Source organism: Sutcliffiella tianshenii, assembly GCF_016908565.1.
Classification (GTDB): Bacteria; Bacillota; Bacilli; order Bacillales; family Bacillaceae_I; genus Sutcliffiella_A; species Sutcliffiella_A tianshenii.
In genome coordinates this window covers 1-230,686 of the sequence record NZ_JAFBED010000002.1, presented here as the reverse complement: position 1 = coordinate 230,686, position 230,686 = coordinate 1, and the positions used below count along the sequence as shown (strand labels likewise).

At 43.5% G+C, this 230,686-nt stretch carries 221 protein-coding genes and 1 other annotated feature (1 of these 222 cut by a window edge); of the genes, 8 read left to right on the top strand and 213 right to left on the bottom strand.

What is annotated here, in order from left to right; translation table 11 throughout:
* The 9 genes from JOC95_RS04645 to JOC95_RS04605 form a co-directional block, all read right to left on the bottom strand.
* Positions 1-1,105, bottom strand: partial view of a glutamate-5-semialdehyde dehydrogenase gene (locus tag JOC95_RS04645; protein ID WP_204413922.1) — the 5' portion only. Its footprint begins 155 nt before the window's first position; only the first 1,105 of its 1,260 coding nucleotides appear in the window; its start codon is at positions 1,103-1,105; its stop codon lies off the left edge, out of view.
* Positions 1,106-1,141: 36 nt separating this feature from the next.
* On the bottom strand, positions 1,142-2,251 hold the full coding sequence (gene proB / locus JOC95_RS04640; RefSeq protein WP_204413920.1) for a glutamate 5-kinase: 1,110 nt from the start codon (positions 2,249-2,251) through the stop codon (positions 1,142-1,144).
* 33 nt (positions 2,252-2,284) lie between these two features.
* Positions 2,285-3,127, bottom strand: a complete 843-nt coding sequence (gene proC, locus JOC95_RS04635; RefSeq protein ID WP_204413918.1) for a pyrroline-5-carboxylate reductase — start codon at positions 3,125-3,127, stop codon at positions 2,285-2,287.
* Between the two features lie 311 nt (positions 3,128-3,438).
* Complete coding sequence (locus tag JOC95_RS04630; protein ID WP_204413913.1) at positions 3,439-4,644, bottom strand: hypothetical protein; 1,206 nt, start codon at positions 4,642-4,644, stop codon at positions 3,439-3,441.
* Positions 4,637-5,809 (bottom strand): DUF58 domain-containing protein, encoded by a 1,173-nt coding sequence (locus JOC95_RS04625; protein ID WP_204413911.1) that lies wholly within the window; start codon positions 5,807-5,809, stop codon positions 4,637-4,639. Before JOC95_RS04625 ends, JOC95_RS04630 begins: the two co-directional genes overlap by 8 nt.
* Positions 5,810-5,811: 2 nt before the next feature.
* Positions 5,812-6,747, bottom strand: coding sequence for an AAA family ATPase (locus JOC95_RS04620; RefSeq protein ID WP_204413909.1), 936 nt, complete (start codon positions 6,745-6,747; stop codon positions 5,812-5,814).
* Positions 6,748-6,869: 122 nt separating this feature from the next.
* A complete protein-coding gene (locus JOC95_RS04615; protein WP_204413907.1) occupies positions 6,870-7,445 on the bottom strand; it encodes a hypothetical protein in 576 nt (191 codons plus the stop codon).
* Positions 7,426-8,040: an RNA polymerase sigma factor gene (locus JOC95_RS04610; protein ID WP_338083052.1), complete on the bottom strand. Its 615-nt coding sequence runs from the start codon at positions 8,038-8,040 to the stop codon at positions 7,426-7,428. Before JOC95_RS04610 ends, JOC95_RS04615 begins: the two co-directional genes overlap by 20 nt.
* A gap of 35 nt (positions 8,041-8,075) precedes the next feature.
* Positions 8,076-8,867, bottom strand: a complete 792-nt coding sequence (locus JOC95_RS04605) for an ATP-binding protein (RefSeq protein ID WP_204413903.1) — start codon at positions 8,865-8,867, stop codon at positions 8,076-8,078.
* Between the two features lie 136 nt (positions 8,868-9,003).
* Here JOC95_RS04605 and JOC95_RS04600 point away from each other — a divergent pair, with 136 nt between their 5' ends.
* Positions 9,004-9,429, top strand: coding sequence for a DUF2621 domain-containing protein (locus JOC95_RS04600; protein ID WP_204413896.1), 426 nt, complete (start codon positions 9,004-9,006; stop codon positions 9,427-9,429).
* 14 nt (positions 9,430-9,443) lie between these two features.
* Here the strand turns inward: JOC95_RS04600 and JOC95_RS04595 are convergent, their stop codons facing one another.
* The 3 genes from JOC95_RS04595 to JOC95_RS04585 all read right to left on the bottom strand — a co-directional run bounded on the left by JOC95_RS04595 (position 9,444) and on the right by JOC95_RS04585 (position 11,261).
* Positions 9,444-9,938, bottom strand: coding sequence for a CcdC family protein (locus JOC95_RS04595; RefSeq protein WP_204413894.1), 495 nt, complete (start codon positions 9,936-9,938; stop codon positions 9,444-9,446).
* Positions 9,939-10,077: 139 nt separating this feature from the next.
* Positions 10,078-10,437: a response regulator gene (locus JOC95_RS04590; protein WP_204413892.1), complete on the bottom strand. Its 360-nt coding sequence runs from the start codon at positions 10,435-10,437 to the stop codon at positions 10,078-10,080.
* A 110-nt stretch (positions 10,438-10,547) separates the two neighbouring features.
* A complete protein-coding gene (locus tag JOC95_RS04585; protein ID WP_204413890.1) occupies positions 10,548-11,261 on the bottom strand; it encodes a cytochrome c biogenesis CcdA family protein in 714 nt (237 codons plus the stop codon).
* A 230-nt stretch (positions 11,262-11,491) separates the two neighbouring features.
* Between JOC95_RS04585 and JOC95_RS04580 the strand changes: the two genes are divergently transcribed.
* The gene (locus tag JOC95_RS04580) at positions 11,492-11,653 is read left to right on the top strand and encodes an aspartyl-phosphate phosphatase Spo0E family protein (protein WP_239582706.1); all 162 of its coding nucleotides are present in this window, start codon (positions 11,492-11,494) and stop codon (positions 11,651-11,653) included.
* Positions 11,654-11,724: 71 nt separating this feature from the next.
* Here the strand turns inward: JOC95_RS04580 and JOC95_RS04575 are convergent, their stop codons facing one another.
* The 7 genes from JOC95_RS04575 to JOC95_RS04545 all read right to left on the bottom strand — a co-directional run bounded on the left by JOC95_RS04575 (position 11,725) and on the right by JOC95_RS04545 (position 19,823).
* Positions 11,725-13,518: an ABC transporter ATP-binding protein gene (locus tag JOC95_RS04575; RefSeq protein ID WP_204413888.1), complete on the bottom strand. Its 1,794-nt coding sequence runs from the start codon at positions 13,516-13,518 to the stop codon at positions 11,725-11,727.
* A 4-nt stretch (positions 13,519-13,522) separates the two neighbouring features.
* On the bottom strand, positions 13,523-15,271 hold the full coding sequence (locus JOC95_RS04570) for an ABC transporter transmembrane domain-containing protein (RefSeq protein WP_204413887.1): 1,749 nt from the start codon (positions 15,269-15,271) through the stop codon (positions 13,523-13,525).
* A gap of 570 nt (positions 15,272-15,841) precedes the next feature.
* On the bottom strand, positions 15,842-16,063 hold the full coding sequence (locus tag JOC95_RS04565) for a YneF family protein (protein ID WP_204413883.1): 222 nt from the start codon (positions 16,061-16,063) through the stop codon (positions 15,842-15,844).
* A 90-nt stretch (positions 16,064-16,153) separates the two neighbouring features.
* Entirely contained in the window at positions 16,154-16,585 is a 432-nt protein-coding gene (sirA, locus tag JOC95_RS04560) for a sporulation inhibitor of replication protein SirA (protein WP_204413882.1), read from the bottom strand.
* Positions 16,586-16,776: 191 nt separating this feature from the next.
* Positions 16,777-18,783, bottom strand: a complete 2,007-nt coding sequence (tkt, locus tag JOC95_RS04555; RefSeq protein WP_204414678.1) for a transketolase — start codon at positions 18,781-18,783, stop codon at positions 16,777-16,779.
* 90 nt (positions 18,784-18,873) lie between these two features.
* Complete coding sequence (locus tag JOC95_RS04550) at positions 18,874-19,104, bottom strand: DUF896 domain-containing protein (RefSeq protein WP_204413881.1); 231 nt, start codon at positions 19,102-19,104, stop codon at positions 18,874-18,876.
* Between the two features lie 44 nt (positions 19,105-19,148).
* The gene (locus JOC95_RS04545; RefSeq protein WP_204413879.1) at positions 19,149-19,823 is read right to left on the bottom strand and encodes a YneB family resolvase-like protein; all 675 of its coding nucleotides are present in this window, start codon (positions 19,821-19,823) and stop codon (positions 19,149-19,151) included.
* A gap of 137 nt (positions 19,824-19,960) precedes the next feature.
* On the opposite strand from JOC95_RS04545, the gene lexA reads away from it, so the two are divergent.
* On the top strand, positions 19,961-20,578 hold the full coding sequence (gene lexA, locus JOC95_RS04540; RefSeq protein WP_204413878.1) for a transcriptional repressor LexA: 618 nt from the start codon (positions 19,961-19,963) through the stop codon (positions 20,576-20,578).
* A 38-nt stretch (positions 20,579-20,616) separates the two neighbouring features.
* Here lexA and JOC95_RS04535 read toward each other — a convergent pair whose 3' ends face one another.
* The 7 genes from JOC95_RS04535 to hflX all read right to left on the bottom strand — a co-directional run bounded on the left by JOC95_RS04535 (position 20,617) and on the right by hflX (position 26,617).
* The gene (locus JOC95_RS04535; protein WP_204413877.1) at positions 20,617-20,847 is read right to left on the bottom strand and encodes a phage holin; all 231 of its coding nucleotides are present in this window, start codon (positions 20,845-20,847) and stop codon (positions 20,617-20,619) included.
* 38 nt (positions 20,848-20,885) lie between these two features.
* A complete protein-coding gene (locus JOC95_RS04530; protein WP_204413876.1) occupies positions 20,886-21,290 on the bottom strand; it encodes a hypothetical protein in 405 nt (134 codons plus the stop codon).
* 159 nt (positions 21,291-21,449) lie between these two features.
* Positions 21,450-21,953: a GNAT family N-acetyltransferase gene (locus JOC95_RS04525; RefSeq protein WP_204413875.1), complete on the bottom strand. Its 504-nt coding sequence runs from the start codon at positions 21,951-21,953 to the stop codon at positions 21,450-21,452.
* 155 nt (positions 21,954-22,108) lie between these two features.
* Entirely contained in the window at positions 22,109-23,443 is a 1,335-nt protein-coding gene (gene glnA / locus JOC95_RS04520; protein WP_204413869.1) for a type I glutamate--ammonia ligase, read from the bottom strand.
* Positions 23,444-23,511: 68 nt separating this feature from the next.
* Positions 23,512-23,913, bottom strand: coding sequence for a MerR family transcriptional regulator (locus JOC95_RS04515; protein WP_204413864.1), 402 nt, complete (start codon positions 23,911-23,913; stop codon positions 23,512-23,514).
* A 217-nt stretch (positions 23,914-24,130) separates the two neighbouring features.
* Entirely contained in the window at positions 24,131-25,399 is a 1,269-nt protein-coding gene (locus tag JOC95_RS04510) for a methionine gamma-lyase family protein (RefSeq protein ID WP_204413862.1), read from the bottom strand.
* A 12-nt stretch (positions 25,400-25,411) separates the two neighbouring features.
* Positions 25,412-26,617, bottom strand: coding sequence for a GTPase HflX (gene hflX, locus JOC95_RS04505; RefSeq protein WP_239582734.1), 1,206 nt, complete (start codon positions 26,615-26,617; stop codon positions 25,412-25,414).
* Between the two features lie 259 nt (positions 26,618-26,876).
* Here hflX and JOC95_RS04500 point away from each other — a divergent pair, with 259 nt between their 5' ends.
* Positions 26,877-27,485, top strand: coding sequence for a trimeric intracellular cation channel family protein (locus JOC95_RS04500; protein WP_204413857.1), 609 nt, complete (start codon positions 26,877-26,879; stop codon positions 27,483-27,485).
* Here JOC95_RS04500 and JOC95_RS04495 read toward each other — a convergent pair.
* Both JOC95_RS04495 and JOC95_RS04490 read right to left on the bottom strand, forming a co-directional pair.
* Positions 27,482-28,009 (bottom strand): glycosyl-4,4'-diaponeurosporenoate acyltransferase CrtO family protein, encoded by a 528-nt coding sequence (locus tag JOC95_RS04495; protein WP_204413856.1) that lies wholly within the window; start codon positions 28,007-28,009, stop codon positions 27,482-27,484. The two genes, JOC95_RS04500 and JOC95_RS04495, sit on opposite strands and share 4 nt — an antisense overlap.
* Positions 28,010-28,033: 24 nt before the next feature.
* The gene (locus JOC95_RS04490) at positions 28,034-29,107 is read right to left on the bottom strand and encodes a glycosyltransferase family 2 protein (RefSeq protein WP_204413854.1); all 1,074 of its coding nucleotides are present in this window, start codon (positions 29,105-29,107) and stop codon (positions 28,034-28,036) included.
* A gap of 145 nt (positions 29,108-29,252) precedes the next feature.
* Here JOC95_RS04490 and JOC95_RS04485 point away from each other — a divergent pair, with 145 nt between their 5' ends.
* Positions 29,253-30,758, top strand: coding sequence for a phytoene desaturase family protein (locus JOC95_RS04485; protein WP_204413852.1), 1,506 nt, complete (start codon positions 29,253-29,255; stop codon positions 30,756-30,758).
* 61 nt (positions 30,759-30,819) lie between these two features.
* On the opposite strand, the gene spoVK is transcribed toward JOC95_RS04485, so the two are convergent.
* The 125 genes from spoVK to JOC95_RS03860 all read right to left on the bottom strand — a co-directional run bounded on the left by spoVK (position 30,820) and on the right by JOC95_RS03860 (position 162,399).
* Positions 30,820-31,752, bottom strand: a complete 933-nt coding sequence (spoVK, locus tag JOC95_RS04480; protein ID WP_204413850.1) for a stage V sporulation protein K — start codon at positions 31,750-31,752, stop codon at positions 30,820-30,822.
* Between the two features lie 294 nt (positions 31,753-32,046).
* Positions 32,047-32,274: an RNA chaperone Hfq gene (gene hfq, locus JOC95_RS04475; RefSeq protein WP_204413848.1), complete on the bottom strand. Its 228-nt coding sequence runs from the start codon at positions 32,272-32,274 to the stop codon at positions 32,047-32,049.
* 30 nt (positions 32,275-32,304) lie between these two features.
* Entirely contained in the window at positions 32,305-33,255 is a 951-nt protein-coding gene (gene miaA / locus JOC95_RS04470) for a tRNA (adenosine(37)-N6)-dimethylallyltransferase MiaA (protein ID WP_204414677.1), read from the bottom strand.
* A 103-nt stretch (positions 33,256-33,358) separates the two neighbouring features.
* Positions 33,359-35,239: a DNA mismatch repair endonuclease MutL gene (gene mutL, locus JOC95_RS04465; protein WP_204413840.1), complete on the bottom strand. Its 1,881-nt coding sequence runs from the start codon at positions 35,237-35,239 to the stop codon at positions 33,359-33,361.
* A gap of 19 nt (positions 35,240-35,258) precedes the next feature.
* Positions 35,259-37,868 carry a DNA mismatch repair protein MutS gene (gene mutS, locus JOC95_RS04460; RefSeq protein ID WP_204413838.1) on the bottom strand — a complete coding sequence of 870 codons (2,610 nt, stop codon included), beginning with the start codon at positions 37,866-37,868 and terminating at the stop codon, positions 35,259-35,261.
* A gap of 159 nt (positions 37,869-38,027) precedes the next feature.
* A complete protein-coding gene (gene cotE, locus JOC95_RS04455; RefSeq protein WP_204413831.1) occupies positions 38,028-38,567 on the bottom strand; it encodes an outer spore coat protein CotE in 540 nt (179 codons plus the stop codon).
* 253 nt (positions 38,568-38,820) lie between these two features.
* Complete coding sequence (locus tag JOC95_RS04450; protein ID WP_204413830.1) at positions 38,821-39,252, bottom strand: YlbF/YmcA family competence regulator; 432 nt, start codon at positions 39,250-39,252, stop codon at positions 38,821-38,823.
* A 5-nt stretch (positions 39,253-39,257) separates the two neighbouring features.
* Complete coding sequence (gene miaB / locus JOC95_RS04445) at positions 39,258-40,793, bottom strand: tRNA (N6-isopentenyl adenosine(37)-C2)-methylthiotransferase MiaB (protein ID WP_204413829.1); 1,536 nt, start codon at positions 40,791-40,793, stop codon at positions 39,258-39,260.
* Positions 40,794-41,129: 336 nt separating this feature from the next.
* Positions 41,130-42,308: a glycine C-acetyltransferase gene (locus tag JOC95_RS04440; protein WP_204413828.1), complete on the bottom strand. Its 1,179-nt coding sequence runs from the start codon at positions 42,306-42,308 to the stop codon at positions 41,130-41,132.
* A gap of 41 nt (positions 42,309-42,349) precedes the next feature.
* Positions 42,350-43,390, bottom strand: a complete 1,041-nt coding sequence (gene tdh / locus JOC95_RS04435; protein WP_204413827.1) for an L-threonine 3-dehydrogenase — start codon at positions 43,388-43,390, stop codon at positions 42,350-42,352.
* 216 nt (positions 43,391-43,606) lie between these two features.
* A complete protein-coding gene (locus tag JOC95_RS04430; protein WP_204413825.1) occupies positions 43,607-44,473 on the bottom strand; it encodes a 2-oxoacid:ferredoxin oxidoreductase subunit beta in 867 nt (288 codons plus the stop codon).
* 1 nt (position 44,474) lies between these two features.
* Positions 44,475-46,211, bottom strand: a complete 1,737-nt coding sequence (locus JOC95_RS04425) for a 2-oxoacid:acceptor oxidoreductase subunit alpha (protein ID WP_204413824.1) — start codon at positions 46,209-46,211, stop codon at positions 44,475-44,477.
* A 257-nt stretch (positions 46,212-46,468) separates the two neighbouring features.
* The gene (locus JOC95_RS04420; protein WP_204413821.1) at positions 46,469-47,392 is read right to left on the bottom strand and encodes a dipeptidase; all 924 of its coding nucleotides are present in this window, start codon (positions 47,390-47,392) and stop codon (positions 46,469-46,471) included.
* A 123-nt stretch (positions 47,393-47,515) separates the two neighbouring features.
* Positions 47,516-47,776 carry a stage V sporulation protein SpoVS gene (gene spoVS, locus JOC95_RS04415; protein WP_010193268.1) on the bottom strand — a complete coding sequence of 87 codons (261 nt, stop codon included), beginning with the start codon at positions 47,774-47,776 and terminating at the stop codon, positions 47,516-47,518.
* A 151-nt stretch (positions 47,777-47,927) separates the two neighbouring features.
* Positions 47,928-48,722, bottom strand: a complete 795-nt coding sequence (locus JOC95_RS04410) for a TIGR00282 family metallophosphoesterase (RefSeq protein ID WP_204413820.1) — start codon at positions 48,720-48,722, stop codon at positions 47,928-47,930.
* A gap of 108 nt (positions 48,723-48,830) precedes the next feature.
* On the bottom strand, positions 48,831-50,390 hold the full coding sequence (gene rny, locus JOC95_RS04405) for a ribonuclease Y (RefSeq protein ID WP_239582705.1): 1,560 nt from the start codon (positions 50,388-50,390) through the stop codon (positions 48,831-48,833).
* 363 nt (positions 50,391-50,753) lie between these two features.
* Positions 50,754-51,794, bottom strand: coding sequence for a recombinase RecA (gene recA / locus JOC95_RS04400; protein WP_204413818.1), 1,041 nt, complete (start codon positions 51,792-51,794; stop codon positions 50,754-50,756).
* A 242-nt stretch (positions 51,795-52,036) separates the two neighbouring features.
* On the bottom strand, positions 52,037-53,287 hold the full coding sequence (locus tag JOC95_RS04395; protein WP_204413816.1) for a competence/damage-inducible protein A: 1,251 nt from the start codon (positions 53,285-53,287) through the stop codon (positions 52,037-52,039).
* A 33-nt stretch (positions 53,288-53,320) separates the two neighbouring features.
* Positions 53,321-53,905 carry a CDP-diacylglycerol--glycerol-3-phosphate 3-phosphatidyltransferase gene (gene pgsA, locus JOC95_RS04390; RefSeq protein WP_204413814.1) on the bottom strand — a complete coding sequence of 195 codons (585 nt, stop codon included), beginning with the start codon at positions 53,903-53,905 and terminating at the stop codon, positions 53,321-53,323.
* 103 nt (positions 53,906-54,008) lie between these two features.
* A complete protein-coding gene (locus JOC95_RS04385) occupies positions 54,009-54,899 on the bottom strand; it encodes a RodZ domain-containing protein (protein WP_204413812.1) in 891 nt (296 codons plus the stop codon).
* A 22-nt stretch (positions 54,900-54,921) separates the two neighbouring features.
* Positions 54,922-55,713, bottom strand: a complete 792-nt coding sequence (locus tag JOC95_RS04380) for a DUF3388 domain-containing protein (protein WP_204413810.1) — start codon at positions 55,711-55,713, stop codon at positions 54,922-54,924.
* A gap of 152 nt (positions 55,714-55,865) precedes the next feature.
* Positions 55,866-56,123 (bottom strand): DUF3243 domain-containing protein, encoded by a 258-nt coding sequence (locus JOC95_RS04375; RefSeq protein WP_204413808.1) that lies wholly within the window; start codon positions 56,121-56,123, stop codon positions 55,866-55,868.
* A gap of 68 nt (positions 56,124-56,191) precedes the next feature.
* Positions 56,192-56,908 (bottom strand): elongation factor P 5-aminopentanone reductase, encoded by a 717-nt coding sequence (ymfI, locus tag JOC95_RS04370; RefSeq protein WP_204413806.1) that lies wholly within the window; start codon positions 56,906-56,908, stop codon positions 56,192-56,194.
* An 81-nt stretch (positions 56,909-56,989) separates the two neighbouring features.
* Positions 56,990-58,273 (bottom strand): EF-P 5-aminopentanol modification-associated protein YfmH, encoded by a 1,284-nt coding sequence (gene yfmH, locus JOC95_RS04365; protein ID WP_204413804.1) that lies wholly within the window; start codon positions 58,271-58,273, stop codon positions 56,990-56,992.
* On the bottom strand, positions 58,274-59,551 hold the full coding sequence (yfmF, locus tag JOC95_RS04360; RefSeq protein WP_204414675.1) for an EF-P 5-aminopentanol modification-associated protein YfmF: 1,278 nt from the start codon (positions 59,549-59,551) through the stop codon (positions 58,274-58,276). It lies immediately after the preceding gene.
* Positions 59,552-59,829: 278 nt separating this feature from the next.
* Complete coding sequence (locus JOC95_RS04355; RefSeq protein WP_204413802.1) at positions 59,830-60,555, bottom strand: GntR family transcriptional regulator; 726 nt, start codon at positions 60,553-60,555, stop codon at positions 59,830-59,832.
* A 576-nt stretch (positions 60,556-61,131) separates the two neighbouring features.
* Positions 61,132-63,477: a DNA translocase FtsK gene (locus JOC95_RS04350; protein WP_204413801.1), complete on the bottom strand. Its 2,346-nt coding sequence runs from the start codon at positions 63,475-63,477 to the stop codon at positions 61,132-61,134.
* A gap of 148 nt (positions 63,478-63,625) precedes the next feature.
* A complete protein-coding gene (locus tag JOC95_RS04345; protein WP_204413800.1) occupies positions 63,626-63,841 on the bottom strand; it encodes a YlzJ-like family protein in 216 nt (71 codons plus the stop codon).
* Positions 63,838-64,590 (bottom strand): ClpP family protease, encoded by a 753-nt coding sequence (locus JOC95_RS04340; RefSeq protein WP_204413799.1) that lies wholly within the window; start codon positions 64,588-64,590, stop codon positions 63,838-63,840. Before JOC95_RS04340 ends, JOC95_RS04345 begins: the two co-directional genes overlap by 4 nt.
* A 133-nt stretch (positions 64,591-64,723) precedes the next feature.
* Positions 64,724-66,388, bottom strand: coding sequence for an RNase J family beta-CASP ribonuclease (locus tag JOC95_RS04335; RefSeq protein ID WP_204413798.1), 1,665 nt, complete (start codon positions 66,386-66,388; stop codon positions 64,724-64,726).
* A gap of 237 nt (positions 66,389-66,625) precedes the next feature.
* Entirely contained in the window at positions 66,626-67,498 is an 873-nt protein-coding gene (gene dapA, locus JOC95_RS04330) for a 4-hydroxy-tetrahydrodipicolinate synthase (protein ID WP_204413797.1), read from the bottom strand.
* Positions 67,491-68,762, bottom strand: a complete 1,272-nt coding sequence (gene dapG, locus JOC95_RS04325; protein ID WP_204413791.1) for an aspartate kinase — start codon at positions 68,760-68,762, stop codon at positions 67,491-67,493. The genes dapA and dapG overlap by 8 nt, the downstream gene beginning before the upstream one ends.
* A 159-nt stretch (positions 68,763-68,921) precedes the next feature.
* Positions 68,922-69,962 (bottom strand): aspartate-semialdehyde dehydrogenase, encoded by a 1,041-nt coding sequence (asd, locus tag JOC95_RS04320; RefSeq protein WP_204413789.1) that lies wholly within the window; start codon positions 69,960-69,962, stop codon positions 68,922-68,924.
* A gap of 131 nt (positions 69,963-70,093) precedes the next feature.
* Positions 70,094-70,693, bottom strand: coding sequence for a dipicolinate synthase subunit B (locus JOC95_RS04315; protein ID WP_204413787.1), 600 nt, complete (start codon positions 70,691-70,693; stop codon positions 70,094-70,096).
* A gap of 1 nt (position 70,694) precedes the next feature.
* Entirely contained in the window at positions 70,695-71,591 is an 897-nt protein-coding gene (gene dpaA / locus JOC95_RS04310) for a dipicolinic acid synthetase subunit A (protein WP_204413778.1), read from the bottom strand.
* Between the two features lie 463 nt (positions 71,592-72,054).
* A complete protein-coding gene (locus tag JOC95_RS04305) occupies positions 72,055-72,297 on the bottom strand; it encodes a YlmC/YmxH family sporulation protein (RefSeq protein WP_204413765.1) in 243 nt (80 codons plus the stop codon).
* A 78-nt stretch (positions 72,298-72,375) separates the two neighbouring features.
* Positions 72,376-73,617: a M16 family metallopeptidase gene (locus tag JOC95_RS04300; RefSeq protein WP_204413763.1), complete on the bottom strand. Its 1,242-nt coding sequence runs from the start codon at positions 73,615-73,617 to the stop codon at positions 72,376-72,378.
* A 29-nt stretch (positions 73,618-73,646) separates the two neighbouring features.
* Entirely contained in the window at positions 73,647-74,612 is a 966-nt protein-coding gene (locus JOC95_RS04295; protein ID WP_204413762.1) for a polysaccharide deacetylase family protein, read from the bottom strand.
* 114 nt (positions 74,613-74,726) lie between these two features.
* Entirely contained in the window at positions 74,727-76,844 is a 2,118-nt protein-coding gene (pnp, locus tag JOC95_RS04290; RefSeq protein ID WP_204413760.1) for a polyribonucleotide nucleotidyltransferase, read from the bottom strand.
* A 240-nt stretch (positions 76,845-77,084) separates the two neighbouring features.
* Positions 77,085-77,354 (bottom strand): 30S ribosomal protein S15, encoded by a 270-nt coding sequence (gene rpsO / locus JOC95_RS04285; RefSeq protein WP_078380855.1) that lies wholly within the window; start codon positions 77,352-77,354, stop codon positions 77,085-77,087.
* A gap of 84 nt (positions 77,355-77,438) precedes the next feature.
* Positions 77,439-78,428 (bottom strand): bifunctional riboflavin kinase/FAD synthetase, encoded by a 990-nt coding sequence (gene ribF / locus JOC95_RS04280; protein ID WP_204414674.1) that lies wholly within the window; start codon positions 78,426-78,428, stop codon positions 77,439-77,441.
* A gap of 57 nt (positions 78,429-78,485) precedes the next feature.
* Positions 78,486-79,424, bottom strand: a complete 939-nt coding sequence (gene truB, locus JOC95_RS04275) for a tRNA pseudouridine(55) synthase TruB (RefSeq protein WP_419096221.1) — start codon at positions 79,422-79,424, stop codon at positions 78,486-78,488.
* A gap of 77 nt (positions 79,425-79,501) precedes the next feature.
* Positions 79,502-79,861: a 30S ribosome-binding factor RbfA gene (gene rbfA, locus JOC95_RS04270; RefSeq protein ID WP_204413756.1), complete on the bottom strand. Its 360-nt coding sequence runs from the start codon at positions 79,859-79,861 to the stop codon at positions 79,502-79,504.
* Between the two features lie 13 nt (positions 79,862-79,874).
* Positions 79,875-80,153 carry a DUF503 domain-containing protein gene (locus JOC95_RS04265; RefSeq protein WP_204413754.1) on the bottom strand — a complete coding sequence of 93 codons (279 nt, stop codon included), beginning with the start codon at positions 80,151-80,153 and terminating at the stop codon, positions 79,875-79,877.
* The gene (gene infB, locus JOC95_RS04260; protein ID WP_204413753.1) at positions 80,150-82,315 is read right to left on the bottom strand and encodes a translation initiation factor IF-2; all 2,166 of its coding nucleotides are present in this window, start codon (positions 82,313-82,315) and stop codon (positions 80,150-80,152) included. The genes JOC95_RS04265 and infB overlap by 4 nt, the downstream gene beginning before the upstream one ends.
* 17 nt (positions 82,316-82,332) lie before the next feature.
* Positions 82,333-82,632, bottom strand: a complete 300-nt coding sequence (locus tag JOC95_RS04255; protein WP_204413752.1) for a YlxQ family RNA-binding protein — start codon at positions 82,630-82,632, stop codon at positions 82,333-82,335.
* Positions 82,629-82,913 carry an RNase P modulator RnpM gene (gene rnpM, locus JOC95_RS04250; protein ID WP_204413748.1) on the bottom strand — a complete coding sequence of 95 codons (285 nt, stop codon included), beginning with the start codon at positions 82,911-82,913 and terminating at the stop codon, positions 82,629-82,631. The genes JOC95_RS04255 and rnpM overlap by 4 nt, the downstream gene beginning before the upstream one ends.
* Positions 82,914-82,937: 24 nt before the next feature.
* Positions 82,938-84,053: a transcription termination factor NusA gene (nusA, locus tag JOC95_RS04245; RefSeq protein ID WP_204413746.1), complete on the bottom strand. Its 1,116-nt coding sequence runs from the start codon at positions 84,051-84,053 to the stop codon at positions 82,938-82,940.
* A gap of 78 nt (positions 84,054-84,131) precedes the next feature.
* Positions 84,132-84,602: a ribosome maturation factor RimP gene (gene rimP, locus JOC95_RS04240; protein WP_204413744.1), complete on the bottom strand. Its 471-nt coding sequence runs from the start codon at positions 84,600-84,602 to the stop codon at positions 84,132-84,134.
* A 306-nt stretch (positions 84,603-84,908) separates the two neighbouring features.
* Positions 84,909-89,219, bottom strand: a complete 4,311-nt coding sequence (locus tag JOC95_RS04235) for a PolC-type DNA polymerase III (protein WP_204414673.1) — start codon at positions 89,217-89,219, stop codon at positions 84,909-84,911.
* A gap of 94 nt (positions 89,220-89,313) precedes the next feature.
* Positions 89,314-91,017 carry a proline--tRNA ligase gene (locus JOC95_RS04230; protein ID WP_204413742.1) on the bottom strand — a complete coding sequence of 568 codons (1,704 nt, stop codon included), beginning with the start codon at positions 91,015-91,017 and terminating at the stop codon, positions 89,314-89,316.
* A gap of 96 nt (positions 91,018-91,113) precedes the next feature.
* Positions 91,114-92,376: an RIP metalloprotease RseP gene (gene rseP / locus JOC95_RS04225; RefSeq protein WP_204413740.1), complete on the bottom strand. Its 1,263-nt coding sequence runs from the start codon at positions 92,374-92,376 to the stop codon at positions 91,114-91,116.
* A gap of 13 nt (positions 92,377-92,389) precedes the next feature.
* Positions 92,390-93,541, bottom strand: a complete 1,152-nt coding sequence (locus tag JOC95_RS04220) for a 1-deoxy-D-xylulose-5-phosphate reductoisomerase (protein ID WP_204413731.1) — start codon at positions 93,539-93,541, stop codon at positions 92,390-92,392.
* A 36-nt stretch (positions 93,542-93,577) separates the two neighbouring features.
* On the bottom strand, positions 93,578-94,366 hold the full coding sequence (locus JOC95_RS04215) for a phosphatidate cytidylyltransferase (protein WP_204413729.1): 789 nt from the start codon (positions 94,364-94,366) through the stop codon (positions 93,578-93,580).
* A gap of 18 nt (positions 94,367-94,384) precedes the next feature.
* Positions 94,385-95,158: an isoprenyl transferase gene (locus JOC95_RS04210; protein ID WP_204413727.1), complete on the bottom strand. Its 774-nt coding sequence runs from the start codon at positions 95,156-95,158 to the stop codon at positions 94,385-94,387.
* 131 nt (positions 95,159-95,289) lie between these two features.
* Positions 95,290-95,847 carry a ribosome recycling factor gene (gene frr / locus JOC95_RS04205; RefSeq protein ID WP_204413725.1) on the bottom strand — a complete coding sequence of 186 codons (558 nt, stop codon included), beginning with the start codon at positions 95,845-95,847 and terminating at the stop codon, positions 95,290-95,292.
* A 2-nt stretch (positions 95,848-95,849) separates the two neighbouring features.
* The gene (pyrH, locus tag JOC95_RS04200) at positions 95,850-96,572 is read right to left on the bottom strand and encodes a UMP kinase (protein WP_204413723.1); all 723 of its coding nucleotides are present in this window, start codon (positions 96,570-96,572) and stop codon (positions 95,850-95,852) included.
* A 99-nt stretch (positions 96,573-96,671) separates the two neighbouring features.
* On the bottom strand, positions 96,672-97,553 hold the full coding sequence (gene tsf, locus JOC95_RS04195) for a translation elongation factor Ts (protein ID WP_204413721.1): 882 nt from the start codon (positions 97,551-97,553) through the stop codon (positions 96,672-96,674).
* Between the two features lie 136 nt (positions 97,554-97,689).
* On the bottom strand, positions 97,690-98,397 hold the full coding sequence (gene rpsB, locus JOC95_RS04190) for a 30S ribosomal protein S2 (protein ID WP_204413719.1): 708 nt from the start codon (positions 98,395-98,397) through the stop codon (positions 97,690-97,692).
* A gap of 159 nt (positions 98,398-98,556) precedes the next feature.
* On the bottom strand, positions 98,557-99,039 hold the full coding sequence (locus JOC95_RS04185) for a Swarming motility protein SwrB (protein WP_204413717.1): 483 nt from the start codon (positions 99,037-99,039) through the stop codon (positions 98,557-98,559).
* 907 nt (positions 99,040-99,946) lie between these two features.
* A complete protein-coding gene (locus JOC95_RS04180; protein WP_204413716.1) occupies positions 99,947-100,711 on the bottom strand; it encodes a FliA/WhiG family RNA polymerase sigma factor in 765 nt (254 codons plus the stop codon).
* 35 nt (positions 100,712-100,746) lie between these two features.
* The gene (locus tag JOC95_RS04175) at positions 100,747-101,247 is read right to left on the bottom strand and encodes a chemotaxis protein CheD (RefSeq protein ID WP_204413715.1); all 501 of its coding nucleotides are present in this window, start codon (positions 101,245-101,247) and stop codon (positions 100,747-100,749) included.
* Positions 101,248-101,874 (bottom strand): chemotaxis protein CheC, encoded by a 627-nt coding sequence (locus JOC95_RS04170; RefSeq protein ID WP_204414672.1) that lies wholly within the window; start codon positions 101,872-101,874, stop codon positions 101,248-101,250.
* A 1-nt stretch (position 101,875) separates the two neighbouring features.
* On the bottom strand, positions 101,876-102,325 hold the full coding sequence (locus tag JOC95_RS04165) for a chemotaxis protein CheW (protein ID WP_204413714.1): 450 nt from the start codon (positions 102,323-102,325) through the stop codon (positions 101,876-101,878).
* A gap of 50 nt (positions 102,326-102,375) precedes the next feature.
* Positions 102,376-104,415, bottom strand: a complete 2,040-nt coding sequence (locus JOC95_RS04160; protein ID WP_204413713.1) for a chemotaxis protein CheA — start codon at positions 104,413-104,415, stop codon at positions 102,376-102,378.
* 15 nt (positions 104,416-104,430) lie between these two features.
* On the bottom strand, positions 104,431-105,504 hold the full coding sequence (locus JOC95_RS04155) for a protein-glutamate methylesterase/protein-glutamine glutaminase (RefSeq protein WP_204413712.1): 1,074 nt from the start codon (positions 105,502-105,504) through the stop codon (positions 104,431-104,433).
* Between the two features lie 46 nt (positions 105,505-105,550).
* The gene (locus JOC95_RS04150) at positions 105,551-106,435 is read right to left on the bottom strand and encodes a MinD/ParA family protein (protein WP_204413711.1); all 885 of its coding nucleotides are present in this window, start codon (positions 106,433-106,435) and stop codon (positions 105,551-105,553) included.
* The gene (gene flhF / locus JOC95_RS04145; RefSeq protein WP_204413709.1) at positions 106,432-107,577 is read right to left on the bottom strand and encodes a flagellar biosynthesis GTPase FlhF; all 1,146 of its coding nucleotides are present in this window, start codon (positions 107,575-107,577) and stop codon (positions 106,432-106,434) included. The genes JOC95_RS04150 and flhF overlap by 4 nt, the downstream gene beginning before the upstream one ends.
* Positions 107,574-109,613, bottom strand: coding sequence for a flagellar biosynthesis protein FlhA (gene flhA / locus JOC95_RS04140; RefSeq protein ID WP_204413707.1), 2,040 nt, complete (start codon positions 109,611-109,613; stop codon positions 107,574-107,576). The genes flhF and flhA overlap by 4 nt, the downstream gene beginning before the upstream one ends.
* 26 nt (positions 109,614-109,639) lie before the next feature.
* The gene (gene flhB / locus JOC95_RS04135; RefSeq protein WP_204413705.1) at positions 109,640-110,728 is read right to left on the bottom strand and encodes a flagellar biosynthesis protein FlhB; all 1,089 of its coding nucleotides are present in this window, start codon (positions 110,726-110,728) and stop codon (positions 109,640-109,642) included.
* On the bottom strand, positions 110,729-111,505 hold the full coding sequence (gene fliR, locus JOC95_RS04130; RefSeq protein WP_204413703.1) for a flagellar biosynthetic protein FliR: 777 nt from the start codon (positions 111,503-111,505) through the stop codon (positions 110,729-110,731). It abuts the gene before it with no gap.
* Positions 111,506-111,509: 4 nt separating this feature from the next.
* Positions 111,510-111,779 carry a flagellar biosynthesis protein FliQ gene (gene fliQ / locus JOC95_RS04125; protein ID WP_204413701.1) on the bottom strand — a complete coding sequence of 90 codons (270 nt, stop codon included), beginning with the start codon at positions 111,777-111,779 and terminating at the stop codon, positions 111,510-111,512.
* A 16-nt stretch (positions 111,780-111,795) separates the two neighbouring features.
* Positions 111,796-112,461 carry a flagellar type III secretion system pore protein FliP gene (gene fliP, locus JOC95_RS04120; RefSeq protein ID WP_204413699.1) on the bottom strand — a complete coding sequence of 222 codons (666 nt, stop codon included), beginning with the start codon at positions 112,459-112,461 and terminating at the stop codon, positions 111,796-111,798.
* Positions 112,458-113,141, bottom strand: a complete 684-nt coding sequence (locus tag JOC95_RS04115) for a flagellar biosynthetic protein FliO (protein ID WP_204413697.1) — start codon at positions 113,139-113,141, stop codon at positions 112,458-112,460. Before JOC95_RS04115 ends, fliP begins: the two co-directional genes overlap by 4 nt.
* 11 nt (positions 113,142-113,152) lie before the next feature.
* Positions 113,153-113,515, bottom strand: a complete 363-nt coding sequence (locus JOC95_RS04110; RefSeq protein ID WP_204413695.1) for a response regulator — start codon at positions 113,513-113,515, stop codon at positions 113,153-113,155.
* Positions 113,516-113,534: 19 nt separating this feature from the next.
* Positions 113,535-114,737: a flagellar motor switch phosphatase FliY gene (gene fliY, locus JOC95_RS04105; protein WP_204413693.1), complete on the bottom strand. Its 1,203-nt coding sequence runs from the start codon at positions 114,735-114,737 to the stop codon at positions 113,535-113,537.
* Positions 114,727-115,725, bottom strand: a complete 999-nt coding sequence (gene fliM, locus JOC95_RS04100; RefSeq protein ID WP_204413692.1) for a flagellar motor switch protein FliM — start codon at positions 115,723-115,725, stop codon at positions 114,727-114,729. The genes fliY and fliM overlap by 11 nt, the downstream gene beginning before the upstream one ends.
* 36 nt (positions 115,726-115,761) lie before the next feature.
* Positions 115,762-116,193, bottom strand: coding sequence for a flagellar basal body-associated protein FliL (gene fliL / locus JOC95_RS04095; RefSeq protein WP_204413691.1), 432 nt, complete (start codon positions 116,191-116,193; stop codon positions 115,762-115,764).
* 15 nt (positions 116,194-116,208) lie between these two features.
* Complete coding sequence (locus JOC95_RS04090) at positions 116,209-116,397, bottom strand: flagellar FlbD family protein (RefSeq protein WP_204413690.1); 189 nt, start codon at positions 116,395-116,397, stop codon at positions 116,209-116,211.
* Positions 116,398-116,438: 41 nt separating this feature from the next.
* Positions 116,439-117,920 (bottom strand): flagellar hook-basal body complex protein, encoded by a 1,482-nt coding sequence (locus JOC95_RS04085; RefSeq protein WP_204413689.1) that lies wholly within the window; start codon positions 117,918-117,920, stop codon positions 116,439-116,441.
* 28 nt (positions 117,921-117,948) lie between these two features.
* On the bottom strand, positions 117,949-118,602 hold the full coding sequence (gene flgD / locus JOC95_RS04080; RefSeq protein ID WP_204413688.1) for a flagellar hook assembly protein FlgD: 654 nt from the start codon (positions 118,600-118,602) through the stop codon (positions 117,949-117,951).
* Positions 118,599-119,759, bottom strand: coding sequence for a flagellar hook-length control protein FliK (locus JOC95_RS04075; protein ID WP_239582727.1), 1,161 nt, complete (start codon positions 119,757-119,759; stop codon positions 118,599-118,601). The genes flgD and JOC95_RS04075 overlap by 4 nt, the downstream gene beginning before the upstream one ends.
* Before the next feature lie 28 nt (positions 119,760-119,787).
* The gene (locus JOC95_RS04070; RefSeq protein WP_204413686.1) at positions 119,788-120,372 is read right to left on the bottom strand and encodes a MotE family protein; all 585 of its coding nucleotides are present in this window, start codon (positions 120,370-120,372) and stop codon (positions 119,788-119,790) included.
* A 7-nt stretch (positions 120,373-120,379) separates the two neighbouring features.
* Positions 120,380-120,829 carry a flagellar export protein FliJ gene (gene fliJ / locus JOC95_RS04065; RefSeq protein WP_204413685.1) on the bottom strand — a complete coding sequence of 150 codons (450 nt, stop codon included), beginning with the start codon at positions 120,827-120,829 and terminating at the stop codon, positions 120,380-120,382.
* Positions 120,830-120,838: 9 nt separating this feature from the next.
* On the bottom strand, positions 120,839-122,149 hold the full coding sequence (gene fliI / locus JOC95_RS04060; protein WP_204414671.1) for a flagellar protein export ATPase FliI: 1,311 nt from the start codon (positions 122,147-122,149) through the stop codon (positions 120,839-120,841).
* On the bottom strand, positions 122,118-122,921 hold the full coding sequence (gene fliH / locus JOC95_RS04055; protein WP_204413683.1) for a flagellar assembly protein FliH: 804 nt from the start codon (positions 122,919-122,921) through the stop codon (positions 122,118-122,120). The genes fliI and fliH overlap by 32 nt, the downstream gene beginning before the upstream one ends.
* Entirely contained in the window at positions 122,914-123,933 is a 1,020-nt protein-coding gene (gene fliG, locus JOC95_RS04050; RefSeq protein WP_204413681.1) for a flagellar motor switch protein FliG, read from the bottom strand. The genes fliH and fliG overlap by 8 nt, the downstream gene beginning before the upstream one ends.
* A 19-nt stretch (positions 123,934-123,952) precedes the next feature.
* Positions 123,953-125,539, bottom strand: a complete 1,587-nt coding sequence (gene fliF / locus JOC95_RS04045) for a flagellar basal-body MS-ring/collar protein FliF (RefSeq protein WP_204413680.1) — start codon at positions 125,537-125,539, stop codon at positions 123,953-123,955.
* A 122-nt stretch (positions 125,540-125,661) separates the two neighbouring features.
* On the bottom strand, positions 125,662-125,958 hold the full coding sequence (gene fliE / locus JOC95_RS04040; RefSeq protein ID WP_204413679.1) for a flagellar hook-basal body complex protein FliE: 297 nt from the start codon (positions 125,956-125,958) through the stop codon (positions 125,662-125,664).
* Between the two features lie 16 nt (positions 125,959-125,974).
* On the bottom strand, positions 125,975-126,424 hold the full coding sequence (flgC, locus tag JOC95_RS04035) for a flagellar basal body rod protein FlgC (RefSeq protein ID WP_204413678.1): 450 nt from the start codon (positions 126,422-126,424) through the stop codon (positions 125,975-125,977).
* Positions 126,424-126,813, bottom strand: a complete 390-nt coding sequence (gene flgB / locus JOC95_RS04030; RefSeq protein WP_204413677.1) for a flagellar basal body rod protein FlgB — start codon at positions 126,811-126,813, stop codon at positions 126,424-126,426. The genes flgC and flgB overlap by 1 nt, the downstream gene beginning before the upstream one ends.
* Positions 126,814-127,047: 234 nt before the next feature.
* Entirely contained in the window at positions 127,048-127,827 is a 780-nt protein-coding gene (gene codY / locus JOC95_RS04025) for a GTP-sensing pleiotropic transcriptional regulator CodY (protein ID WP_204413676.1), read from the bottom strand.
* Between the two features lie 25 nt (positions 127,828-127,852).
* A complete protein-coding gene (gene hslU / locus JOC95_RS04020; protein WP_204413668.1) occupies positions 127,853-129,253 on the bottom strand; it encodes an HslU--HslV peptidase ATPase subunit in 1,401 nt (466 codons plus the stop codon).
* 17 nt (positions 129,254-129,270) lie between these two features.
* Positions 129,271-129,813 carry an ATP-dependent protease subunit HslV gene (gene hslV / locus JOC95_RS04015; protein WP_204413666.1) on the bottom strand — a complete coding sequence of 181 codons (543 nt, stop codon included), beginning with the start codon at positions 129,811-129,813 and terminating at the stop codon, positions 129,271-129,273.
* A 22-nt stretch (positions 129,814-129,835) separates the two neighbouring features.
* The gene (xerC, locus tag JOC95_RS04010; protein ID WP_204413665.1) at positions 129,836-130,741 is read right to left on the bottom strand and encodes a tyrosine recombinase XerC; all 906 of its coding nucleotides are present in this window, start codon (positions 130,739-130,741) and stop codon (positions 129,836-129,838) included.
* A gap of 68 nt (positions 130,742-130,809) precedes the next feature.
* Positions 130,810-132,114, bottom strand: a complete 1,305-nt coding sequence (gene trmFO / locus JOC95_RS04005; protein WP_204413663.1) for an FADH(2)-oxidizing methylenetetrahydrofolate--tRNA-(uracil(54)-C(5))-methyltransferase TrmFO — start codon at positions 132,112-132,114, stop codon at positions 130,810-130,812.
* Between the two features lie 120 nt (positions 132,115-132,234).
* Complete coding sequence (gene topA / locus JOC95_RS04000) at positions 132,235-134,313, bottom strand: type I DNA topoisomerase (protein WP_204413661.1); 2,079 nt, start codon at positions 134,311-134,313, stop codon at positions 132,235-132,237.
* Between the two features lie 584 nt (positions 134,314-134,897).
* On the bottom strand, positions 134,898-135,767 hold the full coding sequence (dprA, locus tag JOC95_RS03995; protein WP_204413659.1) for a DNA-processing protein DprA: 870 nt from the start codon (positions 135,765-135,767) through the stop codon (positions 134,898-134,900).
* An 83-nt stretch (positions 135,768-135,850) separates the two neighbouring features.
* The gene (sucD, locus tag JOC95_RS03990; RefSeq protein ID WP_204413656.1) at positions 135,851-136,753 is read right to left on the bottom strand and encodes a succinate--CoA ligase subunit alpha; all 903 of its coding nucleotides are present in this window, start codon (positions 136,751-136,753) and stop codon (positions 135,851-135,853) included.
* Between the two features lie 18 nt (positions 136,754-136,771).
* Positions 136,772-137,932: an ADP-forming succinate--CoA ligase subunit beta gene (sucC, locus tag JOC95_RS03985; RefSeq protein ID WP_204413655.1), complete on the bottom strand. Its 1,161-nt coding sequence runs from the start codon at positions 137,930-137,932 to the stop codon at positions 136,772-136,774.
* Between the two features lie 208 nt (positions 137,933-138,140).
* A complete protein-coding gene (locus tag JOC95_RS03980) occupies positions 138,141-138,440 on the bottom strand; it encodes an EscU/YscU/HrcU family type III secretion system export apparatus switch protein (protein ID WP_239582703.1) in 300 nt (99 codons plus the stop codon).
* 23 nt (positions 138,441-138,463) lie between these two features.
* Positions 138,464-139,777: a hypothetical protein gene (locus JOC95_RS03975; protein WP_204413645.1), complete on the bottom strand. Its 1,314-nt coding sequence runs from the start codon at positions 139,775-139,777 to the stop codon at positions 138,464-138,466.
* A gap of 19 nt (positions 139,778-139,796) precedes the next feature.
* On the bottom strand, positions 139,797-140,570 hold the full coding sequence (locus tag JOC95_RS03970) for a ribonuclease HII (protein ID WP_204413644.1): 774 nt from the start codon (positions 140,568-140,570) through the stop codon (positions 139,797-139,799).
* 66 nt (positions 140,571-140,636) lie between these two features.
* Entirely contained in the window at positions 140,637-141,494 is an 858-nt protein-coding gene (gene ylqF, locus JOC95_RS03965) for a ribosome biogenesis GTPase YlqF (protein ID WP_204413642.1), read from the bottom strand.
* Positions 141,495-141,533: 39 nt separating this feature from the next.
* Positions 141,534-142,088 (bottom strand): signal peptidase I, encoded by a 555-nt coding sequence (lepB, locus tag JOC95_RS03960; protein ID WP_204413640.1) that lies wholly within the window; start codon positions 142,086-142,088, stop codon positions 141,534-141,536.
* A gap of 159 nt (positions 142,089-142,247) precedes the next feature.
* Entirely contained in the window at positions 142,248-142,592 is a 345-nt protein-coding gene (rplS, locus tag JOC95_RS03955) for a 50S ribosomal protein L19 (RefSeq protein WP_204413638.1), read from the bottom strand.
* 118 nt (positions 142,593-142,710) lie between these two features.
* Entirely contained in the window at positions 142,711-143,457 is a 747-nt protein-coding gene (gene trmD, locus JOC95_RS03950; protein ID WP_204413636.1) for a tRNA (guanosine(37)-N1)-methyltransferase TrmD, read from the bottom strand.
* A gap of 2 nt (positions 143,458-143,459) precedes the next feature.
* On the bottom strand, positions 143,460-143,978 hold the full coding sequence (gene rimM, locus JOC95_RS03945; protein ID WP_204413634.1) for a ribosome maturation factor RimM: 519 nt from the start codon (positions 143,976-143,978) through the stop codon (positions 143,460-143,462).
* Positions 143,979-144,126: 148 nt separating this feature from the next.
* Positions 144,127-144,357: a KH domain-containing protein gene (locus tag JOC95_RS03940; RefSeq protein ID WP_204413632.1), complete on the bottom strand. Its 231-nt coding sequence runs from the start codon at positions 144,355-144,357 to the stop codon at positions 144,127-144,129.
* Positions 144,358-144,365: 8 nt separating this feature from the next.
* On the bottom strand, positions 144,366-144,638 hold the full coding sequence (gene rpsP, locus JOC95_RS03935) for a 30S ribosomal protein S16 (protein WP_204413630.1): 273 nt from the start codon (positions 144,636-144,638) through the stop codon (positions 144,366-144,368).
* A gap of 118 nt (positions 144,639-144,756) precedes the next feature.
* Positions 144,757-146,103 carry a signal recognition particle protein gene (ffh, locus tag JOC95_RS03930; RefSeq protein ID WP_204413627.1) on the bottom strand — a complete coding sequence of 449 codons (1,347 nt, stop codon included), beginning with the start codon at positions 146,101-146,103 and terminating at the stop codon, positions 144,757-144,759.
* Between the two features lie 12 nt (positions 146,104-146,115).
* Entirely contained in the window at positions 146,116-146,445 is a 330-nt protein-coding gene (locus tag JOC95_RS03925) for a putative DNA-binding protein (protein WP_204413626.1), read from the bottom strand.
* Positions 146,446-147,068: 623 nt separating this feature from the next.
* Positions 147,069-148,061 carry a signal recognition particle-docking protein FtsY gene (gene ftsY, locus JOC95_RS03920; protein ID WP_204413625.1) on the bottom strand — a complete coding sequence of 331 codons (993 nt, stop codon included), beginning with the start codon at positions 148,059-148,061 and terminating at the stop codon, positions 147,069-147,071.
* A gap of 30 nt (positions 148,062-148,091) precedes the next feature.
* A complete protein-coding gene (smc, locus tag JOC95_RS03915) occupies positions 148,092-151,658 on the bottom strand; it encodes a chromosome segregation protein SMC (RefSeq protein ID WP_204413624.1) in 3,567 nt (1,188 codons plus the stop codon).
* Between the two features lie 96 nt (positions 151,659-151,754).
* A complete protein-coding gene (gene rnc / locus JOC95_RS03910) occupies positions 151,755-152,495 on the bottom strand; it encodes a ribonuclease III (protein WP_204413621.1) in 741 nt (246 codons plus the stop codon).
* A gap of 235 nt (positions 152,496-152,730) precedes the next feature.
* Complete coding sequence (gene acpP / locus JOC95_RS03905; protein ID WP_204413619.1) at positions 152,731-152,964, bottom strand: acyl carrier protein; 234 nt, start codon at positions 152,962-152,964, stop codon at positions 152,731-152,733.
* A gap of 116 nt (positions 152,965-153,080) precedes the next feature.
* Positions 153,081-153,821 (bottom strand): 3-oxoacyl-[acyl-carrier-protein] reductase, encoded by a 741-nt coding sequence (gene fabG / locus JOC95_RS03900; RefSeq protein ID WP_204413617.1) that lies wholly within the window; start codon positions 153,819-153,821, stop codon positions 153,081-153,083.
* A complete protein-coding gene (fabD, locus tag JOC95_RS03895) occupies positions 153,814-154,770 on the bottom strand; it encodes an ACP S-malonyltransferase (RefSeq protein ID WP_204413616.1) in 957 nt (318 codons plus the stop codon). The genes fabG and fabD overlap by 8 nt, the downstream gene beginning before the upstream one ends.
* Positions 154,770-155,789 carry a phosphate acyltransferase PlsX gene (gene plsX / locus JOC95_RS03890; RefSeq protein WP_204413614.1) on the bottom strand — a complete coding sequence of 340 codons (1,020 nt, stop codon included), beginning with the start codon at positions 155,787-155,789 and terminating at the stop codon, positions 154,770-154,772. Before plsX ends, fabD begins: the two co-directional genes overlap by 1 nt.
* A 23-nt stretch (positions 155,790-155,812) precedes the next feature.
* A complete protein-coding gene (gene fapR, locus JOC95_RS03885; RefSeq protein ID WP_204413612.1) occupies positions 155,813-156,379 on the bottom strand; it encodes a transcription factor FapR in 567 nt (188 codons plus the stop codon).
* A 173-nt stretch (positions 156,380-156,552) separates the two neighbouring features.
* Positions 156,553-158,601 carry an ATP-dependent DNA helicase RecG gene (recG, locus tag JOC95_RS03880; protein WP_204413610.1) on the bottom strand — a complete coding sequence of 683 codons (2,049 nt, stop codon included), beginning with the start codon at positions 158,599-158,601 and terminating at the stop codon, positions 156,553-156,555.
* Positions 158,594-159,481, bottom strand: coding sequence for an L-serine ammonia-lyase, iron-sulfur-dependent, subunit alpha (gene sdaAA / locus JOC95_RS03875; RefSeq protein WP_204413609.1), 888 nt, complete (start codon positions 159,479-159,481; stop codon positions 158,594-158,596). The genes recG and sdaAA overlap by 8 nt, the downstream gene beginning before the upstream one ends.
* A gap of 51 nt (positions 159,482-159,532) precedes the next feature.
* The gene (gene sdaAB / locus JOC95_RS03870; protein ID WP_204413601.1) at positions 159,533-160,195 is read right to left on the bottom strand and encodes an L-serine ammonia-lyase, iron-sulfur-dependent subunit beta; all 663 of its coding nucleotides are present in this window, start codon (positions 160,193-160,195) and stop codon (positions 159,533-159,535) included.
* Between the two features lie 142 nt (positions 160,196-160,337).
* Positions 160,338-162,020, bottom strand: coding sequence for a DAK2 domain-containing protein (locus JOC95_RS03865; RefSeq protein ID WP_204413595.1), 1,683 nt, complete (start codon positions 162,018-162,020; stop codon positions 160,338-160,340).
* Positions 162,021-162,036: 16 nt separating this feature from the next.
* Positions 162,037-162,399, bottom strand: a complete 363-nt coding sequence (locus JOC95_RS03860) for an Asp23/Gls24 family envelope stress response protein (protein WP_204413593.1) — start codon at positions 162,397-162,399, stop codon at positions 162,037-162,039.
* 342 nt (positions 162,400-162,741) lie between these two features.
* On the opposite strand from JOC95_RS03860, the gene rpmB reads away from it, so the two are divergent.
* Entirely contained in the window at positions 162,742-162,930 is a 189-nt protein-coding gene (rpmB, locus tag JOC95_RS03855) for a 50S ribosomal protein L28 (RefSeq protein ID WP_204413591.1), read from the top strand.
* A gap of 123 nt (positions 162,931-163,053) precedes the next feature.
* Here rpmB and spoVM read toward each other — a convergent pair whose 3' ends face one another.
* The 18 genes from spoVM to JOC95_RS03765 all read right to left on the bottom strand — a co-directional run bounded on the left by spoVM (position 163,054) and on the right by JOC95_RS03765 (position 181,222).
* Positions 163,054-163,134, bottom strand: a complete 81-nt coding sequence (spoVM, locus tag JOC95_RS03850) for a stage V sporulation protein SpoVM (RefSeq protein ID WP_060665857.1) — start codon at positions 163,132-163,134, stop codon at positions 163,054-163,056.
* 68 nt (positions 163,135-163,202) lie between these two features.
* Positions 163,203-163,859: a thiamine diphosphokinase gene (locus tag JOC95_RS03845; protein ID WP_204413589.1), complete on the bottom strand. Its 657-nt coding sequence runs from the start codon at positions 163,857-163,859 to the stop codon at positions 163,203-163,205.
* A gap of 298 nt (positions 163,860-164,157) precedes the next feature.
* On the bottom strand, positions 164,158-164,334 hold the full coding sequence (locus JOC95_RS03840) for a hypothetical protein (RefSeq protein WP_204413581.1): 177 nt from the start codon (positions 164,332-164,334) through the stop codon (positions 164,158-164,160).
* 54 nt (positions 164,335-164,388) lie between these two features.
* Positions 164,389-165,036, bottom strand: coding sequence for a ribulose-phosphate 3-epimerase (gene rpe / locus JOC95_RS03835; protein ID WP_204413580.1), 648 nt, complete (start codon positions 165,034-165,036; stop codon positions 164,389-164,391).
* A 3-nt stretch (positions 165,037-165,039) separates the two neighbouring features.
* Positions 165,040-165,918, bottom strand: coding sequence for a ribosome small subunit-dependent GTPase A (rsgA, locus tag JOC95_RS03830; RefSeq protein ID WP_204413579.1), 879 nt, complete (start codon positions 165,916-165,918; stop codon positions 165,040-165,042).
* Positions 165,919-165,936: 18 nt separating this feature from the next.
* Positions 165,937-167,919, bottom strand: coding sequence for a Stk1 family PASTA domain-containing Ser/Thr kinase (gene pknB, locus JOC95_RS03825; RefSeq protein WP_338083050.1), 1,983 nt, complete (start codon positions 167,917-167,919; stop codon positions 165,937-165,939).
* Positions 167,916-168,665 carry a Stp1/IreP family PP2C-type Ser/Thr phosphatase gene (locus JOC95_RS03820; protein WP_204413575.1) on the bottom strand — a complete coding sequence of 250 codons (750 nt, stop codon included), beginning with the start codon at positions 168,663-168,665 and terminating at the stop codon, positions 167,916-167,918. The genes pknB and JOC95_RS03820 overlap by 4 nt, the downstream gene beginning before the upstream one ends.
* A 9-nt stretch (positions 168,666-168,674) precedes the next feature.
* A complete protein-coding gene (rlmN, locus tag JOC95_RS03815) occupies positions 168,675-169,766 on the bottom strand; it encodes a dual-specificity RNA methyltransferase RlmN (protein ID WP_204413568.1) in 1,092 nt (363 codons plus the stop codon).
* A 5-nt stretch (positions 169,767-169,771) separates the two neighbouring features.
* On the bottom strand, positions 169,772-171,109 hold the full coding sequence (rsmB, locus tag JOC95_RS03810; protein WP_204413566.1) for a 16S rRNA (cytosine(967)-C(5))-methyltransferase RsmB: 1,338 nt from the start codon (positions 171,107-171,109) through the stop codon (positions 169,772-169,774).
* 1 nt (position 171,110) lies between these two features.
* Complete coding sequence (fmt, locus tag JOC95_RS03805; protein WP_204413564.1) at positions 171,111-172,055, bottom strand: methionyl-tRNA formyltransferase; 945 nt, start codon at positions 172,053-172,055, stop codon at positions 171,111-171,113.
* A gap of 4 nt (positions 172,056-172,059) precedes the next feature.
* Positions 172,060-172,533, bottom strand: coding sequence for a peptide deformylase (gene def, locus JOC95_RS03800; protein ID WP_204413562.1), 474 nt, complete (start codon positions 172,531-172,533; stop codon positions 172,060-172,062).
* Positions 172,534-172,552: 19 nt separating this feature from the next.
* A complete protein-coding gene (gene priA / locus JOC95_RS03795) occupies positions 172,553-174,961 on the bottom strand; it encodes a primosomal protein N' (protein WP_204413560.1) in 2,409 nt (802 codons plus the stop codon).
* Positions 174,958-176,172 carry a bifunctional phosphopantothenoylcysteine decarboxylase/phosphopantothenate--cysteine ligase CoaBC gene (gene coaBC, locus JOC95_RS03790; RefSeq protein ID WP_204414668.1) on the bottom strand — a complete coding sequence of 405 codons (1,215 nt, stop codon included), beginning with the start codon at positions 176,170-176,172 and terminating at the stop codon, positions 174,958-174,960. The genes priA and coaBC overlap by 4 nt, the downstream gene beginning before the upstream one ends.
* A 95-nt stretch (positions 176,173-176,267) precedes the next feature.
* Positions 176,268-176,501, bottom strand: coding sequence for a DNA-directed RNA polymerase subunit omega (rpoZ, locus tag JOC95_RS03785; protein WP_060665844.1), 234 nt, complete (start codon positions 176,499-176,501; stop codon positions 176,268-176,270).
* 2 nt (positions 176,502-176,503) lie between these two features.
* A complete protein-coding gene (gene gmk / locus JOC95_RS03780) occupies positions 176,504-177,118 on the bottom strand; it encodes a guanylate kinase (RefSeq protein ID WP_204413558.1) in 615 nt (204 codons plus the stop codon).
* A 14-nt stretch (positions 177,119-177,132) separates the two neighbouring features.
* Positions 177,133-177,396: an extracellular matrix/biofilm regulator RemA gene (gene remA, locus JOC95_RS03775; protein WP_204413556.1), complete on the bottom strand. Its 264-nt coding sequence runs from the start codon at positions 177,394-177,396 to the stop codon at positions 177,133-177,135.
* Between the two features lie 60 nt (positions 177,397-177,456).
* Complete coding sequence (locus tag JOC95_RS03770) at positions 177,457-178,332, bottom strand: YicC/YloC family endoribonuclease (RefSeq protein WP_204414666.1); 876 nt, start codon at positions 178,330-178,332, stop codon at positions 177,457-177,459.
* A gap of 202 nt (positions 178,333-178,534) precedes the next feature.
* Entirely contained in the window at positions 178,535-181,222 is a 2,688-nt protein-coding gene (locus tag JOC95_RS03765; protein ID WP_204413553.1) for a cation-translocating P-type ATPase, read from the bottom strand.
* 158 nt (positions 181,223-181,380) lie between these two features.
* Between JOC95_RS03765 and JOC95_RS03760 the strand changes: the two genes are divergently transcribed.
* Together JOC95_RS03760 and JOC95_RS03755 are read left to right on the top strand one after the other, a co-directional pair.
* Positions 181,381-183,090 carry an Rqc2 family fibronectin-binding protein gene (locus JOC95_RS03760; RefSeq protein WP_204413552.1) on the top strand — a complete coding sequence of 570 codons (1,710 nt, stop codon included), beginning with the start codon at positions 181,381-181,383 and terminating at the stop codon, positions 183,088-183,090.
* 411 nt (positions 183,091-183,501) lie between these two features.
* The gene (locus tag JOC95_RS03755; protein WP_204413551.1) at positions 183,502-184,251 is read left to right on the top strand and encodes a SurA N-terminal domain-containing protein; all 750 of its coding nucleotides are present in this window, start codon (positions 183,502-183,504) and stop codon (positions 184,249-184,251) included.
* 82 nt (positions 184,252-184,333) lie between these two features.
* Here JOC95_RS03755 and pyrE read toward each other — a convergent pair whose 3' ends face one another.
* The 42 genes from pyrE to JOC95_RS03545 all read right to left on the bottom strand — a co-directional run bounded on the left by pyrE (position 184,334) and on the right by JOC95_RS03545 (position 230,362).
* Positions 184,334-184,966 (bottom strand): orotate phosphoribosyltransferase, encoded by a 633-nt coding sequence (pyrE, locus tag JOC95_RS03750; protein WP_204413549.1) that lies wholly within the window; start codon positions 184,964-184,966, stop codon positions 184,334-184,336.
* Positions 184,963-185,679, bottom strand: coding sequence for an orotidine-5'-phosphate decarboxylase (pyrF, locus tag JOC95_RS03745; RefSeq protein WP_204413547.1), 717 nt, complete (start codon positions 185,677-185,679; stop codon positions 184,963-184,965). The genes pyrE and pyrF overlap by 4 nt, the downstream gene beginning before the upstream one ends.
* Positions 185,651-186,592 (bottom strand): dihydroorotate dehydrogenase, encoded by a 942-nt coding sequence (locus tag JOC95_RS03740; RefSeq protein ID WP_204413546.1) that lies wholly within the window; start codon positions 186,590-186,592, stop codon positions 185,651-185,653. Before JOC95_RS03740 ends, pyrF begins: the two co-directional genes overlap by 29 nt.
* The gene (locus JOC95_RS03735) at positions 186,589-187,368 is read right to left on the bottom strand and encodes a dihydroorotate dehydrogenase electron transfer subunit (RefSeq protein ID WP_204414664.1); all 780 of its coding nucleotides are present in this window, start codon (positions 187,366-187,368) and stop codon (positions 186,589-186,591) included. The genes JOC95_RS03740 and JOC95_RS03735 overlap by 4 nt, the downstream gene beginning before the upstream one ends.
* Entirely contained in the window at positions 187,365-190,580 is a 3,216-nt protein-coding gene (carB, locus tag JOC95_RS03730; RefSeq protein WP_204413543.1) for a carbamoyl-phosphate synthase large subunit, read from the bottom strand. The genes JOC95_RS03735 and carB overlap by 4 nt, the downstream gene beginning before the upstream one ends.
* Positions 190,565-191,662, bottom strand: a complete 1,098-nt coding sequence (locus JOC95_RS03725) for a carbamoyl phosphate synthase small subunit (protein WP_204413534.1) — start codon at positions 191,660-191,662, stop codon at positions 190,565-190,567. The genes carB and JOC95_RS03725 overlap by 16 nt, the downstream gene beginning before the upstream one ends.
* Positions 191,659-192,948: a dihydroorotase gene (locus JOC95_RS03720; protein WP_204413527.1), complete on the bottom strand. Its 1,290-nt coding sequence runs from the start codon at positions 192,946-192,948 to the stop codon at positions 191,659-191,661. The genes JOC95_RS03725 and JOC95_RS03720 overlap by 4 nt, the downstream gene beginning before the upstream one ends.
* On the bottom strand, positions 192,914-193,840 hold the full coding sequence (locus JOC95_RS03715; protein WP_204413525.1) for an aspartate carbamoyltransferase catalytic subunit: 927 nt from the start codon (positions 193,838-193,840) through the stop codon (positions 192,914-192,916). Before JOC95_RS03715 ends, JOC95_RS03720 begins: the two co-directional genes overlap by 35 nt.
* A 161-nt stretch (positions 193,841-194,001) precedes the next feature.
* Entirely contained in the window at positions 194,002-195,309 is a 1,308-nt protein-coding gene (locus JOC95_RS03710) for a solute carrier family 23 protein (RefSeq protein WP_204413523.1), read from the bottom strand.
* 153 nt (positions 195,310-195,462) lie between these two features.
* The gene (pyrR, locus tag JOC95_RS03705; protein WP_204413521.1) at positions 195,463-196,005 is read right to left on the bottom strand and encodes a bifunctional pyr operon transcriptional regulator/uracil phosphoribosyltransferase PyrR; all 543 of its coding nucleotides are present in this window, start codon (positions 196,003-196,005) and stop codon (positions 195,463-195,465) included.
* A gap of 210 nt (positions 196,006-196,215) precedes the next feature.
* Positions 196,216-197,130, bottom strand: coding sequence for an RluA family pseudouridine synthase (locus tag JOC95_RS03700; protein WP_204413519.1), 915 nt, complete (start codon positions 197,128-197,130; stop codon positions 196,216-196,218).
* Complete coding sequence (lspA, locus tag JOC95_RS03695; protein ID WP_204413517.1) at positions 197,130-197,597, bottom strand: signal peptidase II; 468 nt, start codon at positions 197,595-197,597, stop codon at positions 197,130-197,132. The genes JOC95_RS03700 and lspA overlap by 1 nt, the downstream gene beginning before the upstream one ends.
* 125 nt (positions 197,598-197,722) lie before the next feature.
* Positions 197,723-200,491, bottom strand: coding sequence for an isoleucine--tRNA ligase (ileS, locus tag JOC95_RS03690; RefSeq protein WP_204413515.1), 2,769 nt, complete (start codon positions 200,489-200,491; stop codon positions 197,723-197,725).
* A gap of 56 nt (positions 200,492-200,547) precedes the next feature.
* Positions 200,548-200,775: a binding site (T-box leader), on the bottom strand.
* Between the two features lie 86 nt (positions 200,776-200,861).
* Positions 200,862-201,362 (bottom strand): DivIVA domain-containing protein, encoded by a 501-nt coding sequence (locus JOC95_RS03685; RefSeq protein ID WP_204413513.1) that lies wholly within the window; start codon positions 201,360-201,362, stop codon positions 200,862-200,864.
* Between the two features lie 79 nt (positions 201,363-201,441).
* Positions 201,442-202,215 carry a YlmH family RNA-binding protein gene (locus JOC95_RS03680; RefSeq protein WP_204413511.1) on the bottom strand — a complete coding sequence of 258 codons (774 nt, stop codon included), beginning with the start codon at positions 202,213-202,215 and terminating at the stop codon, positions 201,442-201,444.
* An 83-nt stretch (positions 202,216-202,298) separates the two neighbouring features.
* A complete protein-coding gene (locus JOC95_RS03675) occupies positions 202,299-202,568 on the bottom strand; it encodes a YggT family protein (protein WP_204413509.1) in 270 nt (89 codons plus the stop codon).
* A gap of 6 nt (positions 202,569-202,574) precedes the next feature.
* On the bottom strand, positions 202,575-203,033 hold the full coding sequence (locus JOC95_RS03670) for a cell division protein SepF (protein ID WP_204413507.1): 459 nt from the start codon (positions 203,031-203,033) through the stop codon (positions 202,575-202,577).
* A 16-nt stretch (positions 203,034-203,049) separates the two neighbouring features.
* Complete coding sequence (locus JOC95_RS03665; RefSeq protein ID WP_204414662.1) at positions 203,050-203,727, bottom strand: YggS family pyridoxal phosphate-dependent enzyme; 678 nt, start codon at positions 203,725-203,727, stop codon at positions 203,050-203,052.
* Positions 203,728-203,731: 4 nt separating this feature from the next.
* Positions 203,732-204,568 carry a peptidoglycan editing factor PgeF gene (gene pgeF / locus JOC95_RS03660; RefSeq protein WP_204413505.1) on the bottom strand — a complete coding sequence of 279 codons (837 nt, stop codon included), beginning with the start codon at positions 204,566-204,568 and terminating at the stop codon, positions 203,732-203,734.
* Between the two features lie 107 nt (positions 204,569-204,675).
* On the bottom strand, positions 204,676-204,936 hold the full coding sequence (locus JOC95_RS03655) for a YlmC/YmxH family sporulation protein (protein WP_204413498.1): 261 nt from the start codon (positions 204,934-204,936) through the stop codon (positions 204,676-204,678).
* A gap of 473 nt (positions 204,937-205,409) precedes the next feature.
* Positions 205,410-206,189: an RNA polymerase sporulation sigma factor SigG gene (sigG, locus tag JOC95_RS03650; RefSeq protein ID WP_204413496.1), complete on the bottom strand. Its 780-nt coding sequence runs from the start codon at positions 206,187-206,189 to the stop codon at positions 205,410-205,412.
* A 141-nt stretch (positions 206,190-206,330) separates the two neighbouring features.
* On the bottom strand, positions 206,331-207,050 hold the full coding sequence (gene sigE, locus JOC95_RS03645) for an RNA polymerase sporulation sigma factor SigE (protein WP_204413495.1): 720 nt from the start codon (positions 207,048-207,050) through the stop codon (positions 206,331-206,333).
* A 91-nt stretch (positions 207,051-207,141) separates the two neighbouring features.
* On the bottom strand, positions 207,142-208,074 hold the full coding sequence (gene spoIIGA / locus JOC95_RS03640; RefSeq protein ID WP_204413494.1) for a sigma-E processing peptidase SpoIIGA: 933 nt from the start codon (positions 208,072-208,074) through the stop codon (positions 207,142-207,144).
* Between the two features lie 202 nt (positions 208,075-208,276).
* Complete coding sequence (ftsZ, locus tag JOC95_RS03635) at positions 208,277-209,431, bottom strand: cell division protein FtsZ (protein ID WP_204413493.1); 1,155 nt, start codon at positions 209,429-209,431, stop codon at positions 208,277-208,279.
* A gap of 48 nt (positions 209,432-209,479) precedes the next feature.
* Complete coding sequence (gene ftsA, locus JOC95_RS03630; protein WP_204413492.1) at positions 209,480-210,769, bottom strand: cell division protein FtsA; 1,290 nt, start codon at positions 210,767-210,769, stop codon at positions 209,480-209,482.
* A 115-nt stretch (positions 210,770-210,884) separates the two neighbouring features.
* A complete protein-coding gene (locus JOC95_RS03625) occupies positions 210,885-211,247 on the bottom strand; it encodes a small basic family protein (RefSeq protein WP_010193065.1) in 363 nt (120 codons plus the stop codon).
* Position 211,248: 1 nt separating this feature from the next.
* Entirely contained in the window at positions 211,249-211,965 is a 717-nt protein-coding gene (locus JOC95_RS03620) for a DUF881 domain-containing protein (RefSeq protein ID WP_338083049.1), read from the bottom strand.
* Between the two features lie 40 nt (positions 211,966-212,005).
* A complete protein-coding gene (locus tag JOC95_RS03615; protein WP_204413491.1) occupies positions 212,006-212,692 on the bottom strand; it encodes a DUF881 domain-containing protein in 687 nt (228 codons plus the stop codon).
* Positions 212,676-213,458, bottom strand: a complete 783-nt coding sequence (locus JOC95_RS03610) for a cell division protein FtsQ/DivIB (protein WP_204413490.1) — start codon at positions 213,456-213,458, stop codon at positions 212,676-212,678. The genes JOC95_RS03615 and JOC95_RS03610 overlap by 17 nt, the downstream gene beginning before the upstream one ends.
* Before the next feature lie 106 nt (positions 213,459-213,564).
* Entirely contained in the window at positions 213,565-214,479 is a 915-nt protein-coding gene (gene murB, locus JOC95_RS03605; RefSeq protein ID WP_204413488.1) for a UDP-N-acetylmuramate dehydrogenase, read from the bottom strand.
* A gap of 449 nt (positions 214,480-214,928) precedes the next feature.
* Positions 214,929-216,029: a stage V sporulation protein E gene (spoVE, locus tag JOC95_RS03600; RefSeq protein WP_204413487.1), complete on the bottom strand. Its 1,101-nt coding sequence runs from the start codon at positions 216,027-216,029 to the stop codon at positions 214,929-214,931.
* A gap of 164 nt (positions 216,030-216,193) precedes the next feature.
* Positions 216,194-217,543, bottom strand: a complete 1,350-nt coding sequence (murD, locus tag JOC95_RS03595) for a UDP-N-acetylmuramoyl-L-alanine--D-glutamate ligase (protein WP_204413486.1) — start codon at positions 217,541-217,543, stop codon at positions 216,194-216,196.
* A 1-nt stretch (position 217,544) separates the two neighbouring features.
* Positions 217,545-218,519 (bottom strand): phospho-N-acetylmuramoyl-pentapeptide-transferase, encoded by a 975-nt coding sequence (gene mraY, locus JOC95_RS03590; protein ID WP_204413485.1) that lies wholly within the window; start codon positions 218,517-218,519, stop codon positions 217,545-217,547.
* Between the two features lie 398 nt (positions 218,520-218,917).
* Positions 218,918-220,387, bottom strand: a complete 1,470-nt coding sequence (locus JOC95_RS03585; protein WP_204413484.1) for a UDP-N-acetylmuramoyl-L-alanyl-D-glutamate--2,6-diaminopimelate ligase — start codon at positions 220,385-220,387, stop codon at positions 218,918-218,920.
* 149 nt (positions 220,388-220,536) lie between these two features.
* Positions 220,537-222,474 carry a stage V sporulation protein D gene (locus tag JOC95_RS03580; protein WP_204413483.1) on the bottom strand — a complete coding sequence of 646 codons (1,938 nt, stop codon included), beginning with the start codon at positions 222,472-222,474 and terminating at the stop codon, positions 220,537-220,539.
* A 159-nt stretch (positions 222,475-222,633) separates the two neighbouring features.
* Positions 222,634-224,850 carry a penicillin-binding protein gene (locus JOC95_RS03575; RefSeq protein WP_204413482.1) on the bottom strand — a complete coding sequence of 739 codons (2,217 nt, stop codon included), beginning with the start codon at positions 224,848-224,850 and terminating at the stop codon, positions 222,634-222,636.
* 5 nt (positions 224,851-224,855) lie between these two features.
* Positions 224,856-225,215 (bottom strand): cell division protein FtsL, encoded by a 360-nt coding sequence (gene ftsL, locus JOC95_RS03570; protein WP_204413481.1) that lies wholly within the window; start codon positions 225,213-225,215, stop codon positions 224,856-224,858.
* Between the two features lie 40 nt (positions 225,216-225,255).
* The gene (gene rsmH / locus JOC95_RS03565) at positions 225,256-226,194 is read right to left on the bottom strand and encodes a 16S rRNA (cytosine(1402)-N(4))-methyltransferase RsmH (protein ID WP_204413475.1); all 939 of its coding nucleotides are present in this window, start codon (positions 226,192-226,194) and stop codon (positions 225,256-225,258) included.
* 126 nt (positions 226,195-226,320) lie between these two features.
* Positions 226,321-226,752 (bottom strand): division/cell wall cluster transcriptional repressor MraZ, encoded by a 432-nt coding sequence (gene mraZ, locus JOC95_RS03560; RefSeq protein WP_204413469.1) that lies wholly within the window; start codon positions 226,750-226,752, stop codon positions 226,321-226,323.
* A 550-nt stretch (positions 226,753-227,302) separates the two neighbouring features.
* Positions 227,303-228,931: a bacillithiol biosynthesis cysteine-adding enzyme BshC gene (gene bshC / locus JOC95_RS03555; RefSeq protein WP_204413468.1), complete on the bottom strand. Its 1,629-nt coding sequence runs from the start codon at positions 228,929-228,931 to the stop codon at positions 227,303-227,305.
* 92 nt (positions 228,932-229,023) lie between these two features.
* Positions 229,024-229,413 carry a DUF3397 family protein gene (locus tag JOC95_RS03550; protein ID WP_204413467.1) on the bottom strand — a complete coding sequence of 130 codons (390 nt, stop codon included), beginning with the start codon at positions 229,411-229,413 and terminating at the stop codon, positions 229,024-229,026.
* 7 nt (positions 229,414-229,420) lie between these two features.
* Positions 229,421-230,362: a 2-dehydropantoate 2-reductase gene (locus tag JOC95_RS03545; RefSeq protein WP_204413466.1), complete on the bottom strand. Its 942-nt coding sequence runs from the start codon at positions 230,360-230,362 to the stop codon at positions 229,421-229,423.
* Between the last annotated feature and the right edge of the window lie 324 nt (positions 230,363-230,686).

The following is a 230,686-nucleotide window of genomic DNA, read 5'->3' as shown; positions in this document are numbered from 1 at the left end:
GGTAGACTGCCGCTGCATCCACCAGCTTCATAAACCTGTTTGCAGCTTCCTTATCCTCTGTGATGATCGCTTCAGAGTGCTTGGTTCCATAGTCATCGATATGGTCGATGGCCTCATCAATCGATTTTACGACCTTCACAGCGATATCTAGACTCAGGTACTCGTTTGTCCAGTCTTCTTCACCTGCTGGAATTGCTCCAGGAAACTCTCGTACAGCTTCTTCATCCCCATGAACCTGAATGTTATGGTCTTTAAATATTTCTATCAGTTCTTTTTTATTTTTATCGAACCATTTTTCATGGACGATTAACGTTTCAGCAGCGTTACATACGGCAGGTCTGTCGGTTTTGGCATTTACAATGATGGATAAAGCTTTTTCCAAGTCTGCTGCCTCATCTACATAAAGATGACAGTTACCCACACCCGTCTCCAAAACAGGTACCGTTGCATTTTCCACAACCGCTTTAATGAGGGATGCTCCACCTCGTGGAATCAATACATCAATATGCTCCTTCATGGTGAACAACTGCTCTGTTGCCTTCCTGTCGGTACTGGAGATGAATTGAACTGCCTCTTTCGGTATCAAGGTCTTCTCCAATGCCTTATGCATGATGTCTACAATGGCCTGATTGGAGTGGATGGCAGAAGAACCTCCTTTCAGGACGATGGCGTTCCCTGACTTTAATGCCAATCCCGTCGCATCGACTGTCACATTGGGACGCGCTTCATAGATCATGCCGATCACACCAAGCGGAACTCTCACTTTTTCCACCTGTAGTCCATTTTCAAGCGTCCAGTCAGAAAGAATATCCCCAACAGGATCCTCAAGGTCCGCAACTTCCCTTAATCCATTTGCAAAATCAGCGATTCTCTCAGGAGATAGTGCAAGGCGGTCCATATATGCTTCCGTATATCCTTTTTCACGGCCGTTGGCCAGGTCCTGTTCATTTGCTTTAAGAATATAGTCCACATTGCCTTCCAGTGTGTTCGCTATCGTTTTCAAAACAGCATTCTTTTGATCTGTAGTCAACAAGCTGACCACCTTTGCCGCTCTCTTTGCTTCCTTCGCTTGTGCTTCTACATTTATGTCCATTACTAAAGACATCCAATTCCTCCTATTTTTTTGACTATCTTTATATTCTTATATTCCTACAGGGATCGAAGCTTCAAGATGACAGACGAGATCATCATGCTTGACCACTTCTTCTGTATATTTATTCTCGCTCTGATCATATTCCCTCAATTGTTCAGATGAATAATTGACAACACCCAGACCTATACGGTTTCCTTCAAAATCAAGGATCCTCACGACAGATCCTTCCTGGAAATAGCCTTTAACCTTGCTGATGCTTGAAGGCAGGAGTCGTTTTTTACCAAGCATGGATATATCCGCATTTTCAGATAGGATCACTTCACCCTCAGGTCCTGAATTAAATGCAATCCACTGCTTTTTATGATTCAAGTTGCCGTTGGATTCAAAATACGTACCGAGCGCTTGTTTTTCAACTGCCTGAAGCAGGATGTCAGGCACACCTGCCTTTCCTAAAAATGCAGGAATGCCAGATGCCATGGCTATCTTGACTGCATCAATTTTTGATTTCATCCCGCCGGTCCCAACAGCACTTCCGGAATCACCTGCAGCGGCTTCGATGACAGGGGTGATTTCCTCCACTTTTCTGAGTAAAGTGGCATCCGGATCTTTACGTGGATCTGCATCATACAACCCATCAATATCAGACATGATAAGGAGCATATCCGCATCCACAAGGCCAGCCACTTTCGCAGAAAGGGTATCGTTATCCCCGAATTTCAACCTATTTACCGTTACGGTGTCATTTTCATTGACGATCGGTACAATACCACGCTCTAATAGGACATTTGCAGTGTTACGCGCGTTATTGTAGCGATTTTCATCCGAAAAATCTTCTCTTGTTATCAAAATTTGAGAAGCAACGTAACCGTGTGATAGAAGTAGTTCCGAGTATGCCTCCATCAGCAGCCCTTGTCCGATCGAAGCAGCCGCTTGCTTTTCCGGCAGGGAGGTTGGTCTATTCAAGCAACCAAGCTTGCGATAGCCTGCTGCCACCGCTCCGGAAGAAACCAGAAGAACTTCATACCCAAGATCTTTAAGCTGAGCGACTTCATCTACCAATCTTTCCAGTTTTTTTCTACTGATTTCACCATGGGAGCTTGTCAGCGAACTGCTCCCTATTTTTATAACCACCCGTTTTATATTTGTTGCGGGATTCATTGAATCACTCCTGTTACAGTCTTTGTTGATATTTTAGCTTAACACCAATTCTCTTTCGTTTTCTGTACTGATTTCCTTAGAGCGTTGTGCAGCTCCTTTGATTGCAGCGGAAATCGCCTTGCCCCCACCATTTTCCCTTAGTGCTTCAAGACCTGCTGCGGTTGTCCCATTAGGGGATGTCACTTTTTTACGCAGGCTTTCCGGTTCTTCATGGTTGGTCAATAGCATTTTGGCTGCTCCCAAAATGGTTTGTGCTACAACATCCCGTGTTACATTTTCATCCAGGCCAGCCTCGTTTGCTGTCTTCTCCATATGCTCCATCAGATAGTAGAAATAGGCAGGACCACTACCGGCAACCCCAGTAAAGACGTCCATCTGTTCCTCTCCAATGGTATATACTTTACCAATTGTGCTTAATATTGCCTTGGCGTCCATCACTTGGTCCATTCCTACATAGGTTCCTGTTGAAATGGCTGTAGCAGATTCCCCGATCATACTTGACGTATTTGGCATCACACGGATAACCGGCTGATTGCCGTGCAGCCCCTCTTCCATATAGTTAGTGGAGATGCCTGCCAATACGGAAAGTAACAGCTGATGAGGCTTTATTTTATCCTTTAAGAAGGAAAGTGCTTGATCAATGTCTTTCGGCTTCATCGCCAGGACGATTATATCCAATTCTTCAAAAGGCAGGCTGTCCTTTGCAACACCGCGTACACCATATTTATTTTGTAGTTCATTTAATCTGTTCACATTTGATCGATTACTTACAATCACATTTTCGGCAGGAACTATTTTACTTGCAACAATTCCTGAAACCATTGCTTCTGCCATTGATCCCGCTCCGATAAATCCAATCACTTTTTCACTAAGCATCTTATCTCTCCTGACTTGTCCGTCCGTTTTTTAACAACGCATTTATACTAACATGTAGAGGAGCAGTTTCAAGGGGGATCTCCTAATTAGTCGGCATAAGAGCCAGATAGTGAGTGTAAACGCTAACATTCAGAAGCATAATTCTATAAATCGCCATAATGGGGTAAAATCACGGAATATCACCGAATATGCCGTTTTTTAAGGGTGGAATCTTTCCAAAATTATCCTATAACCTCATGCAAAGGCTTTTTGAATCAAAAAAAGGCCGTCCACTAAAGTAAGCAAAGTACTTTTTGGACAGCCTTTAACCATTATCCAGCTTTTTTCAGTTCTCTTAACGTCTTTCGAAGCTCTTGGGCCATTTCACGACATTGTTCATGTTCTTCTTCAGTCAATTGAAGCTCTCCATATCTCACTTTGGCATAGAGCTGCATAAATTCCTGTTTCAGAAACGATTCGCGATTCAACCAATCCTCTAAAGTTTCAAATGGATATCTGCCCCTGTCTTTCTTTTTGGCCAGCTTTTCGAGATCATACATCAACCTTCTTACTTGATCTTCTGGAGGTTTTTGCACATTTCTTGAAAAGCGGAAACCGTCTTTTCTCTTAGTTAAGGAAGAAAGGAAGTTTGTTTGATTCATTCTTTCATCCTCATCCTTCTCGACTCTCTTCTTTCTAAGAATCAGAAAAAGGACGGTAATGACGACAATCGCAGCAATAGCCAGCACCCATGGATTATCAAAAAGGCTGCCTTGATCTAAAACCATTTCAGCTTCAGGCTCCTGATCCCCTTCAAATTCTATTCCGCTTTCCTCTACCGGCCCTTTTGGTTTCACAGTCCAGTCATGTAGACCAAGCAAATAGATGATTGGTCTTGCAATCAATCCTGCTATATATGAAACAGCACTCCCCAATATGCCGAATGCGCCACCAAGCACCCATTTGCCTAAGGTGGAAAACATCACTGTCACTACCAGGACCAATCCAATAACAGCAGCGGTGGATGCAATAACACTCTTTTGCATCACAGCGTTTCCTTTTAGGGAGAACAGTGTCTCCCCGGTATACAGGAGCAGTACCAATGCCAACTGACCCGCAAACAATGCAAGCAAGGTGGAACCATAAGGATAACCGGCAGCCACACCGCCGACATAGATGATAGGCATCCAAAAGAAAGAGTTCATCAACAAAGTAAAGGAAGATAACCGTCTTTCCTCGATAAAATTCATAAACCCGCGATAGCTCAAGAATAAACCCATCAAAATGGCAACAGCTATGTGGAAATTCAATAGGTATGCCAATAAACTAATGACGGGTGCAACAAACATGATGGATACATATGTGTCAGGAAGCCGCTTGGACAGTAATATATAGATTCCAACAGTAGCTGCATAGGCCGCTAAAACTCCAGGGATGGATGGCAATGCTTTTGCATCCATATAGAAAAGTAAAATGAAAAAGAAGAACAAATTCAGTTCCATCAGCATGGTAAGGCAATTTTTCCAAATGTTAACCATATTGCACCTCCTGCCTCTGATTGAAACGCCAAGGATTTAACCTGAAAAGCTGGTCTGTGCCGTCCAAGGTATACACTTTAGTCGAGGAAGGCATTTTCCAGCCGGCTATTCGCTCCTGATCCGCACAAATAATGACATAAGGAGAGGTTAATGCATGCTGAAAGGTGATTCTTTCAAAGGATTCCATATTGATTGCAACATTGTTGGATTGCAGCCGGGCCAGAAACGTCAAAGCCATCTGCAATTGTTTTTTCCCTTCACCTGAAGGCAATTCGAAGTAAGAAGGCTTGCCCGCTTTTTTAATATTGACAAGCAGGGAAAACGGAATATGATTTGCTGCTGCATGGTGAAGCAAAAACGTGACCGCCTTCAGCCTTTCTTCAAAATCAGAAGAGCGGATATCCACCACCAGCAACCAAGAGAACTGTGAGGTTCTTTCATGCAGTTTTGTCTGAAGCTTTGCCATTCTTGCACTAGCCTTCCAATGCACTTTATTGAAGGCATCCCCGTCCTGATAATCTCTCGTCCCCACAATTGTGGTCCTATCCTCGAAAAGGGAGGATTTCATCGCATAGCTTCCCTGATTACGCGGCACTATCCTTTCCATACCGGCCACAACTTTTCGTTCCGAATACACAATAGCCTCAAATTTAATAAGGTCCGTCTTATGGCGATAAACCTTTCCTGCATCCATGAAATGGCGGATATCAATATCAACTCGCCGGATTTTAGCTACCCCACGGGACCGGGCCGTAAATGGGACCTCAATCTGCAGGACACCCTTGCCCATGATCGAAAAAGGTATTTTTAAGATACTCATCTGTTTTCTCTCATCTCCAGCCTGAAATTTCAGGTTTTTATCGACTGCAAGATGGATATTGCCAAAAAAAATCGGCAATCTGGAGTGTTGTTCAAGTTTTATTGTAAATTTACCTTCATTATTCGGGAAAAGCTTGATCTGCTCTTCCACAATCGAAAATTCCAGCTTCCTGCCCACCCGGTCCAAATACAGATAGCAAGCCAGGAAATAAAACATGTAAAGGCTCCCGATAAAAAAGAAAATGGCATTCCCACTCAGCATACCTCCAAACATCAGGATAAACGCTCCCGCCCGAAGGTATTTATGATGGTTCAGATTATCAATTTGTTGACTCCATATTCCCATTTCTAATTTGTCGCCTCCACAGGAACCGTTACACGCGAAAGCACTTCATTCATGATCTGCTTGTTCGTTTTCTTCAAGGATCCTTCCATTGTAAGGACAATTCGATGGCTCAACACGTAAGCCGACATCTTTTTGACGTCCTCTGGCAGTACATATTCCCGACCATTGATAAATGCATTGCCCTGAGCGGCTCTCATCAGTGCCAATGTTCCGCGGGGACTGACACCAACTTCTATTTCCTCATGGCTTCTCGTAGCATGGACGATTTCCAATATGTAATCCTCAACCACAGATGATACTTTTACTCTTTTTACGTCCTGTTGAAAATCCAATATTTCTTCTTTAGAAAATAAAGCGGTCAAATGCTGGATCGGATCATCCTCCCTGTAACGGTTCATGATCTGCTTTTCTTCTTCAAATGTTGGATATCCCATATCCAGCTGAATGAAGAAACGGTCCATCTGTGCCTCGGGAAGGGGAAATGTTCCCTGTTGGGAATCAATCGGGTTCTGGGTCGCAACCACCATAAACGGGCCGGGAATCAGAAGTGTCTCTCCATCGATCGTTACCTGGCGTTCTTCCATCACCTCAAGTAGACTTGATTGTGTCCTTGGCGTTGCGCGGTTTATTTCATCAGCCAAAAGGATATTCGTCATGATTGGACCAGGACGAAGCTCGAAATTCTGCTCCTTTGGATTGAAGAATTGAATGCCGGTTACATCACTCGGCAACACATCAGGAGTGAACTGAATCCGTTTGAAATCCGCTTCCACCGTTTTCGCAAAGCTTTTTGCAAGCATGGTTTTACCTGTACCAGGCACACTTTCAAGCAGTACATGACCTTTATTGATCAATGCATTGAATAGTAATTCAACCACTTCATCTTTCCCGATTATGACTTCTGCCATCTTCCGTTTTAACTGATTTACTGATTCCATCTTCCTAGCACCCCTCTTAGTTTTCTATCTATTTAGAATTATTTTACCATTATTTATTGCAAAAATAGACAAATTAACAAAAAATAGCCGATATTATTTAACGGCTATTTTTACGATCATTATTAATTTGTGAAAGCTTGGAATATCAGTTCCGCTATTTCTGGTGCAAGTTCATATTTTTCAGGGTCGGATTCTATCATATAGATGCCTTCAAAATAAGCTGTTTCCCCCTCTAGCCAACTATTGATCCAAATGGTATATGTTTTCTGTTCTCCATTATCATAATGTACGGTCAGCACTTTTGGAGTGAAATCGGTAGAAAATTCATTCGTTGCCTCTTTTTCTGGATTTGCCAAAGCCTCGCCGATCAAATTGTTCCTTTCAAAGTCATCTTCCCTCTCATAGGAATAATTAAATGGCCCTGAGACTCCATAAATAGCTGTTACTTCTGTCGCTTCTCCTGCATTGGTGGAGGGGTCTTTCTTCAGCATGTTCATGAAGGACGGAGCAAGAAGCACACACATTATAACAGCTGCAGCCATCAAGGTAGCATAATATTTATATGGAATGACAGATTTTCTCGTAGTTTTCTGTAATTTTTCAAACGTACTGTTCCGCTTTGCTTCTGATCTGGTAAAGCTGCCCAGTTCTTTGAATTTTTCGTTTGATAGGTTTCCATCAAGCCATTGTTTGTTCATTTGCAGATCCGCCCTCTCTTCGTTTTACTAACTCGATTTTCAAGGCTGCCAGAGCCCTCAGCAAAGTGGATTTCACCTTGCTGACAGACCAGCCAAGCGCCAATGATGTTTCTTCTATAGATAATTCTTGGATTTTCCTTAGGATGATTACTTCCTGGTAGTTAGTTTTTAATTTTTTCATCGCTTCATATAACTCTCGTATTTCCTCGCCTTTTTGCAGGATTTCATCAGGGGTATGGTAATCTGCCACAGGCTTGCTTGCAGCCAGTGGGATGAAGCGGATAATCCTTTTCTTTCGCCAATGGTCATAAACAATGTGTCTTGCAATCGAGATGATCCATGTATAGTAACTTGCATCCCCCCTGTATTTTTCCAGAGAATTTTTGACTCTTAAAAAGGTGTCATGCGTCAAATCCTCTGCAATTTCTTCATCTCCCACCATCATCATTAAAAACTGATACACTCTGTCACTATATTCATAATAAAGTTCTTCCCAATTCACTCTGTCACCCTCTTTAATTTTTTCTAACAGAATAGTCGAATGAAGTTTCCAAAAGTTGCATAAAAAAATAATTATTCTCAAAAAAAACTCCACTAAGCAAGCTTAATGGAGTTTAATTAGTTTTATGATCAATCTTTAAACATCGTCAAATCCTTTGTTCGGTAACTTTCCGGTGTGACAATGGAGATCAGTTGATTTTGACTCATCTTATTTTTAATTCTGTCGGCTATTCTTTCCCCATAGCGCTTCGTCAGATCCCCAGGGTGGATATTGGACGTGAAGACGATGCTCTTCCCTTGTCTCTGATTCAGGATGGAATAGATCGTCTGATCGACCCATTCACTGATCCTCTCCACTCCTAGGTCATCGAGGATGAGCACATCAACATCCGCTATTGCCTTCATGAATCTGCTTTCCGAATAGCCGGAGTCGTTTTCCCAGGATGCCACAATGGTGTCCATCAGCTTCGGTACATCAAAGAACATGGCTGTAATGTTATTTTGTTTAAAATATTTATAAAGACCAACTGCCAGATGCGTTTTCCCTCGCCCGGTCCTTCCATAGAAATAGAGATTCTCTTTTCCTGTGAACTGATCAAAGAAGTCAATCGTACTCTCCAACGCTTCCCCTTGGCTGGCATATTCCACTTTGAAGTTTTCGAGAGTTGCACCTTCGAGTTCCCTTGGGACGATACAGAACTGTTCAAAGTATTTGTGCTTTCTGCGTTTTTCCGCTTCCATCGTTTCCTGCGCCAGGCGGCAGTCACATTCATTTTCAAATTCCTGCCACTTCCCTTTATTCTCGCCACCGATTATTTGCATGCGGACACGTTTGACTTCCCTGTTGCATTTCGGACATACTCTAGAAGAGATGATTTCCGTCTTGCCCATATTTCCTATCACAGCTCCGATTTTTTTCAAAGCGGCCACCTCCATCATACTGTGGTTATTTATATCATTCGTATTAATTTCAAAGGGTTCATTGTTTTACTAGTGCAATTATAATAGTTTCGGGTATAATAATACAAGAATGTTAACGAGTTCGGAGGGAAAGAACATGTTAACCGGATGGTTTTTATGGTTAATTTTATTTTGGGTAGTGGCGATGGTTGGTCTGTTGGCCATTGGCGGATTTTTCATGTTCCGTAAATTCTTGAAACGTCTGCCAAAAGAGGACGGCTGGTCCGAATTGGATTGGCAGGATTATTATATCAAAGAAACGCGACATATGTGGCCTGAGGATATGAAATCCCTTTTGGAGGATCTTGTCTCACCTGTGCCGGAACTCTTCCGTGATATAGCCAGACAGAAGATCGCCGGTAAGATCGGGGAGCTTGCATTCAAGGAGAAAGCACCCGCCATCACAAGGGAGCATGTAGTCAGAGGGTATATACTGGCGACTCCTAAACGCGATCATAAGTTCCTTTTGAAAAAGCTTAGAGAATTAAACATCGACCAAACCCCATATCAGCACCTATTCTAAAACGAAAACCTCGGTTAAACCGAGGTTTTTATCGTTGGTGGAAAGCCGGCGCTTTCAAGTTTCTTATATTTGACATACATCGCGATTCTCCAAGGCACGATCATTCCAAAAGCCAGCAGCCAGAACATGCCTGTCAACTCCCCTATATCTATGGTCGTGCTTAACACAAGCTTCATCACGATACGGATCACGAGAAGTCCCAAGAGGATGAAAACGAAGGCTTTAGAGCGTTTCAGATAGATATCTGAGTCCCTGATTTCAAATTTGGAGGTTTTAATCAAAAAGATGGAAAAAATCGCCCCAACAGAAAGCGCCTCGATGATCTGCAAGGAACTCACCCGAAATTCAGGAAACAAGAACATCAAGGCTCCAGTACTCATGAAGATCGGAGGCAAAATGATTTTTTTCACCGATGAAGGCTTTTTTGCAGCCTTCATTCTTATAAAGATGACTAGAAGAGCCATACATACCGCAAATATTGAAGATAGAATTGTTTGCACAAAGATCATCCCTTATTTTCACTTCTTTTTTCCCTTTACTATTATACCGAAAAAACAAAATAATAAAAGCAATTGTAAAAGCCTTTTTACTATAAGGAATAAAAAAAACTGCCATTGTGTAAACCTTTAATGGCAGTTTATCAGACTATTATCCTAGTACTCTCTTGACTGCTTCCAACACTCTGCTCTCATCGAACGGCTTAACGATAAAATCCTTGGCGCCGGCTTCTATCGCTTCCACGATTAATCGTTGCTGCCCCATTGCAGAACACATGATGATTTTTGCTTTCGGGAACTGACGCAGGATTTCATGAACAGCATCTATTCCATTCATTTCTGGCATGGTAATATCCATTGTCACGAGGTCAGGTTGAAAATCACGATAAAGTGACACAGCCTCTCTTCCATTTTCGGCCTCCCCGACAACAGTGTGGTTGGCTTTTGTTAAAATGTTCCTAATTGTTAGCCTCATAAATTTTGCATCATCCACCACTAAAACATTAGCCACCGCAGAAATCCTCCTTATGTCCTATAAAAAAGTTTTTATTTTCCTGTATATCCAATTTTACTTTACTCTTTTTACTAGGATGACGCAACTAAAAACTATGGAGTCTTCTATTAAAATCCTTGAAACCCGCCGGTAATTCTAGTGAACCAGGCAATAATTTTTGTCATCCAGTTGAAGAACAGGAGGATACCCATCAGAATCATTGCATACCCGCCGATCTTCATGATTAGTATGTGATTTCGTTTGATCCAGCCTAATTTACCAACAAAGAAAGAAAGAATAAAGAAAGGTATGCCAAAACCTAGCACATATGCTGTCATATATAATACGCCAGAAGAAGGATTATTTGCAGACAATGTGAGAACAGATGCAAGGATCGGACCCGTACATGGAGTCCAACCTGCTGCAAAAGCCATCCCGATCAATATTGTCCCTATGTAACCTGAAGGTCTATTTTTAAAAGAGATTTTCTTATCTTGCATAAGGAACTTTGGTTGAAAAACACCAACTATCATTAATCCAAAAACGATTATTAAAATTGCTCCAACCTGTCGGATAAAATCTTGATAAACAGTAAAAAAATTGCCAATAAAAAACGAGGTTCCAAAACCGAGTGTTATAAAGATACTTGAGAAACCCAATAAAAAGAAGATGGTATGTATTATGCTTCTTTTTTGCATCATTCCTTTATCGGATTTTAGTTCTTCTACCGACACTCCGGTAATATAAGATAGAAACGCCGGATATATCGGCAGCGTACAAGGCGAGATAAAAGATAAAACCCCTGCACCAAACGCCAATAATAAAGTCAAATCTGCTTCCATGCTATCACTACTCCTACACTTTAATATCTTTCTTAATAGTATCAGATTCAATCGAAATAAATTAGCTATACTCCTAACATTCTATGTCGAAAACATGACAATCTTTCACTTATCTTTTTCAATATTATGACAAACATTAAAGTACCATTAACTTGAAAATATTCTTTGAATTCCCTATCGGATTCTTGTATAATAATGATACGAATTGGAAGAAGAAAGGAAACTCAACATTGGCTACTAAACAAGAGATTCTACAACTGATAGAGAAAAAACGCTTAGAGTTAATAGATATTGTTGCAAAATACGGCATGTCCTCTTCTAAAACATTAAAAATCAGCCAAGAGCTAGACATTCTATTAAATAAGTATAACCATTTAATTGTACCTAAATAATGTTAAAGTTACATAATGAAAAGAACCATCGTGTATATGATGGTTCTTTTCTTATTAAAAGCGTTCAATTATCAACCCACTGCATCTTCGACTTTCTCGGGCTGACCGTTCTGGAGAAGGTACATCTTATGGTAAAGGCCCTCTTGATTCAAAAGCTCCTGGTGCGTTCCCCTTTCCACGATCTCTCCCTGATGGAGAACCAGGATCTGTTCTGCGTCCTGTATGGTAGATAACCGGTGGGCGATCGCGATGGTGGTTCTGCCTTTGCTCATCTTTTCGAGCGCAGACGAAATGGCCTCTTCAGTTTCGGTGTCGATATTGGCAGTAGCTTCATCCAATACGAGTATTTTCGGCTTTGTCGCAATGGTCCTTGCAAAGGCGACAAGCTGCCTCTGCCCGCTCGAGAATGTCGCTCCTCTTTCCACGACCAGCTGCCCATACTGATCCGGCAGCTTCCGGATGAAACTGTCAGCCTGGACAAACTCCGCAGCTTCCACAATTTCTTTATCTGTAATACTCGAATCATGTAATCGAATATTATGGTTGATGGTGCCATAAAACAGGAAGGGATCCTGCAGGACCAATCCCATCTTCTTCCTGAGCTCCTGATCCTCAAAGTTGTTCAGGGACACACCATCCAATAGGATTTCCCCTTTTTCAAGCTGATAGAAACGCATAAGCAGATTGATGATTGAGCTTTTTCCGCTACCAGTATGGCCGACAAGTGCAACTGTTTCCCCAGGCTTCGCTTTAAAGGAAATGTTTTTAAGCACATCCCTTTTGCCATCATAGGAAAAAGTGACATTCCTGAACTCGATCTCTCCTTGACGGATCACAGGCTTTTCGTCGGCTGGAAAGGCGGTTGGAGCCAATTCCTTTTCATCAAGCAATGAGAATACACGTGACGCTGAAACGATAGCCTGCTGATACATCGAAAGCCTCATCATCATCTGGTTGACTGGTTCGAAAAAACGCCCCAAGTAGTTGACGAAGGCATAAAGGACACCGATTTCAATGACGTTCCTGATAGACGAAATCCCAAAATAACTTAACACCAGTATCAAGGAAAGCACATATACAAAATCGATTGCCGGACGAAGTAATAGTCCATCAAGTTTGATGTTTTTGACGCCCGCCTGGTAGTGTGCCTCATTGATTTCTGCAAATTCACGTCTGAGCCTGCGCTCCTGTCTGAAAACCTGGATGATGGACATCCCTTGCAAAGACTCATTAAGCTTTGCATTAAGCTGGCTGAGCCTTTCTCTCATATCCGCATAAAACCTCGAACTGAAATGGCGATAGGTTGCCATGATCGCAAAAATGATAGGTATGATAAGGAGGCAGAACAATGCAAGCTTCACGTTAAGGAAGAACATGGCAATGAATATCCCGATTAGAAATACACCATTCTGTACAAAGGTGGAAATGACACTGACAAACATATCCTTGATTGCTTCCGTATCATTGGTCACTCTTGAAACGATGCTCCCCCCAGGAGTCTTATCAAAAAACTTCAAGCCAAGACTTTGCACCTTTGTGAAAATGTCTATTCTTAGTTCCTGTATGATTTTCAGTGAAATTTCCTGAAACTTGAGAAGTTGAAAATAAGTGATGAAAACCTTCAGCACCAGAATGCCTAAATAGAGCGCTGCCAAGAATAGTATTGGTCCCCTATCCATTACTTGCGGGGTAAGATGATCATCAATGAATACTTTGATGATCAAAGGGCCGACAATTTCTCCAATTGTAGCCAATACCAATAAAGAAAAAGCAAAAATAAACTGTCTTGTATGAGGCTTAGTGTAGGATAATAGCCTTTTCAATACGATTCTTTGCTGTTTAGCTGTTAAAGTTTGATTGTTCATATGTTCATCCCCCATGCTCCACTAGGGATTCCAATGCCTGGCGATGGTACATGTCACGATACCAGCCTTCTTCCTCCATCAATTCCGAATGTGTCCCGCTTTGAACAATTCTTCCATCATCCATGACCAGGATCAGGTGTGCATGCCCAATGGCAGATAATCGATGAGAAGTGATAATGGTTGTTTTCCCTTGGCGATTTTCTTTTAATGCGTGAAGAATCTTCTCTTCCGTTTTCGCATCCACCGCAGACAGGGAGTCATCCAATAACAGAATTTCAGGGTCCATCAATAGGGCCCTTGCTATGGATAATCGCTGTTTCTGCCCTCCAGACAACGATACTCCACGCTCACCAACCATCGTTTGATAACCGTCTGTAAATTGGATGATGTCCTCATGGATGTTTGCCAGTTTTGCAGCATGAATAATCTCTTCGAAGGATGCCTCTGGAACGGCAAAAGCGATATTATCCGAAATTGTAGCCGAAAATAGGAAATGATCCTGTGGTACATAACCGATTGCCTTTCTTAATGCTTCAAGCGAAAAGTCGTGGGTCGAGTATCCGCCGATGGTGATTTCCCCTTCCACTCCGTTGAATTCACGGATCAATACTTTTAACAAAGTAGTTTTTCCGCTTCCTGTTTTTCCTACTATCCCAAGCGTCTCCCCCTGTTTCAATGAAAAATGTATGCCTTTCAGAAGCGGCTCTTTTTCGTTGGGATAGGAGAACGCGTTGACATTATAGATGATATCCCCTGTAGGAATATCCTTTTTAGCATCAGCTCCATCCTTGATATCCACTTCTTCTTTTAGCAGGGAAGAAACTCTATCATACGAGGCACGGCCACGCTCTACAATATTGAATAGCCAACCAAAAGCAAGCATCGGCCAGATCAAAAGCCCCAGGTAGGTGGTGAACGCTATCAGCTCCCCGATAGTCAGTTCCCCTTGCAGGACATAATTTGATCCGAATGCCAAAGCAAGGAAAAAGGATATCCCGATTATCAAGCCGATCGTCGGATCAAATAGAGAGTCGATTTTAGCAACCGTCACATTTTTCTTCACCACATCTTCCGCCTGCTTTTCAAACTCCTGTATATCTTCCATTTCCTGCCCGAATGTTTTTATTACTTTTACGCCATTGACACTCTCCTGCACCTTGTCATTCAAGGAGGAAAAAGCGGCTTGCGCCTTATGGAAAGTACGATGCAAAAGCGTTCCGTAATAATTAGTGGATAGCGCCATGAAAGGCAGGGGTATCAGACAGATCAAAGTAAGCTTCCAGCTGATGGTGGTGGCCATGGCAATCAGAACGAATCCCCCTGTCATCAGGGAGTCTACCAAGGTCAATACTCCTGCTCCGGCAGTCTGCTGAATAGCCTGCAGATCATTTGTGGAGTGGGCCATCAAGTCCCCAACCCTGCGTCTTTGGTAGAAACTCGGTGACATTTTCGTAAAATGTTCATACAGATTGTTCCTCAATAATCTTGCCAGCCTGACGGAAGGGCCGAAAATCATGATTCTCCATAAATACCTTAAAATATAAACAATGACTGCAGTGCCTAACAGGATAAGCATCAACTGCCAAATCAAGCCCCTTGTCAACTCGCCTTCAGCTATATAGTCCACCGTCATCCCGACGATCCGGGGTGGAACGAGCTCCAACAGGGCAACAAGTGCCAGCATGAATACACCAGGAATATAGGACTTCTTTTCCAGTTTGAAAAACCACCATAGATCTTTAAATATACTCATCGTAATCCCCCGTTACCATTCTTACTTATCTATTTAATCAACTTAGATAGTTTAGCAAAAATTCTAATATTTAGGAAGATTATTTATCTTATTTTAGGCAAAAGATTACCCAAAGAAATAGGTGGTTTTCTGTTGGACTCCCTGTTGGTTTTCGTTCCATGTGTTCGCTTTCCGCGGGGCGGTGCTTGAGCCTCCTCGGCCTTGGCCTGCGGGGTCTCAAGCCTACCGCTATCTCCCGCAGGAGTCTCACACCTTGCACTTCAACCAACAGGGTCGGCAAGTTAAGCATTATGTCTGCACTATATTTTCATTTGACATCGTGAAAATCTTTTACATGATGTTCTCTGTAAAAGTTTATTGCTGCATTTTTATGATTCTAGCTGTTGATTGGAGCAATAGGCGAAGACTCCTGCGGGAGATAGCGTTTAGTGGAGACCCCACAGGCAAAGCCGAGGAGGCTCCACAAACGCCCCGCGGAAAGCGCAGCCTAGTGCGGAAATCAACAGCGGTGTTTGATAGATAGATTTTAGCCAAAAGAAAAAGCACTCATTTGACTGAGTGCCCTATCGTTTATTTCATTTGTTGGTTGCTCATTGCTTTCATCATTTGATTGATTTTCTTTTGGGATGGTTTCATTCCCATTTGCATCATCATCACGCGAAGCATTTGCTCGTTAATCGGCGGGTTTTTCTTCAGGTAAGTCATCATGTACTTACGAGCGATGAAAAATCCTAGTGCAACTCCAGCGATAAGTGCCAGAACTACAATCAGAATCCAAATCCATGTTTCCATCAAACATTTCCTCCTCAAACTATGTCTACCAATGTAGTGTACTAAACCAACTATCATTATACAACATTTTCCGCTAATTTTATCTATACCCTAGACATATTTTCTCTGTTTTATCGGCTGTAACCAGCCAAAACGCCCAGAACTGGTATCAATAGCGAGGAAGAATGGAGCCTGTTTCCGGATCACTTCAAAGAAGATCGCTTCTGCTTCGTAAGAACCGGAAGATGACAGCTTTAAATATTTTTCAAATATCGATAATTTCGCCATGGAATCTCTTTTTTCTATTTTGTGCTGATAGGATTGTGCCTGGTAACCTTCTATATGTTTCATGGAAGTTTCTAACGCTTGCTGGAGGGGGAAGGTCGGAATGGGAATGGTGATGTAATTCACCTGCTGCTTCACTACATCCTGAAGTTGATCTTCTTTTTCATACTGCAAAAAGAGCTGGAATAATTTCAATTCATTGCCTGCATAATGCTTTGCAACTTCTTCCTCTATGAGATAGATCATATAATGGCGCAAACAAAACCCTCCTAACGTCCTCTTTTCTATTATTATAAGGAATGCTAGAGGAAAGATTTGTCTGTTGATGGAGCGGCTATTGACTATTTTTGTTGAACAGTGTCGAAAAGATAGGATTTCTCCAACATAAACTACCTTTTCTCCGAAAATACAAAAGAGCCATGCACGTGTGCATGACTCTTTCCAATATGTTAGTTATCCAATAGTGCCTTTACTCTTGCAACTACATTTTCAGTGGTGAAGCCATATTCCTTCATGATTCTTTCACCAGGAGCGGATGCACCGAAAGTGTTGATTGCTAGAATGTCACCTTCATCACCAGTGTAGCGTTCCCACCCAAGTGGAGTTGCCATTTCGATTCCAAGACGTTTTTTCACATCTTTTGGCAATACGGAGTTTTTGTACTCCTTGGATTGCTGTTCGAAGCGGTCCCATGACGGCATGCTTACAACAGAAACATCGATGCCTTCCTGTTGAAGTGCTGATTGAGCCTCTACAGCCAAACCGACTTCAGATCCTGTAGCAAGCAATAATGCATCAGGTGTCTCCTTTTGAGCTTTGGAGATCACGTATGCACCTTTTTTCACGCCTTCTAAAGCAGTCTCGCTTGTTCCTTTGATGGTAGGAAGATTTTGACGAGTCAATACAAGTGCAGTAGGTGTTTTTTCCGATTCCAATGCCACTTTCCAAGCAGCCGCTGTTTCGTTGCCGTCTGCAGGGCGGATCACGGAAAGGTTAGGCATTGCACGCAGGGATGGCAATTGCTCGATCGGCTCATGCGTAGGCCCATCTTCCCCGACTGCTATACTGTCATGCGTGAACACATATGTTACAGGAAGTTGTTGTAGTGCTGCCAAACGAATAGCCGGACGCAGGTAATCGGAGAATACAAAGAAAGTACCTCCGTACACTTTCAGCCCACCATGCAGTGCCATACCGTTTAACGCAGCACCCATTCCGAATTCACGTACACCAAACCAGATATTGCGTCCGCTGTAGTCTTCAGCAGTAAAGTCTGCTTCGTTTTTGATATTCGTTTTGTTGGAGCCTGCAAGGTCCGCTGATCCCCCGAAGAAATAAGGAACTTTCTTAGCGATTGCATTCAGCACTTCACCTGAGGAAGCACGGGATGCCAGGCTTTTTCCATCTTCGTATACTGGAATCTCAGAATCCCATCCTTCAGGCAATTCACCTTTGATTGCGGCTTCAAGCTGTTGACCCAATTCCGGGTACTTCGCTTTGTAGGAATCAAATTGCTCATTCCAAGCTGCTTCTGCTTGTTGTCCTTTTTCCACTACCGTTTTACGGAAATGCGCATATACTTCTTCCGGAACATGGAAGTCCTGTTCAAACGTCCATTTGTATGCTTCTTTTGTAAGCTTCAGTTCATCCGCTCCAAGTGGCGCACCATGAACATCAGATTTACCGGAAAGATTCGGGGAACCGAAACCGATCGTCGTTTTCACCTCGATCAAGGTTGGACGGGAAAGATCGCTTTTCGCTTCTTCCACAGCCGCTGCAATCTCTTCCAGATTGTTGCCGTCCTCCACGCGGATGACCTGCCAGCCATATCCTTTGAAACGCAGTTCTACGCTTTCAGAGAAGGAACGGTCCAGATCGCCGTCAAGAGAGATATCATTGGAATCATAAAGAACGATAAAACGTCCAAGCTTCAAGTGGGAAGCAAGGGATGCAGCCTCACCGGAAACACCTTCCATCAAGTCTCCGTCTCCACAAATGCTATATGTAAAGTGATTCACCAATTCCATGTCTTCTTTATTATAAGTTGCAGCAAGATGGCGCTCTGCCATTGCCATTCCGACACCCATCGCAATCCCTTGACCAAGTGGTCCGGTCGTTGCATCTACACCTGCAGTGTGGCCAAATTCAGGATGTCCCGGAGTTTTGCTTCCCCATTGACGGAATTCCTTCAAGTCATCCATGGACAGGTCATACCCGCCTAAGTGCAATAGGCTGTATAGCAGCATAGACCCATGACCTGCGGATAATACAAAACGGTCCCTGTTGAACCAGTTAGGATTCTTTGGGTTATGATTCATGAATTTTGTCCAGAGGGAATAACCCATAGGAGCGGCACCCATCGGCATTCCAGGATGACCGGAGTTTGCTTTTTCGATTGCATCGATAGATAATGTACGGATTGTATTAATGGAAAGTTGATCTATATGTTGTGTCATCATTTCCATCCTTTCTTTTCATATGATTTTTTTTAGGAAAAATTCTATTTTATCACAAATAGTATGTTCCAATGTTCTGAAAAAAAGCGATTAATGCTTTAAATTCTTTTTTATTTGCTTCAGTTTCTCTGGTGTAACGTCATTGCCTTCAGGATCTACAATTGTAACGGTCTGTAGAGTATTATCCATAGAAGCACGAAAAGTCTTGATATATTCTTCGCGAAGCTGTTTTTGTTCAGCCGCTTCAACATCAGAAAGACCTTCTGCTTTGGATTTCTTCGATAAGGCATTTATTCTTGCGATTTTCTCTTTTGATAGCATGTAAAACCCTTCTTTCATCCTAGTAAAGATATGCTTTTATCTTACTAGAGGGAATCTTTTTTTACAAGCAAACCGCCGTCCTTCTCGCTCATATACTCTTTATAGCGCCTATGCACTGTCGCCTTGGAAACATCATAACCCAGTCCCCGTAATGTGGCAGCGATTTCATGGAATGTGAGCTTGTTGTTGCGGAGCCTTGCTATCTCCTCCACTGGTATGTCCAGCCTCTCCCGGCCAGGGCTCTCATGCAGGCTTGAAAGGTTCTTTGATGGGTCATATCCATTCCTGACAGCCCGCTGCATCCCCCTCTTTATTTTTAGATTATGTAATTTGCGTTGATATTCTTCTACAATCCCCACTATATCCAAGACCATGGAATCGGAATCGGACAAGGATACCTCCCCGTTATCAGTGATGGTGAATATCTTCACACTATGTTTTCTTAACCAATGCAGGAAAGCTATTTTGGCATTTCCTCTACCCAAACGGGTTTCATCTTGTATAAGGACGACATCGATCTCTTGATTGGAAATGATCTCAATGATCCGGAAAACTCCTTCCCTGTCAAGATCAAAGCCGCTTGCCTGCTCTTCAATCACGTCCACAATATCAATATTGTGTTGTCCGGCAAGCATGAGCAATTCTTCCCTCTGTCTTGCCAATGATGTTTCCTGTGTCTCTTTCTTAGTACTGACACGGCAATAGATGATGCCCTTCATCGTTACCACCCCTCTTCATATCTAGATTACTTATTATCATGCGAACAAATATTCCTGTCAATTATTCGAACTTATGTTTGTATTTTCGGTGCGAACATGCTATACTATTCATAATATTAATGATAGAGGTGCGGAATATGAAACTATCAAAAAGGCAACAAGATATCCTGAATTTCATTAAAAAAGAAGTACAGGACAAAGGCTATCCCCCATCCGTCCGAGAAATAGGCGAAGCGGTGGGACTTGCTTCAAGCTCCACAGTCCACGGACATCTGGCACGCTTAGAGAGCAAAGGACTTATTCGTCGTGACCCTACTAAGCCAAGAGCCATCGAGATCAGAGATATGGAAGACGAAATGACACCAAGGATTTCTGCAGTCAATGTACCGATCATCGGTAAAGTAACTGCCGGTCAACCAATCACAGCCATTGAGAACGTCGAGGACTATTTCCCGCTGCCTGACCGCTATGTTGCACCAGATGAGCAGGTTTTCATGCTCGAAGTCATGGGAGACAGCATGATCGAAGCCGGAATCCTTGATGGTGACTATGTCATAGTACGCCAACAGCAGTCTGCCAATAATGGTGATATTGTCGTGGCCATGACAGAGGACGATGAAGCAACTGTAAAACGCTTCTTCAAAGAAAAAGACTATATCCGGCTTCAACCGGAAAACTCCACACTTGAACCGATCATTGTTCGTAATGTGAGTATCCTTGGTAAGGTGATAGGCGTATATCGTAACATCCACTAAAAAAGAGCCAACAAATGCTGTTGGCTCTTTTTTGACATTTACTTTACCCTTCTTCTGGCTTTTTCTGTCCAATCATTATCCTTCCACCAGGCAATAAGCGATGCCACAACAGTCCATGTTAGCGTATATAGCTGTTCTAACTGCTCTGAACTGACAGGAATCGGTGATTTGTCCATCATTACCAGAACCTGATTGACTAATGCAAGAACCAAGAATACAACCCGGAACCAAGCCCCTTTGGATACCGGTCTGATTGGCGCTTCTGACATAATAATTCCTCCCTGTGGCTATTTTTGTTTTCAAGACTTTATCTCGGAGTAACTGGCTTGACGGAAATCGCCAAAGAGGTCGAAGTTGTCAAACACCCTTCCAAATCCTCTTCTTTCAACAATCCCAGTTGGATGGCCGATTTGATTTTTGCTTCATCAGGCTTTTTCACTACTTGAATCAAATCTTCCATCTTTAATTCTTCCAGACGTTTTATGGTGGTGTCTTCCCTGTACTTTTCTGTCTTTCTAACCTGCCTTTGAAGCTTAAAGCCTCCCAACAGCACCTCTCCCTTGTCATCTGAACCAAGCTGATGGTCAAAGTATTGATGGAATACTTCCTTTAAATGATTCATTTCTGCTTCTATTTCTTTTTTCTTCTTGTTGTACTCGTAATATTTCTCCAACATATCTGCCGTTAACTGCTGCTCCGTTCTTTTCGACATTCCTGCGCCTCCTAAAAAGTGTAGATAGTCCATCATATTTTTTCAGGAGGATAATTATTACTCGATGTATCATACAGGTCCGAATTTCTATCTGGGATGAAAAAGAAAAAAGAGTCTTTCTAAGGGAGGAAACTACTCTTTTGTATAAATTAGAAGTAATTATAATTTTAGCTCGTAATATGGTTCTTCCCGATTCGTATCATCAAACCATCTCGTCTCCAGAAAATGTAGACCGGCTTTCTCCAATATCTTTAATGAACCGGCATTACTAGGGTCAGCAGATGCATGTATCTTTTTCACTTTACTATTTTTTTTAGCAAATTCTACGCTGGCAATTGCAGCTTCTGATGCAAAGCCCTTTCCCCAGCTTGATTTTGAAAAATGATAGATCAGTTCAATGTCATCGAGTGTTCCCTTTATGTTGAATCCTGCTGCACCAATTGTTTTTCCAGTAGCTCTTTCTACAACTGCATAGACCGACAATCCAATTTCCTCATGGCACTTACGGTACCATTCCAATACTCTCGGTAAATTTTCATATGGAGTGGCTCCTCCACAGAAATTCATTACCTCTTGATCTCCCCAAAAGGATTTTGCAGCCTCAATATCATTACTATCAAATACTTTTAAAAAGACCCTTTCCGACGTCACGATAATTTCCATCTCAAATCCCCCATAATGCAGATAACTTATATTTTTCTTAATTTTAGCACATTTGAATATGAGAAAAATATAGCCATTAACCGATTTCCCGTAGTCAAGGGATTCCACAACAAAAAAACCCCTCAACGCCGATGACGTCAAGGGGTTCATTTTTATTAGTATTGAGACAGATATTGGTCGCGTTCCCAAGGGTGAACTTGTGTGCGGAACATATCCCACTCTATTTCTTTCGCTTCGATGAAGTGCTCAAGCAAGTGCTCACCAAGAGCGGCTTGGATTACTTCGTTGGATTTCAATTCTTCAAGTGCAGCAGCTAGTGTTGCCGGAAGATCTGCGATTCCTGCAGCTACGCGCTCTTCTTTGTTCATTACATAGATGTTGCGGTCAATTGGCTTTGGAGCTTCCAATTTATTCTTGATTCCGTCAAGTCCTGCTTGCAATAATACCGCCATTGCAAGGTAAGGGTTCGCTGCCGGGTCTACACTGCGCACTTCAACACGAGTGGAGATGCCGCGGGATGCCGGGATACGGATCAATGGGCTGCGGTTACGTGCAGACCATGCAACATAACAAGGAGCCTCATATCCAGGTACTAGACGTTTGTATGAATTTACAGTAGGGTTGGTTACTGCTGTAAAGCTTGTAGCATGCTTAATGATACCTGCAATGAAATGTCTTGCATTATCACTTAACTCTAAATCACCATTCTTATCATAGAAAGCATTTTCGCCATCTTTGAATAAGGAAAGGTTGCAGTGCATACCAGATCCGTTAACACCGAACAACGGCTTAGGCATGAACGTTGCATGTAATCCATGCTTGCGTGCAATTGTTTTTACAACTAGCTTGAATGTTTGGATATCATCACAAGCTGTGATCGCATCAGCGTATTTGAAATCGATTTCGTGTTGTCCAGGAGCTACTTCGTGGTGGGATGCTTCGATTTCAAAGCCCATCTCCTCAAGCTCAAGAACAATGTCACGACGGCAGTTTTCACCAAGGTCAGTTGGAGCTAAGTCGAAGTATCCGCCTTTATCATTCAATTCTAGAGTAGGTTCACCTTTTTCATCTAACTTGAATAGGAAGAACTCTGGCTCTGGTCCAACGTTAAAGTTTGAGAATCCTAAATCTTCCATTTCCTTGATCATACGCTTTAAATTCGCACGTGGATCCCCTTCGAATGGAGTTCCATCTGGATTGTATATATCACAGATAAAACGGGCAACCTTACCTTTTTCGGAAGTCCAAGGGAATACCACAAAAGTATCCAGGTCAGGATATAGGTTCATATCTGATTCTTCAATACGTACAAACCCTTCAATGGATGAACCATCGAACATCATTTTATTATCTAAAGCCTTTTCCAATTGGCTGACAGGGATCTCCACGTTCTTGATGGTACCCAGGATGTCAGTGAATTGAAGACGGATGTACTTTACGTTTTCTTCCTGAACGATGCGTTTAATATCTTCTTGTGTATACTTAGCCATTTACATGTTCCTCCTCAGAATTTTTACTATGTTAGTTTTTAATGAAACTTACTAAATAACTCAAAAAATTAATGGAAAAACCGAGACATGTCTCCTTGGCGAAGACTGGTTCGATTCTGTCTTCCGGCTTGCATCATTTCTGCTCGCAATAGCTTTCGAAGTTGTTCGTCCGATAGATCAGGCTTTGCAGCATTTTCAACCACTTCCGGGGCTGGTGCTGCCTGCTGATTTTTCATGGCCATCAATTGCTTGACTCCTGCTATGTTAACCTTTTGTTCAATCAGATGCTTGATTTCAAGTAGCGTATCCACATCATTGAAAGAAAAAAGTCGGCGATTCCCTTCAGTGCGTGCAGGGTGAATCAATTCATTCTCTTCGTAATAACGGATTTGCCGAGCGGACAATTCCGTGAGCTGCATGACAATTCCTATTGGGAATAAAGGCATTGAGCGTCTGATATTGTCACTCATTCCAAATCCTCCTTTCACTGATTCCTGTGAAGTTAACCTAAGTTTATCTCATGTTAGATAATCTGTCAACAACATGTTAGGTTTTCTTACATGGATTTTGAAATTTAGGATTTAGTTTATTATGTACCTTATAGATGGTGGATGCCCCTTATTACTATAGCCTATCCATAATAAATGAAAACATTAAAAGAGCCCTCTTTAAAGAGAGCTCTTACTTTTAAATCTCCAATAATTTTTTTCCTATAAGATGATCCACCGCTGTACACACAGCAATCTTCACATGCGAATAAGTAAGACCGCCTTGCACATAGGCCACATAAGGTGCACGGATAGGACCGTCTGCCGTGAGCTCGATGCTTGCACCCTGAATGAAGGTACCTGCTGCCATGATCACATCATCTTCGTAACCTGGCATATAGTTCGCATACGGGGTGACATGAGAATTGACAGGGGATGCATATTGGATCGCCTGACAGAATGCAATCATCTTGTCCTTATCATCAAATTGAACGGATTGAATGAGGTCGGTCCTTGGTGCATCCCAACTTGGGGAAGTATTCATACCGAGCTCCTCTAAAAACGCCGCAGTGAACATCGCGCCTTTCAACGCCTGTCCTACCACATGGGGGGCAAGGAAAAAGCCCTGATACATTTCCTGAAGACTGTACAGGGATGCCCCTGCTTCAGCTCCGATTCCAGGTGAAGTCATCCGATACGAGCATGCCTCCACCAACTCCTTCTTACCGACAATATAACCGCCGGTCTTGGCAATTCCGCCACCGGGATTCTTAATGAGAGAGCCTGCAATCAAGTCGGCACCAACGTGACAAGGTTCCATCCTCTCCACAAATTCCCCATAGCAGTTATCGACAAATACTACCACATCCGGCTTGATTTCCTTTACAAATGCGATCATTTCCTTGATTTCTTCTATTGTAAAAGAAGGACGTGTTGCATAACCCTTGGAACGCTGGATACCGATCATCTTTGTTTTCGGCGTGATGGCATCGTTGACAGCTTCCCAATCGATTCCACGATTATTTTTCAGTTCAACGGTTTTATAGTCAATATTGAATTCTTTCAGGGAACCAACACCAGTCCCTCGGATGCCAACGATCTCCTCTAATGTGTCATAAGGCTTTCCGGTCATATAGACAAGCTCATCTCCAGGGCGCAACACACCGAATAAAGCGATGGAAATGGCATGGGTGCCAGAGATGATCTGAGGACGGACCAAGCCCGCTTCCCCTCCGAACACTCCGGCATAGATCTTTTCCAACGTATCCCTTCCGCTATCATCATAGCCATAGCCGGTCGTAGGGATAAAATGTGAGTCACTTACCCTGTTCTGCTGAAAACTTTGCAGAACCCTGAATTGATTGGTTTCGATATTCGAGTCCACTTGCTTAAAAAGTTCTTGAAGTTGATTTTCCACCTTGGTTACTAGTGGTTTTATCGATTCCCCGTGCTGTAATAATTGAAACATGCTTATTCTCCTCTAATTTCGCTTTCTATTTTTTATCTCTGTAGACAATTTTGAGTTGTCGAAATAGTACCCTTCCATCAAGTATCCATCCTTTTCCTCTACGAACTCCAGCTTGCGGACAATGGTGTCCTGCTTCAGTTGAGACATTAATTTGCCTTCTTCGGATGGGACGAATATATGGTAAGGGTTCATCTCTTTTACCATCATCATTTCAATTTTATCGACAAGGGCATGGATATCTCCTTTATCCAATGCGCTGATATGCAGCATTTCTTCATTATAGGAGGGGACAAAGGATTCTGTCACCTGATCTTTTTTGTTGTAGATGGTTAGGACGGGTATCCCCTCTACGCCAAGCTCCTTTAAAAGCTTATCAACCGTCTTCTCATGATTAACATGATCCGGACTTGAACTGTCAACGACATGCAGGATAATGTCAGCTTCGGTCACTTCCTCCAACGTGGAACGGAACGCCGCCACGAGAGACGTCGGAAGATCCTGGATGAATCCGACCGTATCAGTCAAAAGTGCCTGGAATCCTGATGGCAGACTCACTTTTCTTGTAGTCGGATCCAAGGTTGCAAAAAGGAGGTTTTCCTCAAACGTTCCCGCTTCTGTCAGCCGATTGAAAATGGTGGACTTCCCCGCATTCGTATAGCCAACCAATGAAAGCTGGAACGCCTGATTGCGTTTTCTGCGTTCACGGTAACGCTCCCGATGGCTTACTATGGAAGTAAGCTGCTGTTTTATATCAACGATTCTCCGATTGATGTGCCTTCTGTCAGATTCCAGTTTGGTTTCCCCGGGTCCCCTTGTACCTATTCCTCCACCGAGCCTTGAAAGTTCCACTCCTTTTCCGCCAAGACGAGGCAGGAGGTACTGCAGCTGCGCCAATTCTACCTGTAGCTTACCTTCTTTCGATTTTGCCCTTTGTGCAAAAATGTCCAGGATAAGCTGGGTTCTGTCGATAACTCTCGCTCCAAGCAGTTTGGAAAGGTTTCTATTCTGACTTGGGGAAAGCTCACCGTTGAAAATGATGATATCCGGCTCGAGCTCCTCCTCCAACTGGACGAGTTCTTCTATCTTACCTTTTCCGATATAGGTGGCTGGGTGGATCCGATCCCGTTTCTGTGTGAGCGTAACGAGCACTTCCCCGTTTGCCGTCTTCGTCAGGGACTCAAGCTCCTCCATTGAGTATAGGAAGGTTTCCTCTTCCATATTAGGCAGTTGGCAGCCGATTAAAATGACTTGTTCTTTTTCTGTGTTTAGCGTCTCGTTCAAGCGCGATACCCCACTATCCAAAAAATTAATAATATTTATAATGATCTTTACCATGTATGTAAATTGAAAGTTTCATCTAATCATATCAAAATATTGCTTATTTCTCTAATATTTCTTGTAAACTATTGATTTCCCCTACATTTCTATATAAAATCAGGAAGGCTTTATTGTTTAGCAAGAGAGAGAGCGTGATAAAATGACTTGGGAAGTCTTCAGTATCATCGGGACGATTGCCTTTGCGATCAGTGGCGCAATAGTTGCCATGGAGGAAGAGTATGACATTCTCGGTGTATATATATTAGGTATAGTGACAGCATTCGGTGGGGGAGCCGTCCGTAATCTATTGATAGGCGTACCGATATCTGCCCTTTGGGACCAAGGGATGCTTTTTCAGGTAGCATTAGTGGCAATGACTGCGGTATTTTTATTTCCAAATAATCTGTTGCGCCATTGGCGGAAATGGGGCAACTTCTTTGATGCCATCGGATTGGCCGCTTTCGCCATACAAGGTGCGCTTTATGCGACCAATATGAACCACCCGATCAGCGCGGTCGTCGTTGCAGCTGTTTTAACCGGTAGTGGGGGCGGAATCATCCGTGACCTTCTGGCAGGCAGAAAGCCCTTGGTCCTTCGAGCAGAAATCTATGCAGCTTGGGCCATACTTGCCGGGCTTGCAATTGCATTCGGAATTACAAGCTCCCCTTGGCAATTGTATGTGCTCTTTGTTTTCATTGTGCTACTGCGGGTTCTCTCCTATACGTATAAATGGAGACTGCCGAACAGATCCCTCCAGCAGCAAGCTTAGCATTCCCTGCTTGAAGAGGATGAATATGGAGAAGATGGCGATTGAATCGTCATCTTTTTTGCTTTCCCCAGAATCCTTAAGAGTCGGAACCGATTGAATCTTTGTATGAATAGAAAAGGCAGATTAGCAAGCAGGCCATACATAACCATGATCAACCCAACAGTCGGAGGGTTCCACAAAAAGAACAAAATTGCAGGAAAAATGGAAAGGATATGCGCTACTTCCCCTCTTTTTGTTTCCAAAATAAATTGATGGAGATAAAAAAAAGATTTACTCGATAGATTTCTCTTAGGAAAGGACTCTGTAAAAATTGCAGAACCATCAGGAGCAAAGTCCTTCCACTTCTTAATCATGATTCTTTTATAGAATACATTCTCCCAGGACTTTTCTTCAAACCATTCCCTCTCCTCTTTGAGCCACCAAGATGGAATCATATTGCAAATATAGGCCACACCAAGGTGAATGATGAGCCATGCAACTATATTTACGAGGGTCCCCTCCAAAGCGGATAATTCAAACAACATTCCGCCACCATCCTTTCACTTATTTTATAAATCCATTTTTCTATCTTTCCAAACGATATTTTTTGTGAAAAAGGTCCGGAAACAGGAATATCCAAATACGACCATAAAAAATACAAGCCAGATTGGAAAACCTAATACCATATACCATTTAAAGTCACCTATATTCCTTAGCACCCTCCATAATTGACAACATAGAATCCCATAGATGAAGATGAACCAAGGCAGAGACAGTTCTTGTGTATTCACGATGAACGTCACCAACCCTCCCAGCCATATGGATACTAATAGAAGATAGCGAAAATCGGTGCGAACAGCTCCGGAGGCAAAGCTTTTGCTCCATCCCTTTACCAAAGATGAGAGACCTTCGGGATACATCCTCATACTGATTGCCCCTTTGCCGGTATATGCCCGAACCGAACCACCCCGCCTTGCAATTAAAGCGCCAAATGCCATATTTTCCATCAATTCTCCTTGAATCGCCTGATGCCCGCCAAACCTGAAATAATCACTTCGGCTGATAAGCGCGCATTGGCCGAATGCACCATAGACAGCCCGGGCTTTCTTGAATGGCAGAAAAGCACCCAGGGCACCCATGATGACTAAATGAAAAAAGGCGGATAATGTTTCATAAGGCCGTTTCATTTTATGGAAAGGATGGACCGAAATCATCCCCCCATGCGCTTTTATGCAAGCAACCAACCTTTCGAGACCGTTTTCTTCAACCGTCGTATCCGCGTCCAAAAAGAGCAGGATTTCCCCACTCGATGCACTTGCACCGTTCCAGCAACCGAAAGATTTCCCGAACCAGCCTTTTGGAAGCTCCTCTAAACTAATCACTGTAGCTCCATAGGATTTTGAAATGTCTGAGGTCCTGTCCGTTGAATGGTCATCAACTACAATAATCTCCTTCACCTTATCCAGGTAAGGTTGCAGGGAAGCTAATAACCTGTATATATTATTCTCTTCATTTCGTGCAGGAATAATGACAGAAAGACCTCTTAGTGTATCAGCTTCAAGTTGACTACTTCTGTGAAAATGAGGGATCTGATAGAAAAGTACATAGTTTAGGATAATCGTCATGAAAGTGAGTAGCGTCATCCTTCATTTCTCCTTTCAAAAAAAGATTTTTGCTGTTTATGATTCTTAGTTAAGGGCAAAATGGAAAGTTGAGAGCAGTATCACCAACAGACGTTTGTGTTTTTAGTCTAGTCAAATTTTCTACTTTTCATAAGGAGGAGTTTAGATGTCAAAAAAAGTAATTGTCATCGGTGGAGGATTGGGTGGAATGTCAGCTGCCATCCGCCTTGCAGCAGACGGCTACCATGTTCAACTGTTAGAGAAAGGGGAACGGCTCGGTGGAAAACTTAATAAACGAAGCGGAAATGGGTTCACATTCGATACAGGACCTTCCATCCTCACGATGCCATGGGTGCTGGAGCAACTGTTTGCAAGTGCCGATAGGAATGTCCACGACTATATCATAATAGAACGCATCGAACCTCAATGGAGGACATTCTTTGAAGATGGCACCACGATTGATGTAACAAGCGATCTACCAAGGATGCTCGAGCAAATCAAGTCCCGATCCACAAAGGACGCAAATGGATTCTTTGAATATCTGAACTATTGCAGCAAAATGTATGAGTACAGCCTGAAGAGCTTTTACAAAAAGAGTCTATCAGGACTCAATGAACTCAGGGCCCTTCATAATTTAAAGGAACTGATCGGAATGGACCCTATGAAGTCGATGGATCAGATAACAAAAAAATATTTTGAGGATAAGCATCTTCAGCAGCTTTTTAACTTCATGATCATGTATATAGGATCCTCACCGTACCACGCCCCTGCCGTCCTGTCCCAATTGACGCATGTGCAACTTGGGCTGGGGATCTATTATGTGAAAGGCGGCATGTACAAAATCGCCGAAGCCATGGAACGGCTTTTGAACGAATTACAGGTGGAGTTCAAGTTGAACCAATCCGTACAACAGATATTGAATGACGGAAGGAAGGCTACCGGGGTAAGACTTGAAAACGGGGAAGAGTATCATGCCGACATCGTGGTGTCCAATCTCGAAGCGATCCCTGCCTATAAAAACCTCCTGAAGGATCTTCCGAATTCCAGGAAGGCGCAGGAAGACTTAAGCAAATATGCACCTACTGTTTCAGGCCTGGTTTTATTATTGGGAACCGATAAGCAATATGAAGGGCTAGCACACCATAATTTCTTTTTCTCCAATGATCCGGAAAAGGAATTTCATGACATATTTAATGAGGGCATCCCTGCCATGGATCCTACCATCTATATCGGGGCTTCATCAAAAAGCGATCCTACTCAGGCACCGAAAGGGAAAGATAACCTATTCGTCCTCACACATGTGCCTCCATTAAAGGAGGGGGAAACGTGGGAAGAATACAAGGACGTTTATCGCGGCTTGATACTCGATAAGCTTGAAAGAATGGGTATGAATGATCTGAAAAAATCAATCGAGTTCGAATATTGCTTTACACCAAATGACCTTCAAAACCTATATGGTGCAAACGGAGGTTCCATATACGGTGTCGTTACGGACAGGAAGAAAAATGGAGGATTCAAGATTCCAAGCAGAAGCAAACTGCTGGACAATCTATATTTCGTTGGAGGCTCCGCACATCCAGGTGGCGGTGTACCTATGGTCACTCTATCCGGCCAATTGACTGCTGACATAATAAATGAAGATATAGAAAATGCTCAGAAGAATATCGGGTAATGGGACATTTCAAAAAAAGCAAGCGGAAGAACGCCAACGGCCCTTCGCTTGCTTTTTATTTTCATTGCAGTATCAGATCCTTGCCTTCGATCGTCATCAATTCCATTTTCTCATACCTATCTACCATCAACAGTCTCATCGCTTGAGTGCGGATCGACTTTTCTATGATATTCCTGATATATCGTCCATTGCTGAAGGCTGAAGGAAGCATGACGGATTTCATCTGATTCAGATGTTCACGGAGCTTCCATTCCGCTTCTTTGCTTAAAAGGTACTCCCTGTCCTTTAACATCCGCATACAAATTTCCATCAATTCATCCACAGTATAATCCGGAAAATCTACAATGATGGGAAATCTGGATACAAGACCGGGATTGGTTCGAAGGAATTCCTCCATTTCCCGCTGATATCCAGCAAGTATCAGTATGAAGTCATGTTGTTTATCTTCCATATGCTTGACGAGAGTGTCAATGGCCTCTTTGCCAAAATCCTTTTCTCCACCTCTGGCCAATGAGTATGCTTCATCAACAAACAAAATCCCGCCAATGGCTTTTTTAACGAGGTCACGTGTCTTCTGGGCTGTATGTCCGATATATTCCCCGACCAGATCTGCGCGTTCCGCTTCGATCAAATGTCCTTTGGACAGAACGTTCATATCACAAAACAATTTCCCGATAAGACGTGCCACCGTTGTCTTTCCGGTACCGGGGTTTCCTTTGAACATCATATGCAAGACCTGTTTTTCCGCCTTCAACCCGGCCTCTTCCCTTTTTTTATTAACATAGATCCAAGCATAAATTTCCTTGACTACCTTTTTCATCTCCTGCAGGCCGACCAGTTCCCCCATCTCTCTCTCGATATCCCTTAATATTGCATGTTTGGGATATGTGTACTGCTCTTCGATCGGCAGGATATGAGTGACTTTAATCGGCTTTTTCTGCCCGTTAAGGACGATATTTATTTTCCCGTTCTGATTGGTCATCGATTGTTCCATGCGCATTCACCTCTCATTCCGTCCGAACCTGGTTCCATTTCCTGCTGTAAATACGACAAACACCAATCTATTTACCTATATTTCTACCTTGATTCGATTTCTTTCTACATTTTACTAATCTTTTCAACATTCTATTGACAATCTTGTCATATTATGCGCTTTCCCGAGAAATAATGGGGAATTTTTTTGAATAATTGAAAAGAATATCTCCATTTATTAACTAACTATATGTAAATATAAGATGAAACATGAGTCCTTATAGAGGAAATAAAAAAACCAGCAAATATGCTGGTTTTAAGCTTCTGTTTCTATTTGGACATTTTTGGACGGAGAAAAAGTGGATATGGCATGTTTATAGATCAACTGTTGCTTGCCTTCGGTCTCTAACAGCACAGTGAAATTATCAAACCCTTTAATCAATCCTCGAAGTTGGAACCCATTCAATAAAAATACCGTAACACCTGTGCTATCTTTTCTTAGTTGGTTCAGAACCTGATCTTGGATATTAATCGATTGCTTCATCTTTTCGTCCTCCTCTTATCTCTATATTTCTTACTTATTCGCTTCAAGTTGGAGCTTTCCTGCTACAAATAAAAAAATTTCCTCTAAGATGTCCTCAAAAACGGCATCTGTCATGTCAAACCACGTAACATCCATTTTATTACGGAACCATGTCAACTGCCGTTTTGCATATCTTCTTGAATTTTGCTTCAGGGCATCTATTGCCTGTTCCTTTGTAAGCATTCCGTTGAAATAGCGATAGAGCTCTTTATAACCAATTGCCTGAATGGATTGACAATCTCGTATACCTTTTTTGTAGAGTGACTCCACTTCTTCAAAAAGGCCTTGCTCCACCATCAGGTCCACCCTCAGATTGATTCTATCATATAATGCTTCCCGGTCCATTGTTAAACCGACAAATGCAACATCATATAATAGCTCCTGTTCCTGTGATTCCTGGAATTCAGCCATTGTCTTGCCTGTAGTATGAAAGACTTCCAGCGCCCTGATCACCCTGCGGACATTATTGGGGTGGATGTTTGCTGCACTGACGGGGTCGATTTTCCGCAGTTCACCATAGACTGCATCCATCCCCTCTTCCTCCACTTGCCTTTCAAGTCGCATACGTATTTCTTCATTCTTTCCAACATCAGAAAATTGGTAGTCAAACAAGACGGATTGTATGTATAGTCCTGTTCCTCCAGCGATGATTGGAATACAACCTTTTACCGAGATCCTATCGATCAGTTCTCTTACTTCCTGTTGGAATTCAGCAACAGAGTATGGTTCAGTAGGCTCTTTTACATCTATCAGGTAATGCGGGACTCCTTGCATTTCCTCTTTTGAAACCTTGGCTGTCCCTATATCCATTTCCTTGTAGATCTGCATGGAATCCCCACTGATGATTTCCCCATTGACTCTTTGTGCCAATTCCACACTTAATCTCGTTTTCCCGACCGCTGTCGGCCCAATAATGACAATTACCTTTTTCTTTTCTCCCAACATTCATTCACTCTCTCAACTAATCTGTATCACAAGATATCATTATACCCACAATTTTATGGGTTCAACCCACATTTAATGAAAATGTGGGCAATTTGTCTCTCTACATCACCCGCTTGAACATTTTCTCCATATCATAGGTGGAAAAATGAATCAAGATAGGTCGTCCATGAGGACATGTAAATGGATTTTCTGCCTTTCTGAGCGTATCCAGCAGTGCAGTGATTTCCTCAGGCCTTAAATGATGATTTGCTTTTATTGCCGCTTTACAGCTCATCATGATGGCCGCCTCTTCCCGTAGATCGGACAGTTTTATTTTCTTTTTATCCATCACATGCTCTATCATTTCATCGATGATCTCGCGCTCTTCCCCTTTTGGAAACCAGACAGGATGTGCCTTGACAATGAATGTTTGGTGACCGAAAGGCTCCAGGAATACTCCAACCTCGCGAAACTCCGAGGCATTCTCTTCTAAAAATAAATACTCATCCAGGGAGCATTCGATCGTAAGCGGGACAAGCAGTTCCTGAAGATTCCGTTCTTCCTGCCCAAGCTTCTTGTAATAATACTCATAGTTGATTCTTTCCTGGGCAGCATGCTGATCAATCAGATAAAGCCCATTTTCATTTTGAGCCAAAATATAGGTGCCGTGCATCTGGCCGATCGGATAGAGTGGAGGAATTCTCGATGGAGCGGATTCGGTGGTGTCCACTTCTCTTGTCGATATATCCTCAACAATTATACCTTCCTTCTCCACCGTTTGCTCAACTTCCTCTTCTAGAGATGTCCAACCTGATTCAATCTTCTCTTTTAACAGGGTGTCTTCTTCACTCTCTTTTGGAACATAAGGGATTGTTGGTGAGGTGAATAATGTCTTTTCAACCTTTGGCGCCTCTTCCAATCGCTCTAGCTTATGCTCTAGTGTAAATGTTTGCTGCAACGGCTTTTCTTCCTTACGGGTGTTTGCCGTTTTAATCGGTGCATTGGAAGGAATGAGCTGTCTGCTCTGAAAAGATGCTTTAATTCCATCTGCTATGAGGCGATAAAGTTCTTCTTCCTTGCTAAGCCGCACTTCCAATTTTGCAGGATGCACATTTACATCGACAAGCAATGGATCCATATCCACCTGCAGATAGCAAATAGGATATCGCCCTATCGGCAAAAGGGTATGATACCCCTCCTGTATGGCTCTTATAATGGTATAGTTTTTCACGTTTCTTCCATTGATGATGGTGGAAATATAGTTTTTCGATGCTCTGGTGGTTTCAGGTAGACCAATATACCCTCTAACTTCAAAATCCAGTGAAGAGAAGGACACAGGGATCATTTTTTTTGCGATATTCATTCCATAGATCGCCGCAAGCACCTGCAGGCTATCCCCGCTTCCTGTTGTGGAGAGCATCCGCTTCCCGTTATGACTCAGTCGAAAGGAAATGGAAGGATGAGCAAGTGCCAACCGGTTTACCAGATCCGTAATGTTCCCGAGCTCGGTATGGATGGTTTTCATATACTTCAATCTTGCGGGCGTATTAAAAAAGAGATGCTCAACCACGATATCCGTCCCTTTGCGACTACTGGCCAGCTCCTTTACCTCAAGGTGACCACCTTTGAACTTCAGAAGGGTCCCAGGACCGTCTCCTGTACTTGTCGTTATTTCAAATATGGATACGGAAGCGATACTCGGAAGGGCCTCACCGCGAAAACCAAGCGTCCTTATACGAAACAGATCGTTTTCATTCTTTATTTTACTGGTTGCATGCCTTTGAAAGGCAGTCACACAATCCTCCTGATCCATTCCATCCCCATTATCAAGGACCCGGATCTTTGTCAGACCGGCCTCTTCCAGTTCTATTTCAATGATGGTGGAGTTTGCATCGATCGCATTCTCCACTAGCTCCTTTACAACGGATGCAGGCCGTTCGACCACTTCCCCGGCCGCAATCTTATTAGCAAGGCTCTCATCAAGCTGAATGATCTTACCCATCTGATTCCCCTCCTTTCCGTTACTTTTTGATTTTTAACAGCTTTTGAATCTCATATAGTTTATTTAACGCATCTAAAGGTGTCGTATCAAGAAGATCCATTTTCCTTAACTTCTCGATTGCCTGGGTTTCAACTTTACTCATTTTTTCTGAACCATGGCGTTCTTCGTTCACTTCGAAAAAAGATAGCTGGGTAAGTGGATCTGCACTTTCATTTACCATATGTTTTTCCGTGTCAGGTGTAGGACGGGAGTCAGGTTCCGCTTCCAGCTGCTCGAGTATGACCTGGGCACGGGTTATCAGTTCCTTTGGCAGTTCCGCAAGCTCCGCAACATGTATACCATAACTCTTGTCGGCCGGACCTTCCTTCATCTTATGAAGAAACACGACTTTTCCGTTCTGCTCGACGACACTGACATGAATATTCTTCAGCTTATCAAGGGCCTGATCCAATGTGGTCAGTTCATGATAATGGGTAGAAAATAACGTCTTTGCCCCGATTTTATCGTGGATATATTCTATCAATGCCTGCGCAAGCGCCATTCCATCATAAGTGGAGGTACCGCGGCCAATCTCATCGAATAGTATCAAGCTATTCTGCGTTGCATAAACGATCGCATTTCTCGCTTCAAGCATCTCTACCATAAAGGTGCTCTGCCCAGAAATCAAATCATCCGCCGCACCGATCCTTGTGAAAATCTGGTCAAAGATGGGAAGGGATGCCTCAGTTGCAGGTACAAAGCAGCCAATCTGAGCCAGGATTGCAGTAAGGGCAACCTGTCTCATGTACGTGCTTTTACCTGACATGTTAGGCCCTGTAATGAGCAGCATTTCGTTTTCCTTATCCATCCAGCAATCGTTTGGCACATATTCATTGGAATCCATTACCTTTTCCACTACAGGATGTCGGCCATCCTTGATATGGACCCTACGCTCATCATTGAATATCGGCTTTGTATAATGCCGCTCTTCACTGATTGTCGCAAAGCATTGCAGGACATCGATTTCACTTACTGCCTTTGCGAGCTTTTGAAGCCTTGGAATATAGACTTTCACTTCTTCTCTTAATTTTAAAAACAACTCATATTCCAATGCCACTATCTTTTCTTCCGCTTCTAGTATCAACGTTTCCTTCTCTTTAAGCTCCTCTGTCACGTAGCGTTCCGCATTTGCGAGAGTCTGCTTTCTTTCATATCTACCTTCGGGCAAAGTTGCCAGGTTTGCTTTTGTTATCTCAATATAGTAACCGAAAATCCGATTGTATCCTATTTTCAGCGAACGGATGCCCGTAAGCTCGCGCTCCCTCTTTTCAAGCTCCGCAATCCAGGTCTTCCCGTTCCTTCGTGCATCCCTGTATTTGTCCAGCTCCCCATGAAAGCCATCCTTCATCATATTTCCCTCTTTGACGGAAAGGGCAGGCTGTTCGATAAGACTGTCTTGCAAAAGTCCCGTCAACTCCGTGCATTCATCCATATTTTCCAATACACTGTCCGTGAGGATCGGAAGCTTTTTGATCTCCCCTTTTAATGCAGGAATCTGCGATAACGATTTTCTAAGCTGCACGAGGTCGCGGGCATTCACATTCCCAAAAGCCACACGTCCCGCCAGCCGTTCGAGATCATAGACTTCTTTAAGGAGCTCTCTTATTTCCTGTCTTGTAAAATATTCCTTCAATAGAACCTCTACCAGCTCTAGACGGGCTTCTATTTCTTGTTTGTTGACTAGGGGCCTGTCCACCCATTGCTTTAACAGGCGCCCCCCCATGGCGGTTACAGTCTGATCCAACAACCAAAGCAAGGAGCCCTTTTTTCCTTTGGAACGGATGGTTTCCGTCAGCTCCAGATTCCTTTTTGAAAACAGATCTATTTTCATGGTCCGATCCAACTCGTAGAATTTAGCTGGCTGCAGATGCTCGAGACTCCGTTTTTGGGTCCTTATCAGATAGTTTAATAGTCGTCCTACAGAAATAAGCAGCTTTTCCTGTTCCAGCTTGTCCGCAATACGTGAGAATTCCGGAGGTATCTCTGTTGATTGCTCATAGGAGAACGTGACAACCATACGCTCCTTAAGCATTTGTGTAATGTGCGACGGGAAATTTTCATCTACCACGACTTCCTTCGCTCCAATTGAATAGACCTCATTCAGCAGCTGCTGCTCAGGACCGGAGATGATGGTCGTATGTATTTCCCCGGTCGACAGGTCCGCAAATGCCAATCCAAATGTTTCATCACCAAAATCGGATAATGTCGTAAGGAAGTTGTTCTGTTTATCACTAAGTCCTTTTCCTTCCATAACCGTACCAGGTGTTATTAGCTGGACCACTTCCCGCTTCACGACACCCTTGGTATGCTTCGGATCTTCGACCTGTTCACAAATCGCCACTTTATATCCTTTATTTATCAGTTGTTCTATATAGTTTGGAGCTGCATGGTACGGGACCCCGCACATCGGAATCCTGTCCTTGGACCCGCCATCACGGCTCGTTAATGTAATTTCAAGTTCCTGTGACGCCTTAACTGCATCCTCAAAGAACATTTCATAAAAATCTCCAAGACGAAAAAATAAAAAGGCATCTTGGTAGTCTGCCTTCACTCTTAAGTATTGCTGTATCATAGGCGTATAAGAAGCCATGTTATCCCCAACCATTCTCCATTGTTTTTGCTATTTTATTATATCATATTTCAAATGGAGCTTATAGTAAGTTCAAAAAGGAAGAAAAAAGACAAAAAGGTCGAGGTAAACAACAAAGAAACAAAAGAAAACTAGGAAGTGGCCTCCCTAGTAATCTTCTTACTCTTCGTATCCGTCGACGATAAAGTCAGGGTTAAGATCTTCGAAATCCTCGTCTTCCACATCCCAATCCTCATCATCTGTAGAAGTTTCAGGATGTACCTCCACTACAACTTTTGTTTCACCGATGATTTCAGCAAGAAATTCTCTTTCCACTTGAACCTCTACTTTACCACCACTATCAGATATGCTGCACTCTAAGCAGTTAGGCTGTTGCAGAACGCGCGCAACTACTTCATGCTCATCACCGATACTATTGTCATCCTTGTAGCGGAGCTTTACGACGTCCGTATAGGAGACAGTTTCTGTGACAACCTGGGTTTTAGTATTGTCACTATGGGAAAACCAACAGTTGATATCATACTGTCCTGCCACTTCAACTGTGTCGTCCACTTTCTTCGCATCATACTTATGGTTAATGACCCAGCATCCTAAAATACTAGTAGGACGATGCGAGGGACTAATCGTATGTTTAGACTGCGTAAATTTTCTACCTTTACCGGTAACTGCTCTTGTGATAATTTCTCTGTATTCAGACATTCGAGCATACACCCTCCTCATGACAATCTTCATTTCATCCTATGCGGGTTAAATGACTATTGTGCTTTAATGGCTTTAAAAATGTAACCTATAATTTCTAACACATTAACGTATAGTTCATTGTATGCAAGCTTGCCGAGATATGTGCCTATTTTTTAGGAATTTTTATAAGAGGAGGAGGGGGTAGACGAATTACGAAAAGAAGCAGCAGGGAGCCCCTGCTGCTTCTTTTATTTTATTCTGATTCATTCGATCAGTTGCATGAACCGCCGTGACTGTTTTTCACATAGGATCCGGTTTCTCCGCGAAGGACGTCTCCACCTGTAGCTACGATGATTTCATCTGTAACCTTATTTGAGATGGCAGATGAAACAAGCTGCAATAGGTCATTCACACTTTGCTGGGAGTTTTTGAATTCTTGGACAATCGGTATCTCATCCAATTCTTTTAACAGATTATCGAGCTTTTCTTCTGTTTTCTTCAGAGCTTCCTGCTTGCCGTAATGCTGGAAGTTCACCGCTTGTTTTTGCAGGCTCTTAACACTTGCAACCATTTCCTTGATTTTTTGGTTTTCATTGATCTGCGCTTCTGCACGCTTGAAATAATCCACTTCTTCGGTTTCCGAGATCATTTGTGCCAATTCTTTTGCTCTTTTAACGATGTCCGCTTTTGTATATTTTGCCATAATCCTTATACCTCCAATGCTTCTTCTACCAGTTCACCATCAAGTGTCCAGGTTTTCGCTTTTGTTACCTTTACTTTTATCAACTTGCCGATAACAGATTTAGGTCCTCTGAAATTCACTAATTTGCTTTTTTCTGTATATCCTGCCAATACATCAGGGTTTTTCTTGCTTTCCCCTTCTACCAGCACTTCCACCACTTGACCTTCATACTCTTTAAGCTTTTTCGCCGAGATCTCATTGACAAGTGCATTCAAGCGCTGCAGGCGCTCTTTTTTCACTTCCAATGGAACATTGTCGACCATCTTGGCAGCAGGAGTCCCTTCCCGAGGAGAATAGATGAAAGTATAAGCTGTGTCAAATTCCACTTCACGATACAGTGAAAGTGTTTCTTCAAACTGCTCTTCCGTTTCATTCGGGAATCCAACGATGATATCTGTAGTCAGGGAAGCATTAGGCATTGCCGCTTTAATTTTGCCAACAAGCTCAAGATAGCGCTCTCTGTCATACTTTCGTGCCATCATCTTCAACACTTCGGAGCTTCCCGACTGTACCGGCAGATGAATATGATCAAGCAGGTTTCCACCTTTACCAAGAACCTCGATCAATCGGTCATCGAAATCTCTTGGATGGCTTGTCGTAAAGCGGATCCTTGGAATATCTATTTTTCTTATTTCATCCATTAGATCTCCAAGTCCATACGTCATATCCTCAAAATCTTTGCCATAGGCATTGACATTCTGTCCAAGAAGAGTGATTTCCTGATAGTCTTGTGCTGCCAGGTGGCGGACTTCCTGAATGATATCTTCTGGACGGCGGCTTCTTTCTTTCCCGCGCGTGTAAGGAACGATGCAATACGTACAGAATTTATCACAGCCATACATGATATTGACCCAGGCTTTGATTTCACCTTTACGGACCTTTGGAAGGTTCTCGATTACATCGCCCTCTTTGGACCAAACTTCGACAACCATTTCCTTTGACATATACGCTTCTTTAAGTATGTTTGGAAGACGGTGAATGTTATGTGTACCGAAAATCATGTCAACCTGATTATAGGTTTTAAGAATCTTATTTACTACTGATTCCTCTTGGGACATGCATCCGCAAACACCGATCAGCAGGTTCGGACGGTGTTTTTTCAAGGTCTTTAGATGACCCAATTCACCGAACACCTTATTTTCGGCATTTTCCCTTATAGCACAGGTATTCAAAAGGATGACATCCGCATCATTTACTGTATCTGTTGGTTCATAGCCTAAACCGAGAAAAATACCAGCCATTACTTCTGTATCATGTTCATTCATTTGACAGCCATATGTGCGGATATAGAATTTCTTATTGTTTCCCAAGCCTTGAAATTCTTCTGAAATATGAAAATCATTATGATAGTTCACTTCTTCTTTTCCGCGCTTCTTAGCATCCTTCAAGGAAGGTGGGATATATACGCTTTCAAAGTATTTGCTGAAATCTTTAGCAGATTTTTTGTCTGTTGGATTTCCAGCGACTACTTTCTGTGATTCTATTCTTTGCTTTTCATTCATAAAGATGACTCCTTTCCATAGAGTCTATAAAACTCTACACATTAACATAGTATATAATTTTATCCAGTTCTAAACAATATAAATACATAAGCTGTAGGAAAATGTTCATAAAAGAAGAGACACACAAATAGCGGTGTCTCTTCTTTTATATAATGGCTCTGTTAAACACCGCTGTTGATTTCCGCACTAGGCTGCGCTTTCCGCGGGCGGTGCTGGAGCCTCCTCGGGCTTTGCCCTGTGGGGTCTCCAGCCTACCGCTTCCTCCCGCAGGAGTCTTCGCCTATTGCTCCAATCAACAGCTAGATTCTATCCGGATAAAATTGACACCAATAAAGGTTATGAAATAATCCCTAGCTCTTTGCCGGCTTTTTCAAAGATATCCAGAGCCTCTTGAAGTTCTTCTTTTGAGTGCTGTGCGGTAACGATTGTACGTACACGTGCAATCCCCTTCGCCACTGTAGGGAAAGCAATCCCTTGTGCGAATACACCATATTCCAATAATTTATCAGAGAATTTATGGCATAATGATTCCTCTCCCACAATTACCGGAGTCACAGGAGTTTGACTGTTTCCTGTATCGAATCCAAGTTTTACAAGTCCATCCTTGAAGAATTTCGCATTATCCCACAACTTTTCAATCAGTTCTGGTTCTTCAAGTAGTACCTGGATCGCCTCATCACATGCTGCCGTAACTGCAGGGGGATGAGAGGTACTGAATAGGAATGGTCTGCCTTTGTGAATCAGATAGTCAATTAAAGAACGCGTACTTGCTACATATCCCCCAAGTACCCCAACAGCCTTACTCAGTGTTCCGACCTGGATATGGACTCTTCCGTCCAAACCGAAATGGTTCACTGTACCGCGGCCATTTTCCCCGAGAACACCAGATGCATGGGCATCATCGACCATGACAAGTGCATCATATTTCTCGGCTAGTTCGACTATCTTGTCAAGCGGAGCGATATTTCCGTCCATCGAGAATACACCGTCAGTTACGATCAGGCGTTTACGGTAGTCCCCAGATTCTTTAAGCGCACGCTCTAGATCTTCCATATCTACATGCTTGTATACTTTACGTGCTGCCTTTGTCAGGCGAATGCCGTCAATAATGGATGCATGGTTCAGCGCATCTGAGATAACAACATCCTCTGGTGACAGAATAGCGGATAATACACCCTGATTGGTGGTAAAACCTGATTGGAATACAAGCGCAGCTTCAGTGTGCTTGAACTTTGCCAGTTTTTCTTCAAGCTCTTCATGCATGGTGAAAGTACCTGCGATGGTACGTACGGAACCTGTCCCTGCACCATACTTTTCAACCGCTTCGAGCGCTGCTTTTCTAAGGCGTGGATGAGAGGTAAGCCCCAAGTAGTTGTTGGAAGATAGTTGAATGACTTCCTTCCCATTGATCACCACTTTGGATCCTTGATCGGATTCTAGAGGAACCAGCTTTCTAAATGTACCCTGTTCCTTCATTTGGTCTAATTCTTCCTGCAGGTATTCAAACCCTTTCATTAAAACCCCTCCTGAAAATAAATGTTCATTAGTCATTAGAATTAAGGCTGTAACACTACTTTACCACATTGACCTGAAATCATTAAATCAAACCCTTTTTCAAAGTCCTCGAGTGGGAAATGGTGTGTAATCATCGGTTTTACATCGACTTGACCGGATTTAAGCAGTCTTGATACCTGTTGCCATGTTGTATACATTTTACGTCCCGTGATCCCTTGAACAGTCACACCTTTAAATACGATATCATTGGTGATGTCAAGCTCGACCGGTCGCACAGGCAGGCTCAGAATCGAAACTCGGCCGCCGTTTGTCACCATTTTGAAGCCTTGGTTCATAGCGATCGGATGACCGGACATTTCACAGATTACATCCACACCATTCCCGTCAGTCAACTCCATTACAAGATCTACCGGGTTATTTTCTTTTGCATTGATGACTGTTGTTGCACCCATTTTAGTTGCAAGATCGAGACGGTATTCGTTCAAGTCTACTGCGATGACCTGAGAAGCACCTGCAGCTTTTGCTACTCCCACTGCCATTATCCCGATCGGGCCACATCCGATTACTGCTACAGTTTTCCCTGCAACATCACCGGCAAGTACAGTGTGCACAGCGTTCCCCATCGGCTCCTGTACAGAGGCAACATCATATGGCATGTCTTTTGGGTTTTTCCATACATTAACGGCTGGAAGTGCTACATACTCAGCAAAACAGCCATGTGTATCCACCCCGATGATTTTAGTGTTTTTACAAATGTGGTAGTCACCTGTTAAACATTGTGGACACTCATAACAAACAATATGTGTTTCTGCAGAAACCTGGTCACCCATTGCCACGTTGGATACCTTACTTCCGACTTCTACGATTTCACCCGCGAATTCATGACCGAATACGTAAGGGGGATTCACCCTGCTCTCGGACCATTCATCCCATGTGTATATATGAACATCTGTCCCGCAGATAGATGTCGCTTTTACTTTTATCAGTACTTCATCTTCTTTGATTTGTGGTATATCAACCATTTGAAGTTCGGCACCATATCCACGATGATGCTTCACGATTGCTTTCATTTTTCCATTCACAGAGAACACTCCCTCAATAAATAAGACTATTTTTCTTTATTTCTACTAAACAGTGTATCATCTATGAAGAGGCGAGTAAACAGGAGTGTCCACTGGATATGTACAAGTGATTACGATGGGAAAAATCGTGAAAATTTTTTCTGATTTTAGTTAAGCGCTTTCATTTGCTCGGATCAAAAAAAGGCCTGGACAATTGTCCAAGCCCTTTTGATTGTATTACATAAATTCTTTTACCAGCTCGTTGAATTGTGCTTCATCCAATTGAAAATCGGCTTTTGCCAATGGCTCTTCACTGTAGTTATGCACTAATTCCTGATAGGATTTTTGCTCTTTGTTCTGGTAGATAAGACCTGTAACCAGACCATTGTGCTCCATAAGTGTTTGCATGGCAGTAACTTTACTATGAGCATCATAGCCTTCGATATCACTTAATTTAGTCAGATTCTCTTTGAACCAATCATATGTGTTGACCTTGTTATAAGTAACACATGGACTGAATACGTTGATCAGGGAGAATCCTTTATGATTGATACCCTGCTCGATCAAAGAAGTGAGATCCTTCAGATCTGTTGAGAAACTTTGTGCTACAAAAGTTGCACCGGCGGTCAAGGCCATTTCCATTACAGATAAAGAAGACTCAATAGATCCTTGTGGTGTGGATTTCGTTTTGAAACCAACTTCACTACGAGGGGATGTTTGACCTTTTGTTAATCCGTAAATCTGGTTGTCCATTACTATGTAAGTAACATCGATATTACGGCGAATAGCATGGATAGTATGACCAAGTCCGATGGCAAATCCGTCTCCATCTCCACCAGATGCGATAACTGTTAGATCTTTGTTGGCCATTTTAACACCTTGTGCAATCGGCAGGGAACGGCCATGAATTCCGTGAAAACCATAGGAATTGATGTATCCGGAAATACGCCCGGAACAGCCGATACCCGAGATTACAGCAAGATTCTCTGGCTCAAGTCCAACATTTGCGGCAGCACGCTGGATGGCAGCCTGTACGGAGAAATCCCCACAGCCCGGACACCAGTTTGGTTTTACATTATTACGAAAGTCTTTAAACGTTGCCATCTTATAACAGCTCCTTGCATTTTGTGTGGATTTCTTTCGGTAGGAATGGATCTCCATCATACTTCAAGAGGCTACGGATTTTTCCGGCATGTCCAACATTCATCTTCAGGATGCTAGCCAATTGTCCTGTAGCATTGTATTCCACAACGATCACTTTTTTCGCCGCTTTAACCAAAGGTAATACTTCCTCAGTAGGGAATGGATGAATCAGGCGGATTTGAGCGTGATTCGCTTTGATCCCATCTGATTCAAGACGTTCCATTGCTTCCTCGATCGTCCCTCTTGTAGAGTTGAATCCAACAAGCAATACGTCTGGCTCCTCATGTTTCGCATTAACATGAACTGGGTTATTGAATTTTAAGTTATTCAATTTACGAAGACGCTTGTCCATCTGAGCTTGACGGTTTGCCGCAACTTCGGAAGGTTTTCCTGTTTCTTCGTGTTCCACACCAGTAACATGGTGGATACCGTTCTTCATGCCAGGGATCACACGCGGGGACACCCCGTCTTCTGTAACTTCATAACGCTTGAAGTAGCTCTTATCATCCGAATCAGGGATTTTTGCATTGATATCCAGCTTACCGCGACGGATTTCAACTTTATCAAACGATAGAGGCTCAACAGACTGTTTGCCCAAGGATAATTGCAGGTCAGTCAAAAGGATGACAGGCACTTGGTATTCTTCGGCTATATTGAAAGCTTCCACTGTATCGTAGAATGCTTCCTGCACCGTACTTGGTGCCATGACAACCTTAGGGATTTCACCATGTGTACCATAGATCATGGCCATAAGGTCGGATTGTTCTATTTTTGTCGGAAGGCCAGTACTTGGACCTCCACGCTGCGTGTCAACGACAACTAGCGGAGTTTCCGTCATACCGGATAGGCCGATCGCTTCCATCATCAGGGACAGACCGGGACCTGCAGAGGCTGTCAGCGTACGGACACCAGCATAGTTTGCACCGATTGCCATAGTACATGCCGCAATTTCGTCTTCAGTCTGTATGACCGTTCCACCGAATTTCGGAAGCTTTTTAATCAGGTATTCCATAATTTCTGATGCAGGAGTAATCGGGTACGCAGGCATGAAACGTGAGCCCGCTGCCACAGCGCCCATTGCGATGGCATCATTTCCGATCATGAACAGACGCTTTTTGCCATCTGCTTTTTCCAACTGCATCGTCTGTACATTTTCTGCTTGTTCCTTCACAAATGCTACACCGGCACGAATGGCATCCATATTCTTTTCCACAATGGATTCGCCTTTTCTTCCGAAGATCTCCTGTACCACTTCACGGAAAGATTCTGCATCCAAGTCAAGGATGGCACTGGACGCACCGACCGCCACCATGTTTTTCATTAAAGAAGTACCAAGCTCTGTCGCGATTTCTGTGAATGGGACAGCGTAAAGCGTAGCTTTTCCATCCTCAGGAATGCTTGGCTTAAATTTCGCATCGGCGATAACCACTCCGCCTTGGCGTAATTCATGATAGTTCACGTCGATTGTTTCCTGGTCGAATGCTACTAATATATCAAGATCATCTGAAATGGAACGAACCTGTGTCGTACTAACACGGATTTTGTTGTTAGTATGTCCACCTTTAATACGGGAAGAGAAATGGCGATAGCCATATAAGTAATATCCTAAACGATTTAATGCGATGGAGAAAATTTCACCAGTACTTTCGATACCTTCCCCTTGTTGCCCTCCAACTTTCCATGAAAGTTGATTGATCATGTGCCTTACACCCCTTTAATTACCTTCATTGTCAGAATTTATCAGAATTCAATTGTACCACTATTCCGATTGCAATATGTTATCGAATGGTAAGTATGGAATAGAAACTACTATAAAATCAGGTAAAATATGTACTAAACGCTTTCATTGTAGACCTATTTTTTTAAAAATACAAGCGTTTGATTCAATTTCTTTCAAAAAATTTGAAAATTTTATTAGTAAAATATGAAAACGCATACACGCATGCTTTATACCGATTATTTAGGGAATCTTTTAAAGAAATTCCCATAAAGAAAGCCTTCAACCTCTGTTTTAGAATAATATTTTGTTAATGTATTAACGAGACTTGAATAATCCTCGTATCTCGATAATCCATTGACTGTTTTTGTTATTCCATCAAAGTCAGATCCAACTCCGATATGATTGATTCCCCCGAGTGCACAAATATGCTCTATATGACGAAGCACGTCATCAATGTAACTCTCATGATTGTCTGAGAGGAACTGCGGGACAAAAGTCACCCCAATGGCAGCATCTTTTTCAATCAGTGCCATTATTTGCTCATCGGTCAAATTTCTCGGGTTTGGGCAAATGGTTTTACAATTGGAATGCGAGGCGATTACATATTGGCCTAGTTCGAGCACTTCCCAAAATCCCCTTTCAGATAGATGGGAAACATCCGTCCAGATAAAATGGTCATTGTTCTCCTTCACTACTTCTTTACCAAACGACGACAATCCAGCCCCTCTATCTTCAAGGATTCCGTCAGCAACAGCATTTGCATAATTCCATGTCAATCCGACAGAAGAAACGCCAAGTCTGAATAATGTCCTTAATCGCTCCAAACTTTTTCCGATCGCATCACAGCCCTCCAAAGTGAGGATGGCCCCTACCTCATCATCCTTTAATTGCATCATTTCCCTTTTGGATGTTACAAGCTTCATTTTCGGGAATCTTTGCAGGACTTTTCTATAGAAGATATCAATCATTTCCAAAGCTACATCAAACCTGGACTCTTCTCTTACCTTTTCCGGAATATAGATGGCGAAGCACTGGACCCTGGCACCCGTCTTTTTCAAACCATCCCATGTCACATGAAGTTCTGGACTATCTTTGAAGGATAGATGCGGCTCTTCCCACATCCTGAACACGGTATCACAATGAGCATCGAAAATGCGCATGGAATTCCCCACCTTTGCATTGTTTTTTATTTTCTTAAGTATGATAGAAAACAGCCTTGTAATAAAAAAAACCTGTTGCATCTAGATGGCAATCAGGCTTCAATTTATTTTATTCTTTCTTTTTCATCTAGGCTCTACAATCAATTTTATTGCAGTTCGTTCCTCACCGTCAATTAATATGTCGGTAAAGGCAGGAATACAAATCAAATCCACTCCGCTTGGTGCGACAAATCCCCTGGCAATTGCTACAGCCTTCACCGCTTGATTCAGCGCCCCAGCTCCGATGGCTTGTATTTCCGCCCCCCCACGTTCTCTTAAAACCCCTGCTAAAGCCCCTGCTACCGAATTTGGGTTTGACTTGGCTGAAACCTTTAATATCTCCATTTCTAGCTCCTCCTTAACATTTACAGTATATGGTGAAAGATCCATAGATGAATGAATTGATAATAATTTCATTCCTACTATATTCAGGAGAAGCGAGATGTATTCCAGCTTGTATTACATTTGAGGCCTTCATATCCAAAAAGTTTATATGTCAATCAAAAAACGGATGGTCTTCGTTTATGATCAATGGTTTGATGGATTTTGCCTTCCCTGTTTTCATATCCACATCGAGTATGACTGCATTAAGCTGGGTTCTACCTCCTGTCACCTCAAAGCGGACAGGAAGGGACGTCATAAACCTCTTTAATACCGCATCCCTCTCTACCCCTAATATACCGTCATAAGGTCCTGTCATCCCAACATCAGTTATATATGCAGTTCCTTCAGGCAACACCCGATAGTCGTTTGTCTGAACATGGGTATGGGTCCCGACGACTCCCGTGACTCGCCCATCCAGATACCATGCAATTGCCTGTTTTTCACTTGTCGCTTCCGCGTGAAAATCAACAAAAATAAAGGGCGTACGCTTTCTCGCTTCCTCCACTAACTCATCCGCTTTCTTGAAAGGACAATCGATTGGGGGCAAGAACGTTCTTCCCTGCAAATTGATCACTGCAAGCTCCTTTCCATGAAAGGGGATGTAAGCGATGCCCTTCCCAGGTGTTTCACTTGGAAAATTGGCTGGACGTATCATGTATTTTGCACGATCGATAAACTCAAAGATTTCACGGTTATCCCATGTATGATTTCCTAATGTCACAAGATTCGCTCCAGCCGCGAGAAATCCTTGATATATTTTCTCAGTGATCCCTTTTCCCCCTGCCGCATTTTCCCCATTGACAATGGTGACAGCCGGTTGGAATTTACTTTTTAATTTTGGCAGATATTCTTTTACCATATCCCTACCAGGAGAGCCAACAACGTCTCCAACAAATAATATTCTCAAAATTAATCGATTCCCTTCTGTACATCTGGTTAATACTAGTTTCCCATACCTTTCGTTTATAGGCAAACCGGTTTAATGGCAAACAAAAAAAGTGGTGCGAGCACCACTTTATTTTGCGTATTCCACGGCTCTTGTTTCACGAATCACCGTTACCTTGATATGTCCTGGATAATCCAGTTCTTCCTCGATGCGCTTTCTGATATCTCTTGCTAGACGATGTGCTTCCAGATCATCGATTGTATCTGGTTTTACCATGATACGCACTTCACGACCTGCTTGAATAGCAAAGGATTTCTCTACTCCTTCGTAGGATTCTGAAATCTCTTCCAGCTTCTCTAGTCGACGGATATAGTTTTCAAGTGTTTCACTGCGTGCACCAGGTCTTGCAGCTGATAATGCATCTGCTGCTGCCACAAGTACCGCAATGATGGAAGTAGGTTCCGTATCTCCGTGGTGGGAAGCAATACTGTTGATTACAACTGGATGCTCCTTATACTTCGTAGCTAATTCTACGCCGATTTCCACGTGACTGCCTTCGACTTCATGGTCTACCGCTTTACCGATATCGTGAAGCAATCCTGCACGGCGAGCCAATGTTTCATCCTCGCCAAGCTCAGCTGCCATCAATCCGGATAAGAATGCCACTTCCATCGAATGCTTCAGAACGTTCTGTCCATAACTTGTACGGAATTTCAAACGACCCAAGATTTTAATCAAATCAGGATGTAATCCATGAACACCGACTTCAAATGTAGTCTGTTCACCCATTTCACGGATGTATTCGTCCACTTCACGTCTTGATTTTTCAACCATTTCCTCGATGCGTGCAGGGTGGATACGTCCATCCTGAACCAGCTTATCAAGGGCAATACGTGCTGTTTCACGACGAATCGGATCAAAACCAGATAGTATTACTGCTTCTGGAGTATCATCGATAATCAAGTCGATACCAGTCAATGTTTCAAGAGTACGGATGTTACGTCCTTCACGTCCAATGATTCGGCCTTTCATCTCATCATTAGGTAAGTTAACAACGGATACTGTCGTTTCTGCAACATGGTCCGCCGCACAACGTTGAACAGCTAAAGAAAGAATCTCTCTCGCTTTCTTATCCGCATCTTCTTTAGCCCTGTTTTCGCTTTCCTTCACCATCAGGGCAATATCATGGGATAATTCGTTTTCAACACGGTCAATGATGATATTTTTCGCCTCATCTCGTGTCAAAGCCGAAATGCGTTCTAGCTCTTCCTGCTGTTTACGCACTAATTGATCCACTTTGCTCTCTAATTCTTCAATATGCTGTTGTCTATCGTTTAAAGAATCTTCACGCCTTTCCAAAGCTACTTCACGTTTATCAAGCGATTCATCTTTTCGATCTAGATTCTCTTCTTTTTGCATTAAACGATTTTCTTGTTTTTGCAGTTCGTTTCTACGGTCACGAATTTCACGTTCAGCTTCTGTGCGAAGTTTGTGAATTTCGTCCTTAGCTTCTAATAGTGCTTCTTTCTTAAGTGATTCAGCTTCACGTTTCGATTCTTCCACAATTTGTTCAGCTGCACTCTTAGCGCCTAAAATCTTTTGCTCAGCAATAGATTTACGAACATAAAAGCCAACAACTACACCGACGAATAAGGCAAGCAAAGCGGAGATGATTGTTACAGTTTCCATTATTACACCTCCTCTTGCTATGAACTTTTTTCTTGCTAGATTTCATTGTCGGCATGTACATTGTTACAATGTGTGTCAACATACAGCTCAAAGGCTTTTTAGCTTTTTTATAGCTCTAAAATTCTAACAAAATGTAAATTATACATACTAATTGTAAATCTGTGAAAATTTATTGTCAAGCCTGTCCTATCAAGCATTTAACCTTTTTGGTAAACTAATCCTATTTTCAGTATGAAAATAGGGCAAAAGGAATGGTTTCCAACCTTCAAAAAAAGTGCCTGACCGACTTTTCTTGGCACAGTACCACCATGCAGACTGGTACTGTGCCAGAAAAATCGATACAAGCACTTTATTTAATCGGTATTAAAAATCCAGTAGTTCCTCTTGGTCTTCTTCCTCAGGAGGAGCGGTAATATCTTTATCCAGACCATGGTGATCACGGATCAGTTGATAAATTTCCTGTCGGACTTCCTTGTTCTCCTTCAGGAACTGCTTGGCATTCTCACGGCCTTGTCCCAATCTTTCCTCATTATAGGAGTACCAGGAACCGCTCTTTTGTACGATATCCAGGTCAGAGCCCATATCAATGACCTCTCCCTCCCTGGAGATTCCTTCTCCATACATGATATCCACTTCTGCAACCTTAAATGGAGGAGCTATTTTATTTTTCACCACTTTTATCTTCGTTTTATTTCCCACAATGTCATGACCTTGCTTCAATTGCTCAGCACGACGAACCTCTAGGCGTACGGAAGAATAGAATTTAAGTGCGCGTCCACCTGGTGTGGTCTCAGGGTTACCGAACATGACACCTACTTTTTCACGGATCTGGTTGATGAAGATCGCGATAGTCTTGGATTTATTGATTGCACCTGAAAGCTTACGAAGTGCCTGGGACATAAGACGCGCTTGAAGACCCACGTGGGAGTCACCCATCTCCCCTTCAATTTCCGCTTTTGGTACAAGTGCAGCAACAGAGTCGACTACGATGATATCGACAGCACCACTTCTTACAAGTGCCTCTGCTATTTCAAGTGCCTGCTCCCCAGTATCTGGCTGGGATAGAAGCAATTCATCTATATTTACACCCAATTTTTGCGCATATACCGGATCAAGTGCATGCTCGGCATCGATAAATGCCGCTTGTCCACCTTGTTGTTGCACTTCGGCGATTGCATGAAGGGCAACTGTAGTTTTACCGGAAGATTCAGGTCCATATATTTCAACTACTCTTCCTCGGGGATATCCGCCGGCACCCAATGCTACATCCAACGCCAGGGAACCACTTGGCATGGTAGAGATTTTACGCTCCGCCTGTTCCCCCAACTTCATGATGGAACCTTTACCGAATTGTTTTTCTATTTGTTTTAATGCCATATCTAAAGCCGCTTTACGATCACTCACTCAATTTCCTCCTTTATATCTATGAAACTAAATAATCATTATCTATTAACTACTCTAACTATACCTCTTTTTAAGATGTTTGGCAACTAAAAAACGAACATCCATTCGGTTTTTTTGAATCCGAAAACAGAATGAAAAAGACATTTTCCTTTTAGCGAATATTGGCTTTTATGAGGGTAAAGTCAATCAAAAAACTTTTTTAGGTTTTCATTCACTCATCATAATAAAAGCAGCTGAGGGTCTCAGCTGCTTTTGTATAGCTCCTTTAAAAGGAAATGACATCCGTATTTTACTGTTCGTTGCCTGATGGAATCCCGGCCGCCGGCCAATCTGATAGGGTGGACGACGGTTTTGCCATTTGGCAGGGCCAATCCTATGAAGACTGTCCCTACCGGTTTCCCATCCATCACACCGGGACCGGCAACTCCCGTGAAGCTGATTCCTATGTCCGTATTGAAAAGCTCTTTGACGCGTCCTGCCATTTCGGCTGCACACTCTTCACTTACAGCACCATGATCCTCCAATGTTTGAGCGGATACACCCAATACATTCTGTTTGATCTCGTTAGTGTAGCAGACGACTCCACCCTCTATCACCTCGGAGGCCCCGGTAAAGGCAGTCATCTTTTCAGAGAACAGTCCTCCCGTCAGACTCTCGGCACTGCTGAGCGTATAGCGGGAATGTTGTATCTTCTCGAAAAGTACGGAAAAGATGGTATCTTCATCGTAACCATAAAAGTGCTCGCCGACCCTGGATTGAATGAGCTTTTCCGTTTCATTGATCAGCCTATTCGCTTCTACCTCCGAATGGTGCTTCGCAGTCAAACGCAAAGTTACTTCATGGTCACCCGCCAATGGTGCAATCGTTGGATTTGCCTGTTGCTCTATCAGATCGTCAATGTCTGTTTCCAGCTGTGATTCACCTATACCAAAAAAGCGCAGAACCTTTGAAACTATCTGTTCCTTCACGCCAAGCTTGGACAGGATATATTCCCGGCCATAATTCAAAAACATTGGCTGAAGCTCTTTAGGAGGGCCGGGAAGCAGTATATACGTATGATCCCTGCCCGCAAGTGCCATTCCCGGAGCCATTCCATAATCGTTCGGTAAAACAGTGGAACCCTCCAAGACGATGGCCTGCTTTTTATTGTTTTCACTCATCATCCTATTTGTATTTTGGTAATAGGCTTCAATATTACTCAATGCCTCATGATCCATTACAAGATTCTTTTGCAGTACCTTTGATATCGTTTCCTTTGTCAGGTCATCTTTTGTCGGTCCCAGTCCTCCTGTAAAAATCAGAAGGTCGGCCCGCTTTTTTGCGGTATGTATGGCTGTAGCCAGCCGATCGGGATTGTCCCCGACCACTGTATGAAAATAAACATTGATCCCAAGTTCCGCCAACTGCTTGGATAGAAATTGAGCGTTCGTATTGCAAATCTGTCCAAGCAGCAACTCAGAACCTACAGCAATTATTTCTGCGCTCCTAAACATATAATTCCCTCCCTTTACCTTGAGCTGAAACTTTTATTTAGACCGAAGGATGGCATCTTTATTTTTGTAGAAATAATCCCACCCCGAAACCAGGGTGAAAATAAGCGCGACCCAAAGCGCTATCGTATCAAATGGTACGGAAATCATTTCAAATGGGATGTTATGTAATAATAATGCAGAAACTGCAATGATCTGTGCCCAGGTTTTGATCTTCCCCAACATGTTTGCCGCAACGACCTCCCCTTCGCCTGCTAACACAAGGCGGAGTCCTGTTACTGCAAACTCCCTGCTGATGATAAGGATGACGATCCAGGCAGGAGCCATCTGCAGTTCCACCAGGGCGATCAATGCTGCGGAAACTAAAAGCTTATCTGCCAAGGGATCAAGGAACTTCCCTAGATTGGTCACTAGGTTAAGCTTCCTCGCATAATAACCATCCACCCAATCCGTGACCGAGGCTATGATAAATATAATGGCGCCGAATAGATGTGCATAAGGAATGGTTTCTTGGCCGATTGCCAGTTCTCCTAAATCTAAAGGTGCAAGCATCAATACCATGAACACTGGAATTAACACAATCCTTGAAACGGTAATTTTATTTGGTAAGTTCACATTCATTCCTCCAACATTCAATATTGCTTTTCCAATATACATAAATATGGATTGTTTGTCTAATCATATGGGGATATTGTGTACAAAAAAAGCCATCATTCCGATGACTTTATTGTTCTCCATTCTTTACAAATTTAATAGTGAATGTCTGAGTGGTTTTCTCATTTGTCGGAAATGGGAACTTAAAAGGCTCTCCATTTATCTTCAAATCGGTTTCGAAGGTTCTTCCGACTTTAAAGCTGACTTCAGCTTCCTGGGACAAGTCAATTTGTTTGACCTCTTCGCCTTTTTTCACCAAACCATAATGAAAGTTCTTACCTTTATCATTATCGATTTCAATCCATGTTTCACCTGGTGAGGAAAGTTCCACTACGAATTTATCCGTACCACTCAATTCCAATGTTGCATTGGAGCCGCTCTTTTCAAGCTCTTTCAATGTACCTGCAGCTGGAGCTTCCTCTTCTGCAGGCTTCTCTTCTTCAGGAGCCTTCTCTTCTTCAGCGGGAGCCTTTTCCTCCTCTTCAGGCTGGGCAGCTTGATTTGGGGAATCTATTTCAGCGGGCTGCGTATCCTGTGCTGCTTGATTTGCTTCATTGCCGTCTCCACCTGAAAGGCTGATGACGACTGTATAAACAATGGCGCATATCGCAACAATCGCTAAAATTGTAAATAGAATCGGGAGGAACTTCCATGACTTGGTGCTTTTTGCAGGCACTTGTTTTCTCGTTTTGACACGTGAAAGCTGCGGAATGTCCTCTTTTTCATTTACAGGTATATCATTTTTGTATTCTTCAAATATTTCTTCGGGATCGAGTCCGACCGCCTCTGCATATTGTTTGATGAATGCACGGGCGTAAAATTGTCCCGGCATGATGGAATAGTTGCCTTCTTCCACGCCGATTAAGTATCTCTTTTGTATCTTTGTAGTCGTTTGTAGATCCTCAAGGGACATTTTTTTTGCTTCACGTTCCTGCTTCAGTCTGTTTCCGAGTTCTGTCACTACCTAACACCTTCCAACATTTTTAAAAATCAAAGCCTCCAAAAGGATTATCTTCGAACATATTACTGGATTGTACAACTTCGTACGTTATCTCTTCATCCTCGTTGTTTCTCAATTCAATAATATAGTCAAAATCATCAAGTTTATATTCTGTATTTTGCACGAAAACATCTGGATGTTCAACCACTTTCACAGCTGATAATCTCATGATTTCACGGATCAGCTGCCAATGCTTTTCGTTTGCTCTTTTCGTCGAAACGATCCCATCAATAATAAAGAGGTTGTCCTCACTATACTCATCTTCAATCAACTGACTGCGAATCGTTTGTTTTAGCAGGGTACTCGACACAAATAACCACCGTTTATTCGCACAAACGCTTGAGGCGACGATGGATTCAGTCTTACCTACCCTCGGCATCCCCCTGATTCCAATCAGTTTATGCCCCTCCTGCTTGAACAACTCTGCTAAAAAGTCAACTAGTAAGCCTAAGTCTTCCCTGACAAAACGGAAAGTTTTTTTGTCGTCTGCATCTCGTTGTATGTATCTTCCATGTCTTACAGCCAGACGATCACGAAGTTTTGGCTCCCGAAGCTTTGTTACTGTTATATTATCCATTGTATTCAGGATAGATTCAAGACGGACTATTTGCTCATTTGTATCACTCAACAGAAGCATTCCACGTCTCGAATCATCTACTCCATTTATCGTCACAATATTAATGGAGAGCATTCCGAGCAACGACGCAATATCCCCAAGAAGACCCGGCCTGTTAATATGTATCTGATATTCTAAATACCACTCTTTTTTCTCCATCAAACCACTCCCGTCCATCAAAACGTTTCGTTCAACTTTGTACTTCTATAATAGCTAATAATAAGAAAATTAGAAAGTAATTCCTGTATAATGAGAAAAATTTGAATCTTTGAGGCTTTTTCGGCAAAAAAAAAGAGAGGATTTAGCCTCTCTTAGTGTGATCCATCATTTTGTACAAGCTTTACCATCATGTTGGCAATAGCATGCTGCTCTTCCGGGCTTGCCACTTTCCAAAGGTCTGCCAAAACGCGTTCCTGAGGATTTTTTGCTTCTACTTCCTGAGCAAGGTAATCCCCGATTTCATACGCAAGTTGAGAAATGGCGGATTGATCCATCCCTTCGTGCTCTGCATGATTCAAACGGTCACCTAAAAAACCTTTCCACTGATCCCAATTATCCAACACAGACATATCTAATTCCTCCTTCCGCATATGTTCAAGAGTTAGTATGTCTTGCTGGAGAAAAAATATGCACAATCTTAATTCCAACCACCATTGACTCCTAAAATCTGTCCGGTTATGTAAGAAGCTCTATCTGAAACGAGGAAAGAAACAGATTCAGCTACCTCATAAGGGTCGGCCAGTCTGCCGATTGGGATTTCCCCTGCCAAATCATCTAATTCTTCCTCTGAAAAATGTTGAAGCATCTTAGTCTTTACTGCACCTGGGGCAATGGCATTCACCCTGATCCCGCATAGACCCACTTCTTTGGCCAACGCCATGACAAAGGAATTTTGCGCACCCTTGGTCATAGAATACAGCACTTCGCATGAAGCTCCGATTTCTCCCCAGATGGAAGAAATGACGACAATATTCCCTGACTTCCTGCTGATCATTTCCGGTAGAAATAATTGTACGGTTGAATATAATGATGTTATGTTAAGCTGTATCATATTCATTTTTGTTTCTTCATCAATATCTGTCATTAGTCCGTAAAAGGCTGAACCTGCATTATAAATGATGCAATCCAGTTTTTCGGCTATGCCACTTTTTAATTGTAATGCCCCATTGGAACTTGCAAGATCGGCTTGTATGGGTCTTACCCTATCGGTCCCATATCTACTTACCATGTCTTCGACTGCTTGACGATCGCGGTTATAATGAAGATAGGTAAAATACCCTTCTTCCAACAGTTTCTCTGAAATTGCCCTTCCTATATCCCCGCTTGCTCCAATGATCAACGCTCTTTTTTGCAATAGATTCACCTACATCATTTGAAATTCGATAAATAGAAACAAGCCGACTCAGCTGCACTTGTACAGTTGAGTCGACCGGATTTACTTCGGTACTATCTGACAAACGGTAAAAGCCTCTTCTTTGATAAGTGCTTTCGCCACTTCAGAGAGATCTTGTAATGTGATTTTTTCCAGTTGAGGTATTACCTCGAAAAGATCCATGCTATTGAATGCATATCTTGTAAATTGGTTGGCAATGAACTCAGGAGAATTCAAAGCCCGCAGGAAGGAACCGATTTTCTTCTTTTTTATCCGCTCCAATTCATCCTCTTGAATGGTTGCAGGGTCAAGCGATAAGAGTATCTCTTTCAATTTTTCAGCAAGCTTATCCGGTTCGGCTGTATCCCCGCCAAGCATGGCAAATCCAAATCCTTTTTCCCCTGTATAGTCGTAGGCGAATGTCTCATCGATAAGACCGTCGTCATAAAGTTCTTGGTAGTGATCGGAACTTTTTCCAAACAGAAGATCCAATAGCACATTGACCGATAACTCATGCTTGAGAAGGTCCACCCCTTGTTTGTCTGGAGAGGATTCCTTGATTCCAAGCAAGCTTTTGGAGGTATGCACATTCATCTTCAGCACTTTTTTCGGCTCAGATACTGTAGTAGGCTCCTCTTCAAAATGCCTCTTAATTTCCTTCGGCTCCTTGAATGTTTTCTTGCTCTGATTTTCTTTGATGAAACTCATCATTTTTTCTGTATCCATCGGACCGACAACAAATAATAGCATATTGCTCGGATGGTAGAAGGTTTCATAGCATGTATAAAGTAGATCCTTCGTGATTTTTGCGATGGATTCCTTTGTCCCTGCGATGTCTATCTTCACTGGATGATGATGGAACATGCTTTCAATCAAGCCGAAATAGGCACGCCAGTCTGCGTTATCCTCGTACATGGTGATTTCCTGACCGATGATCCCTTTTTCCTTTTCCACTGTTTTTTCAGTGAAGTATGGGCTTTGTACAAAGTCCATCAACGTTTCGAGATTTTTTTCGACATTTGAAGTACTCGAGAAAAGATAGGCAGTCCTTGTAAAGGATGTAAAGGCATTTGCCGAAGCACCCTGCTTACTGAAATCCTGGAACACGTCTCCGTCCTCTTTTTCGAACAGCTTGTGCTCCAAAAAGTGAGCGATGCCATCAGGTACATGCAAATACTCATCACCATCAATCGGGACAAACTTATTATCGATCGATCCATACTTGGTTGTAAATGTGGCATAGGTTTTATGAAAGCCGTCTTTGGGCAACAGATATACTTGAAGTCCATTATCCAAGGTTTCATGATAAAGGGTTTCTGCAAGTTGGCTGAATTCTATTTTCTCCATTTATTCTGCCTCCTTTCCCGTTAAAAAGTAAATTGTATCCAATTCGATCTTCTTTGCAACCTGTTGGATTTCTTCCTTTGTGACCTTTTCGACGCCATCAAGGAATTGGTCTACCGGTTTATCAGCTTCCGCCACTTCATTATTATAAAGTATCTCGATTAGCCCTCGTGCAGTATCAATTGTCTCGAGCACCTGATTTTTGATCACAGCTTTAGTCTGGGCGATTTCAGCATCTGTATATTCACCTTGCCTCATTGCCTCTACTTGCTTATGGATGATGTTGACTGCTTTTTCATAATTGGAAAAATCGATCCCTGACATCACAAGGAGCAGCCCTTTATGACTTTCCACCCTTGAGGCAGCATAATATGCCAGGCTTTCTTTTTCCCGTACATTGATGAACAGCTTGGAATGCGAAAATCCACCGAATATTCCGTTGAAAACCTGCAGGGCAAAGTAGAGATCATCATTGAATGTGATATTCGTCCGATAGCCCATATTGAGCTTCCCTTGTTTCACATCTTGACGCTCCACCACTTCATTCGGCTCTTTAGGAGTCTTGGGGTTCCTTGAAATGGCAGTCGAGGGTTTTACGCCTTGATCTTCCATCTTGAAATAATTCTCCACATAAGCCTTTACTTCCGCTTCTTCTATATCGCCGACAACATAAAGATGAATATCGTCTTCTTTCAGCATTTGCCGGTAATACTCATAAAGGGATTGGGCAGTTATCCCATCCACCTGCTCGCTTTGGCCATTTGCTTGAAGGCGGTAAGGCTCATCACTGCACATCTCTTCTATCAATCTTTGGCTAGCATATCTCATCTTATCGTCATAGACGGATTGTATCCTTTGCTTTAATGCCCTCTTTTCTTTTTCCACTGTGGACTGGATGAAGGAATCACCTTCGACGACAGGTTGTAGGAGAACTTCACTTAGAAGCTGTATGCCTCTTTCCAATAATGGAGTTGTATCCTTCAAGAACTTTTCATTGGCGATTTCCAAGCGGAAAGTGATGATATGCGATTCCCCTTTTTTGCTTAAATCAACCGCCAGGCTCGCACCGTAAAGCTCATCAAGATGTGCACGGAAATGTGAAGGTTTGGGATGGGTTTTAGTGCCATTCTGCAGCACATAGGGCAGCAGCGCTCTAAGGGTGACGTCTTCCTCTGAAAGTGGTGCCATCAATTTAAGGACCAGCGTATTTGTTTTAAATTTATCTGTTGATACATTATGAACCTTCACCCCATTGAGCGAAAATGTTCGTTCATCGATCAGCTTCAAGATATCTCCTCCTTATTAAGTATAATTATGTTCATCATTGCTTTACATATTGCAGTAAGGCTTTCAATTTTCACATAGTATTCATAACTATTTCATACAAGTCAGTACTATTCTTTCATTATTTCATGAAAAATAGTCTTAGTTCCAATATAAAGGTTTATTAGAAAGTATTACAAGTTTTAGGATCGTTTTATTACATTTAGGTTTACATAACTTAATTATGGTTAAACACCAAAAAAGTGACCCCCATCATGGGAGTCACTTATATTTATTTATGGACGTTTCCTAAGGACGTGAAAACTGAATTTATCCGCTCTGAAATAATTCAGGGAATAGAGAATCGGTTCATCATTTTGATCATAGTGCATCTGTTTCAGCACCAGCAAAGCTGTCTCAGGTTCGCATTCCAGTATAGGGGAAATCTTATCATGATACCCCATGGGTTCAATGTGAGCCACTGCATAAGAGACGGTCCTGCCTGCAACTTTTTCCAATAGTTCAAGCAATGATTCATTTTTATAAGATTGGTAGTCTTCTACAATCGTCGTCGGAATCTTATCGATGCAGTATACTACCGGCAAGTCATTTGCAGTTCTAACGCGCTCAAAATGCAAAAGCTCCTCGATCGAAGGATCACCGAATTTCTTGATGTCCTCTTCTGTCGGGCTTTCAATGGTGGAAGTCAGGAAAATCGTGCCCGCCTTCATTCCTGCCTGTGAAATCATTTCCGTGACACTGTTCAATTGCTCGATGCCTGAAGAGAAAACCGGTTTGGAATTGACAAAGGTCCCCACTCCATGACGGCGGATGACTATGTTCTCCTCTTCCAATACCCGAAGCGCTTCCCTAAGGGTCGCACGACTGACACCTAACCTCCGTGAAAGCTCAAATTCAGAAGGCAGCTTTTCCTTTTCCCTATATATTTTATCCTCGATATCTTGTTTTAATTTATCTACCACTAGTAAGTATAAATGCCTACTGTCTGACCGAATTGACATAATTCTTCCCCCATTAACCGTTTACAAAACAATTTATATATGCCCTTTTATCCAAAATAATATAACACTTTTCTCCCTTAAAATAAATAGAAAATAAAGTTTTTGATAATAAAATTAGCGCTCTATTAAACACCGCTGTTGATTTCCGCAATAGGCTTCGCTTTCCGCGGGGCGTTTGTGAAGCCTCCTCGGCTTCGCCTGTGGGGTCTCCACTAAACGCCATCTCCCGCAGGAGTCTTCGCCTATTGCTCCAATCAACAGCTAGAGACCTTGAAATCAACACTTTGACAATGAACTTCATGAAAGAGATTCCCACTATGAAAAATGAAAATTATGTGAAGACGTTATGCGTTAACTGCCGCCCCTGTTGATTGTAGTGCAAGGCATGAGACTCCTGCGGGAGATAGCGGTAGACTTGAGACCCCGCAGGCAAGCCGAGGAGGCTCAAGCACCGCCCCGCGGAAAGCGAATGCCTGGAACGGAAATCAACAGGGAGTTCAGACAGAATACAGACTTACTTATTTTTTGGGTATCCATAAAATTAAGAGGATAACAGAAAACTGTTATCCTCTTTCCTTAGGAACCTACGTCTTCGCTGTGGGAGTTCGACATCAAGACTGTCCGTGGCTTACTGCCTTCATAAGGGCCAACCACCCCTCTGACTTCCATTGCATCAATAAGGCGTGCCGCTCTTGTATAACCTATCCTGAAGCGTCTCTGAAGCATCGATACGGAAGCGGTTTGCATTTCGAGCACAAGCTGCACTGCATCATCATACAGATCATCTTCCACTGCTTCCACCTCTTCATTGATATCCTGAGGAATCATCTCTTCTTGATACTGCGCCTTTTGTTGGTCAATGACAAAGTCTACAATCCTCTCCACTTCCTCATCGGACAGGAATGCCCCCTGAACCCTGACAGGTTTTGATGCCCCTACAGGAAGGAAAAGCATATCCCCGCGTCCTAGAAGCTTTTCGGCACCACCCATATCGAGGATTGTCCTGGAGTCTGTCTGTGATGACACGCTGAAGGCTATCCTGGAAGGGATATTCGCTTTGATGACCCCTGTAATGACGTCTACTGATGGGCGCTGTGTTGCGATGATCAAGTGGATACCGGCAGCACGGGCCATCTGAGCAAGTCTTGTGATGCAATCCTCTACATCGGATGAGGCAACCATCATCAGATCGGCCAACTCGTCCACAATAACTACGATATAAGGCAAGGATGGCTGTTTTGCCTCTTCATCCTGATTATGCCTCTTGATATAATCATTGTAACCTTCGATATTTCTTGTTCCTGTGTGCGAAAATAACTCGTATCTTCTTTCCATTTCATTGACGACCTTTTTCAGTGCCTGTGATGCTTTCTTCGGATCAGTCACCACTGGGGCCAAAAGATGCGGTACGCCATTATACATATTGAGTTCCACCATCTTTGGATCGATCATCATCATTTTAACTTCGTGAGGCTTTGCCCTCACAAGAATGCTCGTGATGATTCCATTGATACAGACACTTTTTCCACTCCCTGTTGCACCCGCAACAAGTAGATGTGGCATTTTGTTCAATTCGGCAACGACAGCATCTCCGGAGATATCTCTTCCAAGTCCGATAAGGAGCTTTGCATCGGGCTTTTCAGCTTGCTTTGTATCCAATACCTCTCTTAATGACACCATGGCCACTTCATTGTTTGGCACTTCGATCCCTATTGCCGACTTACCTGGAATTGGTGCTTCTATCCGGATATCCTTTGCAGCCAGCGCCAAAGCCAGATCGTCACTTAAGTTCACAATCTTACTTACTTTCACTCCCACATCCGGATACACTTCGTATTTTGTGACGGCTGGCCCAAGATGGACTTTTGTGACCTTCGCCTTTACACCGAAGCTTGCAAATGTTTTTTCAAGCTTACGGGCATTCTGATAGATATTCTCGTGTTCCGTCGTCTGATGATTGGTGACAGGCTCGTTCAACAGATCCAATGAAGGAAGCTGATATTCTTTGTTTTCGACCTCGGTAAATGCCATCGGCGCTGAAATCGCTACATCCAGCTCCTCCTCTGGCTCCGCTTCCGGTTTAGCCGGGGACTTCGGCTTCACTGCGCCTTCCCCTTTATCCATATGTTCAGAACGGTCATTAAAAGAGGAAATAATCGGTGGAGCAATGATTTCTTCTCCCGGTTCCTCCAATACCACCACTTCTTCTGTTACGGTATTTTTCACTTCCGGATCTTTTTGTTGTTTTACCGCTTGCTTATCCTTTTTGCGCTTTTTGCTGTCCGTTCTCCAACTCTTCATATCTTCTGTAAAGGCCAGCCATTGTCCTTTTATAAAAGTGAAAAGTCCCACTGCCACTTTAATGACGGTATCATTCAGGGATTTCCCGGTAACGAGTATGATCCCTATTACAATAAAGATTGTCGCTATCCACTGCGCACCTTTTGCATCAAAAAGAAGGTGAAATAGTGCAAAGAGGATGGCCCCGATCATTCCCCCACCCAGATCCGTGGTACTGGTTTCCCCGTTAACCTCAAACCAGAATAGTTCCCATGTATTTGCAATAACAGAGGGATCGGCAAACGTCCCCCCTCTTGATAACATTTTAAATAGAGAGACATGACTTAAAAGGAGTACAGACATTATGATGATATAAATGCCTACCAATTGCCTTGTAAAAAAGGATGGCAGATCCCTCTTCCAGATTATATAGCCTGATAGAATCAACAAGCCGAGCAGCATGAGCATATACCACTCGCCGCTAAAAAAGCGGAATACCAAAACAAAGGCATGACCCACCATACCCAGTTTGGCTATGGCAATACATGTTACGGCAAGCATTAACAGGCCCATCACCTCAAAGGTGACCGTTCTTTTCCATTCACTTCGATTTTTACTCGGTCTTTTTTTCCGCTTTGACATTATATTCACCTATCTAATACCATAATGAGAAGAAGAAAGCAGCCAACAAAAATGGCTGCTTTTTCCTCTGATGCTTGTATTATATCATAAGCCATTCTTCTTGAAAGGTAGTTTGCCGAAAATATCATGTTTTACCCGGCTTTTTGTATTATTGGCCTAGGTAAATGGTTTGACCAGGTGCATACTCGCCATTCAGATAGTGAGCCGGGTCCGTGCTGAGATTACGTACAATCTGATATGAATTCATCTCCGTCTGCTGGACAACGAGCGAGACACCGTTGTACGCAACAACACGTTGCTTTTCATATTCACTGTTTTCTGCAGGAAAAATGACTTCTTGCGGCATGGTCGTATACAGGATCATTGAAGCAGCTTCCCTTCAGAATGCTCATGGCGTGCTTCCACCAGCTCGTTAAGTTTCTTTATTGCCTCCCCGACACCGCCGACCTGATCGATCAAGCCGTATTCAACCGCATCAGAACCTACGACATTGGTTCCTATGTCCCTGGTGAGGTTCCCTTTGGAGAGCATCAGTTCCTTGAATTTTTCCTCAGTGACATTCGAGTTTTTAGTCACAAAGTTGATGACGCGGTCCTGCATCTTATCCAAATACTCAAATGTTTGTGGAACACCGATTACAAGGCCCGTCAGACGCACCGGATGGATAGTCATCGTTGCTGTTTCTGCTATAAAAGAATAGTCGCAGGACACTGCGATGGGTACCCCGATGGAGTGTCCGCCGCCCAAAACGAGGGAAACGGTCGGTTTTGACAAGGATGCAAGCATTTCTGAAATGGCAAGGCCCGCCTCGACATCCCCCCCTACCGTATTCAGTATGACCAGTAGCCCTTCTATATTGGGGTTCTGTTCGATGGCAACGATTTGGGGGATTACATGTTCATACTTGGTTGTCTTATTCTGAGGAGGCAGTTGAACATGCCCCTCGATCTGCCCTACGATCGTCAAACAGTGGATCTTGGAATCCGCTGGCATCTGTGCCACATTTGTTTGGCCAAGCTGTTGAATTTTATTTACTAGAGAATCTTTCCCGGCATCCTGTTTATTGGGTTCCTGTTGTGGCTCCCCTGAAGACTGGTATGTAAATTCCGTCATGAAAATTGCTCCTTTCGTCTATCAGTTAGGAAATACTTATCTATTCTAGTATGGACGCAAAGAGCATTTTAATTCTTTGTCAGAACAAAAAAGCCGACAGGGATGTAATGCCCTGACGGCTGGATATGACAGATTAGACCTCCATGATGATAGGCAATATCATTGGTCTGCGTCTTGTTTTTTCATATAGATGCTGATTGAGGGATTCCCTGATTTTCAACTTCAGGCTAGACCATTCCATCACTTGATCTCTTACTGCTTGATCAAGGATTCCTGTCACGATTTCGTTCGCTTTTTCCAGCAGCTGCTCGGACTCCCGTACATAGACAAAGCCCCTTGAGATGATTTCAGGACCTGCAACAATCGTTTTTTGGCCCCTGTTTATGGAAACCACCACGATCATGATGCCATCCTGGGACAAAAGACGTCGGTCCCGCAGGACGATATTACCTATATCACCTACACCCAGTCCATCTATCAGGACGTTTCCTGCGAACACTTTCCCTCCATATTTTGCTTCCCCGCGAGTGAACTCCATGACTTCCCCTTTATCAAGAAGGAAAATCGATTTGTCTTTTATGCCGACACTTTTCGCTACTTTCGAAAGTGCCATCTGTCTTTTATATTCCCCCTGTATCGGGATGACAAATTTCGGCTTCAGCAGATTCAGCATAAGCTTCAATTCTTCCTGGTAGCCATGTCCGGAAACGTGAATCTTTTTTTGTCCATATACCACCATTGCCCCGGCACGATAGATCTTATCTACAGCCTTTGCTACAGTAAGCTCTGTACCCGGAGAAGGTGAAGCCGCAATCATCACCACATCATGTTCCTGGATTTGCACATGCTTATGTGAACCTTTTGCCATTTTCAGCAGGGAGGTCATGAGCTGTGAATGTGTCCCGATGGTCAGGACGACAATTCTTTCTTGATCATTATTGCCCATCTCGTTAACCGGCATGATTATTTCCTCAGGTATTTCCAAATAGCCAAGCTTTATAGCAATATCCAAAATTTTATTGGTTGGGTGAGATACGATAACGAGCTTTCGATTGCTTGCAATCGATGCCTGCACGATTTGCTGTATCCTTACCAGATTGGTTGCAAGGCAGGCAGCGAATACCCTGCCTTTGGCATTGTAGACAACATCCGCTATTTCCTGTTTTACAATGCCTTCTGAAATGGTGTATCCGGGCTTTTCTGCATTCATGCAATCGGAAAGAACGCAAAGCACACCCTCGTTCCCGATTTTAGCCATCTTTCCGATATCAGCACTCTCTGCCAATTGGGATTGATCAAACTTAAAATCACCTGTATGTACAATTGCCCCTTGTGATGTTTGGAAACATATACCCACTGAATCTGGAATGCTATGATTGGTGCGGAAGAAAGTGACTTCCGTCTTTGGAAGATCCAATACTGTGTCCCCGTCAATTTCATGGAAGGAGACCTGTCCTGAAAGTCCCTCTCCTTTGACAAGTTCATCTGCAAGTGCCAAAGTCAATTTCGTCCCGTAAACAGGAACTTTGATTTTCCTCAAGATATATGCCAAAGCTCCAATATGCTCTTCATGACCATGTGTCAAGAATATGCCTTGTATTCTCTCTTTGTTTTCAACCAGATAGGAAACGTCTGGAATCACCATATCGATTCCAAACATCCCATCCTCCGGTATCATAACACCTGCGTCGATCACATATATATGCTCATCAATTTCGAGCACGTACATGTTTTTCCCGATTTCTCCAACGCCTCCAAGGGAAAATACTCTTAGCTTTTCTGTCTTTGCTGTACTCACTGTCTTCCCTCCTATATGTGTGTGAAAATTGGATGACAAATATGCTTTTTTCTTTTTATGCTGTTTAGAATCAAACTTCACTTCAAATATTTAGCTAAAAGAATTTCCGCTCAGTCATTTGACCATATTATAACGTATGCAAGAATTGGAATACAAGAAATATTATGAATATCACATTAGCCGGAAAAAACAGAAAAGGCCACGGTCCCCATTACTGGGCCCTGGCCTTTTACGGTTTTATAACGTTTTTAATAGAACTGTCAGTGTTTCTCTTTCTTCTTGGGAAAGCGGCACTAACGGAAGTCTTACTCCTCCGACATTCAGGCCTTTAAGCTGCAAGGCTGTTTTGACAGGTGTTGGGCTCGGTGCGCTGAACATACCTTTCATGATAGGCAACAATGTTTGATGCAGTTTTGCAGCTTTTGCTTGTTCCCCGGTCTCGAAAGCTTTAATCATCTCCTGCATTTCGTTACCTATGACATGGGAAGCAACCGACACCACTCCGTTACCACCGACGGATAGTACTGGCAATGTAAGTCCATCATCCCCGCTATAAAGCAAAAAGTCATCAGGTGTATTCGCGATTATTTCAGTCATGGCATCCAAATTGCCGCTCGCTTCTTTCACTGCCACGATATTGTCTAATTCAGCCAATCTGACAGTAGTGTCTACACTCATGTTGGCGACAGTTCGGCCTGGGACATTGTAAAGCATCACAGGCAGGGAAGTTTCTGCAGCGATTGCTTTAAAATGCTGATACATGCCCTCTTGAGTAGGTTTATTATAGTATGGTGCCACAAGCATGATCGCATCCACACCGATTACTTCAGCTTTCTTGGTAAGATCGATCGACGCTCTTGTATTATTGCTTCCTGTGCCGGCAATAACTGGAATACGACCAGCTGCCACTTCTACAACATGTTGGAATAATGCAAGCTTCTCTTCTGTTGATAGAGTAGGTGATTCACCTGTTGTCCCTGCAACAACCAATGCATCCGTTCCATTTTTGATCAAATGGTTGACTAGAAGGGTCGTCTTCTCAAGATCTATATTTCCGTTGTTATCAAATGGTGTAACCATAGCTGTTAAAACTTTTCCAAAGTTAATCATGTACTTGAATCTCTCCTTCATCTACTACTGCTTGTAGAATGGTTAGTTGTTTTTTTGCCAGATTAAAGGCTTTATGCAAGGCATTTACCGCCTGGATCATATCCTTCTGCCTGACAAGGACCCAAATGGTCGTATGGCTGTCAGCCGATTGAAGGATCTGGATACCGAGTTCTGATAAAGCTGTTACTATCTTCGCGGTCACACCAGGGACTCCTGACATGCCTGCTCCGACAGTGGCGACCTTCGCACAATGACGGGTCACTTTTGGATCGTAACCTAATTTCTTCAGAACGGTAATTGCCTTTTCGCTCATATCGTCTGTTACTGTATATACCACACTAGTAGGTGAGATATTGAAAAAATCTACGCTGATCTGCTCATTTGCCATTGCACGGAATACTTCTGTCTGTATACCGTAATTACCTTCTTTTGCATACACTTTAATTTGTGTCACATTCGGGACATGGGCAATTCCAGTGATCAGCCGATCTTTCACATCCGATCCCTTGCTTACCTTATCCAAGGTGGTCACAAGTGTTCCTGTTGATTCTGAATATGTGGAACGGATACGGATCGGTATCTTTGCCTGCATGGCTATCTCCACTGCACGAGGATGGATGACCTTTGCCCCTTGATAGGCCATATTGCAAATTTCATTGTACGTAACTACCGCTAATGGACGGGCATCCTTTACAATTCTGGGATCGGCGGTCATGACGCCTTCTACATCTGTGAAAATATCAATCCACTCAGCATGTAAGGCAGAGCCAAGAGCCGCTGCAGATGTATCACTTCCACCCCGCCCTATTGTGCATATGTCACCATTTTTTGTTTCACCTTGGAAGCCGGCAACCACCACGACGTCATGATCATCCAGTGCTTCCAAAAGCCTGTCGCATTTCATATCTATGATCCGCGCATTTGTATGGTCATTATTCGTGCGGAATCCAGCCTGCGGCCCATTGAATGATGTAGCTGATATTCCTTTATGGTTAAGCATATTGCTGAAAACAACTGCAGAAATAATCTCTCCGCAGGACAATAAACTATCTATTTCACGCCTGGAAACGGAGTGACTTCCACTGCCAACCAAACCAAGTAGTGTATCGGTTGCATATGGCTCCCCTTTTCTCCCCATGGCAGAAACGACAACCACCACCTTGTAGCCCTCATCCACTGCCTTTTTGATATGTTGAAAAGCACACTCTCTGCTAGTTTCATCCCTAACAGACGTTCCACCGAATTTTTGAACAATTATCTTCATGTCATGGCACCTCTTTATTTTAAAACATCCATAATACATACGAAACATGCTGTCAAAATAGTACCTGATGCACTCGATGTAATCGTTCAAGATAAGAGGTGGAAATTATCGCAGAAAAGAAAAGGCCGGATCATATCTGTACCTTTTCGATTGGAAATTTTATTTTACTAGTCCAAGACTCACTAAGCTTTCTGCAATTTGTACAGAATTCCATGCCGCGCCTTTTAGAAGATTATCGGAAACGACCCAAAGATGGAAACCTTTTTTATTATCAAGGTCTTGTCTGATTCGTCCGACAAACACATCATTCAAGCCTACGCAACTTGCAGGCATCGGGTACAGCTGCTCTTCGGGTTTGTCTTGTAGCACCACACCAGGCGCATTTTCCAATAGCGCTTTTATATCTTGAACAGTCACATTTTCGTCCTCAATTTCAATATATACACTCTCGGAATGTCCTGTGACAACTGGTAAGCGCACACAAGTAGCAGCCACCTGCAATGAAGGTGCATGCATGATTTTCTTCGTTTCATTGATCATTTTAAGTTCTTCAAAGGTAAAGCCATTGTCTTCAAATTTATCGATTTGCGGAATGGCATTGAATGCGATTTGATAATGCTTTTTGTCTCCCTTTACAGGAAGTATCCCAGGGGTGAAATCCTCTTTATTAAGAAGGGCCTGCGATTGGGACTCAAGTTCCTCGATGGCAGCCGCTCCCGCACCGGAAACCGCCTGATAGGTGGAAACGATGATCTTGGATAATCCGAAACTTTGACGGATCGGCTCAAGCGCCACTACCATCTGGATTGTGGAGCAGTTAGGGTTGGCTATGATCCCATTGTGGGACTTCAAATCTGACTCGTTCACCTCAGGTACAACAAGCGGCACATTCGGATCCATACGGAATGCACTTGTATTGTCCACCACGATCGCGCCTCGTTTGGCAGCTTCTGGAGCCAGTTCCTTGGATACACTTCCCCCTGCACTGAACAATGCTATTTGAACACCGTCGAATTTCGCCGGTTCCGCTTTTTCTACTGTATATTCCTGACCTTTAAATGTGATCTTTTTACCTGCTGAGCGCTCTGATGACAATAGTGTCAACTTCTCAATCGGAAAGTTTCTTTCTTCTAATGTATGAAGCATTTGTTGTCCAACTGCCCCTGTTGCTCCTACTACCGCTACATGATAACCTTTCATCTATTCAAGCACCTCTCCATAACAAATAAAATAGTATAAACATTCATACTTAATTTTTAATTTTATCACATTACTCAAATAAAGAAGAGAAGAAAATTTAACTTTTTCTTCTCTTCCTGCATCAGTCGATCCTATAGGTCATCTTTGTATCTTTCTACTATGACTGGCTGAACTTGTTTATTTTCAAGCGCATGCAGTACTGTCGGCACCAGCATTTCCATTCTGGCTACCATGGAATTCGGTTTCTTTTCAGGGGCATCCTGACCAAAAGGAATGAAATAGATGTTCTTTGTGGACATCAATCTCATCAGGTTCATCCCATTCAACCCAAGCGCATCATTGGTGGAAATACCTAGTACGACCGGCTTATGATTGCGCAATGTCGCCTTCGCTGCCATCAGTACCGGTGACTCTGTCAGGGCATTTGCCAACTTGCTCATCGAATTTCCGGTCAACGGTGCGATGACCATGCAGTCCAATGGGATTTTCGGACCAAGTGGCTCTGCTTTTACAATGGAGTCGATCACTTTGTTTCCTGTCAATTCCTCGATCTTTTTGATCCACTCTTCTCCTTCACCGAAACGGGTATTCGTATTCTGAACGGTGAATGAAACGACTGGCAGGACATCTGCACCTGCATCCACCAACTTTTTCAATTCAGGTACCACCGCATCATATGTGCAGTGTGAACCGGTTAATCCAAAACCTAAGCGTTTTCCTTTTAAATCCATCTTAATTCTCCCCTCTCCCATCCATGCCTTCCTTAAGTAACTGTGACAGCACATTGGCCACTATCTGACCAGCTGTTTTCGGAGCAACAATGCCTGGAAGCCCTGGTGCCAGTAATGCTTTGATTCCTCTCTTTTCCGCATAGCGAAAATCTGTCCCACCCGGTTTTGATGCCAAGTCGATGATCAGTGTATGAGCTGGCATCTTGGAAATGACATCAGAAGTAACGATCATATGCGGAATGGTATTGATGACTACATCAGCATCCGAAACATGTGATGACAGTTCCTTCAATGAGAAAGGAGTCAATCCCATTTCAAAAATCCGTGCGATATGCTCTGACTTCCTAGCACCGACTTTTACATTTGCCCCTAGAGCTGCAAATGTCCGCGCAACACTCATCCCCACTCTGCCGAGGCCCAGTACCGCCACCTTGGAATGATGGATTGTTATATCAGTGTGCTGGATGACCATCATGATGGTTCCCTCAACAGTCGGAATCGCATTATAAATGGCCACATCATCCCGCTCAAACAACTGCACCAACTTCCTTCCAGTACTTGATACGAGTTGATCCAGATAACTGTTTGTTATTCCGGAGTAGATTGTGCAATGCGCTGGCGTCTGTTTGACTATTTCTTCTGTCAAACTGATTTTCTCGTTTGAAAATATGGTATCCACTTGCCCTTCCAAATTCGTCCCTGGAACAGGTAGGATAATGGCATTGACTGTGGAAAAATCCACTTCATCTATTTGCTCTTTAGAAGCACCAGTAAAGCCGTGATCCAATTGATCAAATCCAACAAGCGAAAGCTTTGCGTCCAGCTCGATAAGCTTACGAATCACTTCCAGCTGCCTTGCATCACCGCCAATGACAGCTATGTGCATTCCGGTCAGCATATAAGTTCACCTTCTTCTATTTCGTGAAAGTATTGAAACCTTAACATCAACTTTTCTTACTTCCACATCTTATGTCATCCAAAGAAATTCTGTGATTGAATAGGGGGATAAAGGTACAGGTGGTTAAAGATTGTGATGTAGGTTAGTGTTAAAGGGGGAATTAGGGTTGGTGTGAAATCTTAGAATTAAAGTAAAGATTGTGATTCTGTTATCATCTTTATGATGGGCCTTTTTCCTCGATTTCTTTGCAGAAAAGCTCGTCATCGGCCTTATGATGAGCATTTCCCCTGAATTTCTTTGCAGAAAAGCTCGTCATCGGCCTTATGATGGGCTTTTTTCCTCGATTTCTTTGCAGAAAAGCTCGTCATCGGCCATATGATGAGCATTCCAGCTGGATCTCTGTGCGGAAATACACTTAATTTAATATGAACGCAAAAAGACCCGGCATCAAGCCGGGTCTCTCCTAGTCCTCATCGGGAATATCAATGATGATCATGTCCGTTCCAATTTTCTTGATATGCTGCCAAGGCACGCGGATATCGCTTCCTTCTTTCTTCAGGCCGAACCATTTAACAGAGGGGATGATCAGGGATCTGATTTCACCTGTATTTTCGTTGATTTCCAAATCGGTATGTCCCAGGATCCCCAATCTTTCCGCCCTTTTTACATCCACAATCTCTTTTCCACTCATTTCACTCAGTCTCATTCGCATCGCCTCCTTATACCTACTATATTAAGGTATGGACGAAAAAAAACCTGCTAGTTCCACTAGCAGGCGAATTATTTATTCTTTTAAGGATTTTGGAAGTTCTCCGTCGGGACTGATCAACGCGACAGAAAATTCATCCGTGAAGATTTTCCTTGCGAGGCTGTTGACCGATTCCTCCGTGATGCTGTTTATCCGTTCCAATATATCATCAAGGGAACGGTGTCTGCCGAGAAGAAGCTCGTTTTTACCGTTTCGGCTCATACGGCTGTTTGTGCTCTCAAGGCTCAGCATCAGGCTTCCCTTGATCTGTTCTTTACTGTTCACAAGCTCTTTTTGAGTGATGCCGTCCGCCTTCAGCTTATCAAGAGTTTGCTGGACGGTTTCAAAAAGCAGGTCCATTTGACTGCTGCCTGTTCCACCGTAGATGGTCAGCATTCCGTTGTCCTGATAGGTGGAATGATAAGAATAGACAGAATAGGCAAGTCCACGCTCTTCACGTACATCCTGGAATAGACGGCTGCTCATGCTTCCGCCCAATACATTATTCAGTACAATCAGATTGTAGATGTCCTTGTCGCCTATCGGTAATCCATTGTAACCAAGGCATAGGTGAGCCTGCTCTGTTGTCTTCTTCTTTGCGATGCGTCCCGTTTCAAACGCCGGCTTAACATAGTCACGTTTCGAGAATCCAGTTTCATAGCTTCCAAAATGTGCTTCGATTTCTTTTATGAAGGAGTCTTCAATATTGCCTGCCACCGAAATGACTACATTATCAGGTGTATAGGTCTCTTTCATATAATTTCTCAGTGTATCACCGTTAAATTTGGACAATGTTTCTTCAGTGCCCAGTATTGGATATCCAAGTGGGTGATTTCCATAGGAGGCTCTGCTTAAAACGTCGTGGACAATATCGTCTGGAGCATCTTCATACATTTTGATTTCTTCATACACGACATTTTTCTCTTTTTTCAGCTCTTCTTCATCAAAGATGGAATGGAAAAACATATCTGCAAGTACACCAAGGGCATAATCTGAATGTTCATCCATTACTTTTGCATAATAGCATGTATATTCTTTTGAAGTGAAGGCATTCACCTGTCCGCCTATGGAATCGAAGGCCTCCGCTATTTCTCTTGCATTCTTCGTTTTGGTCCCTTTAAAAAACATGTGCTCAAGAAAATGGGATACCCCATTATTTTCATGGTCTTCATTCCTAGAACCCGTACCAATCCATACGCCGATTGCAACAGAGCGGACATGAGGTATATTTTCTACTACGATTCTAACTCCATTTGAACATGTATGTTTTGTAAGCAACGATAATCCTCCTATTCAAGTCTGCAATTCTAGTGGTGATGTGTGATTCTCTCTTCACTTAGCAAAGAGGAAACAGATCCTAGTTCCAGCCCTTTTTCTTTAATTGAGATGATAAGTGAATCCAGGGCCTGAGCGGTCGAAGGTGTCGGATGCATGAGTATCATGGCGCCCGGATGAATTTTACCCATCACCCGATTTATCAGCACATTTGGTTCCGGCTTCTGCCAATCGATGGTATCCACACTCCACATGATTGTGCCAAGCTTCATATCATGCGCAATTTTGACAACTTCATCCCGATAGCTTCCGCTCGGCGGAGCAAACCATACGACATCATTTCCTGTAATCGCTTCAATCACTTCGTTTGTTTTCACTAACTGTTCCCTGACTGCATCTGACCCAAGAGTCTTCATATTCGGATGGGTATACGAGTGGTTCCCCACTTCATGCCCAGCATCGACAATCATTTTTGCCATCGACGGATTTTCCTTGACCCATCTTCCTTCTAGAAAAAAAGTCACTTTTACCCCATGTTTCTTCAAAGTTTCAAGCATCCCCGGGATATGTTCATTTCCCCATGCCACATTTATTAAAAATGAGGCCATTTGTTTTTCAGGGTGCCCACGGTAGATGGGGGATGGAGGAAGGTCACTCAAATGGACATCGGGTGCGATTTGGTCCATGACGAGCTTTTTTTCATCAAACACACCATTTTTCTTCATATTTTCATATGATTTTTTAACATTGACCTTCAGCCCGTTAAGGCCAGGCTGCGCTTTCCATACCTTATCGATCTTGGCATCCTGTGGCTCAACCTCGTATTTTGATGCTTTCTCCTCTATTTCTGTAAACAATGCATCCCTTTGCTTTGAAACCTCTGAGAGATTCATTGACAGGGACCTGGTAAGATCCTCCGGATTCGGATGACTCACCGTTTTATATGTAAAAAAAGCTACAATCGTAAAAGCTGCAATTTGTATCAAGGATCTTTTCATTCTAGCCTTCCCCCTTTCTACTAGAATTTATGTAGAAGGGGGACAAGGTAGAACATCCTAATAGGTCATTGTCAATCTATTGCAAAAAAAGCCCGGTCTTCACCAGGCTCGTTTTTAAGACATTTGTTCATTCTTTTCTTTTTGCTCTTTAAGGAGAACTTTTCTTGAAAGATTTACTCTTCCTTGCTTGTCGATCTCCATGACTTTTACCAATACTTCTTCGCCAAGCTTCACAACGTCCTCCACTTGTTTCACACGTTCTTCAGCTAGTTCTGAAATATGGACAAGACCGTCCTTGCCGCTGAACAATTCGACGAATGCACCAAATTTCTCGATGCGTTTCACTTTTCCTAAGTAAATTTCGCCTACTTGTACTTCGCGCACGATATCTTCGATGATCTTTTTCGCCTTTTCGTTCATCGAGCTGTCAACAGATGAGATAAATACCGTTCCATCCTGTTCGATATCGATCTTGACGCCGGTTTCTTCAATGATCTTATTGATCTGCTTTCCGCTTGGTCCAATAACATCGCGGATCTTATCCGGATTGATAGTCATCATCAGGATCTTAGGAGCGTACTGGGAAAGCTCCTTACGCGACTCATTCAAAGTGGCAAGCATGGATTCAAGAATATGCATACGCCCGACTTTCGCTTGTTGCAATGCTTCTTCAAGGATTTCACGGGAAAGTCCCTCGATCTTAATATCCATTTGAAGTGCCGTAACACCTTTGGATGTTCCTGCAACTTTGAAATCCATGTCCCCAAGGTGATCTTCCATGCCCTGGATATCTGATAACACTGTATAATGTTCGCCTTTTTTGATCAATCCCATTGCAATTCCGGCTACCGGTGCCTTGATTGGCACACCTGCATCCATCATGGCCAATGTGCTTGCACAAATACTCGCTTGGGAAGTGGAACCGTTGGACTCCAATACTTCAGAAACAAGACGAACCGTATAAGGGAAGTCTTTTTCAGAAGGCAGGACAGGTTCAAGTGCACGTTCTCCAAGGGCACCGTGACCGATTTCACGACGTCCCGGACCTCTCATAGGACCCGTTTCACCTACACTGAATAATGGGAAATTATAGTGATGCATGAATCGCTTTTCTTCTTCCACACCTAGACCATCCAAGATCTGAACATCGCCAAGTGCACCTAAAGTACAGATGCTCAATGCCTGGGTTTGTCCACGAGTAAATAGCCCTGAACCATGTGTACGGGGAAGCAATCCTACTTCAGATGATAATGGACGGATTTCATCGCTCTTACGGCCATCAGGACGTACCTTATCTTCTGTGATTAGTCTTCTAACTTCTTCTTTGACAAGCATGCTCAAGATCTCATTGACTTGTTTAAGTGTATCTGCTTCCACTTCCTGCTCTTCGTATCTTGCAAGGACAGCCGCTTTCACCTCTTTGATGGCAGCTTCACGTGCATGCTTTTCAAATACTTGTACCGCAGAGGTCATATCTTCTTCGGCAAGCGCACGGATTTCGTTTTCGAGGTTTTTGTCAACTTCATACAGCGCGATTTCGGATTTTTCTTTTCCGACCGCTTGTACAATTTCCTCCTGGAATGCAATCAGGCGTTTAATTTCTTCGTGACCGAACATGATAGCTTCAAGCATCACTTCTTCCGGCACTTCATCTGCACCTGCTTCAACCATGTTGATGGCATCTTTCGTACCGGCAACTACAAGATTGATATCACTTTTTTCCAACTGCTCAACGTTTGGATTGATGACAAATTCATTATCGATCCGTCCGACCGTCACACCTGCAATCGGTCCTTCAAACGGGATATCAGAAATGGATAATGCCAAAGATGAACCGAACATCGCTGCCATTTCGGACGAACAGTTCTGGTCTACGCTCATTACGATGCTGATAACCTGAACTTCGTTTCTGAATCCATCGGCAAACAATGGACGGATCGGTCTGTCGATCAAACGGCTCGCAAGGATCGCTTTTTCACTTGGGCGACCTTCACGCTTGATGAAACCACCGGGGATTTTCCCTACTGCATATAATCTCTCTTCGTAGTTTACAGTCAGTGGGAAGAAATCTAATTTTTTCGGTTCTTTTGAAGCAGTTGCAGTGCTTAATACAGCAGTGTCACCGTAACGAACCATTACAGCTCCGTTTGCTTGTTTCGCCAATTGGCCAATTTCTACCGAAAGGCTCCTTCCAGCCCAATCAATAGTATAGACTTGTTTGTCTTGTCCCATGAGTTCGTTTAACCCCTCTCTAGCTCATATGTAAAAGAAAATGAATAGTAAAAATAATGCATTTAGTATTATGTATAGTATGAACGAAATAACTACAACATATCAATAGAATTCCGTAATGTATAGGTAAAAAGTTGCCTTTTATGATATAAATGGAAAAATAAAGGTACAACCTTGCGATTAGTCGCTTCTAAAAATACTAACAAAAAAGCGGGAATTCTCCCGCTTTTTCAAAAAACATTATCGACGTAGACCTAATTTTGTGATTAGTTCACGGTAACGAGTTACATCTTTGTTACGTAGGTAAGTTAGTAAGTTACGACGTTTACCAACCATTTTCAATAGACCACGACGTGAGTGGTGATCTTTCTTGTGAGTACGTAAATGCTCGTTTAGGTTGTTGATCTGCTCTGTTAGGACAGCGATCTGAACTTCTGGAGATCCAGTGTCAGACTCATGAGTTTTGTACTCATTGATTAGCTCTTGCTTACGCTCTTGTGTGATAGCCATCCTATTCACCTCCTTATTAGTAAAAACCCCTATTACCGAGCAAGCGTTGGTGATTCGACTTGCCAAGCAATGGTTTTAGTACGTTTAATAGCATACATCTTTTTTGGATAAAAAGCAAGTATCGGGTGTGCTTTTTTGAAAATAGTCAAGGGAAGTCTCTTTGTCCATTTGGATCTGTGCGATCAGGGCATCCACACCATCGAATTTCCGCTCTTCCCGGATGCTTTGGTGCCATTCTACAATGACTTCCTCTCCATAAATGGATTCACTGAATTCAAAAAGATGGACTTCAATGGAAGGCAGATCTTCTTTTTCACGTTCTTTAAAGGTAGGTTTATAGCCGATATTGCAGACTCCTTGATACCATCTTCCCCTCACATGCATCCTGACTGCATAGACGCCTGTCCTCGGTATGACATATTCATCTGAAAGCTTTATATTCGCTGTGGGGAAGCCGATTGTACGACCACGCTTATCACCATGGCCCACAGTTCCCCTGATTACATAATATCGACCCAAGGTAAGGGGAAGCTTGTCCATCTCCCCTTCTTTGATTTGCTCACGGATGAGTGTAGAGCTTACTTTGAGATTATTGGTTGTATATTTTTCAATGACTGTCTGGTTAAATTGCCCACGTGAGTGGAATGGCAATGTTTCCATTGTTCCCTTACCTAAGCGGCCATAGGAATAATCAAATCCTGCCACCACATGCTTGATGTTAAGACCGATGATATACTGGTCTACAAAATCCTGCGGCACAAGTCCGGCAAATCCGAGGTCGAATTTCACAACGTACAGAATGTCCACACCCAATTGGTTAAGAATTTTAATCTTTTCCATCAAAGGAGTAATATAGCGGACATGTTGAACGGTCTTCCTCAATACGACGGATGGATGCGGATCCAATGTCATGACGGACGCTTTCAGGTTATGCTCCCTGGCAGTTTTAATGGCAGCCTTGATGACACTTTGGTGTCCCAAATGGATGCCGTCAAAAAAACCGAGTGCCACGACCGAAGGGTCACACTCTTTTTGCTGTATGGAATGAGGATGTTCTAAATAGACAACTTTCATCATAATCACCTAAATCTATCTGTTCATACAGTATGTATGCCAAATTTCTTTTTCTCTCTAAAAATCACTGTCCTGACCGTGGAAAACCTTCTTTGGCTTCATCATACCCGGTTTTGAAGGATGCTTCATATAGATGGCCAGGCAAGAGTCATCATGGAAAATACTGAAATACTCAGCATCCCATTCAAGATCTTCAGGAATGGGGAGGACTGCTCCATTTTGCACTTTCTCTGCTACTGTATCACTTATCGTAAGCTTAGGCAACGAGTTTAACGCTTTTTCCATCGGTACAAGTTTACTGTCCACATTTCCGTCAGTCATCAGCTCTTCAAGTTCATCCAAGGTGATGGCCTGGTCAATTTTAAAGTTACCCGAAGCAACCCTGATCAATTGGCTCATATGTGCCGGATATCCAAGCAGTTCCCCTATTTGTACAGCCAAAGTCCTTACATAGGTCCCTTTGCTGCATGACACCTCAAAAGAGAATTTCAGCGTACCGTTTTCATGCTTGATATCGCTAGTGAGAAAAAGGTCATATATCGTTATTTTTCTGGAGGGGCGATCTATTACCTTACCTTCTCTTGCATATTCATATAATTTCTTTCCATTAATTTTCACTGCGGAAAACATGGGTGGGGTCTGTTCTATTTCGCCTGTGAGTTGTTGCAGCACCCGCTCGATTTCTATTTTGGAAATAGGTTCCCCTACTTCCTTTTCCTCTACCGTTTCCCCTGTTTGGTCCTCGGTTGTGGTGGAAAAGCCCAAGGTTACTTCACCTATGTATGATTTTTGTTCGACAGTAAGAAACTCAACCAGTTTAGTGGCTTTACCAATGCAGATCGGCAATACTCCGGTGACCTCCGGATCGAGAGTGCCTGTGTGACCGACTTTTTTTGTTTTTAGGATTTTCCTCACTTTGAAGACACAGTCATGAGAAGTAATTCCCTTTGGTTTGTTTAATACCAGAATGCCATCCAAGGGATACACCCCTTCCATATTTAATCGTTTTTTTAAGGGTTGAAAATCGCAATAATTACACTGAAAGGATAGACAATTCTGTCTATCCTTCAAGGTTACTCTTCATCATAAGAGTCATTTCTATTCAATTCATGGATCAAGGTATTGATGCGATTACCATATTCCATGGATTCGTCAAATTCAAAGAAAAGCTCAGGCGTTTTTCTCAAACGGATTCTTCGTCCGATTTCACTGCGGATGAAGCCTTTTGCCTTTGCCAAGCCGATCAATGTATCCTGCCTTTTTTCATCATCTCCAAGGACAGAGATAAACACCTTGGCTTGCTGAAGATCGCCGGTAACCTGTACATCTGTAACAGTGACAAAACCTACACGGGGATCCTTGATTTTACGACCAATGATATCGGAAAGCTCCTTTTTCATCTGCTCTCCAACACGGTTTGATCTGAGTGTCATAATTTTCACCCCTTTAAAGCCAATCAAGCGAAGTTTCTGCTCGTTCAATTTCCGGAAAGGAATCCAAATAATCCAAGACTTTCTGCAATTCCTTTTCGGTGACGGATTTAGAAGAAGATATGGATACAATCCCTAGCTTCGTCCGCTGCCATACGTCCTGATGGTCAATCTCGGATATGGAAATGTTGAACCGTTGCTTCAGCCTTGTGATGATACGCTGAAGCACGGCTCTCTTCTCCTTCAGTGATTGCGCATCATAGATCATACAGTCACATTCTAGATATCCGATCATTTTCTTTCGATTTCTTGCATGACGTACGCTTCGATGATGTCGCCTTCTTTAATATCATTAAAGTTTTTGATTGTTACTCCACACTCATAGTTTGTCGCAACTTCCTTCACATCATCCTTGAAACGTTTTAGCGTATCCAATTCCCCTTCAAAAATGACGATTCCGTCACGGATCAGGCGGATGCTGGAATCACGGGTGATTTTACCTTCCGTAACATAAGCTCCGGCAATGGTACCGATTTTGGAAACCTTGAACGTTTGACGGACTTCCACTTGACCGATCACTTTTTCTTCAAATTCAGGGTCAAGCATCCCTTTCATCGCTGCCTCGATTTCTTCGATCGCTTTGTAGATGATGCGATGTAATCTGATGTCAACTTTCTCTGCATCGGCTGTACGTTTTGCTCCTGCATCAGGACGCACGTTGAACCCGATGACGATGGCATTTGATGCAGATGCCAGGATGATATCGGATTCTGTAATCGCTCCGACACCAGTGTGAATGATCTTCACTTTTGCCCCTTCAACTTCAATTTTCTGCAGGGAAGCAGCCATCGCTTCTACAGAGCCTTGAACGTCTGCTTTGACAATGATGTTGATTTCTTTCATTTCACCTTGTTTGATTTGTTCAAAAAGGTCATCTAATGTTACACGGGTTTTCTCACTTCTTTGCTCTTGAAGTTGTTTTTGAGCACGTGCCTCACCGACATTACGCGCTTTTTTCTCATCAGCGAAGACCATGAAGTTGTCACCGGCTTGCGGAACATCATTAAGACCCGTGATCTCAACTGGTGTTGATGGACCAGCCTCTTTCACACGGCGTCCCAAATCATTAACCATTGCACGCACGCGACCGAATGTATTGCCGACAACGATAGGATCTCCAACTTTAAGCGTACCTTTTTGTACAAGAAGTGTAGCTACAGAACCTCTTCCTTTATCAAGCTGCGCCTCGATGACAGTACCTGATGCAGCACGCTTAGGATTGGCCTTGAATTCTTCCACTTCAGATACAAGCAGGATCATTTCAAGAAGTGTATCAATTCCCTCTCCGCTTAGAGCAGATAGTGGTACAAAGATTGTATCCCCGCCCCATGCTTCGGAAACAAGTCCATGCTCAGTCAATTCCTGCATCACACGTTCAGGATTGGCTCCTTCTTTATCCATCTTGTTTACAGCAACAATGATCGGAACCTCTGCAGCTTTAGCATGGTTGATTGCTTCGACTGTTTGAGGCATTACTCCATCATCCGCAGCTACAACAAGGATGGTAATATCCGTTACTTGCGCTCCACGCGCACGCATCGTTGTAAAGGCAGCATGCCCTGGAGTATCAAGGAAAGTAATCTTCTTGCCTTCTACCACTACTTGGTATGCACCGATATGCTGTGTGATACCGCCAGCTTCCCCTGCTGTAACCTTCGTGTTACGGATGGAATCAAGAAGGGTGGTTTTACCGTGGTCAACGTGACCCATGATAGTGACTACCGGTGGGCGCTCTTCTAGCACTTCTTCTTTATCTTCTGTTTCGTAGCCTTCGAAATCGGTAACTTCAAAAATGATTTCTTCTTCTACTTCCACATTGTACTCGCCAGCTACAAGTTCGATAGCATCTTTATCAAGATCTTGGTTGATGGTAGCCATCACACCTAACATTAAAAGCTTCTTGATGATTTCAGAAGGCTCTTTGTTCAGCTTGTTAGCTAATTCTCCAACTGTCAGGGAACCTGTGAATGTGATTTTTGAAGGTGTCTCTTTTTTCTTCACTGGTGGTGTTGGCGCTGATTGTGGTCCGCGGTTTTGTTTGTTATTCTGTTGTTTCTTTTTGCCTTTTGAAAAATTGTTATTATTGTTGTTATTGTTATTGCTGTTGCTGTTGAAAGGTTTTTTAGCTGGCTTTTGAGCGGAATTGCCGCTCTTTTGACCACCTTGTGCGGATCCTTGGCTATTCGCCGGCTTCTTTGGAGCACTGTTTGTTCCTTGTGCCGCCGGTTTTTTAGCTGTTTCTTTTTTGTTCGTGCCATTCAATTTTTGGATAGTGTCTTCATCTAATGTTGCCATATGGTTTGATACCTCAATATTCATTTCTTTTAGTTTTGTAATGACATCTTTACTTGATACGTTCTTCTGTTTAGCGTATTCGTACACGCGTAATTTCGTCATACATTCACCCCCAAAGATTAATCGAGCATTGTAAGGAGTTTTTTTGCAAACCCTTCATCAAGGATCGCGATGGAAACCCTCGCGTCTTTTCCTATTGCCCGACCTAACTCGTACCGATCCTCGACCGTCCTGATTGGCACTTTGTAATAACTGCATTTATCCTGCAGCTTTTTCATTGTATTGGAAGATGCATCCCCTGCAACGATTACAAGCTTTGCATTCCCATTTCTTACTTCTTTTACCACCAGTTCTTCCCCGGTGATGATTTTTCTCGCCCTTGTGGCGAGGCCTAATATGGATAACCATTGATTATTCATGATGTAGAATCTTTCTCCGTTTCTACCAGTTGAAGCAATTCATCATACAATGAATCATCAATCGCCACTTCTAGATGTCGGGATAATATATTTTTCTTTTTTGCAAGAAGGATACTCTCTTTGCTTCTTGCCAAATACGCCCCTCTACCAGACTTCTTCCCTGTCAGGTCAATCGAGACTTCGCCCTCTTTGGAGCGGACAATGCGAATCAAATCTTTCTTCGGTCTCAATTCCTGACTAGCAACGCATTTTCGCATAGGAATTTTTTTGCGGCTGTTCACTGGTCTCACCCTCTTTTACGATCATTATTCCGTGTTTTCGTCCTCATAGTAATCATCCATATCATCTTCATTTTTTGATAGGGAAAGACTTGGATAGATTCCTAATTGTTCTGCTTCAGACTCGCTTTTGATATCGATCTTCCAGCCAGTCAATTTTGCTGCAAGGCGGGCATTTTGGCCTCTTTTCCCGATTGCAAGGGAAAGCTGGTAGTCAGGGACGATGACGGTGGTCGCTTTGTCCTCTTCATTCACCTGTACTTCCAGGACCTTTGAAGGACTAAGGGCATTTGCCACGAATTCCACAGGATCCTTGGACCATTTTACGATATCGATTTTTTCGCCCTTCAGTTCGTTTACGATTGCCTGAACCCTTTGTCCTTTCGGACCTACGCAGGCTCCAACCGGATCAACTTCAGGATTATCGCAATGTACAGAGATCTTGGAGCGATCGCCTGCTTCACGCGCCACTGATTTGATCTCGACGGTACCATCATAGATTTCTGGCACTTCCAACTCAAATAGTCGCTTCAGCAATCCTGGGTGCGAGCGGGAAACAAAGATTTGAGGACCCTTTGTCGTCTTCTCGACTTTTGTAAGGAATACTTTTATTCTATCATGTGGTTTGTAATGTTCATTAGGCATCTGCTCATTTACGGGTAAAAGTGCTTCGATCTTGCCTAAGCTGACATAGATGAACTTTGCATCCAATCGTTGGACGATACCTGTCATGATGTCTTCTTCCCGTTCAATGTACTCCGAGTAGATGACTCCGCGTTCCGCTTCCCTTACGCGCTGGGTAACGACCTGCTTTGCAGTTTGTGCTGCAATGCGGCCAAAGTCCTTAGGTGTAACCTCGATTTCCACCACATCATTTTCCTGATAGTTCGGATCCAGTTGGCGTGCTTCCTGCACGGAAATCTCAAGACGGGGATCAAATACTTCATCCACAACATCTTTTCTTGCAAATACTCGCATGGTGCCTGTTTCCAAGTTCAGGTCTACACGAACATTTTGTGCTTGATTGAAGTTTCTTTTGTAAGCAGATATAAGTGCAGCCTCAATCGCTTCAATAATTACGTCTTTGCTAATGCCTTTTTCTTTTTCCATCAGAGTCAGGGCATCAAATAACTCGCTGCTCATACAACCATGTCCCCCTTAACATATCCATTCATTCCCTTATACCACTTAGGCAAAAGGATCAATAGATATAGAACCTTATTAGAATTTCACTGCCAAACGTGCTTTGGCCACTTTCGGATATGGAATTGCCACTTCTTTTTTACGTGTCTTGATCGTCATGGAGATAGTAAGTGTGTCGCCATCAAAACTTAATAGGTCACCTTCAAAGGTTTTTAGTCCATCCAAAGGCTCGTATGTTTTAACATGCACATACTTTCCGATTGATTTTTCCAGGTCTTCTTTTTTCTTCAAGGGGCGCTCTGCACCAGGAGAAGAGACCTCGAGGAAGTAGTTATGCGGGATAGGATCCAGCTCATCAAGCTTTTCGCTCAACATTGTGCTCACTGTTCCACAGTCTTCAATGTCAATGCCGCCATCTTTGTCTACGAACACACGTAAAAACCAAGAAGAACCTTCTTTTACATATTCAATATCCACTAATTCAACATTCATTTCTTCTGTGATAGGCAGCATTAATTCCTCTACCGTATCTATTACATTTTTGCTCATCTTTTTCCTCCTTCGCTGTAGCGAGAAACGATGTTTTTAAAATCTGAACAAAAGACCCTGCCAAAATCAGCAGGGAATCATAAACAAGCAAGCTTATGTACACCTAAGGGCGATACCGCAGGAGCAATTTCCCAGGTCGCCGGAAAATGGGGATACAATACGAAAGAGTGGGTTTCCCCACTCTTTGCTAATTACCTGTATATAGCATTTCCAATGTAAATATATCATATCCCTGGTAAATATGCAAATCTTTCTAGTGTTTGCAAAGCTTGCACACTAAGGGACCAAAGGGATTCTGACAGTTTTTTAGAACAGGGAAAGCTGGTTTTGATCCGGAAGGGAACCCAGGCAGCCTTGCTTATCCAGGAATTCCATGATGGTCTTGGACACCCGGCCACGCTGCTGTAGGTCCTCTTTTGAAAGGAACTCGCCGTCTTGCCTTGATTTTACAATATTGATGGCCGCGTTGGTACCTAGTCCCGGTATGGCATTGAATGGTGGTATAAGTGAGTTTCCTTCTATGATGAAATCTGATGCATGTGATTTGTATAGATCCACCTTTTGGAAGGAGTAACCTCTTTCACTCATTTCAAGTGACAATTCCAGGACGGTCAATAAGGATTTTTCCTTAGGGGAAGCATCCAGGCCTTTGGCATTTATCTCTTCGATCTTTTGACGCATTGCGGCAGATCCCTTCACCATGCTGTCAAGATCGAAATCATCCGCACGGACGGTAAAATATGCAGCATAGTACATCAAAGGAAAATGCACTTTAAAGTAGGCGATGCGCACTGCCATCAGGACATAGGCTGCAGCATGCGCCTTCGGGAACATATATTTGATTTTCAGGCAGGAATCGATATACCAGGCAGGTACATCATTCTTGATCATTTCTTCTTTGAATTCATCGGACAGTCCTTTTCCTTTACGCACAGATTCCATGATTTTAAAAGCCATGGAAGGGTCCAGTCCTTTATAGATGAGATAAACCATGATATCATCACGGCACCCGATCACTTCACTCAAAGTACAAGTCTTATTGTGAATTAGTTCTTGGGCGTTTCCAAGCCAAACATCCGTCCCATGTGAAAGTCCTGAAATCTGGACAAGCTCAGAGAATGTAGATGGCTTTGTATCCTCAAGCATCTGTCGGACAAATCTTGTTCCGAACTCAGGAATACCCAGTGTACCGGTTTTACACATGATCTGCTCTTCTGTCACTCCAAGTGACTCTGTGCCACTGAATATTTTCATCACATAAGGATCGTCTGTCGGGATCGTCTTTGGATCAATTCCGCTTAAATCCTGGAGCATCCTGATCACCGTAGGGTCATCATGTCCAAGAATATCAAGCTTCAACAGATTGTCATGGATGGAATGAAAATCAAAGTGAGTGGTTTTCCATTCCGAGCTTGTATCATCCGCCGGAAACTGTATCGGGGAGAAATCGAAAATATCCATATAATCCGGTACAACGATAATTCCGCCGGGATGCTGGCCTGTCGATCTTCTCACCCCTGTACATCCTGATGATAGGCGATCAATTTCAGCCCCGCGTAGAATGAGGTTACGGTCATTTGCATAGCCTTTTACATAGCCATAGGCTGTTTTATCAGCTACAGTACCGATTGTCCCTGCACGGAAAACATAATCTTCGCCGAATAACACTTTTGTATAGTTATGGGCACGTGGCTGATACTCCCCTGAAAAGTTCAAATCGATATCAGGAACTTTATCCCCTTTAAACCCTAGGAACGTTTCAAACGGTATGTCATGACCATCCTTTTTAAAAGCTTCTCCACAATCCGGGCAATCCTTATCAGGTAGATCAAACCCCGAACCTACCGAGCCATCGTCAAAGAACTCGGATTTTTTACAGGATGGGCAAACATAATGCGGCGGTAGAGGATTCACCTCGGTTATCTCTGTCATGGTCGCGACAAAGGAGGAACCGACAGAACCACGTGAACCTACAAGATATCCGTCATCCAATGACTTCTTCACAAGCTTATGGGATATGAGATAGATAACGGCAAAACCGTGACCTATGATACTTTTCAGCTCTTTTTCAATCCGCTTCTCAACAAGCTCCGGAAGCTCTTCCCCATAGATGCTCCTCGCCATCCTATAGCTCATTTCACGGATTTCCTCATCAGCACCTTCAATTTTCGGTGTATAAAGGTCATCCTTGATCGGTTTGATGTCTTCTATCATACTTGCGACTTTTTGTGTATTTGCAACAACGATTTCTTTTGCCTTCTCTTCACCAAGGAAACTGAAGGCTGCGAGCATATCATCGGTTGTCTTGAAATGGACATCTGGAAGCTTGTGTCGGTTCAGCGGATTTGCTCCTGATTGGGATCTAACAAGGATTTCACGGTGAATCTTGTCCTCTTTTTTCAAATAGTGGACATTCCCGGTCGCCACGACAGGCTTTTCAAGTTTTTCTCCGAGCTTCACAATATTTGTGATGATTTCCTTTAATGCCTTATCATCCTTTATCAATTCCAATTCAATCAGATGATCATAATTGCTTGGCGGCTGCACTTCGATGTAATCATAGAACTCTGCAATACTTTCCACTTCATCTGGTGCTTTTTGCATCATCCCTTCAAATACTTCCCCCTTGTCGCAAGCAGTACCGACAAGGAGACCCTCCCTATGCTTTTGCAGCAAGGAGCGCGGAATGCGCGGAACTCTGAAAAAGAAGTTCATATGGGATAGGGAGACAAGCTTGAAAATGTTCTTCAATCCGACATCATTAACAGCAAGCAGCGTGATATGAGATGGTCTCGCCCGTTTATAGGCATCTGACTTACCGGAGTTGTCATTCAATTCATCATGATAGGTGATGCCACGCTCCAATGAGTCCTTCAGCATCTTCATGAGGAGATATCCTGTTGCTTCTGCGTCATAGATGGCCCTGTGGTGCTGGGTGAGTTCGATATCAAACTTTTTACAAAGTGTATTCAATCGATGATTTTTCAGATCCGGGAAAAGAAGTCGTCCAAGCTCCAATGTATCAATGACCGGATTTTTTGCTTTCCCGAGCCCAATGCGCTGGAATCCGATATTCAGGAATCCCATATCAAAGCTCGCATTGTGAGCAACCAGAATATCATCATCGATCCATTTATAAAAATCCTGCAGTACATCCCCGACTTCAGGAGCATTCCTTACCATATCATCAGTAATGCCCGTCAAGTTGATGGTGGTTGCAGACAAAGGGTGGTGAGGATTGGAGAATGACTCGAATCTGTCTATGATTTCCCCATCCCTGATCTTGACAGCAGCAAGCTCGATGATTGTATCGTACATGGCAGATAAACCGGTCGTCTCAACATCGAACACTACATACGTATCTTCTGCAAGATTCCGATGGACAGGGTTATAGGCAATAGGAACACCATCGTCCACAAGGTTGGCTTCCAATCCGTATAAAATCTTGACACCATTTTTCTTACCGGCGGAATACGCTTCCGGATATCCTTGGGCAACCGCGTGGTCAGTGATGGCGATGGCTTCATGCCCCCACTTTTTTGCTTGTGCAACAAGTGAAGAAATGCTGCTCACGGCATCCATCGTACTCATCGGGGAATGCAGATGCAGTTCGATCCTTTTCTCCCCCTCAGGTGCGGTATCCCTAATTTCCTTGCCTTGGAACTCATTGATATCATTTGCCATCATGACAAGGTCGCGGACAAAGGTATCGTTTTGGATACTTCCCCGCACCTTAAGCCACATCCCCTTTTTCACGGCCTGCAAGAGTGGAACATCCTCTTTATCCCTGGAGAACATTTTAACAAGGATGGAATTGGTGTAGTCTGTAATCTTAAAGGTCAACAAGGTTCTTCCGCTGCGAAGCTCTTTTGTCTCTGCATCGAAAACATATCCTTGGACCGCAACACGCCTTTCCTCTTCAACAATCTCAGCCAAGGTTTTCATCTCTGCGTCATCCTTGATGGTATAACCGATCATTACAGGGCCGCTGATAGAACCGCCATCATCCTTGGCGCTATCTTTTTTCTGCATTTCCGTTACGGCCGCCAATGCTTTTTGTTGATCTTCCATCTGCTTTTTCTCGACAAACTGCTTAAACTCCTCTTCGGAATGGGACAGTGTTGTATCAAGTACGAACGTCGGAAAACCAAAGCCTTCATATGTTGAACAAATGGTGGTGTTCAATTTTCTCTTGACCGCTATGGCCTCCGCTTCATTCCTGGCAGTGAGCATAAGCTTATTTCCTTGAAGCGTTGGAACTTGCCCCTTTAATAGCATCATGAGAGGCGGAGAACAACCTTCAAGTTCTTTCAGGCAGACAGGCCAATAATCCTGTATATATGAATCCTCAAAAGATCGGTCCAAGACACTTATTTGAAAGGATACATTGGCAATATGTGAAAAGCTTTTCGTCAGCTTCATATAAAATAATTCATAAATGGAAACAGGCAGAACCTTCTGTAGGACAAAATGAAAATGCCATCTTTTACTCGTCTTCTCTACAGTCAATTTATCTATACCAGCTTCTGCAAAGTAAGGAAAAATATCGTCACTTGTCAAGTCAAGCTGTTGAAGGAGAAGACGAAATCGATCTTTTTTTTCTTGGACTAGCTCCATTACAATGTTCAGACCCCTTTCTCCGTCCCTGATCATTTTTCTAAACATACTAGAAGGTACCTCCTAATGGGGGTACCTTTTATTTTTTTCTCTCTTATTGTACTACAGATCGACGCAGTGTTTGAATTAAATTGTCAACAGATACTTCTTCCATTTCACCTGTTTTTCTCCATTTAACTTCCACTACTTTTTCCTCTGCTTTTTTCCCGACAGTCACACGTACAGGCAACCCGATCAGATCTGCATCTGCAAACTTGACTCCTGGACGCTCCTGGCGGTCATCAAAAAGAACCGCAAATCCATTTCTTTTCAATTCGCTATAAATTTCTTCAGACAGTGCAGCCTGTTCGGCATTTTTCGCATTCACCGGTATAACATGAACATCATACGGTGTGACTGCATTCGGCCAAACAATACCACTTTCATCATGGAACTGCTCCACAACAGCAGCCATGACCCGGGATACACCGATGCCATAACAGCCCATGATCATCGGCTGGGTTCTTCCGTTTTCGTCGAGATAAGTTGCACCCATCGCTTCACTATAGCGTGTTCCCAGCTTGAATACATGTCCAACTTCAATACCCTTAGCAAAACGGATAACACCTTGTCCATCAGGAGACAGGTCACCTTCCTGGATGAATCGTAAGTCAGTATATTGATTTACAGAGAAATCCCTGACAGGATTGACATTTGTATAATGATAACCCTCTTCGTTGGCACCTGACACTGCGTTTACCAAATACTCGACAGCATGGTCTGCTACAACCTCCACAGATTGTGGCAAACCTATAGGTCCAAGGGAACCGATGGAACAGCCCATCTGTACTTTCACTTCCTCAGGCGTCGCCAGTTCTACTACGGATGCCTGATATAGGTTTTTCAGTTTTACATCATTGATTTCATGGTCGCCGCGTACGAGTACAACTACAAATTTTTCATCCACTTTGAAGCAGAGTGTTTTAATCATCTTGGAACTTGTTACATTTAAGAATCCTGAAACATCTTCTATGGTCTTTTGGTCAGGTGTAGACACCTTTTCCATTTCTATTTCCGCTTCACCGCTTTTTTCATAGTTGGCAACTACCGGAGCCATTTCAATATTGGCAGCATAGGATGAGTCCGAGGAATAGGCTATCGTATCCTCTCCGATCTCGGATAGCACCATGAATTCATGCGTATCCTTCCCTCCCATTGCACCGGAATCCGCGATGACCGCACGGAAATTCAATCCAAGTCTTGTGAAGATGTTGGAGTATGCAGTGAACATTTTTTCATACACATCGTCCAGGCTCTCTTGGGAGGAGTGGAAGGAATATGCATCCTTCATCAAAAACTCTCTTCCCCTTAAGAGGCCGAAGCGTGGACGTTTTTCATCTCGGAATTTTGTCTGGATCTGGTAGAGTGTCAGAGGTAGTTTCTTATAGGATTTCACTTCATCACGGACAATGGTCGTGATTACCTCTTCATGGGTAGCGCCGAGTGCAAACTCTCGGTTATGACGATCACGCATTCTCATCAGTTCCGGTCCGTAGGAATACCATCTGCCGGATTCCTGCCATAGCTCTGCAGCCTGCATAGCCGGCATCAGCAGCTCGACTGCCCCTGCATTTTCCATTTCTTCACGGACAATATCTTCTACCTTTTTCAATACTCTTTTGCCTAACGGAAGAAAACTGTAGATCCCACTTGCGTTTTGGCGGATAAAACCTGCTCTAAGAAGCAGTTGATGACTTTTCACTTCTGCATCTGAAGGGACTTCTCTAAGAGTAGGAATAAGAGTCATGCTTTGTTTCATATAAGGGCACCCCATTACGTATGTATTTTTCTATAAAAGCAAAGAGAACTTGCATCTTTCACAAGCATGCAAGATCTCATTTAATCTAATTTTTAATTATAAAAAGAACTTCTGGATGTCGTTCCAGGTTACTACCAGCATCAGGAGCATCAGTAGTGCAAAGCCGATGAAGTGGACGAGTCCTTCTTTGTGGCGGTCAATCGGTTTCCCCCTTACCGCTTCTGCAGCAAAGAACATCAGTCTTCCACCATCCAATGCCGGGATCGGCAAGAGGTTGATGATACCTAGGTTGATGCTCAGAACTGCAGTCCAGCGCATGAGAAGGAAGATGCCTGATTCCGCTACAACCTCGGTGGATTTATATATGCCAACAGGACCTGATAGCATATCTATGGAGAATTGACCTGTGATAAGCTTCCCAAGGCCGGTGATGATTTCCTTCGTCCATGTATAGGTTTCTGTGGCAGCATTTGGAATCGCTCCTAGAAACGACTTTTCAGTAGGCATAAATACGCCGATGACTCCCCTTTCCTCCCCGTTTTCCGCCTTATCGGATTTTGGGGTGACAGGAATATTCATCGATTGCCCATCCCGCTCAATCAAAAATAATAGTTCCTCATTCGCGTTTACCTGGATGATCTTCACGACTTCTTCCCAGGTAGATACGCTTTCGTCATTGATAGCCAATACTTTATCGCCCTGTTGCAACCCTGAAGCCTGTGCAGCGCCATCAGGAGCTAATTCCCCGATAACGGCTTCATTGATGTAATAGCCTTGTACCATTCCCAGAAATGCGAATATGAAGAAGGCTAGGATGAAGTTCATCATCGGACCTGCAAAGATGGCCAAGGTGCGTTGCATGAGCGTTTTGGATCCAAATTGTCTATCAAACGGCGCATTCTGGATTTCCTGCCCGTCCATCACAAAGTAGGATTCCTTGCTTACCTTATAATCCTTCAATGTTTCCTCTTCATTAAGTTCGTATCCCCTGATGATAAGTTCACGCTCGAGGTCGGCATATTCCACCTCGATGATCTTGGCATCAGGATATTTATCTTTGTTATTGATGACTACCTTATTGACTTCCCCTTTTGCATCGAACATAAGGCCCACATGGTAGCCAGGCTTGACCTCTATCACTTCTGGGTCTTCCCCGGCCATGCGGACAAATCCGCCGATCGGCAGAAGTCTGATCGTATAGACGGTTTCCTGTTTTTTAAATGAAAATACCTTGGGGCCGAACCCTATGGCAAATTCTCGGCAAAGAATGCCTGCACGCTTGGCAAAAACCAGATGTCCCAGTTCATGTACAAATACAAGAACTCCAAAGATGATAATAAATGCGATTACTGTATTCACTAGATCTCCACCTTTAATCTGTTAGTGAACGAACAAATTCTCTCGTTTCAAGGTCAATCTCTTTAATGGTCTGCAAATCAGGATTCAATTGGACCTCATGTCGCTGCATGGCTTTTTCAATGAGGTCTTCAATGGTCAGAAACCCTATTTTGCCATTCAGGAATGCATCCACAGCCATTTCATTTGCTGCATTTAGGACTGTAGGCAATGTGCCTCCTGTTTTTCCTGCTTCATAAGCGTAATGCAAGCATCTGAACCGCTCAAAATCCATCTTCTCAAAATGGAGCTTCCCAAAATCCGTGAGACTCAGTCTTTTCCCTGATTTGTGTTCAAAACGATCCGGATAGCTTAGTGCATATTGGATAGGGACTTTCATATCTGGCGTTCCGAGCTGGGCCATTACACTTGTATCATGGAATTCAACCATAGAGTGAATGACACTTTCTCTATGTAATACCACCTGAATATCCTCGTATGGAATATCGAATAGCCAGTGTGCCTCTATCACTTCCAACCCTTTGTTCATCATGGTCGCAGAATCGATGGTGATTTTTGCACCCATTGACCAGTTAGGATGATTCAGTGCATCGGCAACTGTTACCCCTTCCAATTCTTTTCTCGACTTATCCCTGAAGCTTCCCCCTGATGCCGTCAAAATAAGAGATTGGATGTTTTTTTCATATTCTCCCTGTAAACATTGGTAAATGGCAGAATGCTCGCTATCAACAGGGATAATGGAAACCCCATGTCTCTTAGCGGCAGCCATGACGATGTGGCCGGCAGTGACGAGCGTCTCCTTGTTTGCAAGTGCAATCGTTTTTTTGCATTCAATCGCTTGCAGAGTCGGCACCAGACCGACACTTCCCATCACTGCATTGACGACAATCTCCGCCTCATCATGTGTGGCTATATCAACCAATCCTTCTTCCCCATAGGTGAAGCGGATGGAACTTGCCGGAAACTGCCTTTTCAATGTATCACAGTCCTCTTTCGATTTCACTGAAACAGCTTTAGGAGAAAAATTCTTGATTATCTCGACTGCAGCCGAAACATTGCTTCCTACACTAAAGGCGACTAATTCAAATTGATCCGGGTGCTGCTTTATCACTTCCAAAGTCTGGACACCGATCGAACCAGAAGCACCTAATAGACTAATCTGCTTCACAAGCTTTCACTCCTTCATCCACCACTATCAGAACGCTTAGGATATAAATTTATGTATAAAATGCAATAGTGGCAAAACAAATAGCAGGCTATCAAAACGATCTAAAATCCCGCCATGTCCTGGGAGGAGATTACCAGAATCCTTAACCCCATAATGTCTCTTCAAGGCAGACTCAACGAGGTCGCCCATTTGTCCTACAACAGAAAGAATACTTGCAATGACGACGGTGATGATGAGCCCATGCTCAAACCCAACGGTAAACTGAAAGATAATCGCAACTAAAATTGCACAGACCACCCCGCCCAAAGAACCTTCCACCGTTTTATTCGGACTGATTTCCGGCCATAATTTCGTTTTTCCCATTGCCTTGCCAATGAAGTATGCTCCGGAATCGGTTGACCAAATGACAACCAAAGCGAAAAATACATAAGCTAGGGAGATGTCACGAATTTCGATGAAATAGAAGAATCCTAAACCTACATAAATGATTGAAAGCAGAGAAAAACCTACTTCATCAAAGTTGAATCGGTTTTTACTGATAACCGTATAGGTTAACAGAAGTAAAACACCTATCACCAAAAACTCCATTTTAGTAAACAAGGGATTTTCAGGCATCCATTGCCCCGGGATAAGTAGCACCCACATCAAGAGCAGGGAAAGTACTCCGGGAACACTTGTCATGGTGATTTTCTTCATTCTAAGCGCTTCATATAATCCGATGGTAGCTAATAAATAAATAAAGAGAACAAATGGTAGATTTCCATAAATCACGATTGGCAAGAACACCGCAGCAGCGATGACAGCTGTAATAATCCGTTGTTTCATTGTATGTCCAACACCTTTTTATATACCACCAAATCTTCTGCCGCGCTGTTGATAGCTATTAATCGCCTCAAAGAGATGATTTTCATCAAAATCGGGCCACAGTACATCCGTAAAATAGAATTCAGCATAGGCAAGCTGCCACAGCATGAAGTTGCTTAATCTGATTTCACCGCTTGTACGAATGAGAAGATCTGGATCTGGTAGTTGATTGCTGAAAAGGTACGTAGAAAAAACCTCTTCTGATAATTGTTCCATTGATAATTTGTTGTCCTGAATATCTGTTGCTGCATTTTTCACCGCTCGTAAAATTTCATCTCTGCCTCCGTAATTCAAGGCGAAATTAAGTATTAGACCGGTATTATCCTTCGTTTTTTCCATTGCATTTTCAACTGCCCTGAGCGTGTGTGCCGGCAGGTCTGACTTGTTGCCCATCAATCGGACTTGTACATTTTCCTCCATCAGTTCAGGAAGAAATGTGCCAAGGAACTCTTCCGGGAGCTTCATCAAGAAATCCACTTCCAATTTGGGGCGTTTCCAATTTTCAGTTGAAAAAGCATACATCGTCAACACCTTGACTCCAAGGCTATTGGCAGACTTCGTAATTTTCCTTACCGTTTTCATTCCTTCATGATGCCCTGCCACACGCGGTAAGGCGCGCTTTTTGGCCCACCTTCCATTTCCATCCATGATGACTGCGATGTGTTCAGGAATTTGGTGCTGCATCAATTCCTCTTTGGAAAAAGAGGATTTAGAGGTTTCTTTGCCTCTCCACTCTTGTATTTTTTTCAGCATAAAAATCCTCCATTAAAAATAAACAGACTCGCCCTTTTGAAGGTTCTCCATTTATAGTAACAGTATTAACAAAAAAACCCCCTGTAAACATTAGAGGGTCTTTCCATCTTTCTATTTTACATGTAAATCGCTTAGACTTCCATGATTTCTTTTTCTTTTTCTTTTGTAACAGTGTCAACCTTCACGATGTAGCTATCTGTCTGCTTTTGGATGTCATCTGTATAACCACGTAATTCATCTTCTGTGATCTCACCGTTCTTTTCAAGCTTCTTCAGATCATCATTGCCATCGCGGCGGATGTTACGGATCGCCACTTTAGCTTCCTCTGAAGATTTCTTCACAGCTTTCACAAGCTCTTTACGTCTTTCTTCTGTAAGAGCAGGGATGGAAATGCGGATTACAGTTCCATCGTTGGAAGGATTCAATCCTAAATCAGCCTTGATGATCGCTTTTTCGATATCTCCCAAGGAAGATTTATCGTAAGGCTGGACCACTAGTAATCTTGCTTCCGGAACGTTGATGCTTGCAAGCTGATTTACAGGAGTAGGAGCGCCATAATAGTCGACAGTCACTTTATCAAGGATTGCCGCAGAAGCTCGTCCTGCACGGATGGAAGCCAATTCTCTGGAATAGGACTGGATCGCCTTTTCCATTCTTTCTTTTGTTTGTGTAATGACTTGTTTCGCCATGGTTATTTCCCCCTTACAATAGTTCCGATATTTTCACCTAATACTACACGTTTGATATTTCCCTCTTCCATGACAGAGAAAACAATGATTGGTATATCATTATCCATACATAAAGAAGATGCTGTTGAATCCATTACAGCAAGTCCTTCGCGTAATACATCCAGGTAGGAAAGTGTTTCATATTTTGTTGCAGTACTATCAACAGTCGGATCTGCACTATAAACGCCATCCACATTGTTTTTAGCCATCAGGATGACTTCCGCCTCGATTTCAGCAGCACGCAATGCAGCTGTTGTATCTGTGGAGAAGTATGGGTTACCGGTACCTGCAGCGAAAATGACTACACGTTTCTTTTCCAGGTGACGTATCGCTTTTCTTCTTATGTATGGTTCTGCAACCTGTCTCATCTCGATTGAAGTTTGAACACGCGTTTCCACCCCGGCGTTTTCCAGGCTGTCTTGTAACGCTAATGAGTTCATGACAGTAGCTAACATCCCCATATAATCAGCGGAAGCACGATCCATTCCCATTTCACTGCCTATCTTGCCTCTCCAGATGTTTCCGCCGCCGACTACGACAGCCACTTCCACACCCAAATCAGCCAATTCCTTCACTTGAAGGGAAACAGATTTTATAACGGATGGATTGATACCGAAGCCTTGGTCTCCTGCTAAAGCTTCCCCACTTAATTTTAAAACGACACGACGATATTTTGCTTGAGCCATAATAACCTCCAGGAATACATTTATTTCTATTCTACCTATATAAATGTTTTTAAAAAAGGGAACACAAAGTGTGCTCCCCTACTATACAGAGTTTAACTCTTATTTTTTAACTTGGCTCATTACTTCTTCAGCGAAGTTATCTTGACGTTTTTCGATACCTTCTCCTACTTCGTAGCGGATGAATGATTTAACAGTTCCGCCTTTGCTTTCAACGAATTGACGAACTTTCATGTCAGGGTTCTTAACGAAAGACTGGTCCAATAGGCAGATGTCCTCGAAGTATTTACCAAGGCGACCTTCTACCATTTTAGCTACGATGTTTTCTGGCTTGCCTTCGTTTAATGCTTGCTCAGTAAGAACTTTACGCTCGCGATCAGCTTCTTCTGCAGAAACCTCGTCACGGGATACGTATTTAGGGTTGATAGCAGCGATGTGCATAGCTACGTCTTTAGCTGCAGCTTCATCAGTAGTGCCTTCAAGAAGAGTCAATACACCGATGCGTCCACCCATGTGAAGGTATGCACCAAATGCATCTGCATCTGTTTTTGTAACGATAGTGTAGCGGCGAAGAGTAAGCTTTTCACCGATTTTAGCGATAGCAGTGTTGATGTGTTCAGATACTGCAACACCATTATCCATTTTAGCTTCAAGAGCAGCTTCTACAGATTCAGGTTTGTTTGTGATCAGGAATTCACCCAATTCGTTTACAAGCGTTTTGAATCCTTCGTTCTTTGCAACGAAATCCGTTTCAGAGTTCACTTCAAGGATTACCGCTTCGTTTCCTTTTGTTACGATCGCAGTCAAACCTTCAGCAGCGATACGGTCAGTCTTTTTCGCAGCTTTTGCAATACCTTTTTCACGTAGGAAATCGATAGCTTTTTCCATGTCACCGTTTGTTTCAGTCAGCGCTTTTTTGCAATCCATCATTCCAGCGCCAGTTTTTTCACGCAATTCTTTTACCATTTGAGCAGTTACAGCCATAGTAATAATCCTCCTTAGTGTATGTAAATCTGATGGTGCGGGGATCCATTTGGTCCACGCCTCCATCATGTACGATATTTTCCAAAAAAAAGTGATAAAAGGCTTTCCCCTCTTATCACCTTTTTCTTAAATCAAATTATGCAGTAGTTGTAGCAGTCTCTTCACCTTGTTTAGCTTCAAGGATAGCATCTGCCATTTTACCTGTTAATAGTTTTACAGCACGGATTGCATCATCGTTTGCAGGGATTACAACATCGATTTCGTCCGGATCACAGTTAGTGTCAACGATACCAACGATAGGGATGTTCAATTTTCTTGCTTCTGCAACAGCGATACGCTCTTTGCGTGGGTCAATGATGAATAATGCATCAGGAAGGCCCTTCATGTCTTTAATTCCGCCTAAGAATTTTTCAAGACGCTCTAGCTCTTTCTTCAACATTACAACTTCTTTCTTTGGAAGAACTTCGAAAGTTCCATCTTCTTGCATTTTTTCAATCGCTTTTAGACGAGAAATACGCTTTTGGATTGTTTCAAAGTTAGTCAATGTTCCACCTAACCAACGTTGGTTAACGTAGTACATTCCAGAACGTTCTGCTTCTTCTTTCACAGAATCCTGAGCTTGCTTTTTAGTACCAACGAATAATACTGTTCCGCCGTTACCAGCAAGTTCCTTAACGAAGTTGTAAGCTTCTTCAACCTTTTTAACAGTCTTTTGAAGGTCGATGATGTAGATGCCGTTACGCTCAGTGAAGATGAATTTCTTCATTTTTGGGTTCCAACGGCGAGTTTGGTGTCCGAAGTGTACACCAGCTTCTAGTAATTGTTTCATAGAGATTACTGACATGTTATATTCCTCCTAATGGTTTTTTTTCCTCCGTCCACTTCATTTCCAGGCAAAACTGAACAAGTCAGCACCAATGCCCGAATCAGTAAACGTGTGAATTTATAACACCGAAAATAAATATATCACAATCACATTTTACAATCAAGTCGTAATTGCTCATCACTGTCGAATTTTCCATAATAGCTCTATTTCCGTCTTGCCTTTATTCAATTTCTTTGCAATTTCCTCCATAGTATAGCCTTCTTCGAGGAGAATCGCCACTTGATCGTAGGTACTCAGTTCTTCAAAAGCGATTGCCTTTTTGTTATTGTCCATCGAGGCTGCATCTATACTTTCACTTAGCAAAGAATTGATGTCGTCCTGGGTGATTTCCGGCTCCTTTTTGTCAAAGGAAATTTCTCCGGTACTTCCTTCTTGCTCTTTCACAACCGTTTGACGTTCCTTGAATTTGGATAGAAAAGCTTCATTCTCTTCCTTCAATTCATAAACATAGGAACCAATCGTTTCCTCTGCTTCCTTCAGCAGCTTACGATAATCCTGTTCCAGCCTCTGGACTGCTGAAAATTTTATATAAAGGATAATAACAAGGAAAATAGCCAATAAACCAAGAGCGAAGTTAATCACCATGAATAAGGTTGTCACATGTAACACGCTCCTTTTCCAACAAGATCATAGATGTAGCCGATCGCATAAGAATATGAACGCAACCGGCTTTTGGGTTTTGGGATTTCTATTTAATACTCTGTCGATTTCTAAATCTGACTTTCCCCAAGGTACTTCTCCATCAAATGCTACATCCCCGCAGAACTAGGAAATCGTGGATGATGGATAGAAGTTTTATGAGCCAAATGTAGACCATAACGCCGGCCATCTTGTGGAGTAATGGTCTTCATAACCCTGATGATGACCTAAACGCTGACCATCTTGTGGAGTAAAAGTCTTCATAACCCTGATGATGACCTAAACGCTGACCATCTTGTCGAGTAATGGTCTTCATAACCCCGATGATGACCTAAACGTCGACCACCTTGTGGAGTAATGGCCTTCATAACCCCGATGATGACCTAAACGCCGGCCATCTTGTGGAGTAATGGTCTTCATAACCCTGATGATGACCTAAACGCTGACCATCTTGTGGAGTAAAAGTCTTCATAACCCTGATGATGACCTAAACGCCGGCCATCTTGTGGAGTAATGGTCTTCATAACCCCGATGATGAACTAAACGTCGACCATCTTGTGGAGTAATGGTCTTCATAACCCCGATGATGAACTAAACGTCGACCATCTTGTGGAGTAATGGTCTTAATAAACCCGATGATGACCTTTTCAACAAAATTTCTTTATGGACAAAGCCATTTTAATTGAAGAAAAATATTAATTCTGAACGCCTCCTGTTGGTTGTAGCGGAGGGAGTGAGACTCCTACGGATGCAGCGTGTCGAGGGAGACCCCACAGGCGCCAACAGCGCCGAGGAGGCTCCCGAGACCGCCCGCGGAAAGCGAACTCCTGCAGCGGAAATCAACAGGGGAGTTTCCATGGCCACTCCCTCAGATCATTGCAGTCAATTCTTTGCGCAATTTAAAGATCGCTTTGGAATGTATCTGCGAAATCCGTGAGGTTGTAAGACCGAGCACCTGACCGATCTCCGTCAATGTCAGCTCCTCTTTATAAAAAAGACTGATAACCAGCTTTTCATTGTCATTAAGCTTTTCTATCTGGTCGATCAGATGCTGGATCTCTTCGGATTTCAACAATTCCTGTTCAGGGGAAATGCTTGATTCATCCTTCAGAGCGAAGGCTTGTTGAGTAGAATCATCCTGATCCTTCGGCATATCATCGATGGAAAGAACATTGGAAAAGAACACCTCATGAGTAATGGCGGCAATTTCCTCTTCCGGCATGGAGAGTTCCTCCGCCAATTCCTCTAAGGTTGCATTTCTCATGAGAGACTGTTCCAATCTTTCCATTGCCGCTTCGATCCTTTTTGATTTTTCCCGCAGGCTTCTTGGCAGCCAATCTTCCTTCCTTAATCCATCGATGATCGATCCGCGTATTCGGAAGGAGGCATAGGTATCAAATTTCAAATCCCTTGTAGGGTCGAATTTTTCGATTGCATCAAATAACCCGACCAATGCCAAGCTTTTCAGTTCTTCTCTTTTTACACTTTTGGGTAGGCCTGTTGCGATCCGTTGAACATGATAGTGGACAAGTGGCATATATTTCTTCACTAGATAATCCCCTGCATCCTGATCTTTTTTCGATTTCCAAAGATCCCAGAAGCTTGATTCCTTGCTCGATGATATTGTACTCATGGCTTTCCCCCCTTTTTACCGCTAAGAATGAAGCATTATATATAAGTGATACTTTTATTGACCGTCTTGATCATGAGTTTCCCTGAATCCGGATTGAATTCAATGGTCCTACCGCTGTTCCCCCCGCAATCCTCGCTTATCAGGGGTATGTGGTGTGATTCAAGTCTTTCCCTTACAGCCTCGACATTTCTGGGACCGATCCGCATCATTTCACTGCTGGAGCTGGAAAATTGGAACATCTGAGCCCCACCGGCGATTTTTGCCCGTAATTTCGGAAGGCTTGCCCCACTATTTATGACAGCCCGAAGCAGATGATCCACTCCTGTATCGGCATATTTACAAGGGTTAAAATCTGATGTCCTGGCAAGATTTGAAGTCGGAAGCATGACATGTACCATCCCCGCTATCTTTGATGTCGCATCATAAAGGACGACTCCGACACATGACCCGAGACCTGATGTGCGGATGAATTGCGGAACCTGGACAATATTCATTTCTGCAATACCTACTTTGACGACATTTTGTACACCAAGCATTTACTTCGCACCCAATTCCGTCAAAATTTTGTCAAATGAATCTGGAAAAGGAATAAGGAAGAAATGACCCTTTATTTTTTCAGCCGTCACATCAGAGGTTTGTGATAATTCGGTATCTATGAATATCGCATTGTCACTCACATGTGAAATCTCCAGCAGACCAGCCATGACGATCGCCCCCACCATATCCACTGAAACCTGTGGTACAGATGGGGTCACAAGTAGGCCAATAGCTTCTGATAATGCCGTCAAATAATGAGCAGAGACTATATTACCGAGCTCCTGCAGGGCAGATAAAGCCATTTCATGTTGCGGCAAGCTTTCTTTATTCAGGCTGGCGTCTTCTACAAGCTGCTGTATTAGCCTGGTTGCATCTTCCAAGGAAAGCACAAAGAACAAGCTGCCGGCAATTTCCCCTTCCATTGTCAAAAACACAGCTGCGACCGGCCTTTCGGGACCGCCGGCAAGTTCCATCATTTCATTGAAGCTTACAATTTTCGCTTTAGGGACGTTCATATATATATCCTTATTCAAAAGCTGTGACAAAGCGGTTGCGGCATTTCCTGCGCCGATATTGCCAAGCTCCTTCAACAGGTCCAATTCGACTTGTTTATCCTGATGGTGCATATCAGTCATGGATGGATTCCAATTGCAGGACTTCATGTAGATCCAAGCAAACAAACAGCCTTCTATCAATCTTCACTACACCCTGGACATATTTGGTTTCCACCGCTCCCACTACTTCTGGAGCCGGTTCTATTGATTCTTCGAGGATGTCGAGCACATCGTTTGCAGCATCCACGATAAATCCCACTTCGATCTCGCCTACAGCTGTAATGATGATTCTTGTTCTTTCATCATATTGCTTTTGGGGAAAATCAAATCTTGTACGCAGGTCAACAATCGGTGTAATGACGCCACGCAGATTGATGACACCCTTGATATGGGCAGGCACATTGGGTACCCGCGTAATGGGTATCAATTTTTCGATGGAGCGGACCTGCTGAACCGGTATGGAGTATTCCTCTTTATTCAGTTCAAAAATAATCAGTTTTAATTGTTGAGCAGTTGTCTGCATTCCTCTTCCTCCAGTCAATTCAGAAATCAAGACTATGAAACGCAAAATTATTATTTTATTAGAGCATTGCAGTCTACAATCAACGCAACCTGACCATCTCCGAGTATTGTAGCTCCGCTTATGGCGTATGTGGTACTCAGATATTGTCCAAGCGCCTTCAAGACAACCTCTTGCTGTCCGATGAAGGAGTCCACCACAAGCGCAGCCATTTTTTCACCCTTTTTCACCAGGACGATGGAGTATAGGTCTGCCTGCATGCAATCTTCCTTTTTGACATGGAATACTTTTTCCAGGTGTACGATCGGCACAATTTTACCCCGGAAATCAATTACTTCCTGTCCATGAGCAGTCAGGATCTCCTCCTTCTTAATAATCGCCGTCTCAATGATGCTAGATAATGGAATGGCATATTTCTCTTTTTCTACTTCTGTCAAAAGTACAGAAATGATAGACAAGGTCAATGGCAATTGAATGGAGAAGGTTGTCCCTTTTCCTTCCGTAGAATCTATCGTGATATTCCCACCAAGTGATTCTATCGTATTTTTTACCACATCCAACCCGACACCACGTCCTGAAATATCCGAGATGACTTCTGCTGTCGAGAATCCAGAGGATAGGATAAGCTGGAAAACTTCCTGATCTGTTAAGCTATCAGCAGCCTGCTTGGCCACAATGCCGCGGCTGATCGCTTTGTTAAGGACCTTCTGCCTTGATATGCCCCCACCATTGTCGACGATTTCGATAAAAACATGGTTTCCGCTGTGAAAGGCTTTCAATGTAATCTTACCTTCCTCATCCTTACCAGCCGACCTTCTTTTATCCGGCATCTCAATGCCATGGTCGATAGCGTTGCGAAGAAGATGTACAAGCGGATCGCCAATCTCATCCATTACGGTGCGATCCAATTCCGTTTCTGCACCGATTATTTCTATTTCAACCTTCTTGCCCAGATCCCTTGCAAGCTGTCGCACCATTCGAGGGAAGCGGTTAAAGACTGTTTCAATAGGAACCATTCGCATATTCAAGATGATATTCTGAAGATCATTCGATATTCTCGACATTCTTTCCACAGTTTCAATCAATTCCGCTTCATTCAATTCCTTTGAAATCTGCTCCAGCCTGCCTCTATCAATCACTAGTTCCTCAAACAGATTCATCAGGCCATCCAGTCTATCGATACTTACCCGGATGGTTTTGTTCGTTTGGCCAGCCTTTGTGGCAGTTGGTGTGTCAGGTGTCTTAGCGGCGGGCTCCACCGCTGCCGCCACTTCTGTAATTGATGGAGCAAATTCATCTTTATCTGCATCTGGCTCAATAGGGGTGTCCTTTTTTTCCATTACAGAAAGATTTTTAGTATGTATGATGTTGATTTCAACCTTTTCCACTTCAGAAACCTTCATGATTCTTTCTATGACATCCTCTTGATTCTCTTTAGTAACCATCGTCACAACGAAAGAATCATCGAAGTTTTCCTCTTCAAGTTGTTCTACCGGGGGGGTTGATTTGATTACTTCCCCGATCTGCTCCACAACCTCAAAGACCATGAATACCCTTGCAGCCTTTAAAAGACAGTCTTTACGTAGAGTGACTTTCACCTCTAGAGGCAGATACCCCTGTTCTTCGGATTGTTGTAGAATCGTCAATTCATACGAATCATATTCATGCTCCTCTTCCGATCCACTCGCCGAATTTGATACAGTTTCGATCATTTCGCCTTTTTCTATTTTCACTAGCAGGGCAACTACATCCGATACATCTTTTTTCCCATCTCCGCCATCTGCAATGGAAAATACCATTTCCTCAAGATACTCTACCGAGCGGAAAATTACATCCAATAGATTGGAAGATACAGATAGTTTGTGATTCCGGATCATATCCAGCACATTTTCCATCTGATGTGTCAGACTCGCCAGATCTTCATAGCCCATCGTGGCAGACATCCCTTTTAGTGTATGTGCGGATCGGAAGATTTCATTGACAATTTCGATACTCTGAGGATTTCGTTCCAATTCTACAAGCTGATTATTGATAGTTTCTAAATGTTCCTTGCTCTCTTCAAGGAAAATATCTAAATATTGGCTTAATTCCATATTGAAACACCCCTATCACAATGTATATTGCTGAATGACGACAGCAATATCTTCAAGATTTTCGATGTGATCCACAAGTCCTGTCTGAACGGCTGCATTAGGCATGCCATACACAATGGAAGTCTGTTCCGACTCGGCTATTGCAACCGTGTGTCCACTTTCTTTAAGTTTTTTTATGCCGATAGCTCCATCGGCACCCATTCCTGTAAGGACCACTGCTATTTTTCGTGTCTTCTTTAATGTACTCAAAGAAGCAAATAGGTTGTCCACGGCAGGACGATGGCCTTTTACAGGAATATCTTCATTCAAGGAGATGTATAGCTCTCCTCTCTTCTCTTCCACTTCCATATGATACCCGCCCGGCGCGATATAGGCGGTACCGTTTATCACTCTTTCCCCATGGACAGCTTCTGTAACAGGGAAGCTGCATAAGGAATTGAGTCGCTCTGCCAAAGATTTTGTAAATTGCCTCGGCATATGTTGAACGATGAAAACAGGTGTTTTCAACTTATTCGGCAGCGAAGTCAGTAATGTTTGCAACGCTCTGGGACCCCCAGTCGAGGTCCCGATACAGATAACAGACCTATTCCACTTTGTTTTCTCTGCAACTAGGTCCATTGTACTATACAGAGTGCCATTTAGCGGAATGTTTTTTTGTTGAGTGTTTCTTCCGAGCAAAGAATGGAAATTGGAAGATGCTGCAAGCAGGATTTTCTCAATCAATTCCTCTTTCACCTTAAAGATATCCAGGGAGATTGCACCTGAAGGTTTTGCAACAAAGTCCACTGCGCCATTTTCAATCGCCAGAATGGTATTCAAAGACCCTGTGGAGGTTGTACTTGAAAGCATGATGACAGGTACAGGTGATCTTGCCATTATTCGCTTTAATGCTTCAAGCCCGTCCATTACAGGCATTTCGACATCCAACGTGACAACATCCGGTGATAGTGCCTTCACTTTTTCAATTGCCTCGGCCCCATTCCGGGCAGTGGCAATCACTTCAATATCAGGGTGATCTTTAAGAAGGTCCGAAATCAGCTTCCTCATAAAAATTGAATCGTCTGTCACCAATACTTTTATTTTTTTCATGTTGTATGACTGCCCCTTTTTCGAAAGCTGTTACATTAACCATCCATTAAGCAAAAAGTCGAAGCAGTTTTGCAACTAGGGATGGTTTTTGAGCTGATGATGCAATGGTTTTTTTCTTTTCCTCCAAGAACAGGGATGCTATGTTGGATACAGCTTTTGATGCCTGGCATTTAGGACTTCTCAGCAGAAATGGAGTTTGTTCCATGACGGCAAGCAACACATTTTTATCGTCCGGGATGGCTCCAAGATAGGGAAGGTCTTTCTTTAGAAATTGCTTTGCCACCCTCTGAAGCCGTTCTGCGGTGTTGGCTGCAACCTGGAAATCCGGGACCTTGTTCAAGATCAATTGAAATGGGATGGAATCCCCATGCAAACTGATATATTTTAGTGCGGAATAAGCATCTGTTAATGAAGTGGGCTCGCATGTCGTAAGCAGGAATATCTCCTCGACGGATAACAATAGCTGAAGGGTCTCATCCGTGATACCCGCTCCCATATCGAATATAATATAATCGTAATTGGCTGAAGCTTCTTCCAGTTGGCTTAAAAAAAACCTCCTTTTTTGCTCATCCATTTTGAATATTTCAGTCAATCCAGACCCTCCGGCTATGTAGGAGAGATTTTCCGGTCCACGTTGGATGATCTGATCGAGAGTACGTCCTTCTTCAAAAAGATTCACTATACTGAATCCCTGTGTGGTACCCATTAAAATATCTATATTAGCCATTCCGATATCCAAATCGAACAAGAGTACTTTATTCCCTTTTTGCTGTAGGGCTATCGAAAAATTCAATGAAAAATTGGATTTTCCCACCCCGCCTTTTCCGCTGATGATTGCAAGGCTTTTGGCATCTTTTTGATCCTTGTTTCCTTGAACGGATTCCCGGTGCCGTTCTATCTGTTCTCTGAGTAGTCTGGCCTGATCATTCATTTCTTGATTTCCTCTATCAAATCTGTGATGACAAGATCCTTATCTGCCACCTGCAGGTCTTCCGGGACACTTTGCCCATTTGTAATAAAAGCTGCACCGATTTTATAATGCTCTATCATGGCATACATCGAGCTTGATTCAGCCGTTTCGTCTTTCTTCGTAAAGATGAATTGTTGAATGCCCACTTTCCAAAACTGATCTGTTATCTTTTTCATATCAGTCATTTTTGAAGTGAGGGATAATACCAGAAACGTTGTCATCTCCGCCTTGAAATCGATGACCTCCTGGAGATCCCTGACGAATTCTTCATTGAGGAAGTTTCTTCCCGCTGTATCGATGAACACTAAATCAAGATGTGCCAGCTTTCTTTTTGCCACCTGAAAATCTTCGGCGTTATAACAGACCTCGATAGGTGCATCCAATATGCTTGCATAGGTTTTCAACTGTTCAATGGCCGCTATCCTATATGTATCAGTTGTAATGAATCCGACGCTCTTCCCATGCTTCAATACCGCATTGGCCGCCAATTTCGCCAATGTCGTTGTTTTTCCTACTCCCGTTGGGCCGACAAGGCTAATGAATTTCTTCCTATAGACATTCCCCTCGAAATCAACCTGCTCTATTCTTTCCATAAAATAATGCTTAAGGGTCTCTCTCATCTGCCTTTTGGACATAGTTTTACTCTTCAGCCATTCTTGGTATAAGTACTCTGAAGCAGCCTCTGAGAGATCAACGGGAAGCTCTGTTCTTTGCAATGACTCCTCTATGTCAAAAAAGTGATCAGGCAATTGTGAATCGCGGTTATTTGCACTTTTTAACCCTTTCATCATCCGTTTCATTTCTTGAATATTTTCAATAAGTTCTTTCTGACTCGATATGTCAAATGAGAATTGCTCCTGCTGGACTATCGACTGCTGCTTCGGGGGTTCCATATCCGGAACATGATGAAGCTTGCAATTATGTTTGATTGGTTCCTCATCCACCGCTGCTATGACTTCTACACCTTTTTTTGTAACAAGACCAAAAAACTTGGATGTCTTCACTGCCTTTGAATTTAAAATGACTGCCTCATCACCAAGCTCAGCCCGCACTTGATTCATGGCTTCCTGCATGGAGGAGGCTTTATATTTTTTTACTTTCATCCTTCCACATTCACCACCCCTATGCTTTGTACTTCTACACTGGATTCCAGTTCGTTATAGGATAGAACAGGTATTTGTGGAAGATACCGCTCCAATAATTGTTTCACATACATTCTTACCGCAGGGGAACAAAGGAGGATCGGAGTCTGTTCATAACCTGCGAATTGCTCCATCTGTTCTCCGACCCTTTGGACTATTTCTACCGATATATTCGGGTCCAGGCTAAGGAAATTCCCATGATCCGTTTGCTGAATATGGTCAGCTATCAGCTTCTCCACCCGTCCTGCCAAGGTGACAACTTTAAATGATTCATTGCCAAGCGCATATTGACTGGTGATCTGCTTGCTTAAAGCCTGCCTTACATACTCAGTCAGCAGCTCTGTATCAGCAGACATTTTCCCATAATCTGCAAGCGTTTCGAAAATGATCGGCAGATTTCTGATTGATACATTTTCCTTTAACAGCTTGGCTAACACTTTTTGGACATCCCCAATGGATAATGGAGTAGGTGTAACTTCTTCTATCAGGATAGGTGAAGTTTCCCTTAGATGGTCCACAAGCTGCTTCGTTTCCTGTCGGCCCAATAATTCATGCGCGTGTTGTTTTATTTTCTCTGTTATATGAGTGGAAACGACAGATGGGGGATCGACAACTGTATAGCCGTACATTTCAGCCTCATCCTTCTTTTCCTCACTGATCCATTTTGCAGCAAGACCAAAGGAAGGCTCGATAGTATCGATTCCTTCGATACTATCATCTTCCATTCCCGGACTCATTGCCAAGTAGTGATCGAGGAGCAATTCACCCCTTGCCACTTCATTGCCTTTGATTTTCAGACGATATTCATTTGGTTGCAATTGAATATTATCACGGATCCTGACAACAGGAATGACGATCCCAAGCTCGAGCGCCAATTGTCTCCGTATCATGACAATGCGATCCAATAGGTCTCCACCCTGCTTCGAATCTGCGAGGGGGATCAATCCATAACCGAATTCAAATTCGATCGGGTCGACGGAAAGCAGGTTGACCACACTTTCCGGACTTCGCAATTCGTCTGTAACGACTTCTTCCTCTGTTTCCTCGACCACCATATCCTCTTTTTTCTGGGATTGGTGGATGAAATAACCGCCTACTATCAGTAATAGGGCGATTGGTGCTGTCAATAAAGGCCCTATCGGTGTAAAGATACCAAGAAGCAGGATCGTTCCACCTGCAACATACAGCATTTGCGGATAGGCGAAGAGCTGGGCAGTGATATCTGCACCAAGGTTGCCTTCAGATGCTGCTCGCGTCACCACGATACCGGTCGCTGTAGCAATCAGGAGTGCCGGTATTTGGGAGACGATGCCGTCACCTACCGTAAGAAGGGTAAACTTCTGAGCAGATTCACCAAAAGAAAGACCCAGCTGTGTCATACCGATCACAATTCCGAAAAGCATATTGATGAACACAATGATGATACCAGCGATGGCATCACCTTTTACGAATTTACTCGCTCCGTCCATTGCACCATAGAAGTCCGCTTCCTTTGCGATCTTTTCACGGCGGGATTTAGCGGTATGCTCTGAAATAAGTCCGGCATTCAAGTCTGCATCGATGCTCATCTGTTTACCAGGCATTGCATCCAAGGTGAAACGTGCTGCAACTTCTGAAACACGCTCTGATCCTTTTGTAATAACGACAAACTGTATCACCACTAATATCAGGAATACAACAAGTCCCACCACCACGTTGCCCCCGACAACAAATGTCCCAAACGTATCTACTACAGTACCCGCATCACCTTCACTGAGAATGGACCTTGTAGTAGAAACATTTAGCGCCAATCGGTACAGCGTCAGCAATAAGAGCAACGATGGAAAGATGGAGAATTGCAAAGGTTCCTGAATGTTCATGGTCGTCAATAGAACAATCAAGGCAAGGGAGATATTGATAATGATTAAAATACTTAGCATCCAGGAAGGAAATGGAATAATTAACATGGCAATAATCAGGATTACGCTAAGTAATACGCTTAGATCTCTAGCTGACATAATAATCTCTCCTTTAGGTCAAACCATCATTTAACAAGGTTCTTTAATCGATACACATAAGCCAAAATCTCTGCTACAGCCTGGAAATACTCCTCAGGGATGGAATCACCGATCTCGGATTGGCTATAGATCGCCCTGGCAAGCGGTTTGTTTTCCACTGTAGTAATGTTATGTTCTTTTGCCACTTCCCTGATTTTCAAAGCGACAAAATCAACCCCTTTAGCAAGCACATATGGTGCATCCCTTTTGTTCTCATCGTATTTCAGTGCGATGGCATAATGGGTTGGGTTAGTGATGATGACATCCGCTTGGGGGATATCCTGCATCATGCGCTGCATGGCCATCTCCCTTTGCTTCTGCTTGATCTTGGATTTGATCAGGGGATCACCTTCAGACTTCTTGTATTCATCTTTTATATCATTCTTGGACATCCTGATATTCTTTTCATAATCATATTTCTGATAAAGATAATCAAAGACTGATAGAAACAAAAGCCCAACACCTGCAATCAGTCCCATCCTGACTGTAAGGCTGCCGATGAATCCCAACGCTTCATGAATATTCATCTGGGACAGCATCAATATTTCCTCAAGGCTGAACCATAGCAGTGAAAAAGTGATAAGCCCCACAAAAAGGATCTTCAGCAATGATTTAACCAATTCGACGATGGCCCTTACGGAATAGATGCGCTTAAAACCCTGTATGGGATCGAGCTTATTCAATTTCATATGGATCGCTTCTGTCGAGAAAAGTGCGCCAACTTGAAGGAAATTTGCAATGACCGCTCCAACCATGGCAGCGAGCATGATAGGTCCGACAATCATGATGAGTTGCGTCAAGATATCCATGAATATCAAATGAACCTGTTCCACTGTCACTTCTTCAAGCATATAAACCTGAAACGCCTGAACAAACAGTGTCAGGATTTCCGTCTTCAGCCATGGTCCGATAAAGGAGAGACAAAGAAAAACAGCAATCAAGACAAAAGCCGTATTAACATCGGCACTTTTGGCAACCTGTCCCTTCTTTCTCGTATCCTGACGTTTCTTCGGTGTCGCCTTTTCCGTTTTCTCTCCTGAAAAAAACTGCAGGTCCAGTCTTAACAATGAAGCCATCTACAAACCTCCAAGCAACTCCATTAAACCTCTCATGGTATGAAGCATTAATTCGAACAATTGATAGAACAATGTAAAAAGGATGGTCATGGAGAAGATGATGGCAATAAAGCTCACCCCGATTTTCAATGGCAGACCGACAACAAATACGTTCAGTTGTGGGACTGTACGTGCAACGATCCCAAGTGCCACATCAACCAGAAAAAGAATCGCGACAATAGGAAATGCAAGTTGGAGGGCAATGACAAACATCATATTGACCGCTTTTAATACGTATTCCAATACCCGCTCGTCTCCAAGCGGCAGCCATGCCTGTGTGATGGATATCAGTTCATAGCTATAAAAAATCCCATCCAGCATCAAGTGATGACCATTTACACTCAAGAGCAGCAGCAAGGCAAACATATAGAAAAATTGTCCTATGATCGGGCTCTGAACACCTGTCTGAGGATCGATGACATTTGCAATCGCAAATCCCATCTGAAAATCTATAAATCCCCCCGCTATCTGTATGGCGGTCAAGATCATATAGGCAACCAGCCCGATTAACAGGCCGACCATCATTTCCTTCACCACCAGCATGATAAACATGCCATTGATTTCAATGAGGGGTAGCTCAAGGCTGAAAGACATCACCAATGCGAAAAAAAATCCGAGTCCCACTTTAAAAGTTGACGGCACACTCCGATAAGAAAAGAGAGGAAGTGTAACAAAAAAAGCTGTTACCCTTGTCAGGACCAGTAGGAATGCAGGAAAATAGTTCAATGATTCAAGCATTCTACTAACTCACAAACCGGTGCATATTATTGAAAATTTCCATCGCATAGGAAAGCATATTGGATAGCATCCATGGCCCGAATACAACAAGGCCTACGAGGACAGCAACAATTTTCGGAATAAAAGCAAGCGTCTGTTCCTGGATTTGGGTGGTAGCCTGAAAAATACTTACAACTAAGCCCACTACTAAAGCAAGGATCAAGAGAGGAGCGGAAATCAGCAAAATAGTATAAACTCCTCGTTCAGCCATGGATATTACGAATTCTGGGCTCATTTATTCGACACCTCTTCTAAAATGTTTGCAATAGTGATTTCACGACGATATACCAGCCATCAACAAGGACAAATAATAAAATTTTGAATGGCAGGGAGATCATTACCGGAGGAAGCATCATCATCCCCATCGACATCAGGACACTCGCCACTACCATATCAATCACAAGAAATGGAATGAATATCATAAATCCTATTTGAAAAGCTGTTTTCAATTCACTGATTGCAAAAGCCGGGACTAAAACGGTCAGTGGTATATCTTCAATGGATTCCGGTCTTTCCATTCCGGAATAATCCATAAATAATGCAAGATCTTTCTGTCTTGTATGCTTACTCATAAACTCCTTCATCGGCAACGCTGCCAATTCATATGCCTCATCAAGCGTAATTTCTTCATTAAATAACGGCTGAAGGGCCTGTTCATTCACCTCGGAAAAGGTCGGTGCCATGATGAAGAATGTCAAAAATAGAGATAATCCTATCAACACCTGGTTTGGCGGCATCTGCTGGGTTGCCAGGGATGTCCTTACGAAGGAAAGGACTATGATGATCCTTGTGAAACTGGTCATCAAAATCAGGATTGCCGGGGCCAGCGAGAAAACGGTCAATAATAATAAAAGCTGAACAGAAGTGGATACGGTTGAGGCATCATTGCCACTGAAGACTTCCATTAAATCTGTCATTGTCCCCGACCTTCCTTTTCATCCAACTCACTGATCTTCTTCTTTCTGTCCTGGGATAGTTGTCCAATTTGTTCTTTTAATAAGCTGGAAAACTGATTTGTATTACCCGTGCTTTTATTTAATGGAAGTTTGTTCATCCATTCTTTGAATGTTTCCTTAGTCAAAGGTGCCGCATCGGTTTTATTTTGGTATGCCTCCAGAAGCAGTTCCGCTTCTTTTTCATCCGTTATTTCTTTTAATAGATTGATGGAATCCCCGACTCCGACTACCAATATGCTATTGCCCACTTTTACAAGCTGAAGCGATTTGTTGTTGCCCAGGTTGGTTCCGCCGATATTCTCGACTGACCGACCGTTATCGAACCATTTATTGCGCTTATTGATAAATCGAAGTGCACAGTATATCAGCAGCAGTACAAATCCGAGCGCAAAGATCATTTTGACAAAATCCCATAAGGTAACGGTGGGTACACTTGTCTGGTTGACCATTTCCGTATCTTTGAATGATTCAGTCTGGTCCTTTTCAGTTGTTGCGGGCTTTTCCTTTTCATTGTTTTCCTTGAACATTTCATCCACCATCATGCTTCCTCCCTCTCCCTGCTGCGAGGCAGTGAATGGAGAGGGCAGAAGAAAGAATAGCAGAATGATAGCTATACTGATTTTTATCATGTTTGCATGCAAAGTTGACACTCCTAGGATAGAGTTTTGTGGATAGCTTCAATCACTCGATCCGCTTGGAATGGTTTGACGATAAAGTCTTTCGCGCCAGCTTGGATGGCATCGATGACCATTGCTTGCTGACCCATCGCAGAGCACATGATTACCTTGGCATTCGGATTGATCGCTTTAATTTCTTTCAGTGCAGTAATTCCGTCCATTTCCGGCATGGTGATGTCCATAGTGACCAGATCGGGATGATGTTCCTTGTACTTCTCGACAGCCTGGACACCATCAGCTGCTTCAGCCACCACTTCATATCCGTTTTTTGATAATATATCCTTGATCATCATTCTCATAAATGCTGCATCATCAACGATTAAAATGCGTTTGCTCATCTTGTTTTCCTCCTAGTAATCAACGAAGCTTTTTGATTCTATCTGTTTGACTTACAATATCTGTCACTCTCACACCAAAGCTTTCATCTATTACAACTACTTCCCCTTGTGCGATAAGCTTATTGTTCACTAATATATCAACAGGCTCTCCTGCCAACTTATCCAATTCGATTACAGAACCGGATGAAAGCTCCAGGATATCCTTGACCGAGCGCCTCGTCCTGCCAAGCTCTACTGTCACCTGCAACGGTATATCCATAAGCATATTTAAGTTATTCGGTTCTGCCTCCGCCACTGCAGCAGTTTCAAAGTTTGAGAAAACAGCAGGCTGGACATTGACGGTCTGCGCCGGATTGGTTGCAGCAGGTTGTGACACTTTTGCTTGCTGGTGATAGGTTATGTTTTCTGATGCATGTTGTGAATAGGCGTAAGAAGTATCCTCCGCTCTATGCTCCCTTTGTTCCAGATCCTCTTGTTTTGGAAAGGGTGTTGATGGCACATTTGGAGTAGCACCAACAGCTTCCTCTGCTTTCCTGTCCTTGGTCAATAATTCTTTTACAAGTTCTTTAGCAAAAGGAAAAGGAAGAATCTGCATGATGGATGAATCTATCAACCTTCCGATTCTTATGGAAAATGCAACCTTCACAAGGAGGTTATCTTCCGGCATCTGGTCTTTGCCTTCTCCTTCTTTGAAGTCGATCAGCAGTACTGCAGGCGGTGAGATATCGATTTTTTTCGAGAACACAGTCGACATCGAAGTTGCAGCAGAACCCATCATCTGGTTCATTGCCTCCTGTACTGCACTCAAGTGAATCTCATCAAACTCATGGGAAGGATTTTCCCCATTCCCGCCGAGCATCAAATCTGCTATTATAGCTGCATCCCTCTGCTCTACCACTAAAATATTCGAACCACTGAAGCCCTCTGTATAATTTACCCGGATAGCTACGTAAGGGTCTGGAAACTCTGCTTCCAATTGTTGTTTTTCTAGCAGGCTTACCATGGGTGTCGTGATTTCCACCTTCTGATTCAAGAGGGTGGATAAGGCTGTAGCAGAACTGCCAAAGGAAATGTTCCCGATTTCCCCCAGTGCGTCCTGCTCTAATGTCGAGAAGTGATCTTCTACATTTGGTGCAACAAAGAGGGGTTCTTCGTTGTCGTTATCTGAACCTCGAAGCAATGCATCAATTTCGTCCTGCGATAACATTCCATCACTCATCATCTTCGTATCCCTCCTTGATTTCCTTCATGATTTGTATGGCCATATTTTTCTTCACTTGACCCACCTGGGCCATAAAACTTGGTTTATTATCGACATTGACGATAATGGGCTGTTCAATCTTCTGATCTAGAGGCAATACGTCCCCTACACTTAAATCAAGAAGATCTGAAAATGTAATTTCCGATTTGCCAAGTTCCGCTATAATCGTCAATGTGGTAGCCTTGATCGCTTTTTGTAAAGATTCGACTTCATGATCCTGCCTGACTTTACGCTTATCCTCCATCCAATAATGTGCAGACAATTTCGGGATCACCGGCTCTAACACTACAAAAGGTATGCACACATTGATCATCCCCGTTATCTCGCCGATCGTGATGTTCATCGAAATGACGATTACTGTTTCATTTGGTGACACCATCTGCAGGAACTGTGGGTTTACTTCCAGGTCTGCCAAGAAAGGCTGTATATCTGCAATGGACTCCCATGCTTCACCGAAATTGTCAATCGCGCCTTCAAATAGGTTTGTCATGAGCTTTGTTTCAATTTCAGTCAGGCTGTCCACTTTATTGAAACTTGTACCTTTCCCCCCCAGTTGACGGTCAAGCATTGCATAGGCAATATTGGGATTGACCTCAAGTACCAGCCGACCTTCCAAAGGAGAAGCTTCAAAGACATTCAATATCGTCATCTTAGGTATGGATCGAATAAACTCTTCATAAGGCAACTGATCTACCGATGCCACATTGATCTGTATGTAGGTCCTTAATTGTGCCGAAAAATAAGTCGTCAACAATCTTGCAAAGTTCTCATGGATCCTGGTCAGGTTTCTGATCTGATCCTTGGAAAATCTTAAGGCTCGTTTGAAATCATACACTTTGACTCTTTTTACTTCATTTTCTTTTTTCAATTGATCGGCATTCATTTCTCCAGTCGAAAGTGCGGACAAAAGAGCATCGATCTCACTTTGCGACATCACTTCTGTAGACATACCCACCACCTCCTATCTTTGCGTGGTCTCTTGATGTTAGTCTTGAAGCAAAAAGGAAGTTGTGTAAACCTTAACAACCGATCCATCCTTCATCACTTCATTCAATTTGGTCTGTATATCCTGTTCTAGCTTCGCCAATCCTTCATTGCCGGCAAAATCGGAGGATTTTTTGTTCGAAATTTCATAGATAATAATATTCCGCACCTGAAAATCTCGCTTTTCCAGCTCTTCCCTGGCGTCTTTGCTATCTGTCTGCACCTTGAATTGCACCCGGAGATATCCGCCGCTTTGCAGATTTGTAGTTATTTCCTCTATATCCAAGGAGTGTTTCAAAATCTCATCTATCGATTCCTCGCCCGTTGTACCATCAGCATAGTAGACGTTTACCATTACAAGCGCAACCACTCCCAAAAGGGAAATGATCAACAAGATAATGATCATGGTATTCACTAATTTATTGCGAAACAATACCCTTACCCCCTATCACTTTCCTTGATGAATGCTTGTATAGAACTCTTTACAAAGAAGAATTACCTGATCCATCGTTTCAGTTACGATCAACTTTTTGCCATTATTAAGCGTAACCATCGTATCCGGGGTTTCTTCGACTTGCTCAATCAGCCAGGCATTCAAGGCAAAGGACTTACCATTCAATTTTGTCAGTTTAATCATTATAGAGGGGCCAGTTCAGCTTAGCCTGGCCCAATCCCCCTTTAGCGTTTTAGATTGACAAGCTCTTGCAGGATTTCATCAGATGTAGTGATGATCCTTGTATTGGCTTGGAATCCTCTTTGCGCAGTGATCATTTCTGTAAATTCTTCCGATAGATCGACGTTTGACATTTCCAATGTACCTGAAATGATTGCCGCAGCTCCATCCGCTCCGGGACGGAACATCTCAGCCAGCTGGATGCCGTCGCCATTTTTATCCATCGTCCCTGAGTTATTGGACTGTTGGAAAAGGTTTTCACCTATACGCTCCAATCCGGAAGCGTTAGGAAACTTGGCCAACATCACTTGACCCGCCACTTTCAATTGTCCGAACTGGTCGATGAAGCTAACTTTTCCATCACCGGAAATACTGAAGCTTCTGGCATTAGGTGGAATCTGGATCAGCCCGGGACCTCCGCTTAAAGAGTCGCTCCATGAAGGCATTTGGACCATTTCTGCTTTGGCTACGAAGTTTTCAAAGCTTTTATATTCTGTATCAAGGCTTTCTTTGATAGATTGGGCGTAATAAACCAAGTCAGATAATTCGTTTTCTTTAGCACCTGCTGGAACAGGCAGTGTACCGCTGTATTGCTGTACAATTGGATCCACCAGTTGATACACCACTTCACCCGTATCTTCAATGAAGGTATTTATATCTTCATTTAACAACCGACCTGATACTATGAAGTTTTCAATTTGATTATTATAAGTTGTACTAAAGTAAGAATTAAATTGATTCGCTGCATTGTTTCGTGCTGTTTCAGCCGCTTCCATCGCAGCAAACAGCTGTGGATCAGCACCCTCCAAAGCATCACTAGCCTTCTTTGCATCTTGATAAGTGCGCTCCGCTTCCAAGTAAGCACTAGCGAGCTTCAAGAACTTTGTAGTATCTGTTCTGAAATCCTGATACTGTCCAAAAAAGTTCTCTGCGCTGTTCAAAGCTGCATTAGAGGCATTTACAATTGCATCAGTCGGAATCGTTTTTTCCCCTGTTTCCCCAATCAAGTACATCCCATTGGAATTGACGATATACCCATTGTTGTCCATATAGAAATTGCCTGCTCTTGTATAATTCATCGCAACAGCATTATCAATCCCACCGCCAAGGATCCGATTATCCCCATATTCAGTATTGGAGTCCACATTCACCCTGGTAACATCTGCGATAGAAGCAACGGCAAAGTATCCATCTCCTGAGAGAGCCAGATCAAGTGGTCTTGCAGTCGTCTGCAATGAGCCTTGTGTTTGGATGGAATCAATGGTACTGATCATCGAACCTAATCCGATCTGCTTTGCATTGATTCCGCCTTTACCTGCTGCCGGACCGCTCGCACCTGAAAGCTGCTGAACCATCATTTCCTGAAAAGTTGCTCTTCCCTTTTTAAATCCGTACGTATTTACATTGGCGATATTGTTTCCGATCACATCTAATTTTGTCTGAAAGTTTCTTAATGCTCCAATACTTGAATACATGGAACGTAACATGGTGATTCCCCCTCTATCTTATCTAAAGTCATTGAGATATTTTCGTAATGGCGTCAAGCGGTATCTTTTCATTCACAAGGCTTGGGTCGTCAACAATCAAAAAGGTCTTGCCACCCTTCGATACGACAGAGTTTACAATAAGATTTTCATAGTTTTTCCCATTGAAAAGGAGTGAAACTTTTTTATCGATCAAATGGCTCGCTTGCAATAGGGTAGAATTGTTTTGAATAGATTCATCAGGCTGAGTGACCTTTACTAGCTGCTCCAGGGAAATTTCACTTCCGTCATTTGTAATCAGTTTTGCGTTCCCTTCATTCATGGAGATACTTGTGACAGTTCCTGTTTTTGTTTCCACAAAAGGCTCTTCATCAACATAATAGACCTCCTGCCACGTCACTTCAGAACCTAAATACTGCTGCATGGCTAAAGCCTGCTGCTTGTTTTGGCTTTTGATGAAGCCTTCCATGCTCTTGTTGAGATTTGTCATCTGTTCCAAGGAGGAAAAGGTGGCCATCTGGGCGATGAACTCCCTGTCCTCCATCGGATTCATGGGGTCCTGGTTTTGCAGCTGAGCCATCAATAATCTCAGGAAGTCATCTTTACCAAGTACATTGTTTTGTTTTTTGCTTTCCACTTGACGATTTTGAATATATAAGTCGGAAGATACACTCGTCATTGTCATTGTCCTTCACCTGCACGATCCTTGATATCGATTTCCTCTGAAAGTATTTCATCAAAAGATTTTTCAGTAGGTTCTTTTTCTTTCCTGCCATTTGCAGAAGAATCTTTAAAAGCCTGCTGTTCCTCCTGATTTCTCCCTTGTTGGAAAAAGCGCGGCTCCTGCTCCTGATAGACGACTTCTATTTTGTCCACAGGTATATTGGCATTGACTAAATTCTGTTTAAGTGTGGCTAATCCACTTTCAAGCAGAGTGGCGCTTGATTTGGAATGCGCGACCAATTTTGCAACAAGTCCATGTTGTGTTTCCTGTAATTTAATATGTAATGTGCCTAGATGTTCAGGTGTCAACCGGATGGTGATCTGCTGGTTTCCATTTACGAAGCTTGTTTGGCTCTTGGAAAGAATGCCTTCCAATTTCTGAATCAGCTGATCCCTTGCAACCTGATTTGTTGATGTATCAACCACCCACTGGACGGTTGCTGGTTTCGGTTGCTGCAGATGGTTGATTGAAATAGGACCGACTGAAACGTTTTCTGAGATAAAATGTTGGAATGGAAAGCTTTTTACATTGGCAGTGTCTGTTCTTCCTGTTTGTTTCTCTGTTACCTGAAAGATTTTTGCGAATTTCTTTTCGATCAGAATCATCAGCTCCTTCAGGTCTGCTTGTTGTTTGACATTCTGCGGCTGTGAATTTCCTGATTTCCCTTCCTTCCATTCTTTTGTAAAAAGAAGTAGTTTATTGGTTAACATCGCCATTCTTTCAAAGACATTCTCACCCATCTCTGCTGGAACAGCCTGTTGCTGTTGAATTTGAGTCAATGTCGACGATAGCTCCAAGAATTGATGGATAAAACCGAAATATTCCTCAGATGAGAGTTCCTCTTCTAAACTATTGAGAAGGGAGATTTCCAAATGTAGGAGTTCCTCCAAGTCTTCTATGTTTTTAAGAGTGTTACTTATTTCTGAATGTAAAGCCATTTCTTTTCCTAGACCGGCAGGAGATGCAGTAAGCTCTTCCAATAATGTCGAAATATTTTCGGATAAAAGACGATGAAACTCTCCAGCTTCAGACGCTTCAACTTCGGTTCTTGCAGTGCCCTCCACTTTTTGCTGTTTTGCATGGAGCATTTCCCCTACTTGGGTGGTGCCTAAAAACATCAACTTCACTCATCCCTTTCACATCTTGCTATTCTTCCTCTGCAAGAAGCTTTGTAAATCTCGCAGCTTGATCCGCTTCCATCTGGCCCAAAATCCCAGATTTCTTGGCAACGCTAAGGTCCCTAAGAATAAGCAATGCCATCTCTTCCTCTAATTCCTTGATGATCGCGGCTGCTTTTTTTGTCGACATTCTTTCATAAAGGGCTGCAAGTTCTTTGGTCGAAGACTTTATTTCCTGCTCCTGCGCTTCCAAATCCCTGATTCGGTCATTAGCCTGCTCCAACTCTGCAACCAGCTTGGTTATCTCCCGTTCTTTATCACTGATTTCCCTTTCAAGCATGAGAACCTCTTGTTTTGTCTCAGGCTTAGTCTCATCCTTTTTATTAGGGGGATTTTCGTCCTTCCCAGCTATAGGCTCTTCATTCCCGGCTTGGTCCTTCGGAAGGAATGTCTGGGCCAGGTCAAAGACATTGGTGCCTTGAAACGTCAGTATAGCCAGCACCAACGTTAACAGGAACAATACAGGGAAAATAAATAAGTATAAAAGTTTCTGCAGAAAAGTATAATTCTGTTTTTCTTCCTCTTGGATCATTTGCTGTTTTTCTTTTTTCATCGCTACTTCACCTATTCGTGTGATGCGTATAGTGAAGGATCGACATCTCATCTATGAATGAGGTCTCAATCCTGTTTTCATTTTGTTTTATGAAAAGCTTTTGCTTGTCATCAAGCACTTCATATTTCCTGCACTCGATCGATTGTTCCTTTAATCTTTCCTCTTTCAGATTCATAAAAGCGCGGGCATGGCTTACTTTCCGTTGCTGATTCAGTACATTCTTCTCCAGATTCCCGATAAAAAACTGCTGTTGTTTCAAATTTTCAATCGGGATGCCGTGCTGAAGCCGATCCTGAAGTGTACCTTCAAGCTGCTCTTTCCGTTTCAGAAGATCGTAAAGCTTGTGGCCTTCGTCTTCGAATTGCGAGATGGCTTCCTGGTATTCTGTACTGGCAAGCTCCTTTTCGGCCTTTTTCACAAACAGGATCTTTTCCAAGCGGCCTTTTCTAACTTCCATCTGATCACCCTATTTCATCAGGTTAATAAGCTCTGTCTTTGTTTGAGTAAAACTCCATTTAGATTCAACATCTTGTTTTAGAAATTGAATGATCGTGGGAAATGCCCCAATGGCATCATCAATTTCTCTGGATGTACCACGCTTGTATGCCCCTATGTTAATCAAGTCTTCCGCCTGATAATATTTGGAGAGTTTCTCACGCATGTACTCAGCTGCCTGCTTATGATCCTTGCTTACAATGTTGTTCATCACACGGCTGACACTTTTCAGCACATTGATTGCAGGATATTGGCCTTTATTTGCAAGCTCTCTATCTAAAACAAAATGTCCATCCAAAATTCCTCTGACAGTATCTGCAATCGGTTCGTTCATGTCATCTCCATCCACAAGCACCGTGTAAAATGCGGTAATGGAACCATGTTCATTGGTGCCCGTCCGCTCGAGCAGTTTAGGCAGCATCGAGAAAACGGAAGGGGTATATCCTTTTGTCGTCGGTGGCTCACCGATTGCGAGTCCTACCTCGCGTTGCGCCATCGCAAAGCGTGTGACAGAATCCATCATCAGCATCACATTATAACCTGCATCCCTGAAGAACTCTGCTATGGCAGTGGCAGTGTAAGCCCCTTTTATCCTCATCAAGGCTGGCTGATCGGAGGTTGCCACCACTATGATGGAACGTTTTAAGCCTTCTGCGCCTAGATCGCGCTCAAGAAAGTCCCTTACTTCCCTGCCGCGCTCCCCGATCAGTGCAATCACATTGATATCCGCAAACGTATTTCTCGCTATCATTCCAAGCAGGGTACTCTTTCCGACACCACTCCCAGCAAAAATGCCGATCCTCTGGCCTTTACCCACTGTCAGAAGACCATCTATGATCTTCACTCCCACTTCCAGTTCTTCTGTAATGGAAGGTCTTGTCATGGGGTTAGGAGGTGCCTGGTCGGTAGGATATCTTCCAAGCCCTATCGGCATCTCAACCGTAGGATCCAGCGGGTTCCCCATTGCATCCAGAACCATGCCTCGGAGACCTTCTCCTATCTTAATCTCCAATGGATGATTGGTCGCCTCCACCATACATCCAGGACCGATATCCTGAATGTCAGTAAAGGGCATCAGGATTACATGTTCATCCCTGAAGCCGACAACCTCCGCCTGTACAACCCTTCGCTTCTTGCGGTCAATGATGATATTACAAACATCTCCTATCGAACTTTCAGGGCCTTTGGATTCTATCATCAGTCCAATCACCCTTTTAACTTTTCCATAGCGTTTGTAAGAGTCCATGCCATCAATTTCTTGCAGTAGCTCTTCTAGAATCATCATTGTTTGCCTCCGGTTTGACTAATTGCAGCAATTTATCCTTGATTTCCGTCAGTTGAGTCTGTACGGATATTTCCATCCTTCCAGCAGAGGAATCAATCCAGCATCCGTCTGGAGCCAATTCTGCTTCCGGATAGATCAATAAGTCATACTGACTGTTAATGATATTTTGCAGATGTTGTTTATTTTGAATAAGAAGTGGGTATTGATGTGTACTTACATAAATTTTCACTTCTTCTTTCTCTTTTACTTCCTTAAGGGCCGTTTGAACCATTCTCATATAGGCTTCTACGTCTCTTTCCAATTCATAGCCAAGGATTTTTTCCGATACTTTTATGCTGATGCTCATGATCGTTTCAATGGAACTGTCTAGCTTTTTTTGGTGTTCTGATTTGCTTAGTTCCACTGTATGTTTTGCTTGCAGACATAAGTTTTCATATTCTGAAAGCGCCTCTGTCTTACCAGCTTGGTAACCTTGTTCATAGCCTTCATTGGATGCTCTATCAATCAATCGCTGTTTTTCTTCTTCCCAGACTTGTTTTTCCTGCGCAATTACACAAAGGATCTTTTCTTTCTCTTTTTCTGTGGCCTTCATTATCTTGGCTGCCTCATCCTTGGCTTCTTGGACAATTTTGTTTATCTGCTCAATCGATTGTCGTTGGACAGCAGCTTGCTGCCCATCATCCTGTATGGGGAAAATAGGAGCAACTTTAATTGACACTCTATCTGTCTCTTCAATATTAAAAAGGGAGGATTTGATCAATCTAGACAATGATGTCATCTCCTCCACCACGAGCGATGACTATTTCCCCTGCTTCTTCAAGCTTTCGAATGATTCCTACAATCCTCGATTGGGCTTCTTCCACATCCTTAAGACGTACCGGCCCCATATATTCCATATCGTCTTTCATCGTTTCTACCATTCTCTTCGACATATTCTTGAAGACTATTTCTTTCACTTCTTCACTTGCCACCTTTAATGCGAGCATCAAATCTTCATTTTCAACATCCCTGATGACTCGCTGAATCGCCATGTTGTCGAGGGTCACAATATCTTCGAAGACAAACATGCGTTTCTTGATTTCCTCGGCAAGCTCCGGATCCTGGATTTCAAGTGCATCCAGAATGGTTCTTTCCGTACTTCTATCAACCTGATTCAATACATCCACCACAGAATCGATACCTCCGGTAATTGTGTAATCCCTTGTAACTGTAGTGGAAAGCTTGCGTTCAAGGATCTGTTCGACCTCATTGATGATTTCAGGTGATGTACTGTCCATCACTGCAATCCTTTTGGCGATATCTGCCTGAAGCTCCTGCGGCAGCTCCGAGAGTATCTGGCCGGATTTTGTGGGCTCGAGATACGATAATACGAGAGCGATGGTCTGCGGATGCTCATTCTGGATGAAATTCAAGATCTGGGATGCATCCGCTTTTCTTGCAAAATCAAACGGTTTTACCTGAAGGGACGAAGTCAGCCTTGTAATGATTGCATTTGCCTGTTCTTTTCCCAATGCCTTCTCAAGCACCGTTTTTGCATAATTGATTCCACCCTGTGATATGTAATCCTGTGCAAGCGCTATTTGGTGGAACTCCTCCAACACATCTTCTTTGATGTGTGAATCGACTGTCCTTACTCCTGAAATCTCTAAAGTCAGCTTTTCAATTTCATCCTCCGACAGATGCTTATAGACGGAGGCGGATACATCTGGCCCAAGTGAGATTAATAAAATGGCAGCCTTTTGTTTGTTGCTGAAAGATTTGCTTGTATTCGCTTTCGCCATTTATTGAACCACCTTATCTTTATTCTGATAACCAAGATCTTAATAGTTTTGCAAATTCGTCCGGCTTTTCTTTCGCCATTTTTTCGAGCTGCTTACGGCGGGCCGATCCTTCTGATTCTTTAGCGTTATTATTGATGTCCGGAATATTAATCCTTGTGATTTCTTCCTCAATAATCAATTCTTCCTCTTCTTCCTCTTTCTTGCGACGCATCAACAGGAAGATCAAGAGAAGGATGATGACAACAAGCACCCCTCCGACCACATACATCCAAAACGTAATGATAGGAGTGGACGTTTCTTCAAATTGAGCTTTTCCATTGAAGGTTTGGACCGATACCACTACCTTATCTTCAATGTCCATATCAGGATTTTCAGCCAGTGCTTGCTTATCAATGGACGTTCTTACAATAGTTCCCAGTATTTGCCTGATCTCATCGACTGTACCGTTCTGCATGGACAGCGGATCATCTGCTACAGGGGGTTCCACCATTACCTGAATACCCATGTCACGGATCTTATAAGGGCTTTCCACTATTTCCTTCCTGATCCGGTTTACATCATTATTGATTCTTTCTTCCATTTTTTCATAATCGCCACTGCCGTTTGCACCACCTGCAATATAGGCAGGGACATCAGCTTCACCGGCCCCTGTCACACCGCCAGCTTCCCCTTCAGAGCCTGTATAGGTCTCTGTTATTCTTTCGACACTGATGGCGATTCCTTCCATATTGTCGGGATCTACAGGCTCTACAAGGTTTTCTTCCCTGTTTTCCTGTGTGAAATCAATATCGGTCGTAACTGACACTACAACCTTGTTTTGTCCCATCATCATCCCAAGCATCTGTTGTACCTGACGCTGGATATCCCTTTCAATCTCTTTCTTCAATTCCAATTGACTGCCGACATTCAAAATATTTCCTGAATTTTGATTATTTGCAAGGTCATAGTACTCAAAATTCTGATTCATGATGACGATATTATCAGTAGACAGATTGGGGATACTTTTTGACACCAAATGGTACAAGGAATTTATTTGCGCCTGGTCGAACTGATAGCCCGGTTCTGTATCCAATACGATGGACGCAGAAGCTTCCTGTACTGCATCGCGGACGAACACACCTTCCTGCGGCATTGTGATCATCACTTGTGCATCTTTGACACCTTCTATGCTTTTGACCAAATTTGCAAGCTCTGTCTGCATGGCGTCGAGTTTCATAATCTGAAATTCATTGTCGGTCATCCCGAACCCGGATCTTTCCCCGAAAAAACCGTAGTCGATACTGCCGCTTTTCGGGACACCTTCTGCAGCGAGATCCACTTTCAGGCCATCCACTGTTTCTTGTGGGACCAGGATTGCTGTACCGTTATCTGTAATTTGCGACGGAATTCCTCTTGTATCAAGCACTTCTTTGATTTGTCCTGTTTCCTGAGGTGTCAGGTCCTTATAAAGCGGTGCCATATCCGTCCTTGTCATGAAATAAGTGATTGCAGTCAATGCAAGTATCCCGACGACTGCACTCGTAATGATAGCCGTTTTTTGGGTTTTCCCTTTGCTTCTCCAAAAGGTGCTGGTTCTATTTTTTATATCAAGTAATTTTTCTTTCATTCTGTCAATTCCCCCGGTTATTATCTTGCAGCACATTTATGCAGTAAATAACCGCATTTATTTGTCATTTTCTCTATCGGTAAATGTATAAGGTGTTACTGGCAGACTTGGAAATGAATCTATTATACTTGCATTCGCATTATTTCCTGATAGGCTTCAATGCCTTTGTTCCTGACTTCCATTGTCAATTGAAGTGCAACGCTCGCTTTTTGCTGGGCGATCAAAACATCGTGCAACTCGACTCCCTCGTTGTTCACGAGCTTCCTTGTGACTTCATTTGAAGCGATTTGAGAATTATTGACTTCATTTAAAGCATCTTTTAAATAGCCGGAAAACTGCTGATGCACATCACCACTGGTTTTCTTCGTTAATTCAGTTGCTTGCATGATTGGAGCCTGGTTGGAAATTTTCGAGATCATTTGTATTCAGTCCTTCCTATTTACCTAGTTCAAGCGTTTTCATCATGATGCCTTTGGAAGCGTTAAACACTGTAACATTCGCTTCGTATGATCTAGAGGCACTCATGAGATCCACCATTTCTTTTAGAGGATCAACATTCGGGAGCTCCACGTACCCCTCATCATTGGCATCAGGATGCTCAGGATCAAACACGATTCTAAATGGTGCATCATCTTCTTTAATTCGTGTAACCTTCACTCCATTGCCGATGCTTGATGAGCCTGAAGCTTTTTGGAGAAAAGACTGAAAGCTACCCTCTTTCGGAGCCGTCTCTACTACCTTTCTTTTATATGGCACCCATTCACCATCTACCAATTTACCTCTGGTAGAATCGACATTTGCCATATTGGATGAAATGACATCCATCCGCAATCGTTGTGCAGTTAAGGCAGAAGCGGAAATATTCATACTTTTAAACATGGACATTACCCTTTACCTCCTTTTATTACGTTCTGCAGCGATTGAAATTTTCCACTTAGTTGATCGATCATAGTATAGTAATAGATTTGATTTTCTGCCAAGTCTGACATTTCTTTATCGATATCCACATTGTTTCCATTATGCGAGTACGAATGGGATGTATTATTTATCGTAAAAGCTTGTTTCGAGGTTCCCGTGAAATCATGATGTCTGCTGTCTGTTTTTTTTGCATTCATCGCATCCTGATAAAATTGCCCGAAATTTGGACTTACTTCTTTTCGTTTGTAGTTAGGTGTATCAACATTGGCAATATTTTGAGAAATTGCTTTATGTTTCATTCCCGAATATTGGATACCTTTTTCTAGCGCACTTATTGATGTCGAAAAAATTTTCATTATGACCCCCAAAAAATTTAGAAAGATGACGAATTATATAGTTTTGTCGAAAAATGTATGTATAAATTCATTGTAAATTATGGAACCCCATATGTCTATGTGTCAAATGTTAAAAAAAATCGTCAATTTGACTCATTTTTTGTCGTAGGACTAAAGTCACGACAAAATCCGACAATACTGGAATATATGGACAAAAGAAAAAAACCTACCTTTATTCAGGTAGGTTTTCTTCTATTAGTGAGACTTTAACTTAGACAGTTCCATCAAGAACTTATCATTAAGCACTTTGATATATGTTCCTTTCATCCCTAAAGAACGGGACTCAATTACGCCGGCACTTTCAAGCTTACGAAGTGCATTTACGATAACAGATCTTGTAATACCGACACGGTCAGCGATTTTACTTGCTACAAGTAGACCCTCTTTGCCATCGAGCTCTTCAAAGATGTGCTCGATCGCTTCCAGTTCGCTGTAGGAAAGGGAACTGATGGCCATTTGTACAACAGCTTTACTTCTTGCTTCTTCTTCAATTTCTTCCGCTTTTTCGCGAAGAATTTCCATACCTACTACAGTTGCTCCATACTCTGCAAGAATCAGGTCATCATCTGAGAATGGTTCCTGCAGACGGGCAAGAATAAGGGTTCCTAAACGCTCTCCCCCACCGATGATCGGCACGATTGTAGTCAAGCCTGATTGGAACAGATCTTTGTTTTCTACAGGGAAAGCTGTATATTCACTTTCAACATCGAGGTTGGATGATGTTTCAGAGATGTTGAATAGGTTTTTGGTATACTCTTCAGGGAATTGACGATCTTCCAACATCTTGATCATTCTCTCGTTTTCGATCTGCTGGTTAATGGAATAACCAAGCAGCTTTCCGCGACGGCTAAGCACGAATACATTCGCTTCGATGACATTGCAAAGCGTTTCGGACATTTCCTTGAAATTTACTGGTTTTCCTGCCGCTTTTTGCAGCATTGCATTGATCGTTCTTGTTTTTTGTAATAACGCCATAACTATTTCCTCCTAGAATCTACTTCTATAATATAAATTGACTTAAATCTTTATTTTTTACGATGGAGCCCAATTTTTCTTCTACATACTGCGGCGTGATCACTATTTTCTCCAGAGTGATATCCGGTGCTTCAAAAGAAAGGTCCTCCAACAGTTTTTCAAGAATGGTATGCAAACGTCGTGCCCCGATATTGTCTGTATCCTGATTCACTTGAAAGGCAACTTCTGCTATCTTACGAATAGCATCGTCAGAAAATTCAACTTGTATACCTTCCGTTTCCAATAATGCTATGTACTGCTTCAATAAGGCATTATCCGGCTCGACAAGTATCCTTACAAAATCTTCTACAGAAAGCTTGGTAAGCTCCACACGGATCGGAAAGCGACCTTGCAGTTCCGGTATCAGGTCTGAAGGCTTCGCCATATGAAAGGCCCCAGCTGATATGAATAGCACATGGTCCGTTTTCACTTGACCATATTTGGTGACAACGGTTGAACCTTCCACAATCGGAAGAATATCCCGCTGTACTCCCTCACGCGATACATCCGCTGATGATCCACTGTTCTTTTTGGCAATTTTATCGATTTCGTCAATGAAAATGATGCCGCTCTGCTCCGCACGCGTTACAGCATCCTGCGTAACCTCATCCATATCGATGAGCTTGTGCGCTTCTTCATTTGTCAAAACCGGTCTTGCTTCAGCAACAGTAAGCTTCCGTTTTTTCTTTTTCTTCGGCATCAGGTTGCTTAAAGCATCCTGCATGTTCATGCCCATTTGTTCCATACCCGAACCCTGAAGCATATCAAACATAGATCCTTGTTGTTCTTCCACTTCAATCGTGATATACCTGTCTTCAAGTTCACCCAATGCAAGCTTATGCGCCATTCTTTTTCTTTGCTCCTGAATGGACACTTCCTCTTGTTTGGACTGTTCTTCAGAATCTGAATTCTGTGCATTTCCCCCAAAAATCATTTCAAAAGGATTTTTATAGGAAGTGTTTTTCTGCTTTCCGGGTACGAGAAGCTCCACAATGCGTTTATTGGCATTTTCGAGTGCCTTCTCTTTCACCTTGATCATTTTCTCTTCTTTCACAAGACGGACAGACGTTTCAACGAGGTCACGGACCATGGATTCCACATCCCTGCCCACATAACCGACCTCTGTGAATTTCGTCGCCTCCACTTTGATGAAAGGAGCCCCTACTAGCTTCGCTATCCTTCTTGCTATTTCCGTTTTCCCGACACCCGTGGGACCGATCATCAGGATGTTCTTCGGCACAACTTCATCCCGCAATGATCCCTGGAGCATATTTCTCCGGTGCCTGTTTCTAAGTGCCACGGCTACGGCTTTTTTTGCATTTGTCTGCCCTACAATATATTGATCAAGCATTTCCACTATTTGCCTAGGGGTTAATTTTGTACTCATATATCCAACCGCCTTTTCTATAGTTCTTCTACAATGATATTGTGATTCGTATAAACACAAATTTCGCCAGCCATATCCAGTGCCGCCTGCGCAATTTCCCTTGCAGTCATATGATCTCCGGCATAACGCTTTAATGCGCGTCCCGCAGCGAGGGCGTAATTGCCTCCAGAACCGATAGCAAGGATGCCGTCATCCGGCTCGATTACTTCACCCGTACCGGATACAAGAAGAAGGTTTGAATCATCCATGACAATCAACATTGCCTCGAGCTTCCTGAGAACTCTATCGCTGCGCCAATCTTTTGCAAGTTCGACTGCCGCCCTTTGCAAATTTCCATTATATTCTTCCAGTTTTCCTTCAAACAATTCAAATAAAGTGAAAGCATCCGCAACGGAGCCGGCGAATCCTGCAAGTATCTTCCCGTTGAAAATTCTACGGACCTTTCTCGCAGTATGCTTCATCACTACAGCATTTCCTAAGGTAACTTGGCCGTCACCAGACATTGCCGATTGGCCATTGTGCTGGACTGCAAATATCGTGGTGGCATGAAAAGAAGACATGGGGATTCCTCCTATTTGATCCTCACGCACGAGGATGAAATTGATTGTATGTTTGCTGAAGACGATCTTTCGTCACATGTGTATAAAGCTGAGTGGATGAAAGGCTGGAATGTCCAAGGAGCTCTTGTACCACCCTCAAATCCGCCCCTTCATTTAACATGTGGGTTGCAAATGTATGTCGTAGGACATGGGGGCTTATATGTAATGTAGAGCTGGTCTTTTTCACCATCTCATTCAAAACCACCCTCACACCACGGGGGGTGAGCGGATCACCGCGGAAATTCAGGAATAGCGTCCTCGCGTTAGGCTGTTTGCCTTTGGCGAGCAATTCCTTCCGTCCATTTTCCATATAGTGTTCGAGGGCCTCTTGTGCATAGCTGCCAAAAGGAACATACCTCTGTTTATTTCCTTTTCCGGTTACAAGGATGGTACCGAGGCTAAAATCAATATCCTGCAGCTGAATCTGGCAGCACTCACTTATCCGAATGCCTGTAGCGTATAGGATCTCCAAAAGAAGTTGATTTCTTTGGCCAAGGGCCGTATCAAGATCTGAAACCGCAAATAGTTTTTCTAATTCTTCACTATACAAAAATTGAGGCAGGCGTTTTTCCTGCTTGGGCAGGGAAACGGTCGTGAAGGGATTGACGCTCAGATGCTCTTCCCGGATCAAAAATTTGAAAAAACTTCGCAGGCTTGAAGTTTTTCTGGCAACCGATCTTCTGGCATACTTTTTCTTATGTAGCCTGGTCAGGTACAAACGTGCTTCTATATGGGTGATATCACTTATGCTAGTAAGCGCTTCTTCTTTCATAAATTCAAAAAAATCTTCAATATCCTTTTGATAATACACAATAGTATATTTTGAATAGTTTTTCTCAATCTGTAAATATTCCAAAAAAGAACTTAACGAAATCTTAACATTTTGCATTTTATTTTATCACCTCACAAGGGCTACTAAATATTATCACAATTTAGTAGCCCTTGCAATCAATTTGATTAACTTTTTACAAAATTCTGAATTGTTTCCAACGCTCTCCTAGCATGTGCTTCATTGCGTTCCTGCTTATTCTTTATCTTGGTCGGCAAATCTGGGAACAAACCGAAATTGGCGTTCATCGGCTGGAAATTCTTTGCGTTTGTCGTTGTAATATAATGTGCCATGCTTCCGATGGCAGATTCTTTTGGAAACTCCACAGGCTCTTCCCCAGTTACGAGTTTCGCTGCGTTATAGCCGGCCACCAGACCAGAAGCCGCTGATTCCACATAACCTTCCACTCCGGTCATCTGACCTGCGAAGAAAAGGTTTTCCCTTGCTTTAAACTGGTATGTCGCTTTGAGCAGGTTAGGGGAATTGATGAATGTATTCCTATGCATGACGCCGTAACGGACGATTTCCGCATTCTCTAGACCAGGTATTAATCTTATCACATCTTTTTGAGGACCCCATTTTAAATGTGTCTGAAAACCGACAATGTTATATAAAGTTCCTGCAGCATCATCCTGGCGAAGCTGGACAACCGCATATGGGCGCTTATCGGTTTTTGGATCTTCTAGTCCTACAGGTTTCAGAGGTCCGAAAAGCATCGTCTTTTTCCCGCGGTTTGCCATCACTTCAATAGGCATGCAGCCTTCAAAGAAGATTTCTTTTTCAAATTCTTTCAATGGTACCGTTTCCGCCTCAATCAGGGCCTCGTAGAATGTATTGAACTGTTCTTCTGTCATCGGACAATTCAAGTATGCCGCTTCCCCTTTATCGTACCTGGACTTTAAGTACACGATATCCATATTGATGCTGTCTTTTTCAATGATCGGTGCTGCAGCATCATAGAAGTACAGATATTCTTCCCCTGTAAGGGAACGAAGTTGGTCTGAGAGTGCTTTTGAAGTTAAAGGGCCGGTTGCGATGATCGTCGGACCTTCAGGGATCTCTTCCACTTCTTCATTGAATACAGTGACATTCGGATGGTTTTTCACCATATCGGTAACCTTTGCAGCAAACTCATGTCGGTCGACCGCCAACGCCCCTCCTGCAGGTACGGCACATTCATCCGCCGATTTTATGATGACAGAGTCAAGCATCCGCATTTCTTCCTTTAATACCCCGACTGCATTTGTCAGTGTGTTCGCTCTTAATGAGTTTGAACAAACCAATTCCGCAAATTTATCTGTATGATGTGCAGGTGTCTGCCTGACCGGTCTCATCTCATAAAGATGAACCTGAATCCCTCTATTTGCAAGCTGCCAAGCCGCCTCGCTCCCTGCTAAACCAGCTCCGATAACTGTTACCACTTGTGTTGTCATAATCATATTTCCTCCAAATCTGAAACTTACTGACCATTTTGTGTATAGGGCCTTCTATAAACTACTTTACCAAATGAAAAGGGGCTGACGCAAAGTGTTGAGGTGTCAGACCCTTTTCTCTTATGCTTGCTGCTCTTCTTTGTAATCACATTCAACGCATTGTACTTGAACGCCCTTTTTGAGTTTTTTCTCTACAAGCAATGATTCACATTTCGGGCATTTACGCGCTATCGGTTTATCCCATGATAGGAATTCACACGTTGGATATTGATCACAGCCATAGAAGATGCGCTTCTTTTTACTTTTTCTTTCCACGATATTCCCTTTTTCACATTTAGGGCAAGGTACGCCGATATCCTTCACGATTGGCTTCGTATTGCGGCAGTCCGGAAAATTGGAACAGGCCATGAATTTTCCATAACGTCCCATTTTGAAAACCATTTCGTGTCCACAAAGTTCACAATCTTCACCTGCAGGTTCATCTTTGATTTCGATTTCCTGCATTTCTTGCTCAGCTCTTTCCAAACGCTTGGCGAATTCATGGTAAAACCCATCAATGATATTGACCCAATTCACCTTGCCATCTTCCACATTATCAAGATTTGTCTCCAAATCTGCGGTAAACTCCACATTGATGATTTCAGGGAAAAATTCCAAGATCAATTGGATGACGATGTTACCAAGTTCTGTCGGTACGAACCTTTTGTTATCAAGGGCGACATAGCCACGCTTTTGGATGGTGTCAAGTGTCGGGGCGTAGGTGGACGGCCTGCCTATGCCAAGCTCTTCCAAAGTCCGTACAAGCCTTGCCTCTGTATATCTTGGCGGAGGTTGTGTGAAATGCTGCTTCGGATCAACATCCTTGGAGAAAACTTTGTCACCTTTCTCAAGTGCGGGAAGAAGGCTTTCCTTTTCTTCCTGCTGATCATCACTGCCTTCCACATAAACCTTCATAAACCCGGCAAACTTGACGGTTGATCCAGTAGCACGGAACATCACGTCATTTTGTGAAAGGTCGATGGACACGGTATCCAGGATAGCCGGTGCCATCTGACTTGCCACAAATCTTTCCCAAATCAGTTTATATAATCTGAATTGGTCACGGGACAAGTATTCTTTAATGGACTGCGGGTCTTTCATGGTAGAAGTTGGGCGGATCGCCTCATGGGCGTCCTGGGCATTTGCCTTTTTCGTTTCTTTTCGTTGTTCATTCGAGAGAAACTTCTGGCCGAAAGTCTTCTCTATGTACTCTACCGCTTCCTTTTTGGCAGTTTCTGAAATCCTGGTGGAGTCAGTACGCATATAGGTGATCAAACCTACAGTGCCTTCTTTCCCAAGCTCGATTCCTTCATACAACTGTTGTGCAAGCATCATCGTTTTCTTGGCACGGAAGTTAAGTTTACGCGCTGCTTCCTGTTGCAGGGAAGAAGTGATAAATGGCAGTGCGGGATTTCTTTTGCGCTCCTTTTTTGTGACACTTTGTATTTCAAAGGAATTGCCTTCCAATTTACCAAGAATGGCTTTGACATCCTCTTCGGAGTTCAGTTCAGTCTTTTTCCCGTCAATACCATAGAAGCTTCCCTCAAATTCCTTTGAGTCATTAGTGATGAATGAACCCTTGATGGTCCAGTACTCCTCTGGCGTGAAAGCATTGATTTCATTTTCCCGATCGATGATCAGTCTGACTGCCACAGATTGGACACGTCCTGCACTTAATCCTTTTTTAACTTTCTTCCAGAGTAAAGGGCTGATATTGTAGCCAACAAGGCGATCAAGGATCCTTCTTGCCTGTTGTGCATCCACTACATCGAGATTGATGGGTCTTGGATGTTTGAAGGATTCCTTGATTGCATCCTTCGTGATCTCATTGAAGACAACCCGGCAATCCGATTGAAGATCGATATCGAGACTATGTGCCAAATGCCATGCAATTGCTTCCCCTTCGCGATCCGGGTCAGCTGCGAGATATATTTTCTTGGCTTTTTTGGCTGCGGTCTTCAATTCTTTAAGAACTGGCCCTTTTCCGCGGATGGTGATGTATTTAGGTTCAAATTCGTGTTCCACGTCTACACCCATTTGGCTTTTAGGCAGATCCCTGACATGTCCCATCGATGCTTTGACTTTATATTTTTTTCCCAAATAGCGCTCGATTGTTTTCGCTTTAGCTGGGGATTCCACTATCACTAAGTATTCTGACATTCAATAATCCTCCTCAAGAGGGTAAATTCTTAGAAAAAATAGGCCTCATGCCATTTGTTTTCTCAAAGTTTTTAACAACCACTTTTTACATTCAATTTTTATCAAAAGGTAAATTTTTTGTTTTTAAAGTTTTATTTCAGTTAAACACCGCTGTTGATTTCCGCACTAGGCTTCGCTTTCCGCGGGGCGTTTGTGGAGCCTCCTCGGCTGCGCCTGTGGGGTCTCCACTAAACGCTTCCTCCCGCAGGAGTCTTCGCCTATTGCTCCAATCAACAGCTAGTCAATCTTTAAAAATAACACTAAGTTTTTCCATTGCATTATTTTGTACATTCCATTCATTAAATCTCCACCATTATTAAATATTCAGGAAGGGTTTGTCAAACAACTTCACGTTCCTTCTATTTATTATGTAGTCAGATATTATGCTTTTCATACTAGATTGCATGAAAAAAAGTACAACTTATGAATATCGTTGTACCCTATAATAATATAGACATATAAACATTTGTAAAGTAAAAAAAGAAAATTTTTATAAAAAATTGAAATTTATTTGTCTTTTTTTATGAAAATTTTAGAAAATTCCACTATCGCAGTTCATTTAGTATATCATGATGACTCATTACAAGTGTGGCCCCCTGCTGTATCAGGCTGTTTGTCCCTGTTGCCGTCGGTTCTACAATTGATCCAGGCACCGCAAAGACATCCCTGCTTTGTTCGAGAGCTTGATCTGCGGTAATCAAACTGCCGCTTTTCTCTTTTGCTTCTATTATAATAACACCTTCGCTTAACCCGCTGATGATTCGGTTCCTTTTAGGGAAATGCCATTTTTGAGGAGATGTGAATGGGGGATATTCTGAAATCAATAGATGTTCTGCCGCAATGTAGTCCGCTAGTTTTTGATTTTCTTTCGGATAAATTTTCATTAAACCACTACCAAGCACCGCAATGGTTGAGCCCTTATGTTCCATGGTCAATCTATGGGCAACTGTGTCGACTCCCTTCGCCAAACCGCTTACGGTGACAAATCCTTCTTTTACTAATGGCGGTACCAATTTCTGAAGTGATAATCGTCCATTCTCTGTCATATTTCTTGTTCCGACCACACCAAGGATCCTAGCCTTCATTAAATCGGTACTGCCCTTTGTATACAAGACTAATGGCGGGTCGTATATCTCCTTCAAAAGAAGAGGATATTCTTCATCAAATATAGTGAGCATGCGGATTTTTTCCTTTTGATAGATGTCAAGGAGGCGGTGGAATTGCGGGCTATTCATATAGTCTATAGCAGCTAGTGCCATATCTTGTGAAAGGGAAGTGAGCCGGGAGATTTCCAATGGAGGATATTGCTGAAGGGTTTCAAGGGTGGGGTCCATCTTAATAAAATTGATAATTGCAGAATCATTCAGATAAGGGCAATGATGCAAGGCAATCAGTCTTTTTTTCCATTTTTCCATAGGGTCGCAGCACCTCATTCTATTATTTTGTGAATATTGGAAATAGGAATAGCCGCTACCGGCTATTCCTATTCAATCTTTGATCAGTGAGTTTTACATTTATCGTAAATGCCTTGTTCCTTGATCACTTTGATAAGTGTTTCACCCATTACAGACGGAGTGTCTGCAACTTGGATTCCACACTCATTCATCACGCGGATCTTTTCGTCTGCCGTACCTTTACCACCGGAAATGATTGCGCCGGCATGGCCCATACGTTTTCCTGGAGGCGCAGTGCGTCCACCGATGAATCCGACTACAGGTTTTGTCATGTTTTCTTTTACCCATAGTGCAGCTTCTTCTTCTGCAGTTCCACCGATTTCACCAATCATGATGACAGCATACGTATCTTCATCTTCATTGAATGCTTTTAACACATCAATGAAGTCTGTGCCGTTGACCGGATCTCCTCCGATACCAACTGCTGTTGATTGTCCGATACCCTCTTGTGATAATTGATGCACAGCTTCATATGTCAATGTACCAGAACGGGATACTACCCCTACATGGCCTTTTGTATGGATGTAGCCAGGCATGATTCCGATCTTGCACTCATCAGGAGTGATGACACCAGGACAGTTAGGACCCACTAGGCGAGTCTTTTTCCCTTCCATATAGCGCTTCACTTTTACCATATCAAGAACCGGGATGTGCTCAGTAATACAAATAGCCAAATCCAATTCAGCGTCAACCGCTTCCATGATTGCATCTGCAGCAAACGGAGCCGGAACATAGATTACGGATGCATTTGCACCAGTAGCCTTTACCGCTTCTTCCACTGTGTTGAAAACAGGTACGCCTTCCACTTCAGTGCCGCCCTTACCTGGTGTTACACCACCAACGATCTGTGTGCCATACTCCAGCATCTGTTTTGTATGGAACAAAGCTGTAGAACCAGTGATACCTTGTACAATTACCTTTGTATCTTTATTAATAAATACGCTCATGTATGCTCCCTGCCTTTCTTATCCTACTTGTGCTACGATTTTTTGTGCTCCATCAGCCATGGATTCAGCTGCAACGATATTTAGACCAGATTCACGTAAAATCTGTTTTCCTAAGTCAACGTTCGTACCTTCCAAACGTACAACCAAAGGAACTTCAAGTCCTACTTGTTTCGCTGCTTCCACTACACCTGTAGCGATGATGTCACACTTCATGATTCCACCGAAGATGTTAACAAAAATTCCTTTTACATTATCATCAGAAAGGATAATCTTGAAAGCTTCAGTTACTTTCTCAGCAGTAGCACCGCCCCCAACGTCCAGGAAGTTAGCAGGGTCTCCACCGTAATGCTTGATGATATCCATCGTTGCCATCGCAAGACCGGCACCGTTTACCATACAACCGATGTTTCCATCCAGGGAGATATAGCTTAGGTCATATTTGGAAGCTTCGATTTCTTTTGCATCTTCTTCTTCCAGATCACGATATTCAACAATGTCTTTATGACGGTAAAGGGCATTTGCATCAAAGTTCAACTTTGCATCAAGTGCCATTACCTTTGCATCACCAGTTACAACCAGGGGATTGATTTCAGCGATCGAGCAATCTTTTTCCACAAAAGCAGTATATAGGCTCATCATGAATTTAACAGCTTGTCCCACTAATTCTTTCGGGATGTTGATGTTGAACGCAATACGACGAGCCTGGAATCCTGTTAATCCAACAACAGGGTCGATTACTTCTTTGAAGATTTTCTCAGGCGTATGCTCAGCCACTTCTTCGATCTCGGTTCCACCTTCTTCAGATGCCATCAATACGACACGTGAAGTAGCACGATCCAAAACTAATCCGATATAATATTCTTTCTTTATATCGCAACCCTCTTCGATAAGTAGACGTTTTACTTCTTTACCTTCAGGGCCTGTTTGATGTGTGATCAACGTTTTGCCTAAGATCTCGTTTGCATATTCGCGGACTTCATCAAGATTCTTCGCAACTTTGACTCCGCCGGCTTTACCGCGGCCACCTGCGTGGATCTGTGCTTTTACTACACAAACTTCTGTTCCTAATTCTTTAGCAGCTTCTACTGCTTCTTCTACAGTAAATGCAACGCGGCCATTCGGAACAGCTACCCCGTATTTTCTGAGGATCTCTTTTCCTTGATATTCATGGATATTCATTTCCCATCCTCCAATCTTATGTATCGCAAAAATAATAATTAAAAATAGACTGCGCTTTCATTTTATTAAAAGGTTTATGAAATGTCTACCTTTCTGCAAAAATATTATACTATTTTCAAAAAATTAAAGTTTGACACCTAGATTTTGTATTAAATGAGGTTCAAAAATGCCGAAAATCGAATTTTTGACAGATTATTCAATTATTTTGTTATTTTAATAAACCTTCTATCTTCATATCCGGGGAATCATTTTTCTCTTTTTGATGCAATTGATACACAAAGGACAGCACCTCCGCTATCACCTCATACAGCTCCTCAGGGATGCTTTCATTCAATTCGACCTCGAGAAGCATCTCTATCAAAGCTGAATCCTCCTGAAGCGGGATATTGTGTTTCACTGCTTCCTGGATGATGTTTTCCGCTACAATGCCCCTTCCCTTTGCACTGACGACTGGCGCGGAATGCTTCGCTTTATCATACTTCAAAGCAACTGCTTTCTTTCTTTCCATTGACGCTTCACCTTGGCTATTGCTCATATTCGAAAGTCCACTCCTTCCTCGGAAGTACTGAATATTTTTTTGACAAAATCCAAAGGCAACTCCTCAAGCTTATCTTCTTGCTTTTGAACTGTTTTTACCGCTGAGAGAGTATAACCCTTCTGGGAGAGATTTTCTTTTAGCTGGGGTAGCCCCTTCTCCACCAAATCACCTAATGGAGGGTAGGAGTTGTGGATGGACAAGGTAATCACTCTTTGTTGGACGAACAAGTCGACCAAAGTGGTGGAAAAGAGCGGCAAATCGAGATAAAGGACAATACGGCAATAATCAGGATCAATTCCCTCGCCCTTTTTCTTTTTGGAACTCAGATGAACATACCACTCCCTGGATTCTTTCTCGACCATTACCGGGATAGGAAGGAATAGGTGTTGGAAAGAACCTTCTTCCCTGCTAAGGAGTTGAAAACCTGTTAATTTATTTACGAGCTTTGCGACATAGCCGCTTTCCTCCTTATTCATCATGCCTTTCGCATATTCTAGCAGTAAGGGCTTGAGTTGCTCTAACGGATGGCTTGATAAAGACTGCTGTGAGTGGAGCCTTTGAAACAGGGTATTCTCATAATCCAATCCCGTATTGGAAAATAGTTGTTTCAAAAATAACACCATTTCCTTTTGTGACTGGAGAGGGGCGGGAATTGTAATCTTTTCAAGCTGAGCTTGCAGTTTCATCGTTTCGGGGCTTGCATCCCGTGACACATTGATTAGTTGTTTCACCTTTTCCAGAGTACTTCCCAATGATTCATCATCGAGCAAGGCTGCAGTCAGTAATGGCAGGTTTTTATATACGGCTTCAGGTGTGGCAGCATTTCGAACGATCAAGAATTTTGCCAATTCCATCGTGATCTCCTTTTGAGCACCTTGATATCCATCAATCACTTTTGCCAGTTGTTGAAGGTCAGCGGGAGCAAGCTTCACCCCTGCTTCTCTTGTGTGCTGCTCCAGCCTTTGTATAGAAGACTGTGGTTGAATATGTTGCAACCCTTTTGATGGCGTTCTGTTCCCGGGCAAAGGCTGTGCATCATTCTCAATGGCCGGTATTGTGCGGTCCACTTTGAGAACTATCCCTTTTTCTTCACTTATACTATGAAAAACATATTCTTTTCCCACTTCAACAGCCCCTGAGATCTTGGCTGAAAAAGAGACTCTCCCTTTTTGAATGGTAAAAAGAGCACCATTCAGCTGCTCTGTCACCTTTGCTTGAAATATGCCCGGCAGCTTAAGATTACCCTTATCCATTTTATTTAATAGGCCATCCGGAATCCTATGCTGTATAAGCTGCCAAATATTCATCGCGCTATTCCCCTTTTTCTCAACTCACAACCAATTCTTTTACCGGGGAAAAGGAGTGTCGATGCTCCTCCATGATTCCCACTTCCTTTATGGCCTCCAGATGTTCACTTGTTCCATATCCCATATTCTTTTCAAAACCATATTCAGGGTATTGTGCCGCAAGTTCTTTCATATACGTATCACGGGCCTCTTTTGCAAGCACAGAACTTGCTGCAATGGAAATACTCTTAGCGTCCCCTTTGATGATGGAAGTCTGAGGAATGTCAAGGTCGAGCTTCATTGCATCGATCAGGAGATGGTCCGCTTTAACTGACAACTGTTCAATCGCCAACCGCATCGCAAGCTTGGTAGCTTCATAGATATTGATCCTGTCGATTGTCTTGGAGTCCACAATTCCGAAAGCATAGCTGATGGCATGCTCTTTGATATACTCATTGAAATAAGCCCGCTTTGAAGCTGATAGCTTTTTGGAGTCTGTAAGACCTAAAAGTAGAAAGTCTTTCGGAAGGATGACCGCTGCAGCAATCACAGGACCTGCCAGCGGTCCGCGTCCTACTTCATCCACCCCTGCAATATGGTGACACCCTTGTTGATAAAGCGCGCTTTCAAATTGGCTCATTTCTTCAAACTGTGTATGTAATTGCATGTCCTGCTCGATTCTTTTTTCCCATCGGTTCAACAGGGCCCTTACACCTTTACGTTCGTCATTTTTCAGCATATTCAAATACGGATCATCCGCGCTTTTAACTTCTCTAAGTTTTGCTTCTATCTCTTTTATCGGAGTGTTTTTCATTGTGTTTACCTCTCATTTTTCATTATCAGGGATAAATAAAAAAAGGCAGCAAAAAATGCTGGCCTCCTATAATTGTACAGGTGATTCGAAGCTTAGTTTACCGAGCTTCTCTTGCCTTATTTCCCTGATGACCAGCTCAGCGGTCTTATCATAATCCACATGGCCGCCACTCATCATACAGCCGCGTTTAGTGCCGATTGCATCGAAGAGATCCACTATATCTTCAGGAATTTCCTCGAGCGCATAACGATCACGCAGTCTATCCGGGTAGTGCTCGGTCAGGAAACGCAATGCAAAAACTGCAATATCCTGAAGATTGATTATGGTATCTTTGATGGCGCCTGTAGTCGCAAGACGATATCCGACCATCTGATCTTCAAACTTCGGCCAAAGGATACCAGGTGTGTCCAATAGCTCTAGCTCTTTTCCAACCTTCACCCATTGCTGGGCTTTGGTCACTCCGGGACGGTCTCCGGTTTGTGCGATATTCTTTTTTGCCAGCCTGTTGATCAGGGTGGATTTCCCTACGTTCGGAATACCCACGATCAAAGCCCTGATCGCCCGGGGACGAATCCCGCGGGACTGCATTTTATCGAATTTTTCTTTCAACAGCTCTTTTGAAAGGGAGGATATCTGCTGAAGACCCTTCCCTGTCTGGGAGTCGATGGCTATCGCCTCTGTTGTCTCCCCTTTGAGGTTGAAATAATCCAACCACTGCTTGGTGATCCTTGAATCAGCCATATCCGCTTTATTCAACAGAATGATCCTTGGCTTGTTTGCCACAATCTCATCGATCATCGGGTTGCGTGATGATACTGGGATCCTGGCATCCACCAGTTCGTAAACGATATCTATTAATTTCAGTTTCTCTGTTACCTGTCTCCGGGCTTTTGCCATATGCCCCGGGAACCATTGAATTGTCATTACCCTGATGCCTCCTGAAGTTCTTGCCGAAATATTGCCTTAATCCACCATTCTAAGATCAGCCAATGGCCAGTATACGATATTCGTCTTGCCTAGCACTTCTTCTTGACTGACAGTGCCTATATGACGGCCATCCCTGCTATAACGTCGGTTATCTCCCATTACAAAGATATGCCCTTTTGGTACAACCTTAGATCCGGTACGCTCTTCCAAGGTGAAATCCTCGGTCAATGGCCCGTCCCCCTGCAGCTGCTCCTTGTACTTGTCCAGATATGGCTCCTCATATGGTTTGCCGTTGATATAAAGCACATCATCGCGGTATTCTATTTCATCTCCGGGCAATCCGATGACCCGTTTGATATAATCCTTGTCTTGCGTTGCATGGAAGACGACAATATCAAATCGTTCAGGATCCCCGATTTTATATCCGATTTTATTGACGATCATTCTGTCCTTATCATGAAGTGTCGGCATCATGGATTCTCCGTCCACCACTATCGGGGCGAAGAAGAAATAACGTATGCCTGCTGCGAGTAATACAGCTATTGCCAATGCTTTTACCCATTCCCAAAGCTCATTTTTAGAACGCGCCATTTTCAGTTCCTCCAAAGCTCTCTTTTAGTGTGTTACGACCCTCGGTGAAGATATGTATCATACTCTTTCTATTATATACCTACTTTAGTGTTTGGGAAAACTTTCGGAGATCAATTTAATTTAACAAAAAAAGAGCTTGTCACCAAGCTCTCCCTTTTATTATCGAATTTCTTTGATACGCGCTTTTTTACCACGTAATGCACGAAGATAGTAAAGTTTCGCACGACGTACTTTACCACGACGAACTACATCGATTCCTTCAATCTTTGGAGAATGAACAGGGAATGCACGCTCTACACCTACACCGTAAGAAATCTTACGAACTGTGAATGTTTCGCTGATGCCGCCGCCACGACGCTTGATTACTACTCCTTCATACACCTGAATACGTTCACGTGTACCCTCGACAACCTTAACGTGTACACGTACAGTGTCACCAGGACGGAAAGCTGGAAGATCAGTTTTTAATTGACCTTGCGTAATTTCTTGGATTAATTTTTGCATAGTTTTCTACTCCTTTTCCACGGATGTTCATTCCATACTTCTGATGCAGCGGAACATCGTTTTTAGACATAGCTAGGCTAAGTCACAAAGAGTATAATAGCATATCGAATAAAAAAAATCAATATCCCTTATCCTCTTTTTTAATCTCATCCAGCCATTCTTCCTGTTCTTTCGTCAACGTATATGCATCAAAAAGGTCTGGTCTTCTTTCCCATGTCCTCTTCAGCATTTCCTTTGAACGCCATTTTTCGATGTGTGCATGATTGCCTGACAATAACACATCTGGCACCTTCATGCCCCTGAAATCAGCAGGACGTGTATAATGCGGATGTTCAAGCAAGCCTGTGCTGAAGGAATCCTGTTCATGGGATTCCACCTTTCCGAGGACATCTGGCAAAAGCCTTACCACACTGTCTACAATGACCATGGATGCAAGTTCCCCGCCAGTCAGGACATAATCCCCGATGGAAAGCTCATCTGTTACGATATGCTCCCTGATCCGCTCATCATAGCCTTCATAATGCCCGCAGATGAAAATTAGATGGTCCTCCTTGGCGAGTTCTTCCGCTTTCTGCTGGGTGTAGCGCTCGCCCTGGGGACACATCAGGATCACTCGGGGCTTTTTGGCAGTCGTTGGTCCCTGTAGGCTTTCCACCGCATCAAAGATCGGCTGCGCCTTCAGCACCATGCCTGCACCGCCACCGAACGGGTAGTCATCGACTTTTTTATGTTTATCAGATGCAAATTCACGGAAATCTGTCACCCGATATTCCACAGCTCCCTTGTCCGCCGCCTTTTTTAGGATGGAGGATTGCAGGACTCCTGTAAACATTTCAGGGAAGATGGACAGAATATCAATTTTCATTATTAGAACAGCCCCTCTAATGGCTCAATGATTATCGTCTTTTCTTTTACATCCACTTTTTTCACAACAGAATCGATATATGGGATAAGGATGTCTTTCCCTTTTTGAGGCTTCACGACCCAAACATCATTCGCCCCAGGTGTCAGCACTTCGGTAACCTTGCCGATCTCCTCCATGTTTTCCTGCAGCAAGACCTTGCAGCCGACGATTTCGTGGAAATAGTATTCGCCTTCTTCCAAGTCCCCTAACTGATCCTCAGGAACCTTGACGATGGATCCTTTCAGTTTTTCCACTTGGTTCACGTTATGATAGCCTTCAAACGTCAGAAGATCAAAAGACTTGTGGACACGTCTCGTCTCCACCACTACCTCAAGCGGCTCCTTTTGATCGGGCAGGAATAGATATAGCCGGTTTCCCTTTTTATAGCGTTCTTCCGGGAAGTCTGTCCGTGATACTATCCGGACTTCACCTCTGATTCCGTGCGTATTCACCAATTTCCCTACATTAAACCATTTTGACACGCATAGCACCTCCATATACTTTTTTCTTCGCACATCTATGTAGCATTATTTTACCCTTATTCAATCAAATAACCTATTAAATATGATGGATCCCGGAACTTAAGGAATATCCTCTAAAACAGGAAAAAGGGAAGCTATAAAGCCTCCCCTACTCCAGTATTTCTAATTGCACTCGTTTATTTTCATGAGAGGCAGCAGCGAATAATACAGTCCGGATCGCTTTTGCAATCCTTCCCTGCTTGCCGATCACTTTCCCTAAATCATCTTGATGTACTGCCAGTTGATACGTAAGGGCATTACCTGTTGCCTTTTCCGTAACAACCACATGCTCTGGATGATCTACCAACGACGTCACAATTGTTTTGATCAGTTCTGTCATCTGATCTCTTATTTGCTTAATTTAGCATTGTGGAATTTTTCCATAATACCTTGGTTAGAGAAAAGGTTACGAACTGTGTCAGAAGGCTTCGCGCCATCTTGTAACCATTTTAATGCTAGGTCTTCATTGATTTTGACTTCAGCTGGTTGAGTTACAGGATTGTAAGTTCCAACTGTTTCAATGAAACGTCCATCACGAGGAGAACGAGAATCTGCTACTACGATACGATAGAATGGGGATTTTTTAGAACCCATACGTTTTAAACGAATTTTAACTGCCATTTGTAAAGCACCTCCGAAAATATTTCACACAAGATAGTATGATAACAAGTAGTTACTTGTTTGTAAAGTGTTTTTTCTTGTCACTTGATTTATTAAGAGAAAAAATGGTGTTTCAGCCTTACATGAAAGGAAATTTGAATCCGCCTTTTTTGCCTTTTCCTTTTTGCATGTTCGTCATTTGTTTCATCATTTTTTTCATCTCTTCGAATTGTTTGAGTAGTCGGTTCACTTCCTGGACAGGACGTCCGCTACCTTTTGCTATCCTTTTTTTGCGGCTAGCATTGATCAGATCTGGATTTTCTTTTTCTGTTTTTGTCATGCTTTTTATTATCGCTTCCACATGACCGATCTGCTTTTCATCCACCTGGACGTTTTTCAGGCCTTTCATCTTGTTCGCACCAGGTATCATCCCCAGGATTTCATCTAGTGGTCCCATGCTTCTTACCTGACCTAATTGTTCCAGGAAATCGTCAAACGTAAAGCTCATCGTACGCAGTTTCTGTTCCAGCTCTTTCGCCTTCTCTTCATCTACATTCGATTGTGCCTTTTCAATAAGAGTCAGCACATCCCCCATACCTAAAATACGGGAGGCCATACGCTCAGGATGGAAAGCTTCAAGGGCATCCAACTTTTCTCCCATACCAATAAACTTGATCGGAGTATTCGTTACTGCCTTTACAGATAGCGCCGCACCACCACGAGTGTCCCCATCGAGCTTGGTCAATACAACCCCCGTCAAGCCAAGCTGTTCGTTGAAGCTTTCCGCTACATTGACAGCATCCTGACCGGTCATCGCATCCACCACGAGGAAGATCTCATCCGGTTTGGAAATTTCTTTCACCTGTTTCAACTCGTCCATTAACGCTTCATCAACATGCAGACGCCCGGCTGTATCAATCAGCACATAATCATGGTGCTCATCTTTTGCCTTTTGGATGGCCTGCTTGGCGATTTCCACTGGACTTACCTTGTCTCCAAGGGAGAAAACAGGCATGCTCAATTGTTTACCCAAGGTTTCAAGCTGTTTGATTGCTGCGGGACGGTAAATATCTGCAGCCACAAGCATAGGCTTTCTATTGTGCTTCTTGCGCAATAGATTCGCAAGCTTACCTGTAGTCGTCGTTTTACCTGCACCCTGTAGACCTACCATCATGATGACGGTTGGCGGTCGGTTGCTGACAGCGATCTTACTTTGCTCCCCGCCCATCAGTTCAGTCAGTTCCTCTTTAACTACCTTGATGACCTGCTGACCTGGTGTAAGACTTTTCATGACTTCTTGTCCAACTGCACGTTCATTAACACGTTTGACAAAGTCTTTCACTACTTTGAAGTTTACGTCCGCTTCTAGCAGAGCCAATCGAACCTCACGCATCATCTCTTTAACGTCTTGTTCGCTGACTTTACCTTTTCCACGAATCTTCTGTATCGTATTTTGCAAACGGTCGGCTAAACCTTCAAATGCCATGTATGCCGCCCCCTAATCTAATTTCTCGAGCGATTCGATAAATGTCAAGATCTCTTCTTTTGACGGGTTTGTCAAAAGTGTCCCCTTCAACTTGTTTATCAGCTCTTGCCGCTCTTGAAACTTTTGAAATAACAAAAGCTTTTCTTCATATTGTTCAAGCATCTGTTCCGTACGTTTGATATTGTCGTACACCGCTTGACGACTTATGTTATATTCCTCTGCTATCTCACCAAGGGAGTTGTCTTCTAGGTAATACAAAGCCATATAACTTCTTTGCTTTGGCGTCAACAACGATTGATAGAAATCATAGAGATAGTTCATTCTCGTTGTTTTTTCTAGCATCTTACTCACTCTCCCTTGTTAAGTGAAATGCCTTTACAATAAAACAGTTTACATTTTGTTGAGTGGGATGTCAAGTTTTTTTCTTGTCATGAGTGGTTGGGTTTGTGGATGGCGGTGATTTCTTTATTTAATTGTTTAAGGTGGGAGCAGATATCGTTCGAAGAGTTGTTGTTGATTCCCTTACTTCCCCTTTTCGCAATGCAGGAGGGTATCATCACGACCTTTTGATTCCCTCTCGCCCCCTTTTCACAATGGGTGAAGGCATCATCATGCCCTTTTGATTCCCTCCTTCCCTCTTTTCGCAACGAGTGAAGGCATCATTACGACCTTTTGATTCCCTCTCTACCTCTTTTTACAATGGGTGAAGGCATCATCGAGCCCTTTTGATTCCCTCTCTCCCTCTTTTCACAACGGGTGAAGGTATCATTACGACCTTTTGATTCCCTCTCCCCCTCTTTTCACAGCGAGTAAAGGCATCATCGAGCCCTTTTGATTCCCTCTCTCCCTCTTTTCAAAACGGGTGAAGGCATCATCCCCTCCAACAATCTTACCCTTTCTCCAAGCAGAAACCTTATTACCCCTTCAATAAAACAAAACCGCCCCATACCGGAGCGGCCTTATCCTTATTCCACAACTTCCTTGTCAACCATATCCGCAAACAGTCCATACACATACTGTTCTGCATTGAACTCCTGGAGGTCTTCCACTTTTTCACCGAGGCCGACGAATTTCACCGGGATCTTCAGCTCGTTGCGGATGGCCAATACGATACCACCCTTTGCTGTTCCGTCGAGCTTTGTAAGAATGATGCCGGAGACGTTTGTCACTTCGGAGAATATCTTTGCCTGGCTAAGTGCGTTCTGACCTGTGGTTGCGTCAAGAACAAGCAGCACTTCATGTGGTGCACCCTGCACTTCACGCTCTATCACACGTTTCACCTTTTCAAGTTCCTTCATGAGGTTCACTTTGTTCTGCAGGCGACCAGCAGTATCACATAACAACACATCCACATTGCGGGCTTTTGCCGCCTGGATCGCATCGAACATGACAGCGGCAGGGTCGGATCCGGAAGATTGTTTGATCACGTCGACTCCCACGCGCTCTCCCCATACTTCAAGCTGTTCGATCGCTCCGGCGCGGAATGTGTCCCCGGCTGCGAGCAGAACTTTTTTGCCATCCTGTTTGAGTTTGTTGGAAAGCTTCCCTATTGAGGTGGTTTTACCCACGCCATTTACTCCAACAACAAGGATGACCGTTAATCCTTCGTCCTGCATGTTGATGCGCGGGGAGATATCCTCACCTGCTTCATAGATTTCGACCAATTTTTCGGAAATGACAGCCTGCACTTCTCGCGGATCCTGGATGTTGCGGCGCTTCACTTCCATTCTTAATTCATCAATGAGTTCCATGACGGTATTGACGCCGACATCTGCCCCAATCAGGATTTCTTCCAATTCTTCAAAGAAATCCTCATCCACTTTACGGTAGCGGGCAACAAGGTCATTTACTTTACCTGAAAAGGAATCCCTTGTTTTTGTAAGTCCCTCTTTGAACTTTTCGGAAACGGATTCCGTTTGAAATGTGATTTTTTCTTTCAGTTTTTTAAAAAAGCTCATTCTATCTCTTCCTCTCTTACAAACGCTTTTTTATTGGACTAGTTCCCTGGATTCTTCCAGTCTGACGGATACAAGCTTGGATACTCCTGATTCCTGCATGGTCACGCCATAGAGTACATCACTGAATTCCATCGTTCCCTTGCGGTGGGTGATGACGATGAATTGCGTGTCCTTGCTGAATTGCTTCAGGTATTGCGCAAAACGGTGGACATTCGCTTCATCAAGCGCCGCTTCCACTTCATCGAGGATGCAGAACGGAACCGGTCTTACCTTCAGGATCGAGAACAACAGGGCAATGGCGGTCAAGGCCCGCTCTCCCCCGGATAACAATCCAAGGTTCTGAAGTTTCTTACCTGGCGGTTGAGCGACGATATCTACGCCTGTATTCAGCATGTCGTTTGGATCGGTCAGTACCAGATCCGCTCGTCCGCCGCCGAAGAGGGAGCGGAAAACATCATGGAAATGGGCACGGATATTTGTAAACGTCGTCTCAAAACGTTTTTTCATCTCTTCGTCCATTTCTCCGATCACTTGGAACAATGTATCTTTGGCTTCCTGCAGGTCATCCTTTTGTTCTTTAAGGAAGTAGTAACGTTCACTCACCCGCTCATATTCCTCGATGGCAGCAATGTTGACCGTCCCGAGCTCTTCGATGGCAAGTTTGATCAGCTTCACTTTTTTACGCGCTTCCTCAATTTCCACATCAAGGGGATACTCCTCTTTCGCCGCTTCAAATGACAGCATATACTCTTCCCTTAAATGATGAAGTCTATTATCGAGCTCCACATCAAGTCGGTTCAGCTTTACCTCTTCAGCTTTCAGGATATCAGTGAGCTGCTTGTATTGCCTTTTAAGCTCCTTCAGTTCCAGCTCTTCCTTTTCCACCTTTTCATAGATGGTCAGACGCTGCGCTCTCCGCTCGGCAATAAGCTTCATTGTCGTATTTTTATCCTGAAGCTTTTCTTTTGCAGCCACTTCAAGCTTCTGTTCCCCGGAGGAGTTGTCATTCATCTCACTTTGAAGCAGCGCCAGGTCTTCCTGAACCTCTGTCAGCTTTTCCTGTGCTGATTCGATTTCCTGAGATATGGTTTCCACTTTTTCCGATTGACTATGAAGCTTTTCTTTCTTTCCTGCATAGTCGACCTTCAATTGGGTCAGCTCGTTTTGGACAGCTTCCTTTGTGGTATGCTGTTCATTTTTCTTGGCGTGAAGCTCGGCTATTTCCTTATCAAGCTCCACGATCCCAAGACCTACCTCTTTCATCTCTGTTTCAAGGACCGTTTTGCGGTCAACTGCTTGCCTGATAGAGGTGGTAAGCTGTTGTTTCTCGTAATCATACAAGCTAAGATGCTCATTGACGTTCTTTTCTTCCAGCTCCACTTCCCTGATCTGGCTCAGGATTTCCTGCTCTTTATAGCGCAGTTCCTCTCCGGCTTCCTTCAACTGTTGGACTGTCATCTCTTTTTCCGAGATTTTCTGCTTCAGTGTTTTTACTTGATCTTCCAGAAGGGACGTTTTCCCTTCCATCTCCTCAAGCTTGGAAGCAATCGTTTCAAGCTCACGGCCTCGGCTCAATAGGCTATTTGACTTTTGCTTGACAGCTCCACCGGTCATGGAGCCCCCTGGGTTCACCACATCCCCATCCAGTGTAACTATCCGGTAGCGATGCTGAAGAATGGAGGCAAGTGCATTGGCGCCTTTTAAATCTCTTGCAATGACTATCGTCCCTAAAAGATTGAGAACAATATTTTCATAGGCAGGATCACTATCCACAAGCGATGCCGCGACCCCAACAAATGCATCATGCTGGCCGATCTGCTTCAGTTGATACTCCGGTATTGTCCGGGGCTTCATGACACTAAGAGGCAAAAAGGTTGCTCTTCCATAGCCATTTTGTTTCAGGTACTGGATGGAAGACCTAGCACTCTGTTCATCATCCACCACAATGTGCTGTGTGGCACTACCTAGGGCGATCTCTATGGCAGTCTCCACTTCCTGTTCTACCTGTATCAGCTCAGCCACTGCGCCTTTGATGCCGGATAACCTGCTTTCATCCCGGGCTTTCAGTATTTCTTTTACACCCTGGAAAAAGCCTGCAAAGTCCCCCTGCATCGTTTCAAGCATTTCCTTTCTCGATCTTGTCTGTTGAAGGAATTGGTATGCCTGATATAAGGTTGTTTCTTTCTTTTGATAGGACTCCTTGTACTGCTCTAAAGAAGCCTGCTCTTTTCGGAACCTATCGATGGTTTGTTGAAGATCCTCGCTTACAGCCTTGTGCTTATCTTCGATTTCAAGCTTTTTCTGTTCTGTGGCCTTACGCTGGTTCACGTACTTCTGATTACCCTCGTCAAGTCTTTGGATCTTCAAGCCTTCCTGTTTCTCTTGTTGTTCCAGATAGGTCAGTTCATTACGGGTGGTAGCCTGCTTGTTTAATAGTTCAATATATTCACTTTTGAGGGCATCTATCTTCTCTTCGATGTTCATATCGAACTGTTCGTTGACTAGCTGTTTCTCCTTGAGCTGTTGCTCGGTTAAGATCAGCTCCTGATGAAGGGTTTCCAGCAGGGCTTTTTCTGTTTCCCATTTCGTTTTATGTGACTTCAAGAACTGATCCAGCTCCACAGAGGACTTTTCCAGCTGTGCCCTGTTTGAGCTTGCATTCTTTTTGCGTTCCTTGAGGACCTCTTTGCGTCCTTCGAGCTTCTCCAGTTCAGAGCTTGCAACAAGAAGCGCCTGCTGGAGGGAATCGACAGATTCATCAAGGGCTGCCACTTGATCTTTATACTTTTCAAGTGTCGCTTCTTTTTGAGAAAGTCCGGAAGAAAGATTCAACTCCTTTTCCGTGCTTTCCTGTACTTCCTGTGAAGTTTTCTCCCATTTTTGATGAAGCTCCTCGATTTCGTAGACGGTTACCCCTACTTCGATCTGCTCCAATTCTTCTTTTTTCTCCAAATAGTCCTTGGCAATCGAAGCCTGCATTTTAAGCGGCTCCACCTGGCCTTCTAGTTCGTGCAGAATATCGGATACTCTGTTGAGGTTTTCCTGAGTATCCCAGAGCTTGCTTTCTGCTTTCTTTTTTCGCGACTTATATTTTAATACACCGGCAGCTTCCTCAAAGATGCTTCTTCTTTCTTCGGCTTTGCTGCTCAGTATCTCCTCTACTTTCCCCTGGCTGATGATGGAAAACGCTTCTTTTCCAAGGCCAGAGTCCATGAACAGGTCGACGATATCCTTCAATCGGCAAGATTGTTTATTGATGAGGAATTCACTGTCACCAGAACGGTAAGCACGTCTTGTTACACTTACCTCCATATAATCGATAGGCAGGATGCGCTTGCTATTATCAAGCGTCAGTGTCACCTCGGCGATATTCAATGCCTTCCTGCTATCACTTCCCGCAAAAATGATATCTTCCATTTTCGAACCACGCAAAGATTTGGCAGATTGCTCTCCCAATACCCATCTGATGGCATCGATGATATTGCTTTTTCCACTCCCATTCGGGCCGACAACGGCTGTTACACCAGGTACAAAATCCACCGAAATCTTTTCTGCAAACGACTTAAATCCAACCACTTCTAATCGTTTGAGGTACATAATCCTTCACCTCTGTTTTATGTAAAGGAAAAAAAAGACGATCCATATAGCCGCAGCGGAGGCACTTTTCGGATCGCCCTCTATTCCCCATATCCACTATTTTGATTGCTTGAGCTTGTCCAGAGCGAACTGGGCAGCATGCTGCTCGGCTTCCTTTTTCGACCTGCCGACGCCAATTCCAAGCTCTTCTTTATTCAAGCTGACCTTGGACACAAACTCCCTATTGTGGGCAGGACCTTTCTCTTCAAGTACTTCATATTCTATTGCACCAAGTGCATTGCGCTGAATCAATTCCTGCAATTGACTCTTATAATCCATCACATGAGAAAAAGCACCTTCATTTATCTTGGGGTACACGTATTTTTCAAGGAAAAGAAACACAGCTGGCAGACCAAGGTCCAGATACAATGCTCCTATAAAGGATTCGAATACATCCGCAAGCAATGCAGGTCTGGCACGTCCACCTGTCAGTTCCTCCCCTTTCCCGAGCAATACGTAAGAACCGAAGGAAAGCTCATTTGCAAAAGAAACAAGTGACGGCTCGCACACAATGGATGCACGAAGTTTCGTCAGCTGCCCCTCACTCATCATCGGATATTTCTTATATAAGAACTGAGAAACCGTCAATTCGAGCACAGCGTCACCCAAAAACTCCAACCTCTCATTATCCTCATAAGGCTTTCTCCGATGCTCATTCACATACGATGAATGTGTAAATGCCTGATATAGTAATTTTTCATTTTGAAAATCGATGCCCAAGTCCTCTTGAAGCTTTTGGAACTTCTTAGAGATCGCTTCATTTTTCTTCTCATTTATTCGACTTTTATTTCTTGTCATAAAGGTGCCTCCAACATACATTCTTCTTTCTCTATGCTGACTTTTCATTCAGGTGACGAAACATGTAAACAAAGACTATTTTAACAAATTATTGATAGGTTACAAATAGCATCTTACACCATTTGATCATTTTTATGTAAAAAACTTATGTTAGCATAGTCCAGAGCAGAAATACAGGCTGTCACGAAAACAAATAAAAGCCCCACTGTTAAGCGGGGCTTGCCTAGTGTAGCCTTTATGTGTTTGCTTTTATGTAGTTGACCACATCTGCAACTGTTGTAATGTTTTCTGCTTCATCGTCTGAGATTTCTAATTCAAACTCATCCTCAAGCTCCATTACCAACTCAACTACATCCAAGGAATCTGCACCTAAATCATCTTTGAATTTAGAATCAAGATTCACTTCGGACTCGTCCACACCTAAACGATCAACAATGATCTTTGTTACACGCTCTAATACTTCTGCCATAACTTTCACCTCCCCTCAAGTATTATAGTGAATGTTTACCGAAAAAACCAGATTGCCCATAGCATTTCTCAAGAATTTTATTAAAGTAAAGGAGAAATCCTGCAGCAGGACCTTGATTACATCACCATTCCGCCGTCCACATGAAGTGTCTGGCCGGTGATGTATGCACTTTTTTCTGATGCAAGGAAGGAAACAACCGATGCAATGTCCTTCGCTTCGCCGAATCGCGCCAATGGAATCTGCTTCAGCATTTCCGTTTTCACATCTTCTGTCAATTTATCAGTCATGTCCGTAGTTATGAATCCGGGTGCAATCGCATTTACGGTTATGTGACGAGAAGCCAATTCACGGGCAGTCGTTTTCGTCAGACCGATGACACCTGCTTTTGCTGCCACATAATTTGCTTGTCCAGGATTCCCGCTTACCCCGACGATCGATGCGATGTTGATGATTCTGCCGGAGCGTTGCTTCATCATTTGCCTTGTCACCGCTTTGGTGGCATTGAAGACGCCCTTTAGATTAATATTGATTACATCATCCCACTCGTCTTCCTTCATGCGCATGAGAAGATTATCTCTTGTGATCCCGGCATTGTTGACTAGAACATCGATTGTTCCGAAGTGTTCGAGGCTTTCTTTCATCATCGACTGAACTTCTTCCATATTCGCTACATTAGCACGGATCGCGATAGCGTTCCCGCCATTTTGTTTGATTTCTTCCACTACTTCATAGGCCTTTGCTTCACTCCCGGAATAATTGACCACGATATTGGCACCATGCCCGGCTAATTCCAGGGCGATTGCACGGCCGATTCCGCGGGATGCCCCTGTGATGACGGCTGTTTTACCTTTAAGCATTTGTTGTATCCTCCCCTTGAAAATGATCTAGCGCTTTTTGCAAAGTTTCCATGTCATAGACAGGGATGGTCGTTACCCTGCGATTTATTTTTTTGATCAGGCCCGATAAGACTTTCCCTGGTCCAACTTCGATAAATGTATCAACCCCAAGTTCAATCATGCGTTCGACCGATTGTTCCCACCTTACAGGAGAGTACAATTGCTGGACGAGCTTTTCATTGATATCAGCTTGTTCTTGCATTTCATGAGCATCTACATTTGCAATGACGGGGATTAAGGTATTCTTCACATCGATCGTTTTCAGTGCTGCAGCAAGCTTCTCTGCTGCCGGCTGCATGAGACTGGAGTGAAAAGGACCGCTGACCACTAATGGGATGACGCGTTTTGCGCCTTTTTCCTTTGCGAGCTCGGATGCAGCCAGTACACCCTCAGTGGACCCTGATATGACAATCTGTCCTGGACAGTTGAGGTTGGCAAGCTGGACTGGTGCAATGTTGCTTGTCACTTGTTCTGTAACTTCCTGCAGCACTGCTTCATCCAGACCGAGAACTGCAGCCATTGTGCCTTTTCCTGCAGGCACCGCCTCTTCCATGAACTTTCCGCGAAGGTGAACCGTCTGCACCGCATCCTCAAAGCTGATGGAGCCTGCCGCAACGAGAGCAGAATACTCCCCTAGACTATGCCCGGCAACATAATCAGCCTTAATTCCGGCTTCCTTCAATTTTGCAAGGATACTGATGCTCGTTGTTAATAGGGCAGGCTGAGCATTATACGTTAAGGTCAGTTCTTCCTGCGGTCCTTCAAACATAAGGGAGGATAAGCTATATCCAAGTTTTTCATCCGCTTTTTCGATTATGCTTGCGACCTCAGGAAACTTTCGCTTTAGCTCCTGTCCCATCCCGACAGCCTGTGAACCTTGGCCCGGGAAAACAAATGCTATTTTACCCATTATTCTCCCCCGTTCTCTTGATTAGTAACGAAATCTGTCTTTTCGATGGTTTCAGTTATCACGCCGACCATGTTGGATTGCAGCATATTGCGCGTTTGTCGTATGGCATTGTAGAAGGCATTTGCATCAGATGATCCGTGCGCTTTTACAACAGGTGCCTTTAATCCGAACAACGCAGCACCACCATACTCCGAATAATCCATTTTGTTTTTCAATTGTTTAAGCTTAGGCTTCAATACCGCTGCTGCCAGCTTGCTTTTCAAATCGCTTGTCAATGCTTCCTTCATCATCGCAAAGACGGAAAGTGCCGTACCTTCGACCGTCTTTAATGCAATGTTGCCTGTGAAGCCGTCTGTGACCACTACATCTGCTACCCCATTCAAAAGATCACGTGATTCCACATTCCCGATAAAATGAATAGCACCTGACTCCTTGATCAGTTCGAAGGCTCCTTTGGTCAGTTCGTTCCCTTTTTTATCCTCGGTGCCTATATTCAACAATCCGACGCGAGGCGCTTTGATTCCCCGCACTTTTTCTGCATAGATGGAACCCATGAGCGCATATTGAAATAGGTGCTCCGGCTTTGCATCCACATTTGCCCCCACATCCAGCATCACGAACCCTTCACCGCCGATGGTGGGTAATGTAGGAGAAAGCGCAGGACGTTCAATCCCTTTGATCCTGCCGACGACCAAAAGTCCGGCAGTCATCAGTGCCCCGGTGTTTCCTGCGGATATGCAGGCATCCGCTCGGCCTTCTTTTACTTCTTTAGCCATCAGGACCAGGGAAGAGTTTTTCTTCTTCCGAACCGCCTTTACCGGTTCCTCATCACCTGATATAGCTTCTTCTGTATGTATGATGCTTATATTCTTATCATTTGTTAAAAATGACCGTATTTTCTGCTCGTCGCCGACTAGAGTAAACGTAAGATCGGGATAAGCCTCGACCGCTTTCATTGTTCCTTCCACCATGGACTTCGGGGCATGATCCCCGCCCATTGCATCTATTGCAATTTTCATGTTTACTACCTGCCTTTGCTTTTTTAAGAACTTGTAGAACGGAACATTTCAAATTCCCCGTGAAACACCTTTTCACTGCCCACCGTACTTTTCACTTCAACGGTTGTCCTGCCTTTTTCCTTGTCGACATGATTGACCACAGCTTTTGCTACGATTCTTTCCCCAAGCTTCACAGGTCTTGTAAAACGAATGGTCGCTTTGGCGGTCAATGCCAATTCGTCATTGATGACGGCAACTGCCAACGAGTTGGCTTGTGCAAAAAGATGATGCCCACGAGTGATATTATTCCGTTTAAACACATGCTCGCTCTGCACGTCAAAAATGGAAATGGCACTTTGATCCAGCTCAAGATCTATGATTTCCCCGATTATCTCTTCAATCGGCAGGGAGCGGACTTCCTTTTCCAACGTACGTGCTGCTACATTTTTTATTCTTTCCCTTAATTCAGGGATACTGAGTTCAAGACGATCCAATCGAATCGTTTGAATGCTAACCTGAAAAAATTCCGCCAATTCTTCATCCGTAATAAAAGGATTCTCTTTAATCTTGTCTTTTAACGATAATTGGCGCTCCTTTTTATTTCTTCTCATCTATTTACACCATCCGAACTATTATGACTAGGTACTAATAGTAGTATATATAGGAGTCCCCCATATTGCAAGAAAAAATCTTTTTACACAACCAATTTCCCACCAAAAACAACCTTACAATCAAAAAGGGAAGCTAGCAGACTATTGCTAGCTTCCGAGATTGACGTGTGAGGTCAGTCCAGTTTTTCCCCGTCTAAAACGCCTGATTCCTCAATCACATTTCTTAGACCCTCATATTGGCCATCTTCCCAAAAGCTTTGTGAATGCAGAAGATCATAGGCATCCTGTCTTGCAACTTCGAGCGCGCGATAATCATGAACCATGTCGGCTACTTTAAACTCAGGGACACCGCTTTGTTTTCTGCCGAAAAAGTCACCAGGTCCCCTGAGTTCCAGATCCTTTTCCGACAGCACGAATCCGTCATTCGTTTCTGTCATGATTTTCATGCGCTCTTTCCCTACTTCAGATTTCGGGTCTGCGAGGAGAATACAGTAGGATTGTTCGGAGCCCCGGCCAACACGTCCCCTTAATTGATGGAGCTGTGACAATCCGAACCGTTCTGCATCGTAGATGACCATCATCGTGGCATTCGGGACGTTTACCCCCACCTCCACCACTGTAGTGGAAACCAGAACTTGAGCCATGTTGTCGCTGAACTCCTGCATCACTTTTTCTTTCTCTTCAGAATTCAGGCGTCCATGCATAAGCCCTATCTTCCATTTGCCGCTATAATAATGGGTCAACATATCATGGACATCTATGGCATTTTGCACATCAAGCTTTTCTGATTCCTCAATAAGGGGGCAGATGACATAAGCTTGTCTCCCTTTCAGTAATTCCTTTTCAACAAAGGAGAGGACCCTGTCGATCATTTGATGTTTTGCCCAGTATGTTTCGATTGCTTTACGCCCGGCAGGCATTTCATCAATGATGCTGACGTCCATTTCGCCAAAGGCCGTAATGGCAAGTGTCCTCGGGATCGGGGTGGCGGTCATGAATAAAACATCCGGACTCTCCCCTTTCTCCCTAAGGATCCTTCTTTGCCCCACACCAAAACGATGTTGCTCATCTGTGATGACGAGTCCTAGTCTGGCAAAATTCACTTCGTCCTGTATCAGTGCGTGTGTTCCGATCAGGATATCAATTTCCCCGTTTTGCAATTGCTCCAGAAGCTCTCTTCTCCTCTTCCCTTTTACAGAACTCGTCAAAAGCTCCACCCTTATTGAGATGGATGCAAACAAGCCTGAAAGAGATTGTGCATGCTGCTCAGCAAGGATTTCAGTCGGGACCATCAGCGCCCCCTGGTAGCCTGAAAGACAGGATGCATAGAGCGCTATAGCCGCAACAACGGTTTTCCCGGAACCAACATCACCCTGCAGCAAACGGTTCATCCTGTAAGGAGAGGACATATCACTAAGGATCTCATTCAATACGCGACTTTGGGCACCTGTCAGCGGAAAGGGAAGAGCCTGAATGAATTCCGTTAAGTCATTCTCTGCAAATTTTTGTGAGATTCCTTGTGAATTTTCCCGCTGATATTTTCGCAATGCCTGTATTTTGAGCTGAAACATCAGAAACTCTTCATAGACAAGATAGCGCCTGGCGCCTTTCAGTACTTGTTGATTGACTGGATTATGTAAAGCTGAAATGGATTCCTTTTTAGATGGCAGCTTATACTTATGCAGCAGGACAGGGGGTAAGGAATCATCGATTCTGTCGCCATATTCCCCAAGGGCGCTATGGATGAATTTTCTCATCTGCTTGACTGTTATGTTACCCTTTACAGAATAGACCGGCTCTACTTCCTTTTCCCCTGTTAAAGGACCAAAGTGTATTTCCATTACCGTGATGGTCTGTCTATGCTGATCCCACTTACCTGTCAGGGTGATGGTATCATTGATGGCCAATTTGTTTTTGTAGAAAGGGCGATTGAAACATACGGCTTTCACCAAAAAACTCCCCACAAACACGCGAAAAGTCAGTCTTGATTTCTTCTTCCCATAATACATAAGAGAAGGCTCGCCATGAACCTTCCCCTCAACTGTTATTTTCTCATCATGCTTCACTTCGGAAATGTCCCGCAAGCGATAATCTTCATATCGGTATGGAAGATGCATAAGAAGATCCTCTACGGATTCAATCCCCATGCTATGGAGGGAATTGGCTGTCTCCTCCCCGATGCCTTTAACATTTGTTATCGAAGTTTCAGATAGTTTACTCACCTTTTTGTAAGGGAACACCAAAAATTTTCGCTTCTAGCTCACGTCCAGTTGGTGTTGCCGCCAACCCTCCTTGCGCTGTTTCTTTTAGTGCAGTCGGCATCGTTAGACCGATTTTATACATCGCGTCAATTACTTCATCACAAGGAATCCTGCTTGTGATTCCCGCAAGTGCCATATCTGCTGCAACCATGGCATTGGCCGCACCCATTGCATTCCTCTTGACGCAAGGGACCTCCACCAAGCCAGCTACAGGGTCGCATACTAATCCTAACATGTTTTTAAGTGTAATGGCCATTGCTTGTGCACACTGGTCCGGTGTACCGCCTGCCATCTCCACGATAGCGGCTGCTGCCATGCCTGAAGCTGAGCCTACTTCAGCCTGACATCCACCTGCAGCACCTGATATGGAAGCATTATTTGCTACTACAAATCCAAATGCGCCAGAAGTGAACAGGAAATTGATCATTTCCTCGCGGGTCGGATTTAATACATCCCTTACAGCAAATAGGGTACCTGGAACCACCCCTGCAGATCCCGCAGTAGGCGTGGCGCAGATCGTACCCATCGCTGCATTCACCTCGTTTGTGGCAACAGCTTTGCTTACAGCATCCAGGATATTTTTACCCGTGAGCGATTTTCCGGATTCAATATACTTTTGTAACAGGACGGCATCTCCACCAGTCAGGCCGGAAACGGATTGGACCCCTTGAAGCCCTCTTTCCACCGCTTGTTCCATCACCTCGAGATTTCGATCCATCTGCGAAATGATGTCTTCCCTGCTCTTGCCAGTGAACTCCATTTCCTGTTCGATCATAATCTCTGATATTTTCTTATTTGTGCTTTCGGCAATCTCGATTAATTCAGCTACATTACGAAACATATTCTTTCCCCCTCCCTAAAATTGAAAGCGCTATCATTATTATTCTAAAAGTTAATCCACTATTTTCGTTACTTGCGTGATATGAGGAAGCGCAGACAATTCATTGATTACCGCATCATCTATATTTTGATCGACTTCTATTGTCATCAAAGCCTGTTTTCCTTTCTCTTTCCGTGAAACTTCCATATGCCCGATATTGATGGCAAATTTAGCTAGTACGTTAGCGACTCCGGCAATTGCTCCATAGCGGTCATTATGCACAACCAAGAGTGCAGGATGATTTCCGGAAAGCCTCAATTCAAAGCCATTCAATTCCGTGATTTCAATTTTCCCGCCACCGATGGAGATGCCAACAAGCTCCAGATCCCCTTGTGCATCACCGATTCTTACTTTTGCGGTGTTTGGATGATCTGTGATTGCTTCTTCCTCAATGAATTCAACTTTCATGTTCAGAGAGTCAGCAATGGATAGGGATGTTTTAATCCTCTCATCAAATGTATCAAAATCCAGAAGACCTCCGACAATCGCAACGTCCGTCCCGTGGCCTTTATATGTTTTTGCAAATGATCCATAAAAGGAGATGCTTGCCCAATCCGGCTGTCTGCCAAACAGACTTCTCGCAACCCGTCCGATCCTTGCAGCTCCTGCTGTGTGAGAACTTGATGGACCGATCATTACTGGACCAATTATATCAAAGACGCTTTTATATTTCATTTCCCCACTCCCCCTGTATGACAATATTAATGATTCTTTAAATACCGCTGTTGATTTCCGCACTTATCCTAAACAGCCTTATCGATAAAAAAACATACAAAAGAAGGGTATTTAGCCCCTTCTTTTGTTTTGATTCATTTTATTATTCGATTGAGAAGATGAAGGAGTATAACGGTTGTTTTCCGTTGTGAACTTCTACTTCCGCATCCGGATAGGACTCTTCAAGTTCTTCGACCAACTCGTCGACTTCCTCTTGGGAGACATCTTCCCCATAGATGACGGTAAGGATTTCTGCATCATCATCCATCATCGTCTCAAGAAGATCTTTCGCAGCCTGCTTTTTGTCTTTGCTTGTAAGGACAATCTTCCCATCAGCGATACCCATGAAATCATTTTTTTGTATTTCGATGCCATCGATGTTGGTGTCCCTTACAGCAAATGTGACCTGACCGGTCTTAACGGATTTCAAAGCCTCTTTCATTGTTGCTTCGTTTTCTGCCAGCTCACCTGTAGGGTTGAATGCAAGAATGGCAGCCATTCCCTGAGGTACCGTTTTACTTTCAATAACTGCGACATGCTGATCTGCAACTTCCGCAGCCTGTTTGGCAGCCATGATGATATTGCTGTTGTTGGGAAGGATGATGACGTTATCGGCATTTACTTCCTCAATGGCTTTCAGAATGTCCTCAGTACTCGGATTCATCGTCTGGCCACCTTCAATAACAGCCTTTGCTCCGATGCTTTTGAACAACTCCGCAATACCCTCACCCATTGCCACAGTGATGATTCCAAACTTTTCACGTTTTTTATTTTCTTTAGGTGTGACATCCGGTGCTGCATATTCATCTTCTTCAGATAGAAGGTTGCTATGCTGCTCACGCATGTTTTCGATTTTCATGTTGATAAGGCTGCCGTAGAGCTGACCGTAAGTCAATACATCTCCAGGCTGTTCAGCATGGATGTGCACTTTTACAATTTCATCATCGGCGATGACCAATAAGGAATCTCCATGTCTGGACAGGTCATTGCGGAATTTTTCTTCTGTAAAAGGATTTGCCTTTAGTTTATCTTCTTCGAATTTGACCATGAATTCCGTACAGTAGCCGAATTCGATATCTTCAGTATTGATGGCAGCATGCACGTTTTTATGATGCTCTGCATTCACAAGTTCGTTCATTGTAGTGGACGGTACGATATCTTCGATTCTTTGACCTTTCAATTCGGCAAGGAAACCTTCATAGATATATACAAGACCTTGTCCACCACTGTCCACTACACCAACTTCTTTAAGGACCGGCAATAGGTCAGGAGTGCGCTTTAAAGAAGCATTTGCTTCTTTTAACGTCTCTTCCATCAGGACAATGATATCTTCCTCATTTTTCGCGACGGAAACCGCTTTTTTTGCTGCATCCTTCGCAACCGTCAATATGGTACCTTCCACAGGCTTCATTACCGCTTTGTAGGCAGTTTGAACGCCAGCTTCAAGCGCCTGTGCAAAATCCTTGCTTGTAATCGTTTCCTTTGATTCGATATGCTTGGAGAATCCGCGGAATAGCTGGGATAGGATAACTCCGGAGTTACCTCTTGCACCCATAAGCAGGCCTTTAGCCAGAGCAGAACCAACCTTCCCGATATGCTCGGAAACATTGTTTTTTACTTCCTTTGCCCCTGATGTGATAGAAAGGTTCATGTTTGTACCTGTATCTCCATCCGGAACCGGAAACACATTCAACGCATCCACCGTCTTGGCGTTGTTAGATAAATGATTTGCACCCTGGATGACCATCTGTGCAAAACGTTTCCCATTTAGAACTTTTACTGACACTAAATTTTCCTCCTTATTACGGGTTCGTAACTCGAACTCCCTGTACATAAATGTTTAATGAATCAACGGAAAGACCGAGCATTTGATTAAGGGTATATTTTACTTTCGTCTGAACATTATGCGCCACTTCTGAAATTTTCGTTCCATAGCTAACGATAATGTACATATCAATATGTAGCTGATCTTCTTCCTGGCGTACGAGGACACCTTTTGTAAAGTTTTCTTTTCGAAGTATTTCTGACAACCCATCTTTAAGCTGGCTTTTGGAAGCCATTCCTACGATGCCATAGCAGTCTACGGCTGCTCCACCTGCGATTGTTGCAATTACATCATTAGAAATATCTATTTGACCATAAGATGTTTTTAGTTCGATGGACATAAAGGTTCCCCCTTCGATTGGTATATTCACCTTGTCTACTCGTTATTTTACTATAAATGAAAGGTTTTTGAAAGCAGACGAATACTATTGTAATAATACTATTATTATACTGAATGCTAGAAACATGTATGTCAAGGCTTTTTTCTTGAAAGCTTTCTTTAGAACTATTGCATTGTGCGGGGTTGTATGTTAAATTATATAAGTATTTTCAACTGTTTTATCTATGAAAAGAAAGACTCTGCATGAACCTGCTTCCTATTGACGGAGGTCTCCTGCATCGTTTTTCTGACACTAAATGAAAATATTGATTGATGTTTCTTTGTAGTTAGGAGGGAATTAAACATGGCACGTAAATGTGTAATCACTGGTAAAAAGACTGGTTCTGGTAACTCACGTTCTCACGCAATGAACTCTTCAAGACGTACTTGGGGTGCAAACCTTCAAAAAGTCCGTATCTTGGTAGATGGTAAGCCAAAGCGTGTATACGTATCTGCAAGAGCTTTAAAATCAGGTAAAGTTGAGCGCGTATAATAAATATGCGCCCATGCAAAAGCGACAGGGAACTTTTCCCTGTCGCTTTTTACATGCCCTCTTATTTGTTTACATAATATTATTATTAGAATATCTATCAAAAAAGCACCTTATGAAGGTGCTCTACTCTTTTTTAAACGATCCCAGCATCGCTCGGATGATACCACCTAAAAACCTCGGCAACTTTATCGTATAAAATTTCATTCCATTTCCCTCCCCGGAACTTTTTAACCATATAGTTATGAATGATTACGTGAAGATGAAGAATGCCGTCAGATAATATGGGATGAATCGCGGCTCCTTATCATCATTAATATGCCATCCTTAAATGAAAAAGTACCATTTTCAGTATCTAGTTCATTACTTATACATAGTGTGTCGCCCCATTTTATATTCCTATTTTTTAGGGGATATTTAAATCCATCCAGGGTGATCCCGCTGACTGCAGGGCTTATGGGAAGGAATGAAATGTATGGGAGGTTCTTATCCTTTTTCAAAGGATATTGGCCGGGTTTGACCAGAATAAGCTTATTCTGTTTATCCTGGATTTCAATGGTGATCCCGTTTTGGATCCCTTTTAGCATGAGCTGCACATTGCCGAGAAAATGGTCCAGCCTTCCTCCGGTCACACCAAACATGGTAATGGATGCAGGGTTTTGTGCCATCGCCCAGTTGACTGCAAGCTCCGTATCCGTTTCGTCTTTTTCACTTGGATATAAGTCAAGGTCAGTTATTTTCCTTTTCATTTCAGCCAGTTCTGCAGCTGTAACTGAGTCAAAATCCCCGAAGGCCTTCGATGGGATGATATTTTGTTCCAATAAATAATGGACCCCCCTGTCGACTCCGACCCATGTGACTGTTTCAGAAGTGTCTGCTCCAAAGGCTGGGATATTTTCCGGTGGTCCACCTGCCACGATTTTAATATTCATTTTTTTCTCCTTTATTCATGTGCAATTTCCGCAAAGACTAATGTGCGCTCCCAACACCCCTGTTGGTTTCCGCTCCAGGGGTTCGCTTTCCGCGGGCGGTCCGGGAGCCTCCTCGGCGCATTCGCGCCTGTGGGGTCTCCCTTGGACTCGCTTCTCCCGCAGGAGTCTCACCCCTTGCGCTCCAACCAACAGGGGGAGAGTTCAATAATTTTTAATCCTCTTTATCAAAAGATAAAACGTCTTATTCATTTGCTTATAAACATTCAATAATAAAAAAAGCCTTCTATAAGAAGACCTTTTAAATCGATGAATCATCGTAGTCGTAGCGAAAGCCGTCCATCTGCGTTTGATTCTTTTTATGGAATTTTGACAGTACCTGTTCATACATGCCTATCTCCTGATAGTCGGTACTGTTAGCCAAAGCAAATTGAAGTGCCTGTTCAAGGATTGCTGCCTCGTCCTTTGAAATGTTCATGAAAATAGACCTCCATTCATAACTTTAGCATTCCACTCAAGTTTCTGGTTTATGTCAATTTCCGCGGATGGATGAAATGGCTTTTTTACGGTCTGCTTGTTGATAGATGGCTGAACCTGCGACAAGTACATCTGCTCCTGCTTCGACGCAACGTGCAGCGGTTTCTGGGTTGACTCCGCCGTCTACCTCCACTTCTACCGATAATCCTCTTTCCGTTATGAGAGATCTTACCTGACTGATTTTCGGCAGGACACTTTCAATGAATGCTTGTCCACCGAAGCCCGGATTGACTGTCATAAGCAACACAAGATCCACATCGTCCAGGATGGGGATGATGCTCTCCACAGGGGTGGCAGGATTGATGACAACCCCTGCCTTCACACCTTCAGCCTTGATCAGTTGAACTGTACGATGAAGATGGCGGCAAGCTTCCACATGTACCGATATGATGTCAGCTCCCGCTTTTGCAAAAGCAGGGATGTATGTGTCGGGATCTTCAATCATCAAGTGAACGTCCAATGGTAGTGTTGTTATTGGACGGATCGCTTCCACTACAAGTGGGCCAATCGTGATATTCGGCACAAAGTGACCATCCATCACATCAATATGAATATAGTCGGCTCCGCCTTGCTCCACATCTTGTATGTCTTTTTGCAAATTGGCAAAGTCTGCGCTCAGGATGGAGGGGGCGATTTTTATCATATTTTAGTACCTCGGCTTTCTGTCTTTTATTTCTTCCACGAAAGAAACATAATGCTTGTACCGAAATGGTGCAATCTCTTCCGCTTCCACCGCGGCTTTCACCGCACATTTAGGCTCTTTCAGGTGGGTGCATTCCCGGAATTTGCATTGATCACTTATGCTGACAAACTCAGGGAAGCACTCCTTCACTTCCTCTGCCGACATTTCCAGAAATTCAAGCGAACTGAATCCGGGTGTATCTGCAACAAAGCCATCATTGATTTCCATCAGTTCCACATGCCTTGTAGTATGCTTCCCGCGACCAAGATGCGAGGAAATGTCATCTGTTTTCAATTCCAGTTCAGGGCGGAGGACATTCAGGAGTGAGGATTTTCCCACTCCGGACTGGCCAGCAATGACGGACGTTTTATCCTTGAGATATGGCAGTATTTGTTTTAACTGTTCAGGCTCTTTTGTTGAGGTCATGATCACTTCATAACCGATTTCCCGATAATAGTCTGCAAACCCCATCAACTTCTCATCCTCTTCAAGCAAATCCATCTTGGATATGCAAATAAGAGGGGTCACTTCCTTTGATTCAATCAGTACCAGGAATCTGTCCAACAGGACGGTACTGAATTCGGGCTCCATCGCGGAAAATACCAGGATGGCCTGGTCGATATTTGCAATGGGTGGCCTCACCAGCTCATTCTTGCGGGAGAGAACCTCCAGGATATATCCTTCCTGATCGTTGTCCGCTTGGAAAACCACCATGTCCCCAACGAGAGGGGTGATCTTGTTTTTGCGGAAAACCCCTCGTCCCCTGCATTGGGTAATATGGCCATCTGCTGTCAAAACGTAATAAAAACCACTTAGCGCCTTGACAATCTTGCCTTCTGGCATACACTCACTCCTTAAAGATTACTCGATATCATCGTACTCCACGGTCACGGATTGAACTTTCTCTCCATCCACGAAGACCTCATATTTTGCTTTCTGCTTATAAGCAACGGTAATGGTGAAGCTTGTAATGAGATCATCTGTAATGAAATATGTTTCCTTTGGCTTTTCCATCGTTGTGTTTAAATCTTCTACAAACAGTTCCACCTTTTGTTCTTTACCTTCTTCAGAAGGATTATACTTGATTTCAAGAGGAATGTCGGTGGACTTATCTTCCGGTTCAGGGCCTTTAGAAACGATAAGCTTTATTTTATCGCCTTTTTGCACTTGCGATTCCGGAGCTGGATCCTGCTTGATTATATTCCCCTCAGACACCTCTGGGTTAAACTCCTCTTCAATCACCGGCTCAAGCTCCAAGGTTGCCAGATGACGTTGTGCAAAGGCAAGGGATGAGCCTTGATAATTATCAAGAACTATAGGACTTGCTCCTTTAGATACTACAAGCTTCATCACGACATCTCCAGGTACGACCAATTCCCCAGGTGCAGGCGACTGACGGATTACCTTGCCCGCCTCCACTTCCTCGGAATGGATTTCGTCCACTGAGTAATCTTTATAATCAGGTTTGACAAGATTTATTCTTTTGATTGCATCATCCGCTTGGAGATTCGAGTAATCGTCCACTTCGATTTTCTCCTTGCCTGCACTGCGGAAAATTGATATTTCAGATCCTTCTTTTCGGGTTTTACCTGCTTCTGGGGATGTCCTAGTAACAAAACCTTCCTCAATTTCGTCACTCGGTTCGTCCACTGTTTCCTTAATGGCAAAACCGGCTCCCTGCAGTTCATCCCGTGCATCCTCATATTCCATATTCGTCACGTCAGGAACCTCGATATCCTTAGGAAGCAGAAGGGATGGCAACAGAGTGAACGCCGCGACAGATCCTGCACCAAGCAGGAGCAGCAAAATCAGGAAAATCATCATCCATTTCTTCTTTTTCTTCTTCTTAGGAGGCTCTTCCACCTTTGGCTTTGGAGCAATTGTATCAGCCGCGACTACCTTGGTTTCATGATTGTTCATCAGATGCTTGGAAAGGTCGCCTTTTATGACCGGGATTGCCTTTGTAGCTTCATCGTCGTCATTTGGGATGAAGAACTTTGGTTCATTCAAACGGCTTGTATCCAATACCGTGTTCAAATCCTCCAGCATCGCTTCCACAGAAGCATATCGATGGTTTGGATCCTTTGCCATCGACTTCAAAACCACATTCTCCAGGCTTTGAGGAATGGCAGGGTTCCATCTTTTTGGTGATGGCGTCTCGGATTGCAGGTGCTTCAATGCAATGGAAACGGCAGATTCACCAGAGAAAGGCAATCTTCCTGTCAGCATTTCAAACATGACAATACCGAGTGCATATACATCGGATTTCTTGGTCGCAAGGCTTCCCCTCGCCTGCTCCGGAGATAAATAGTGAACGGACCCCAGCAAGGAATTGGTTTGCGTGATGGTAGTGGAGCTTAGCGCCATTGCAATTCCAAAGTCTGTCACTTTAATCGTACCGTAGTCATCTATAAGGATATTTTGCGGTTTAATATCACGATGGATGATTCCATTCTCGTGTGCATGTGCAATAGCAGAAGTGAGCTGCTGCATGATTTCCACTGTATTATACTGTTCAATCGGTGCAAACTGCTGGATATACTGCTTCAAGGTTTTCCCTGAAACGTGTTCCATGACAATATAATAGATATCATCCTCTTCCCCGATATCATAGATGCTCACGATATTCGGATGATCAAGGCTTGTAGCAGATTGTGCTTCCCTTCGAAATCTACGAATAAATTCTTCGTCATTGGCAAAATCTAAACGCAGTACCTTTACGGCTACATCCCGATCAAGTATCATGTCATGCGCAAGGTAGACATTGGCCATACCCCCGCCGCCAATGACTTCCATAATTTTATAGCGATCATTTAATCTTTTTCCAATTAACAAAGATATCACCCACTTCCCTCTTCGGTGACAGATAATTCGACTATGGCTACCGTTATGTTATCCTCTCCGCCATTTTGATTGGCAAGGAGTATCAGTTTCTGCGCTTTGCTTTCGAGAGAATGATGTTCATTCTTCAGGACTTCCACCAGTTTATCATCATTCACTTTATTGCTCAGGCCATCCGAGCAGAGCAAAAGATAGCCAGGGTCGTCATATGTAATGGTTTTTAAATCGATCTTAACGGTTTTCTCTGTCCCTAAAGCTTGTAGTATAACATTTTTTCGCGGATGGTGCTCGGCATCCTCTTTGGAGATCTGACCGCTTTTCACCAATTCATTCACAAAAGTCTGATCCTCTGTCAACTGTTTCGCATGATCATTCGAAACAAGATAAACCCTGCTGTCGCCTACATGTGCAATCGTGAAAAATGATTCCCCGATAATGGCCGCAACAATGGTTGTCCCCATTCCATGACACTCTTCATGCTGATTTGCATAGTCAAATAAGAATTGATTGATTTGACCTATATATGTTTTAAACCAAATTTCAGCAGGCTCAGGAGAAGAGACGTTGATAGACTCCTCCCACAATTCCCTGATATGGTCCACCGCTTTCTGGCTTGCCACATCACCTGCCTGATGACCCCCCATTCCATCACAAACAACTGCTAAAATGGTTCCGTCTTTATTAACAAAAATTCCCCCGTTATCTTCATTATGCGAACGAACTCTCCCTTTATCTGTTAAAAAGACCATTAACACCTGTCACCTCGTCTCTTCTTTTCGCTCCTTCGCACGTAGCTGGCCACACGCAGCATCGATATCATGCCCCTGCTCACGACGAACTGTTACATTTACACCTAGATTTTTCAATGTTTTCTCAAAAAGATTGATTTGTTCCTTCGGAGTTCTTACATAATCTCGTTCTGGAACATAGTTTACCGGGATGAGATTGATATGGCACTTGATCCCCTTTACGAGCTTGGCCAATTCCTCGGCATGCTCCACCTGATCATTGACGCCACCGAATAGGCCATATTCAAAGCTGACCCTGCGACCGGTCTTCTCGATGTAATAGTGAACAGCTTCCATCAGGTCAGGCAGTTTGTATGCTTTGTTGATCGGCATGAGTCGGGAACGGATTTCCGTATTTGGTGCATGCAGGGAAATCGCAAAATTGATCTGCATGTTTTCATCTGCAAACTTATAGATCTTCGGTATGATGCCGCTGGTTGACACTGTAATATGACGGGCACCGATATTCAATGCTTCATCATGATTGATGATCTTGAGGAAACTCAACATTTCATCATAGTTGTCAAATGGTTCACCGATACCCATAATTACCACATGGCTGACACGTTCCTCTAATTCATCTACCGCTTGTTGTACTTTTACGACCTGGGCAACGATTTCTCCTGCCTCAAGGTTTCTTTTCAGTCCTCCGAGTGTTGACGCACAGAACGTACATCCGATGCGACAGCCGACCTGGGTGGTGACACATACCGAATTGCCGTATTCATGTCTCATCAGTACCGTTTCAATGGAGTAACCGTCATGCAGTTCAAAAAGGAACTTCATCGTTCCATCCGACGATGTTTGCTGCACAATCGTTTTGAGTGTAGTCAGAGTGAAATGACCCTCCAATTTTAGGCGCAGTTCCTTCGAAAGGTTGGACATGTCCTCAAAGGATGTCACTCTTTTTTTATAGAGCCATTCGAATATCTGTTTTGTTCTGAATTTCTTCTCTCCATTGCTCACTAACCATGCTTCAAGTTCGTGCAATTGGAGGGAATAGATGGACGGTTTATGAGTCGCTTCTTCTTTTTTCTTGATGTTCGTAGTTTTTTGTTCCATCTTCCTTACACCTGCCTTTTTAGTCTTACTATAAAGAATCCATCTGTACCGTAATAGTGCGGCAAGAGTTGTAGCATGCCGTCCTGGATGTATGTTTGTATCTTTTGTGGTACTAGTTCATTGATAGACATATCTATCTCAAAATCCTCATGATTCTCCAAGAATGCTTTTACAACTTCTGTATTTTCTTCTTTATCAATTGTACATGTACTATATACTAAAGTTCCACCTTTTTTTACAAGTGGTGCAACCTCATCCAATATGGCTGATTGAATGGTGGCCAGCTGCTTTACATCCTGCATGGTCTTTGTATATTTAAGATCCGGCTTTCTTCTGATGACGCCGAATCCGGAGCATGGAGCATCGACCAGGATCTTGTCAAACATCTCTTTTTGGAATGCCTCTTGAGCCTTTCGGCTATCCATTGCCTTCACTTCTATATTAGAGAGACCCAATCGGTCAGCCTGCTCCTTGATGAGCTTGACTTTATGGTCATGAAGATCTGTCGAGATGACCGTGCCAGTCCCCTTCATCATTTCAGCGATATGGGTCGTTTTTCCACCCGGGGCAGCACAGGAGTCATAGACAGTCTGACCGGGCTCAGCACCAAGTGCTCTTGCGACAAGCATAGAGCTTTCATCCTGTATGGTGATGAAGCCGTTTTTAAATGCATTGGAATATGCCAGGTTTCCTTTATTGGAAACTATGCTCTCTTGTGCAACCTCACCCTTATCGACGTCGAAACCTTGAGCCCTCAACATGGCAATGACTTCTTCTACTGTAGCTTTTGCTGTATTTACACGGGCGGTCTGGCTTGGAGGCACCAGGTTCATCTCGCACATTCTTTCCGTATTTTCTACACCGTATTCCGCTATCCATTTTTCCACCATCCAACGGGGGTGGCTTGTCGCAATGGATATTCTGTCCACATCATCCTTCATTTCTTCCAGATCGGGAACGCCTTGGCGCTGTATGGATCTGAGCACACCGTTGACGACTGAGGCCACGCCTTTGTGCCCCTTCTTCTTGGCTATTTCAACCGCTTCGAAAATGGCTGCCCTTGCAGGAACCTTGTCCAGATAGAGCATCTGATACAGGGTCAGACGCAACAGAACCTTCACCCAGTCCTCAAGTTTCTTTTGTTTTACGATGAAAGGGGCCAGATAATAGTCGAGTGTCATGGTCCGCTGAATCGTCCCGTACACAATTTCCGTAAATAAGCCCGAATCTTTTTTATTCAGTTTTCCTGATTCCAGGTAGTTGTTAATCAACAGATTACTGTATGCCTGCTTTTTCTCCACATTTATCAGTGCTTCCAAAGCAAGCTCTCTCACGTTTTTCATTTTACTCTCCTAGCTTTATGCCCTCTGATAACGAAGCACCTGCTCCGTTTAAATATTGCATTCCGGTCATTCGTTTTTTTCCTGCAAGTTGAAGGTCGGTAATTTTGATACCTATAGTATTACCAGTTTTCACAATGAAACCATCTTCATCTTTACCGATTATCGTTCCAGGTACTTCAGTGCTGCTTGTTTCCACCTTTTCCCCCCACCATACCTTCATGACTTGTCCTTCAAGTGTAGTATAGGCTACAGGCCAAGGGTGCAGGCCTCTTATATGGTTATAGATCTCCTCGCCAGACCGTGACCATTCGATTTTTTCCTGTTCCCTTTTGATATTGGAGGCGAAAGTTGCCTCTTCATCATTTTGCTTTATAGGGGTCAATTTACCTTCAAAAAGGAGCGGCATCGTTTGGGAAAGCAATAAAGATCCGGCCTCACTCAATTTATTGTGAAGCGTACCGACATGATCCTTTTCCGTGATGCTGACCTCCACCTGTGTCAGGATATCACCGGCGTCAAGCTTCTCTACCATATACATGATGGTCACCCCTGTTTTCTTCTCCCCAAGAAGAATGGAATAATGGATCGGGGCGCCGCCTCTGAGTTTTGGCAAAAGGGAGGCATGCACATTGATGCATCCATATTTAGGCGAATCCAGCAAAGCCTTTGGAAGGATCTGACCGAAAGCCGCCGTAACGATAAGATCAGGCTCCAAAGAAGTAATTTTCTCATATTCTTCAGCCAGTCTTATTTTTTCAGGTTGAAAAACAGGTATAGCATACTTTTCCGCCTCCACCTTTACCGGGGGAGGTGTCATGATCTTTTTTCTCCCTTTCGGACGGTCCGGCTGGGTAACGACGGCTATCACTTCATAGCCATCCTTTAGTATTTGCTGCAGGACCGGAACAGCAAAGTCCGGCGTTCCCATAAACACAATTCGTTTCATCTTATCACCCTTCTAACTCTTGATCTTCATAATATCTGATTACCTTGCTGGTGAAGAGCACACCATTCAAATGGTCTATTTCATGCAAGATAGCACGCGCCAAGAAGCCCTTTGCTTCTAATTCGTACCATTTGCCTTTTCGATTTTGAGCCTTTACTTTTATCCGGTTGGCACGACTCACTTCTCCAAAGAGACCAGGGAAGCTTAAGCATCCTTCAGGTCCCACCTGTTCTCCCTCGCTTGAGATAATTTCAGGATTGATCAGTTCTATTTTGCCTGACTGCTCATCCGTCTCAACAATCGCAATCTGCTTAGCCATACCGATTTGCGGTGCAGCAAGCCCTACCCCATCCGCCTCTAGCATCGTATCATACATATTGTTAAGCAGGCGAATCAGCCGCTTATCAAACACCGTAACAGGTTCACATTGCTGCTCCAGCACTGCTGCCGGATATTCTACTATCTTTAAAATTGCCACTATTTTCTTCCTCCAACGATTACATTAACATGTAAGGATTTAAATCGATATGGATCGCCAGTTTTTCCTGATCCATTTGAGACTGATATTTTTCTACAACATTCTTTAATGCCTGGTGAAGATTTGGTTCCCTTTTATATTTGATGATGCACTGATATCGATATCTATCTTTGATTCTTGCGATCGGGGAAGAAACCGGCCCCAGAATGACCGCTTCCTTTGAAAGCTGCCCGGAAAGATAGCTCGTAATCCTTTCTGTTACCGTAACTACCTTGGTCAGCTCCTGATGAGTGACCGTGACAAGTGCAAGGTAATAGAAAGGTGGATATTGATGGCTCTTCCTTAGGAGCATTTCTTTTTGATAAAAGCCAAGGTAGTCGTGTGTACTTGCCAATTCTACACTATAATGCTCCGGGCTGTATGTCTGGATGACCACCTCGCCGGGCAATACATGCCTGCCGGCGCGACCGCTGACCTGTGTCAAAAGCTGAAATGTCTTCTCCGATGAACGGAAGTCAGGGATGTTCAACATCGTATCTGCTGTGAGTACCCCAACCAGTGTCACCTGTGGGAAATCAAGCCCCTTTGCTATCATTTGTGTCCCAAGCAGAATATCCGCTTTTCTGTCACCGAACTGCTGAAGAAGCTTTTCATGAGACCCCTTTTTGGAGGTCGTGTCGACATCCATTCGGATTACTCTGGCGCTTGGCAAAAGCTTTGTCAGTTCTTCTTCCACCTTTTGTGTGCCGGTCCCGAAAAAACGGAAATGATCGCTATCACAGCTCGGACAGCTTGCATGGACCTGTTCTTCATACCCGCAATAATGACATTTCAGCATATTGGAGATCCGATGGTACGTCAAGGAAATGTCACAATGCGGACATTCCACTACATAGCCACAGTCTCGACACATCACAAAGGAGGAATACCCCCTTTTGTTCAAGAACAGTACGGATTGCTCCCCGCGTTCAAGGCGGATCTGCAGTTTTTCAAGAAGGTCCCTTGAAAACATGGAACGGTTTCCTTCTCTTAATTCCTCTCTCATGTCGACTATTTCGACTGTCGGCATTCCCTGGTCGCTCATCCTTTTGTCCATCGTCAGCAGATGATAGACTCCTTTGGACGCCCTTGCGAAGGTTTCAAGTGTCGGGGTTGCACTTCCCAACACAACCGGGCACCGATGAAATCTTCCTCTTTCCATCGCAATGTCACGTGCATGATAACGAGGTGTATCCTCCTGCTTGTAGCTCGTTTCATGCTCTTCATCGATAATGATGATTCCGACATTTTCAAAAGGGGCAAATATGGCAGAGCGTGCCCCTACAACCACTTTCACCTCTTTGCGGTGTATCTTTCGCCATTCATCGTACTTCTCACCCATTCCGAGCCCGCTATGCATGACAGCCACATCGGAACCGAAGCGCGATTTGAAGCGATTCACCATCTGTGGGGTGAGGGATATCTCGGGTACAAGCACGATTGCCTCTTTCCCTTTTTTAAGGACGGCATCCACTGCCTGCATATACACTTCCGTTTTTCCGCTCCCGGTCACCCCGAACATGACATACCCTTCATGCTTTTCATTTTCAATCGAGGAAAGGATGGGGGAAATCGCTTCCTGCTGCTGGGAAGTCAGTGCTAAAGGCTCTGACTTTGCAAATTCCCTGTGGGCGTAAGGGTCCCGGTATCTTTCATCATCCACTTCCTGCAAAATATCCAGTTTAACCAATGCACCTATCGCGCTTGTACCTATCTGTAATTCCTCAAGGAGCTGTTTTTTTTCGATCCGTTTCTTTCCGGTTTCCAAAAAGAAATCGATCAGGCAGTGCTGGGCCTGCGCACGAGCGGAAATGTTCTTCTTTGCTTCCTTTAATTCATCTTTGGTGGCACTCAGCACGATTACTTTCACCGTTTTCTTGGAAAGCTTGTCCTTTACCTCATAATAGACTTCCAAAATCTCATCATCGATCAATTGCTTTATCAGCCTATAATGGCCGGTACCTTCAAAATCTTCGAAGCGAGTCCTGTCGGAAGAATCGAAAAACAGTTCAAGATGAGGAGGCAATTTTCTCCGGTCCCTTACAATGATCCATTTTTCATATTTTGCTTTAAGCGCTGCAGGGAGCATCGCCTGAAAGGCTGATATGGTAAAACAAAGGGTATGGTCCCTCAGCCATTGGGCAAGTTGCAAAAGTTCCTGCGTCAAAATGGGGCTGATATCTATCAGGTTTGAAATGGGCCTCGTTTTTTTTACAGACGTTGTTTCTTTCAAGCCTACCACAAACCCTTGAATTTGACGGGGACCAAATGGGACTACCACCCTCATGCCTGGCTGGATGAATCCCTCCCACTTATCAGGGATTTCATAATCAAACACCCTGTCTGTCTGTTTTGCTGGAACATCTACAATGACACTTGCATATGTCATGCTTTTTCCTCGTAGTTGCTTGCTATTTCATTTAATAGTGAAAAGGCTACTTCTTTTTTGGACATTAAAGGGAGGGATAGGTTCGAGCCATCTTTGCGGTAAATCGTAACAATATTGGTGTCTGTTCCAAACCCGGCACCATCCATTGTTACATTGTTGGCTACAATATAATCGAGATTCTTTCTTTCTAGTTTTCCCAGCGCATATTCTTCCACATCGTTCGTTTCCGCAGCAAAACCGACCAGGATCTGATGTGTTTTATTTTCACCCAATGCCTTTAAAATATCTTTCGTCCGTTCCATTTCCAACATACTGTCGCCTGATTGCTTTTTCATTTTCGTATCTGCTATATGCTTAGGGCGGTAATCGGAGACCGCTGCAGATTTGATGACAACATCGGTGCTATCGTAGTGAGCAAGGACAGTTTCATACATCTGTTCTGCCGACTCCACCCTGATGGTTCTCACCTTTGGGGGATCGGGTAGCGCAGTAGGCCCGGATATCAATGTAACCTCGGCACCAAGTTCAGCCGCTGCTTCAGCGATCCGATATCCCATCTTCCCGGTTGATCGGTTTGAGATGAACCGTACCGGATCGATTCTCTCCATTGTCGGTCCGGCCGTTACGAGGATTTTTTTACCTTGAAGTGGAGAAGGCTTAGAAAAATCATTGCTGAAATGATCAATGACGGCCTGTACGATCGTTTCTGGCTCCTCCAACCTCCCCTTTCCAACATATCCGCAAGCAAGGAACCCTTCACCGGGCTCTATGAAACGGTAGCCAAATGCCGCTAAACGATCCATATTTCCCTTTACTGCAGGGTGGTCGTACATATGCACATTCATGGCAGGCGCTATCCATATTGGCGCAGTCGCTGCAAGAAGGGTCGTGGTGATCATGCAATCGGCCAACCCATTTGCCATCTTTCCGATTGTATTGGCAGTTGCCGGAGCTACAAGGATCAGGTCTGCCCAATCAGCGAGGTTGATATGGGAAATGACTGAAGGATCTTTTTCTTCGAATGTATCGGTGAACACTTCATTTCTTGATAAAGCCTGAAAAGACAGGGGTGTGACAAACTTGCAGGCGGACTCACTCATGATGACCTTCACTTGTGCCCCCTGCTGAACAAGCTTGCTTGTAAGGGCAACAGCTTTATATACGGCAATCCCGCCGGTTACACATAAAAGTACTTTCTTATTTGTTAACAGCATTTTTCTATCCCCCGATAAGAAATTTTACGTGTCTAAAAAAATAACAACCTATCGCTAGGTTGTTATTTCAGACTGTTGGAAAACGATTGGGTCTATTTATGGTTCAGGATTCCTTCGCTTCTTTCCGCAGTTTTAATTGTTTTCGCAGAAAGCAGACCAGCATCGATTTCTTCCAATGCTTTTCCGACAAACTTGTGGGAAACCGTCTTTTCAATCATTTGGTCGTTTACTTGCTGTAATTCACGCGCACGTCTTGCCGAAACCGTTACAAGAGTATATTTGGAATCCAATTTTTGCATCAATGAATCTATGGATGGGTATAGCATAATTATTCAGCCTCCAGCATTTGTTTGTATTTTTCCCGCAATCTTGTTCTCTTGCAGTGTTCCGCTTGAACGATGGCCTGAATTCGATCGCATGCCAGATCAACTTGATCATTTTCCACCACATAATCGTAGGCATCCATCATTTCGATTTCTTCTTTTGCAACTGTCATCCTATTATTTATAAGGTCTTCTGTTTCTGTACCCCGTGTAGTAATTCTGTTTTTCAGCTCTGAAAGGCTTGGCGGCATCAGGAATATGAAGACACCCTCAGGGAATTTGCTTTTCACCTGAATCGCACCTTGCACTTCGATTTCAAGGAAAACATCCTTGCCTTCTGAGAGACATTGTTCCACATAATCAACCGGTGTGCCGTAGTAGTTCCCTACATACTCTGCCCATTCGATGAATTTGTCTTCTTCGATCAGTTTTTCGAATTCTTCTCTAGTATGAAAGAAGTAATCCGTTCCATGCAACTCTCCTGCTCGGGGATTTCTTGTTGTCATGGAGATGGAATAATGCAGGCTTACATCATCTTTTGAAAATAGCGCTTTTCTGACAGTTCCCTTACCGACTCCAGATGGACCGGAAAGAACGATTAATAATCCTCTATCTCTCATTTATTAATAAATACCTACCCTTCATCAGACATATCATCTTTATTTACAAGTCGTTGTGCAACGGTTTCCGGCTGGACGGCCGATAAGATTACATGATCGCTGTCCATGATGACAACCGCCCTGGTTCGTCTCCCATAAGTTGCATCTATGAGCATTCCTTGATCCCTTGCGTCTTGGATGATCCTTTTGATCGGTGCAGATTCAGGGCTTACAATAGATATGATCCGATTTGCTGAAACAATGTTCCCAAAGCCAATGTTTATCAACTTAATACTCATAGTTTCCACCTCTAGTTACCAACTATATTCTAACCCCTTTAAGAGGTTAGTAATCAAAGATTATTCGATGTTTTGCACTTGCTCTTTGATTTTCTCGATGCAGGCCTTCATTTCCACCACAAAATTTGCTATTTTGGCATCATTTGCCTTGGAACCGATGGTGTTGATCTCCCGGTTCAATTCCTGTACAAGGAAATCCAGCTTTCTCCCAATGGAATCCCCACTCTCAAGGGAGAGTCTGAATTGGGCTATATGGCTATGAATTCTTTTTAATTCCTCATTGATATCCGCCTTATCTGAAAAAATAGCTGCCTCTGTGACAAGTCTTTGCTCATCAATCACCGATCCCACATATTCTTTCAATCTTTTCGCAAGGCGTTCTCGATAGGCTTCTACAACAATAGGGGCATATGAATGAAGTTCAATCGCGGTCTGTTCGATATGGGATATATGTTCAACGATGTCTTTTTGGAGCTGCTCCCCTTCAATGGAACGCATCATTACCAATTGCTTGGTTGCCTTATGTACATTATCTGTCAGTGATTCTTCCAATTCATGATGAATCGTTTCTTCTTCCGTGACGGAAAACACATTCTCTAACTTAAGTATATCACTTATTTGAATGGAACTAGAAATTTGATATGTATCTTTCACCTGCTGCAGGGATTGCATATAACCCGATAGCAGGGCCCAATCAACATTCACTTGCTTTTCGGCAAGCCCATGTCCTTCTATTGTAATGAAGACTTCCACTCTTCCCCGCTGGATGGAGGATATAATGACGCGTTTAAGCTTATCCTCAAGTGAAAGAAACTGCTTAGGCATCCTAATATTGATTTCGCAAAAACGATGATTCACCGATTTCATTTCCACCAGGATCCGATAGGTCTCAGCATTCGTTTCCGCCCGGCCAAAACCTGTCATACTCTTTACCATCATACTCACGTCCGTTCCCTAAGTATAGAATGGCTCTTTTCAAGTACTCCATTTATTGAAAAAAGAGCCTTGTAGTGGCTTGTTTCGATGCTAAGCAAACACTATATTAGCATTGTTTCACCATTTTTAAAAGAAGATATTTCATTCCAATATAAAAACAAAATAAAAGGTAATAGAGATTACCTCTACTACCTTTATTATATTATACCATATTTTTTTTCTTTTTTCCTGTGAAAAGAGTACCCACCAGCAAAAAAGTTGGAAGTGAAGCCAACCCCATGATTAACAGCCACTCCTCCGGTGCAAGCGATACTGTGTGGAAAATTGCTTGCAATGGCGGATAGTAGATGACAATGAGCATCAGGATGATACTTGAAATGACTGCCCCTACCAGATACAGGTTCTGGAATGGATTACGGTGAAAAATGGACCGTTCGCTTCTACAGTCGAATACATGTATCAGCTGTGCCATTACCAAAGTAGCAAAAGCAACTGTCTGAGCATAGATCAGCTCGTCTGGATGCTGCCTATAAACAATGATGAAAGCAATCAAGGTTACGAGGCCTATCAGGAAGCCTCTGCTGATGATTTTCCACCAAAGTCCCCTCGCAAATACTCCCTCTTTCGGGTGCCTTGGCTGACGCTTCATGACATTGCTTTCCGCCTGGTCAAGACCAAGTGCCATGGCAGGCAGGCCATCTGTAACGAGGTTCACCCAAAGGATCTGGATTGGTACGAGCGGCAAAGGCAGGGCCAGAAGCATAGCAAAAAGCATCACCAGAATTTCACCGACATTGGAGGCAAGCAGATAGCGGATGAATTTCCGGATATTTTCATAGATGTTTCTTCCCTCTTTGATAGCAGATTTAATGGTTGCGAAATTATCATCCAACAGAACAAGCGAGGATGCCTCTTTTGCAACATCTGTTCCTGTGATCCCCATCGCGATCCCGATGTCAGATGCTTTGATTGCCGGGGCGTCATTGACACCATCACCTGTCATGGCGACGATATGGCCTTTCTTCTGCAGCGCTTTTACAATGGAAAGCTTATGCTGAGGGGATACTCTTGCAAACACATAAACATCATCCACCATTTCCTCCAATTCTTCCTGGGACATCTTCTGAAGCTCTTTGCCCTCCAGCACCTTTCCTCCCATTGGAAGTATGCCGATATCAGTTGCAATCGCTTTGGCCGTTACAATATGATCACCTGTTATCATGACCGTTTTGATGCCCGCTTCCTTACATTCCTTTACAGCTTGTTTCACTTCCGGACGTGGAGGATCGATCATTCCTTGTATACCTATTAGGATCAATTCCTTTTCCACATCTTTTTCTGTCATGGTGTGGTGAAAATGATTCAGCGGCTTAAACGCGACCGCTATGTTCCTGAGTGCCTGTGAAGCAAGCACATGGACCGTATCCTTTACGATTGATTCATATTTTGTAGTATATAGCTGCTTTTTACCTTCCCAAAGGATAAATTCACTGACACCGCTGATGACATCAGGCGCACCCTTGGTGATCAAGAACAATTTCCCCTGTTTGTCCTCCACTACCATACTCATCATTTTCCGTTCAGAATCGAATGGATATTCTTTTACTATCGCAAATTCCTGCAGTAGTCCTTCCTTTGTATAGCCCGCTTTCATTGCCGCGACAAGAAGGGCCCCTTCCGTCGGGTCTCCATCCAGGACAAATTGATTGTTCTTATTGATTATATTTGCATGGTTACAGATCAGCCCAAAAGTCAGAAGCTGCTGAAGGGATTTGTTTTGTGCTGGATCCTTGGCATCATTTGCAATGAATTCCCCTGCAGGATCATATCCATTTCCGGTCACGGTCCATGTATGACCCCCTGACCATGCGTGAGTCACCGTCATCTTGTTCTGCGTCAATGTACCTGTCTTATCTGAACAAATGACCGAAGCGCACCCAAGCGTTTCAACGGCAGGAAGTTTCCTGACGATGGACTTTTGCTTGATCATCCGCTGAACACCGAGTGAAAGTGCCACAGTCACGATTGCTGGAAGCCCTTCCGGTATGGCTGCAACTGCCAAGGATACTCCCGCAAGGAACATATCATACATATTGTGTCCTTGGATCACTCCTAGGATGACCACGAGCATTGTGAGGAAAAGTGCCACAAAAATAAGGATTTTCCCGAGTTGCTCGAGTTTACGTTGAAGCGGGGTGATGGTTGTTTCCGCTGACTGAAGCAAATCGGCAATTTGCCCCATGGCCGTATTCATCCCCGTTGCAACTACAATCCCCACGCCGGATCCCCTGGTGACAAGCGTGCCCATAAAGGCCATATTTTCCTGATCACCGATAGAGATATCACTGCCTTGAACAGGTGTGTCCCTTTTCACAGCCGGAACAGATTCCCCTGTGAGGGCAGATTCTTCAATTTCCAGTGAACTCGCCTGCACGATTCTCATGTCTGCGCCTATCCTGTCTCCACTTGAGAATTTCACGACATCCCCTGCCACAATTTCACGGGATGCAACCTTGCGCCATTCCCTTTCGCGCAACACGGTTACCTGTGGCGCAGAAAGTTCCTTGAGCGCCTGAAGGGACCGCTCCGCCTTCCGCTCTTGAAAGAAGCCCAGTACCCCATTGATGATGACAATCGCAATGATGGCAACCGCATCGATATATTCACCAAGTAAACCCGATATTAAAGTGGCTGCCAAAAGAACAACTACCATGAAATCCTTGAATTGCTCCAAAAAGACCAAAAAGGCGTTGGGACGCTCCGCCTCTTGAAGCTCATTTGCCCCAAACTGCAACAGACGATTTTTCGCTTCTGATTCACTTAATCCATTCTTTACATTCGAATTAATTTTTTCTACAACCTCTTCTGTCCTCATCTCATGCCATTTCATCTGTTTCACCTCACAACCTTTGCACAAAATCTATCTAACAAAGCTTATTCAGACTCGTCCAAAAAAATGATATACTTTTTATGCGTGTGAGGATTGCTTGTATATAATTGATTAAGGACAGAAGAAATTTGGATTGGAATGGAAGGGAAGTAATATAGATGTCGTTTGATGGTATTTTTACATATGCAATGGTCGGAGAATTGAAGGAAAAGCTGGAAAGTGGAAGAATCACAAAAATCTATCAGCCTTATAAAAATGAACTGCTGCTTACAATACGTTCTGGCAGAAGCAACCATAAGCTGTTGATATCAGCGCACCCAAGTTATGCCCGCATACATCTCACAGAAGAAAGCTACGATAATCCCAGCGAACCACCGATGTTCTGTATGCTCCTCCGTAAACATCTCGAAGGAAGCATCATAACAGATATCCATCAGATCGGAATGGACAGGATCATCGTGTTTGATGTGAAGGCCCGCAATGAAATAGGTGACGTATCTTATAAACAAATCATAGTGGAAATCATGGGACGCCATTCCAATATCATCTTCATCGATAAGGAACGGGGGATGATCCTAGATAGCATCAAGCATGTCTCCATGTCCCAGAACAGGCATCGCAGCCTGACACCTGGACAGCCTTATGTACTGCCGCCTGAGCAGAATAAGATTCATCCTTTTGAAGCAACAGAAGACCTGGTACGGAGCAAAATCGATTATATCGGAGGAAAGCTCGATAAGCAGCTTGTCCATACCTTTGCCGGAATTTCCCCCCTCTTTGCAAAAGAAGCCGTTTACAGGGCAGGTCTTGCGAATAGGCAGACACTTCCACCTAGCTTTGTCAATCTCATCGGGGAAGTCAAGGCGGGGTCCCTGCAGCCGCAGATCATCACGGCTGATGGTAAAGAGATTTTCTATCTTCTGCCGTTAACACATCTTAAGGGAGAAAATAAAACGTTCCCCACATTAAGTGAACTGCTTGACCGCTATTATTTTGGAAAAGCATCAAGAGACAGGGTCAAGCAACAGGCAAATGACCTGGAGCGATTCATCGCAAATGAAATAGAGAAAAACAAAAAGAAAATCATCAAGCTTGAAAAGACATTGGTTGATGCCAAAAATGCCGAAGTGTTCCAGTTGTATGGCGAGCTGCTGACAGCAAACCTCCATCAAATATCCCGCGGCGACAAAGAGGTGGAAGTGCTCAACTACTATAGCGACGATGCTGAGAAGATCACCATACAACTCGATCCGCAGCGGAGCCCTTCAGGGAATGCTCAACGATACTTCCAAAAGTATCAAAAAGCTAAAAATTCCCTGTCCATCGTTGAGGAACAGATTTCAAAGGCTTATGCTGAAATCAACTATTTCAATATGATCCTTCAACAGGTGGAGACCGCATCTCCAAAAGATATCCAGGAAATTCGCGAGGAACTGGCTGAGGAAGGTTATATGAAAATGAAGCAAAAGCGAAACCAGAAGAAGTCGAAGCCTCAAAAGCCGGTTCTGGAAATGTATCAGTCAACCGATGGCACCGAGATCCTGGTCGGTAAAAACAATAAACAAAACGACTTCCTGACAAATAAAGTTGCCAGACGTGATGATGTGTGGCTCCATACGAAGGACATCCCGGGTTCACATGTTGTGATCCGCAGCACAGAACCGACTGAAGAAACAATTAAAGAAGCAGCAACGATCGCAGCCTACTTCAGCAAAGCACGGCATTCAGGATCCGTACCTGTCGACTTCACAAAAGTAAGGAACGTCAAAAAACCATCAGGCGCAAAACCCGGCTTCGTCATCTACGAACAGCAACAAACCATCTACGTCACACCGAATGAAGAAATGATTATTGGGTTGAAGAAATAATTATTTAGCGGAAACAATATTATTATGCTTTAAAAGGAAAAATATTGAACTTATGTATCTAGCTGTTGATTGTAGCAATAGGCGAAGACTCCTCGAAAATGCAAGCATTTTCTTCGTGCGATGTATCGCTGCCGCAGCCTTCCTTGTCCTGCGGGAAGATAGCGGTAGGCTTGAGACCCCGCAGGGCAAAGCCCGAGGAGGCTCAAGCACCGCCCCGCGGAAAGCGCAGCCTAATGCGGAAATCAGCAGCGGTCTCGAAACAGAAGCATAAAATACACCAATTCAAACCGTAATATTATATCCCCTCCTTTTCATGAAAATTAAGAAGAATAGGGGAAATCATTTGCTTCCTAATAAAAACCATGTTTAAATGGAAAAATAGTTTTAAATGTTTCTAATGGAGGTTTCAACATGAAAAATAAACTTACAATCATGCTCATCACTCTAATGTCCACGCTCCTTCTGGCAGCATGTGGCGGAAATGATGACAAAGCAGCTGACAAAGATGCAAAGAAGAAAGAAGAACAACCGACCGAACAGGCCCAGGCTGAAGAAGTCGATCCAAAGAAAGTCGTAGTGAAAGTAAATGGCGAAGAAGTCAAAGGTGAAGAATATAATACAATGATGAAGCAGACATCCATGATGATGATGCAATTTGGACAAGGTTCCGACCCTGAAGCTATTAAAGAGCAGACATTGAACTCTTTAATCGAACAAAAACTATTATCACAGGAAGTAGCCAACAAAGGATACAAGGCTTCCGAACAAGAAGTGGAAGACTACCTTGCAGAAATCAAAGCAAGCTATGAAAGTGAAGAGAAATTTGAAGAGGCCCTTAAAAGCAGCCCGCTTACATTGGATACACTTAAAAAGCAGATTGCTGATGAACTGGCTCTAGAAAAATATCTGGAAAAGGAAGTCGGTAAAACGGAAGTGACCGATGAGCAGATCCAGGAATACTATGACCAGGCAAAAGCACAAAACGATGCACAATTAAAAGAAATGTCCGAAGAGGAAAAGAAACAACAACAGCCATTCCCTGAGCTTGCTGATGTGAAAGAAGACATCAAAGGCAATTTGGAACAACAGGAAACTTCAAAAAAACTTCAAGCCATCGTGGAAGACTTGAAGAAAAAAGGCGAAATAGAAAAAATGATCTAAACATCATAAACAAAAATGCCCGCATCCTTCACGATGTGGGCATTTTTATGTGATCATTTTTCACCAGAGAAATTTTGCAAAGTCAAAATCTCATCCATGTCTCACTTGTCGGGTTCTCGAGCCATTTCCCGAGCTTCAATCGGTCTGACTCCTCCAGATAGCCTTTTTCAATCGCTACATTCATCAGTGTCTGATAATCACAGATGGCTTCCGCTTGGATCTGATGGGTGGTCAGATTGTCCTTCGCCACTTCCAGTCCATATGTAAAGATGGCCACAACCCCCAGCACCTCACAGCCGGCCTCGCGCAACGCTTCCACTGCATTGATGGAGCTTCCGCCAGTGGATATGAGATCCTCCACAACTACCACCTTCTGGCCTTCGTGAACTCTTCCTTCAATCTGCTTTCCTTTGCCATGTCCCTTGGGCTTGCTTCTGACATAACACATCGGTAGATTCAACTTTTCGCTCACAAAGGCTGCATGAGGAATACCTGCTGTTGCGGTCCCTGCAACTACCTCGGCTTCAGGGTACTTTGTCTTTACAAGGTCTGCCAGGGATGCCGCAATATTATTTCTTACATCGGGATAGGATATGGTTAAACGGTTATCGCAATAAATGGGTGACTTGATACCGCTTGACCATGTAAAAGGGTCATTGGGCTGAAAAAAAACCGCTTTTATTCTTAGAAGATCCTCTGCTACTGTTGCATTCATATTGTCTCCACTCCTTGCCAATGTTGTAGTATCTTTAGATATGCCTGTTTCGGATCTTGAGCTCTGGTGATGCTTCTTCCCACTACTATTTCTGTCGCACCAAGCTTCCAAGCATCAGACGGTGTTACGATTCTGCTTTGATCTGCTTTGTCATCGTCTTTCATGCGGATACCAGGGGTCACTTTTTTGAAGGTATCTCCTAGCTTTTGCGTTAAAAATGGCGCTTCGAGTGATGAGCATACCACACCATCCAACCCACTCTCCTTGGCATTCGTCGCATAATGTAGCACAACATCATTAAGCGGCCGTTCTATCAGGAGTTCCTCTCTCATTCTTGTCTCTGATGTACTGGTAAGCTGCGTCACTGCGATCAGTGACGGCCTACCATTTGAATTGCAACCTTCTTCCAGGCCTTCAAGTGCTGCACGCATCATTTCTTTACCGCCTGCAGCATGCACATTTGTCATGGTCACACCTAGCTTCGCCATTCCACGCATCGCCTGATGGACGGTATGCGGTATATCATGGAGCTTGAGATCAAGGAATATGTCATGCCCCTGGTCCTGTAGAAACTTGATGATGTCTGGTCCCTCCTGATAGAATAACTCCATCCCCACCTTCACATATAGCTTTTCACCTTTGAAATTGGCAAGGAACGCAGATACCTTTTCCCTGTCAGGAAAATCAAGCGCGACTATAAGCGATTTTCGCATGCTGATTCCAGCTCCTTCCGGTACATTCCGATATATGATCAAAACCAAGCTCATGCAGTTTGTATGGCAGTTCTTCTATGATGCTTGGGCAAATGAACGGATCAACGAAGTTTGCTGTGCCTACCGCTACCGCACTGGCGCCTGCAAAAAAGTATTCCAGTACATCCTCGGCAGACTGTACACCACCCATTCCAATTATCGGGATCGTCACCTTTTGGCTCACTTCATGGATCATACGTATGCTGACAGGTTTGATGGCCGGTCCTGATAAACCTCCGGAACCGTTTGCCAAGATGGGACGCCCGGTCTTCATGTCGATGCGCATCCCAAGCAGCGTGTTGATCATCGTCAACCCGTCTGCACCGGCTTTCTCAATCGCCATTGCAATGTCCACTATATTGGAGACATTTGGTGAGAGCTTGACATAGACCGGGACCTCAGAAACCTCTTTGACGGCCTTCGTCACTTCAAATGCGACTGCAGGATCTGTACCAAATGCAATTCCACCCGTCTTGACATTCGGACAAGAGATGTTCAGCTCCAGGGCATGGACATTTGGAGCCTTCGAAATCTCTTTGGCTACCATTATATAGTCTTCAATCTTGGAACCTGCTACATTCGCTATAATCGGGACGTCATAGTTTGCCAGAAATGGCAGCTCCTCTGATAATACTTTTTCCAAACCCGGATTTTGCAGGCCGATGGCATTCAGCATACCCGCATTCGTCTCGGCCACCCTTGGAGTCGGATTTCCAAACCTTGGTTCAAGGGTCGTGGCCTTGATCATGATCGCTCCTAAAAGGTTCAAGTCATAAAGCTTTGCATATTCCCTTCCGAAACCGAAGCACCCTGATGCAGGCATGATCGGATTTTTCAGGTCCAGTCCTGGCATTTTGACAGTAAGACAGCTCATAATACAACCTCCCTCGCACGGAATACCGGTCCATCTGTACATACTTTTTTATAGGAATAACCATCAGGATCATCCTGGAGGTGGCAGACGCATGCAAAGCAGGCACCTATTCCGCAACCCATCCTTTCTTCCAGGGAAAGATACACATTCTCCGCGGGATAAAGGTTTTCCAAAGCTTTCAGCATGGGAGTCGGGCCACATGAAAACAGCGTGTGAAAGCTTGGCGTGATTTCATCCAGGACATTTGTGACAAATCCTTGTGTTCCGTATGATCCATCTACGGTAGCAATATACGTATCCCCGTAAAACGTAAATTCATCTTTATAAAAGATATCCTCTCTGGACTGAAACCCAAGGACATGTGTCGTTCTTACCCCATTACGGTGTAATCTCTTCGTCAGTTCAAGCAGTGGTGGCACCCCTATACCGCCACCTACTATCAGGGCGTGGTCCCCCCTGTGCAATTCATGCAATGGAAAGCCGTTGCCGAGTGGCCCCAGCACGTCCAACACATCTCCTGGCAGTTTATTCGCTAAAAGCATGGTTCCTTTTCCCTCAGCCCGATAGGTGATTTTACATTGTCGCTTCACGTTATCGATGCAGGAGATGCTGATCGGTCTTCTAAGCAGTGGATCAAGCCCTTCCCCTACACGGATATGGACGAATTGTCCGGGAGAACTCATCAGATCGACAAGTTCCCCTTCCAGTGTCATTTCGTAGATGTTACGTGCAATGTTTTTTTGAGAGATCACTTTCATCCATGCTTTTTTCATCAGCTGTACACCGCCTCATTTTCTTTGCTTTCCAATGTTTCTATTGATTCAATCGAGAAGGTCATAGATTCCAATACTCTGAGAATAGCCTTGGCAGTATCCAGGGAGGTTAAGCATGGAATGCCATTTTCCACTGATTCCCTGCGGATCCTGAAGCCGTCACGTGCAGGCTGTTTTCCTTTTGTCAGCGTGTTGATGACAAATTGAGCTTGCCCTTGTCGTATCACATCGATCAGATTCGGTGATTCGCCACCGATTTTGTTCACTACCGTGACAGGGATGTTCGCTTCCCCGAAGAATCCAGCTGTTCCAGCCGTTGCAAGGATCTTATAGCCGATTTGGTGGAACCTTTTTGCAAGCTGCAATGCTTCCTCTTTATCTTTATCAGCGATGGTGAAAAGTACCGATCCGTAAGTTTTTATGGATATGCCCGAAGCTACGAGCCCTTTGTAAAGTGCTTTTTCCAGTGTGTTGTCTTTCCCCATCACTTCCCCGGTTGACTTCATTTCAGGGCCGAGGGTGATATCCACATTTCTCAGCTTTGCAAAAGAGAAGACTGGGACTTTTACGAATACTCCCTTCGTCTCATGCTGCAATCCGGAGCCATACCCTTGTGATGCCAAGCTTTCTCCAAGTATGATCTTGGTTGCCACCTTAGCCATCGGTACATGCGTGATTTTGCTTAAGAATGGCACGGTACGGCTTGATCTTGGATTTACTTCGATGACGTATACTTCATTTTTATAGATGACGAATTGAATGTTCAGCAATCCGATGATGTTCAAGCCTTTTGCCAATCTTGTTGTATAGTCGATGATCTGTTCCTTGATTTTCGGCTCGAGTGTCTGCGGCGGATAGACGGCTATGGAGTCACCGGAGTGAACGCCAGCCCGCTCGATATGTTCCATGATGCCAGGGATGAATACATCCTTGCCATCTGAGATCGCATCAACCTCAATTTCTTTTCCTATCATATATTTATCAATCAGTACCGGATGTTCAGGATTGATCTTAACCGCGTTTTTCATATAATGAAGCAGCTCTTCGGACTTGTAGACAATCTCCATCGCACGTCCCCCAAGAACATAGGATGGACGGACAAGGACCGGATAGCCTATCGATTCTGCAATTTCAACCGCCTCAGGAATCGAGATGGCCGTTTTCCCTTTTGGCTGTGGAATGCCTAGGCTAGTCAAGGTCTGTTCAAACTTATCGCGGTTCTCCGCCCTGTCCAGATCCTCAAGTGTGGTACCAAGTATCTTCACACCCCTTGCTTCAAGTTCCGCTGCAAGGTTGATTGCCGTCTGACCGCCAAACTGTACGACTACCCCTTTCGGTTTTTCGAGATTTATGATATTCATCACATCTTCAATTGTGAGGGGTTCAAAATAAAGCTTGTCAGAGATACTGAAATCCGTCGATACTGTTTCAGGGTTGTTGTTGATGATGATCGCCTCATACCCTGCCTCTTTGATCGCCCATACGGAGTGGACCGTTGCATAGTCAAACTCGATCCCTTGACCGATACGGATCGGGCCGGAGCCAAGCACCACAATGCTCTCCTTTTCTGTTACAATCGATTCGTTTTCCTCTTCATACGTCCCATAATAGTATGGCGTCCCTGACTCAAACTCCGCGGCACATGTATCTACCATTTTATAGACAGGTGCGATACTTTCCTGCAGTCTAAGCTCATAGATGTCCCTCTCGCTAGTTGCCCAAAGCTTGGCGATGGTCTCATCACTGAAGCCCATTTCCTTTGCTTCTATCAGGGTGGATAGACATCCCTTGTTACTTGTGATGAATTCTTCCATTGCGAGAATCTTGTGCAATTTCTGGAGGAAGAATAGATCTATTTCACACCATTCATGGATGGTTTCGATTGTCACTCCGCGGCGCATTGCTTCTGCAATGTAGAATAATCTTTCATCCCCGGCTTTTCTGATGCGTTTTTCCACCAATTCGTCGGAAAAGCCCTCACTTGCTTCAAGCTCCAGGTAACTTATATTGGATTCAAGGGAACGGACCGCTTTTAAAATCGATTCTTCAAATGTGCGTCCGATGGCCATCACTTCGCCGGTTGCTTTCATTTGTGTTCCGAGTCGTCTGTTTGCAGATTCAAATTTATCAAATGGGAACCTTGGGATTTTCGTTACAATATAATCCAATGCCGGCTCGAAGCATGCATAGGTTTTTCCTGTCACCGGGTTCATCATTTCATCAAGCGTCAGACCAACTGCAATTTTTGCCGCCAATTTCGCGATTGGATAGCCGGTCGCCTTTGAAGCCAGGGCAGAAGAGCGGCTCACCCTTGGGTTGACTTCAATGATGTAGTAGTTGAAGCTTTTCGGGTCGAGTGCCAGCTGGACGTTGCAGCCCCCTTCAATTTCCAGGGCTCGGATTATTTTCAAAGAAACGTTGCGTAAAAGCTGGTATTCTCTGTCGCTGAGTGTCTGACTCGGTGCCACGACAATGGAATCCCCGGTGTGCACGCCGACCGGATCGATGTTTTCCATGTTGCAGACTACGATCGCGTTATCATTGCTATCGCGCATTACCTCGTATTCGATTTCCTTGAAACCTGCAATGCTTCTCTCCAACAGACACTGCGTTACCGGACTGTTTTTCAGACCGCTTGTCACAATCTCATCCAATTCCTCTTTGTCGTTGCAGATTCCCCCACCTGTCCCTCCTAAGGTATAGGCCGGCCTTACAATGACAGGATATCCTACCTTTTCGACGAATTGATATGCTTCTGTTAGGTTCGTGATAATGTCGCTATCCGGAACCGGTTCGCCGAGTTCATTCATCAGTGTGCGGAAAAGGTCGCGGTCCTCCGCTTTTTGTATGGCCGAGAGTTTTGTTCCAAGTATCTGGACATTACACTCCTCAAGCACACCCGCCTCTGCCAATTCAACTGCCAAGTTCAGTCCCGTTTGCCCGCCAAGTGTTGGAAGGATGGCATCGGGGCGTTCCTTTCGGATGATCCTGCTGACAAACTCCACTGTCAGGGGCTCCATATAAACTTTATCCGCCATTTCCTGATCCGTCATGATGGTGGCAGGATTCGAGTTTACTAGAATGACACGATAGCCTTCCTCTCTTAATGCGATACAAGCCTGTGTACCTGCATAGTCGAATTCTGCTGCTTGACCGATTACAATCGGGCCCGAGCCGATTACTAGGATGGATTGGATGTCTAAACGTTTTGGCATGCTAGTTCCCCCTTCTTCGCTTCCTTGATGAGTTCCATGAATTGATCGAATAGATAATTTGCATCTTCAGGTCCAGGACTTGCCTCCGGATGATACTGAACAGTGAATACTGGATAATCTTTATGTTTTACACCTTCTACTGTGCCATCATTCAATGCTATATGCGTCACTTCAAGTCGAGTATCTGTGATTGATTCTTCGGTCACTGTGTACCCGTGGTTCTGTGATGTGAGTGCAACTTTCCCCGTTTGAAGGTCTTTTACAGGATGGTTTGAACCTCTATGGCCGAATTTCATTTTTTCCGTATCTGCACCGCATGCAAGAGCAAACAACTGGTGACCGAGGCAAATGCCGAATACCGGTACCTTGCCGAACAGCCCTTGGATCATGGTGATTGCTTCTGGAACATCCTTTGGATCTCCAGGTCCGTTTGAGAGCATCACGCCATCCGGGCTCAGACTCATGATTTCTTCCGCCGTTATATTATAAGGAACCACTACAACATCGCAGCCCCTTTTGTTCAGTTCGCGGAGGATTCCGTGCTTCATGCCGAAGTCCACCAGTACGACTCTGTAGCCGCGTCCAGGACTTGGGTAGGCTGTTTTTGTAGAAACCTGCTCCACCTGATTTGTTGCCAGCGTCGTAGCCCTGAGCTTTTCGATCACCTCATCCCGATCCACATCAAGCCCGCATAGCGCGCCTTTCAATGTCCCATATTGACGGATGATCCGAGTCAGCTTTCTAGTATCGATCCCGGCGATTCCCGGAATATCCTTTGCTTTGAAAAATTCGTCCAATGTCCATTGATTACGGAAGTTGGACGGGTAATCACTCACTTCTTTCACAATGAACCCATGGATGGCAGGGTGGATCGATTCAAAATCATCACGGTTGATCCCATAATTGCCTACAAGGGGATAAGTCAACGTTACAAGCTGCCCGCAGTAGGATGGATCGGATAAGATCTCCTGATAACCTGTCATGCCCGTATTAAAAACCACTTCGCCAATAGAGTCCTTTTTGCTGCCGAATGCCTTTCCTACAAAGAAAGTGCCATCTTCCAAAATTAGTTGTCGATTCATACTTGAACACTACCTTTCTGCCAAACTAGTTTTCCATCTACTATTGTCTGTACCGGCCAGCCCTTACATTCCCAACCTGTAAAAGGTGTATTTTTTCCTTTTGAGAGAAAATTTCCAGGGTCGATTGCCGACTTGCTTTGTACGTCGATGATTGTCAGGTCAGCTGGCGCTCCTTCTTCCAGTCTGCCAAATGGAAGGTTGAATACCTCTGCCGGCTTTATTGTCAGCCAGTCGAGCAATTGCTTTAGTGTAAATTTTCCTGTTTCCACAAAATTGGTGAAGAGCAAAGGAAAAGCTGTTTCCAGACCGACTATACCGAATGGCGCTTTTTCCATTCCTTCCGCTTTTTCTTCTGCTGTATGAGGGGCATGATCGGTTGCAATGAAATCAATTGTCCCATCAAGCAGCCCTTCGATCAGTGCTTCCTGATCCTGTTTTCCTCTTAATGGAGGATTCATCTTGAAGTTGGAATCAAGACCTGGAATATCTTCCTCTGAAAGGAGAAGATGATGCGGGCTTACCTCTGCTGTTACTTTGATACCCGCTTTTTTTGCGTCCCGGACAACCCGGACCGATTCTTTTGTGCTGATGTGGCAAACATGATAGTGGCAGCCTGCCGCTTCGGCAAGGAGTATGTCCCTTGCGATATGCACGGATTCACATACGGAAGGAATACCGTTAAGGCCATGTTTCCTAGAGAACTTTCCTTCATGTACCGCACCCTTATTGATCAGAGTGTTTTCTTCACAGTGTGCCACGATCGCCATGTTTACCCCTGCTGCTTTTTTCATTGCTGCAAGCATTTTGGAAGCATCCTGTACACCAACCCCATCGTCTGTGAATGCAAAGGCACCTGCTTCCTTCAATGCTGTAAAGTCTGTGATTTTCTCACCAAGCTGTCTTGTGGTGATGCATGCGTAAGGTAGTACACGTACACTTGCCGTTTCCGCGATTCTTTTATTCAGCCATTCCAGCTGCTCTTTTGTATCCGGTGTCGGTCTTGTATTCGGCATCGCACAAATTGTTGTAAATCCTCCCTTAGCCGCTGACTTTGTCCCGGTTTCAATCGTTTCCTTCTTTTCCCCGCCCGGTTCTCTAAGGTGCACATGCACATCGATGAACCCTGCAGAAATCAGGTTACCATCAAGCTCTATCACTTGTTCTGATCCGTTCTCTTCAATATTGGAGGAGATGCTCGCAATCTTACCGTTTTGAATAAGGAGATCCACCTTTTCCAGTTCTCCTTTGGAATTAAGCCATTTCCCATTCTTTAGTAATGTTGTCATGTTTTTTTCCTCCTTCGATTGTAGTCAGGGCTCTCTTTAAAACTGCCATTCTCATATACAGACCATTTTCCATCTGCTTAAAGATCCTGGAACGCTCACATTCTACCAGCTCCGAGGCAATTTCCACTCCCCGATTGATAGGAGCGGGATGCATAATGATGCTTTTTGGCTTCATCCGCTTTTCACGTTCTGGTGTCAATCCATATTGTTGGTGATATTCTTCCACTACGTTGTCTTTGGCAAGGTGCCTCTCATGCTGAATCCTGAGCAGCATGATGACATCACTTGTTTCGATCGCTTCCTCCATCGTGATATACATTTCTTCTGCGAAGCTTGAATCCTTCCATTCCCTTGGTGCGACGAATTTCACTTCCGAGCCCAGTCTTTTCAGGACCTCCGCATTGGAACGGGCTACCCTGCTGTGCCGGATATCCCCGATGATGGTGATTCTCAATCCACGGAAGCTTCCGAATTCCTGGTAGATTGTCATCAGATCAAGGAGGGATTGAGTAGGGTGGTGCCCACAGCCATCGCCCCCGTTGATGATGGCGGCTTCTACTGTATGTAACTGTTCGTAATATTCTTCTTCCGGGTGCCTGATGACAAGTGCATTCACCCCAAGGGATTGCAGGGTTTTTGCGGTATCGTACAAGCTTTCCCCCTTGTTCACGCTTGATGTTCCTACTTCAAAGGGCAGTACATGCAATCCGAGCCTTCTTTGGGCCACTTCAAAGCTGCATTTAGTCCTTGTACTGGATTCATAGAACAGATTGGCCACAAATGTCTGTTTATCAGGTGTCCATTCTTTTCCCTGTTGAAACGAGATCGCTTCTTCTATAAGTTCAAAAATCTCTTCATTTTTTAAATCACCCATGGTCCGTAAATGTCTCATCTTTTAACCTCCCTTTGATAAAAAAACACCCTGTCCAAAGTTGGAAGGGTGTTTTTTGGCATGCGCAAGCCTCCAAGTCATGGATGCAGGTGTACATCCCCTTGTGCCTTTGCTTTTAGCCGTTCACCCTTCCTAAGCCTCTCTGGACTCCATTTAAAAGGTTAAGCTACTTTATTTTGCTTTTCATTTGCTTCTTTTCCTGCTTTTTGTTCAGGCAGGATCAGGTTCAATGCCACACCGATGATGGCCGCTAATGCCATGCCTGCAATCTGGAAGTCTTCGATTTTCACAAACGCTCCCCCGACACCGATGACCGTGATGACAGATGAAATGATCAGGTTTCTATTGATGCTGAAATCCACTTTATTATCGATCAGCATACGCAGACCGCTTGATGCGATGATCCCGAAGAGAAGAATGGAAACGCCTCCCATTACTGCGCTCGGCACCGTGCTGATCAATGCCGATATTTTACCGATGAATCCGAAGATGATGGCGATCACTGCCGCTCCTCCGATGACGAAGACACTGAAAACCCTCGTGATTGCAAGTACTCCAATGTTTTCACCGTAAGTCGTGTTTGGCGGTCCACCGATCAAGGAAGCAATCATGGTGGCAACACCGTCTCCAAGGATGGACCTGTGAAGGCCTGGTTTCTCTACAAATGGTCTGCCCACTACTTTGCTTAATACCATCTGATGTCCGATATGTTCAGATAGGGTCACAATCGCAACCGGTACCATGATGAACAGGATGGAAAGATTGAAGTTTGGTGTATAGCTTACAAAAGGAATCAGGAAGTCTGGTGCTTCAATCCAGCTCGCTGCTTTCACAACACTCAGATCAACCAGTCCTGCAAAGTAAGCTGTGATATACCCCCCGACGATCCCGATCAAAATCGGGATCAGACTGAAGATCCCTCTTAGAAAGATGGTGCAGCCAATTGTTATGGCCAGGGTTGTCAAAGCAACCATCAGATGCTTCACGCTATAGATCAATTCCGCTTGTGGTGCCCCAGGATTTTCGTACATGGCCATGTCGACCGCCACTCCTGCCAGACCCAATCCGATGACTATGATGATAGGTCCCACAACTACCGGTGGCAACAGCTTCAATATCCATTGATGTCCGAGCTTTTTAATAAGAAGTGCAACTACTCCATACGCAAGCCCAGCCATGAAACTCCCGATCATCGCTGCCCCCGGACCATGTAATTGTGATACTAGAATGATCGGGGCGATAAAGGCGAATGAGGACCCCAGATAAGCCGGGATTTGCCCTTTTGTGATCAATAGATAGGCAAGTGTTCCGAGTCCGCTTGACATCAAGGCCACTGCAGGGCTCAACCCTACAAGCATCGGTACTAAAATCGTCGCGCCGAACATTGCGAACAGATGTTGAAGGCTCAGGATCAGCCACTTCGGTTTACTTGGGATTTCATGTATATCTAGAACAGGTTTTTCTCTCATAGAATCGGACCTCCAATTTTTTTCATAAAAAAAACTCTTTGCGCAATCCTTAAGCACAAAGAGGTAGAGAGGTCCCTATAACGCCTGCGCACAAGCGGTCTAGAGCCAATTTACCCCTTTGCGGCCTCACGGGACTGCATTTAAAAGGGCTGGTTATTTATCATGTATACTTACTTGATCATTCAGGTCAATTTCGGATAATTCGACAACGATCTTTTCCGCGCTTGATGTGGGGATGTTCTTGCCGACGAAATCCGCTCTGATCGGCAGCTCCCTGTGTCCCCTGTCAACTAGGACAGCAAGCTGGATTTGGGATGGTCTTCCAAAATCCATCAGGGCATCCATGCCTGCACGGACTGTCCTCCCTGTGAATAGTACGTCATCCACCAGGATCACTTTCTTATTCGTGATGGAAACCGGAATGTCAGACCCCTTCACCAATGGCTCATTATCCTGTGTCTTGGTGGTTAGATCATCCCTGTATAAGGTTATATCCAGTTCACCCACCGGAATTTCCTTATCCTCTATTTCATTTATCCTCGAAGCGAGGCGTTTGGCAAGATGAATTCCCCTTGTTTTTATCCCAACCAGGACCGAATCTTCCACACCTTTGTTGCGTTCGATGATTTCGTGTGCAATGCGGGTCAAGGCTCTTCGAATGGCTTGTTCATCTAAAATTATCGCTTTTTCCGACATTCAAAGCCCTCCTCTTTTTTTCAATGTTTTTTGTAACGACTCGTACAAAAAACCCCTCACCGCATGATGAGAGGTTTTTGTACGCGAAAATAGAGGGATAGTATGGTACTCATCCGATTTTCGCATATCCGTTACCTTCTCAGCCTCACGGGACTGTCGTTTAAAGGTCTTATTTAACTGTTATGATTATCTCAAAATAACTTTAGGCTGTCAACGGTTTTTTAAAGATTTAAGAATATGCTCGAAATCTGCAGGTATCGGAGCCTGGAATTCGATGTATTCACCAGTGCGGGGATGATCGAATCCCAATACGCCTGCATGCAGTGCCTGTCCCTCGATATCCAGTGTCTTTTTCGGTCCATATTTCGGGTCCCCGGCAAGTGGGTAGCCGATATATTTCATGTGTACACGGATCTGATGCGTTCTTCCCGTTTCAAGCTGGCATTCCACATGCGTGAAATCCTTGAATCGCTCCAGGACTCTAAAATGAGTAACCGCATTTCTGCTATTCTCATCCGTTACTGTCATCGCCTGACGATCCTTTTTATCACGACCGATCGGTGCATCAATCGTACCTACATCATGGGAGATGACACCATGGACAATCGCTTCGTATTTTCGGGTCACAGATTTGGCCACAAGCTGATTCACTAATTTTTCATGGGCAAAATCATTCTTCGCCACCATTAAGAGTCCACTTGTATCCTTATCGATCCGATGCACGATTCCAGGGCGCAACACCCCGTTAATGCCGGATAGGTCCTTGCAATGTGCCATAAGCCCGTTTACAAGAGTTCCCGATGCATGGCCAACAGCCGGATGGACGACCATGCCCCTTGGCTTGTTTACGACAATCACATCGGAGTCCTCGAAATAAATATCAAGATCCATTTCTTCTGGCGCGACATCCAATGCCTCCGGTTCCGGAATGATTACCGTAATCGTGTCTCCCACGCTGCATTTATAATTAGGTTTTGTTTTTTCACCATTTACAAGGATATGTCCATCTTTGATCCATTGCTGAACCTGTGACCTTGACCATTCATCGTTCTGGGTGGAAACCGCCTTGTCTATCCTATCATTCTTCTGTGTTTCATCGATGTGTATCTGTACTGTTTCTTCCATTAATTTGATAGCTCCTTCTCTTTCTTACCTTCCAGTAAGGTTAACACTAAAATAATTCCAACACCAATCACCAATGCAGAATCCGCTACATTGAAGATCGGGAAATCGTAAGAGAAAATAAAGGTGTTGATAAAATCAATCACTTCCTGATGCAAAAGTCGGTCAATAAAGTTCCCGACTGCGCCACCAAGCATCAGACTTAACGCAAACTTCATCCATTTCTGATCATTCGGCAGCTTCTGCAGGTAGACGATCAATCCGATCACTACAAGCATCGTAATGATGTAGAAGAAATACATCTGGCCCTGCAGGATCCCCCAGGCAGCTCCCTGATTGCGGTGGGACGATAGATAAAGAAAGTTTTCGATTATTGGGATATTCTCCCCTAGTTCCATATATTGTACAACCAGATATTTTGTTACTTGATCCACTATTATGATAAAAAGTGCAATTAAATAATATATCACCAATGGTACCCCCAGCCCTATTATATGTACCTTTGAATTATAGCAAATAAGGAATGGTAAATAAAGCTGGTTATATAAACAAAACTCCGCCTGGCAGAGCCAAAGCGGAGTCTTGAGCAATCATATTAAGCACTATAGTTTTCTTTTACAACTGAAGCACAACGCTTGCATAGGGTCGGATGATCGGAATCCTGCCCTACATCAGGAGTGACAACCCAGCAACGGTCGCATGTTTCCCCTTCTGCTGGTGCAACGGCGATGGATACATTTTCAAAGCTTTGAGCATCTGCTGGAGCTTGATCTTTGGAACCTTTGATCTCAAGCCCGGAAACGATGAACAGCTGCTGTACATTTTCCTCGATGCTGTCAAGTAAAGCTTTTGTTTCAGCGTTAGGATATAGAGTGATTTTTGCTGCCAAGGACTTACCGATTACTTTTTCGTTACGGGCAATCTCCAGGGCCTTGAGCACATCATCACGCAATGTCATGAAGTTATCCCACTTCTTTTCGATTGCAGCAGCATCGTCCACTGCCAATACATCAGGCATGTCGACCAACTGTACGCTTTCCTCTTTCACGAAATCGATATGTGACCATACCTCATCTGCCGTGTGCGGAAGGATAGGTGTAACAAGCTTGGTCAGTGCAAGCAATGTTTCATAAAGAACCGTCTGGATGGAACGGCGGTCATGCTGATCTTTTCCTTCGATATAGAGGATATCCTTCGCAAAATCAAGATAGAACGAGCTCAGTTCAATCGTGCAGAAGTTGTGGACTGCATGATAGATTCCTGCGAATTCATAGTCCTCATAGGACTTTTTAACTTTTGTGATCAGGTTGTTCAGCTTGACGACCATGTAGCGGTCCACTTCACGGAGGTCTTTCATCTCCACTTTATCAACCGTCGGATCGAAGTCAGCCAGGTTTCCAAGCAAGAATCGGAATGTATTGCGGATTTTACGGTACACTTCTGCAACCTGTTTTAAAATGTTATCTGATACGCGAACATCCGCTTGATAGTCTACGGAAGCTACCCAAAGCCTGAGAATATCCGCTCCCAACTGGTTCATTACCTTGGAAGGCAATACAACGTTTCCAAGGGATTTACTCATTTTGCGTCCGTCGCCATCAAGTGCAAACCCGTGACTCAGGATTCCTTTGTAAGGAGCTTTACCTGTAACTGCAACACCAGTGGTCAAAGAAGAATTGAACCAGCCGCGGTATTGGTCAGAGCCTTCAAGATAAAGGTCGGCCGGACGCTGCAGATCATCTCTTTCTTCAAGAACGGATTGATGGGAAGATCCGGAGTCAAACCAGACATCCATGATATCCATTTCTTTCGAGAAGGTTCCATTTGGGCTGCCTTCATGTGTGAAGCCCTCCGGAAGCAGATCTTTCGCTTCTCTTTCAAACCAGATGTTGGAGCCGTGCTCCCTGAATAGTGCAGATACATGATCAATCGTTTCATCTGTGATGATTTCCTGGCCATTTTCCGCATAGAATACAGGGATCGGTACACCCCATGCACGCTGACGGGAAATACACCAGTCTCCACGGTCGCGAACCATGTTATAGAGGCGGGTTTCTCCCCAAGCAGGTACCCATTTCGTTTCTGCTACCGCTTGTAGAAGTTGATCTCTGATTTTATCGATGGATGCAAACCACTGCGCTGTCGCACGGAAGATGGTCGGCTTCTTCGTACGCCAGTCATGCGGATAGGAGTGAGTGATGAAGTTCAGCTTCAGCAACGCTCCTGCTTCCTGCAGCTTTTCAGTGATCGGCTTGTTGGCCTCATCATAGAACATGCCTTCAAATCCTGGTGCTTCCTCCGTCATATTCCCTCTGGAATCAACCGGGCACAACACGTCCAATCCATACTTCTTACCGATGACAAAGTCGTCTTCCCCGTGTCCTGGTGCTGTGTGGACACATCCTGTACCTGCATCAGTGGTTACATGATCGCCAAGCATCACAAGGGAATCGCGGTCATATAACGGGTGCTTTGCAACGATATGCTCAAGCTCGGCACCTTTCACTGTTTTGACAACACTCGCATCTTCCCATTCCATTGTCTTGGAAACGGACTCCACTAGCTCTGATGCGATGACATATCTGTTTCCTGCCACTTCCACCACGCTATATTGCAATTCAGGATGTACCGCAATACCAAGGTTGGCAGGGATCGTCCAAGGTGTAGTGGTCCAGATGATGAACTGTTCGTTATCCTCCAATACGCCTTTTCCATCCTGAACTTTAAAAGCAACATAGATGGACGGGGAACGCTTATCCTGATATTCGATTTCCGCTTCCGCGAGCGCCGATTCGCTTGAAGGAGACCAGTAGACCGGCTTTAGACCTTTGTAGATAAGACCATTTTTCGCCATATCACCAAATACTTTGATCTGCTGGGCTTCATATTCCGGCTTTAATGTGATATACGGGTTGAACCAGTCGCCACGCACACCAAGTCGCATAAACTGTTCGCGCTGGCGGTCAACCTGCTCATACGCATATTCTTCACAAAGCTTACGGAAATCCGCAACAGTCATTTCCTTGCGTTTGACTTTCTTGTTTTTAGTCAAGGCTGTTTCAATCGGCAGACCATGTGTATCCCAGCCTGGGACATACGGGGCATTGTATCCGCTCATCGACTTGTAGCGGACGATAAAGTCCTTCAATACCTTGTTCAGGGCATGGCCCATGTGGATATCGCCATTCGCATATGGCGGTCCATCATGAAGAACATACATCGGACGGTCTTTTGTGCGTTCCTGCACTTTTTGGTAGATGTTCATTTCATCCCATTGCTGCTGGATCTGTGGTTCGCGGTTCGGTAAATTCCCTCTCATCGGGAAATCGGTTTTTGGCATCAATAACGTATCTTTATACTCCATTGTCTTTCCTCCAACAAATCTTATTTATAAAAAAATAAAAAAGTCCCCTCATCCCTAAAAGGGACGAGAGAACTCCCGTGGTACCACCCTAAATTGACCCGGCAAAAAAACAGGTCCGCTTTAGTATCCTTAACGTGGATAAACCGATCGAACTTACAGGCAATCTGCGTTCAGTCCGATACTCCAGGGTGATGTTCGCTTCTTCTCTTTTCCCGGGCTTCCACCATCCCCGGGTCGCTTGTAAAAGTATGTGAAGAAACTACTATCCCTTTCAACGTTTTATAAGTATGATAAGTTCACATATAATAGCTTATGTTAAAACAATAATTTGTTTCGTTATTATACTGAATATAGCCTTATTTAGTCAAGGTTATACTCTATTTTCTTCTAATTCTTTCTCTTTTTCCTCATATTCCATCAGATGATCCCAATCATCGTTATCAATCAGTTCCAATTGTGCTTCTACAAGCATTTTGAAACGATTCCGGAAAATCTTGGATTGCTTCTTCAACTCATCAATCTCGACTTGAAGCTTTCTTGATTTTAATAGGGATTCATTAATGATGCGATCTGCGTTTTTTTCAGCTTCCTTGATGATCAGCTTTGCTTCCTTCTGTGCATTTCGTCTGACATCTTCTGCAGATTCCTGTGCGATAAGGATGGATTTATTCAAAGTTTCCTCAATTGTATTGAAGTGGGTCAAGCGGCTGTTAAGTTCTTTGACCTTCTCTTCGAAATCCTTCTTTTCACGGATGACCAATTCATAATCTTTGATTACTTGATCCAGAAACTCGTTTACTTCGTCTTCATCATAGCCTCTGAAAGCCTTGTTAAATTCTTTATTATGAATATCAAGCGGTGTTAAGGGCATAGATGCCACCTCCATTAAAATCTCTATTATTTATAAACATAATTCGACAGACTCGCTGAAATTCCTGCTGGTAGTTGAATTATTTTTGTTTTCCTACAATAACTCTCCATTTATCCTTTTTCGTCTTTCCATCAATGGTCAGCAGCTTGCTGCGGCCAAAGCCCCTTGCTGAAAGGATGTCCCCTTCCCTGCATTCGAAAGATGACTGCTCCACCACTTTCCAATTTACCTTGACTTTTTTTGCCCCAATCAGCAATTGAGCCTTTTGCCTGGAAAGGTTATAGATGGAAGCAAGCATCACATCCAGACGCAGCGAAGCGGCTGTGGTGGAGGCTTCTTCCCAGACGGCTTCAGGGCTCACAAGCTCTGATAGGGGGATATCCTGTAAGGACACTTTCACCCTGCCCACTTCCTGCAGCTGCAATTCCACATACGAACTGACCTCTTCACCGATGACCAGCTGCACTTTCTTATCATGGAAGTGGATGTCGCCAAACTTGCTCCGCTTCAATCCGATTCCCATCAAGGAACCAAGAATCTGTCGATGCTCGATCTGGACAAACTTTTCCGGATAAGAGATCTCGTATGCTTTTAGCTGGAAATCATCGAGGCTTGGAGAATAGTAAGAAGGATACAAAAACGCTCTTTTCCGTTCTGCACCTTCTGCTCCGCCAAAAAGCCTGACCTTGACATCCTCGTTCGACCCGATGATGCTTTGGACGATTTCCTGCTCACGGGGGTCAAGAAAATCTGTCAGCTTTGGAGCATACTGCTCATTGACCGTTTCCTTCCATTCAAGAACCTGATCTATAAATTCATGTTCTTCCTGACGGAAATGCATATAAATACTCAATCTGATCACCATCACATAGGTTACTATAAGCTCAATTTCACAAAAATATAAATAGGAACCCTGATGGATTCCCTAAATGATTTCTAAACTAATCCAAGCATAATGAACAGCTGTCGTAGCCCTGCGTTTGCGAAGCGCAATACCAGGATAGCCACGATCGGGGAAATGTCAATCATCCCCAGTGGCGGAATGAACCTGCGGAACATCTCCAAATAGGGTTCACAGATTCTTGCCAATATCCTCCCTATCGAAGACTCCCTCGCACCCGGGAACCAGGACATGAAAATATAGATGATCAGTGCGATCATATAAAAGCCTACCAGCTGTTGAATGATATTTAATACTAATCCCATAAACTTCTACCACCTTTTATCGCTAAAGTCTTCCTGCTCCTGATGCATGATCTCTGAAATGGAACCGGAAACATCCACATTGTCAGGCGTGCAAAGGAATATGTTTTGGCCAACCCTTTGAATGTCCCCGCCCAATGCGTACACTGTCCCACTTAAAAAATCAACGATCCGCTTTGCCTGATCATGATCAATCCGTTGCAGATTCACGATGATGGCGCGGCGTCCTTTCAGATGATCTGCAATATCCTGGGCTTCCGAATATGACCTAGGCTCAAAAAGGACCACTTTTGAAGAGGAAGATTTTTGCACACTTTGCAAGCTTACCACATTTTGTTTGGGCTGATGCGTTGCAGATCTGGTTTTCCTTGTCTCTTCCACCATTTCCTCTTCATATTCTTCTTGTTCTTTGTATTCATATTCATCCTCAAGGGCAAAAAAGCTTTTGAATTTTGATTTAATCGTCATTCCTTACACCTCCAAATTATTTTTCGCTCCCGACAAGAGCGCTGCCAATCCTGATGAAAGTAGCACCTTCTTCAATGGCAATCATATAATCATTGGACATTCCCATGCTCAGCTCCATGCACGGTGCATAGGGTAAATCCATGGATTTGATATTTCCCTGCAATTCCTTCAGGTCACGAAAGCATGTTCTTAAAAGTTCTTCATCCTCGGTGTAAGGTGCCATCGTCATCAAGCCCACTAGTTCGATATTTGTAAATGGGGATAGATCCTTCACAAATCCCGCCACTTCTCCCGGCTGGAGTCCATGCTTGGATTCTTCACCGGAAATATTCACTTGAATAAAACATTTCACAGGTCGTGTTGCTCTTTTATGTATTTCCTCAGCGAGGGAGATTCTGTCCAATGAATGGATGTAGTCGACCTTATCAATTATTTTCTTCACTTTTTTAGTTTGAAGGGAACCGATAAAATGCCAGACTGCCTGCTCGGTCAGATGATCCCATTTTTCCTGCAGCCCTTCATCCCGATTCTCTCCAAAATGGACGACCCCACAGGAAAGGGCCTCCTGTGCTCTTTGGACCGACACGTATTTCGTTACAGCCACTATCTTTATTTCATCAGGATTCCTATTGGCTATATGGCAAGCCTGTTGGATATTTCCCTTGATGGTTTTCAGATTCTGCTGTACAGACATGGTCTCATCCATTGTCCCGTACCCCTTTCATTCCGATGAAACTCATCATTCTGCCAGTTTTACCGTTATCTCTTCGATGTGAAAAGAAATGCTGATCATGGGTGCTTGTACAATAAGAGCTACAGCTTATATTCTCTCTTGGTAAACCCGAAAGCAAAAGCAGTTCAAGATTTATCTGTTTTAAATCTATGCTGTATTGCCCAACGGACACCTCCTGATAAACGGTAGTTAACGTTTCTTTAGGCAAAATGCCTTTTACCCTATCAAGTACAAAGTCATCAACTATATATGCATGTTGGGAGATGGAGGGCCCTATTGCCGCATATATCTCATTAGGAGAAACTCCCTCCTCTATCCACCTTTGTACCATTTTACCGCCTATATCCAGAACGGTACCCTTCCATCCTGCATGGGCCAATCCAATAAGGGAATGATTGGGGGAATAAAAATACAGCGGTACGCAGTCTGCAAAACATAGTGTCAGCAGAATATCTTCTTTATCCGTATAAATACCATCTGTCTTAGGTATCGCCGTATCATAGCTTGTGACACCTTTTCCAATGGAAGTCTCGGTAATCTTTTCAATTCGTGCGTCATGCACCTGATCGCATCCCACCCATTGCGACATGGGAAACTGAATGGAGCCCGCAAGGATTTCTTTATTCTCCCGCACTGCCGCATCCTGGTCGTGCACATGTAATCCCATATTGAATGAGGAGAATGGGCCTTTGCTTACCCCACCTGTTTTTGTCGTAAAGCCCACTACAAGTCTTGAGTTTGCATCCTCCCAACTTGGTATCGACATAAATTGTTCAGATTGTTGAACAAATGGCTCTCCCATGCTTGACACCTTCTTTGCTTGTTTACACATATTACTTCACATTGTACCACATTTTTCTTCAAAAAAAGAATGATTAAGTCACTTTCGACACGAATTTTCGCCTTTTCTTATTCCTCGTACTTCGTCTCTACAGAAGTCTGGTATCGGACCAGGATGACATCGGCTCCAATCTTCACGATGTTTCTCCATGGAATGACAAACTCTTCGTCCCTTCCGAAAAAACCTAGCATTTTCCCTCCGCCACTAATGATGATTGCCTCTATCTTCCCGTTGGATAGATTGATATCAATATCCCCAATATTCCCAAGCTTTTTCCCGTCGGATACGCTGACAACATCCTTCATCTGGAATTCAGAAATTTTCACCATATACATTCCTCCATTTAATTGCATCATAATTAAATATATGATTCCGACACCCCCATTCATGAAGGTATTTCGAATTTATCTTTGGAAAATCTTGAATCATTCACGCCCTGCACTCCAACCAACAGGGGTACTCTTAGTATAAAATTTGCCTTTCTAGAGTTTGAAAAACATTACTTTTTCTTATTTTTTCATTTCAGTGTGGAGCAATCAGTGGAGCAAATAATATTAAAAAAACTGAGTTGATTGTAGCGGAGGACACTTGACTCCTGCGGGAACGTAGAGGGCATGGGAGACCCCACAGGCAAAGCCGAGGAGGCTCCCATCCGTCCCCGCGGAAAGCAAGTGTCTGGAGCGGAAATCAACGGACTTCTTCTGAAGCGTTCATGTGAATTCAACAAAATAAAAACACCGGTCCTCTTCGGTGTGAAGAAGGACCGGTGCGTGTTATTTCGGCATTGTATCACTACATGCATTCAGCTTTGAATATTTTTATTCATCTGTTTGATCGCAGCCTTTTCAAGTCTTGACACTTGCGCTTGCGATATACCGATTTCATCAGCAACTTCCATTTGCGTTTTCCCTTGAAAAAACCGTTTTCTTAAAATGAGCTTTTCTCTGTCATTGAGGCGCCTCATTCCTTCTTTTAGAGCTATCTCTTCTATCCATTGGATATCTTTGTTCTTTTCATCACTGATCTGATCCAATACATAAATGGGATCTCCACCATCATTATAGATCGGCTCAAATAAAGAGACGGGATCCTGGATTGCATCTAAAGCGAACACTATTTCTTCATGGGGCACTTCAAGTACTTTGGAAATCTCTTCTGCGGTAGGTTCCCTCGATGTTTCACTCATCAGCCTTTCCCTTACCTGCAATGCCTTGTAGGCGATATCCCGCAAGGAACGAGAAACCCTAATCGGATTATTATCACGCAGATAGCGCCTTATCTCCCCGATTATCATTGGTACTGCATATGTAGAAAACTTTACATTCTGACCAAGGTCAAAGTTATCAATGGACTTCATTAAGCCAATGCAACCTACTTGAAATAAGTCATCTACAAATTCACCACGGTTATTAAACCGCTGAATAACACTTAGAACGAGCCTTAGATTCCCATTCACGAGCTTTTCTCTTGCAGAAAGTTCTCCGCCTTGCATTTCACGAAATAACTTCCGCATTTCTTCATTTTTCAAAACAGGAAGCTTGGAGGTATCTACTCCGCAGATTTCAACTTTATTACGTGTCATTCTTTCCCCTCCTAACAGGAGTTGCTGTTTCAGAGTTAAGTATCTCCTCCGGAGGGAAAAATATGCACAAGCTATAATCTATCTATTCTGATAATTAAACTCAGACCTTATCAAATATGGGAAAAAATATCATAAAATTTTTTAGACCATTTTGTTAAATTCTTTGCGAAGACGTTTTATGATCCTTTTTTCAAGTCGTGAAATATATGATTGTGAAATACCAAGCATATCTGCCACATCTTTTTGCGTTTTTTCTTCACCGCCAACCAGACCGAACCGGAGCTCCATGATCTGTTTTTCCCTGTCATTCAATTGCTCCAATGCTTTTAGCAGCAATTTCCGGTCCACATTCGCCTCAAGATCTTTTGTAATGATATCCTCATCAGTCCCAAGCACATCTGAAAGCAGAAGCTCATTTCCATCCCAATCGATATTAAGCGGTTCATCAAAGGAGACTTCAGATCGCACCTTATTGTTTCGTCTCAGATACATCAAAATCTCATTTTCGATACATCTGGATGCGTACGTAGCAAGCTTGATTTTCTTTTCGGGATTAAAAGTATTAACAGCTTTAATAAGTCCAATTGTTCCAATGCTTATCAGATCCTCGATGTTGATTCCGGTATTCTCGAATTTACGGGCTATATATACGACAAGCCTCAAGTTCCTTTCGATTAAGATGGATCGTGCCGCCTGATCCCCGACTGGAAGCTTGACAAGCAGGAGAGCTTCCTCTTCTTTGGATAATGGTGGCGGTAACGCCTCACTTCCACCTATGTAGTATATTTCATCCGTTTTGATTCCAAGTTTAATGAGTAGTTTATACCATAAATAGGTGATTTTAATTTTTAGCTTTCCCAAGTGAATTCCTCCTTCTATTTATGAAGAGAATGCGTATTTATATATAGAAAAAGTCTTAGATGAGTAGACTTATAGTGAAATTTGCCTTTCATCACGAGACATGTTCGGTGACAGTTCCACTTTGCAGCATTTTCGGATGCAGGATGCATGCATAATCCCCTTCCGAGGAAAGCTCCGTCTTTGTCAGCCCAATGAGGAACTTGGTTGTTTCATATTGTTTATTATCATGAAGGATGATGGCTTTATCCGGTTTAAGCGCAAGCATCAAGGTGGTCTCTTTACCTACTGCCCGGTATGGGATGATCCTGATTCTCTCCACCCATTTCGTATCGTCGGAAAACGTCGGCCAACCTTGGGTATTCTCGATGGAACGCATGGCATGTACAATTTCTTCCGGGATGATTTCACGAAGGCGCTCCACTTCTACAATCATAACCGGGGTCTTGGTAATTGGGTCCTGCAGCTGATTGCCACTATCGACCAGTCCTGATAATACAATCACATCCTTTTCCAGGTTAATGGTGATGGTGGCCAATTGATCATAGCGGTATTTTCTTGTTTCCACCGTATTGAACTGTTTCTTGGTGAGGTGTAAAAGTAGTGGAAATCCAACAATCACGAACAACCAGGATACAGGGTCACCAAGACCTGTTGTCAAAGTTTGAATCGTGTCATTCGCAAATTGGTGATCCACCCTTAAAAAGTAATGAGTGGCAAACATCCCACCGCCTACAGCAAATGTAGTGATATAGAAAACCAAAAGAATTTCTATAAATGTCCGGAGACGGTGAAAGCCAAAGCTGATAAGAATCATACATACAGAAAACATTAGCTTTACTGCAACATGCGTCACGATATTTTGCAGCGGGGTAAACATGAGTACAACAATGATCGAACCAAGGAATGCACCTATCACCATTCTCCAAGTAGCTACCTGGCGTTTTAAAATGAAGGCGGTCATTTTTAAAAGAAGAAAATCAAAACCAAAGTTTAGGAGCCAGATGGCATCTAAATAAACGGTCAAATTAGTCCCTCATTTATACCTTTTTGTATTTGAAACTAGTATATATTAATGCCTCCCTGGATGTCTGTCAGTTTATGCCGATAGTAGAATACAATTTTTGAAGGATTTTTTGCTTATTTGTCGGTGCGCGGAGTGTGATTTATACGTAAAAAGCGCCAAATCCTAATTTTAGGATTTGGCGCTTTTAGTTTGATAATGAAAATTATCTGCGACGGTTTCTGTTACGAAGGAACGTCGGGATGTCTAAAGTTTCTTCTTGCTGTTGTGGCTGTGAAGTCTGTTGCTGGCGAACAGGCTCCTGGTGCTGTTGTACTTGCTCTTCACGCTTCACTTCACGCTTTTGAACAGGTGATTTTTGTGCACCGAAAACTGGGCGCGCACCTTGTTTAGTGTGGTTGATTTCCGCTTCACTGAATCCAGTAGCGATAACTGTAACAACGATCTCATCTTTGAGATTTTCATTGATGACAGATCCGAAAATCATGTTTACTTCTTGATCAGAAGCAGAAGCAACAATATCAGCAGCTTCTTGTACTTCGTAAAGACTGAGGTTTGTTCCACCAGTAATGTTCATCAACACGCCCTGCGCTCCATCGATGGAAGTTTCAAGCAGTGGAGAAGATACGGCCTTCTTCGCAGCTTCAGCTGCACGGTTTTCACCTGTAGCAACACCGATACCCATCAAAGCGGAACCTTTGTTGGACATGATCGTTTTCACATCGGCAAAGTCCAGGTTAATTAAACCAGGAGTAGCAATAAGGTCAGAGATACCTTGCACACCTTGACGCAGGACATTATCCGCTTCACGGAATGCTTCAAGCATCGGTGTGTTTTTATCTACGATTTCAAGTAGACGGTCATTAGGGATTACGATCAGTGTATCTACGGCTTCTTTCATGGAAGCAATACCGCCGGCTGCTTGTGTAGCACGCTTACGGCCTTCGAAGGTGAATGGTCTTGTGACGACACCGACAGTCAGCGCTCCAAGGTCACGTGCAATCTGTGCGATGACAGGAGCCGCACCAGTACCGGTACCTCCACCCATTCCAGCTGTCACGAATACCATATCCGCACCCTTTAGTACTTCCTCCAATTGCTCTTTGCTTTCTTCTGCAGCTTTTTTCCCGACTTCCGGATTGGCACCAGCACCAAGTCCCCTTGTCAATTTACCGCCGATTTGCATTTTCACTTCAGCTTTGGAAAGGTTAAGCGCCTGGGCATCGGTGTTTACTGCAATGAATTCCACACCTTGTACGCCATGCTCTATCATACGGTTTACGGCGTTATTTCCGCCTCCACCAACTCCGATTACTTTAATGGTAGCTAATTGATCGATATTAGTATCAAAATCTAACATAACTGTTCCTCCTAATTCTAAGAAAGTACTAACAAAATCATCAAATGTTTATTCAAAGAATAGACCGAAGAATTTCTTCACTTTTGTGCCGACCTTTTCTTCTTCATTCACTTGCTTCATCTGCTTTCCTTTTTGTTGTGTTGGTTTACCACTGCGCTTTTCTACATGTTCTACAGATGAGGATGTAGATTCGATCTTTCTTCCTTGAAGCTTTGCATTTTTATATGCGAATTGTATCAATCCTACTCCAGTTGTATACTGCGACTCTCTTACGCCGATATAATCCGGAACAGCTTTGCGTACATTGTTATTCAAGATCAACTGTGCCAGTTCCAACACACCGGGCATTGTCACTACTCCACCAGTCAGGACGAAACCGCCGGGTACATCCCTTACACCCAATCTCTTAATCTCATGTTGGACTAGTTCGAATATTTCTTCCATTCTAGCTTCGATAATATCAGAGATTTCGAGTTGGCTGAACTGTTGGTGCTGGTCACTGCCGATAATTGGAACACTGAACACTTCTTCATCCGAAGCATGATCATAGAAGGCATGTCCATGCTTTATTTTGATTTTCTCTGCATCTTCGGTAGATGTGCGTAAACCGATGGATATATCCTTTGTGATATATTCCCCACCTACAGGAACCACGCTCGTTGCCTTTAAGAACCCATCCTGGTAGACGGCGATGGTCGTTGAACCTCCACCTATGTCCACCAATGCAACACCAAGGTTCCGTTCATCCTTGGATAAGGCAATGGAGCCGGTTGCAAGAGGCTGCAAACAGATATCGGTTATTTCCAATCCTGCTTTCTCCACACAACGCAATAAATTATGTAGTACTGTTTTGGAACCTGTAATAATGGTGCCTTCCATCTCCAGGCGTACTCCAAGCATACCACGGGGGTCATTGATTTCATCCAAGCCGTCCACAATGAATTGCTTAGGGATGCAATCGATTATCTCCCGTTCAGGAGGAATGGAGAATACTTGAGCCGCGTCAATGACACGTGCAATATCCTCATCCGCTATTTCCCTGTTTTCGCTGGATACCGCAACTACACCATGGCAATCCTGCAATTGCACATGATTTCCGGTTACCCCTACCACCACTCGGTTGATCGGCAGGCCAACCATTCTTTCTGCCTGCTCCACAGCCTTCCTGATGGAATGAACCGTCTCATCTATGTCTACTATTGATCCTTTTCGTAAACCAGTTGATTTTACATTACCGACTCCAATTATATTTAAAGTATCATTTACCATTTCTCCAATGATTACTTTAACACTGGATGTACCGATGTCTAAACTTACGTAAATTTCATTGCTGTTCATTCTATGGCACCTCCTTCTACTACTAAAAAAACAACCAATTTTATAGAACAACAAGCGGAAAAACATATTATACTAGAAAGTATTCCACATTCATGATGTTTTCCCTTTTTTAAAATTACTTTTTTTCGTTTTTTTCTTTAGAAAGTGACCATTTGGATAATAAGATTCTTCGTATCACTGCAATATTCTGGAACAGCCTGACTCCAAAAGCGAAAACTGCAGCTAAATACAAGTCTACACCAAGATGGACACCGAGAAAAGCTAAACTTGCTGCCAATAGGATATTAAAGAAAAATCCGGAAACAAATACTTTATCATCATAATTGTTTTGTAGGTGAGCCCTGATTCCCCCGAATAATGTATCAAGTGCAGCAAGAACTGCAATGGATAAATAATTGGAATACTCATCCGGGACCCTGATTTCAGAATACAGGCCCAGGACAATCCCCACTATAAGCCCCAGGAGCGGAAGCCACATATCAATTCCCCTCCTTCTCTGCCTTCACCGGCTCCATGTATTTCACTCTGATTGCTTCGTCATATGCCGGGACAGTGACATGATTAATGGGAGTGGAAACTTCCAGCAAGAGATTTTCGATTGCAAACTCGTCCATTGCCCGTGAGACTTGCAGACGGTTATACATCTTGGTAGGGTCGTCTGTGATCACAACAATTTCAAAATTCGCGTTGGGAATCCATGCATTATTCACTTTTGTCCTTCCATTGATTTCACGGATCACCGTATTGTTGACGATCCGCTGGCCTGCGATGGAAATTTCCTCACTATCATAGGAATTGAGCTCATTGACAAATCGGCGCAATAGCTCTGCTGAAATATTTTCCTGCACTTCCCCGAGGATATCCTCCCCAAAAAGCGGCTTGACGGTCATCCTGATACCAGGACCGCTCACTTCAGTCAGCCCTGCATCTTTTTTCAATTCCTCGAGCGTATCCCTTAAAGCGGCTTCTTTGGATGTTTTTTGTTCTTTTGTATATTCCTGAATAGTATTCTCATACTTCCGGATTTCTTGGATGATTTGCGATTGTATTTCCTGTTCCCTTTTAAGGTCGCTTCTCAATTCCCAAGTATCACGTGTATCACGGATATCAGGTTGTTGGACAGTTTGAAACTGAACGGCAATCATCAGGCCGACAATCACTGTAATAATGGTAAAACTTAACTTCCGATTGACCACTTAGAACACCTAACCTTACCAAGCATGCAGCCCAATTATTCTATTGAATGACAGGGTCTATTACAATTCTGTCTTTTTCCATCATTTTTATCGTTATGTTATCTGCAACTAATTGGTCCTTCACACCCCCAAGGATATTCAGGGCAGGAATAAGCACTTTCGGATCACCTATGGCACTTATGACAAAAGGTGCCGGGTACTGATTCCCATCGATTGTGATGACTGGGCCGTTACAAATGATATAGGAATTCTTTGTTATTCGTTGACCATTGATGGAAACTGCAGCCGCACCCGAGATGAATAATTCGTTCATGACTTTAAATACATGCCCTTCATGTACGATATAATTGTTTACATTCTCCTCGGATGGAACATATGAGGCGTCGGATAGTGTTATCTCAACACCTTTACCCTCTACTTTCACATTCCCATTGTACATGCGCAGATTTTCGGCATCTTCCACCAGATTGAATAGAAGCTGTTCTCCTGTTGCGAGGCTCTCCTCGATTTTTCTGAGTTCCTCCTGCTTGTCTAGTAATTCTTTCTGCAATTGCAAGTTTCGCTCTTCGGTTTTCAGTAATGAATCACGAATTGCAAAGTCGCGTTCCCATTGTCTGTCTGTACCCTTGTTGTCTTCCTCTTGCGTTAATTGATACGAGTAGGAAATGATGAAACCAAGCACTAAACATACAAAGGAGAGGACGACATGTTTACCGTTCACCTTCATCCTGATCTTCATCTCCAACAGTTTCATAAGGTTTAAAAAATGTGCCTACCTCTATATTGATCACACCTTTTTGATCCGGATCAAGCTGGGCGACAATGGAGGGATAAGCTGACATCTTGTTTGAAAAATCTCTCACGGTAGCACTGACTTCGAATCCATCATTCATGAACAATGTCATATGATAAGGATCCACTTCCGATGGTGTATGGTGTATCTCTGAAATGGCATATATGATGGATTCAGGCAGCTTCATCAGTTCCCCGATGAACTCTTCCACCAGATCCCCCTGATTCCAGTTCATCATTAGCGGCGCATCATCTGGCAGTGCTTCCGATTCGATGGCTGCTAGTATCTTACCGTTTTCGATAACTGGATAGTAATTCCCTTCGTCATATATATAAGCGATCCGATTATATTCCTTCACGTCAATTTCCACTGTATTAGGCAGCTTCCTGGACACGACTGCTTCTTTTATCTCTTTATGCTGCAGGATTTTAGCGGATGCTTCTTCCCCGTCGACTCTCCAAAAGCTTGTCTTAACGGAAATTCCACTTAAATCTACAATCTCCTCATCCGTCAGGTGGCGATTACCTTCTATTTTTATGGCAGACACCTTGCTGAGAGAGGATTGTGAGTAAATGATGAGCGATAACAAGATAAAAAATAAGGATAAATAAAGGATAAGCCTCCTATTAGCCTTATGTTTACGCTGCTCTTTCAGCTTAGGAACCCGATCTTCCAAAGTAACTACTTTCCCTTTTTCCATGTAATACGTTTTCACCCCACCGCACGGCATACTCCGTGCTGTTAATATGCATTGATTTTCTAGCATAATTATATCACATGTGGGGTGAAAAAAAGGATAAATAATACTATTTTCTTCCTATTATCTCGACTTCCGTCTCCAGTTGCACATTGTATAACTCGAGTACCGTTTTTTTGATATGAGCGATAAGATCAAGGACATCCTGTGCTTTCGCCCCATTATCATTCACGATGAAGTTGGCGTGCATTTCCGAAACCTTTGCCCCACCAATCGTGTAGCCTTTCAGTCCGGCTTTTTCAATCAAAGCCCCGGCATATTCCGGAAGCGGATTCCTGAAAATGCTTCCTGCACAAGGATAATTGAAAGGTTGGGTGTTTCTTCTGTAATCCTTATTCTTCTGAAGGGTAGATACCACATCTTCCCTATTTCCCTCTTCAACGTTCAATACCGCCTCAAGGCAGATACCCGGTCTTTCCTTCTGCAGCAAGGATGTGCGATAGGAGAACTTCAGTTCCTCTGGGGTTAACCAGGCCATCTCCCCATCTTCAAAGAGGACATGAGCCTTTTTGAGTACTTTTGACATATCAGAACCATGGGCACCTGCATTCATGTAGACTGCTCCCCCCACTGTTCCTGGGATTCCCGCCGCAAACTCAAGGCCTGTCAAACCCTTTTTGCTGATGATGGTCACGAGCTTAATGAGGGAGTATCCCCCTCCGACTTTCACTTCATTGCCCTCGACTTCCAGATCATCCATGCCATTGCCAAGCTTGATGACCACACCTTCTATTCCCTTGTCAGAAACCAGAAGATTAGAACCGCGTCCGATGGCTGTCCACTTGGATTGGTGTTGATGGATTATTTTCATTGTCTCTTGAAGCATGGCAAGATTACTCGGTTCCACTAGAATATCCGCAGGACCGCCAATTTTCATTGTGGTATGATTTGCCAGTGGCTCGCTCGGCAATACCTTCCCGACATTTGCTTCTTGAAGCTCCTTTACCAACTGTAACTGTTCCATAAATTCCTCCTACATACACGTTCAGTCAATCATTTAAGTTATTTTTATAATGAAAGAGTGCAGATCGTTTTTATTGCCGTGTACTTGATCTTTTCTGTTATTCTATGCAGTAAAAAAAAGAAGGTACATCAGCCTAATGCATCGTAAAGGGATCGAATGAGTCTAAATATGTATAATCGAAAAAAAACGAACGATAGTTATATACCCATTGCACTATAAGGTTAAACCCCTTAATTCCATCGTAGCATATTTTCAGTTATTCTAAACAGGAAATAATAAAAAAGACTCATCACTTTACGCGCATAATATCTATATACTATATCCCCTGTTAAGGTTGTGCAATCAAAATCAGATTTTGTAACCAAAATTTTATCTTTTGTCATACTACCGAAAAGCGGTGGCGAAAAATAATAACACCTCTTCCCAAATTGGGAAGAGGTGTTTCTAGTTTAATATTTTGCATATCGGCTAATATTGAGAAGAATCCCTACGGCCATAAGCATCAGTGTCAGGGATGATCCCCCATAGCTTAAAAATGGCAATGTAATACCGGTTACAGGCATCAATCCCGTTACTACCCCGACATTGATGATCACTTGGATGGCGACCATAGCGATGATGCCCACTGCTAAAAAGCTTCCGTACAAATCCGGTGCCCCGAGGGCAATGCGTATACCTCTCCAAAGTAGAAGTGCAAAAAGCAAGACAACAAAAGATCCTCCGATGAAGCCCAGTTCTTCTGCTAAAATGGCAAAAATGAAATCCGTCTGTGGTTCAGGAAGGTAAAAGAATTTTTGCCGGCTCTGACCCAATCCCAATCCAAGAAGGCCACCCGGTCCGATCGCGTACAGGGACTGGATGATTTGAAAACCACTGTTCAACGGGTCTTCCCATGGATCAAGGAAGGAAGTGATACGCTTTATCCTGTATGGGGCAGACAATACCAGTACGACAAAGCCTGCTACGCCTACCAGGCCAAGTCCCACGAAATGACTGATTCTCGCACCTGCCACATAGATCATGACAATACACGTTCCGACCATCACAGTACCCGTTCCAAGATCCGGTTGCATCATGATCATGCCAAAGGCCAGGAATACCAAGCCAAGACTTGGCACCAATCCCTTTTTAAAAGATGTTATTTTCTTTTGATTTTCACTTAAATATTTTGCCAGGAATGCAATCATGGCTATTTTCATGAATTCTGAAGGTTGAACCGAAAATGCCCCTACCCCTATCCAGCTCCTAGATCCATTTCGCTCCATCCCTATACCCGGGATCAAAACGGCAACTAGCAGTACAAAACACACGATGATAATCAGCTTCGCCCATGTACGCCATGTCCAGTAATCAACATTCATGATAAAGAACATCGCCACAACACCAAGACCTGCAAATAGCAACTGCCGCTTTGCGAAGAAGAAAGTGTCCTGGAACTTATAATCCGCCCAGACCGCACTTGCACTATAGACCATGATCAATCCGATGGCAAGTAATGTCAAGGTCGTGATAATTAATATTAAATCGGGAGTAGATCGCTTTGTCGCCAACAGAAAACACCTCTCGAGCATATTTTAGGGCATATAGATGAGGAACCCAAGCAACAGATATCCTTCTACTTAGCAAAAAGAGGCTTTGTCCTTCTGTTGCATCCGCTAATCCCGCGGAAGTTTGCAACTATCAGAACAAAGCCTCATAGGTTTCGGCCAAGCCCTTACTTAAGCTTATGCACGGCGTCTATAAAAATGTCTCCTCGTTGTTCGAATGTTTTATATTGGTCCCAGCTGGCACAAGCTGGAGATAAAAGAATAACATCACCGTCGTGGGACATTTCAAAAGCAACCGGTACGGCTTTTTCCACATTATCGACACGTTTTATCTCTTTTATTCCCGCTTCTTCCGCAGTTTTGATAAGTTTTTCCGCGGTTTCGCCAAATGTGATCAATACTTTTACATTTTTCAAGTATGGAAGCAGATCATCGAAATCGTTTCCTCTATCAAGCCCCCCGGCAAGGAGGATGACACTCTCGTCAAAAGCGGAGATCGCTTTTTGAGTGGCTAAGATATTGGTAGCTTTCGAATCATTGTAGAATCTTCTATTTTCGATTGAGTCCACAAACTGCAGACGGTGCTTTACCCCCGTAAAAGTGGTAAGCACTTTTTGGATGGCTTCATTTTCAGTGCCGACAAGCTTTGCAGCTGCTATCGCTGCAAGTATGTTTTCAAGATTATGCTTGCCAGGCAAAACGATATCAGCTACATCCATCACTTTTTCTTCCTTAAAGTAGACTCCACCATCTTTAAGGTACGCGCCATCCACCTTGCCAGTTACAGAGAACGGGATGATCGTTGCATGTGAATGTTTGATCATTTCCATGATGACATCATCATCTGCATTGACGACTGCAAAATCTTCCTTTGTCTGATTCTTCATAATGGCCGCTTTGGCGTTTGCATACTCTTCAAGCGTTCCATGGTAATCCAGATGAGCTTCAAAAATATTGAGCAAAACTGAAATTTTCGGACGGAATGAATCAATCCCCATCAATTGAAAGGAAGAAAGCTCTGTCACCATGATATTGGTTTTTGTGGCTTGTTGGGCTACTTCCACAGAGACTTTACCGATATTCCCTGCAATCAGCGGGGATTTCCCGCCACCCTTAAGCATCTCATCAATCAGTGTGGTGGTGGTTGTTTTGCCATTGGAACCGGTAATGCCGATAAAGTCAGCCTCGCTGATCTGATAGGCAAGCTCCACTTCCGTCAGTACAGGAATACCCTTTTGAATGGCCATCTCCACGAGCGGATTGGTATAAGGGATTCCTGGATTTTTGAACACCATATCAATTTCCTGATCGAAAATGCTTAAAGGATGCCCCCCGCATATTACCTCCATGCCTTTGGACTGCAGTTCTTTCGCCTGTTCATTTCCTTCAAGCGGTGTACGGTCGTTTACAATGACATTTGCTCCAAGTGTATGTAAAAGATTTGCTGTGGCTGTGCCACTTTTTGCCAAACCCAAGACAAGGACGTTCTTTTCTTTATAAAAGTCAATATGCTTCATATCAGATCCACACCTCTAAATAGATTCCCAGCACTGCACATAAAAGGCCAACCGTCCAAAAGGATACAACGACGCGCCATTCCGACCAACCTACGAGCTCATAATGGTGATGTAGCGGACTCATTTTGAAGATTCTGCGTCCGGTTGTCTTGAATGAGATAACTTGAATGATAACGGAAAGTGTTTCAAGGACAAATACGCCACCTATTATGATAAGGATGATTTCTAACTTTAACAGGACTGCCACAGTGGCAATCGCCCCTCCAAGGGCCAATGAACCAGTATCCCCCATAAACACCTTTGCAGGATGGGCATTGAAAACAAGAAATCCTAATAATGCGCCGACTACCGCTACTGAAAAAATGGACACTTCAAACTGTGATTGATTCCAAGCCAAGACTGCGAATGCCCCGAATGCTATTGCTGCAGTCCCGGAAACAAGACCATCAAGGCCATCGGTAAGATTGACGGCATTTGAAAAACCGACCAACCAGAAAATCAGGAATACCACATAAAAAATACCCAATTCAAATGACAGATCCGTTCCTGGTATGGAAACTGCGGTCGAAAACTCGAATTGCGTAAATACGAAATAGAAAACCACCGCAATGACGATCTGTCCAATCAGCTTCTGAAGGGAAGTCAATCCGAGGTTTCTTTTTAGAACCACTTTGATGAAATCATCCAAAAAGCCTAAAAGTCCATATCCGACTGTTACAAAAAGCAGCAGATAGGTTTCGACGGATGCCTCGGCATACCTGCCTGTAATGATGAGCGTTGTGACGACTACAGCGAGTAAGATCATCAGGCCGCCCATTGTAGGGGTTCCCGTTTTCTTAAGATGTGACTGCGGCCCTTCTTCACGGATGCTTTGACCAAACTTCAATCTCCGTAGGAAGGGAATAAAAATTGGTGATAATAGAACAGTAATTAAAAAAGATATAACGATGGCAAATAAAACGACCTGTTGTTGCATCGTTATTCCCTCCTCTCTAGTAATATGATTAGAGGTATTATCACCATAAGCATACTTCAACACTATGAATCATCAAGTCCTGTGAATAAATCTATGATCCCTTCCAAGCCTTTTTAGACAAATGCGTGACATACCTACGGTTCCAACACCATTTACAAGCTATTGAAATGCGATTAACTTGCATACTGGCAACCAATCCTAAAGTCAGATTAGATGTACCAAAACTAAATTTTATCTGTTTTTCCCGCTTCTGCAAATACTTTTTTTCATGTTTTTACTTTTTCTTCAGGAATTGAACCTTTTTCTTTAATTTCTGCTCATTATATGGGATAATCAGTGACTTTTAGCATGGATATTTTCGGTTAAGGATTAGCGTATTTTTCCATACCCTACATAGTTTATGATGAACCCTTTGCATGTATGGCTTCCCGGGCAACTTTTCTATCATCAAATTCCAGCACTTTGTCTCCTATTAACTGATAGGTTTCATGTCCTTTGCCTGCAATCAAAATGACATCTCCCGGACTTGCTTCATTGACAGCCTTTAAAATGGCCTGTCTGCGATCCTCAATTATTTCGTAAGGATGACCTTTTATCCCGGATTCCATATCAGCAAAGATCCTTGCAGGATTTTCTGTGCGTGGATTATCAAGCGTGAATATCACCTTATGTGCATGGGAAATCGCCGCCTTTGCCATCAATGGCCTTTTGGCACGGTCACGGTCACCGCCACATCCCACAACACAGGTTATATTTTGTCGGGAAAGTTGCTTTGCTGTCTTTAATACATTCTCTAAGCTGTCAGGGGTATGTGCATAGTCAACTATCACGGTATAGTCCTGACCTTCCTCGATCACTTCGAATCTTCCGGGCACGCCTTTCATTTCCTCTACAACCTTAATGATCGTCTCCATAGGAATATTGGATACATAGGAGGCAGCGATTGCAGCAAGGACATTATAAACACTGAACTTGCCGACCAATTGCAGGTGAATAGGAACAACCCTGTTGTCGTATACTAAGTCAAACTTTGTTCCCTTCCCTGATATTTCAATATTGGTTGCCATGATATCACTGTTATTATTGATACCATAAGTGATGACCTGTGCGGCTGTAGACAATGCATAACATTCACTCGCAGCGTCATCGGCATTCAATACGGCGAATTTGGGCTTTTGAAGTTTATAAGCATTTCCGAGAGACGAGAATAACAGGGATTTGGCAAACTTGTATTCTTCCATTGTTTTATGATAATCGAGGTGATCCTGAGTAAGATTCGTAAATACTGCTACATCAAAATCACAGCCAAAGACCCTGCCCATATGCAAAGCATGGGAGGAAACCTCCATCACGACAGTCTGGACTCCATTCTCCACCATTCGATGAAAAGATTCCTGAAGCGTAAGTGCATCAGGGGTAGTATTTTTAACAGGGAAGGACTGATCACCGATTTTCATATTAATTGTCCCTATCATCCCTGTTTTCTGACGATGCTTTTGGAATATGGATTCGATGATATGGGTCGTTGTAGTTTTTCCATTGGTTCCAGTAATCCCGATGAGGTGAAGTTTGTGTGTAGGCTGACCATAAAAAATATCAGCTAATATCGCCATGGCCCTTTTTGAATCCGGGACCACTATCACCGGTACCGGGACATCCAATACTTTTTCGGATATGATGGCGACCGCACCATTTCTGATAGCTTCTTCTGCATATATATGACCATCTACCGTATACCCCTGAATGCAAAAAAATAAACTCCCCTTCTTTGCCAACCGGGAATCCATCACGATTGAATCTATTTCAGGATTTAAAGCAGAAGATACCTGATAACGATGTAGATATTGAATTAAGTCTTGTAGCATCATAGGAATCATTCCCCTCTACTTGGAATTGCTAAAGGACGCTCGAAGTGTAGTTTAGACTGTTTATTGACAGGTAGAATTTTCATCCTATCTCCATTCTATCCTATTTAGGGAAATTAAACCAAGAGCCCGCTTCAGGGCCCTTGGTTTTTTTAGTCTTCATCACTCTTATCAGAACCGGACATGTATACTCGGATGGTAGAACCCTCTTTGACTTTTGTTCCTGGTTTTGGTGCCTGCTCCACTACTGTGTCACCTTCCCCGCTGATATCAAGCTTCAGGGTGACCAGCTGTTGAATGAGCTCTTTTCGGGACATTCCCTTCAAGTTAGGCACTTCCACCAAAGGGACATCCGGCCATTGCAGTTCCTTTTCTATTTGTCCTTTTCTCTTCTCTACACCAAGCGCACTCAGGCTTTCCTCCATTATATTCCCGACTACAGGTGCTGCTACTACTCCACCGAACTGAACTGTGCCTTTTGGATTATCAATGGCCAGATAAACAACTATCTGCGGATCATCTGCAGGGGCAAACCCGATAAAGGAGACGATATGATTGTTTTCCATGTATCTGCCATTTTGCACTTTTTGTGCGGTACCAGTCTTCCCTCCAACACGGTAGCCTTCTACAAATGCATTACGCCCGGTTCCTTGTGCTACTACGCTTTCCAACGCATAACGGACTTGGTTGGAGGTTTCCTCCGAAATGACCCGTCTTTTTTCTACAGGTGTGTTTCTTGATACCACGTCCCCTGAAACTGGGTCGATAAACTCCTTGGCAATGTACGGGGTATAAAGGATGCCACCATTTATGGCAGCAGACACTGCAGTCACCTGCTGGATCGGGGTCACCGAAACCCCCTGGCCAAATGCGGTTGTAGCCAGTTCTACTGGTCCTATATTTTCCGGCTTAAAGAGAATCCCTTTCCCCTCCCCTTGAAGGTCAATGCCTGTTTTCTCCCCGAAGCCGAATGATTTGATGTAATCAAATAGAGTATCCGTACCCAGACGCTGCCCCAATTCTACAAATCCCGGGTTACAGGAGTTTTGGACGACTTCCAAAAATGTCTGATGGCCGTGTCCGCCCCTTTTCCAGCAGCGGAGCCTCGCACCAGCAACCTCTGCAGCCCCTCCATCATGGAAAGTGTCCTTTGTCAGGTTGACTTTATTTTCTTCCAATGCTGCTGCCAGTGTAATTATTTTGAATGTGGATCCCGGCTCATACGTACTCCATACCGGCAGATTTCGATTATAGATCTCTGGTGGGACCTTCTGGAACTCTGCAGGATCAAAGTCCGGTCTGCTCGACATAGCGAGTATTTCGCCTGTGTTTGGATCCATCGCGATGGCAATGATTCCATCAGGATTATATTGTTCATAGGCAAGGTCCAGTTGATTCTCCATGATGGTCTGAACCTTGGAGTCTATTGTCAGCCTGAGATCAAGGCCGTCCACCGGAGCCACATAATCATCTGGAATATCTGGCATTCTGCGGCCTTTCGCATCCGAATAGAACTGAACATGTCCTTTTTGTCCCTTTAGTTGTTTATCATAAAACAATTCCAATCCCATCAGGCCCTGATTGTCGATCCCGGCAAATCCAAGGACATGGGAAAGATAACTGCCAAAAGGATAATGCCTTTTGGAATCTTCCGCAATATACACACCTTTAAGGCCCAACGCCCTGACTTCCTTTGCCTTCTCATGGGAAATTTTTCTTCCTTCCGGATTGATTCTTTCCATTGATGAATTTTTTGTGATCTGCTTGTACAACTTCTCTTTGGGCATATTTAAAGCAGCTGCCAATTTTTCAGCTGTCTGATTTGGGTCTTGGATTTGTCTAGGCACCACCAGTACCGAAGGCGCACTCATATTCGTGGCTAAAGGGACTCCGTTACGATCCAGTATTTCGCCACGCTCCGGTTCAAAAGGGATGTTGCGGCTCCACGAGTCCTTCGCACGATCCGTTAACATATTCCCTAGAGCAAACTGCACATAGCCTAAGCGCAGATCGATAATTGCAAATAGAAGGATGCCTACCAGTAATACCACTGTCAATCTTCTCCGTACCGTCACATGAGATACCCGCATAACACATGAACCTCCTTTAATATTCGTTGTAATATATGCTTGTACCATAGAAGATAGAACATTTTGAGCAAAGGAGTATTCATTGTGGCCTATCAAAAAAACACAAAAAAGGCTATAGAGCAAAGAGATTAAACTCTGCCCTATAGCCTTATTCCCAATTCAACTCACTGCTTCCCTCTCTTCCTCTTCCTCCTCATCTTCACTTTCAGGAAGAGGCCTGTTGGATTTCAATTCAATGATGAGATGGTCACCACTTTTCAGAACTGAACCAGGAGCAATATTCTGCTTATGCACATAGCCGTTGCCGACGATATTCGGTTTTATTCCCAAGAGATTGGTAAGTTTCCTGACATCCCTTAAGCTCCAGCCGGTCATATCTGGCATCGGAGGTTCTTTTTCTGTCAGTAGCAACACTCTTTCGGCTTTGATTACCGACTGTCCTGCCTCTGGTATTTGCTTGAGTACCTTGGAACCATTCCCTAAAATAATATAATTTGGCGATTCTGCACCCTCACTTCCGCTTATGGCCGTTTTTACACTTCGGCCGGTCAGATCAGGGACCTCAAGTCCAGTCTGTTTTTTATCACGGGCACTTTCTACCTTTTCGTCAGGCTGTATGCTCAAATATTGCAAGCTTCTCCGCATTACGTTATTGAACACTCCGGAAACTGGACCTGCACCATTTTCATGCTTCTCAATCTTCGGTTTTTGTACCGCTACGTACATGAGTAGCTCAGGATCATCAGCAGGGGCCATGCCCGTTATGGAATAAATATACTCCCCATGGCCATAAAGATACTTTCCATCCGGCCCAGGCATCTGAGCTGTCCCAGTCTTGGCTGCAACACTGTAACCGTCAATTGCATAAGGGCGCCCTGTACCATTTTCAGCACTTACTACCGATTCAAGTACAGAGAGTACTTTATCGGCAGTTTCTTTTGAGATGGGCTCGCCTTTTTGCTTTGGCTTATTTTGCAAGACCACTTCATTTGTATTGGGATCGACGATTTTGTCGATTACGTAAGGCTGCATCATTTTCCCATCATTCGCAATTGCCGTTGCCGCTTGAATCTGCTGAATCGGGGTAAAAGCAGAACCTTGTCCAAATGCAGTGGATATGCGGTCACGATAATAATGGTAGTTTATGTTACTTGTAGTTTCATCGGGCAGGTCGATGCCTGTCGGCTTGTCCATCCCGAATGCTTTAATATATTCCAAAAGTGTATCTGTTCCCATTTTGTCCGCAAGCAGGGCAAAAGCAACGTTGGACGAGCGTTGAACACCTTCGTCAAACGTAATCGTACCCCAGCCCACTCCACCATTATGATCTCTTACCGGGATCGGGTCTTTAGGCAGCATGTATGTCCCAGATTCATAGAGCTCTGAACCGTTGTATACACCTTCTTCGATCGCAGCGGCCAAAGAGAATATTTTCATCGTCGAACCAGGTTCATAGCGGTAGGAAATGGTATCATTATTCCAATTGTCCGTTAGCCCCGCACGTGTATTTAAATCAAAAGTCGGCCTTGAACCCATCGCAAGGATCTGACCTGTTTTTGGGTCGGCCACGATTGCCATTATCTTTTCCGGCTCATACTTTTCATCTACTTCAGTCATCGCTTCCTCAAGGAACGTCTGAATCGTCTTGTCCAGGGTCAGATGTACATTCTTCCCGTTTATCGCAGGCACAAAGGATACATTGGCATCCTTCGGTAAAATGGTACCTTTGTTATCCGTTTTGATTGTGTAGTTGCCGTCCTGTTCTTTCAATTCTTCTTCCAGCATTTTTTCTAATCCAATGGATCCTTTTACCTGACCATTTTCATCAGGCCGGGCAAAACCCACCACATGGCTTGCAAACACACCATTCCAGTAGTAACGTTTTTTCCCTTCTATAAATGCTATGCCTGGAAGCTCAAGCTCCTCAATTTTATTCTTAACAGAAGGAGAGATATCACGCCCGATCGCTCCGAACTCCACTTGTTTTCTATCTTGTAACAACTTTTCAAGGATTTCGCTTTCATCCGCTTCAAGCAGGGGGGCAAGCTTACTTGCAGTCTCTTGTGGATCGACGACATGTCGTTTAATTTTTCCTGTTGAAAGAGATTTATCCAATACCGCAACCAGGTTGAAGGAAGGTGTATCCTCAGCTATCGGATCACCGCTTCTGTCAAGGATCGCCCCTCTGTCGGCCTGGATGTTCTTATTTACATTGTAGTATTTGGCCGCTTCGGCAGACATGTTATGGCCCTTCACTTCGCCTGTTGCCTGAAGGAATAAAAATCGTCCGATTAATAGAAAAAAGAGCAACGCAAATATTACAAGTAAAAATGCGGCTCCTAAATGAATTCTTTTTTTATGAACAAAATTTTGCATGGCAGTCAGTCCCGAACATTCTTCACGTTATTTTCGTTTAATGAAAGCCCTAGATCCTTTGCTTTTTCAAGGATTCGCTCATAGCTGCTTTCTTCTGCTACCTGCAATTCCAATTCACGGTTCTTATTGATTTGGGTGGCTACTGTTCCTTCAAGCGTTTGTATCTCACTGTTTACCTGATAGATCGTATTGTTGTTAGAGATGATGTGGATAGATCCAAAAGCCAGGAGTCCAATGAACATATAGCCTAAGACTTTTTCCCCTAGGGTGATCTTGGCACGTTTTTTGATTACTAGATTCTTTTTCGGAGCTTGCTGCTGCCGTTCTTCGTGTTGTCTCTGAATTTTATGAGCTAAGTTACTCATTTCCCTTCCCCCAAATCATTATTATTTTATCTATTTCTCATTAGTCTTTAACTTTTTCGGCTACTCTCAGTTTTGCACTTCTGGCACGGTTGTTCGCCTCAAGTTCATCTTCACTTGGTAAAATAGGCTTTCTTGTGACCAGCTTAAGCACCGGTTCAAATTCTTCCGGGATGATCGGCAAACCTTGCGGCAATTGAGGAAGTTGGCTTTTTTCCTTGAAAGCCACTTTACACATTCTGTCCTCGAGTGAATGGAAGGTGATGACACTGACTCTCCCACCTGGTCTCAGCACATCGATAGCCTGGTGTATAGCATCCTCGAAAACTCCGAGTTCATCATTTACAGCGATTCGAATCGCCTGGAATACACGCTTTGCAGGATGTCCTCCCGTTCTTCTTGCCGGAGCGGGAATGCCATCCTTAATGATTTCAACAAGCTCCAACGTTGTTTCTACCGGTTTATGCTTGCGGTATTCCTCAATTTTCCTTGCAATCTGCTTGGAGAATTTCTCTTCCCCATACTGAAAGAAAATACGGACAAGTTTTTCATATGGCCATTCATTCACTACATCATAAGCACTCAATGGACTATCCTTGTCCATCCTCATGTCAAGCGGTGCCTCGTGATGATAGCTGAATCCTCTTTCAGGTGTATCCAGCTGCGGGGAGGAAACACCTAAATCGAATAACACGCCATCCACCTTTGTGATTCCTTGCTCATACAACTTCTCTTTCAAAAATTTGAAATTGCTTTTGATGAAGATGACACGATCAAGGTAGTTATGTAATACGTTCTTCGCGTGCTCGAGGGCACTATCATCCTGATCAAATGCAACCAGCCTTCCTTTTTCAGAAAGCCTTTTGACAATTTCAGAGCTATGTCCAGCCCCACCAAGCGTGCAATCGACATAAATTCCATCTTCTTTGATGTTAAGACCTTCCACTGCTTCATTTAATAGTACTGTTACATGGTGAAACATCTTCCACCGCCTTTCTAGCTCTAAGCTGTTTCGATCTTGTTAGCGTGCTTTATACCCTGATATTTTTCCACTGATCAGGGCTTTTATCCAAGATGCTCTTTTCTTGCGCTTTGTAATAGATCCCTTTTATAAGTCAAAGTCTACGAGGTTTTCTGCAATCTCTGCGAAGGAGTCTTCCGAATCTTCCACAAAGGAATTCCAGTTCTCTTTGCTCCAAATTTCTATTCTGTTGGATACCCCGATCACGACACATTCTTTTTCCAGCTGCGCATATTGCACAAGTGGTGATGCGATGTTCACCCTGCCTTGCTTATCGAGTTCACATTCTGTTGCACCTGAAAAGAAAAATCGTGTAAAAGCCCGGGCATCTTTTTTTGTAAGTGGCAACTGCTTCAGTTTATCTTCAACAGTTTTCCATTCGGATAGTGGGTACCCAAAAAGACATTTATCAAGCCCTCTTGTAAGGACAAAGGCTTCACCTAAATGATCACGGAATTTAGCCGGAACAATCATACGCCCTTTTATATCAATAGTATGATGATATTCCCCCATGAACATTCGGCTTCCCCACCTTCCCTCTACTTTACACCACAATCCCCCACTTATCTCCACTTACTTTATTGTACTATTCTCTTCCCTAAAAGAAAATCCTTTAAGCCTAAAATTTTTTCGTTTTTCATCTTTTTACAACATTTTTTGACAAAGGGATGAATTAAGGACGAACTTGACTGATTTTGACTTTCCAAAAACATGATATGCTATCATTCCTCAACAATTTTATGTTTACGACCTATTTTCCCTGAACGAATTGTCAGAAAATAAAAACAAAAAAAGCAACCGGAAATGGTCGCTTTTTTCTTTACGTCTATTATTTAGGACCCTATAAAACACCGCTGTTGATTTCCGCACTAGGCTTCGCTTTCCGCGAGGCGTTTGTGGAGCCTCTTCGGCTTTCGCCTGCGGGGTCTCCACTAAACGCTTCCTCCCGCAGGACAAGGAAGGCTACGGCAGCGATGCATCGCACGAAGAAAATGCTCGCATTTTCGAGGAGTCTTCGCCTATTGCTCCAATCAACAGCTAGTAAACATTAAGAATTAGTTTTAAAGCATTAAACATAAATCAGTTTATGTTTGCCGTTATGTTCCAGCGGCAGTTCAACGATTCTTTGTACGAGGTCCAAGCCATATTGATTCAAATAGTAGTAGATATTCCAAACCCGTTCTTGTGGAAGTGAATCCGGGATAAGTGATAGTTCGGCTCGGAGGTATTTTTTCATGACTGTTTCATGCTTTTCATAGGACGACTTTTCCATCAGGCGTTTCATGAAGGCGAATTGCCTGTCGATCAAGGTCCAGTTTTTTTCGAATACAGGCTCCAAATGGGGAAAAACATCCTTCCCTACCGTCCTGAACTGCTTATGCACCTTCTCGTATTCCTTTTGGTAGGACTCCAATCGGCTCTCAAGTTCTTCAAGCTCCTGACTTCTCAACCATGCCTTCCGCTTCTCTTCCAATCCATTTATCAAGATGTCTTCCATGCTTTCACCCAATTCCTTGACTGTGGAATCAATATGGCGCTCCACAATAGTCAGTCCGATACGGGGGACAACAGGCGGCATCTCAAGGTCAAGCGCTTCGAAAGCACCTTTCAATTCAGCCCAATAACTGATTTCCCCAGGACCTCCGATGAATGCAAGTGCCGGAAAAAGGAATTCCTGCATCAATGGCCGGGTTACGACATTGTTGGAAAAAAGATGTGGATTAGATTTCATTTCTTCCATTAGTTGTTCCCAAGCAAACTCGGTCTTCCCGTCTTTGGTACAGGCTTTCTGTAGTTCTTCATCCCAAAACAGCAGCTCACGCTCACCATGTTTGTGGAAGAAAATATTCATGGAATTCCCCTGCACATCCAGCATATTGCCAAACCCTGCTTTTTCAAGATCGTCTTGGGCCGCCAAAACTTCCGAAGTAATCCTTTTATGGCTGGTCAATAATCTTTGGAAAAATGGAACTTCTATTTTTCTTAAGTCCGGGTTGGATGCATCAACAAGTATCAAGCCGGTTCCCTTGAACAGGGTGGTAATAAGTTCGGCAAAGAAATCGACTAGATTGTCTGCAGATTCCAATGATCTTTCCAATAATGCTTTAATATCATTCGTAAAAGCTGTTTCCCCGTATGAATTCACTATTTTGAGCATCCATTCGGAAAGTTGCTGTTTATCTAATTGCAGTTCCGAAACCATCTTTTTCCCTGCAGCTTTCATCGGGAGGGAAATTTTTTCTACGCCATTTTCCCTTGGGATGTTTACATGATTGATTTCATGATAATCATGATCCTCGCCTGCAATCCAAAAGACAGGCAGTACAGGGACACCCAACCTATTTTCTTGTTCTTTTGCAAGTTTAATGATGCTGATGATTTTGGAGATTGTATAAACCGGTCCCGTCAACAAGCCTGCCTGCTGTCCACCGATTACAACCAATGATTCTTCGGAGCGGAATCTCTCTATATTATGTAAAGTTTTTTCATCGGCATGGTATCTGGCATTGAAGCTTAACAGATGATCTGCTAAATCATCCCTTAGAAAGGTCTGTTGAGCCAAGGAATTTTTTCTATTTTCGAATGTATCTGCTGAAAACGGATTATATGTAAAAAAACGGTGTAAGCTTTCCTCTTCTGATAAATAAGCCGATGCAAACTTATTAATAGTAGGAAGCGCAAGTTCTACTATATTCATAAAGTACTTCCTTTCTAATCGATCAAATATCCATATCTCCATGAGTATAGCATTGATTTGAATCGAAACAAAAAAAATTGCTTATAAAAAAATCAAGTAAATGCCTCATAAATTCTTTGTATGACACCAAATAGGGCCAAACAGAAATAAGCGAGGAAAAACAAGAGGAAATTGAAGCGCCAGAACCCTTTGAATACTTTTTTGAATTGGATTTCCTGCTTGATTCTATAGTGTGTAATCACCATGATCATGGCAATGGAAACCAGGACAATCATTATGATCCAAAGATAGGAGCGTTCCCAGATGATGACTATAAGGAAATGCACTGCAAGGATAAAAAATAAGGTTGAGGTATCTACTGCAACATGAAAGGACCGCTTATTATTCTTCGTTATATATCTCGCACATACATAAAACATCAACAAACCCAATACAGGTGCCGTGACGATGGTTGCAAATAAGACAGAAATAATATTGGACACCGCTCTATTACCTCTCTTCCTCAATCCTAAGTTCTGTTGTGTACAAATGATTTTCTTCCAAACCTTTTATGCTTGTATAAATGAATTCTGTGAGCGGTACTGTTTTTCCTTGTTCCTTCGCTGAAAAAATCACATAACCCAAGATAGCCTCCACTTCCGTTCTTCTCCCATTTTCGATATCCCGCTGCATGGAAGACCAGTTTTCTGCGGTGTTGCGACAGACATTCAATACGTGGTTCCACACTTCTTCTTTTTTCTCTTCGTCTATTAGAAATGAAATTTCCTCATATAAAGTAATCATGGCATTTTTGTAAAAACGGTTTTGTACCAATTGTCCATTTTTCACGCGATAGAGGGTTGTCAGCGGATTGATGATAGCATTGACAATCAATTTCTCCGTCAACATGATTTTGTGGTTATCCCTTGTCTGGACAGGAAAGCAATCTTCCAACCCTTCTTCCCAAAGGGTCAAAAACTGCTTGTCCATGCAATCTTTTCGTAGTGGGGCAACTTTCGTCATTCCTTTTCCAGTCCAAATGATAGTCACATCATCCAGCTTTTTCACACCATGCTCCACAACGCCTATCAGAGGCTTTGCGGCGTTTATTCTTCCGGCCAAGTCCAAGTGACCCATCCCATTCTGGAGGAAAAGGACACTTTGCTCTTTGTTTAAGCCCATTAAATGAGGCATTATTTCATGCAGTGCATATTGCTTGACCGCTACTAGGATCACATCATCCTCAAGCTTTACCATATCGGAAATGTGCTTTACTTGTACCTTCCTGTTCATGGCGGGAGAGTTATTCTCCATCAATGTGATACCTTTTTCCTTCAACAGTTTACACTGGTGCATTCTTTTTGTGTAAAGGGTGACAGGAAAAATAGGGGAAAATTGGTAAGCGTATAAAAGGCCTATTGCACCGGCTCCGATTATTCCAATTTTCATCATGGACCCCCTCCCTATTACCTATTTCTTCTTATTGTACCAATATATGAGGCAGAATCTACAGAAAATATTGATAAAATTTCATTCTATTGAAAAGGCTCTTTTGGAAAAGATCGTTGTTTTAAGTATAAGACTGGGCTAAGAATAAGATGTCAACATTAAACTCTCTGTTGGTCTCCGTTCCAGGTGTTCGCTTTCCGCGGGCGGCCTCGGGAGCCTCCTCGGCGCTTTGAGAAGTGCACCCCTTTTGTTGGACACACATCTAACAATAGGAGGTGTACTTCAGTTGACTAAATTTACACGAGAAGTAAAACATCAAGCCGTACA

Bases quoted from the DNA above. Each gene is read 5' to 3' on its own strand.
- JOC95_RS03675 (WP_204413509.1), bottom strand. From the start codon at position 202,568: ATGGGATTAGTATTAAATATCATTCAACAGCTGGTAGGCTTTTATATG.
- JOC95_RS03720 (WP_204413527.1), bottom strand. From the start codon at position 192,948: ATGACAACATTACTAAAGAATGGGAAATGGCTTAATTCCAAAGGAGAA.
- sucC (WP_204413655.1), bottom strand. From the start codon at position 137,932: ATGAATATCCATGAATATCAAGGAAAAGAGATCCTCAGAAAATACGGG.
- pgeF (WP_204413505.1), bottom strand. From the start codon at position 204,568: ATGGGAGAGCCATTTGTTCAACAATCTGAACAATTTATGTCGATACCA.
- JOC95_RS04165 (WP_204413714.1), bottom strand. From the start codon at position 102,325: ATGCAGACAACTGCTCAACAATTAAAACTGATTATTTTTGAACTGAAT.
- JOC95_RS04450 (WP_204413830.1), bottom strand. From the start codon at position 39,252: ATGGCAAAATATACAAAAGCGGACATCGTTAAAAGAGCAAAAGAATTG.
- rsmB (WP_204413566.1), bottom strand. From the start codon at position 171,109: ATGAAAAACGTGAGAGAGCTTGCTTTGGAAGCACTGATAAATGTGGAG.
- fliE (WP_204413679.1), bottom strand. From the start codon at position 125,958: ATGATCTCGAAAATTTCCAACCAGGCTCCAATCATGCAAGCAACTGAA.
- spoVM (WP_060665857.1), bottom strand. From the start codon at position 163,134: ATGAAATTTTATACGATAAAGTTGCCGAGGTTTTTAGGTGGTATCATC.
- ftsZ (WP_204413493.1), bottom strand. From the start codon at position 209,431: ATGTTAGATTTTGATACTAATATCGATCAATTAGCTACCATTAAAGTA.
- JOC95_RS03580 (WP_204413483.1), bottom strand. From the start codon at position 222,474: ATGCGGGTATCTCATGTGACGGTACGGAGAAGATTGACAGTGGTATTA.
- murB (WP_204413488.1), bottom strand. From the start codon at position 214,479: ATGGAACAGTTACAGTTGGTAAAGGAGCTTCAAGAAGCAAATGTCGGG.
- nusA (WP_204413746.1), bottom strand. From the start codon at position 84,053: ATGAGCAGCGAGTTATTTGATGCCCTGACTCTGATGGAAAAAGAAAAA.
- rpsB (WP_204413719.1), bottom strand. From the start codon at position 98,397: ATGTCAGTAATCTCTATGAAACAATTACTAGAAGCTGGTGTACACTTC.
- frr (WP_204413725.1), bottom strand. From the start codon at position 95,847: ATGGCGAAACAAGTCATTACACAAACAAAAGAAAGAATGGAAAAGGCG.
- JOC95_RS03655 (WP_204413498.1), bottom strand. From the start codon at position 204,936: ATGGTGAAAATTTCTGAATTCCAGATGAAGGATGTTGTCAGCGTATCC.
- JOC95_RS04265 (WP_204413754.1), bottom strand. From the start codon at position 80,153: ATGATCGGATATCTAGAATGTGACTGTATGATCTATGATGCGCAATCA.
- JOC95_RS04075 (WP_239582727.1), bottom strand. From the start codon at position 119,759: ATGTTTTTAGGCACCACCCAAGTAGGGGAAATGCTCCATGCAAAACAG.
- cotE (WP_204413831.1), bottom strand. From the start codon at position 38,567: ATGTCTGAATACAGAGAAATTATCACAAGAGCAGTTACCGGTAAAGGT.
- JOC95_RS04570 (WP_204413887.1), bottom strand. From the start codon at position 15,271: ATGAGTATATTTAAAGATCTATGGTGGTTTTTCAAACTGGAAAAGAAG.
- ffh (WP_204413627.1), bottom strand. From the start codon at position 146,103: ATGGCATTTGAAGGTTTAGCCGACCGTTTGCAAAATACGATACAGAAG.
- fabG (WP_204413617.1), bottom strand. From the start codon at position 153,821: ATGCTTAAAGGTAAAACAGCCGTCATCACAGGGGCATCCCGCGGAATC.
- JOC95_RS03820 (WP_204413575.1), bottom strand. From the start codon at position 168,665: ATGGTCTTTTTAACAGATAAAGGGAGAGTTCGTTCGCATAATGAAGAT.
- codY (WP_204413676.1), bottom strand. From the start codon at position 127,827: ATGGCGTTATTACAAAAAACAAGAACGATCAATGCAATGCTGCAAAAA.
- JOC95_RS04230 (WP_204413742.1), bottom strand. From the start codon at position 91,017: ATGAAACAAAGCATGACTCTTATTCCTACTCTTAGAGAAGTCCCTTCA.
- JOC95_RS04495 (WP_204413856.1), bottom strand. From the start codon at position 28,009: ATGTTGTTTGAATTATCCGCTTTGGAGGGGACCCTCGTAAATATAGTT.
- pyrR (WP_204413521.1), bottom strand. From the start codon at position 196,005: ATGTCGGAAAAAGCGATAATTTTAGATGAACAAGCCATTCGAAGAGCC.
- JOC95_RS04530 (WP_204413876.1), bottom strand. From the start codon at position 21,290: ATGTCGAAAAGAACGGAGCAGCAGTTAACGGCAGATATGTTGGAGAAA.
- flgB (WP_204413677.1), bottom strand. From the start codon at position 126,813: ATGAAAATTTTTTCGACATCAATAAGTGCGCTAGAAAAAGGTATCCAA.
- murD (WP_204413486.1), bottom strand. From the start codon at position 217,543: ATGAAGCATATTGACTTTTATAAAGAAAAGAACGTCCTTGTCTTGGGT.
- yfmH (WP_204413804.1), bottom strand. From the start codon at position 58,273: ATGGAGAAAATAGAATTCAGCCAACTTGCAGAAACCCTTTATCATGAA.
- JOC95_RS04160 (WP_204413713.1), bottom strand. From the start codon at position 104,415: ATGGAATTAAGCCAATATTTAGATATTTTCCTTGAAGAGAGCAAGGAA.
- spoVS (WP_010193268.1), bottom strand. From the start codon at position 47,776: ATGGAGATATTAAAGGTTTCAGCCAAGTCAAACCCAAATTCGGTAGCA.
- rlmN (WP_204413568.1), bottom strand. From the start codon at position 169,766: ATGGAACAAAAAACTACGAACATCAAGAAAAAAGAAGAAGCGACTCAT.
- JOC95_RS04295 (WP_204413762.1), bottom strand. From the start codon at position 74,612: ATGAAAAGATCCTTGATACAAATTGCAGCTTTTACGATTGTAGCTTTT.
- rbfA (WP_204413756.1), bottom strand. From the start codon at position 79,861: ATGACACTCAGATCAAACCGTGTTGGAGAGCAGATGAAAAAGGAGCTT.
- JOC95_RS04600 (WP_204413896.1), top strand. From the start codon at position 9,004: ATGTTAACCGGATGGTTTTTATGGTTAATTTTATTTTGGGTAGTGGCG.
- sdaAA (WP_204413609.1), bottom strand. From the start codon at position 159,481: ATGTTTCGTAATGTAGCTGAATTAATCGAGATTGCCGAAAGCACAAAT.
- JOC95_RS04255 (WP_204413752.1), bottom strand. From the start codon at position 82,632: ATGAATAATCAATGGTTATCCATATTAGGCCTCGCCACAAGGGCGAGA.
- sdaAB (WP_204413601.1), bottom strand. From the start codon at position 160,195: ATGAAATATAAAAGCGTCTTTGATATAATTGGTCCAGTAATGATCGGT.
- ftsY (WP_204413625.1), bottom strand. From the start codon at position 148,061: ATGAGCTTTTTTAAAAAACTGAAAGAAAAAATCACATTTCAAACGGAA.
- pgsA (WP_204413814.1), bottom strand. From the start codon at position 53,905: ATGAATGTGAACTTACCAAATAAAATTACCGTTTCAAGGATTGTGTTA.
- JOC95_RS04090 (WP_204413690.1), bottom strand. From the start codon at position 116,397: ATGATTAAACTGACAAAATTGAATGGTAAGTCCTTTGCCTTGAATGCC.
- carB (WP_204413543.1), bottom strand. From the start codon at position 190,580: ATGCCAAAACGTTTAGACATCCAATCCATCCTAGTAATCGGCTCGGGC.
- glnA (WP_204413869.1), bottom strand. From the start codon at position 23,443: ATGGCTAAGTATACACAAGAAGATATTAAACGCATCGTTCAGGAAGAA.
- JOC95_RS04620 (WP_204413909.1), bottom strand. From the start codon at position 6,747: ATGGAATCAGTAAATCAGTTAAAACGGAAGATGGCAGAAGTCATAATC.
- rsgA (WP_204413579.1), bottom strand. From the start codon at position 165,918: ATGCCAGAAGGCAAGATTGTCAAGGCGCTAAGTGGTTTTTATTACGTT.
- JOC95_RS04215 (WP_204413729.1), bottom strand. From the start codon at position 94,366: ATGAAACAACGGATTATTACAGCTGTCATCGCTGCTGCGGTGTTCTTG.
- JOC95_RS04375 (WP_204413808.1), bottom strand. From the start codon at position 56,123: ATGTCTGTGTTGGATAATTGGGATCAGTGGAAAGGTTTTTTAGGTGAC.
- JOC95_RS03545 (WP_204413466.1), bottom strand. From the start codon at position 230,362: ATGATGAAAATTGGAATAATCGGAGCCGGTGCAATAGGCCTTTTATAC.
- JOC95_RS03700 (WP_204413519.1), bottom strand. From the start codon at position 197,130: ATGGAAGAAACAGTACAGATACACATCGATGAAACACAGAAGAATGAT.
- JOC95_RS03755 (WP_204413551.1), top strand. From the start codon at position 183,502: ATGAAAAATAAACTTACAATCATGCTCATCACTCTAATGTCCACGCTC.
- proB (WP_204413920.1), bottom strand. From the start codon at position 2,251: ATGAATCCCGCAACAAATATAAAACGGGTGGTTATAAAAATAGGGAGC.
- flhB (WP_204413705.1), bottom strand. From the start codon at position 110,728: ATGGCTTCATTGTTAAGACTGGACCTGCAGTTTTTTTCAGGAGAGAAA.
- ribF (WP_204414674.1), bottom strand. From the start codon at position 78,428: ATGAAAGTTGTCTATTTAGAACATCCTCATTCCATACAGCAAAAAGAG.
- ylqF (WP_204413642.1), bottom strand. From the start codon at position 141,494: ATGACAATTCAATGGTTCCCGGGGCATATGGCAAAAGCCCGGAGACAG.
- JOC95_RS03585 (WP_204413484.1), bottom strand. From the start codon at position 220,387: ATGATGCTACAAGACTTAATTCAATATCTACATCGTTATCAGGTATCT.
- fliI (WP_204414671.1), bottom strand. From the start codon at position 122,149: ATGATTCTAGAAGAGCTACTGCAAGAAATTGATGGCATGGACTCTTAC.
- JOC95_RS03710 (WP_204413523.1), bottom strand. From the start codon at position 195,309: ATGAGAGAAAAACCTGTTCTAGATATACATGAAATCCCAAGTAAACCG.
- spoVK (WP_204413850.1), bottom strand. From the start codon at position 31,752: ATGGAACAATCGATGACCAATCAGAACGGGAAAATAAATATCGTCCTT.
- JOC95_RS04430 (WP_204413825.1), bottom strand. From the start codon at position 44,473: ATGGCAACGTTTAAAGACTTTCGTAATAATGTAAAACCAAACTGGTGT.
- flhA (WP_204413707.1), bottom strand. From the start codon at position 109,613: ATGTCAGCTAGAGATCTAAGCGTATTACTTAGCGTAATCCTGATTATT.
- asd (WP_204413789.1), bottom strand. From the start codon at position 69,962: ATGAAAGGTTATCATGTAGCGGTAGTAGGAGCAACAGGGGCAGTTGGA.
- JOC95_RS04235 (WP_204414673.1), bottom strand. From the start codon at position 89,219: ATGGAGCTAGTCCAAGAAAAAAAAGATCGATTTCGTCTTCTCCTTCAA.
- flhF (WP_204413709.1), bottom strand. From the start codon at position 107,577: ATGAAAGTAAAAAAATATAAAGCCTCCTCCATGCAGGAAGCCATGAAT.
- JOC95_RS03715 (WP_204413525.1), bottom strand. From the start codon at position 193,840: ATGAGACATTTACGGACCATGGGTGATTTAAAAAATGAAGAGATTTTT.
- mraZ (WP_204413469.1), bottom strand. From the start codon at position 226,752: ATGTTCATGGGGGAATATCATCATACTATTGATATAAAAGGGCGTATG.
- JOC95_RS03845 (WP_204413589.1), bottom strand. From the start codon at position 163,859: ATGAATATTAAAATCGTGGCAGGTGGACCACCGGAAAATATCCCAGCC.
- JOC95_RS04150 (WP_204413711.1), bottom strand. From the start codon at position 106,435: ATGAATGATCAGGCCAGACTACTCAGAGAACAGATAGAACGGCACCGG.
- ftsL (WP_204413481.1), bottom strand. From the start codon at position 225,215: ATGAGTAACTTAGCTCATAAAATTCAGAGACAACACGAAGAACGGCAG.
- JOC95_RS04110 (WP_204413695.1), bottom strand. From the start codon at position 113,515: ATGAGCAAACGCATTTTAATCGTTGATGATGCAGCATTTATGAGAATG.
- fliY (WP_204413693.1), bottom strand. From the start codon at position 114,737: ATGATGAGTGATGGAATGTTATCGCAGGACGAAATTGATGCATTGCTT.
- JOC95_RS04350 (WP_204413801.1), bottom strand. From the start codon at position 63,477: ATGTCAAAGCGGAAAAAAAGACCGAGTAAAAATCGAAGTGAATGGAAA.
- JOC95_RS04490 (WP_204413854.1), bottom strand. From the start codon at position 29,107: ATGACGCTACTCACTTTCATGACGATTATCCTAAACTATGTACTTTTC.
- rpsP (WP_204413630.1), bottom strand. From the start codon at position 144,638: ATGGCAGTTAAAATTCGTTTAAAACGTATGGGTTCTAAAAAATCCCCA.
- pnp (WP_204413760.1), bottom strand. From the start codon at position 76,844: ATGGGACAAGACAAACAAGTCTATACTATTGATTGGGCTGGAAGGAGC.
- tsf (WP_204413721.1), bottom strand. From the start codon at position 97,553: ATGGCTGTAACTGCTCAAATGGTAAAAGAATTGCGTGAAAAAACTGGC.
- dapA (WP_204413797.1), bottom strand. From the start codon at position 67,498: ATGATTAACTTTGGAAAAGTTTTAACAGCTATGGTTACACCATTTGAT.
- JOC95_RS04340 (WP_204413799.1), bottom strand. From the start codon at position 64,590: ATGACGGAATTTACATACCAGTCTTCAGGGGAGCCACAACAGGAACCC.
- mutL (WP_204413840.1), bottom strand. From the start codon at position 35,239: ATGGGTAAGATCATTCAGCTTGATGAGAGCCTTGCTAATAAGATTGCG.
- JOC95_RS04525 (WP_204413875.1), bottom strand. From the start codon at position 21,953: ATGGAAATTATCGTGACGTCGGAAAGGGTCTTTTTAAAAGTATTTGAT.
- fliP (WP_204413699.1), bottom strand. From the start codon at position 112,461: ATGACAGATTTAATGGAAGTCTTCAGTGGCAATGATGCCTCAACCGTA.
- JOC95_RS03725 (WP_204413534.1), bottom strand. From the start codon at position 191,662: ATGAATCGACAACTAATTTTGGAAGATGGCACTTTCTTTGTAGGAAAG.
- JOC95_RS04175 (WP_204413715.1), bottom strand. From the start codon at position 101,247: ATGCTTGGTGTACAAAATGTCGTCAAAGTAGGTATTGCAGAAATGAAT.
- rpe (WP_204413580.1), bottom strand. From the start codon at position 165,036: ATGATAAAAATCGCCCCCTCCATCCTGAGCGCAGACTTTGCCAATTTG.
- fliJ (WP_204413685.1), bottom strand. From the start codon at position 120,829: ATGGAAGTTAGAAAAGGCCGCTTGGAAAAGATCCTGTTTGTGAAAAAG.
- lexA (WP_204413878.1), top strand. From the start codon at position 19,961: ATGAAACTATCAAAAAGGCAACAAGATATCCTGAATTTCATTAAAAAA.
- flgD (WP_204413688.1), bottom strand. From the start codon at position 118,602: ATGACAATGACGAGTGTATCTTCCGACTTATATATTCAAAATCGTCAA.
- rimP (WP_204413744.1), bottom strand. From the start codon at position 84,602: ATGAGCAAAAATGTAATAGATACGGTAGAGGAATTAATGCTGCCTATC.
- flgC (WP_204413678.1), bottom strand. From the start codon at position 126,424: ATGTCCATGTTTAAAAGTATGAATATTTCCGCTTCTGCCTTAACTGCA.
- hslU (WP_204413668.1), bottom strand. From the start codon at position 129,253: ATGAGTACAAAATTAACCCCTAGGCAAATAGTGGAAATGCTTGATCAA.
- JOC95_RS03610 (WP_204413490.1), bottom strand. From the start codon at position 213,458: ATGGAAAAAGGGAAAGTAGTTACTTTGGAAGATCGGGTTCCTAAGCTG.
- truB (WP_419096221.1), bottom strand. From the start codon at position 79,424: ATGGAAGGGGTGTATCCCTTGGATGGCATTCTGGTATTAAACAAACCA.
- hfq (WP_204413848.1), bottom strand. From the start codon at position 32,274: ATGAAGCAATCGATTAATATCCAAGATCAGGTTCTGAACCAACTAAGA.
- JOC95_RS03685 (WP_204413513.1), bottom strand. From the start codon at position 201,362: ATGCCCTTAACACCGCTTGATATTCATAATAAAGAATTTAACAAGGCT.
- JOC95_RS04565 (WP_204413883.1), bottom strand. From the start codon at position 16,063: ATGGAAACATGGATTTGGATTCTGATTGTAGTTCTGGCACTTATCGCT.
- JOC95_RS04155 (WP_204413712.1), bottom strand. From the start codon at position 105,504: ATGAAAAAAATAAAAGTATTGGTGACAGACGATTCAATTTTTATGAGG.
- JOC95_RS03575 (WP_204413482.1), bottom strand. From the start codon at position 224,850: ATGCAAAATTTTGTTCATAAAAAAAGAATTCATTTAGGAGCCGCATTT.
- JOC95_RS04440 (WP_204413828.1), bottom strand. From the start codon at position 42,308: ATGAAAGGGTTTGAATACCTGCAGGAAGAATTAGACCAAATGAAGGAA.
- ftsA (WP_204413492.1), bottom strand. From the start codon at position 210,769: ATGAACAGCAATGAAATTTACGTAAGTTTAGACATCGGTACATCCAGT.
- JOC95_RS04380 (WP_204413810.1), bottom strand. From the start codon at position 55,713: ATGGAGAAAAAAGAGTGGTATTTAGAATATCAGATACATATTAACAGG.
- JOC95_RS04625 (WP_204413911.1), bottom strand. From the start codon at position 5,809: ATGGGAATATGGAGTCAACAAATTGATAATCTGAACCATCATAAATAC.
- proC (WP_204413918.1), bottom strand. From the start codon at position 3,127: ATGCTTAGTGAAAAAGTGATTGGATTTATCGGAGCGGGATCAATGGCA.
- JOC95_RS04305 (WP_204413765.1), bottom strand. From the start codon at position 72,297: ATGAGACTGAGTGAAATGAGTGGAAAAGAGATTGTGGATGTAAAAAGG.
- pyrF (WP_204413547.1), bottom strand. From the start codon at position 185,679: ATGCGAAAATCGCTTATAGTCGCGCTTGATTTTCCTGACAGGGAAAAG.
- fliR (WP_204413703.1), bottom strand. From the start codon at position 111,505: ATGCTTGAATCATTGAACTATTTTCCTGCATTCCTACTGGTCCTGACA.
- trmD (WP_204413636.1), bottom strand. From the start codon at position 143,457: ATGAAAATTGATATTCTGTCCATCTTCCCTGAAATGTTTACAGGAGTC.
- JOC95_RS03740 (WP_204413546.1), bottom strand. From the start codon at position 186,592: ATGAGCTGTCTTACTGTCAAAATGCCAGGACTGGACCTGAAAAATCCG.
- JOC95_RS04420 (WP_204413821.1), bottom strand. From the start codon at position 47,392: ATGCGCATTTTCGATGCTCATTGTGATACCGTGTTCAGGATGTGGGAA.
- hslV (WP_204413666.1), bottom strand. From the start codon at position 129,813: ATGTCTTCTTTTCATGCCACCACGATATTTGCAGTCCAGCACAATGGC.
- dprA (WP_204413659.1), bottom strand. From the start codon at position 135,767: ATGGAAAAATGGAAAAAAAGACTGATTGCCTTGCATCATTGCCCTTAT.
- rplS (WP_204413638.1), bottom strand. From the start codon at position 142,592: ATGCAAAAATTAATCCAAGAAATTACGCAAGGTCAATTAAAAACTGAT.
- bshC (WP_204413468.1), bottom strand. From the start codon at position 228,931: ATGAATATAGTAGAACTTGCGCTTCCTACTATTAATAAGTTTGCATCG.
- JOC95_RS03860 (WP_204413593.1), bottom strand. From the start codon at position 162,399: ATGTCCATCGAACTAAAAACATCTTATGGTCAAATAGATATTTCTAAT.
- mraY (WP_204413485.1), bottom strand. From the start codon at position 218,519: ATGCAACAACAGGTCGTTTTATTTGCCATCGTTATATCTTTTTTAATT.
- hflX (WP_239582734.1), bottom strand. From the start codon at position 26,617: ATGGAAGAGGAAACCTTCCTATACTCAATGGAGGAGCTTGAGTCCCTG.
- remA (WP_204413556.1), bottom strand. From the start codon at position 177,396: ATGAGTATTAAGTTGATAAACATTGGCTTTGGGAACATTGTTTCAGCA.
- JOC95_RS04425 (WP_204413824.1), bottom strand. From the start codon at position 46,211: ATGATCAATCAACTTTCATGGAAAGTTGGAGGGCAACAAGGGGAAGGT.
- JOC95_RS03665 (WP_204414662.1), bottom strand. From the start codon at position 203,727: ATGTCTGTACAGCAGAATCTGAAAACCATCAAGGGAAATATCCAACAG.
- JOC95_RS04070 (WP_204413686.1), bottom strand. From the start codon at position 120,372: ATGAAAAAAGAAAAACAGCAAATGATCCAAGAGGAAGAAAAACAGAAT.
- JOC95_RS04515 (WP_204413864.1), bottom strand. From the start codon at position 23,913: ATGAGTGACAATATCAGACGCTCAATGCCTTTATTCCCAATAGGAATT.
- xerC (WP_204413665.1), bottom strand. From the start codon at position 130,741: ATGCAAAATGTTAAGATTTCGTTAAGTTCTTTTTTGGAATATTTACAG.
- fliF (WP_204413680.1), bottom strand. From the start codon at position 125,539: ATGAAAGAAAAATTACTTGATATAAAAAATAGAACCAGCACCTTTTGG.
- JOC95_RS03925 (WP_204413626.1), bottom strand. From the start codon at position 146,445: ATGCTAGAAAAAACAACGAGAATGAACTATCTCTATGATTTCTATCAA.
- rpmB (WP_204413591.1), top strand. From the start codon at position 162,742: ATGGCACGTAAATGTGTAATCACTGGTAAAAAGACTGGTTCTGGTAAC.
- fmt (WP_204413564.1), bottom strand. From the start codon at position 172,055: ATGAAACGAATTGTGTTTATGGGAACGCCGGACTTTGCTGTTCCGGTC.
- rsmH (WP_204413475.1), bottom strand. From the start codon at position 226,194: ATGTTTCACCATGTAACAGTACTATTAAATGAAGCAGTGGAAGGTCTT.
- JOC95_RS04630 (WP_204413913.1), bottom strand. From the start codon at position 4,644: ATGGTTAACATTTGGAAAAATTGCCTTACCATGCTGATGGAACTGAAT.
- JOC95_RS04315 (WP_204413787.1), bottom strand. From the start codon at position 70,693: ATGGATTTAAAAGGAAAACGCTTAGGTTTTGGATTAACCGGTTCACAC.
- rpoZ (WP_060665844.1), bottom strand. From the start codon at position 176,501: ATGCTATACCCATCCATAGATTCATTGATGCAAAAATTGGATTCCAAA.
- JOC95_RS04500 (WP_204413857.1), top strand. From the start codon at position 26,877: ATGACTTGGGAAGTCTTCAGTATCATCGGGACGATTGCCTTTGCGATC.
- JOC95_RS03980 (WP_239582703.1), bottom strand. From the start codon at position 138,440: ATGGAAAGAAAGAAAGCAGTTGCTTTGAAGTATGATAAAGCGAAGCAT.
- JOC95_RS03760 (WP_204413552.1), top strand. From the start codon at position 181,381: ATGTCGTTTGATGGTATTTTTACATATGCAATGGTCGGAGAATTGAAG.
- JOC95_RS03975 (WP_204413645.1), bottom strand. From the start codon at position 139,777: ATGAATATTTGGCAGCTTATACAGCATAGGATTCCGGATGGCCTATTA.
- miaB (WP_204413829.1), bottom strand. From the start codon at position 40,793: ATGAATGAAAAGCAAAGAATAGAATCACAGAAAGTAGTCGCTGGAAAT.
- JOC95_RS04180 (WP_204413716.1), bottom strand. From the start codon at position 100,711: ATGAGTACAATATCATCGAGCAAGGAATCAAGCTTCTGGGATCTTTGG.
- JOC95_RS04355 (WP_204413802.1), bottom strand. From the start codon at position 60,555: ATGTCAATTCGGTCAGACAGTAGGCATTTATACTTACTAGTGGTAGAT.
- JOC95_RS04345 (WP_204413800.1), bottom strand. From the start codon at position 63,841: ATGATCCTGTATACGACCATGCCGCAAGAAGTCATTTTTCCTGCAGAA.
- topA (WP_204413661.1), bottom strand. From the start codon at position 134,313: ATGTCAGAATACTTAGTGATAGTGGAATCCCCAGCTAAAGCGAAAACA.
- JOC95_RS03940 (WP_204413632.1), bottom strand. From the start codon at position 144,357: ATGACAGAACTGATCAAAACAATTGTGACGTCGTTGGTAGATCATCCA.
- JOC95_RS04395 (WP_204413816.1), bottom strand. From the start codon at position 53,287: ATGTTTAGGAGCGCAGAAATAATTGCTGTAGGTTCTGAGTTGCTGCTT.
- sigG (WP_204413496.1), bottom strand. From the start codon at position 206,189: ATGACACGTAATAAAGTTGAAATCTGCGGAGTAGATACCTCCAAGCTT.
- JOC95_RS04485 (WP_204413852.1), top strand. From the start codon at position 29,253: ATGTCAAAAAAAGTAATTGTCATCGGTGGAGGATTGGGTGGAATGTCA.
- rnc (WP_204413621.1), bottom strand. From the start codon at position 152,495: ATGACAAGAAATAAAAGTCGAATAAATGAGAAGAAAAATGAAGCGATC.
- JOC95_RS04085 (WP_204413689.1), bottom strand. From the start codon at position 117,920: ATGTTACGTTCCATGTATTCAAGTATTGGAGCATTAAGAAACTTTCAG.
- fliM (WP_204413692.1), bottom strand. From the start codon at position 115,725: ATGTCTACAGAAGTGATGTCGCAAAGTGAGATCGATGCTCTTTTGTCC.
- pyrE (WP_204413549.1), bottom strand. From the start codon at position 184,966: ATGAATGCAACAGTAGCAGAGGATCTTCTAAGAATAAAAGCGGTTTTT.
- JOC95_RS03840 (WP_204413581.1), bottom strand. From the start codon at position 164,334: ATGAACATTTCAAAGGACGAGGCAGCAATCCTTGAACAGGCACTTCAA.
- fliG (WP_204413681.1), bottom strand. From the start codon at position 123,933: ATGGCGAAAGCGAATACAAGCAAATCTTTCAGCAACAAACAAAAGGCT.
- gmk (WP_204413558.1), bottom strand. From the start codon at position 177,118: ATGAGAGATAGAGGATTATTAATCGTTCTTTCCGGTCCATCTGGAGTC.
- fabD (WP_204413616.1), bottom strand. From the start codon at position 154,770: ATGGGTAAAATAGCATTTGTTTTCCCGGGCCAAGGTTCACAGGCTGTC.
- JOC95_RS04510 (WP_204413862.1), bottom strand. From the start codon at position 25,399: ATGTTTCAATTATTACAGCACGGGGAATCGATAAAACCACTAGTAACC.
- JOC95_RS03625 (WP_010193065.1), bottom strand. From the start codon at position 211,247: ATGTGGCTTCCGCTCCTGGGGCTTATAGTGGGGATTGTCCTGGGCCTG.
- acpP (WP_204413619.1), bottom strand. From the start codon at position 152,964: ATGGCAGAAGTATTAGAGCGTGTAACAAAGATCATTGTTGATCGTTTA.
- rny (WP_239582705.1), bottom strand. From the start codon at position 50,390: ATGGAAACTGTAACAATCATCTCCGCTTTGCTTGCCTTATTCGTCGGT.
- JOC95_RS03970 (WP_204413644.1), bottom strand. From the start codon at position 140,570: ATGAAAAACACTCCGATAAAAGAGATAGAAGCAAAACTTAGAGAAGTT.
- JOC95_RS04170 (WP_204414672.1), bottom strand. From the start codon at position 101,874: ATGCACCATCAGGATAAACAAGTCGAATTGGACCTGTTGAAGGAGCTT.
- smc (WP_204413624.1), bottom strand. From the start codon at position 151,658: ATGTACCTCAAACGATTAGAAGTGGTTGGATTTAAGTCGTTTGCAGAA.
- priA (WP_204413560.1), bottom strand. From the start codon at position 174,961: ATGACATATGCAAGTGTCATTGTAGATGTTCCAGCAAAACAGACAGAC.
- lepB (WP_204413640.1), bottom strand. From the start codon at position 142,088: ATGGCGCGTTCTAAAAATGAGCTTTGGGAATGGGTAAAAGCATTGGCA.
- fapR (WP_204413612.1), bottom strand. From the start codon at position 156,379: ATGAGAAGAAATAAAAAGGAGCGCCAATTATCGTTAAAAGACAAGATT.
- dpaA (WP_204413778.1), bottom strand. From the start codon at position 71,591: ATGCTGACCGGAATGCACATAGCTGTCATTGGCGGTGATGCAAGGCAG.
- rpsO (WP_078380855.1), bottom strand. From the start codon at position 77,354: ATGGCTATCACACAAGAGCGTAAGCAAGAGCTAATCAATGAGTACAAA.
- ileS (WP_204413515.1), bottom strand. From the start codon at position 200,491: ATGGAGTATAAAGATACGTTATTGATGCCAAAAACCGATTTCCCGATG.
- JOC95_RS04595 (WP_204413894.1), bottom strand. From the start codon at position 9,938: ATGATCTTTGTGCAAACAATTCTATCTTCAATATTTGCGGTATGTATG.
- JOC95_RS03770 (WP_204414666.1), bottom strand. From the start codon at position 178,332: ATGGTAAAGAGTATGACAGGTTTTGGCCGGGCGGAAACGAATGCTGAG.
- pyrH (WP_204413723.1), bottom strand. From the start codon at position 96,572: ATGGCTCAAGCAAAATATCGTCGTGTCGTTTTAAAATTAAGTGGGGAA.
- plsX (WP_204413614.1), bottom strand. From the start codon at position 155,789: ATGAAAATTGCAATAGATGCAATGGGCGGGGATCATGCCCCGAAGTCC.
- JOC95_RS03765 (WP_204413553.1), bottom strand. From the start codon at position 181,222: ATGAAATGGCATGAGATGAGGACAGAAGAGGTTGTAGAAAAAATTAAT.
- JOC95_RS04615 (WP_204413907.1), bottom strand. From the start codon at position 7,445: ATGAACAAACAATGGCTTGATGGAAACCTATCAAACGAAAAATTCAAA.
- JOC95_RS03615 (WP_204413491.1), bottom strand. From the start codon at position 212,692: ATGAAGGTGAACGGTAAACATGTCGTCCTCTCCTTTGTATGTTTAGTG.
- JOC95_RS04550 (WP_204413881.1), bottom strand. From the start codon at position 19,104: ATGCTATCAAAAGAGAAAATCGCAAGAATAAATGCCTTATCGAAGAAA.
- sucD (WP_204413656.1), bottom strand. From the start codon at position 136,753: ATGAGCGTATTTATTAATAAAGATACAAAGGTAATTGTACAAGGTATC.
- JOC95_RS04210 (WP_204413727.1), bottom strand. From the start codon at position 95,158: ATGCTGAAAAAAATACAAGAGTGGAGAGGCAAAGAAACCTCTAAATCC.
- JOC95_RS04535 (WP_204413877.1), bottom strand. From the start codon at position 20,847: ATGTCAGAAGCGCCAATCAGACCGGTATCCAAAGGGGCTTGGTTCCGG.
- JOC95_RS03670 (WP_204413507.1), bottom strand. From the start codon at position 203,033: ATGACGATTAAATCAAAATTCAAAAGCTTTTTTGCCCTTGAGGATGAA.
- trmFO (WP_204413663.1), bottom strand. From the start codon at position 132,114: ATGACAACACAAGTGGTAACAGTTATCGGAGCTGGTTTAGCAGGGAGC.
- dapG (WP_204413791.1), bottom strand. From the start codon at position 68,762: ATGAAGATAATTGTTCAAAAATTCGGTGGAACGTCTGTTAGGGATGAA.
- fliQ (WP_204413701.1), bottom strand. From the start codon at position 111,779: ATGAGCCCAGAATTCGTAATATCCATGGCTGAACGAGGAGTTTATACT.
- JOC95_RS04575 (WP_204413888.1), bottom strand. From the start codon at position 13,518: ATGAACAATCAAACTTTAACAGCTAAACAGCAAAGAATCGTATTGAAA.
- infB (WP_204413753.1), bottom strand. From the start codon at position 82,315: ATGACGAAATTACGCGTGTACGAATACGCTAAACAGAAGAACGTATCA.
- JOC95_RS04545 (WP_204413879.1), bottom strand. From the start codon at position 19,823: ATGAAGGGCATCATCTATTGCCGTGTCAGTACTAAGAAAGAGACACAG.
- mutS (WP_204413838.1), bottom strand. From the start codon at position 37,868: ATGGCTTCTTATACGCCTATGATACAGCAATACTTAAGAGTGAAGGCA.
- JOC95_RS04585 (WP_204413890.1), bottom strand. From the start codon at position 11,261: ATGGAAGCAGATTTGACTTTATTATTGGCGTTTGGTGCAGGGGTTTTA.
- tkt (WP_204414678.1), bottom strand. From the start codon at position 18,783: ATGACACAACATATAGATCAACTTTCCATTAATACAATCCGTACATTA.